Annotated in this window: 220 protein-coding genes, 5 tRNA genes, 3 rRNA genes, 1 other RNA gene, 1 pseudogene, 1 CRISPR repeat array and 1 riboswitch (2 of these 232 cut by a window edge); of the genes and pseudogenes, 102 read left to right on the top strand and 128 right to left on the bottom strand. The window is 54.2% G+C overall.

What is annotated here, in order from left to right; genetic code table 11:
* The 4 genes from dgcA to gbdR form a co-directional block, all read right to left on the bottom strand.
* Positions 1–524: the beginning of a dimethylglycine demethylation protein DgcA gene (gene dgcA, locus NF683_RS09170; protein ID WP_089039340.1), read on the bottom strand. The gene continues 1,549 nt to the left of window position 1, outside the view; the window shows 524 of its 2,073 coding nt (coding positions 1–524); the start codon lies at positions 522–524; its stop codon lies off the left edge, out of view.
* A gap of 24 nt (positions 525–548) precedes the next feature.
* Positions 549–1,094: a 4-vinyl reductase gene (locus NF683_RS09165; protein WP_089040921.1), complete on the bottom strand. Its 546-nt coding sequence runs from the start codon at positions 1,092–1,094 to the stop codon at positions 549–551.
* A gap of 79 nt (positions 1,095–1,173) precedes the next feature.
* Positions 1,174–2,151 (bottom strand): dipeptidase, encoded by a 978-nt coding sequence (locus tag NF683_RS09160; RefSeq protein ID WP_089039341.1) that lies wholly within the window; start codon positions 2,149–2,151, stop codon positions 1,174–1,176.
* 218 nt (positions 2,152–2,369) lie between these two features.
* A complete protein-coding gene (gene gbdR, locus NF683_RS09155; RefSeq protein ID WP_089039342.1) occupies positions 2,370–3,515 on the bottom strand; it encodes a choline metabolism transcriptional regulator GbdR in 1,146 nt (381 codons plus the stop codon).
* Between the two features lie 362 nt (positions 3,516–3,877).
* Between gbdR and NF683_RS09150 the strand changes: the two genes are divergently transcribed.
* Positions 3,878–4,822, top strand: coding sequence for a co-chaperone YbbN (locus tag NF683_RS09150; RefSeq protein WP_089039343.1), 945 nt, complete (start codon positions 3,878–3,880; stop codon positions 4,820–4,822).
* Between the two features lie 21 nt (positions 4,823–4,843).
* Here the strand turns inward: NF683_RS09150 and NF683_RS09145 are convergent, their stop codons facing one another.
* Complete coding sequence (locus NF683_RS09145) at positions 4,844–6,007, bottom strand: MalY/PatB family protein (protein WP_253921784.1); 1,164 nt, start codon at positions 6,005–6,007, stop codon at positions 4,844–4,846.
* A 39-nt stretch (positions 6,008–6,046) separates the two neighbouring features.
* On the opposite strand from NF683_RS09145, the gene NF683_RS09140 reads away from it, so the two are divergent.
* The 6 genes from NF683_RS09140 (at position 6,047) to NF683_RS09115 (ending at position 9,344) form a co-directional block, all read left to right on the top strand.
* Positions 6,047–6,478 (top strand): hypothetical protein, encoded by a 432-nt coding sequence (locus NF683_RS09140; protein WP_089039345.1) that lies wholly within the window; start codon positions 6,047–6,049, stop codon positions 6,476–6,478.
* A gap of 90 nt (positions 6,479–6,568) precedes the next feature.
* On the top strand, positions 6,569–7,375 hold the full coding sequence (locus NF683_RS09135; protein WP_193061730.1) for a hypothetical protein: 807 nt from the start codon (positions 6,569–6,571) through the stop codon (positions 7,373–7,375).
* 64 nt (positions 7,376–7,439) lie between these two features.
* Positions 7,440–7,847: an acyl-CoA thioesterase gene (locus NF683_RS09130; RefSeq protein WP_038480812.1), complete on the top strand. Its 408-nt coding sequence runs from the start codon at positions 7,440–7,442 to the stop codon at positions 7,845–7,847.
* A 39-nt stretch (positions 7,848–7,886) separates the two neighbouring features.
* The gene (locus NF683_RS09125; protein WP_089039347.1) at positions 7,887–8,189 is read left to right on the top strand and encodes a hypothetical protein; all 303 of its coding nucleotides are present in this window, start codon (positions 7,887–7,889) and stop codon (positions 8,187–8,189) included.
* Between the two features lie 12 nt (positions 8,190–8,201).
* On the top strand, positions 8,202–8,723 hold the full coding sequence (locus NF683_RS09120) for a DUF501 domain-containing protein (RefSeq protein ID WP_089039348.1): 522 nt from the start codon (positions 8,202–8,204) through the stop codon (positions 8,721–8,723).
* Between the two features lie 69 nt (positions 8,724–8,792).
* Positions 8,793–9,344 (top strand): LOG family protein, encoded by a 552-nt coding sequence (locus NF683_RS09115; RefSeq protein ID WP_038480803.1) that lies wholly within the window; start codon positions 8,793–8,795, stop codon positions 9,342–9,344.
* Positions 9,345–9,436: 92 nt separating this feature from the next.
* On the opposite strand, the gene NF683_RS09110 is transcribed toward NF683_RS09115, so the two are convergent.
* Both NF683_RS09110 and NF683_RS09105 read right to left on the bottom strand, forming a co-directional pair.
* Complete coding sequence (locus NF683_RS09110; RefSeq protein ID WP_089039349.1) at positions 9,437–9,949, bottom strand: hypothetical protein; 513 nt, start codon at positions 9,947–9,949, stop codon at positions 9,437–9,439.
* Between the two features lie 48 nt (positions 9,950–9,997).
* Complete coding sequence (locus NF683_RS09105; RefSeq protein WP_089039350.1) at positions 9,998–10,492, bottom strand: tetratricopeptide repeat protein; 495 nt, start codon at positions 10,490–10,492, stop codon at positions 9,998–10,000.
* Positions 10,493–10,743: 251 nt separating this feature from the next.
* On the opposite strand from NF683_RS09105, the gene NF683_RS09100 reads away from it, so the two are divergent.
* Positions 10,744–11,775: an NADP(H)-dependent aldo-keto reductase gene (locus tag NF683_RS09100; protein WP_193061733.1), complete on the top strand. Its 1,032-nt coding sequence runs from the start codon at positions 10,744–10,746 to the stop codon at positions 11,773–11,775.
* A gap of 128 nt (positions 11,776–11,903) precedes the next feature.
* On the top strand, positions 11,904–12,686 hold the full coding sequence (gene yaaA / locus NF683_RS09095) for a peroxide stress protein YaaA (RefSeq protein WP_089039352.1): 783 nt from the start codon (positions 11,904–11,906) through the stop codon (positions 12,684–12,686).
* Positions 12,687–12,695: 9 nt separating this feature from the next.
* Here yaaA and NF683_RS09090 read toward each other — a convergent pair whose 3' ends face one another.
* Positions 12,696–13,271, bottom strand: coding sequence for an isochorismatase family protein (locus tag NF683_RS09090; RefSeq protein WP_089039353.1), 576 nt, complete (start codon positions 13,269–13,271; stop codon positions 12,696–12,698).
* 144 nt (positions 13,272–13,415) lie between these two features.
* Between NF683_RS09090 and NF683_RS09085 the strand changes: the two genes are divergently transcribed.
* A complete protein-coding gene (locus NF683_RS09085) occupies positions 13,416–14,261 on the top strand; it encodes a Tim44 domain-containing protein (RefSeq protein WP_089039354.1) in 846 nt (281 codons plus the stop codon).
* Between the two features lie 102 nt (positions 14,262–14,363).
* On the opposite strand, the gene NF683_RS09080 is transcribed toward NF683_RS09085, so the two are convergent.
* The 7 genes from NF683_RS09080 to tyrS all read right to left on the bottom strand — a co-directional run bounded on the left by NF683_RS09080 (position 14,364) and on the right by tyrS (position 21,918).
* Entirely contained in the window at positions 14,364–14,552 is a 189-nt protein-coding gene (locus NF683_RS09080; protein ID WP_089039355.1) for a hypothetical protein, read from the bottom strand.
* A gap of 367 nt (positions 14,553–14,919) precedes the next feature.
* Positions 14,920–15,035, bottom strand: a 5S ribosomal RNA gene (gene rrf, locus NF683_RS09075).
* 128 nt (positions 15,036–15,163) lie between these two features.
* Positions 15,164–18,057, bottom strand: a 23S ribosomal RNA gene (locus NF683_RS09070).
* A gap of 227 nt (positions 18,058–18,284) precedes the next feature.
* A tRNA-Ala gene (locus tag NF683_RS09065) sits at positions 18,285–18,360 on the bottom strand.
* Between the two features lie 111 nt (positions 18,361–18,471).
* Positions 18,472–18,548, bottom strand: a tRNA-Ile gene (locus NF683_RS09060).
* A gap of 87 nt (positions 18,549–18,635) precedes the next feature.
* Positions 18,636–20,170 (bottom strand): 16S ribosomal RNA (locus NF683_RS09055).
* Together the 16S, 23S and 5S rRNA genes with 2 tRNA genes alongside form the textbook arrangement of a ribosomal RNA operon.
* A 548-nt stretch (positions 20,171–20,718) precedes the next feature.
* Positions 20,719–21,918: a tyrosine--tRNA ligase gene (gene tyrS / locus NF683_RS09050; protein ID WP_089039896.1), complete on the bottom strand. Its 1,200-nt coding sequence runs from the start codon at positions 21,916–21,918 to the stop codon at positions 20,719–20,721.
* 116 nt (positions 21,919–22,034) lie between these two features.
* Between tyrS and NF683_RS09045 the strand changes: the two genes are divergently transcribed.
* Positions 22,035–23,177, top strand: a complete 1,143-nt coding sequence (locus NF683_RS09045; protein ID WP_253921783.1) for an anhydro-N-acetylmuramic acid kinase — start codon at positions 22,035–22,037, stop codon at positions 23,175–23,177.
* 38 nt (positions 23,178–23,215) lie between these two features.
* On the opposite strand, the pseudogene NF683_RS09040 reads toward NF683_RS09045, so the two are convergent.
* A pseudogene (locus tag NF683_RS09040) lies at positions 23,216–23,320 on the bottom strand (twitching motility protein PilT); the annotation flags it as partial.
* 34 nt (positions 23,321–23,354) lie between these two features.
* On the opposite strand from NF683_RS09040, the gene NF683_RS09035 reads away from it, so the two are divergent.
* From NF683_RS09035 to NF683_RS09010, 6 genes are all read left to right on the top strand, one after another.
* Positions 23,355–24,071 (top strand): YggS family pyridoxal phosphate-dependent enzyme, encoded by a 717-nt coding sequence (locus NF683_RS09035; protein ID WP_089039898.1) that lies wholly within the window; start codon positions 23,355–23,357, stop codon positions 24,069–24,071.
* A gap of 80 nt (positions 24,072–24,151) precedes the next feature.
* Positions 24,152–24,976, top strand: a complete 825-nt coding sequence (gene proC, locus NF683_RS09030; RefSeq protein ID WP_089039899.1) for a pyrroline-5-carboxylate reductase — start codon at positions 24,152–24,154, stop codon at positions 24,974–24,976.
* Positions 24,977–25,005: 29 nt separating this feature from the next.
* Complete coding sequence (locus tag NF683_RS09025; RefSeq protein WP_089039900.1) at positions 25,006–25,599, top strand: YggT family protein; 594 nt, start codon at positions 25,006–25,008, stop codon at positions 25,597–25,599.
* Between the two features lie 64 nt (positions 25,600–25,663).
* Positions 25,664–26,860, top strand: a complete 1,197-nt coding sequence (gene metX, locus NF683_RS09020) for a homoserine O-succinyltransferase MetX (RefSeq protein ID WP_089039901.1) — start codon at positions 25,664–25,666, stop codon at positions 26,858–26,860.
* Complete coding sequence (gene metW / locus NF683_RS09015) at positions 26,860–27,453, top strand: methionine biosynthesis protein MetW (protein ID WP_038480763.1); 594 nt, start codon at positions 26,860–26,862, stop codon at positions 27,451–27,453. Before metX ends, metW begins: the two co-directional genes overlap by 1 nt.
* Before the next feature lie 48 nt (positions 27,454–27,501).
* Positions 27,502–27,963 carry a DUF4426 domain-containing protein gene (locus tag NF683_RS09010; RefSeq protein WP_089039902.1) on the top strand — a complete coding sequence of 154 codons (462 nt, stop codon included), beginning with the start codon at positions 27,502–27,504 and terminating at the stop codon, positions 27,961–27,963.
* Here NF683_RS09010 and sfsA read toward each other — a convergent pair.
* Positions 27,960–28,688 (bottom strand): DNA/RNA nuclease SfsA, encoded by a 729-nt coding sequence (gene sfsA / locus NF683_RS09005; protein ID WP_089039903.1) that lies wholly within the window; start codon positions 28,686–28,688, stop codon positions 27,960–27,962. The two genes, NF683_RS09010 and sfsA, sit on opposite strands and share 4 nt — an antisense overlap.
* The gene (locus NF683_RS09000; RefSeq protein WP_089039904.1) at positions 28,685–29,845 is read right to left on the bottom strand and encodes an aminotransferase class I/II-fold pyridoxal phosphate-dependent enzyme; all 1,161 of its coding nucleotides are present in this window, start codon (positions 29,843–29,845) and stop codon (positions 28,685–28,687) included. Before NF683_RS09000 ends, sfsA begins: the two co-directional genes overlap by 4 nt.
* Before the next feature lie 186 nt (positions 29,846–30,031).
* Between NF683_RS09000 and dksA the strand changes: the two genes are divergently transcribed.
* From dksA to NF683_RS08945, 11 genes are all read left to right on the top strand, one after another.
* Positions 30,032–30,469: an RNA polymerase-binding protein DksA gene (gene dksA, locus NF683_RS08995; RefSeq protein ID WP_009723720.1), complete on the top strand. Its 438-nt coding sequence runs from the start codon at positions 30,032–30,034 to the stop codon at positions 30,467–30,469.
* Positions 30,470–30,630: 161 nt separating this feature from the next.
* Positions 30,631–31,530: a tRNA glutamyl-Q(34) synthetase GluQRS gene (gene gluQRS / locus NF683_RS08990; RefSeq protein WP_089039905.1), complete on the top strand. Its 900-nt coding sequence runs from the start codon at positions 30,631–30,633 to the stop codon at positions 31,528–31,530.
* A gap of 1 nt (position 31,531) precedes the next feature.
* Positions 31,532–31,708, top strand: coding sequence for a hypothetical protein (locus NF683_RS08985; protein WP_009723722.1), 177 nt, complete (start codon positions 31,532–31,534; stop codon positions 31,706–31,708).
* A complete protein-coding gene (locus tag NF683_RS08980) occupies positions 31,698–34,643 on the top strand; it encodes an ATP-binding protein (protein ID WP_089039906.1) in 2,946 nt (981 codons plus the stop codon). Before NF683_RS08985 ends, NF683_RS08980 begins: the two co-directional genes overlap by 11 nt.
* A complete protein-coding gene (locus tag NF683_RS08975) occupies positions 34,621–36,006 on the top strand; it encodes a sigma-54-dependent transcriptional regulator (RefSeq protein ID WP_089039907.1) in 1,386 nt (461 codons plus the stop codon). Before NF683_RS08980 ends, NF683_RS08975 begins: the two co-directional genes overlap by 23 nt.
* Positions 36,007–36,897: 891 nt before the next feature.
* Positions 36,898–38,283, top strand: a complete 1,386-nt coding sequence (gene pcnB / locus NF683_RS08970) for a polynucleotide adenylyltransferase PcnB (RefSeq protein WP_038480742.1) — start codon at positions 36,898–36,900, stop codon at positions 38,281–38,283.
* Positions 38,284–38,290: 7 nt separating this feature from the next.
* Positions 38,291–38,812, top strand: a complete 522-nt coding sequence (folK, locus tag NF683_RS08965) for a 2-amino-4-hydroxy-6-hydroxymethyldihydropteridine diphosphokinase (RefSeq protein ID WP_253921782.1) — start codon at positions 38,291–38,293, stop codon at positions 38,810–38,812.
* Positions 38,813–38,947: 135 nt separating this feature from the next.
* Positions 38,948–39,739, top strand: coding sequence for a 3-methyl-2-oxobutanoate hydroxymethyltransferase (panB, locus tag NF683_RS08960; RefSeq protein ID WP_089039909.1), 792 nt, complete (start codon positions 38,948–38,950; stop codon positions 39,737–39,739).
* Positions 39,740–39,768: 29 nt separating this feature from the next.
* Complete coding sequence (gene panC, locus NF683_RS08955) at positions 39,769–40,638, top strand: pantoate--beta-alanine ligase (protein WP_253921781.1); 870 nt, start codon at positions 39,769–39,771, stop codon at positions 40,636–40,638.
* Between the two features lie 26 nt (positions 40,639–40,664).
* Complete coding sequence (gene panD / locus NF683_RS08950; RefSeq protein WP_089039911.1) at positions 40,665–41,045, top strand: aspartate 1-decarboxylase; 381 nt, start codon at positions 40,665–40,667, stop codon at positions 41,043–41,045.
* Positions 41,046–41,253: 208 nt separating this feature from the next.
* Positions 41,254–42,432 (top strand): acetyl-CoA C-acetyltransferase, encoded by a 1,179-nt coding sequence (locus NF683_RS08945; protein WP_253921780.1) that lies wholly within the window; start codon positions 41,254–41,256, stop codon positions 42,430–42,432.
* Positions 42,433–42,512: 80 nt separating this feature from the next.
* Here NF683_RS08945 and NF683_RS08940 read toward each other — a convergent pair whose 3' ends face one another.
* The 16 genes from NF683_RS08940 to rlmE all read right to left on the bottom strand — a co-directional run bounded on the left by NF683_RS08940 (position 42,513) and on the right by rlmE (position 59,588).
* Positions 42,513–43,682 carry an MFS transporter gene (locus NF683_RS08940; RefSeq protein WP_193060635.1) on the bottom strand — a complete coding sequence of 390 codons (1,170 nt, stop codon included), beginning with the start codon at positions 43,680–43,682 and terminating at the stop codon, positions 42,513–42,515.
* 88 nt (positions 43,683–43,770) lie between these two features.
* Positions 43,771–45,933, bottom strand: a complete 2,163-nt coding sequence (gene pnp / locus NF683_RS08935; protein WP_083000730.1) for a polyribonucleotide nucleotidyltransferase — start codon at positions 45,931–45,933, stop codon at positions 43,771–43,773.
* Positions 45,934–46,070: 137 nt separating this feature from the next.
* Entirely contained in the window at positions 46,071–46,340 is a 270-nt protein-coding gene (rpsO, locus tag NF683_RS08930) for a 30S ribosomal protein S15 (protein ID WP_009723734.1), read from the bottom strand.
* 119 nt (positions 46,341–46,459) lie between these two features.
* Entirely contained in the window at positions 46,460–47,380 is a 921-nt protein-coding gene (truB, locus tag NF683_RS08925) for a tRNA pseudouridine(55) synthase TruB (protein WP_253921779.1), read from the bottom strand.
* Positions 47,380–47,796, bottom strand: a complete 417-nt coding sequence (rbfA, locus tag NF683_RS08920) for a 30S ribosome-binding factor RbfA (RefSeq protein ID WP_038480714.1) — start codon at positions 47,794–47,796, stop codon at positions 47,380–47,382. The genes truB and rbfA overlap by 1 nt, the downstream gene beginning before the upstream one ends.
* A 17-nt stretch (positions 47,797–47,813) precedes the next feature.
* Positions 47,814–50,357, bottom strand: coding sequence for a translation initiation factor IF-2 (gene infB, locus NF683_RS08915; protein WP_253921778.1), 2,544 nt, complete (start codon positions 50,355–50,357; stop codon positions 47,814–47,816).
* 26 nt (positions 50,358–50,383) lie between these two features.
* Positions 50,384–51,898 (bottom strand): transcription termination factor NusA, encoded by a 1,515-nt coding sequence (gene nusA / locus NF683_RS08910; protein ID WP_009723738.1) that lies wholly within the window; start codon positions 51,896–51,898, stop codon positions 50,384–50,386.
* Between the two features lie 70 nt (positions 51,899–51,968).
* Positions 51,969–52,430 (bottom strand): ribosome maturation factor RimP, encoded by a 462-nt coding sequence (gene rimP, locus NF683_RS08905; RefSeq protein ID WP_030074116.1) that lies wholly within the window; start codon positions 52,428–52,430, stop codon positions 51,969–51,971.
* A 295-nt stretch (positions 52,431–52,725) separates the two neighbouring features.
* A tRNA-Met gene (locus NF683_RS08900) sits at positions 52,726–52,802 on the bottom strand.
* A gap of 164 nt (positions 52,803–52,966) precedes the next feature.
* A tRNA-Leu gene (locus NF683_RS08895) sits at positions 52,967–53,053 on the bottom strand.
* Positions 53,054–53,087: 34 nt separating this feature from the next.
* Entirely contained in the window at positions 53,088–53,447 is a 360-nt protein-coding gene (gene secG / locus NF683_RS08890; protein ID WP_009723741.1) for a preprotein translocase subunit SecG, read from the bottom strand.
* Positions 53,448–53,451: 4 nt separating this feature from the next.
* Positions 53,452–54,201 carry a triose-phosphate isomerase gene (tpiA, locus tag NF683_RS08885; RefSeq protein WP_253921777.1) on the bottom strand — a complete coding sequence of 250 codons (750 nt, stop codon included), beginning with the start codon at positions 54,199–54,201 and terminating at the stop codon, positions 53,452–53,454.
* Between the two features lie 126 nt (positions 54,202–54,327).
* Positions 54,328–55,677 (bottom strand): phosphoglucosamine mutase, encoded by a 1,350-nt coding sequence (gene glmM, locus NF683_RS08880; RefSeq protein WP_089039918.1) that lies wholly within the window; start codon positions 55,675–55,677, stop codon positions 54,328–54,330.
* Entirely contained in the window at positions 55,674–56,591 is a 918-nt protein-coding gene (folP, locus tag NF683_RS08875; RefSeq protein WP_193060639.1) for a dihydropteroate synthase, read from the bottom strand. The genes glmM and folP overlap by 4 nt, the downstream gene beginning before the upstream one ends.
* 107 nt (positions 56,592–56,698) lie before the next feature.
* The gene (gene ftsH / locus NF683_RS08870; RefSeq protein ID WP_089039919.1) at positions 56,699–58,696 is read right to left on the bottom strand and encodes an ATP-dependent zinc metalloprotease FtsH; all 1,998 of its coding nucleotides are present in this window, start codon (positions 58,694–58,696) and stop codon (positions 56,699–56,701) included.
* A 244-nt stretch (positions 58,697–58,940) separates the two neighbouring features.
* Positions 58,941–59,588 carry a 23S rRNA (uridine(2552)-2'-O)-methyltransferase RlmE gene (gene rlmE, locus NF683_RS08865; protein ID WP_083000710.1) on the bottom strand — a complete coding sequence of 216 codons (648 nt, stop codon included), beginning with the start codon at positions 59,586–59,588 and terminating at the stop codon, positions 58,941–58,943.
* Positions 59,589–59,702: 114 nt separating this feature from the next.
* On the opposite strand from rlmE, the gene yhbY reads away from it, so the two are divergent.
* The gene (gene yhbY, locus NF683_RS08860) at positions 59,703–60,029 is read left to right on the top strand and encodes a ribosome assembly RNA-binding protein YhbY (RefSeq protein WP_089039920.1); all 327 of its coding nucleotides are present in this window, start codon (positions 59,703–59,705) and stop codon (positions 60,027–60,029) included.
* Positions 60,030–60,161: 132 nt separating this feature from the next.
* Here the strand turns inward: yhbY and greA are convergent, their stop codons facing one another.
* The 3 genes from greA to carA form a co-directional block, all read right to left on the bottom strand.
* Entirely contained in the window at positions 60,162–60,638 is a 477-nt protein-coding gene (gene greA, locus NF683_RS08855) for a transcription elongation factor GreA (RefSeq protein WP_009723748.1), read from the bottom strand.
* Positions 60,635–63,865 carry a carbamoyl-phosphate synthase large subunit gene (gene carB, locus NF683_RS08850; RefSeq protein ID WP_253921776.1) on the bottom strand — a complete coding sequence of 1,077 codons (3,231 nt, stop codon included), beginning with the start codon at positions 63,863–63,865 and terminating at the stop codon, positions 60,635–60,637. The genes greA and carB overlap by 4 nt, the downstream gene beginning before the upstream one ends.
* 72 nt (positions 63,866–63,937) lie before the next feature.
* Entirely contained in the window at positions 63,938–65,083 is a 1,146-nt protein-coding gene (gene carA, locus NF683_RS08845) for a glutamine-hydrolyzing carbamoyl-phosphate synthase small subunit (protein ID WP_198361524.1), read from the bottom strand.
* 575 nt (positions 65,084–65,658) lie between these two features.
* Between carA and NF683_RS08840 the strand changes: the two genes are divergently transcribed.
* From NF683_RS08840 to guaD, 4 genes are all read left to right on the top strand, one after another.
* Positions 65,659–67,017 (top strand): NCS2 family permease, encoded by a 1,359-nt coding sequence (locus NF683_RS08840; RefSeq protein WP_253921775.1) that lies wholly within the window; start codon positions 65,659–65,661, stop codon positions 67,015–67,017.
* 106 nt (positions 67,018–67,123) lie between these two features.
* The gene (gene xdhA / locus NF683_RS08835; RefSeq protein WP_253921774.1) at positions 67,124–68,608 is read left to right on the top strand and encodes a xanthine dehydrogenase small subunit; all 1,485 of its coding nucleotides are present in this window, start codon (positions 67,124–67,126) and stop codon (positions 68,606–68,608) included.
* Complete coding sequence (gene xdhB, locus NF683_RS08830; RefSeq protein ID WP_253921773.1) at positions 68,592–71,003, top strand: xanthine dehydrogenase molybdopterin binding subunit; 2,412 nt, start codon at positions 68,592–68,594, stop codon at positions 71,001–71,003. Before xdhA ends, xdhB begins: the two co-directional genes overlap by 17 nt.
* Before the next feature lie 35 nt (positions 71,004–71,038).
* Positions 71,039–72,388 (top strand): guanine deaminase, encoded by a 1,350-nt coding sequence (gene guaD / locus NF683_RS08825; protein ID WP_253921772.1) that lies wholly within the window; start codon positions 71,039–71,041, stop codon positions 72,386–72,388.
* A 134-nt stretch (positions 72,389–72,522) separates the two neighbouring features.
* On the opposite strand, the gene dapB is transcribed toward guaD, so the two are convergent.
* On the bottom strand, positions 72,523–73,329 hold the full coding sequence (gene dapB, locus NF683_RS08820) for a 4-hydroxy-tetrahydrodipicolinate reductase (protein WP_089039924.1): 807 nt from the start codon (positions 73,327–73,329) through the stop codon (positions 72,523–72,525).
* A 139-nt stretch (positions 73,330–73,468) separates the two neighbouring features.
* Positions 73,469–73,750, bottom strand: a complete 282-nt coding sequence (locus tag NF683_RS08815; protein WP_193060644.1) for a DUF2218 domain-containing protein — start codon at positions 73,748–73,750, stop codon at positions 73,469–73,471.
* A 272-nt stretch (positions 73,751–74,022) separates the two neighbouring features.
* Between NF683_RS08815 and NF683_RS08810 the strand changes: the two genes are divergently transcribed.
* The 3 genes from NF683_RS08810 to NF683_RS08800 are packed head-to-tail and all read left to right on the top strand — an operon-like array spanning position 74,023 to position 76,953.
* The gene (locus NF683_RS08810) at positions 74,023–75,150 is read left to right on the top strand and encodes an ABC transporter substrate-binding protein (RefSeq protein ID WP_253921771.1); all 1,128 of its coding nucleotides are present in this window, start codon (positions 74,023–74,025) and stop codon (positions 75,148–75,150) included.
* On the top strand, positions 75,140–76,210 hold the full coding sequence (locus NF683_RS08805; protein WP_198361380.1) for a FecCD family ABC transporter permease: 1,071 nt from the start codon (positions 75,140–75,142) through the stop codon (positions 76,208–76,210). The genes NF683_RS08810 and NF683_RS08805 overlap by 11 nt, the downstream gene beginning before the upstream one ends.
* Positions 76,204–76,953 (top strand): ABC transporter ATP-binding protein, encoded by a 750-nt coding sequence (locus tag NF683_RS08800; protein ID WP_253921770.1) that lies wholly within the window; start codon positions 76,204–76,206, stop codon positions 76,951–76,953. The genes NF683_RS08805 and NF683_RS08800 overlap by 7 nt, the downstream gene beginning before the upstream one ends.
* Here NF683_RS08800 and NF683_RS08795 read toward each other — a convergent pair.
* From NF683_RS08795 to grpE, 4 genes are all read right to left on the bottom strand, one after another.
* Entirely contained in the window at positions 76,931–77,833 is a 903-nt protein-coding gene (locus NF683_RS08795; protein ID WP_089039928.1) for a DMT family transporter, read from the bottom strand. The genes NF683_RS08800 and NF683_RS08795 overlap by 23 nt on opposite strands.
* A gap of 201 nt (positions 77,834–78,034) precedes the next feature.
* Positions 78,035–79,189, bottom strand: a complete 1,155-nt coding sequence (dnaJ, locus tag NF683_RS08790; protein ID WP_009723758.1) for a molecular chaperone DnaJ — start codon at positions 79,187–79,189, stop codon at positions 78,035–78,037.
* A 110-nt stretch (positions 79,190–79,299) separates the two neighbouring features.
* Positions 79,300–81,234: a molecular chaperone DnaK gene (gene dnaK / locus NF683_RS08785; RefSeq protein ID WP_038480671.1), complete on the bottom strand. Its 1,935-nt coding sequence runs from the start codon at positions 81,232–81,234 to the stop codon at positions 79,300–79,302.
* Positions 81,235–81,403: 169 nt separating this feature from the next.
* Positions 81,404–82,033 (bottom strand): nucleotide exchange factor GrpE, encoded by a 630-nt coding sequence (grpE, locus tag NF683_RS08780; protein ID WP_089040956.1) that lies wholly within the window; start codon positions 82,031–82,033, stop codon positions 81,404–81,406.
* 201 nt (positions 82,034–82,234) lie between these two features.
* Between grpE and recN the strand changes: the two genes are divergently transcribed.
* Positions 82,235–83,908 carry a DNA repair protein RecN gene (recN, locus tag NF683_RS08775; protein WP_089039929.1) on the top strand — a complete coding sequence of 558 codons (1,674 nt, stop codon included), beginning with the start codon at positions 82,235–82,237 and terminating at the stop codon, positions 83,906–83,908.
* A 110-nt stretch (positions 83,909–84,018) separates the two neighbouring features.
* Here recN and fur read toward each other — a convergent pair whose 3' ends face one another.
* Positions 84,019–84,471, bottom strand: coding sequence for a ferric iron uptake transcriptional regulator (gene fur, locus NF683_RS08770; RefSeq protein ID WP_009723762.1), 453 nt, complete (start codon positions 84,469–84,471; stop codon positions 84,019–84,021).
* A gap of 72 nt (positions 84,472–84,543) precedes the next feature.
* Here fur and NF683_RS08765 point away from each other — a divergent pair, with 72 nt between their 5' ends.
* A complete protein-coding gene (locus NF683_RS08765; protein ID WP_089039930.1) occupies positions 84,544–84,993 on the top strand; it encodes an outer membrane protein assembly factor BamE in 450 nt (149 codons plus the stop codon).
* Between the two features lie 22 nt (positions 84,994–85,015).
* On the opposite strand, the gene NF683_RS08760 is transcribed toward NF683_RS08765, so the two are convergent.
* The gene (locus NF683_RS08760; protein ID WP_089039931.1) at positions 85,016–85,327 is read right to left on the bottom strand and encodes an RnfH family protein; all 312 of its coding nucleotides are present in this window, start codon (positions 85,325–85,327) and stop codon (positions 85,016–85,018) included.
* On the bottom strand, positions 85,317–85,751 hold the full coding sequence (locus tag NF683_RS08755; RefSeq protein WP_038480655.1) for a type II toxin-antitoxin system RatA family toxin: 435 nt from the start codon (positions 85,749–85,751) through the stop codon (positions 85,317–85,319). The genes NF683_RS08760 and NF683_RS08755 overlap by 11 nt, the downstream gene beginning before the upstream one ends.
* A gap of 126 nt (positions 85,752–85,877) precedes the next feature.
* On the opposite strand from NF683_RS08755, the gene smpB reads away from it, so the two are divergent.
* The 17 genes from smpB to NF683_RS08675 all read left to right on the top strand — a co-directional run bounded on the left by smpB (position 85,878) and on the right by NF683_RS08675 (position 97,242).
* A complete protein-coding gene (gene smpB / locus NF683_RS08750) occupies positions 85,878–86,369 on the top strand; it encodes an SsrA-binding protein SmpB (protein ID WP_009723766.1) in 492 nt (163 codons plus the stop codon).
* 45 nt (positions 86,370–86,414) lie between these two features.
* Positions 86,415–86,793, top strand: a transfer-messenger RNA (tmRNA) gene (ssrA, locus tag NF683_RS08745).
* 164 nt (positions 86,794–86,957) lie between these two features.
* Positions 86,958–88,199, top strand: a complete 1,242-nt coding sequence (locus NF683_RS08740) for a tyrosine-type recombinase/integrase (protein ID WP_253921769.1) — start codon at positions 86,958–86,960, stop codon at positions 88,197–88,199.
* Positions 88,192–88,848 carry a hypothetical protein gene (locus NF683_RS08735; RefSeq protein ID WP_253921768.1) on the top strand — a complete coding sequence of 219 codons (657 nt, stop codon included), beginning with the start codon at positions 88,192–88,194 and terminating at the stop codon, positions 88,846–88,848. The genes NF683_RS08740 and NF683_RS08735 overlap by 8 nt, the downstream gene beginning before the upstream one ends.
* A gap of 87 nt (positions 88,849–88,935) precedes the next feature.
* On the top strand, positions 88,936–89,157 hold the full coding sequence (locus NF683_RS08730; protein WP_253921767.1) for a helix-turn-helix transcriptional regulator: 222 nt from the start codon (positions 88,936–88,938) through the stop codon (positions 89,155–89,157).
* A gap of 272 nt (positions 89,158–89,429) precedes the next feature.
* A complete protein-coding gene (locus tag NF683_RS08725) occupies positions 89,430–89,636 on the top strand; it encodes a hypothetical protein (protein WP_253921766.1) in 207 nt (68 codons plus the stop codon).
* The gene (locus NF683_RS21270; RefSeq protein WP_275050933.1) at positions 89,633–89,758 is read left to right on the top strand and encodes a hypothetical protein; all 126 of its coding nucleotides are present in this window, start codon (positions 89,633–89,635) and stop codon (positions 89,756–89,758) included. The genes NF683_RS08725 and NF683_RS21270 overlap by 4 nt, the downstream gene beginning before the upstream one ends.
* Positions 89,755–90,051 carry a hypothetical protein gene (locus NF683_RS08720; protein ID WP_253921765.1) on the top strand — a complete coding sequence of 99 codons (297 nt, stop codon included), beginning with the start codon at positions 89,755–89,757 and terminating at the stop codon, positions 90,049–90,051. Before NF683_RS21270 ends, NF683_RS08720 begins: the two co-directional genes overlap by 4 nt.
* Entirely contained in the window at positions 90,048–90,302 is a 255-nt protein-coding gene (locus NF683_RS08715; RefSeq protein WP_253921764.1) for a hypothetical protein, read from the top strand. Before NF683_RS08720 ends, NF683_RS08715 begins: the two co-directional genes overlap by 4 nt.
* A complete protein-coding gene (locus NF683_RS08710; protein ID WP_253921763.1) occupies positions 90,292–90,486 on the top strand; it encodes a hypothetical protein in 195 nt (64 codons plus the stop codon). The genes NF683_RS08715 and NF683_RS08710 overlap by 11 nt, the downstream gene beginning before the upstream one ends.
* Positions 90,483–92,336 (top strand): replication endonuclease, encoded by a 1,854-nt coding sequence (locus NF683_RS08705; RefSeq protein ID WP_253921762.1) that lies wholly within the window; start codon positions 90,483–90,485, stop codon positions 92,334–92,336. Before NF683_RS08710 ends, NF683_RS08705 begins: the two co-directional genes overlap by 4 nt.
* The gene (locus tag NF683_RS08700; RefSeq protein ID WP_253921761.1) at positions 92,333–92,689 is read left to right on the top strand and encodes a hypothetical protein; all 357 of its coding nucleotides are present in this window, start codon (positions 92,333–92,335) and stop codon (positions 92,687–92,689) included. The genes NF683_RS08705 and NF683_RS08700 overlap by 4 nt, the downstream gene beginning before the upstream one ends.
* A gap of 363 nt (positions 92,690–93,052) precedes the next feature.
* Positions 93,053–93,211: a hypothetical protein gene (locus NF683_RS08695; protein WP_253921760.1), complete on the top strand. Its 159-nt coding sequence runs from the start codon at positions 93,053–93,055 to the stop codon at positions 93,209–93,211.
* Entirely contained in the window at positions 93,208–94,194 is a 987-nt protein-coding gene (locus tag NF683_RS08690; protein ID WP_253921759.1) for a hypothetical protein, read from the top strand. Before NF683_RS08695 ends, NF683_RS08690 begins: the two co-directional genes overlap by 4 nt.
* 678 nt (positions 94,195–94,872) lie before the next feature.
* Positions 94,873–95,205 (top strand): type II toxin-antitoxin system RelE/ParE family toxin, encoded by a 333-nt coding sequence (locus tag NF683_RS08685; protein ID WP_253921758.1) that lies wholly within the window; start codon positions 94,873–94,875, stop codon positions 95,203–95,205.
* Entirely contained in the window at positions 95,202–95,522 is a 321-nt protein-coding gene (locus NF683_RS08680; RefSeq protein WP_253921757.1) for an addiction module antidote protein, read from the top strand. The genes NF683_RS08685 and NF683_RS08680 overlap by 4 nt, the downstream gene beginning before the upstream one ends.
* Before the next feature lie 409 nt (positions 95,523–95,931).
* On the top strand, positions 95,932–97,242 hold the full coding sequence (locus NF683_RS08675; protein WP_089039932.1) for a TonB-dependent receptor: 1,311 nt from the start codon (positions 95,932–95,934) through the stop codon (positions 97,240–97,242).
* An 83-nt stretch (positions 97,243–97,325) separates the two neighbouring features.
* Here the strand turns inward: NF683_RS08675 and NF683_RS08670 are convergent, their stop codons facing one another.
* The 4 genes from NF683_RS08670 to ggt all read right to left on the bottom strand — a co-directional run bounded on the left by NF683_RS08670 (position 97,326) and on the right by ggt (position 103,705).
* The gene (locus tag NF683_RS08670) at positions 97,326–98,588 is read right to left on the bottom strand and encodes an NAD(P)/FAD-dependent oxidoreductase (protein ID WP_253921756.1); all 1,263 of its coding nucleotides are present in this window, start codon (positions 98,586–98,588) and stop codon (positions 97,326–97,328) included.
* A gap of 159 nt (positions 98,589–98,747) precedes the next feature.
* Positions 98,748–100,280, bottom strand: coding sequence for a Na+/H+ antiporter NhaC (nhaC, locus tag NF683_RS08665; protein WP_089039934.1), 1,533 nt, complete (start codon positions 100,278–100,280; stop codon positions 98,748–98,750).
* Between the two features lie 484 nt (positions 100,281–100,764).
* Positions 100,765–101,706: a sodium-dependent bicarbonate transport family permease gene (locus NF683_RS08660; protein ID WP_089039935.1), complete on the bottom strand. Its 942-nt coding sequence runs from the start codon at positions 101,704–101,706 to the stop codon at positions 100,765–100,767.
* Positions 101,707–101,965: 259 nt separating this feature from the next.
* The gene (gene ggt, locus NF683_RS08655; protein WP_089039936.1) at positions 101,966–103,705 is read right to left on the bottom strand and encodes a gamma-glutamyltransferase; all 1,740 of its coding nucleotides are present in this window, start codon (positions 103,703–103,705) and stop codon (positions 101,966–101,968) included.
* Between the two features lie 281 nt (positions 103,706–103,986).
* On the opposite strand from ggt, the gene NF683_RS08650 reads away from it, so the two are divergent.
* The 3 genes from NF683_RS08650 (at position 103,987) to NF683_RS08640 (ending at position 106,673) form a co-directional block, all read left to right on the top strand.
* Positions 103,987–104,955, top strand: a complete 969-nt coding sequence (locus tag NF683_RS08650; protein ID WP_089039937.1) for a LysR family transcriptional regulator — start codon at positions 103,987–103,989, stop codon at positions 104,953–104,955.
* A 100-nt stretch (positions 104,956–105,055) separates the two neighbouring features.
* Positions 105,056–106,012: a calcium/sodium antiporter gene (locus NF683_RS08645; protein ID WP_253921755.1), complete on the top strand. Its 957-nt coding sequence runs from the start codon at positions 105,056–105,058 to the stop codon at positions 106,010–106,012.
* A 10-nt stretch (positions 106,013–106,022) separates the two neighbouring features.
* Positions 106,023–106,673, top strand: a complete 651-nt coding sequence (locus tag NF683_RS08640; protein ID WP_253921754.1) for a hypothetical protein — start codon at positions 106,023–106,025, stop codon at positions 106,671–106,673.
* On the opposite strand, the gene NF683_RS08635 is transcribed toward NF683_RS08640, so the two are convergent.
* On the bottom strand, positions 106,578–108,380 hold the full coding sequence (locus NF683_RS08635; RefSeq protein ID WP_253921753.1) for a TRAP transporter permease: 1,803 nt from the start codon (positions 108,378–108,380) through the stop codon (positions 106,578–106,580). The two genes, NF683_RS08640 and NF683_RS08635, sit on opposite strands and share 96 nt — an antisense overlap.
* Before the next feature lie 87 nt (positions 108,381–108,467).
* Entirely contained in the window at positions 108,468–109,445 is a 978-nt protein-coding gene (locus tag NF683_RS08630; RefSeq protein WP_253921752.1) for a TAXI family TRAP transporter solute-binding subunit, read from the bottom strand.
* 441 nt (positions 109,446–109,886) lie between these two features.
* Here NF683_RS08630 and nhaD point away from each other — a divergent pair, with 441 nt between their 5' ends.
* Positions 109,887–111,365: a sodium:proton antiporter NhaD gene (gene nhaD, locus NF683_RS08625; protein ID WP_253921751.1), complete on the top strand. Its 1,479-nt coding sequence runs from the start codon at positions 109,887–109,889 to the stop codon at positions 111,363–111,365.
* Positions 111,366–111,424: 59 nt separating this feature from the next.
* Here nhaD and NF683_RS08620 read toward each other — a convergent pair whose 3' ends face one another.
* The 5 genes from NF683_RS08620 to NF683_RS08600 all read right to left on the bottom strand — a co-directional run bounded on the left by NF683_RS08620 (position 111,425) and on the right by NF683_RS08600 (position 116,281).
* The gene (locus NF683_RS08620; protein WP_253921893.1) at positions 111,425–113,950 is read right to left on the bottom strand and encodes an EAL domain-containing protein; all 2,526 of its coding nucleotides are present in this window, start codon (positions 113,948–113,950) and stop codon (positions 111,425–111,427) included.
* Between the two features lie 86 nt (positions 113,951–114,036).
* On the bottom strand, positions 114,037–114,708 hold the full coding sequence (locus tag NF683_RS08615; RefSeq protein WP_253921750.1) for a glutathione S-transferase: 672 nt from the start codon (positions 114,706–114,708) through the stop codon (positions 114,037–114,039).
* A gap of 232 nt (positions 114,709–114,940) precedes the next feature.
* Positions 114,941–115,519 carry an antibiotic biosynthesis monooxygenase gene (locus NF683_RS08610; RefSeq protein ID WP_089039944.1) on the bottom strand — a complete coding sequence of 193 codons (579 nt, stop codon included), beginning with the start codon at positions 115,517–115,519 and terminating at the stop codon, positions 114,941–114,943.
* A 142-nt stretch (positions 115,520–115,661) separates the two neighbouring features.
* Positions 115,662–116,045: a hypothetical protein gene (locus NF683_RS08605; RefSeq protein ID WP_253921749.1), complete on the bottom strand. Its 384-nt coding sequence runs from the start codon at positions 116,043–116,045 to the stop codon at positions 115,662–115,664.
* Positions 116,046–116,053: 8 nt separating this feature from the next.
* The gene (locus NF683_RS08600) at positions 116,054–116,281 is read right to left on the bottom strand and encodes a DUF2835 family protein (protein ID WP_089039946.1); all 228 of its coding nucleotides are present in this window, start codon (positions 116,279–116,281) and stop codon (positions 116,054–116,056) included.
* A 117-nt stretch (positions 116,282–116,398) separates the two neighbouring features.
* Between NF683_RS08600 and NF683_RS08595 the strand changes: the two genes are divergently transcribed.
* Positions 116,399–117,019: a putative metalloprotease CJM1_0395 family protein gene (locus tag NF683_RS08595; protein WP_253921748.1), complete on the top strand. Its 621-nt coding sequence runs from the start codon at positions 116,399–116,401 to the stop codon at positions 117,017–117,019.
* A 62-nt stretch (positions 117,020–117,081) separates the two neighbouring features.
* Here the strand turns inward: NF683_RS08595 and NF683_RS08590 are convergent, their stop codons facing one another.
* The 7 genes from NF683_RS08590 to NF683_RS08560 all read right to left on the bottom strand — a co-directional run bounded on the left by NF683_RS08590 (position 117,082) and on the right by NF683_RS08560 (position 124,886).
* Entirely contained in the window at positions 117,082–117,561 is a 480-nt protein-coding gene (locus NF683_RS08590) for a C40 family peptidase (protein ID WP_193061121.1), read from the bottom strand.
* A 99-nt stretch (positions 117,562–117,660) separates the two neighbouring features.
* Complete coding sequence (locus NF683_RS08585) at positions 117,661–118,290, bottom strand: histidine phosphatase family protein (protein ID WP_253921747.1); 630 nt, start codon at positions 118,288–118,290, stop codon at positions 117,661–117,663.
* Between the two features lie 354 nt (positions 118,291–118,644).
* Positions 118,645–120,405, bottom strand: a complete 1,761-nt coding sequence (locus NF683_RS08580; protein WP_253921746.1) for a bifunctional diguanylate cyclase/phosphodiesterase — start codon at positions 120,403–120,405, stop codon at positions 118,645–118,647.
* A gap of 145 nt (positions 120,406–120,550) precedes the next feature.
* The gene (locus tag NF683_RS08575; RefSeq protein ID WP_253921745.1) at positions 120,551–122,470 is read right to left on the bottom strand and encodes an alkaline phosphatase D family protein; all 1,920 of its coding nucleotides are present in this window, start codon (positions 122,468–122,470) and stop codon (positions 120,551–120,553) included.
* A gap of 33 nt (positions 122,471–122,503) precedes the next feature.
* Entirely contained in the window at positions 122,504–123,868 is a 1,365-nt protein-coding gene (locus NF683_RS08570; RefSeq protein WP_253921744.1) for a sensor histidine kinase, read from the bottom strand.
* The gene (locus NF683_RS08565) at positions 123,865–124,539 is read right to left on the bottom strand and encodes a winged helix-turn-helix domain-containing protein (protein ID WP_038480583.1); all 675 of its coding nucleotides are present in this window, start codon (positions 124,537–124,539) and stop codon (positions 123,865–123,867) included. Before NF683_RS08565 ends, NF683_RS08570 begins: the two co-directional genes overlap by 4 nt.
* Before the next feature lie 11 nt (positions 124,540–124,550).
* On the bottom strand, positions 124,551–124,886 hold the full coding sequence (locus NF683_RS08560) for a PepSY domain-containing protein (protein ID WP_051626550.1): 336 nt from the start codon (positions 124,884–124,886) through the stop codon (positions 124,551–124,553).
* 208 nt (positions 124,887–125,094) lie between these two features.
* On the opposite strand from NF683_RS08560, the gene NF683_RS08555 reads away from it, so the two are divergent.
* Both NF683_RS08555 and NF683_RS08550 read left to right on the top strand, forming a co-directional pair.
* Complete coding sequence (locus NF683_RS08555) at positions 125,095–125,571, top strand: PepSY domain-containing protein (protein WP_253921743.1); 477 nt, start codon at positions 125,095–125,097, stop codon at positions 125,569–125,571.
* Positions 125,572–125,777: 206 nt separating this feature from the next.
* Positions 125,778–126,767 (top strand): DUF1853 family protein, encoded by a 990-nt coding sequence (locus tag NF683_RS08550; protein WP_253921742.1) that lies wholly within the window; start codon positions 125,778–125,780, stop codon positions 126,765–126,767.
* Between the two features lie 28 nt (positions 126,768–126,795).
* On the opposite strand, the gene proB is transcribed toward NF683_RS08550, so the two are convergent.
* The 4 genes from proB to rplU form a co-directional block, all read right to left on the bottom strand.
* Positions 126,796–127,956: a glutamate 5-kinase gene (gene proB / locus NF683_RS08545; RefSeq protein ID WP_253921892.1), complete on the bottom strand. Its 1,161-nt coding sequence runs from the start codon at positions 127,954–127,956 to the stop codon at positions 126,796–126,798.
* A 61-nt stretch (positions 127,957–128,017) separates the two neighbouring features.
* Positions 128,018–129,211, bottom strand: a complete 1,194-nt coding sequence (cgtA, locus tag NF683_RS08540) for an Obg family GTPase CgtA (protein ID WP_089039956.1) — start codon at positions 129,209–129,211, stop codon at positions 128,018–128,020.
* Positions 129,212–129,352: 141 nt separating this feature from the next.
* Complete coding sequence (rpmA, locus tag NF683_RS08535; RefSeq protein ID WP_009097313.1) at positions 129,353–129,610, bottom strand: 50S ribosomal protein L27; 258 nt, start codon at positions 129,608–129,610, stop codon at positions 129,353–129,355.
* A 30-nt stretch (positions 129,611–129,640) separates the two neighbouring features.
* The gene (gene rplU, locus NF683_RS08530) at positions 129,641–129,952 is read right to left on the bottom strand and encodes a 50S ribosomal protein L21 (RefSeq protein WP_009723801.1); all 312 of its coding nucleotides are present in this window, start codon (positions 129,950–129,952) and stop codon (positions 129,641–129,643) included.
* A 285-nt stretch (positions 129,953–130,237) separates the two neighbouring features.
* On the opposite strand from rplU, the gene ispB reads away from it, so the two are divergent.
* The gene (ispB, locus tag NF683_RS08525) at positions 130,238–131,242 is read left to right on the top strand and encodes an octaprenyl diphosphate synthase (RefSeq protein ID WP_253921741.1); all 1,005 of its coding nucleotides are present in this window, start codon (positions 130,238–130,240) and stop codon (positions 131,240–131,242) included.
* Positions 131,243–131,368: 126 nt separating this feature from the next.
* Positions 131,369–131,445: transfer RNA gene (locus NF683_RS08520), tRNA-Pro, on the top strand.
* Positions 131,446–131,537: 92 nt separating this feature from the next.
* Here the strand turns inward: NF683_RS08520 and NF683_RS08515 are convergent.
* From NF683_RS08515 to NF683_RS08490, 6 genes are all read right to left on the bottom strand, one after another.
* Complete coding sequence (locus tag NF683_RS08515) at positions 131,538–132,998, bottom strand: M14 family zinc carboxypeptidase (protein WP_253921740.1); 1,461 nt, start codon at positions 132,996–132,998, stop codon at positions 131,538–131,540.
* Between the two features lie 515 nt (positions 132,999–133,513).
* The gene (locus NF683_RS08510; RefSeq protein ID WP_253921739.1) at positions 133,514–134,296 is read right to left on the bottom strand and encodes a sulfite exporter TauE/SafE family protein; all 783 of its coding nucleotides are present in this window, start codon (positions 134,294–134,296) and stop codon (positions 133,514–133,516) included.
* 16 nt (positions 134,297–134,312) lie between these two features.
* Positions 134,313–136,631, bottom strand: coding sequence for an ATP-dependent DNA helicase (locus tag NF683_RS08505; protein ID WP_253921738.1), 2,319 nt, complete (start codon positions 136,629–136,631; stop codon positions 134,313–134,315).
* The gene (locus NF683_RS08500; RefSeq protein ID WP_253921737.1) at positions 136,628–138,370 is read right to left on the bottom strand and encodes a VRR-NUC domain-containing protein; all 1,743 of its coding nucleotides are present in this window, start codon (positions 138,368–138,370) and stop codon (positions 136,628–136,630) included. Before NF683_RS08500 ends, NF683_RS08505 begins: the two co-directional genes overlap by 4 nt.
* A gap of 32 nt (positions 138,371–138,402) precedes the next feature.
* Entirely contained in the window at positions 138,403–138,750 is a 348-nt protein-coding gene (locus NF683_RS08495; protein ID WP_253921736.1) for a hypothetical protein, read from the bottom strand.
* Between the two features lie 202 nt (positions 138,751–138,952).
* Entirely contained in the window at positions 138,953–139,858 is a 906-nt protein-coding gene (locus NF683_RS08490; RefSeq protein WP_089039962.1) for a LysR family transcriptional regulator, read from the bottom strand.
* 110 nt (positions 139,859–139,968) lie between these two features.
* On the opposite strand from NF683_RS08490, the gene NF683_RS08485 reads away from it, so the two are divergent.
* From NF683_RS08485 to NF683_RS08455, 7 genes are all read left to right on the top strand, one after another.
* A complete protein-coding gene (locus tag NF683_RS08485) occupies positions 139,969–141,336 on the top strand; it encodes an aminotransferase family protein (protein ID WP_253921735.1) in 1,368 nt (455 codons plus the stop codon).
* On the top strand, positions 141,333–142,034 hold the full coding sequence (locus NF683_RS08480) for a CoA transferase subunit A (protein WP_253921734.1): 702 nt from the start codon (positions 141,333–141,335) through the stop codon (positions 142,032–142,034). Before NF683_RS08485 ends, NF683_RS08480 begins: the two co-directional genes overlap by 4 nt.
* On the top strand, positions 142,024–142,677 hold the full coding sequence (locus NF683_RS08475) for a 3-oxoacid CoA-transferase subunit B (protein WP_253921733.1): 654 nt from the start codon (positions 142,024–142,026) through the stop codon (positions 142,675–142,677). Before NF683_RS08480 ends, NF683_RS08475 begins: the two co-directional genes overlap by 11 nt.
* Complete coding sequence (locus NF683_RS08470) at positions 142,677–143,960, top strand: ArgE/DapE family deacylase (protein WP_253921732.1); 1,284 nt, start codon at positions 142,677–142,679, stop codon at positions 143,958–143,960. The genes NF683_RS08475 and NF683_RS08470 overlap by 1 nt, the downstream gene beginning before the upstream one ends.
* Positions 143,957–145,144 carry an acetyl-CoA C-acyltransferase gene (locus tag NF683_RS08465; protein ID WP_253921731.1) on the top strand — a complete coding sequence of 396 codons (1,188 nt, stop codon included), beginning with the start codon at positions 143,957–143,959 and terminating at the stop codon, positions 145,142–145,144. The genes NF683_RS08470 and NF683_RS08465 overlap by 4 nt, the downstream gene beginning before the upstream one ends.
* A 62-nt stretch (positions 145,145–145,206) precedes the next feature.
* Positions 145,207–146,673: a Na+/H+ antiporter NhaC gene (gene nhaC, locus NF683_RS08460; RefSeq protein WP_253921730.1), complete on the top strand. Its 1,467-nt coding sequence runs from the start codon at positions 145,207–145,209 to the stop codon at positions 146,671–146,673.
* Between the two features lie 85 nt (positions 146,674–146,758).
* Positions 146,759–147,163, top strand: a complete 405-nt coding sequence (locus tag NF683_RS08455) for a universal stress protein (RefSeq protein ID WP_146942976.1) — start codon at positions 146,759–146,761, stop codon at positions 147,161–147,163.
* Positions 147,164–147,189: 26 nt separating this feature from the next.
* Here the strand turns inward: NF683_RS08455 and NF683_RS08450 are convergent, their stop codons facing one another.
* Together NF683_RS08450 and NF683_RS08445 are read right to left on the bottom strand one after the other, a co-directional pair.
* On the bottom strand, positions 147,190–147,489 hold the full coding sequence (locus NF683_RS08450; RefSeq protein WP_253921729.1) for a GIY-YIG nuclease family protein: 300 nt from the start codon (positions 147,487–147,489) through the stop codon (positions 147,190–147,192).
* Positions 147,482–147,955 (bottom strand): YchJ family protein, encoded by a 474-nt coding sequence (locus NF683_RS08445; protein ID WP_253921728.1) that lies wholly within the window; start codon positions 147,953–147,955, stop codon positions 147,482–147,484. The genes NF683_RS08450 and NF683_RS08445 overlap by 8 nt, the downstream gene beginning before the upstream one ends.
* Positions 147,956–148,109: 154 nt before the next feature.
* On the opposite strand from NF683_RS08445, the gene NF683_RS08440 reads away from it, so the two are divergent.
* Positions 148,110–148,421 (top strand): hypothetical protein, encoded by a 312-nt coding sequence (locus NF683_RS08440; RefSeq protein WP_030074158.1) that lies wholly within the window; start codon positions 148,110–148,112, stop codon positions 148,419–148,421.
* Positions 148,422–148,520: 99 nt separating this feature from the next.
* On the opposite strand, the gene argE is transcribed toward NF683_RS08440, so the two are convergent.
* Positions 148,521–149,690, bottom strand: a complete 1,170-nt coding sequence (gene argE / locus NF683_RS08435; protein WP_253921727.1) for an acetylornithine deacetylase — start codon at positions 149,688–149,690, stop codon at positions 148,521–148,523.
* 201 nt (positions 149,691–149,891) lie between these two features.
* Here argE and ugpB point away from each other — a divergent pair, with 201 nt between their 5' ends.
* The 5 genes from ugpB (at position 149,892) to NF683_RS08410 (ending at position 155,478) form a co-directional block, all read left to right on the top strand.
* Positions 149,892–151,217 (top strand): sn-glycerol-3-phosphate ABC transporter substrate-binding protein UgpB, encoded by a 1,326-nt coding sequence (gene ugpB, locus NF683_RS08430; RefSeq protein WP_253921726.1) that lies wholly within the window; start codon positions 149,892–149,894, stop codon positions 151,215–151,217.
* Positions 151,218–151,307: 90 nt separating this feature from the next.
* A complete protein-coding gene (ugpA, locus tag NF683_RS08425; protein ID WP_253921725.1) occupies positions 151,308–152,192 on the top strand; it encodes a sn-glycerol-3-phosphate ABC transporter permease UgpA in 885 nt (294 codons plus the stop codon).
* Positions 152,193–152,210: 18 nt separating this feature from the next.
* Complete coding sequence (gene ugpE / locus NF683_RS08420; protein WP_125745021.1) at positions 152,211–153,053, top strand: sn-glycerol-3-phosphate ABC transporter permease UgpE; 843 nt, start codon at positions 152,211–152,213, stop codon at positions 153,051–153,053.
* A 1-nt stretch (position 153,054) separates the two neighbouring features.
* The gene (locus NF683_RS08415; protein ID WP_253921724.1) at positions 153,055–154,107 is read left to right on the top strand and encodes a sn-glycerol-3-phosphate import ATP-binding protein UgpC; all 1,053 of its coding nucleotides are present in this window, start codon (positions 153,055–153,057) and stop codon (positions 154,105–154,107) included.
* 141 nt (positions 154,108–154,248) lie between these two features.
* Positions 154,249–155,478 (top strand): RNA polymerase sigma factor, encoded by a 1,230-nt coding sequence (locus NF683_RS08410; RefSeq protein WP_253921723.1) that lies wholly within the window; start codon positions 154,249–154,251, stop codon positions 155,476–155,478.
* Between the two features lie 98 nt (positions 155,479–155,576).
* Here the strand turns inward: NF683_RS08410 and NF683_RS08405 are convergent, their stop codons facing one another.
* A complete protein-coding gene (locus NF683_RS08405; RefSeq protein WP_253921722.1) occupies positions 155,577–156,629 on the bottom strand; it encodes an aldo/keto reductase in 1,053 nt (350 codons plus the stop codon).
* A 98-nt stretch (positions 156,630–156,727) separates the two neighbouring features.
* Between NF683_RS08405 and NF683_RS08400 the strand changes: the two genes are divergently transcribed.
* From NF683_RS08400 to NF683_RS08380, 5 genes are all read left to right on the top strand, one after another.
* Positions 156,728–157,642, top strand: coding sequence for a LysR family transcriptional regulator (locus NF683_RS08400; protein ID WP_253921721.1), 915 nt, complete (start codon positions 156,728–156,730; stop codon positions 157,640–157,642).
* A gap of 141 nt (positions 157,643–157,783) precedes the next feature.
* The gene (locus tag NF683_RS08395) at positions 157,784–158,629 is read left to right on the top strand and encodes a YciI family protein (RefSeq protein WP_253921720.1); all 846 of its coding nucleotides are present in this window, start codon (positions 157,784–157,786) and stop codon (positions 158,627–158,629) included.
* Complete coding sequence (locus NF683_RS08390; protein ID WP_253921719.1) at positions 158,626–159,003, top strand: YciI family protein; 378 nt, start codon at positions 158,626–158,628, stop codon at positions 159,001–159,003. The genes NF683_RS08395 and NF683_RS08390 overlap by 4 nt, the downstream gene beginning before the upstream one ends.
* Positions 159,000–159,368: a DUF1428 domain-containing protein gene (locus NF683_RS08385; protein ID WP_089039980.1), complete on the top strand. Its 369-nt coding sequence runs from the start codon at positions 159,000–159,002 to the stop codon at positions 159,366–159,368. Before NF683_RS08390 ends, NF683_RS08385 begins: the two co-directional genes overlap by 4 nt.
* Before the next feature lie 173 nt (positions 159,369–159,541).
* The gene (locus tag NF683_RS08380; protein WP_157698051.1) at positions 159,542–159,682 is read left to right on the top strand and encodes a hypothetical protein; all 141 of its coding nucleotides are present in this window, start codon (positions 159,542–159,544) and stop codon (positions 159,680–159,682) included.
* Between the two features lie 150 nt (positions 159,683–159,832).
* Here the strand turns inward: NF683_RS08380 and NF683_RS08375 are convergent, their stop codons facing one another.
* Entirely contained in the window at positions 159,833–160,834 is a 1,002-nt protein-coding gene (locus NF683_RS08375) for a porin (protein WP_089039981.1), read from the bottom strand.
* Positions 160,835–161,307: 473 nt separating this feature from the next.
* On the opposite strand from NF683_RS08375, the gene NF683_RS08370 reads away from it, so the two are divergent.
* The 6 genes from NF683_RS08370 (at position 161,308) to NF683_RS08345 (ending at position 165,858) form a co-directional block, all read left to right on the top strand.
* Positions 161,308–162,543 carry a glycosyltransferase family 4 protein gene (locus NF683_RS08370; protein WP_089039982.1) on the top strand — a complete coding sequence of 412 codons (1,236 nt, stop codon included), beginning with the start codon at positions 161,308–161,310 and terminating at the stop codon, positions 162,541–162,543.
* Entirely contained in the window at positions 162,506–163,045 is a 540-nt protein-coding gene (locus NF683_RS08365) for a phosphatase PAP2 family protein (protein ID WP_253921718.1), read from the top strand. Before NF683_RS08370 ends, NF683_RS08365 begins: the two co-directional genes overlap by 38 nt.
* A gap of 942 nt (positions 163,046–163,987) precedes the next feature.
* Entirely contained in the window at positions 163,988–164,122 is a 135-nt protein-coding gene (locus NF683_RS08360; RefSeq protein WP_089039984.1) for an entericidin A/B family lipoprotein, read from the top strand.
* Between the two features lie 5 nt (positions 164,123–164,127).
* Entirely contained in the window at positions 164,128–164,640 is a 513-nt protein-coding gene (locus tag NF683_RS08355) for a YqiA/YcfP family alpha/beta fold hydrolase (RefSeq protein ID WP_089040959.1), read from the top strand.
* Positions 164,641–164,820: 180 nt separating this feature from the next.
* Positions 164,821–164,997, top strand: coding sequence for a DUF6435 family protein (locus tag NF683_RS08350; protein ID WP_193061179.1), 177 nt, complete (start codon positions 164,821–164,823; stop codon positions 164,995–164,997).
* A gap of 12 nt (positions 164,998–165,009) precedes the next feature.
* Entirely contained in the window at positions 165,010–165,858 is an 849-nt protein-coding gene (locus NF683_RS08345) for a ChaN family lipoprotein (protein WP_253921717.1), read from the top strand.
* A 79-nt stretch (positions 165,859–165,937) separates the two neighbouring features.
* On the opposite strand, the gene glnG is transcribed toward NF683_RS08345, so the two are convergent.
* The 3 genes from glnG to glnA form a co-directional block, all read right to left on the bottom strand.
* Positions 165,938–167,368, bottom strand: a complete 1,431-nt coding sequence (glnG, locus tag NF683_RS08340; RefSeq protein ID WP_089039986.1) for a nitrogen regulation protein NR(I) — start codon at positions 167,366–167,368, stop codon at positions 165,938–165,940.
* Positions 167,365–168,423, bottom strand: a complete 1,059-nt coding sequence (gene glnL, locus NF683_RS08335) for a nitrogen regulation protein NR(II) (protein ID WP_089039987.1) — start codon at positions 168,421–168,423, stop codon at positions 167,365–167,367. Before glnL ends, glnG begins: the two co-directional genes overlap by 4 nt.
* A 359-nt stretch (positions 168,424–168,782) precedes the next feature.
* A complete protein-coding gene (gene glnA / locus NF683_RS08330) occupies positions 168,783–170,189 on the bottom strand; it encodes a glutamate--ammonia ligase (RefSeq protein ID WP_089039988.1) in 1,407 nt (468 codons plus the stop codon).
* 471 nt (positions 170,190–170,660) lie between these two features.
* On the opposite strand from glnA, the gene NF683_RS08325 reads away from it, so the two are divergent.
* Together NF683_RS08325 and NF683_RS08320 are read left to right on the top strand one after the other, a co-directional pair.
* A complete protein-coding gene (locus tag NF683_RS08325; RefSeq protein ID WP_089039989.1) occupies positions 170,661–171,284 on the top strand; it encodes a hypothetical protein in 624 nt (207 codons plus the stop codon).
* Positions 171,285–171,649: 365 nt separating this feature from the next.
* On the top strand, positions 171,650–171,952 hold the full coding sequence (locus NF683_RS08320) for a hypothetical protein (RefSeq protein ID WP_089039990.1): 303 nt from the start codon (positions 171,650–171,652) through the stop codon (positions 171,950–171,952).
* Between the two features lie 81 nt (positions 171,953–172,033).
* Here the strand turns inward: NF683_RS08320 and NF683_RS08315 are convergent, their stop codons facing one another.
* The 7 genes from NF683_RS08315 to cas1f form a co-directional block, all read right to left on the bottom strand.
* Positions 172,034–172,840, bottom strand: a complete 807-nt coding sequence (locus NF683_RS08315; protein WP_253921716.1) for a mechanosensitive ion channel family protein — start codon at positions 172,838–172,840, stop codon at positions 172,034–172,036.
* 343 nt (positions 172,841–173,183) lie between these two features.
* Positions 173,184–180,833: a CRISPR direct-repeat array (repeat unit 28 nt; unit sequence TTTCTGAGCTGCCTGGGCGGCAGCGCAC).
* 129 nt (positions 180,834–180,962) lie between these two features.
* Positions 180,963–181,532 (bottom strand): type I-F CRISPR-associated endoribonuclease Cas6/Csy4, encoded by a 570-nt coding sequence (gene cas6f / locus NF683_RS08310; protein ID WP_253921715.1) that lies wholly within the window; start codon positions 181,530–181,532, stop codon positions 180,963–180,965.
* 3 nt (positions 181,533–181,535) lie between these two features.
* Complete coding sequence (gene csy3 / locus NF683_RS08305) at positions 181,536–182,591, bottom strand: type I-F CRISPR-associated protein Csy3 (protein ID WP_253921714.1); 1,056 nt, start codon at positions 182,589–182,591, stop codon at positions 181,536–181,538.
* 18 nt (positions 182,592–182,609) lie between these two features.
* The gene (gene csy2 / locus NF683_RS08300; protein WP_253921713.1) at positions 182,610–183,593 is read right to left on the bottom strand and encodes a type I-F CRISPR-associated protein Csy2; all 984 of its coding nucleotides are present in this window, start codon (positions 183,591–183,593) and stop codon (positions 182,610–182,612) included.
* Positions 183,590–184,978: a type I-F CRISPR-associated protein Csy1 gene (gene csy1, locus NF683_RS08295; protein WP_253921712.1), complete on the bottom strand. Its 1,389-nt coding sequence runs from the start codon at positions 184,976–184,978 to the stop codon at positions 183,590–183,592. Before csy1 ends, csy2 begins: the two co-directional genes overlap by 4 nt.
* Positions 184,979–185,417: 439 nt before the next feature.
* Entirely contained in the window at positions 185,418–188,750 is a 3,333-nt protein-coding gene (gene cas3f / locus NF683_RS08290) for a type I-F CRISPR-associated helicase Cas3f (protein WP_253921711.1), read from the bottom strand.
* Positions 188,747–189,733 (bottom strand): type I-F CRISPR-associated endonuclease Cas1f, encoded by a 987-nt coding sequence (gene cas1f, locus NF683_RS08285; RefSeq protein WP_253921710.1) that lies wholly within the window; start codon positions 189,731–189,733, stop codon positions 188,747–188,749. The genes cas3f and cas1f overlap by 4 nt, the downstream gene beginning before the upstream one ends.
* 154 nt (positions 189,734–189,887) lie before the next feature.
* Here cas1f and NF683_RS08280 point away from each other — a divergent pair, with 154 nt between their 5' ends.
* The 4 genes from NF683_RS08280 to NF683_RS08265 all read left to right on the top strand — a co-directional run bounded on the left by NF683_RS08280 (position 189,888) and on the right by NF683_RS08265 (position 193,177).
* Positions 189,888–190,136, top strand: coding sequence for a hypothetical protein (locus tag NF683_RS08280; RefSeq protein ID WP_253921917.1), 249 nt, complete (start codon positions 189,888–189,890; stop codon positions 190,134–190,136).
* Between the two features lie 312 nt (positions 190,137–190,448).
* Complete coding sequence (locus NF683_RS08275; RefSeq protein WP_089039994.1) at positions 190,449–191,183, top strand: metal ABC transporter ATP-binding protein; 735 nt, start codon at positions 190,449–190,451, stop codon at positions 191,181–191,183.
* On the top strand, positions 191,167–192,057 hold the full coding sequence (locus NF683_RS08270; RefSeq protein ID WP_009723865.1) for a metal ABC transporter permease: 891 nt from the start codon (positions 191,167–191,169) through the stop codon (positions 192,055–192,057). The genes NF683_RS08275 and NF683_RS08270 overlap by 17 nt, the downstream gene beginning before the upstream one ends.
* Before the next feature lie 28 nt (positions 192,058–192,085).
* Complete coding sequence (locus NF683_RS08265) at positions 192,086–193,177, top strand: metal ABC transporter solute-binding protein, Zn/Mn family (protein WP_253921709.1); 1,092 nt, start codon at positions 192,086–192,088, stop codon at positions 193,175–193,177.
* A 97-nt stretch (positions 193,178–193,274) separates the two neighbouring features.
* On the opposite strand, the gene NF683_RS08260 is transcribed toward NF683_RS08265, so the two are convergent.
* Positions 193,275–194,150 carry a LysR family transcriptional regulator gene (locus NF683_RS08260; RefSeq protein WP_253921708.1) on the bottom strand — a complete coding sequence of 292 codons (876 nt, stop codon included), beginning with the start codon at positions 194,148–194,150 and terminating at the stop codon, positions 193,275–193,277.
* Positions 194,151–194,307: 157 nt separating this feature from the next.
* Between NF683_RS08260 and ampC the strand changes: the two genes are divergently transcribed.
* Together ampC and NF683_RS08250 are read left to right on the top strand one after the other, a co-directional pair.
* Positions 194,308–195,471 carry a class C beta-lactamase gene (gene ampC, locus NF683_RS08255; RefSeq protein WP_253921891.1) on the top strand — a complete coding sequence of 388 codons (1,164 nt, stop codon included), beginning with the start codon at positions 194,308–194,310 and terminating at the stop codon, positions 195,469–195,471.
* A gap of 105 nt (positions 195,472–195,576) precedes the next feature.
* Positions 195,577–196,269, top strand: coding sequence for a cupin domain-containing protein (locus tag NF683_RS08250; protein ID WP_253921707.1), 693 nt, complete (start codon positions 195,577–195,579; stop codon positions 196,267–196,269).
* A 21-nt stretch (positions 196,270–196,290) separates the two neighbouring features.
* On the opposite strand, the gene NF683_RS08245 is transcribed toward NF683_RS08250, so the two are convergent.
* The gene (locus NF683_RS08245) at positions 196,291–196,656 is read right to left on the bottom strand and encodes a DUF6164 family protein (RefSeq protein ID WP_253921706.1); all 366 of its coding nucleotides are present in this window, start codon (positions 196,654–196,656) and stop codon (positions 196,291–196,293) included.
* A gap of 1 nt (position 196,657) precedes the next feature.
* On the bottom strand, positions 196,658–197,191 hold the full coding sequence (gene gloA / locus NF683_RS08240; RefSeq protein ID WP_253921705.1) for a lactoylglutathione lyase: 534 nt from the start codon (positions 197,189–197,191) through the stop codon (positions 196,658–196,660).
* A 244-nt stretch (positions 197,192–197,435) separates the two neighbouring features.
* Between gloA and NF683_RS08235 the strand changes: the two genes are divergently transcribed.
* The 6 genes from NF683_RS08235 (at position 197,436) to NF683_RS08210 (ending at position 201,594) form a co-directional block, all read left to right on the top strand.
* Positions 197,436–197,780 carry a hypothetical protein gene (locus NF683_RS08235; protein WP_089040002.1) on the top strand — a complete coding sequence of 115 codons (345 nt, stop codon included), beginning with the start codon at positions 197,436–197,438 and terminating at the stop codon, positions 197,778–197,780.
* Positions 197,781–197,835: 55 nt separating this feature from the next.
* Positions 197,836–197,931, top strand: a riboswitch (TPP riboswitch).
* 24 nt (positions 197,932–197,955) lie between these two features.
* Positions 197,956–198,765, top strand: coding sequence for a hydroxyethylthiazole kinase (gene thiM / locus NF683_RS08230; RefSeq protein ID WP_089040003.1), 810 nt, complete (start codon positions 197,956–197,958; stop codon positions 198,763–198,765).
* Positions 198,755–199,369 (top strand): thiamine phosphate synthase, encoded by a 615-nt coding sequence (gene thiE / locus NF683_RS08225; RefSeq protein ID WP_253921704.1) that lies wholly within the window; start codon positions 198,755–198,757, stop codon positions 199,367–199,369. The genes thiM and thiE overlap by 11 nt, the downstream gene beginning before the upstream one ends.
* The gene (locus NF683_RS08220) at positions 199,366–200,286 is read left to right on the top strand and encodes a LysR family transcriptional regulator (RefSeq protein WP_253921703.1); all 921 of its coding nucleotides are present in this window, start codon (positions 199,366–199,368) and stop codon (positions 200,284–200,286) included. Before thiE ends, NF683_RS08220 begins: the two co-directional genes overlap by 4 nt.
* Before the next feature lie 91 nt (positions 200,287–200,377).
* Positions 200,378–200,785 (top strand): DoxX family protein, encoded by a 408-nt coding sequence (locus tag NF683_RS08215; protein ID WP_089040006.1) that lies wholly within the window; start codon positions 200,378–200,380, stop codon positions 200,783–200,785.
* 71 nt (positions 200,786–200,856) lie between these two features.
* A complete protein-coding gene (locus NF683_RS08210) occupies positions 200,857–201,594 on the top strand; it encodes a DODA-type extradiol aromatic ring-opening family dioxygenase (protein WP_253921702.1) in 738 nt (245 codons plus the stop codon).
* Here the strand turns inward: NF683_RS08210 and NF683_RS08205 are convergent.
* The 36 genes from NF683_RS08205 to rpoB form a co-directional block, all read right to left on the bottom strand.
* Positions 201,591–202,466 carry a DMT family transporter gene (locus tag NF683_RS08205; RefSeq protein WP_232471395.1) on the bottom strand — a complete coding sequence of 292 codons (876 nt, stop codon included), beginning with the start codon at positions 202,464–202,466 and terminating at the stop codon, positions 201,591–201,593. The genes NF683_RS08210 and NF683_RS08205 overlap by 4 nt on opposite strands.
* Positions 202,467–202,570: 104 nt before the next feature.
* Positions 202,571–203,995, bottom strand: a complete 1,425-nt coding sequence (locus NF683_RS08200) for a serine hydrolase (RefSeq protein WP_253921701.1) — start codon at positions 203,993–203,995, stop codon at positions 202,571–202,573.
* A 206-nt stretch (positions 203,996–204,201) separates the two neighbouring features.
* Positions 204,202–204,588, bottom strand: a complete 387-nt coding sequence (rplQ, locus tag NF683_RS08195) for a 50S ribosomal protein L17 (protein WP_009723880.1) — start codon at positions 204,586–204,588, stop codon at positions 204,202–204,204.
* Positions 204,589–204,627: 39 nt separating this feature from the next.
* The gene (locus tag NF683_RS08190; RefSeq protein ID WP_009723881.1) at positions 204,628–205,623 is read right to left on the bottom strand and encodes a DNA-directed RNA polymerase subunit alpha; all 996 of its coding nucleotides are present in this window, start codon (positions 205,621–205,623) and stop codon (positions 204,628–204,630) included.
* Positions 205,624–205,748: 125 nt separating this feature from the next.
* Positions 205,749–206,369 (bottom strand): 30S ribosomal protein S4, encoded by a 621-nt coding sequence (gene rpsD / locus NF683_RS08185; RefSeq protein WP_009723882.1) that lies wholly within the window; start codon positions 206,367–206,369, stop codon positions 205,749–205,751.
* A gap of 12 nt (positions 206,370–206,381) precedes the next feature.
* A complete protein-coding gene (gene rpsK / locus NF683_RS08180; RefSeq protein WP_009723883.1) occupies positions 206,382–206,768 on the bottom strand; it encodes a 30S ribosomal protein S11 in 387 nt (128 codons plus the stop codon).
* A gap of 52 nt (positions 206,769–206,820) precedes the next feature.
* On the bottom strand, positions 206,821–207,177 hold the full coding sequence (gene rpsM / locus NF683_RS08175; RefSeq protein ID WP_009723884.1) for a 30S ribosomal protein S13: 357 nt from the start codon (positions 207,175–207,177) through the stop codon (positions 206,821–206,823).
* 123 nt (positions 207,178–207,300) lie between these two features.
* Positions 207,301–207,414, bottom strand: a complete 114-nt coding sequence (gene rpmJ / locus NF683_RS08170; protein WP_009099023.1) for a 50S ribosomal protein L36 — start codon at positions 207,412–207,414, stop codon at positions 207,301–207,303.
* Positions 207,415–207,442: 28 nt separating this feature from the next.
* Complete coding sequence (secY, locus tag NF683_RS08165) at positions 207,443–208,774, bottom strand: preprotein translocase subunit SecY (RefSeq protein WP_038480406.1); 1,332 nt, start codon at positions 208,772–208,774, stop codon at positions 207,443–207,445.
* Entirely contained in the window at positions 208,775–209,209 is a 435-nt protein-coding gene (gene rplO / locus NF683_RS08160) for a 50S ribosomal protein L15 (protein WP_038480402.1), read from the bottom strand. It lies immediately after the preceding gene.
* Between the two features lie 3 nt (positions 209,210–209,212).
* Positions 209,213–209,395 (bottom strand): 50S ribosomal protein L30, encoded by a 183-nt coding sequence (rpmD, locus tag NF683_RS08155; RefSeq protein ID WP_009723888.1) that lies wholly within the window; start codon positions 209,393–209,395, stop codon positions 209,213–209,215.
* Between the two features lie 6 nt (positions 209,396–209,401).
* Positions 209,402–209,902: a 30S ribosomal protein S5 gene (gene rpsE / locus NF683_RS08150; protein WP_009723889.1), complete on the bottom strand. Its 501-nt coding sequence runs from the start codon at positions 209,900–209,902 to the stop codon at positions 209,402–209,404.
* An 11-nt stretch (positions 209,903–209,913) separates the two neighbouring features.
* Positions 209,914–210,264: a 50S ribosomal protein L18 gene (gene rplR / locus NF683_RS08145; protein WP_009723890.1), complete on the bottom strand. Its 351-nt coding sequence runs from the start codon at positions 210,262–210,264 to the stop codon at positions 209,914–209,916.
* Between the two features lie 9 nt (positions 210,265–210,273).
* Positions 210,274–210,804, bottom strand: a complete 531-nt coding sequence (rplF, locus tag NF683_RS08140; protein ID WP_253921700.1) for a 50S ribosomal protein L6 — start codon at positions 210,802–210,804, stop codon at positions 210,274–210,276.
* Positions 210,805–210,813: 9 nt separating this feature from the next.
* The gene (gene rpsH, locus NF683_RS08135; protein WP_009723892.1) at positions 210,814–211,206 is read right to left on the bottom strand and encodes a 30S ribosomal protein S8; all 393 of its coding nucleotides are present in this window, start codon (positions 211,204–211,206) and stop codon (positions 210,814–210,816) included.
* 32 nt (positions 211,207–211,238) lie between these two features.
* The gene (gene rpsN, locus NF683_RS08130; RefSeq protein WP_038480396.1) at positions 211,239–211,544 is read right to left on the bottom strand and encodes a 30S ribosomal protein S14; all 306 of its coding nucleotides are present in this window, start codon (positions 211,542–211,544) and stop codon (positions 211,239–211,241) included.
* Positions 211,545–211,554: 10 nt separating this feature from the next.
* The gene (gene rplE, locus NF683_RS08125) at positions 211,555–212,094 is read right to left on the bottom strand and encodes a 50S ribosomal protein L5 (protein ID WP_009723894.1); all 540 of its coding nucleotides are present in this window, start codon (positions 212,092–212,094) and stop codon (positions 211,555–211,557) included.
* Between the two features lie 18 nt (positions 212,095–212,112).
* Entirely contained in the window at positions 212,113–212,427 is a 315-nt protein-coding gene (rplX, locus tag NF683_RS08120) for a 50S ribosomal protein L24 (protein ID WP_009723895.1), read from the bottom strand.
* A 14-nt stretch (positions 212,428–212,441) separates the two neighbouring features.
* Positions 212,442–212,813, bottom strand: coding sequence for a 50S ribosomal protein L14 (rplN, locus tag NF683_RS08115; RefSeq protein ID WP_009723896.1), 372 nt, complete (start codon positions 212,811–212,813; stop codon positions 212,442–212,444).
* Between the two features lie 50 nt (positions 212,814–212,863).
* Positions 212,864–213,124, bottom strand: a complete 261-nt coding sequence (rpsQ, locus tag NF683_RS08110) for a 30S ribosomal protein S17 (protein ID WP_009723897.1) — start codon at positions 213,122–213,124, stop codon at positions 212,864–212,866.
* Position 213,125: 1 nt separating this feature from the next.
* Positions 213,126–213,317 carry a 50S ribosomal protein L29 gene (rpmC, locus tag NF683_RS08105; protein ID WP_009723898.1) on the bottom strand — a complete coding sequence of 64 codons (192 nt, stop codon included), beginning with the start codon at positions 213,315–213,317 and terminating at the stop codon, positions 213,126–213,128.
* Positions 213,317–213,730, bottom strand: coding sequence for a 50S ribosomal protein L16 (gene rplP / locus NF683_RS08100; RefSeq protein ID WP_007112000.1), 414 nt, complete (start codon positions 213,728–213,730; stop codon positions 213,317–213,319). Before rplP ends, rpmC begins: the two co-directional genes overlap by 1 nt.
* A gap of 15 nt (positions 213,731–213,745) precedes the next feature.
* Positions 213,746–214,450, bottom strand: a complete 705-nt coding sequence (gene rpsC, locus NF683_RS08095) for a 30S ribosomal protein S3 (RefSeq protein WP_038480389.1) — start codon at positions 214,448–214,450, stop codon at positions 213,746–213,748.
* 11 nt (positions 214,451–214,461) lie between these two features.
* Positions 214,462–214,794 (bottom strand): 50S ribosomal protein L22, encoded by a 333-nt coding sequence (rplV, locus tag NF683_RS08090; protein WP_038480386.1) that lies wholly within the window; start codon positions 214,792–214,794, stop codon positions 214,462–214,464.
* 18 nt (positions 214,795–214,812) lie between these two features.
* The gene (gene rpsS, locus NF683_RS08085; RefSeq protein WP_009098993.1) at positions 214,813–215,088 is read right to left on the bottom strand and encodes a 30S ribosomal protein S19; all 276 of its coding nucleotides are present in this window, start codon (positions 215,086–215,088) and stop codon (positions 214,813–214,815) included.
* A gap of 33 nt (positions 215,089–215,121) precedes the next feature.
* Positions 215,122–215,952: a 50S ribosomal protein L2 gene (rplB, locus tag NF683_RS08080; RefSeq protein ID WP_009723901.1), complete on the bottom strand. Its 831-nt coding sequence runs from the start codon at positions 215,950–215,952 to the stop codon at positions 215,122–215,124.
* 17 nt (positions 215,953–215,969) lie between these two features.
* The gene (gene rplW, locus NF683_RS08075) at positions 215,970–216,266 is read right to left on the bottom strand and encodes a 50S ribosomal protein L23 (RefSeq protein WP_009723902.1); all 297 of its coding nucleotides are present in this window, start codon (positions 216,264–216,266) and stop codon (positions 215,970–215,972) included.
* Positions 216,263–216,868: a 50S ribosomal protein L4 gene (gene rplD / locus NF683_RS08070; RefSeq protein ID WP_038480381.1), complete on the bottom strand. Its 606-nt coding sequence runs from the start codon at positions 216,866–216,868 to the stop codon at positions 216,263–216,265. The genes rplW and rplD overlap by 4 nt, the downstream gene beginning before the upstream one ends.
* 15 nt (positions 216,869–216,883) lie before the next feature.
* Complete coding sequence (gene rplC / locus NF683_RS08065; protein ID WP_009723904.1) at positions 216,884–217,522, bottom strand: 50S ribosomal protein L3; 639 nt, start codon at positions 217,520–217,522, stop codon at positions 216,884–216,886.
* A gap of 150 nt (positions 217,523–217,672) precedes the next feature.
* Positions 217,673–217,984 (bottom strand): 30S ribosomal protein S10, encoded by a 312-nt coding sequence (rpsJ, locus tag NF683_RS08060; protein ID WP_009098983.1) that lies wholly within the window; start codon positions 217,982–217,984, stop codon positions 217,673–217,675.
* Positions 217,985–218,144: 160 nt separating this feature from the next.
* Positions 218,145–219,338 (bottom strand): elongation factor Tu, encoded by a 1,194-nt coding sequence (gene tuf / locus NF683_RS08055; RefSeq protein ID WP_253921699.1) that lies wholly within the window; start codon positions 219,336–219,338, stop codon positions 218,145–218,147.
* Positions 219,339–219,367: 29 nt separating this feature from the next.
* Positions 219,368–221,491: an elongation factor G gene (fusA, locus tag NF683_RS08050; RefSeq protein WP_253921698.1), complete on the bottom strand. Its 2,124-nt coding sequence runs from the start codon at positions 221,489–221,491 to the stop codon at positions 219,368–219,370.
* A gap of 167 nt (positions 221,492–221,658) precedes the next feature.
* Positions 221,659–222,129 carry a 30S ribosomal protein S7 gene (gene rpsG / locus NF683_RS08045; protein WP_009098975.1) on the bottom strand — a complete coding sequence of 157 codons (471 nt, stop codon included), beginning with the start codon at positions 222,127–222,129 and terminating at the stop codon, positions 221,659–221,661.
* A gap of 141 nt (positions 222,130–222,270) precedes the next feature.
* Positions 222,271–222,645, bottom strand: coding sequence for a 30S ribosomal protein S12 (rpsL, locus tag NF683_RS08040; RefSeq protein ID WP_009098973.1), 375 nt, complete (start codon positions 222,643–222,645; stop codon positions 222,271–222,273).
* Positions 222,646–222,843: 198 nt separating this feature from the next.
* Positions 222,844–227,058 (bottom strand): DNA-directed RNA polymerase subunit beta', encoded by a 4,215-nt coding sequence (rpoC, locus tag NF683_RS08035; RefSeq protein WP_253921697.1) that lies wholly within the window; start codon positions 227,056–227,058, stop codon positions 222,844–222,846.
* Positions 227,059–227,068: 10 nt separating this feature from the next.
* Positions 227,069–230,686, bottom strand: the 3' portion of a protein-coding gene (gene rpoB / locus NF683_RS08030) for a DNA-directed RNA polymerase subunit beta (RefSeq protein ID WP_089040013.1). 459 nt of this gene lie beyond the right edge of the window; only the last 3,618 of its 4,077 coding nucleotides appear in the window; the start codon falls outside the window, past its right edge; the stop codon is at positions 227,069–227,071.

Here is a 230,686-nt window from a genome sequence, read left to right as displayed (position 1 = left end):
TGCTGGTGAACGGCGGACAGCTCGACGCCGTCGAGGCCGCCTTCCTTGGCCCGGCGCGCGGCCTGGGCGAAGTCACCGATGATGCGCCAGATCTCCTCCTCTTCGATGGTCTTGCAGGTGGAGCGGTGGACCGGTTCGCGGATACCAGAGGGGGATACCAGAGTCGACCAATCGAAGCCGTCCCAGCGTGAGCGGCGTCCCATATGGGTAATCTGGATCATGATCTTGCCACCATGCTTGTGCACGGCGTCCGCCAGATTCTGAAAGTGTGGAATGATGCGGTCGGTAGAAAGGTTCACCGAACTCCACCAACCCTGGGGGCTATCAATAGACACCACTGATGAGCCACCGCAGATACACAGGCCACAGCCACCCTTAGATTTTTCTTCGTAATACCTGACGTAGCGCTCAGTCGTCATACCACCGTCAGTGGCATGCACCTCGGCATGGGCGGTACTGACCACACGGTTGCGGATGGTCAGCTTGCCGATCTCGATTGGCTCAAAGATTGCGTCAAATGCCATGGTTATCTCTCCTCGTACCCAGGGTTAGTGGGCAGCATCGGGCAGCGGTTTGACAGCGAAGACGCCGACATCACAGCCGGGTTCGGCAGCACTCTGCGTCTGCTCAGCAACGGTGCGCAGTGAACTACCCCGTGCAGCGAGAATTTGATTCATGGCCCCAGCAAACCAGCCAGTGAACATGTACTCGACCTTGCGCCCAACCTTACCCAGTTGGTAAACGAAGGCGCTATGTTCTAGCCGCACCTGAGCCGTGCCAGCGTCAAGATCAATCTGTTCGGTGATGAAGTGGCCCCAGCCACGCTGAGAGAGACGCAGCATGTAGTGCTCAAAAACGGCTTCACCTTCGAGGCCATGGCACTCGGCTTCTTTCTCACACCAGTGCCAGGCGCTCTTATAGCCAGCGTGATAGAGGATTTCAGCGTACTTTTCAGCACCTAGCGCCTCTTCGACAGCTACATGGTTGTTGATAAAAAAGTGCCGTGGTACATAGAGCATCGGCAGCGCATCAGTCGTCCAGACGCCGGTTTCACTATCGACTTCGATAGGCAGTGCGGGGGCCAGTTTGGTCACGGGTATCATCCTCTACATCATTATTCTTGGCTAAGGAGCAGGCTTATCCCATCGCTCCTAAATCTTATGGAGCAAGCGTTTAGGCGCCCCAGACATCCTTGAGGACGCGCACCCAGTTCTCACCCATGACCTTCCTTACCTGAGTTTCACTAAAGCCGCGCTTAAGGAGCGCCTCGGTGAGATTGGGGAACTCTCCGATGGTGCGAATGCCTTTGGGATTAATGATCTTGCCAAAGTCTGTCAAACGACGGGCGTAGCCCTTGTCGTGAGTCAGCCACTCGAAGAACTCTTGACCGTGCCCTTGGGTGAAATCAGTGCCAATGCCGATAGCATCTTCACCAACGATATTCATGACGTACTCGATCGCTTCGCAGTAGTCTTCGATGGTGGAGTCGATGCCCTTTTTGAGAAAAGGCGCGAACATGGTGACACCGACGAAACCGCCATGGTCAGCAATGAACTTAAGCTCTTGATCGGATTTGTTGCGCGGGTGCTCTTTGAGACCGGAGGGCAGGCAGTGGGAATAACAGACCGGCTTTTTGGATTCGAGAATCACCTCTTCAGAGGTCTTGGCACCGACATGAGAGAGATCGCACATAATGCCAACACGGTTCATCTCAGCGACAATCTCACGGCCAAAGCCAGACAGTCCGCCGTCACGCTCGTAGCAGCCGGTTCCCACTAGATTCTGGGTGTTGTAGCACATCTGCACGATGCCTACGCCCAGCTGCTTGAAGATCTCTACGTAGCCGATTTGATCCTCAAACGCATGCGCATTCTGGAAACCAAAGATGATCCCTGTCTTGCCCTCTTCTTTCGCACGCGTGATATCAGCGGTGGTGCGTACCGGGCGTACCAGGTCGCTACACTCGGCCATCAGTTGGTTCGACTTGACGATATTATCGACCGTGGCCTGAAACCCTTCCCACACCGAAACAGTGCAGTTAGCAGCTGTCAAACCACCGCGACGCATGTCCTCAAGCAGCTCACGATTCCATTTGGCGATAATCAAGCCATCGATGACGATAGCGTCATCGTGCAGTTCTGAGGGTGTCATAGCTAAGCTCCAACATTGATTTATGTAGCGAGCATAGCGCTGACGTTGGGTTGGGCTGCTCTTGGAAACGACGACGGAAATTCCAAAAACGTCATTGTGTCGTGAACACGACAGCTACTTGAGATCTTTTGATAGTTGCAGCAGCGTGGCATCGATATAAAAAAACGTGCTACCCGACGCTGGGTAGCACGTTCTCATCATTGGCTGCGCAGGAGATATCAGTCCAACAGCGTCACGCTGGCAAAGGTAGGCTCTCCCTGAGCACACGCCAGCGCCTGCTGAGCGCTTGAGAAAGGCTCATTGGTATTGGGTTCGCCTCCCCAGCGTTTGATCAGCGGTGGCGACTTGGCGTGATTATTGCCTTGCCGATCGTGCACCCCGAGACGCTCATTTCTTGGCGGTACGCCAAAGTATTCACGGTAACACTTAGAAAAATGGGGCGTAGAAACGAAGCCACAAACGGAAGCAATCTCGATGATCGATAAAGGCGTTTGCTTGAGCAGCTGTCTAGCGCGCACTAAGCGCAGCTTGAGATAATAACGCGATGGCGAGCAGAGCAGATAGCGTTGGAACAGACGCTCTAACTGACGACGCGAAACATTAACATAACGAGCGAGCTCATCGAGTTCGATCGGTTCCTCAAGGTTGGATTCCATCAATGCGACGATCTCCAACAGCTTAGGCTGTGTAGTACCCAGCACATGTTTAAGCGGCACGCGCTGCTGATCCTGCTCGTTACGCACACGCTCATAGATAAACATCTCGGAGATACCTGCCGACAGCTCACGTCCATGATCATGAGCAATCAGGTTCAGCATCATATCGAGCGGCGCTGTGCCGCCAGACGCCGTGAATCGATCCCGGTCAATCGAAAACAGAAAGGTCGTCAGAATGACATTAGGGAAAGCTTCCTGCATGGAAGCCAGGCACTCCCAATGGATGCTGGTCTCATAGTGATCAAGCAGCCCTGCCTGACCCAGCGCCCAACTCCCCGTACATACCGAGCCTAAACGTCTTAGTTGACGCGACTGCGACTGAAGCCAACGCACATGCTCACGAGTAACACTATGCTGAGGCCCCACTCCTCCGCACACAACGACCCACTCTAGCGACAAGGGGGTGTGCATAGAGGCGTCAGGCGTTACCTGCAACCCATCACTGGCACGTACCGGCAAGCCATCTTGGGTCAGGGTATACCAGCGGTATAGTTCACGGCCGGCCAATTGATTGGCCATCCGCAAAGGATCAATGGCTGAAGCCAGGGAAATTAGCGTGAAATTATCTAACAGGAGAAAACCAAGGGTTTGCGGCTCGCCCGCACGATGGAAATTTGCTGTCAGGTCTTTTGCTTTGTCTGATGTCATCGATTTACCCTCCGTCACCTTTAGATCATCAGTTTTTCTTTTTATTAGTATAGGTGGCGCTGGCGCTTCTTAGTTTCCCATTACTGCAGTGAACACTCACTCGTGCCGGGGTGGCATTACTCTTAAGTCGCATTTTGGCACGAATACGCCGAATAGCGACAAAACCATCTTGCAAACTAAGCGACACGTCGCAAACGCAACAGTCGAGGTCGTTATCGACACGCCTGACAAGTGACCCAGATTTCGATTCATGAGGAGCACTTTTTGTGATGGGTACTTTATTTACCACTGTTTCCTTGAATCCTTACCCGGTTGCCTGCATATCATGACGTAATCCATTTCAAGCGATGCAGAGCTTAGCCATGTCCATTATTGACCCCCGTACCGGCAATCCGTTGACCACGGAACCCGCTAGTATCGACAACGAAGAAGCGAGCACAGTTCGCCCTTCCGTAACAGCTGAAGAAGTTATTATTGAGCTTAATGCTGGCAATATTCAGCAAGTGCTCGAAGCATCGATGCAGGTGCCAGTGCTACTGGGCTGCTACTCACCTTCAAACGCCAGTGGCAATGCTCTGCTATCGGTGTTGGAAAAGTTAGTTGTCGAATACGCGGGTGCTTTCCTGCTTGGCAAGCTGGATATTGAAGCCAATCCGGAAATCGCTAGCCAGTTAGGCGTGCGCTCAGCCCCCGATGTTAAGCTCGTTAGCCAAGGCGGCTTGGTCGATAGCTTCCAAGGCGTATTACCTGAAAAGGAAGTGCGCGAGTGGCTAAACCGCTACTTCCCAGCCCCAGGTGATGCACCGCCTAGTCCAGAAGATCAAGCCGAAGAGGCATTAGCAGCGGGCGATGCAGCAGGCGCGCGCGAAATCTATCAAACCTTGATTAGCCAGTATCCAGAGCATTACGCCTACCAGATCGGCCTTGCAAGGGCACTCGTGGCTGAAAAGCGCGGAGATGATGCCCGCAGCGTGCTCGACAGCTTGCCCCCCGAAGAGCGTGATGCGGCACCTGCCCGCGGTGTGCGAGCCAGCATCGAATTTAGCGAGCAGGCCCTTTCTGTAGAAGAAGTCGCCGCGCTGGGTGATCGCAACGACAGTGAAGCGCGGTACCAGCGTGCACTGCGCCATGTTGCCGATGGCCAATACGAAACAGGCCTTGAGGGGTTGCTTGGTTTGATGAAGGATGACCGCGCCTATAACGACGACGCGGCCCGTAAAACCTTATTGCAAGTATTCGACGCTCTGGGTGCCGACCATCCGCTAACCGTTACCTATCGGCGCAAGCTATTTGCCCTGCTGTATTAATTAGTTACAAGCCAGTGCTGATCAGGCTTTCAGCAGCTTATCCATTCTTGCTAATGCCGCTTCCAGTTGCGAAGCGGTAGTACCAAAATTAAGCCGCACGAACCCAGGGCAGCCAAACGCAGCCCCATCAGAAAGTGCCACGCCCGCCCGTTCCAGTAATGCTTTGGCGGGCGAATCGCTTAGTCCCGCCTCGCGCATATCCAGCCACGCAAGGTAAGTAGATTCCGGCTCGCTCATGGTCACTCCCGGCCATAACGCTACCCGTGCCTGCAGCGTAGCGCGGTGATCACGCAGTACCGCTAACAGCGCTTGGCGCCAGGGCTCACCTTCGCGATAAGCCGCTTCAGCAGCAACCAGCCCCAGTACATTGCCATCCGGCAAAAAGCCTTTTGTGGCCTCAGCAAAGCGCTTACGCAGCGTAGCATCAGGAATAACGGCACAGGCACTGGTCAGCCCCGCAAGGTTGAACGTTTTTGACGGCGCCCACAGCGTGATCGTTCGTTTAGCCAGTTCCGGGAACATGGCAGCCAGGGGGCGATGTTGGGCTCCCTCGTTTAGCAGCAAATCGCAGTGCAACTCATCAGAGACCACCCATAAATCATGCCGCTCAACGACCGCGGCCAACTTGGTAAGCTCTTGGTCACTCCATACACGCCCTGTTGGATTATGCGGGTGGCACCACAGCAGCAGACGGGTTTGCGGCGTTATCGCGGCTTCTAACGCGTCAATATCCAATTGCCAAGGCTCGCCAGGGGACGCCGGCTCAGCTAACATCGCTTGCTGGGCCAGCCGTCCTGTGCGCTCTGCAACGGCCAGAAAAGGTGGATAAATCGGGGCAATCGTCAGAACCCCTTCACCTGGCTTGGTGAGCGCCATCGCCGCAAAGTGCAACGCGGGCACAACCCCAGGCAACCACTGTTGCCAATCGGGCTGAATAGGCCAATCGTAATGGTGGGCGCCCCACTGGCAGAGGGTTTCGGTTAACGTATCGGGCACTTCACCATAGCCATAGACACCGTGCTCCACCCGAGCACGTAGCGCCTCAATCACGGCGGGCGGTGAGCAAAAATCCATATCTGCCACCCACAACGGCAGTACGTTTGCAGCATAGCGATGCCATTTTTGCGAGGCATAATCCCCTTTTGGAGAGCGTCGCTCGACGGGCGTGGCAAAATCAAACGCCATAATTAATCTCACTTATGTTCTTGGGAGTAACTATTGAGCATGCCGCAAGATGACTTTTATACCAAGATGCGCGCGGGACTATCGGCGTTGTTGCGGCAATGGCGTTCACTTGGCCAAGCCGATACTGACCAACTGGCACTCATTTTGGCTGAAACGGCACGGGTCGCCAAACTAGGCACCCCCGATGAGACGCCAAGCGGTGCCACACTTGAGCAGTGGAGCCGCGAAGAGCATGGCGAGATACCACTCTGGGCACCTCGCACCGCGGTATTTTTGCTCAACCAAATGCCTGCCCGCCCCACCCCACAAAGTGATGCGGAGGCCTGCGCCTGGGCTTATTGCTGGCTGCGCAACCGATCATTTGATTCGCTGCACGCCGCCCATGATGCATTGCCGTCCCACTTAAAAGTGCCGCTCGAAAATGCCTTAGAGGCTGCTTGGCGCGACCAACAAGGCCTACGTCTGGTGTAGCTAGCGAAAATTTCCACTGACGATGTGTGTCACTAACCGCGCTTGCGCACCCGCGACTTTGTGATTTGATAACAGCAAGGAAAACACCGCATGATAGAGGTTCCTCTCACTTGGCAACTGGCAAAACTAGGCCTCTCGATTAGCATGGTGCTCGGGCTTGGTGCCATCGCGGTGCGTGCCAGTCCTCGTATAGCAGGGCTACTGGCGGGTTACCCATTAGGAACCGCGTTAGCGCTGTTTTTTATTGGTTTAGAAATTTCCCCGCTGTTTGCAACTCAAAGCGCGGTACATACACTGGCAGGCTTCACTGCAACAATGGCGTTAGTCGCAGGCTATTTAGTGGCAGGTCGCCAACCAGGATTCAAAGGCATCGCTGGCGGCTTAGCAGGCGGTTTTATTGCGTGGTTCGCGGTTAGCACCGTGCTTGCCCAATTCAATTTTACGCGGCTTAGCGGCACGCTGCTGACACTCTGTGCTATCGCTGTGTTTAGCCTGTTATTCCGCAGTATTCCTGATGTAAAAAGTCCCGCCAGTCGCGCCTTTTCGCTTCCCGCACTTGCCGCGCGAGCATGCTTGGCCACCGCCATCGTTTTTGTGATTACCTGGCTCGCGCATTGGCTGCCACCCGCTTGGGCGGGCACACTAGCGGCGTTTCCAGTCACCATGCTGCCTTTTCTGCTCATTCTGCATCTAAACTATGGGTTCGCGCCAGCGGCAACCGTGATCAAACACTACCCTATGGGGCTTGGCTCGTTGCTGAGTTATACGCTATGCGTTTCTTTGACTTACAGCACGTTAGGTCTTTTCTGGGGAACATTAGCGGGGTTCGCAACTGCCACACTGTGGCTACTTGGCTGGATGCAGTTCTCTGCCTGGTATCAACGTCGCGCCACTTGACCAAGCGCTCGCTAGGGGTAATTCTGGTTAACCTGAATTGCTAATAAACAATAAGGATGACCTGATGTTCACCCGTATGATTGAGCCAGCTTTTTACGACACCGATGCGCTAGGCCATATTAACAATACCCGCCTGCCAGCTTGGTTTGAGTTGGCACGTAACGACTTATTCAAACTATTTACGCCAGACCTCAACCCTAAACAGTGGCGTTTGATTATGGCGCGGATGGAAGTCGATTACCGTGCTGAACTGTTCTACGGCCACGACATCGAATTACGTACCTATTTGACACGTTTAGGTACCAGCTCGTTTACAGTGACTCAGGAGGCGCGCCAACATGGCACGCTGACTAATGTGGGGCATACCATACTGGTGCAATACGACCATCAAGAAAAGCGTGCGGTACCTATTGAAGGTGATTTGCGTGATGCGCTATCCGCACACTTACACAGCGCGCCAACGCCGGCTTAATTCACTCCCCTCCGTTCGGCGGGGCGCTGGGAGATCCCCATGGCAATCCGTTATAATCTTTGGATCGATCCGGATAATACGGCGCAGCACCGCGCCGTTGAAGCCGACCTTGAGCGCTATTTTATGGAGCGCTTTGCAGACTACCCGCATATCCGCTTGTTCGGCGCAGATCCTTACGATTATGATGCCCCGTTCAATCGGCTTTACGATGTGTTAATGGCGCGGGCCGCAGAGTACTGCGAGCGGACATGGTGCTATGTGGCGTCTCCCGAGCAGTTGAACCGCTGCTTCTTCCGTGCTGTTGGCCGCTCAAATAAGTTTATTCAAGATGACCGACAGTGAGATACCAACGTAATGGTAATTCGTACCGACCAAGTTCCCAATGAGCGCCAGCTAGCTATTATCACTCAACAGCTCGGGCGTGCTCCCCGCGGTATTGAAGCCGTTGCGGCTACCGATGCCCACGGCACTCCGCTGGTGCTGCGTATGGCGCCGATTGTCGATGGCAAACCGTTTCCCACCCTTTACTGGCTATGCTCCGATCTGCTCAAAATTGAGATCTCACGGATTGAAGCCGTGGGTGTCATTAAGTCGCTGGAACAACGCCTTCAGGAAGAACCTGAATTTCTAGATGCTTACCAACAAAGTCATCACGATTACGTTAAAGCACGCTGGGCGTATATGAGTGATGCCCAACGCGATGAAGTCGCTAAGCTTGGCTATAGCGATGTTCTCACCGAACGCGGCGTGGGCGGCATTAGCAACTGGCAACAGGTACGCTGCCTGCACACTCAGTATGCCCACCATTTATGTGGTAATAACGTGATCGGGCAATGGATGGATGAACACTATAACGTTCAGAGCTGCCTAAGCTAACGGCACATTCATGGCTTGATAACTCACCGCTCATTTATAAGCAGCTGATCTGTCATAAGGACGCTTACCATGGCACGAATTTGTGTATATCTCGGCTCGCGTGAAGGGAACACACCCGCTTTTCGCCAAGCCGCCAACACGCTTGGCACCGCCATTGCCGACCGCGGGCACACGCTTGTTTATGGCGGTGCACGTATTGGTTTAATGGGGGCACTCGCCAATGCGACGCTGGATGCAGGCGGCAAAGTGATTGGCGTGATGCCAGATCACCTTGTTGAGCGCGAGCAGGCACACTTTGGCTTGACTGAGCTTATACGCGTGCCAAATATGCACGAACGCAAAGCCACCATGGCCGCCAATGCTGACGCCTTTATTGCCCTGCCTGGCGGCATAGGCACCTTTGAAGAGCTGTTTGAAATCTGGACCTGGGGCTATTTAGGGCTTCACGAAAAACCCATGGGTCTACTCGACACCGATGGCTTTTATGCTCCACTGCTTACCTTTTTGGATAGTACCGTCAGCCACGGTTTTTTGGCCCAAACAACACGCGATATGTTGATGGATGCGCCCACGCCCAACCAACTACTGGCTGCATTAGAAACACAGCTTGATTCAGCGTAAACCGGCTGTATTAAAGAGATATAGTAAAGGCAAGCACTTAAGGGCAGCGTTTAAATCCCGTACTTAAGACCCGTCTAAGAACGCTACCTGCATCAGCGCTTATTGCCTTCAGTTAGCATAAAGGTACGCTGATAAGTGAGCTGTAACAGACGAGCATCTTCGCCCGCGCGATGACGGTGTATACCACGTTCAGCGATGACAGCTTCCTTTGTGTTACTCCACAATGCTTGCTGCTCTTCGCTGAGCAAAATCCGTAATGCTTCTAAACGAAAGCGCGGCAGCATTCCCGCATGGTGAAACAGCAGCGACAACCAGGTGTTATCGTATCCCCAACTATCACTATAGGCTTTGCCTATCTCACGCAGTTCGTCGTTTAACCACTGTGCCACTTGGCGCACAGGGTGGCCTTCTCGCTGTAAGCGAGCTCGGGAAATTCCGTGCAAAAGTTCAGCTTTGGAGTCCCAATGCGTCCACTCTTCCAACGGCTGAATGAGAAACGCGCAGCAGCTACCGTCGGCACGAGCAATGCCAACTTCAATAGGATAGCTGCCGCGCCCAAATCCTGACGCTTCAATATCTAGCACTGTCGGTAGCGTCTCGGACACTGATTTCCTCATTCACTGATCTCAGCGGCCAAACCACTGACTTATCTTCTAGGCTGCCGCCATTTCCGTCGCTGACTGACGATCAGCCAAGCGTTGCCAATAGGCCGCTTGCTCGCCGTCTACTGCCAAGCCTAGCTCACCTAACCGATAAGCGCGCGCTAGTCGCTCTGCGGCTAAATAATGGCCTGACTGGGCAGCTCGGGCATACCACGTCACCGCGTAATCCTCGCGCCGCGGATACTGAACACAGCCATGCTCATGAATTTGCGCTGCTTGATACTGTGATCTTATATCGCCAGCCTGAGCCGCCTCTAATACATAACGCGCGCCACGCGCCTTATCCTGCGGTGACAGGCTGCGATGAAACAGCATGTGACCGTAGATCGACTGTGCGTCCGGATGCCCCGCTTCTGCACAGCGTTTAAACAAGCGCATCGTCAAACGTTGGGTGCGCGGCGAACGCGGCAATAACCAGCGAGTATGAAACAGCTGTTCGGCTAGGCGAAACTCTAACCGGGTAAACAAAGTTGATGCCTGCGGCATGGCAAACCACCCTGCCTATCTGTTGAGATCTTCGGCTAGCCATCGTTCCTGCGATTTGACCGCTAACCATACGATTAACCAGCGCTAGGCTGGTCGATGGGCTGGCAAGCATACGCTTGCCTTTGCGCTTACTCAACCCTATTGATTTGCTGCTTTTGTAGCGCCTCGCTAACATGCCTCTCACGCGCCGTTATTAGCGGCGTTTATCACCGAATATCCTGAGGCAATTTCGCTTCATTGAGGAGACGATAATGCAAACGCGCCCACTGGGTAGAACCGGGATGGAGGTCAGCCGACTTTGTTTAGGCACCATGACCTTCGGCGAACAAAATAGTGAAGCAGAAGCCCACGAGCAGCTTGATCGCGCAGTCGCTTTTGGCATCAACTTTATTGACACCGCTGAAATGTATCCGGTTCCACCAAAGGCTGAAACGCAAGGGCTTACAGAGTCTTATATTGGCAGTTGGCTGAAAGCCCGTAGTGCCAGAGATGATGTCATTATTGCCACCAAAGCCGCAGGCCCTGGCTTAGACCATATTCGTGGTGGTCCAAGAATGACTCGCGACCATCTACACCAGGCTGTTGAAACCAGCCTTGCACGGCTCAACACTGACTATATCGATCTCTATCAATTGCACTGGCCAGATCGCAAAACCAACTTTTTTGGCCAACTGGGTTATGCCCATGAAGAGCAAGAAGACGCAACGCCGCTAGAAGAAACACTGTCAGCACTAAAAGAACTTGTTGATGCCGGAAAAGTACGCGCCATAGGCCTTTCTAATGAAACGCCGTGGGGAGTTATGCGCATGCTGCAGTTATCTGAGCAGTTGGGGCTGCCACGGGTAGCGTCTATTCAAAATCCCTATAACTTGCTTAACCGTTCGTTTGAAGTCGGTCTCGCTGAGATAGCTCACCGTGAAGACGTGGGCTTACTCGCTTACTCGCCGCTGGGCTTTGGTGTGCTGTCGGGTAAGTACCTTGATGGTGCACAGCCGCCGAAAGGGCGCTTGACGCTCTATGAGCGGTTTAAACGCTATACCTCGCCAGAAGCAGAAGCGGCAACACAGGCGTACGTTCAACTGGCCAGGGAGCATGACTTGGATCCTGCCCAAATGGCGCTGGCATTTGTGAACTCTCGCCGTTTCCTGACCAGCAATATTATTGGCGCCACCACGATGGATCAGCTTGAAAGCAACCTCGACAGCGAGAGCCTTAAGCTGGATGAAGAAGTGCTCACCGCGATCGACGACATCCATCGTCGGATGCCTAACCCCTGCCCCTAATCACGTTTTCACGTTTTCACGTTTTCACGTTTTCACTATCAAACCGATAGCCTCGGCCATTGCTGAGGCTTGGTATAATCGCATCAGTTACTTCTTCCTCTTTTCTGTCACGGCATAAGGAGCACGCCATGCTGAGCGTTATTTCCCCCGCCAAAACGCTAGACTTTGAAACACCCTCAACAACCGATAAAGTCACTCAGCCCAACTTTCTCGACCATAGCAAACCATTAATTGAGATTCTGCGCGATTATTCACCACAACAACTCAGCGATCTAATGGGCATCAGCGATAAATTGGCGGGCCTTAACGCTGCCCGCTTCGCTGACTGGCAACCACCGTTCACCTTGGATAATGCCAAGCCAGCGGTTCAGGCTTTCCAAGGAGATGTCTACACAGGGTTGGAAGCCAACACCTTTAGCGATGACGACAACCTGTTTGCCCAGCAACATCTACGTATTCTATCGGGGCTATACGGCTTGCTGCGTCCGCTGGACCTGATCCAGGCCTACCGGCTGGAGATGGGCACTAAACTACCCAATGACGCTGGCAAGGACCTTTACGCCTATTGGAAACCAACGTTAACGCAAGCACTTAATAGCGCCATTGAAGAAAGTGGCTCAAACGTACTGGTCAACCTTGCATCTAACGAATACTTCAAGGCGATCGATACGAAGAAGCTAGGCGCTCGGGTCATCACCCCCGTTTTCAAAGACGAGAAAAACGGCTCTTTCAAAATCATTAGTTTTTATGCAAAAAAAGCCCGCGGCTTGATGAGCGCATGGATTATCCAGCAACAAATCAACGATCCCGAGCAACTCACTGCTTTTGACGTGGCTGGGTATCGGTTTGATCCTGCGGCCTCTCAAGGAGACACGTTAGTGTTCACCCGTAACGAAAATGCTCGTCCATGAACGCGCTCATTAGAAAAAAGTCACAGCGCGCGGCGAGCGCGGCTTTAGAAAGCGTTGGTGGACATCTTTGAACAGTGGCGTATCACAGCGATATAGCCATTCATAGGCAACCATGTCTGCTGTCACCGCCACTGCTCCGTTAGCACAAGCGCGCTCCCTAGCAAGGCGGGCCTCATCACTGCGACGGCTCGCCGTCGCTTCGCTCAGCCAAAACACTTGATACCCCGCCTCTAACAAGCCAAGCGCACTTTGCAAAACGCAGATATGAGCTTCTGTGCCGCAAATGATCACTTGTTTACGCCCCTGTTCTGCAAGCGCTTCAGCAAACGCTGTCTCTTCCATTGCGCTGAAATGATGCTTTTGCCAAATGCGATGATCGCCTAGTGCATTTAATAACGCAGGGGCAGTACCACCGAGCCTCTCTGGATACTGTTCCGTTAGCCAAACAGGTACTTTTACTGCATTAGCAACACCAGCCAACCAGGTAGCCTCTTCAATCGCTGATTCGCCTCCATCAATCACGGGCAAAAGTCCCGCTTGAAAGTCGACAATTAGTAACAAACTTTGAGCTTGATGTAAGCGCACGTTTTCACCCTCTTTTTGTCGTTATACACAACAACACCTTAACCCGTTTCCCCACTTACACGGTAAACTTGTCACTGCTTATTTCCTACACGCCTCTCCCGAGGTGGATAACCTTAATTACTGCATCTCTCATGGAGAATCAGAATGTTACGACAGTTTTTTGCCATGTTCCTGGTCAGCGTTATAGGCATAAGTGCCGCCGTTGATTATGCCGAAGCACGACGCTTAGGCGGTGGTAGCAGTATGGGTAGTGTTTCTCGCTCGGCGGATAAGCCCGCCAGCACTCCGGCACAACAACAAGCTCAGAGCACTCAGCAACAAGGCCAAGCTACTGCCGCTCGTCGTGGTGGTATGGGCGGCATGGTGGGAGGCCTGCTGGCCGGAGGCTTACTAGCAGCGCTTTTCTTCGGCGGCGCCTTTGATGAGCTACGCCTTATGGACATATTGCTAATGGCTGGAATTGTTGCCTTAGCAATCTTCGCTTTCCGTGCCTTTATGCGACAGCGACGCCCAGCATCAGCCACGGTGGCAGGCTATCAGCGTGAACGCCAGGAGACTCAGCACACACCGAGCAGCTTCACCGCAGCACCTGGCAGTTTGGCGAGCAGCTTACAGAGCACGCCTGCTTGGTTCGATAAAGAGCGCTTTTTGGGCGGTGCCAAAGAGCACTTTATGACGCTGCAACGTGCCTGGGACAATAATGATCTGCCCCAGATTCAAGAGTATGTAACGCCAGAATTTTACAACTTGCTACGTAAAGAGCGTGCCGAGCAGCCTGCCAATAATCGTACCGAGGTGGTACGTCTGTTTGCTGAACTAGGCGATATCAATGAGTACGATGGCTATGCCGAAGCCAGCGTTATTTTCCACGGCATTTTGGAAGAGAACGGCGAGCAAACCGAGTTCAACGAAACATGGCACCTGACTCGCAGTCTGCGCGATCAAGCGCCCTGGTACCTACAGGGTATTGAGCAAAATCCGGGTTCATAGCCCCTGATCAGTTAGCATGACTGCCTTAGAACGCAAAACAGCCGCTTCTTAGCGGCTGTTTTTGTATCGATACGTATCAATACACGGTGAAGAGGCGCTCGCTTACTCCTTAGCAGACTCTTCGATATTCTCGCCCATCTCTTCTAGGCTTTCGCCCGCATCTTCCATGCTCTCATCAATATTTTCACCTGCTTCTTCAGCAGGGCCCTGATTATCACAGGCAGCTAGGCCGCCCATCATCATGGCCATCAGTAGCGCAACCGCAAGCTTCTTCATCAACGGGGTACTCATATCGCTTCTCCTCCTGAGATGCTGCTTGAATGATAGGTACCCGCTCATACTAGTTGCTAGGCAGCGCTTCCGCCACCACGGACCAGTAACTCCCTGTTATTTAATTTATTTAAACGGTTGCTTTAAGGAAGCTCTATGCACTTCTCCGCGCCGCCCTCGTCATTCCCGCAGGCCCTTAGCGGGAATCCATGTTGACTTGGGGTTTCGGGCTGCTACAGGTCAAGGTGGATTCCCGATAACCCCACTCGGGAATGACAGTGCGGTGGCTCGGGAATGACGGTGCGGAGACTTGGGAACATCTCTAATTGATTTTCTTCCGCGCAAACAAAAAACCCAGCCGATGGGCTGGGTTCTTTGTTAAATAAGTGCCTGACGATGACCTACTCTCGCATGGGGAGACCCCACACTACCATCGGCGCTAAGCGGTTTCACTTCTGAGTTCGGCATGGGATCAGGTGGTTCACGCGTGCTATGGTCGTCAGGCGTAACTGGTCATGTATATCATGCTGAACATGTAATCGATGTTTTGTGGCGTCTCTTGTTTCCTGCCACTGACAGGAAGCGCGTATCCGGTTTTCATTATCACTGCGACCAGACCCCTTGGGTGTTATAGGGTCAAGCCTCACGGGCCATTAGTACACGTTAGCTCAACGCCTTGCAGCGCTTCCACACCGTGCCTATCAACCAGCTGGTCTCGCTGGGCCCTTCAGGAGGCTCTAGGCCTCAGGGATGTCTCATCTTGAAGGGGGCTTCCCGCTTAGATGCTTTCAGCGGTTATCCCGTCCGCACATAGCTACCCGGCAATGCCACTGGCGTGACAACCGGAACACCAGAGGTGCGTCCACTCCGGTCCTCTCGTACTAGGAGCAGCCCTTCTCAAACATCCAACGCCCACGGCAGATAGGGACCGAACTGTCTCACGACGTTCTAAACCCAGCTCGCGTACCACTTTAAATGGCGAACAGCCATACCCTTGGGACCGACTTCAGCCCCAGGATGTGATGAGCCGACATCGAGGTGCCAAACACCGCCGTCGATGTGAACTCTTGGGCGGTATCAGCCTGTTATCCCCGGAGTACCTTTTATCCGTTGAGCGATGGCCCTTCCATACAGAACCACCGGATCACTAGAACCTGCTTTCGCACCTGCTCGACGTGTCTGTCTCGCAGTCAAGCACCCTTATGCTCTTGCACTCACTGCACGATGTCCGACCGTGCTGAGGGTACCTTCGTGCTCCTCCGTTACTCTTTGGGAGGAGACCGCCCCAGTCAAACTACCCACCACACACTGTCCTCGATCCGGATAACGGACCTGAGTGAGAACGCCAATGATGCCAGGCTGGTATTTCAAGGTTGGCTCCCCTCGAACTGGCGTCCGAGATTCAAAGCCTCCCAGCTATCCTACACAGGCAACATCAGCGTCCAGTGTGAAGCTATAGTAAAGGTTCACGGGGTCTTTCCGTCTAGCCGCGGGTACACCGCATCTTCACGGCGATTTCAATTTCACTGAGTCTCGGGTGGAGACAGCGTGGCCATCATTACGCCATTCGTGCAGGTCGGAACTTACCCGACAAGGAATTTCGCTACCTTAGGACCGTTATAGTTACGGCCGCCGTTTACCGGGGCTTCAATCAAGAGCTTCGGACGAATCCTAACACCATCATTTAACCTTCCGGCACCGGGCAGGCGTCACACCCTATACGTCCGCTTGCGCGTTAGCAGAGTGCTGTGTTTTTACTAAACAGTTGCAGCCACCTGGTATCTTCGACCGGTTCGGGCTTAGAGAGCAAGTCTCGTCACCCTACGCCGGCGTGCCTTCTCCCGAAGTTACGGCACCATTTTGCCTAGTTCCTTCACCCGAGTTCTCTCAAGCGCCTTGGGATTCTCACCCTGACCACCTGTGTCGGTTTGGGGTACGGTCGCACATGATCTGAAGCTTAGAGGCTTTTCCTGGAAGCGTGGCATCAATGACTTCCTGACCGTAGTCAGTTCGTTTCGTGTCTCGGCCTTAAAGGGTCCCGGATTTACCTAAGACCCAAGCCTACTCACTTTCACCAGGACAACCAACGCCTGGCTCACCTAGCCTTCTCCGTCCCCCCATCGCAATCATGTCCGGTACAGGAATATTGACCTGTTTCCCATCGACTACGCCTTTCGGCCTCGCCTTAGGGGCCGACTCACTCTGCTCCGATTAGCGTCGAACAGAAACCCTTGGTCTTCCGGCGAGGGAGTTTTTCACTCCCTTTATCGTTACTCATGTCAGCATTCGCACTCGTGATACCTCCAGCAGACTTCTCAATCCACCTTCATTGGCTTACACGACGCTCCTCTACCGCTCACACCTAAGTGTGAACCCGTAGCTTCGGTACCTGGTTTAGCCCCGTTACATCTTCCGCGCAGGCCGACTCGACTAGTGAGCTATTACGCTTTCTTTAAAGGATGGCTGCTTCTAAGCCAACCTCCTAGCTGTCTGAGCCTTCCCACATCGTTTCCCACTTAACCAGGATTTCGGGACCTTAGCTGACGGTCTGGGTTGTTTCCCTTTTCACGACGGACGTTAGCACCCGCCGTGTGTCTCCCACGCTTGCACTCACCGGTATTCGGAGTTTGCCTCGGGTTGGTAAGTCGGGATGACCCCCTAGCCGAAACAGTGCTCTACCCCCGGCGGTGATACGTGAGGCGCTACCTAAATAGCTTTCGAGGAGAACCAGCTATCTCCGAGCTTGATTAGCCTTTCACTCCGATCCACAAGTCATCCAAATCTTTTTCAACAGATCCTGGTTCGGGCCTCCAGTTGATGTTACTCAACCTTCACCCTGCTCATGGATAGATCGCTCGGTTTCGGGTCTATATCCAGCGACTGTGTCGCCCAGTTAAGACTCGGTTTCCCTACGGCTCCCCTAAACGGTTAACCTCGCCACTGAATATAAGTCGCTGACCCATTATACAAAAGGTACGCAGTCACAGAACAAGTCTGCTCCTACTGCTTGTACGCACACGGTTTCAGGATCTATTTCACTCCCCTCTCCGGGGTTCTTTTCGCCTTTCCCTCACGGTACTGGTTCACTATCGGTCAGCCAGGAGTATTTAGCCTTGGAGGATGGTCCCCCCGTCTTCAGTCAAGGTTTCTCGTGCCCCGACCTACTCGATTTCACATGATCAGATTTTCGACTACGGGGCTATCACCCACTATGGCCGCGCTTCCCAGCGCATTCGCCTAATCAGTCACATGCTTAAGGGCTGGTCCCCGTTCGCTCGCCGCTACTAGGGGAATCTCGGTTGATTTCTTTTCCTCAGGGTACTTAGATGTTTCAGTTCCCCTGGTTCGCCTCTTACGCCTATATATTCAGCGCAAGATACTCATCTTATGATGAGTGGGTTTCCCCATTCAGAAATGCCCGGGTCACAGGTTGTTTGCCACCTCGCCGAGCCTTATCGCAGGCTTCCACGTCTTTCATCGCCTCTGGCTGCCTAGGCATCCACCGTGTGCGCTTCATTGCTTGACCCTATAACCCGAAGGAGTCTGGTATCTCGCAATGATAACGATTGCCGGATACGCTTGAGACGTATCACAAAACAATTACGTATAAACGTTTTAAAACGTTTATGTCAGCATGATATACATTGTTAAAGAGCGACTGTTCGATGAACAGTGATAAGGCAACGCAGTCTCAGCGTTTGACTTATCAATGGTCACAAAACATCAACAAACGGTTGGTAAAATACAACATAATGGTGGAGCCAAGCGGGATCGAACCGCTGACCTCCTGCGTGCAAGGCAGGCGCTCTCCCAGCTGAGCTATGGCCCCATTTTTTTTGCTGACCTAACCTCTTGCCATTAATTTCTGTGAGACAAGGCAAAATGCAACGACGTATAGCCTGCTATACGAGGAGCATTTTAACGCAGTATCACAGGAATTTGGTGGGTCTGGGCAGACTTGAACTGCCGACCTCACCCTTATCAGGGGTGCGCTCTAACCAACTGAGCTACAGACCCAAGAGGGGATCGTGCTTAAACCGTTTGCTCTATTATCTGATCAGGTAATTCATTGTGAGCGCTTACCGCGAGGGATGATGCATCGTTTAAGGAGGTGATCCAGCCGCAGGTTCCCCTACGGCTACCTTGTTACGACTTCACCCCAGTCATGAACCACACCGTGGTGATCGCTTTCCCGAAGGTTAAGCTAACCACTTCTGGTGCAGTCCACTCCCATGGTGTGACGGGCGGTGTGTACAAGGCCCGGGAACGTATTCACCGTGACATTCTGATTCACGATTACTAGCGATTCCGACTTCACGGAGTCGAGTTGCAGACTCCGATCCGGACTGAGACCGGCTTTTCGGGATTAGCTGACTCTCGCGAGCTCGCAACCCTTTGTACCGGCCATTGTAGCACGTGTGTAGCCCTACTCGTAAGGGCCATGATGACTTGACGTCGTCCCCACCTTCCTCCGGTTTGTCACCGGCAGTCTCCTTAGAGTTCCCGGCATTACCCGCTGGCAAATAAGGACAAGGGTTGCGCTCGTTACGGGACTTAACCCAACATTTCACAACACGAGCTGACGACAGCCATGCAGCACCTGTCTCTGCGTTCCCGAAGGCACCAAGTGATCTCTCACAAGTTCGCAGGATGTCAAGAGTAGGTAAGGTTCTTCGCGTTGCATCGAATTAAACCACATGCTCCACCGCTTGTGCGGGCCCCCGTCAATTCATTTGAGTTTTAACCTTGCGGCCGTACTCCCCAGGCGGTCGACTTATCGCGTTAACTTCGCCACAAAGTGCGCTAGGCACCCAACGGCTGGTCGACATCGTTTACGGCGTGGACTACCAGGGTATCTAATCCTGTTTGCTACCCACGCTTTCGCACCTCAGTGTCAGTGTCAGTCCAGAAGGCCGCCTTCGCCACTGGTATTCCTCCCGATCTCTACGCATTTCACCGCTACACCGGGAATTCTACCTTCCTCTCCTGCACTCTAGCTTGACAGTTCCGGATGCCGTTCCCAGGTTGAGCCCGGGGCTTTCACAACCGGCTTATCAAGCCACCTACGCGCGCTTTACGCCCAGTAATTCCGATTAACGCTTGCACCCTCCGTATTACCGCGGCTGCTGGCACGGAGTTAGCCGGTGCTTCTTCTGCGAGTGATGTCTTTCCTAATGGGTATTAACCACTAGGCGTTCTTCCTCGCTGAAAGTGCTTTACAACCCGAGGGCCTTCTTCACACACGCGGCATGGCTGGATCAGGCTTTCGCCCATTGTCCAATATTCCCCACTGCTGCCTCCCGTAGGAGTTCGGGCCGTGTCTCAGTCCCGATGTGGCTGATCATCCTCTCAGACCAGCTACGGATCGTTGCCTTGGTGAGCCATTACCTCACCAACTAGCTAATCCGACATAGGCTCATCCAATAGCGAGAGCCGAAGCCCCCTTTCTCCCGTAGGACGTATGCGGTATTAGCCTGGGTTTCCCCAGGTTATCCCCCACTATCGGGCAGATTCCTATGCATTACTCACCCGTCCGCCGCTCGTCAGCGGGTAGCAAGCTACCCCTGTTACCGCTCGACTTGCATGTGTTAGGCCTGCCGCCAGCGTTCAATCTGAGCCATGATCAAACTCTTCAGTTTAAAATCATTGTGATACTTACTCGTCACTCGAAAACGTGATGTTTACGAACAACAAAAGCGCATCAAACTTGGCTCAAGGTTCAAACGAATTCATTCAAACTTTCGTTCTCATGACCGCTTGCCTTGATATTTGGTGATTTATCACCCTCATCGGCAAGCGCCCACATGAATTACCTGATCAAATTGTTAAAGAGCTGTTTTCGCTGCTGAACTTCCGAAGAAGTAACTGGCCAACCGATGAACTGGCTTGCCTCAGCGAGGAAGGCGTATTCTACGCATTTCCTGGTGTTTGTCAATCACTGTTTTAAGTGAGTGAAGCGAGTGAGCGAAGAAAGCGAGATAACGTTGCTTTCTGGCGTGGCTCGTTTCAAAAAGCGCTGGAAGACATCGAAGCATGTTGCTGCTGAGTTCTTCTAACCCTCTGACAAACCGAAGGTTTTCACCTTCAATCACCGCTGGTAACGCTGTGCGTCCCCGGCAGCGGATGCGTACTTTACGGATTCGCTGCCGTTTTGGCAAGTGGTTTTTTGAGAAAGTTATCGAAAACGTTAGGTAAGCGTCACACGAGCATAACGTTTCTTACCTGCCTGGATAACGTAGGCGCTACCCGTAGCCAACATCGTGTCTTGGGCAACAACATCCCCATCGACTTTTACACTACCGTTTTTCAACATGTCTTTGGCTTGCGCACTGTTCTTGGTCAGACCGGAGCGATTGAGTACTGCCGCGATAGGCGCCTGCTCATTACCTTCGAAATCTACTTCTACTTCAGGTAGGTCTTCCGGCAACTCACCTTCCGCTAGCTGATTACCCGCCGACTTGTGTGCATTGGCGGCAGCTTCATCGCCGTGGTAACGGGCAATAAGCTCACGGGCTAGCTCCATTTTCACGTCACGCGGATTAGCCCCCGCCTCAACGCTCTGCTTGAGCGCATCGATCTCTTCGTTGGATTTCAAAGAGAGCAGCTCAAAGTAACGCCACATTAAGCTATCGGGCATAGACACTAGCTTATTGAACATAGAGCCCGGCGCTTCATCGACACCAACATAGTTGCCCAACGACTTGGACATTTTCTGCACGCCGTCCAGGCCTTCGAGCAGCGGCATGGTGATCACGACCTGAGGCTCTTGGCCGAAGTGCTTTTGAATTTCTCGGCCCATCAACAGGTTAAATTTCTGATCGGTCCCACCTAACTCAACATCCGCCTCAAGCGCGACTGAGTCGTAGCCTTGGACGAGCGGGTAGAGAAACTCGTGGATCGCGATAGATTGGTTAGCTTTATAACGCTTTTCAAAGTCATCACGCTCAAGCATCCGCGCGACCGTGCTTTGCGCTGCCAACTCAATCATTTTAGCGGCGCTTAATTCACCAAACCATTCGGCGTTAAAGCGCACCTCGGTCTTTTCGGGATCGAGGATTTTAAACACCTGCTCTTTATAGGTTTCAGCGTTGGCTTTTACGTCGGCCTCGGTGAGCGGTTTACGAGTAACGTTTTTGCCAGTGGGGTCACCGATACGACCAGTGAAATCACCGATTAGGAAAATAACGGTATGTCCGAGATCCTGGAACTGGCGCATTTTCGTCAGCAGCACACTATGCCCAAGGTGCAAATCAGGTGCTGTCGGATCAAACCCTGCTTTAATACGCAGCTTACGGCCAGACGCCAGCTTTTTCTTCAGCTCATCCTCTACCAGGATTTCATGCGTGCCTCGCGACAGTAGCGCTAACGCCTGATCCACCTCACTCATTGCCTCTCTCTCCATGTAATATGTGCCATATAGGCGTCAGATATCGAATAACCGGCGATGTTACCATGCCCTATCGCCTTGGTTGAGCCTTCACTACGTTTTGGATGAGCCGCTTTATGAAAACGCCCCACCCTACCTTACCGTCGTACTATGTTGGCTTAATGTCGGGCACCAGCCTGGACGGCATTGATGCGGCGTTGGTCGCTATAACGCCGCACTCGCCACCGGAGCTCATTGCTACGCATGCGTCGCCCATGCCTCAGTCGCTTCATAACCTACTGCTGAACTTGTGTCATGCCGAGCAAGTGAGCTTTGCTGAGCTGGCAGCGGCCGAAACCGAATTTTGCCAGCTACAGGCAAACGCTGTGAAAGCACTGCTGGCTCAGCAACAGATCTCAGCAGCGCAAATTAGTGCTATTGGTAGCCATGGACAAACAATCGAGCATGCTCCCAGCGGCCACCACGGCGGCCCTGCCTATACACTACAGCTGGACAACCCCAGCCTGTTGGCCGAATTAACCGGCTGCACGGTGGTGGCTGATTTTCGCCGACGAGACTTAGCCGCGGGTGGTCAGGCAGCGCCGCTTGCACCAGCGTTTCATCAAGCCCTTTTTGGTCGCCAGACAAGCGAGCAGCTTGTTTTAAACCTAGGAGGCTTTGCGAATCTGACGTGGCTACCCAGCGATACCAGCATTCCCTCCATTGGCTTTGATACAGGACCCGCCAATGTGCTGTTAGATGCTTGGTTCTCAAAGCATCACGACGGACGCTTTGACCAAAATGGTACGTGGGCCTCTCGCGGACAGGTCGATCAAGCGCTACTAAAACGCCTGCTAAACGAGCCGTTTTTTCATCAACCGCCGCCGCGCAGCACCGGGCGCGAACTATTTCACTTGGCCTGGCTAGAAAACAAGCTAACGGGCAACGAAACGGCTTGCGATGTGCAAACCACGTTAGCGGAACTGACCGCGATAAGCGTTGCCCAGGGCATTCAGCAATTGTCCGCGACCCACGATAGCATGACCTTAATTGCGTGCGGCGGCGGTGCACATAACAGCTATTTAATGGCGAGGCTAGCGGCGCATTTGCCCCATGCGACGTTTAAGTCTCCCGCCGACTTAGGCTGGCCCGAAGACTGGATTGAAGCAGGCGCTTTTGCCTGGCTCGCCCATCAACGTTTACATGGCCTGCCCGGCAACTTACCTTCCGTCACTGGTGCCAGTGGCCCAAGAGTTCTGGGTGGCATTTACGCCTGCTGATTGACACCAACGCTTCCCATGGCGGGTAGATTAAGTCAACGGCTAACACCATCAGCACGTATCATAGGTGGAAGCCCAGCAGAAAGGTGCTGATTAGATGCATTCTGCTTTGCCGAGAACACCAGCAGTTCGGTAATATCCATCTCTCTTTTCCCAGCAGTGGTAAGGTGCTTGAGTATGACAGACATCGCGCTTCCCGAGTCACTCGCCCAGGCCCGCGAACGCCTGAGTAACGCATTAAAAAAGGCTGAACGCCCACTCGATAGCGCAACGCTGCTAGCCGTTAGTAAAACAAAGCCCGCTTCCATGATTCGCCAAGCCTGGCAGCATGGGCAGCGTGAATTCGGCGAAAACTATCTGCAAGAAGCACTGGAAAAACAAGCCGAACTGGCCGACTTAGACGGTATTGTGTGGCATTTTATTGGCCCACTACAGTCCAACAAAACCCGCGCAGCGGCAGAAAGCTTCGCTTGGGTACATAGCGTTGACCGCTTAAAAATAGCCAAACGGCTTAGCGAACAACGCCCGGAACACTTACCACCACTCAACATTTGTTTGCAGGTCAATATTAGCCACGAGGCTTCTAAGTCGGGCGTCATGCCCGATGAGGTAATGGCACTAGCGAAAGAAGTGGCCGCCCTGCCACGGCTGTGTCTACGTGGACTCATGGCGATTCCGGCCCCGGCCAACAGCCTTGCAGAACAGCGGGCGCCGCTTGCGGCCTTGCGACAACTTTTGGAAACCCTTCAGACAGCGCTCCCGGATGCCCCTCTGGATACGCTATCGATGGGGATGAGCGACGATTTAGAAGCCGCTGTTTTAGAGGGCGCAACGCTGGTACGTTTAGGAACGGCGATTTTTGGCGCACGCACCACTCAACACGCGACTCAGTAACACTGCTAATTGAAGAGCGTAAAGACGACTGACAGCCCATGCTGCCCGATGCAGCTTTTTTACCCAATAAGGATACCCACATGGCGAGCAAGATTACCTTCATTGGCGCAGGCAATATGGCCAGCGCCATTATCGGCGGCCTCATCGATAGTGGTGTGTCTCCTAGCGACATCACGGCCACCGCACCTAATGAAAGCGAGCTAGCGCCTTTAGCAGCACGCTTAGGAATTAACACAAACACCGATAATAACGCCGCCGTCGAAGACGCCGACGTGGTCGTACTGGCGGTAAAACCCCAGATTATGCGCAGCGTATGCGAAGCGATGCGGGATAACGTACAACAGCAATCACCGCTGATTATTTCGATCGCGGCAGGCCTCGATGCCGCCACCATTGATCAATGGCTAGGCGGTAATAATGCGTTAGTTCGTTGCATGCCCAACACGCCTGCATTGGTCGGCATCGGTGCCAGCGGCTTATATGCCAATAGCGCGGTGAGCGAGGAGCAACGCACGCTAGCAACACAGCTTATGGAAGCGGTTGGCATTGTGGAGTGGGTTGAAGAAGAGGGCCTGCTTGATGCGGTAACTGCGGTATCAGGCAGTGCGCCAGCTTACTTCTTTCTAATGTTTGAGGCGATGGAAGAAGCCGCTGTCAAACTAGGCTTGCCTGCCGCCACGGCGCGACGCTTGGCCATTCAAACGGCGCTAGGTGCCGCCACTATGGCCCAGCGCAGTGACAAAGACCCGGCCACACTTAAACAAAATGTTATGTCACCAGGCGGCACAACAGAACGCGCGATTCAGCACATGGAAGATGCGCAACTACGCGCCACCATCGCCGACGCCATGCAGGCCTGTGCCCAGCGCGCAGAAGCAATGTCCAAGGAACTTAGCGCCAACTAAATACGTAACTTTGCAACGGAGAGGCCGCAATGGGTAGTCAAGTGGGCAGTGCCGGGTTAATGCTTGTTAACTCGTTAATCAATATTTATTTATTCTTACTGATGCTGCGCTTTTTGTTGCAGGCATCGCGGGCGGATTATTACAACCCGCTTAGCCAATCAGTGGTTAAAATCACCCAGCCTGTTGTGGGGCTATTTCAGGGCTTCTTAGGTCCCGTCGCTGGGCGCTTTGACCTTGCCACGCTGGCCGCGGGTTTTGTGCTGAAAGTGGTTAGCATGCTGGCAATTTTCATGGTGATTGGCGTTGGCATGCCGCCCATTCCAGGACTACTGATTGCGGGCATTGCGGCACTGGCTAACGCCATATTAAAGATCTATTTCTTTGCCATGATTGTGATGATTATTCTGAGCTGGGTCGCCCCGAATGCTAGCCACCCAGGTGCTTTGCTGGTCATGCAGCTAGTCGAGCCCATTATGGCGCCTGTTCGGAAAGTCATTCCGCCACTCGGCATGATCGATTTATCACCCATCGTGGTGTTTATTGCGATTAATTTGGTGGATGGCTTAGTAGTGGGGGCTTTGATCCGCGCTGCGGGTATCTCTGGCGCACTGGTTGGGCTGTAACCGCGCAATATTCCCCAGGGCCTCTTTTTAGCAGGATTTATTTTTTGCAGGACTAGCGCTTTCGATGCCTGATTCAGACACTTTCACTTTCGTTGACCGGCCGGCGGACTCCGTTGGCCTCGTCACCCCCCATGTAGCGAAATTTGATACGCCGCTGCCGCTTGCTTGTGGCAAGGTGCTGCCTGAGTACGAGCTTATCTACGAAACCTACGGCACGTTAAACGCTGAGCGTAGTAACGCTGTGTTGATCTGCCATGCGTTATCGGGACACCACCATGCAGCGGGCTATCACGGTGACGAAGACCGCAAACCTGGCTGGTGGGATGCTCATATCGGCCCCGGAAAATCTATCGATACCAACCGTTTTTTTGTGGTATCGCTAAACAATCTGGGCGGCTGCCATGGCAGCACAGGCCCTGTTAGCCACAACCCTGAAACCGGCCGCCAGTGGGGGCCTGATTTCCCCATGGTCACTGTCAGTGACTGGGTAGCCAGCCAAGCGCGCCTAGCCGATCAACTGGGCATTGAGCGTTGGGCCGCAGCAGTGGGCGGTAGCCTGGGTGGTATGCAGGTGCTGCAGTGGACAATGACTTACCCTGAGCGTGTCGCCAATGCGGTAGTAATTGCCGCCACCCCCCGGCTCTCCGCCCAGAACATTGCCTTTAACGAAGTGGCTCGTCAGGCGATTCGCTCTGACCCTGAGTTCTTCGGCGGTTGGTATGCAGAGCACGAGACGGTCCCCAAGCGTGGTTTGAAACTGGCACGCATGGTGGGCCACATCACCTACCTCTCCGAAGATGCAATGGGCAGTAAGTTTGGCCGCGATTTGCGCAGCAACGATTTGAACTTTGGGTTTGATGTCGAGTTCCAGGTTGAGTCTTATCTGCGCTATCAGGGCGATACCTTCTCCACCGCCTTTGACGCTAACACCTACCTGTTAATGACCAAGGCCCTTGACTACTTCGATCCCGCAGCCACTCAAGCAGGCGACCTAGCCAGCGCACTAGCACCAGCAAAGTGCCCTTTTCTGGTTGTTAGTTTTACCACTGACTGGCGTTTCCCACCTTCTCGCTCTCGAGAACTCGTCGACGCGCTCACCCGCGCTGGCAAATCGGTTAGCTATGCCAATATCGACTCTCCTCACGGGCATGATGCTTTCTTACTGCCCGAGCCACGTTACCACGCTCTGTTCAGCGCATTTATGACTCGCATCGCCCGAGAGCTGAATATCGAAGAAACAGCCAGGGAGGAGACCCTGTAATGCGTGCGGATCTTGAACTGATTTACGACTGGGTGCCCCAAGGGGCTCACGTGCTGGATTTAGCCTGCGGTGATGGTGCTCTGCTTGAGCGCTTAGCGCAGGAGAAAAATGTTACCGGCTACGGTTTAGAGATCGACCCCGACGGTATTACCCAGTGTGTCGCCAGGGGCGTGAACGTTATTGAGCATAACCTGGATGATGGCTTGGGTAGTTTCTGCGACAACAGCTATGATCAAGTCATTATGACCCAAGCGCTTCAGGCGCTACGCCGCCCAGATAAAATGCTTGATGAAATGTTACGCGTCGCCGAGGAAGGCATTATCACCTTTCCTAATTTTGCTTATTGGCGACACCGAATTCATCTTGGCCTACGTGGCTATATGCCGGTCTCTAAATCGCTACCCCATGCCTGGTATGACACACCCAACATCCACCTTTCTACCTTTAACGACTTCGAGCATCTGTGCCGTGAAAAAGGGTTGGTGATTGTTGATCGCGCGGTAGGGGTTGGCGATCACAAAGGGCACTGGACATCCAAGTGGTGGCCCAACTTGTTCGGTGAAATTGCTATTTTTAGAGTGCGCCGTCGCTAATTTATTTTACGTTAACTCGCCATATCGACCCATAAGAGGAGACCTGCCATGGTTTATCGAGCGTTACGCAGAACAACCCTGCTTACTACGCTGCTTTGCTCACTGCTCCTCGCCACACAAGCGGTAGCTGAGCAGCTAGTACGGATAGGCGACTATGAGATCCATTACAGTGCTGTGGCCACCAGCTTCCTCACCCCTGAAGTTGCCCAAGCGCACGGAATTCAGCGCAGTGCAGGTCTCGGATTGGTTAATGTAAGCGTACGCGAACGCCAAGAGGACGGCAGCACCCGTGCCGTTAACGCTAGCGTACAAGGCCACGTGACAGGCCTCACCGACGCCCAAGAGTCGCTAAGCTTTCGTACTGTGCACGATGGTGATGCCACTTATCACTTGGCCACCTTCGCCCTGCGCCACGACGAGCCCACACGTTTTAACTTGGACGTTCGCTACGACCGCAATGCCAGTCCCGAGCGGGTCAGTTTTATTCAGCGTTTTTATATCGAGCGTTAAATTCGCACCGGTAGCGGTCGTGCTAATCGCACCGCTACCGGCGCTCCTGCCTGCCAATCTAGCGTAATACCGTAAGCCAACACCTCAACCCCAGCATCTACTGCTGCGGCTAACGCCGCCGCATAGATGGGATCGATGTGGGCCGCTGGGGCTACATCGTGAATACCTTCATGGGCGACACAAAACAGCAGCACGGCCCTTTCGCCCTGCTCGGCCAGCGCGGTTAATGCATGCAAATGCTTGGTGCCCCTCACGCTGACCGAGTCAGGAAAATAACCATGCCCATCGGCTTCTTTAAGGGTGACTTGCTTAACTTCAATAAAAACCTCGCCCTTATCAGGATCACTCAGCCGGAAATCGAGCCTTGCGTCACTGATCTTCACTTCCCGCTTGAGCGTTTGATAGCCTGCCAATGGCACAATATCACCGGCTAAAATAGCCTCCTCCACGATGCGGTTGGCGCGGCCAGTGTGGACAGAAGCCAGCGCCAAGGCGCCATCTGATTGTGGCAACTCAATCCATTCCCAGGTCCAGGCCAGCTTGCGCTTGGGATTATCACTCCGTGACAGCCACACTCGACAACCGGGCACATTCACCGCCTTCATCGAGCCCGTGTTGGGGCAATGGGCAATGACTTCCTCGCCACTCTCCAACCGTACATCGGCTAAAAAGCGTTTATAACGACGCAGCAACACCCCAGACACCAACTCAGGATAGGTCGTCATAGTCGGCTCACGAAACGGCCAATGCGCTCTACGGCCTCCTGCAACCGTTCAACGCTGTTAGTAAAGGCAATGCGCACATGGTGTTCGCCGCCCTCCAGCGCAAAATCAATGCCCGGAGTAATTGCCACGTTCTCCTCGACCAGCAACCGCTCACAGAATGCCTGGCTATCTCGGCTGTAATGGGAAATATCCAACCACAGATAAAAAGCCCCTTGAGGTGGCAGGTCCGGGGCAAGCCCCAACTGCGCTAGCCCATCCAACAACACTTGGCGTCGCTGCTTGAGCGTCGATCTACGCGCTTCCAAAATATCTCGACACTCTGGAGTGAAAGCGGCCAACGCCGCATGCTGGGAAGGCGTAGGCGCGGCAAGGAAGACGTTTTGCGCCAGCCTAGTAAGCGGCTCGACGGCATGTTCAGGCGCCACCAACCAGCCCAAGCGCCAGCCTGTCATGCCGAAATATTTAGAGAAACTGTTCACCACGAAGGCCTGGTCAGAAAGCGATGTCGCCGATAGTGGTGCATCGTCATAATTCAAGCCTTGGTAAATCTCATCGACAATCACGTCACCGCCTTTCGCAGCTACCGTGTTGATGACCGCGTTTAGCGCCTCAGCGCCTAACGTATGTCCCGTAGGGTTAGACGGGGAAGCCAGCATGGCTAAACTCGTTTTAGCTTGCCAGTGCTGTTCAATTAACGGCGCCGTTAACTGCCAACCGCTTTGGCGCCCTACGGGAATGGCATCAATGTCTGCGCCAGCTAGGGCCATAAAGTGACGATTACACGGATAGTTGGGATCGGCCATCAAAACACGGTCGCCTTCTTCGACCAGTAATTGGCTAGCCAGCAGCAGCGCTCCAGAGGCCCCTGGCGTTACCAAAATACGTGAGGGGTCAACGGTGGCGTTAAAATGCTCGGCGTAATGTCTTGAAATCGCCTCCCGCAGCGACGCTAGGCCTGCCGCAGGTGTATAGCGCGTTTTGCCTGTTGCCAACGCTTGCTGGCCTGCTGCTACAATCGGTGCCGGCGTCGCGAAATCAGGTTCGCCGACCTCTAGGTGAATCACATCGTGGCCTTCGGCCTCTCGAGCCTGGGCCATTTCCAATAGATGCATCACGCGAAAAGGTGCAACGTGATTTACACGTGAATTCCAAGCCATAACGGTTCCTTCACTAAATGGTAGAGAAATCATGACGCAGGTCGTTGAAGAGGCAAGACCATGGTCGAAAATGCGCTATTATGCTTGCATAGCGCGCATTTTTCAGCTAAACAAGCATCCCTTTGGCGTGAGATCGTGACACACACTCATGGTCGATCAGCAGTCACATACGTAAGGGGCACTCCCATGCCAGTAGCGGAAAAGAAACCGGAAGCGTCCAAGTCCTTCACCCCGTATGAGCCAGCACCGGGCGAAGAGTATATGAACGAGAAGCAGCTCGCGCACTTCCGCCAGCTCCTTCTAGACTGGAAACAAGATCTCATGGAAGAGGTGGATCGTACCGTACGCCACCTACAGGAAGACGCTAATAACTACGCTGACCCCGCTGACCGCGCCACTCAAGAAGAGGGCTTCAGCCTGGAGCTGCGTACTCGGGATCGCGAACGCAAGTTGCTGAAAAAGATTAACGAAACCATCGAAAAAATCGATGAAGACGACTACGGCTTTTGTGAAGCCTGCGGCGTTGAAATCGGCATTCGCCGCCTTGAAGCCCGCCCCACGGCAACGCTGTGCGTGGACTGTAAAACGCTGGCAGAGCTTAAAGAGAAACAGCTCGGTGGCTAACCATCGGCGCGCATACGCTGCAAGCTGCTAGTTTGTTACAAGCTAAAGCGTCCAACGGGCACCCTTGAGGTGCCCGTTTTTGTTTGTCATCTTGTATTTATCGCTGTACTTATCATCGTAGTTAATCGCTGGCGCTATTTGAACAATTGATTCGGGCTGTCATGACCCATACCACGCACTACCGAGGACGTTTCGCTCCTACACCGTCAGGGCCACTGCATCTTGGCTCGCTAGTCGCCGCCCTAGGCAGCTATTTAGACGCCCGCGCTGCTGGCGGGCAGTGGCTGGTGCGCATTGAAGATATCGACCCGCCCCGCTGCCCTGAAGGCGCTGCTGATACAATTCTGCGTCAGCTTGACGCCTTTGGGCTTCATTGGGATGAAGAAGTCCGCTGGCAGCATCACCGTGATGAGGCTTATCAGCAGGCGCTCGACCAACTGGCTACCCAAGGTTTGGCTTACCCGTGTAGCTGTTCGAGAAAACAGTGGCAAGCGTTTTCAATCTATCCCGGCTGGTGCCGCGAGAGCGTTCGTGATGCCACAAAGCCGGTTGCCTGGCGGCTGCGCAGCGACCTGGCAAAGCGCCCTATTACTTGGCAGGATCGGCTTTTTGGTTGCCAACAGTTCGATCCTGCCGTTTTGGGCGATGTTGTGCTTAAGCGCAAAGATCAGCTTTGGGCCTATCAGCTCGCCGTCGTAGTGGATGATGCTGATCAAGGCATAACCGACATTGTGCGCGGTTATGACCTGCTGGATAACACGCCCTGGCAAGGCCAGTTGCAGCAAGCGCTTGGCTTATCAACTCCCCGCTATCTACATTTACCGCTCGTGGTTACTCAAGAGGGTCAAAAGCTTTCTAAGCAAAACCTGGCCCCTGCATTAGCCGAAGACGCCGACGGCATTCGCCAACAGCTGTTTCAAGCACTGCAACTACTCGATCAGGCTCCACCTGACACGCTGGTTCAAGAGCCACCCGAAACGCAACTAAACTGGGCAATAGCACATTGGTCTGTTGAAAAGCTTGTCGCTACCACCCACCGCCGCTATCAATCAGAGTCTTAATATGTACGTTTATCGCATACTGCTGTTCTTGGTGTTTGGCGGCTATTTGCTTTCGCCGTTACTGATGGACGGCTGGGGAGATCCAAGCGTTGCCTGGTATCGCCCATTTGCTATTTGGGGCGGCCTGATCGCGCTAACGCTATGGCTTGAGCAAAAAAGGAAGTTAGATGAGCGTTGAGCTTTTAGGAGTAGTACTGCTAGGCCTAGGCTATCTTGCCTTACTGTTTGCCTGCGGCATGGCCGTTGAGCGTGGCTGGGTGCCCGTGCGCATTACGCGCCACCCTATTGTGTACACCCTGGCGCTGGGCGTATACGCCAGCGCGTGGGCAATCTATGGCAGTGTGGAGCTTGCGGCGAAAGCAGGCTTTGGCTACCTGGCATATTACCTCGGTGCAGCCGGGGCTTTTCTGCTGGCCCCCGTACTGCTGGTGCCCATACAACGCATTACTCGTACCTACCAGCTCTCTTCACTGGCGGATCTATTTGCGTTTCGCTACCGATCCCGCTGGGCAGGCACTCTGGTAACGTTAATCAGCCTGCTAGCCGTGATGCCACTGCTGGGTATTCAGGTGCAAACCTTAAGCGATGCGGTCTACTTGCTCACCGGCAGCCGCTATAGCGCGGCGGCCACCCTGCTGTTTTGCGGTGTGATCGCAGGCTGTGCGGTGTTGTTTGGCGCACGCCACAGCCACCGACATCGTCACGATACGCTACTCAGCGTGATTGCTTTTGAATCGATCATTAAACTACTGGCGATGCTTGGGCTAGGTGCCATTGCACTGTGGTGGGTATTTGATGGGCCTCACGGATTACAGCAGTGGTTAGAAGGGCCTGGAGCCGCAGCCCAAGCCGCAACGCCACAATTTGAAGCCCCCCAATGGCGCACGCTGCTACTGCTGTTCTTTGCGGCCGCTTTCATGATGCCGCATCTGTTTCAGATTACCTTTGCAGAAAGCCTTTCTCGCCACACCCTGCTCCAAGCCAGTTGGACATTACCGCTATTTTTGCTACTGATGGCACTGCCAGTACCGTTGATTTGGTGGGCTGCACAATCGACAAACGAGACGGTTCCCGTCGCAGCCTACGCTGCCTTCTTGATGTCAGAGCATTGGTGGGTGGGAGCGCTAGCCTTCATCGGTGGCCTAGCCGCCGCCAGTGGCACCATGATGATGATCGCGCTGGCTCTTTCAGGCATGGTGCTAAACCACGTGGTGCTAGTGGCTCGCCCCCCGGAGGCGCGTAGCGATTTATACGGCTGGCTGCTCTGGCTACGTCGCGGTTTAGTCGTCGCTGTGATTGCGGGCGGGTGGCTATTTGCGGAAAGCGTCGGTCGCTACCATTCACTGACAAACTTGGGGCTCGCTGCATTTGTAGGCATGGCACAGTGCCTGCCTGGCATGCTGGCGTTGCTGTACTGGCCCGGCGCGAACCGCAAGGGCATGATCGCCGGGCTAATGAGCGGCATCATCATTTGGCTGTGGGGCCTATGGTTGCCGCTTTTGCTTGATCTCCCCATGCTCTCGCTGCCCCTCACCCCTCTGATGTCTGCGGATGCGCCCATTTGGTATAACGTTACGCTTGTTTCTTTAGCGGTTAACATTTTACTGCTCCTCATTGTGTCGTTATTTACCCGCATCTCAGAAGGAGAACGCTCTGCGGCCGAAGCATGCTCCGTAGATGCGGTCATTCGTTCAAAACGCCTACCACTGGAAGCAGCTACGGCGGGAGACTTCCCTGCTTATCTTGCCCAAGCGTTGGGCGATGAGGCTGCCAGCCGTGAAGTTGACCGCGCACTGGCAGCGCTAAACCTGACACCTCAGGAGCGCCGTCCCTATGCACTGCGCCGCCTGCGCGACCGAATCCAGGCGAACCTATCCGGTTTAATGGGGCCTTCAGTTGCGCGAGATATTGTTGATCGTTACTTGCCCTACCGCCACGACGACGCACCGGTCACTGACGATATTCATTTTGTTGAAAGCCGCCTTGAAGCTTACCGCTCTAGGCTCACTGGGCTGGCTCGGGAACTGGATGGCTTGCGCCGCCATCACCGGCAAACGCTAGCCTACTTGCCCGTAGGCTTGTGCGTGCTAGGCGACGATGATGAGCTGTTAATGTGGAATGAGGCGCTTTCATCACTCTCCGGGATTAGCGGCGATAGCGTGATTGGCTCACGCCGAGATAGCCTGCCCCCACCCTGGCCCAATTTGCTCGGTAGCGTACTCAACGCCAGCCATACGCCGTTGTATAAACAAGCTGTGTCACTACATGGCAAGGATTACTTCCTCACCCTGCACAAAGCGGTGTTAAGCGGACACGACAGCCGTGGCGGCAGCGTGATTTTGGTAGAAGACCATACTGAAATGAAGTGGCTAGAAGAGGAACTTGTCCACGCAGCGCGTTTGGCATCCATAGGGCAACTTGCGGCAGGCGTGGCACATGAAATAGGCAACCCTATCACGGGCATTTCGTCACTGGCCCAAAATTTGCGCTACGATACCGATGACCCAGCGCTGCTGGAAACGGCTGACCAAATTCAACAGTTAACCCAACGAGTCACCAAGATTGTTAACTCGCTGGTCGGTTTTGCCCACGGTGGCCGTCAGACCCTGCCACTGCCTGCATCCCCCGCCTCGCTCTCTACCGTTAGCGAAGACGCGCTGCACTTGATCCATTTAGCGCGCTCGGGGGAGGATGTAAGCTTTACCAATGACTGTCCGGATGACATCGTGGTGCGTGGCGATGCTCAGCGATTAACCCAGGTCATGGTCAACTTACTGAGCAATGCCAAAGACGCTTGCGACGCTCAGGGCACGGTTCATATTGAAGCAGGCAAACAGGCAAGCCATGCTTGGTGGCGAGTCACCGATGATGGCCACGGCATTGACCCAAGCGTGAAGCATCGCCTTTTCGAGCCGTTCACCACGACCAAGCCTGCGGGTCAAGGAACGGGGCTTGGGCTCTCGTTGGCCTACCAAATTATCAATGAGCACCAAGGCAAAATAGAGGTTGCGTCACCACCTCCAGGAAAGCCTCGCGGCACTGCCATCACGCTTTGGCTACCGCTTTACCAACAGGATGATCACCTACCTCATGCCCAGGATACTGATTGTTGAAGATGAAGCGATTATTCGCAGCGCTTTAAAGCGTTTACTCGAACGTCACAGCTATACCGTCAGCGAAGCGGGCAGCGCAGAAGAAGCACGTGAGCTGGCGCCTAGCGAGTTTGATCTAGTCATTAGCGACCTGCGACTGCCAGGCGATCCTGGCACCGCCCTAATTGAGGCCGCAGCCCCCGCGCCGGTACTGATAATGACCAGCTATGCCAGCATGCGCTCGGCAGTCGACGCGCTTAAGCAAGGGGCTGTGGACTATGTTGCTAAACCATTTGATCACACCGAGCTTTTAGAAACCGTCGAACGCATTCTGCATAAGCAGTCGATGCAGCAAGGCACACCTCCGGATATCACCGATGAAGGAGGTGGGCGTCAAACGATGATCGGCAATTGCACGGCTATGCAGCAGGTTTACACGCGCATTCGCAAAACAGCCCCGGCAGACGTTACCGTGCTAATTCAAGGAGAATCCGGCACAGGTAAAGAGCTCGTTGCTCGGGCCATTCATCAGCAAAGCAAACGCGCCAAAGCACCGCTGATTTGTGTGAACTGCGCGGCAATACCTGAGACGCTGATCGAGTCAGAGCTTTTTGGACATGAGAAAGGAGCGTTTACCGGTGCTAGCGCTGCCCGAACCGGGTTAGTGGAAGCCGCCGACGGTGGCACCCTGTTTTTAGATGAAATCGGCGAGTTACCATTGGATGCCCAGGCGCGACTGTTACGCGTACTCCAGGAAGGTGAAATCCGCAAAATTGGCTCCGTCGAAACACGCCATGTGGACGTTCGCCTGATCGCCGCCACCCATAGGGACTTGCGCGCTCTGTCAAAAAGCGGGGAATTCCGACTAGATCTCTACTATCGCCTCAACGTTATGCAGATTGAACTGCCTCCGCTGCGCGACCGTGAAGAAGACGTATTGAAGATAGCCGATATCCTGTTAGATAAAGCCTGCAAACGTCATGATCGCCAAGGGCTTCGTTTGTCACGGGCTTCCCGACAGGACCTACGCGACTACCCTTGGCCTGGTAACGTACGCGAGCTTGAGAATGCACTGGAGAGGGGCGTAATTCTAGCTGAGGGGCATTTGATTCACCCTGACGACCTAGGCCTTGGCCCTGTTACCAATCGACCTCACTCTTCTGCAGGTAACAGCTCCGCATTAGCCAATGAATCATCAGCGCCAAGTGGCGATGACGACGACCTCTCTCTTGAGGACTATTTTCAGCATTTTGTGCTGGAACATCAGGATCAAATGAGTGAAACCGAGTTAGCCCAAAAACTGGGAATTAGCCGTAAAAATTTATGGGAGCGGCGCCAGCGCCTAGGCATCCCACGTAAAAAAACCGCACGCCGCCCCAATTAGGTGGCGGCAATACCTATGATTAGCCATTCACCACCTCACCTTCTACGACTAACGTCCAATAGATTGATTTGCATAAGAAATATCCAAAACCTTCCCATCAGCCACTGTTACCTTCCCACACAACACGCCCCAAAAATCCCTTAAAAACGGGTAACACTATGCGTTGCGATTAGTTCCCTGGCATAGCCAATAAATTCCAAGCCCATGAAAATAAAAGAATAAAAAATGGGTGGCACAGCAAGTGCAATATTACTGGGCAAGAAGAACAAAATGGGCAGCGCGGACGTCGCTAACAAAAACAACATGACACCGCCCCAACCTGAGCCAAAACAAAAACAACAGGGCCAGGCAGAGATCATAGTACTAACAAGAACAACAGGCTTGAGTCTCACGACTTGCTAGCGCTAAGCAGAATAGGCGCAGCGAACAATAACAACAGTCAGCAAGTGCCCAAAAAAGGACGCGACGTACACAAAGAATCTGCTTCCAAACAAAAATAACAGCAGCATGTGTGTACACCCCGGAACCAATAACAACACGCCGGGAGAAAAAGTTCGCGGTTGGATTATTGTTTTGAATACGAGGCGGTCGGAATCAGACTGGTTCTCACGCCTACCGACTGCGGTGCGTATTCAGAGCGATGTGCCATCATGAAGAAAAACAACAGCATGGACGCTGATTGTCTGCTTTATAGGGGAGGCTCTTGTAGCCTCCCCTTTCCGCGTTTAAAGCAGTCGTCTTTTACAAACCCTGCTCCAGTGCTTTGCAAGCCTCAAGGGGTCGGCTACACTCAGCAACTTACCGCTAACCTTGCGGTCATTTTTTCGCTACGTTTCTCGATACTGTTTTCGATAATACTGTTTTCGATACCCTGCGAGTCGATATCGCCGCATGTTTAAAGGATTTACCCGTTTATTACATAGCCCGGGAGAGCACTTGAAATCCCTGCTCGATTCCCCAGAGAGCGCCGCCGATGCGCTCAGTCCCCGTATTATTCCGCGCTCCGAGCACCCTGTTTCTCGTCAGCAAATCAGCGAGGCCGCGTTAAAGGTACTCTATCGCCTTAATGGTGCTGGATTTGATGCCTTCCTGGTTGGCGGCTGCATTCGTGATGCATTGCTGGGCAAAATGCCGAAAGATTTCGACGTTGCCACCAATGCAACGCCGGAACAGGTGCGCGATCTGTTTCGCAATTCGCGGCTGATTGGTCGGCGTTTTCGCATTGTGCATGTGCGCTTTGGCCGCGAAGTCATTGAAGTTACCACTTTCCGCGGCAAGCCTCAGGACGAGCACGGCGATCATATCGCCCAGCAGTCTGACGATGGCCTGCTATTGCGAGACAATGTGTGGGGCAACATCGAAGAAGACGCTCTACGCCGCGACTTCACCGTGAATGCGCTTTACTACAATATCGCTGACTTCACGATTCATGACTTTGCCAACGGCGCGCGTGATATTGAGTCACGTACGCTGCGACTGATTGGCGACCCCGTTACCCGCTATCGGGAAGACCCTGTACGTATGCTGCGTGCGGTGCGCTTTGCGGCCAAGCTCGATTTCACCATCGAGCCAGCCACTGAAGAGCCGATGTACGATCTGGCGCCGCTGTTACTGCAAATTCCTCCCGCCCGTTTGTTTGATGAAGTACTCAAGCTATTCATGTCGGGGCACGGCTTAATTACTTTCCGCTTACTGAGCCATTACAACTTGTTTGGCATGCTGTTCCCCGAAGCGGAAGAAGCCATGGCGGATGCTGCTTGGGCCGAAGATCTGATTGAACAAGCGCTCACTAACACCGATAAGCGCATTGCGGAAGGACGGCCAGTGACGCCAGCCTTCCTGCTAGCCGCCTTTTTGTGGGCACCAGTGGCACACCGTCAAGCCGAGCTTGAGCGCGAAGGCATGCCCGCAATTCCAGCGCTGCAAACTGCTGCCCAGCAGGTAGTCACTCGTCAGTTACAGCATATTTCGATTCCCAAACGCTTTGGCATGCCCATGCGCGATATTTGGGAACTACAGGCACGCCTTCCTCTGCGCCGTGGCAAACGGGCATTTCAAACCCGCGAACACCCACGCTTCCGAGCCGCCTACGATTTGCTGCTGTTGCGTGAACAAGCAGGTGAAATACCGCGTGGCTTAGGCGATTGGTGGAATGCCTTCCAGCAAGGTGATGAGCACGAGCAACTTCGGCTGCTGCAAAAAGTGGGAAGTGATCCGGCAAGCCAGGGGGACCGTCGACGTAAAAAACGACGCAAACCACGTAAAACAGAGCAGTAAGAACACAATGTCACTTGCTTATATTGGTCTAGGTAGCAATCTGGATGACCCCGTCAGCCAGATTCGCCAAGCCTTACGAGAACTGGACACCCTGCCTCTTTGCCAGTTGGTGGCCCAGTCGTCCCTATACGCTACACGGCCAATAGGGCCACAAGACCAGCCTGACTTTATTAACGCCGTGGCCGCCCTTGAAACTACGCTTTCTCCGCTGGCACTACTGGACCAGCTTCAAGGGCTAGAGCAACGCCACCGCCGTCGGCGATTACGTCACTGGGGGCCGCGCACGCTGGATTTAGATCTGCTGCTTTACGATCAAACCACGATCGCGCGCCCCAGGCTTCAGGTTCCTCATCCCCATATGCATGAACGCGCCTTTGTATTAGCGCCTCTTGAAGAACTGGTGTCTGCTACTCAATTAGAGCCAATAGTGCTTTATCAACAGCCACTTGCTGAGTGGCTGAAGCAGCTTGAGCAAAGCGGGATACAACGGTTAGACAATCCAAATGCTACCGTGACTGCTACCGTCTGACACAAATCTCGACACCAAGCCCCCATTCAGGTAACAATTGCCAGTTACGCCACTTCACGCTTGCAAGGATGCAACGTTAATAATGGTCGGCTGCCCACGTTGCATCGGCCCACTTAGAAACTACGAGAGCACGCCATGAAAACCGTCACCCTGAGCACTCTGCAGGCGTATAAGCGCGCCGGCGAAACGTTCAGTTGCCTGACCGCTTACGATGCCTCTTTTGCCCATGCCGCCAGCGCTGCAGGCGTTGATGTTCTGCTAGTCGGCGACTCCCTAGGCATGGTCTTACAAGGGCACACTAGTACGCTTCCCGTGACTATGGAAGATATTTGCTACCACACACGCTGCACGGCGCGTGGCAAAGGTCATAGCCTGTTGATGGTGGACTTGCCGTTTATGAGCAACGCCACCACGGAACGCATGCTAGAAGACTCTGCCGCATTGATGCGTGCTGGCGCTGAACTGGTAAAAGTCGAAGGCGAAGCATGGATGGCCGACGGTATCCGTGAAATGACCCGCCGCGGCGTTCCGGTATGCGCCCACCTCGGGTTAACACCGCAAACGGTCTACCAGCTAGGTGGTTATAAAGTGCAAGGCCGCGAAGCCGCCCAGGCCGAACAAATTATCAATGATGCCAAAGTGCTCGTTGAGGCAGGTGCTTCCGTGATTTTGCTGGAGTGTGTGCCAGCAAGCCTGGGTAAAGCAGTAACTGAAGCCTTAGACGTCCCAGTGATTGGTATCGGCGCAGGCCCTGATACCGATGGCCAAATTCTAGTCATGCACGACGTGCTAGGCGTTACTCATGGCCGCACGCCGCGCTTCGTCAAGAATTTCATGGCGGATGCTGAAAGCATTCAAAGTGCATTTTCACACTACCATGAAGCGGTTAAAACCCGTACTTTCCCAGCCGCTGAGCACTGTTTTTAAGCGCCAACTGGAACGACCACGACCCCTTTATGCGCACTTTACGAGATATCAACGAATTACGCAGCACGCTCCGCGAATACCGCCAGCGTGGCCAACGCATTGCCTTAGTGCCCACCATGGGCAACCTGCATCAAGGCCACTTGGCGCTTGTGGCCAATGCTCGTCAGCACGCTGACGTCGTCATTTCAAGCCTGTTCGTGAACCCCATGCAGTTCGGTCCCGGGGAAGACCTGGACGCCTACCCACGCACGTTCGAGGCAGACCAAGCGCAGTTGACCGATGCTGGCTGCGATATTCTCTTCGCTCCCACTGTCAGCGCGCTTTACCCCAATGGCCTGGCTGCCCAGACCCTCGTGCATGTCCCAGACGTAGGCGAAGGGTTGTGCGGAGGCTCGCGCCCCGGGCACTTTGATGGTGTTTCTACCGTGGTCAGCATGCTATTTAATCTGGTGCAGCCGGATGTGGCTTGCTTCGGTGAAAAAGATTACCAGCAACTTGCGGTCATTCGTAAGCTGGTGAGTGATCTACACATGCCTATCGAGATTATCGGCGTACCGATTGTGCGCGCCGATGACGGCCTAGCGCTCTCCTCTCGTAATGGTTATTTAAGTGCGTCTGAGCGCGCAAAAGCCCCCATGCTATATCGCACCTTATGCGAGCTACGCGATGCGTTAGAGCGCGGTACCCCCGCCGAAGAGGTACTACAACAGGGTAAAACGGCACTGTATGATGCTGGCTTTACGCCTGATTACCTTGAGCTACGTGACGCAACGCTTGCTCCTGTGGGCAGCTCGACACGCAGTGCCGTGCTACTAGCGGCGGCTAAGCTAGGCCCCGCTCGACTTATTGACAACATCAGCGTGCAGCTCCCAGACGCTGCCACTGACACTAGCGCGTAAGCTAGTTTCGCTATTTAGGAGTTTCTATGCACACGATTATGCTGAAAGCCAAGCTGCATATGGCTCGCGTTACCCACGCGGTACTCAATTACGAAGGTTCCTGTGCTATCGACGGGGAATTGCTGGATATGGCCGGTATTCGCGAAAACGAGCAAATCCAGATCTATAACGTGGAAAACGGCGAGCGCTTCACTACCTACGCGATTCGTGGAGAAGAAGGCTCTCGGCTAATTTCCATCAATGGTGCAGCCGCGCATTTAGCCTCACCGGAACACCGGATCATTATTTGTAGTTACGCTCACTACTCTGAAGCAGAGCTTGAAAAGCATCAGCCAGCGCTTGTCTATCTGCAAGAAGGCAATCACGTTAGCCACACCAGTAATGCGATTCCTGTTCAATTAGCGTAAGCCAAGCAGTTGAGTAAGCAGCTATTTAACGGGCCGTTTTACGGCCCGTTTTTATTTGCCTAAAAAAGCGTATTGCCGCAATGCACAACCTTCCCCTATGCTGATAGATAAGTTCGACACAACATGCTAACAACAATGGAGAGTCCGCTTCCCCTGAAGCCTCTGTCCTCATTCGGAACGTTGCGTTACTTACCCAAGGAGTCATCATATGCAAGACGTGGTTATTGTCGCCGCTCGCCGCACCGCCGTAGGAAGCTTTGGTGGATCACTCGCTGGCATTCCTGCTAGCGATTTAGGTGCATTGGTTATTAAAGACATTCTCGCCTCTACCGGCGTTGCCCCAGAGCAAATTGATGAAGTGTTGCTAGGCCAAGTGCTGACCGCTGGCGTAGGTCAAAACCCTGCGCGCCAGGCGGCTATCAAAGCTGGTCTGCCTGATGCCGTTCCAGCCATGACGATCAACAAGGTATGTGGCTCAGGCCTCAAGGCCCTGCACTTGGCTACCCAAGCCATCCGTTGCGGTGACGCCAGCGTTATTCTGGCAGGTGGACAGGAAAACATGTCTGCGTCCCCGCATATCCTGCCTAATTCGCGTAACGGTCAGCGCATGGGCGACTGGAAAGCGATTGATTCCATGGTTCACGACGGCCTGTGGGATGCATTCAACAACTATCACATGGGTATTACCGCGGAAAACCTGGCGGATAAATACAGTATCACTCGCGAAGCGATGGACGAGTTCGCGGCGGCCTCGCAACAAAAAGCCGCGCAAGCTATCAGAGATGGTAAATTCAAAGGCCAGATCGTTCCTGTGGAAATTCCGCAGCGCAAAGGCGATCCAGTGGTGTTTGATACGGATGAGAACCCACGGGAAGTTACCGCTGAGAAGCTAGGTGGTATGCGCCCGGCGTTCAAGAAAGACGGCACCGTTACCGCCGGTAACGCCTCCTCCTTAAACGATGGCGCTGCCGTGGTGATGCTTTGCTCAGCAGAAAAAGCCAAAGAACTTGGCTTAGAGCCACTGGCACGTATTGCCGCTTACTCTAACGCTGGCGTTGACCCGGCAATTATGGGCATTGGCCCAGCCCCAGCCACCCGCCGCTGCCTCGAAAAAGCGGGCTGGAGCCTGGACGACCTGGACCTAGTAGAAGCTAACGAAGCATTCGCTGCTCAAGCGCTTTCAGTCAACAAAGAGTTGGGCTGGGATGTCAGCAAAGTGAATGTGAATGGCGGTGCTATTGCACTAGGTCACCCGATCGGTGCTTCTGGCTGCCGCATCTTGGTCAGCCTACTGCATGAAATGATTGCGCGTGATGCTAAGAAAGGCCTAGCCACCCTGTGTATCGGCGGCGGTCAAGGTGTTGCACTGGCGATTGAACGTCCCTAAGCCCTACGTTTAGTGCGCTTAAACGCCATGCCCCCGCTACTAAGAGCGGGGGCATTTTTTACGGTTTATGTTGCAACGCCCTAGCGACGCTTCTCACCCACAATGCTTGAAGGCGTTCGCCATACCAACAACGCCCCCAGCAGGAATAGCCCCGATGCCGCCCACATAGCAATCGGCAGGCTAGTGCCATCGACGATACGTCCACCAAACATGGCCCCTAAACCAATCGACATATTAAAGGTAAAGGCCATCAGCGCGGTGGCTGCCTCGGTATTAGGTGCCGTACGTATAATCCAGGTTTGAATACTCACTGACACGCTGCCAAAAACAGCCCCCCATACCATTAGCAGCAGGACGCCGCTGATAGGCTGAACACCCAGCAGCGGGAAAACAGCCACAACTAACAGTAACAGGCTAGGAATGGCCAGCACCGCCCGATAAGGGTGACGCCCAGCAAAGATACCTGCCGCGATATTACCCAAAATCCCGGCCGCCCCATATAGCAACAGCAAACTGCCAACATGGCGCTGAGCCACGCCACTAATCTCCTGCAGAATGGGGCTAATAAAGGTATAAGCAGCAAAGTGCCCAATAACGACAAAGCCAGTGGTTAACACCGCGACACGCACACCACGATTGCTAAACTGCTGCGCTAACATACGCAACCGTACCGGCTCTCTTGGCGGCAGTGGCGGTAGCCAACACCATAGTGCAATGGCGGTTAAAAGACTCAGCCCGCCTAGCGCGCCAAACGCCACCCGCCAGTTGCTCAGGTCCCCAAGCAGCGTGCCTAACGGCACCCCCAATACCGACGCAGCGGCCACACCACCGAAAATAATCGTCATGGCCTTGGCAACCTGATCGCTGGGCACCAGCCTTGGGGCAATACTGCCCGCAATGGCCCAAAACCCGCCGATACTAATGCCCACCAACACACGGGCTGCCAGAAGTAAGCCAAAGTTGCTGGCCACTGCTGAAAGCGCGCTGCCAATCACCATCACAATCATCATCACCGTGAGCATGACACGTCTATCTAAACGGCCTACCGCTACCGGCAACAGCGGCGCAGAGAAAGCAGCAACCACTCCCGGCACGGTCACCATAAGGCCCGCCATACCTGGCGTGACACCCATTGACGACGCCACCTGGGACAATAACCCTATAGGCAGTTGCTCAGCTGTCACCAATAAAAAAATGCCGATCATCACGGCCACTACCGCCCACCAACGCGGCGCTTGCTCCTTCTCCATGTTCTCTTCTCTTTTCCTATACTGCCTATAAAACGACACCGCCCCCACAACTGAAAGCTGCGGGGGCGGCCGTTACGTCTACATCGCTTTAGTTAGCGACGTCCGCCTCGGCAGCGGCAAAAGCTGCTTTCTCTTCCTCGGTGATCTCTTTGATTGAGAGTTTCACACGATTGCGGTTGTCGATATCCAATACTTTCACAATCACATCATCGCCTTCATTTAAGAAGTCGCGCACGTTGTTAACGCGCTCGGCAACAATTTGCGATATGTGAACCAAGCCGTCGGTACCCGGCATGATATTAACGAAAGCACCAAAGTCCGCAATGCGAACTACTTTACCGTTATAAAGCTTACCAATCTCCGCCTCTGCGGTAATTGCCAGCACGGTATCAATGGCTTTTTTGGCAGCAGCTTTATCTTCGGCGTAGATGCGCACGGTGCCATCATCATCTAGATCAATAGAGGCGCCGGTATCTTCGCAAATTTTACGGATCGTCGCGCCGCCTTTACCAATCACATCACGGATCTTGTCCGGATCGATTTTAATCGTCGCCATGGACGGAGCATTTTCCGACACATCCGTACGACTTTGACTGATCACGTCGTTCATCTGAGCGAGGATACTGAGGCGAGCATCATGGGCCTGCTGCAGCGCTTTCTCCATGATCTCTTCATTGATGCCTTCAATCTTAATGTCCATCTGCAGAGCAGTAACGCCCTCTTCAGAACCGGCAACTTTGAAGTCCATATCGCCCAGGTGATCTTCGTCACCCAGGATATCGGTCAATACCGCATAGCCGTCTTCATCTTTCACCAAGCCCATGGCAATACCGGCCACCGGTGCTTTTAATGGTACACCAGCATCCATCAGCGCGAGCGAGGAGCCGCACACTGAGGCCATGGAGCTAGAACCGTTAGATTCGGTGATTTCCGATACCACACGGATGGTATAGGGGAAAACGTCTTCTGACGGCAGCATCGCTTGAACGCCACGGCGTGCTAAACGGCCATGGCCGATTTCGCGACGCTTCGGGCCGCCCATAAAGCCGGCTTCACCAACACAGTAAGGAGGGAAGTTGTAGTGCAGCATAAAGCGGTCTTTACGCTCACCTTCCAGGGACTCGATCAGCTGCGAATCGCGCAGAGTGCCCAAGGTAGCAATGGCGATGGCCTGAGTTTCACCACGGGTAAATACTGCCGAACCGTGTGTCTTAGGCAGTACACCCACCTCAATCGCTAGAGGACGTACAGTGGCATTGTCGCGTCCATCAATACGGGGCTCGCCTTTCACGACACGAGAGCGTACAACGCGCTTTTCAAGGCCAGCAAACGCACCTTTCACGTCATCTTTGCTGAACTTACCTTCTACTTCTTCGCCTTCAGCAGCGGCTAACTGTGCAACCGCTTCATCTTTCAGCGCTGACAGCGCATCTTGGCGAGCCATTTTGTCAGTAATGCGATAAGCATCGCCTACCTTGGCTTCAAAGGCATCGGCCATGGCCGTTTTCAGTGCTACATTTTCTTGAGCGGGCTGCCAATCCCAACGCGGTTTGCCAGCTTCAGCGACCAGCTCTTTAATCGCGCTAACGGCTACCTGCATTTCCTGGTGACCAAACAGCACGGCACCGAGCATTTCGTCTTCGAGCAGTTCCTGAGCTTCCGACTCCACCATCAATACGGCGTTTTCGGTACCAGCAACAACCATGTCCAGCTCTGAGGTAGTCAGTTCTTCAACGGTTGGGTTTAGGAAGTAGCCCTGCTCTTCATTAAAGCCCACGCGTGCCGCGCCAATCGGGCCGTTGAACGGCACACCAGCAATACCCAGCGCTGCCGAGGTGCCCAGTAGGGCTGCGATATCAGGGTCATGATTACGATCAGTCGACAGAACAGTACAGATAACCTGCACTTCGTTCATAAACCCTTTAGGAAATAGCGGACGGATCGGACGATCAATCAGACGTGAGGTAAGGGTTTCTTTCTCAGTAGGACGCCCTTCGCGCTTAAAGAAGCCGCCGGGGATCTTGCCCACTGCGTAGGTTTTCTCTTGGTAGTGTACCGAGAGTGGGAAGAAAGGCTGATTGGGGTTTGCTTCTTTTTTAGCCACAACCGTACACAGTACGACGGTTTCATCCATGGTCACCATAACGGCGCCAGTGGCTTGGCGAGCAATACGCCCAGTTTCTAGGGTGACGGTGCTACGACCGTATTGAAACGTTTTTTTTACCGGATTCACGGCGACTTCCTTTAACATTAATATCTACTTGTCTTTTCGCTTGGGTCGTTTTGACTCGCCACCATTCTAGGCGCTGTGGCGCCATACGGCTACCAGAAACAAAAAAACGGGCAGCCCACAAGGGGCTGCCCGTTTTTGATCGTTGCCGTTAACGCTTAACGACGCAGACCTAAACGCTGAATCAGAGACTGATAGCGTTCAAAATCTTTACGCTTCAGGTAATCCAACAGCTTACGACGCTGGTTTACCATGCGGATCAGACCACGACGAGAGTGGTGATCCTGCTTGTTGGTTTTGAAGTGGTCCTGCAGGCCATTAATGTTGGCGCTCAGCAGTGCAACCTGAACTTCAGGGGAACCGGTATCGTTATCGCCGCGGCCGTATTCGTTGACGATCTCGGCCTTCTTCTCAGCGGTTAATGCCATCTGTCTCTCCAGTAAGCAATATGCCTAAAATTGAATGGGTGAGACCACGCATATTTGCAGTCTCATGCAACTATCTTCACGTACAATTTTCGCGCAAATCGCTACATCCTTGCAACGCTTTACGAGATAGCGACGGTACTTAACAGCCGCTTGGGAGCTACTTCCTGCGCCCCTTTTACAACGCCAAGGCCGATAAACGTCTCAGCGTAATAAAGTCTTGCCAGCGCATCAGGCTCAAGCGCACCAATGGCTAAGCTAGCCGATTGGCCGTGTGCAAGACGCCCGTAAGCCGTTTCATCCACCGTCAGCGACGGCAAATGATCAACCAGCACATCCGCAGGCATTAGTTCAGCCTCGCGGGTGGCTTGGTCTGCCAGCGCCTCAAGGCCCTCCAGTGTCCACATTGCATCGCCAGTAAAGGGCCCCGTTTTGAGCCTTCTCAACTGGCTAATGTGGGCACCACAGCCCAGCGCATGACCAATATCTTCAGCCAAGGTACGAATATACGTGCCTTTGCTGCAGCTGACTTCCATCTCAAAGGCAGTGCCCTCGAAAGCAAGCAGCCGCGCATCATACACGCTTACTCGCCGCGCTGCACGCTCAACGTGCTTACCCTCACGGGCAAGCTCATAAAGCTTTTTGCCTTGATGCTTCAGTGCCGAATACATCGGCGGCACTTGGTCAATCTCGCCGTGAAAGCGAGCCAGGACTGACTCGACATCCTCAGCCGTTAAGCGGGGGATCTCGCGCTGCTCAATGACCGTGCCTTCGGCATCACCGGTGTCTGTAATCACGCCCAGTTCTACACGGGTGCGATACATCTTGTCGGCTTCTAACAGGTGCGCGGAAAACTTAGTAGCTTCCCCAAGGCAAATAGGTAACAAGCCTGTTGCCATAGGGTCCAGCGTGCCGGTATGACCGGCTTTCTGCGCCTCAAACAGACGACGCACACGCTGCAGCGCATGATTGCTGGAAATGCCCTTAGGCTTATCCAGCAGCAATACGCCATTAACCGGCAATCCGCGACGGCGACGTGCCATTAGCGCGTCTCCTCACCATTGTCATTGTCGCTTCCCTCTTCATCATCCTGTTGACGTGCGCGGTCAGTTGAAACCGCTTCGTCGATCAGTGATGAGAGGTGCTGACCACGCACCACGCTTTCATCGTAATGAAAGCGCAGTTCAGGTACGTGACGCAGCTTAATACGTTTGGCAATTTGGCTTCTTAGAAAGCCTCCAGCGCGCTTTAGCACCTGCAGGTTTTCTTTGATACGCGCGGGATCTTGCTCACCCAATAAGGTGACATAGATATCGGCGTAGCCAAGATCACGGCTAACGGTCGCGCCGCTCACCGTGATCATGCCCAAACGCGGGTCTTTCACTTCGCGCTGGATCAGTACTGCCAGCTCCTTTTGGAGCTGGTCAGCAACTCGGTCGGTACGCTTAAATTCGCGCATGATTGCTCCTCGCGGCCTTACAGGCTGCGCTCGACCTTCACTTGATCAAAGACTTCGATCTTATCGTTGACCTGAACATCGTTGTAGTTCTTCACGCCGATGCCGCATTCCATGCCATTACGCACTTCTTGAACGTCATCTTTGAAGCGGCGCAGCGACTCGAGCTCGCCTTCGTAAATCACAACGTTGTCACGCAGTACACGGATACGCTTGCTGCGCGATACGGTGCCTTCGACAACCATACAGCCAGCCACTGCACCAATTTTCGGTGCGCGGAACACATCGCGTACTTCGGCCACGCCCACGATCTCTTCTTTCCACTCGGGAGCAAGCATACCGCTCATCGCCTGCTTAACCTCATCGATCAGCTGGTAAATAACGCTGTAGTAGCGCAGATCCAGACCTTCACGTTCGATGATTTCACGAGCAGCCGCATCAGCACGGACGTTGAAGCCGACGACGATGGCCTCAGAAGCAAGCGCCAAGTTGGCATCGGTACCGGTGATACCGCCAACACCCGAGGAGACCACGGCAACTTCAACTTCACCGGTGGAGAGTTCTTCCAGGGCGCCTTTGATAGCTTCCAGCGAACCTTGAACGTCGGCTTTCAGAACGATGTTGACCTTGGCCACTTCGTCTTGGCCCATCTGGCTGAACATGTTCTCCAGCTTGGCCTTCTGCTGACGTGCCAGGCGCACTTCGCGGTATTTGCCTTGACGGAAGTTAGCCACTTCACGGGCTTTCTTCTCATCGGCAACGACCATGAAGTCATCACCTGCGTCCGGCGTGCCATCCAAACCTTGGATTTCGACCGGCATCGCAGGGCCAGCGGTATCCACTTGCTTGCCCAGCTCATTGGTAAGCGCACGAACGCGGCCGTAATGCAGACCAGCAAGAACGATATCGCCTTTCTTCAGCGTGCCGTTTTGTACCAGAACAGTGGCTACCGGACCGCGACCTTTATCAAGGCGCGATTCAACCACAACGCCTTTACCAGGTGCGGAAGGTACAGCCGTCAATTCAAGTACTTCTGACACAAGCTGAATGGCTTCCAACAGCTCTTCGATGCCTTCGCCAGTCTTCGCAGAAACATGAACAAACTGGGTGTCACCACCCCATTCCTCTGAAATCACGCCATGCTGCGAGAGCTCATTACGAATGCGGTCCAGATCGATGCCCTGCTTGTCGATCTTGTTCACCGCCACCACCATGGGTACTTCAGCAGCTTTGGAGTGTTCGATCGCTTCAATCGTCTGGGGCATTACGCCGTCGTCAGCAGCAACAACCAGGATAACGACGTCAGTCGCTTTAGCACCACGGGCACGCATTGCGGTAAACGCCGCGTGGCCAGGGGTATCCAGGAAGGTAACGCCGCCGTGGTTGTCTTCCACGTGGTAAGCACCGATGTGCTGGGTAATACCGCCCGCTTCGCCAGTGGCGACTTTCGCGCGACGGATATAATCCAACAGCGATGTTTTACCGTGGTCAACGTGGCCCATAACAGTGACCACCGGTGAACGAGTGATCTCTTCGCCTTCGTAGGAGATGCCTTCCAGCATTTCCGTTTCCAGCGCATCGTCTTTCACCAGTTTGACCTTGTGGCCCATCTCTTCCACAACGATAGCCGCAGTATCCTGGTCAATCGTTTGGTTGATGGTCACGGCCGCGCCCATGTTGAACATGGCCTTGATCACTTCATTGGCCTTGATCGACATTTTGTCGGCCAGCTCAGCAACGCTGATCGACTCAGGAATCGAGACTTCACGAACGATCGGCTGAGTCGGCTTTTGGAAAGCATGCTTGCCGTTGCCACTCTGGCTGGCACCACCACGACGACCGCCGCGACGCTCGGCACGTTTGACTTTCTTACCGCCACCACCGCGCTTACGCTCTTCGCGGTCGCCACGATCCTCATCGTCACTACGGCCTTTTTTCTTAGCCGCTGCCTTTTTAGGCGGCGCTGTACGACGATCCGTGCGGCCTTCTTTCGGCGGCGCGGGCGGCAAATCATCAGGTGCCGGGGTATCGTCGATTTGCAGCTCAGGCACAGCGATATCGGGCACTTCAGCCGCTTTTGCCTTGGCTTTCTCTTCCTCGGCTTTACGTGCAGCCTCTTCCGCTGCTTTCGCTTTAGCCGCTGCCGCCTTCTCTTCAGCTTCGCGGATATCGCGAGCTTTACGCTCGGCTTCCGCTTCTGCCATATCACCTACCAGCTGACGCGGGCCAGAATGCTTAGGCTCAGGCGCCTTCGGCTTATCGTCTTCAGCGCTCTTAACGTACGTTTTCTTCTTACGCACCTGCACTTCGATCGTTTTGCCACGCTCGCCCGTTTTAATACGACTACGGGTTTTACGCGTCAACGTAATACGGTTTTTGCTAGCATCGCTGTCACCGCCGCCATGGCTTTTTTTCAAAAAGCTTAGCAGCGTTTGCGTATCATCTTCAGACACGGCGTCGCTTTCTGACGCATGTTTTAAACCAGCTTCTTTCATCTGTTCCAATAGGCGGGGCACATCACGGCCCACCTTTACTGCAAAATCTTTAACTGTCATATCCGACATAGTGACCCTCCTCAGCCCGTGACCTTTTACTGTGTGTTCGAATCCGATACGCCATCGTCTTCAAACCAGGGCGCACGGGCAGTCATGATCAGTGCCGCTGCGCGCGCTTCGTCCAACTCCTCGATATCGACCAGATCGTCGACAGACTGCTCGGCGAGATCTTCCATGGTGACGATGCCTCGGCTAGCCAGAATGAAGGCCAGGTGGCGCTCCATGCCGTCCATGTCCAGCAGATCGTCTGCTGGTTGGGCACCGTCTAGCGCTTCCTCCGAGGCAATGGCCATCGTCAGCAGCTCGTCTTTCGCTCGTGCGCGCAGCTCTTCCACCAAATCTTCATCGAACTCTTCGATTTCGAGCATCTCTTCAAGCGGCACGTAGGCAACTTCTTCCAGGGTGGTAAACCCTTCTTCTACTAATAGGCGGGCAACGTCTTCGTCCACTTCCAGATGCTGAACAAAGGAGTCCACCAGGCTATCAATTTCCTGCTCACGTTTTGACTCAGCTTCATCTTCGGTCATCACGTTAATACGCCAGCCGGTTAGCTCAGAAGCTAAGCGCACGTTCTGGCCGCTACGACCAATGGCCTGCGCCAGATTGTCTTGAGCAACGGCAACGTCCATGGCGTGAGCATCTTCGTCAACCAGGATAGACGCCACATCGGCAGGTGCCATGGCATTTATCACCAACTGCGCTGGGTTGTCGTCCCACAGCACAATATCGACACGCTCATTTTGCAGCTCTGACGACACTGCCTGTACGCGAGAACCACGCATACCAACACACGCCCCAACAGGATCGATGCGGCGGTCGTTAGTTTTAACGGCGATTTTGGCCCGCGAGCCAGGGTCGCGCGCTGCACCCTTGATTTCAATCAGCTGTTCAGCAATTTCCGGTACTTCAATTTTAAACAGCTCAATGATGAATTCAGGACAGGTACGTGACAGCTGTAGCTGCGCACCACGCGCTTCTGGATCAACTTTCACTAGCAAGGCGCGTACCCGCTCATTCATGCGGTAGCGCTCACCGTGAATCATTTCGTTACGCGGCAAGAACGCCTCAGCGTTTTCACCCAGGTCGATAATCAATCCGTCACGCGTGGTTTTCTTGACGATACCTGCTACCAACTCGCCTTCGCGGTCAGCGTACTGACGAACCACTTCAGCGCGTTCGGCTTCACGTACCTTTTGCACGATAACCTGCTTTGCAGTTTGTGCAGCGATACGGCCAAACACGGCATTTTCAATCTTTTTCTCAACCACATCGCCTAGTTTCAGCGGCGGATCACGCTGCTCGGCGATGGTTTCTTTAATTTCATAATCAGGTGTTTCAAATTCGTCATCTTCGACAACGGTCCAGTAGCGGAACGTATCGTAGTCGCCCGTGCGGCGATCGATATGAACGCGTACATTGGCTTCTTCCTGATCAAAACGCTTGCGTGACGCGCTAGCTAGCGCGGCCTCAACCGCCTCAAAAATAACATCGCGGGGGACGCCTTTTTCGTTAGAGATCGCGTCCACGACCATTAAAATTTCTTTACTCATGCGTTTGCCTCGCCAGAAAACCTGTCCTTTTGTGCATCATCCCGGCAGCCTGCCGGAAGCCGCCACCCGTTTATTCGTCGAATTGCGGGACGACGTGCGCAGAATCGATGCTTTCGATTGGAAAACAGTACTCTTCGCCATCCAGCTGTAGCAGTACTTCATCGCCTTCGACACCAGCGAGAAGGCCTTGGTATTTACGCCGTCCATCAAAAGCCACGCGCAATTTGAGCGCAACGTGGTGGCCTTGATAACGAATAAATTGATCCAGGGTATATAAGGGACGTGCCATACCAGGCGACGAGACTTCCAAGCGGTATTCGCCAGGAATGGGATCTTCCACATCCATAACGGCACTGACTTGGCGACTAATATCAGCGCAGTCTTCCACGCTGACGCCACTTTCGCGTTCGATATAAATTACCAGCCGCGAATGCTTGCCCTGGGAAAGATGGTCGATACCCCATAGCTCAAAACCCATGGCGGCTACGACAGGTTCGATCAGCGCGTGAAGCGCAGCGTGTTTTGTGGCCACAGACAAAGCTCCTATAGCCGTTGCATCAGGCACCTGGCCAGGAGTTGAATGAGAAGCTAGGTGGCTGATTGGCGTTACCCGGAAATGTGTCTCTGGCAATTCGGAAGACATCCGCTCTGGAGACACTCTTGGCTCTCGAAAAGCTACTAACAAAAAGCCCCTTCACAGGAAGGGGCTTTTCGAAAGAAACCTGTAATACCACCTAATAACATGACTTGGCTTTCGCCCTTGCCCAACCAACATCAAGATTAACTAACATCAAGACTTTTCAGGCGATTAACATGTTACTAGTAAATGGTAGCGGGGACCGGATTTGAACCGATGACCTTCGGGTTATGAGCCCGACGAGCTACCAGACTGCTCCACCCCGCATCAATCTAGGTCGACGATAATAGACACTTGAACCACTTTCGTCAACCTTTCTTTTCAAGTGCATTTTTCGTCTTAGATGCCAATCCCTACTTTTTGACAATAGCCCTTTAATGAAGCTTATTTGACAAAACAACTCTGGGAAGCTGGCGAGCCAGCAAAACAGATGGTGCCGAAGGCGGGACTTGAACCCGCACGACCATACGGTCACTACCCCCTCAAGATAGCGTGTCTACCAATTCCACCACTTCGGCAACAGGGGAGGCTAAAAAAAGCAGTATCAATATGTTACTCGCTGCTTTCCTCTAGCACTGGCGCGGTATTATCCATACTTGCAGGGCCATCGTCAAGCGTTGGAATATTGCGCTGCTGCTCAATTAGCCGAGAGTCGGGAATACCCGCTTCGGGCGCTTGTCCTGCCTGGGTCGCAAAATAAGCCAATGCCATTGAGGTAACAAAAAAGCCGGCGGCTAAAAGTCCCGTTGCGCGAGACAAAAAGTTACCGCTACCCCGCGAACCAAACACAGTTTGCGATGCCCCGCCGCCAAAGGCGGCACCCGCTTCGGCACCTTTACCCTGCTGAAGCAGGATGAGCACAACCAAGGCGATCGCAATCACCACGTGAACCATAAGAATTGCAACTTGCATGGGATTATCCTGCTGACTGACAAATGGCGTAGAAATCGTCGGTTTTGAGCGAAGCACCACCCACTAAACCGCCGTCGATATCCGGCTGAGCGAGCAGCTCAGCCGCATTATTTGCATTCATGCTGCCGCCGTAAAGCAACTTAAGCTGCTCGGCTAGCGTTTTATCAAACCCGGCCTGATAGGTACGAATACCGGCCATTACTTCCTGAGCCTGCTCAGGCGTTGCTGTACGGCCTGTCCCAATTGCCCATACGGGCTCATAGGCAATAACAACCTTAAGCCGCTGTGCTGGCTCTAAACGCGCCATTGCATAGCCAACTTGCCGCAATACAACATCCATCGTGCTACCGGAATCGCGCTCTTCTAGAGTTTCACCCACACAAAGAATCGGCGTGATGCCGACATCAAGCGCGGCTACCAAGCGGTCAAATACCTGCTCATCACCTTCTTTGTATAGCTGGCGACGCTCAGAGTGGCCAACCAGCACATAGGCCACCTCAAACTCTTTAAGCATACGCCCGCTGATCTCACCCGTATGCGCACCTGAGTGCTGAGGATTGAGCGTCTGCGCCCCTAACTGTAACGGCGTATTTTGGAAAGCACTTCGTGCAGCTTCCAAATAAGGAAACGGCGGAATAACTACAACGTCGATATCATTAGGCAGCTTGGACGCGGCGAAGGCGTCTCCGAACGCTTGAATCAACGCCGTGGAGCCGTTCATTTTCCAGTTACCGGCAATTAATGGCGTACGCATCGATTATCCTCACTCAAGGTGGAGCGAAATGGTATAGGAGCGGCCTTGTCAAGACAACCGCTGTTATACAGGTTAGTTAGCTGGGGGCGTAGCAAGCATACTCGCCTATCAAATACATTTATCAAGCTAGCTGAGCAACGCCTGGACCTGATCGGCAAGTTTATGCGCCAGACGGTCAACATCCAGGTGAGCCCGCCCTTCCACCATCACTCGGATTAGCGGCTCAGTACCCGACGGGCGTAGCAACACTCGGCCCTGGTCACCCAGCTCATCTTCAAGGGCAGCCACCGCTTCGAGTAGCGGCTTTGCCGTCATGACATCTTTTGCGTTGGTACCCCCAGGCAGCCTGACGTTAACCAGCGACTGGGGCACCTTTTCCAACCCCGTCAAGAGAGACAGCAGCGGCTTCTGCTCTCGCACCATCAACGCCAACACTTGCAACGCTGAAACAATCCCATCGCCCGTCGTTTGGGCATGGCCACATACAATATGACCTGATGACTCGCCTCCCAGCTCCCAGCCGTTGGCAGCCATCATCTCCATGACAAAGCGATCACCCACTTTCGCGCGCTGAAAGGGAATCCCCAGCCGCTCCAGCGCCATGGCAAGCCCGAAGTTGCTCATCAGAGTGCCCACCACGCCACCTTCAAGCAGTCCCCGCTCATGACGATCTCGGGCAATCAGGTAAAGAATATCGTCGCCATCCACCTCACGGCCATCGGCATCTACCAACAGCACTCGATCTCCATCACCATCAAAGGCAATGCCTAAATCAGCACCTTGCTGAATCACCGCTGCACGCAGCGCTGCGGGATGGGTAGACCCCACTTGATGGTTAATATTCACCCCATCAGGAGAAGAACCAATTACGCTAACATCAGCGCCTAGCTCACGAAATACGTTTGGCGCAATGTGGTAGGTAGCCCCATGAGCACAATCCAATACCACTTTTAGACCGTGCAGGCTGAGACGATCAGGTAACGTCGATTTGCAGAATTCGATATAGCGCCCGGCAGCATCGTCAATGCGCGTCGCTTTACCCAACTGAGCCGCGCTCGCCGTTGTCAGAGGCGCATCAAGCATCGTCTCAATGCGATCTTCAATCTCATCGGGTAGCTTTTTACCCTCGGCAGAGAAAAACTTAATGCCGTTATCATCAAACGGGTTATGCGACGCGGAAATCACTATCCCAGCGTCGGCGCGAAAGGTACGCGTTAGATAGGCGATTCCCGGTGTAGGCATTGGCCCCAGCAACGAAACATCGACACCTGCGGCAGATAGCCCCGCTTCCAAGGCTGACTCAAACATATAGCCAGAGATGCGCGTATCTTTACCAATTAACACACGCGTGCGGCCTTTTTCACGGCGCAACACCTGACCCACCGCCCACCCCAGCTTGAGCATAAAATCGGCAGTAATAGGCGCTTGCCCAACCGTACCGCGAATCCCATCGGTACCAAAATAACGTCGCGTCATGGCGCCATCTCCTTATTTAACGGCGGCTCGCAGCCTTCCTGAAGCACCGCCCATGCCATATCCACGGCATCTACCGTGGGCCCGACATCATGCACGCGCAAAATATTGGCGCCCCGCTCAACCGCCATGGCTGCTAGCGCAAGACTTCCGGCCAAGCGCTCCTCCACCGGGCGACCCAACACTTTACCAATCATGCTTTTCCGCGACATCCCCACTAACAGCGGCAACTCCAGCGCCTGAAGCTCATCCATATACTTCAGCAAGCGCAGGTTATGTTCAATGGTTTTGCCAAAACCAAAACCCGGATCTACCAACAGACGGCTACGACGAATTCCAGCGGCTTCACACGCCGCTACCCGCTCAGCAAGATAGTCGGCAACCACTCGCTCAACTGGCTGACCATAATAGGGCGACTGCTGCATATCCTGGGGCTCACCCTGGCGATGCATTAAACACACAGGCAGGCCAGTGCTTGCCGCAGCGCCCAGCGCACCCTCGCGCTCTAGCGCTCGCACATCGTTAATCATACCAGCGCCAAGCGCGCTTACTTCTCGCATAACAGCAGGGCTACTGGTATCGACTGACACCAGCGCATCTAGCTCGTGCACTAACGCTTCAACCACAGGTGCCACACGGTCTAACTCTTCCTGCTCTGATACAGGGCTAGCCCCCGGCCTTGTCGACTCCCCGCCCACGTCAATCATCGCGGCCCCTTCCGCCAACATTTGTTCAGCGTGGCGCAACGCGCTATCTAGACCAATGTGTTGCCCGCCATCAGAGAAGGAGTCCGGCGTAACATTCAGAATACCCATTACCCGTGGAAACGAAAGATCTAATGAATGGCGCCCACAGCGCAGGTGATATGCGCTATCCGCTGCCCGTGAAGGCGATGAAGAGTCAACTATCGGTTTCATGCTGCGGCCTACTAAAAGAAAAAACGTGTTTGCAATGGCTTCACAGCATAACAAAAAGGCGCCCCGTTATGGGGCGCCTTTGCTAACATCTCTAACACTCGCACACGTTAAGGACCTGCGGGACCTCCTAACGGGTCAGAAGGACGACGGCGTGGCTGGTCATCATCCTCTTCGCCATCGTCGCCAGATGCATCAGAAGGCGTACCGTCAGCCTTTTCCTCCGCCTTCTCGTCACCAACACGCGTGCCGCCGCCAGATGAATCACCATCGTTCCAGCCTTCTGGCGGACGCGGATCGCGCCCCTCCATAATATCTTTCAGCTGATCAGCATCGATGGTTTCGTACTTCATCAGCGCTTCGGCCATCGCATCTAGCTTGTCGCGATTATCTTCCAGAATCTGGCGTGCCTGCTCGTAACACTCGTCGATAATCTTGCGCACTTCTTTATCGAGACGAGACGTCGTTTCGCCAGATTTTAGCTTACCGCCACCCTGACCAGGGCCACCAAGGAACTGGTGGGACTCATCCTCGTCGTACATGATCGGGCCCATCTCATTCGATAGCCCCCATTTAGCGACCATGTTATGGGCCAGCTCGGTGGCGCGCTTGATATCGTTTGAAGCACCCGTTGTCACACCGTTAGCACCCAGCGTCATCTCTTCGGCAATACGTCCACCAAACAGCGAGCAAATCTGACTGAGAATTTGCTGGCGAGACAGGCTGTAACGATCTTCTTCCGGCAAGAACATGGTGACGCCTAGCGCACGGCCACGCGGGATGATCGTCACTTTGTAAACAGGATCATGCTCCGGCGCAACAAGGCCAATAATGGCATGACCTGATTCGTGATACGCCGTGTTGAGCTTCTCTTTATCGGTCATAACCATCGATTTGCGCTCAGCGCCCATCATGATCTTGTCTTTAGCAAGCTCCAGCTCTTCCATGGCAACCAAGCGCTTGTTACGACGGGCGGCAAACAGCGCTGCCTCGTTGACCAAGTTCGCAAGATCCGCACCAGAGAAGCCTGGCGTACCGCGCGCAATCAGCTGCGGCTTAACATCATCTGCCAGCGGCACTTTACGCAGGTGAACGCCCAGAATGTGTTCACGACCACGAATATCCGGCAGCCCAACCGTTACTTGACGGTCGAAACGACCCGGACGCAGCAGCGCAGGATCAAGCACGTCAGGACGGTTAGTGGCCGCAATGACGATGACCCCTTCATTAGCTTCGAAGCCATCCATCTCTACCAGTAACTGGTTGAGTGTCTGCTCACGCTCATCATTGCCGCCACCCATGCCAGCACCGCGTGAACGGCCAACCGCATCGATTTCATCAATAAAGATAATGCAAGGCGCTTGTTTCTTGGCTTGCTCAAACATGTCACGAACGCGTGAAGCACCAACGCCCACAAACATTTCAACAAAGTCTGAACCAGAGATAGAGAAAAACGGTACTTTGGCTTCGCCCGCAATGGACTTGGCCAGCAGCGTTTTACCTGTTCCTGGCGGACCTACCATCAATACACCGCGCGGGATTGTGCCACCCAAACGCTGAAATTTAGTAGGATCACGCAAGAAGTCTACGAGCTCTTCAACTTCTTCTTTCGCCTCGTCACAGCCCGCAACATCGGCAAATGTGGTCTTGATCTGATCTTGGGAAAGCAGTTTGGCTTTCGACTTACCAAAGCTCATGGGACCGCCTTTACCGCCACCGGCTCCACCCTGCATTTGGCGCATAAAGAACATAAAGATGGCCAGAATAAGCAGAATCGGGAAGCTCGCAATCAGCAAGCGCGTCCAGATGCTTTGTTGTTCCGGCTCTTTACCGACAACGGTCACGTTGTTGCTTAGCAGATCATCCATCAGCTTAGGATCTTCCGCCGACGGGCGGATGGTCTGGAACTGAGAACCGTCCGTACGCTCACCAATGATGGTATAGCCATCAATCGTGACACTACGTACCTGCTGATTTTGCACCTGCTGCACAAACTGAGAGTAGTTGGTGGTTTGCGGTGCGCTTTCCGTACTGAAATTGTTGAACACTGTCAGTAGAACGGCCGCGATGACCAACCACAGAATCAGGTTCTTCGCCATATCGTTCAAGGGGCTACCCTCATTACAAGAATCCGTCAGTTAACCGTCAATACTCAGACCTTACACTAGAGCTTAACGTTCAACCATTGCCAAAGCACATTTTGCTTTGGGCCATCTGTGTCACGCTCGTCCAATGTGCATAATGTGACACAATTTACGCCTGCCTGTCTGGCAATCGTGGTGATAAATCTTTGCTATTACCCGCCAGTATCTACACGCTCGCACTCACTGACGAGTACAGGGCCACGTCTCGCTAGCCTCGAAATCCTTCCGCTAAAAAATAGACTTCCCGCGAGCGCGCCCTCGAAGCATCCGGCTTGCGAGTCACAACACGATCAAAGCTACTTCGGAGCTCTTTCAAATAGGTATCAAATCCTTCGCCTTGAAATACCTTAGCCAGAAAACGCCCGCCAGGCGGTAGCGTTTCTCGCGCAAGTTCCAAAGCGAGTTCAACAAGGTACATTGCCTGTGGCTGATCAATAGCCGCCATACCACTCATATTGGGGGCCATATCGGACATCACAAGGTCTACCTGACGATTTCCTAAACGTTCAAGAATCGCGTTAAGCACGCTCTCTTCAGTAAAATCGCCCTGGATAAAGTCAACGCCGGCTAGGGCATCCATCTCTAATATGTCTGACGCTATCACGACACCGTCAGGCCCAACCTTTTCTGCGGCAATTTGACTCCACCCCCCTGGGGCGGCGCCTAGATCGATTACCGTCATGCCTGGGCGAAACAGCTTATCCTTTTCATCAAGCTCAAGCAGTTTATAGCTTGCACGGGAGCGATAGCCATCTTGCCAGCGTTGTTTCACATACTGATCGTCGAAATGTTCTTTCTTCCAGTTGTTGCTGGTCTTGCTCACTGAATGTTTACGGCTTGGGGGCTTTTGCTGCATGTGGGAATCTAACACTGGAATAAGAGATGGGCGCATTCACGCGATTGCTTTCACTTAACGGCATTTCACCGTAAGATGGAGCGTTAAGCGCTAACCGGGATACCGCAAGATACCATGAGCTTGTCACAGGCACAAAAGAAAGCATTTCGTAGCATTGGCCATCACCTTAATCCAGTGGTCACCGTTTCTGAGAACGGCGTCTCCGAAAATTTGCTCGCAGAACTCAGCCGCGCGCTCAACGATCACGAGCTCATCAAAGTGAAGCTCGCTATTCCCGAGCGGGAAGACCGCGTCGCGGCGCTCAATGAGCTAGTCGCCGACAGTAACGCCGAGCTAGTACAAACCATTGGCAAAATGGCGCTGCTCTATCGCCACAACCCAAAGGTAAACCCCAAGCTTTCCAACATCACGCGTTTTGAAAACCACCACGGACGGCATTAACCCACACGTGACTCGTTAAACAACGCATGAACGCATGATACTAAAAGGCCCGCGACGTCACCGTCACGGGCCTTTTAGTGTGCCTGGACTGCAGGCGCCATCAAGACGCCCGCCCCGCGTCACCGCGGTAAATCAGAGATGTTCAACACTCTCAATTTCGTACTCAACATCGCCACCAGGTGTTTTTACCACCACCACATCGCCTTCTTCTTTGCCAATCATTGCTCGGGCGATAGGTGAGGTCACAGAAATGCGCCCCTCTTTAATATTGGCTTCGTCTTCACCAACAATGCGGTAGGTAACGCTGGCGTCGCTATCCAGATTCAGCAACGACACGGTAACCCCAAAGATCACCTTGCCGGTTTTGGGCAGCTTAGTAACGTCGATGACCTGCGCACCTGAAAGCTTGCTTTCAATTTCCTGGATACGGCCTTCAATAAATCCTTGCTGCTCGCGAGCGGCGTGGTACTCGGCGTTCTCCTTGAGATCGCCATGTTCACGCGCTTCAGCAATAGCAGCAATAACTTGAGGGCGGGCTTCGCCCTTCAAGTGATTAAGCTCTTCGCGAAGACTTTTTTCTCCCGCTACCGTCATCGGGACCTTGTTCATTGACTTGCTCCTGCATGCAGATCCTGAAGGCGCCGCACCGTAATCTCCCTACCGTACTCAAGCGCCATGCAAACAGCATTAGCGCCCGCCAAGGTGGTCGCATAGGGCACCTTGCGCGCGAGAGCAGTACGGCGAATAATTGAAGAGTCGTTAATAGCCTGACGACCTTCAGTCGTGTTCACGATGTAGGCGATTTCGTCGTTCTTCAACAGATCGACAATATGGGGACGGCCTTCGTAGACTTTATTGACGTGCTCCACTTCCAGTCCAGCAGCTTCAAGTGCTGCCGCTGTACCGCGCGTTGCACATAGTGTGAAGCCCAATGTTAGCAGAGAACGCGCCACTTCGATAATCCCTTGCTTGTCGGGCTCGCGTACCGAAAGGAACGCTTTACGCTCGCCATCCAATGCTGGAATGGCTTCGCCAGCGCCCAACTGCGCTTTAAAGAACGCTTCTGCAAAGGTCTCGCCAGAGCCCATTACTTCACCCGTCGACTTCATCTCGGGCGACAGAATCGGGTCAACACCCTGGAACTTGTTGAACGGGAAGACCGCCTCTTTCACGCTATAGAAGTGCGGGATAATTTCGCGCTCAAAGCCCTGCTCGGCCAGTGTATTACCCGCCATGCAGCGCGCCGCAATTTGCGCCAACGAAGTGCCGATACACTTAGACACAAACGGTACGGTACGCGACGCACGAGGATTAACCTCGATGACATAAATTTCGCCACCCTGCCACGCCAGCTGCACGTTCATCAGACCTTTAACGCCCAACTCAACGGCCATTTTCTTGACCTGCTCGCGCATTTCATCCTGCACATCGGCAGGCAGCGAGTAAGGCGGCAGCGCACAGGCGGAATCACCAGAGTGAACGCCTGCTTGCTCAACGTGCTGCATAATACCGCCGATCACCACCTGCTGGCCGTCCGACACAGCGTCGATATCAATTTCGATCGCGGCACTCAAGAAGTGGTCAAGCAGGACGGGAGAGTCGTTAGACACCTTCACCGCATTGGTCATGTAGTTTTCAAGCTCGGAGGCGTCATAAACGATCTCCATCGCACGACCACCCAGCACGTAGCTAGGACGCACCACCAGCGGGTAGCCGATTGCCTCCGCCTTGGAAAACGCCTCTTCAAAGCTGCGGGCAGTGGCGTTGGGCGGCTGCTTCAAGCCTAGCTTGTCGATCATTACCTGGAAGCGCTCGCGGTCTTCAGCGCGGTCAATGGCGTCTGGCGTGGTACCGATAATCGGCACGCCTGCTGCCTCCAGTTCACGGGCAAGCTTCAGCGGCGTTTGACCACCGAACTGCACAATCACGCCAACTGGCTTCTCTTTGTCGGCAATTTCCAACACATCTTCCAGCGTCACCGGCTCGAAGTAGAGACGATCAGAGGTGTCGTAGTCGGTAGAAACGGTTTCCGGGTTGCAGTTGACCATGATGGTTTCATAGCCATCATCGCGCATGGCAAAGGCGGCATGAACACAGCAGTAATCGAACTCGATACCTTGACCGATACGGTTCGGGCCACCACCCAATACCATAATTTTCTGACGATCAGAGACGTCCGCTTCGCACTCCTCTTCATAGGTGGAGTACATGTAAGCGGTGTCTGAAGCAAATTCCGCCGCACAGGTATCGACACGTTTATAAACCGGACGAATGCCCGCGGCTTGGCGCGTTTTGCGGAACTCTTTTTCAGACACGCCCAGCAGCTTGGCCAAACGCGCGTCACCAAAGCCTTTGCGCTTAAGCTGGTAAAGCTCGCGAGCAGAGAAATCGGCCAGAGCGCGCTTGGCGACGGCATTTTCAGTCAACACCAGGTCTTCCAACTGCACCAGGAACCAAGGGTCGATATTGGTGAGCGCAAATACCTCATCGACACTCATTCCAGAGCGCATGGCGTCAGCCACATAGAAAATACGCTCGGCACCGGCGGCCTGCAGCTCGCCCTGAATGATCGCCATGTTATCTGGCGTGAAATCGGTGATGATCGGATCAAGACCGTCGTTACCGGTTTCCAGACCGCGCAGCGCTTTCTGCAGCGACTCTTGGAACGTACGGCCAATCGCCATCACCTCGCCCACCGACTTCATCTGGGTGGTCAGGCGGTCGTTTGCCTGAGGGAATTTTTCGAAGGTAAAGCGCGGAATCTTAGTGACGACATAGTCAATTGATGGCTCAAACGACGCGGGCGTGCGGCCACCGGTAATATCGTTTTGCAGCTCATCCAAGGTGTAACCCACCGCCAGTTTCGCGGCGATTTTGGCAATCGGGAAACCAGTAGCCTTAGATGCCAGCGCCGACGAGCGCGATACCCGCGGGTTCATCTCGATAACCACTAGGCGGCCGGTTTTCGGGTCCATACCAAACTGTACGTTGGAGCCGCCGGTTTCCACACCAATCTCGCGCAGTACCGCGAGGCTGGCGTCACGCATGATCTGGTACTCTTTGTCGGTCAGCGTTTGCGCTGGCGCGACGGTAATCGAGTCACCGGTGTGAACGCCCATAGGATCGAAGTTTTCAATCGCACAGACAATGATGCAGTTGTCATTCTTATCCCGCACCACTTCCATCTCGTACTCTTTCCAACCCAGCAGCGATTCGTCGATCAATAGCTCGTGGTTATTGGAAAGCTCGAAACCGCGGGTACAAATCTCTTCGAACTCTTCTTTGTTATACGCCACGCCGCCGCCGGAGCCGCCCATGGTGTAAGAAGGACGAATAATGGTCGGGAAGCCTAATTCAGCCTGAATTTCCCAGGCCTCATCCATGGTGTGCGCCACCTTGGCTTTCGGGCACTCCAAACCAATGCGCTTCATGGCTTGATCGAACAGATCGCGATCTTCAGCCATGTTAATCGCATCGGCATTGGCACCAATCATCTCGACGCTGTACTTTTCCAGTACGCCATGCTTTTCCAGGTCAAGCGCACAGTTGAGCGCTGTCTGACCACCCATCGTGGGTAGAATCGCGTCCGGGCGCTCGGCCTCAATAATTTTTTCAACCGCTTGCCAGGTAATCGGCTCGATGTAGGTGGCATCGGCCATGGCCGGGTCGGTCATGATGGTGGCCGGGTTGGAGTTAACCAAAATAACCCGGAACCCCTCTTCACGCAGCGCTTTACACGCCTGGGCGCCAGAGTAGTCAAATTCGCAGGCCTGGCCGATGACAATCGGGCCAGCGCCAATGATAAGAATGCTGTTGATATCGGTACGCTTAGGCATAACGGTTCCCGCAAAATAGGTGACGATGAGCGACAAAAAAACGGCGTTACATGGCGGCGATCAAGGGCAGCGTTAGCGACGCGCCTGCATCATGGTAATAAAGCGATCAAACAGCGGCGCCACATCACGCGGGCCAGGGCTAGCTTCCGGGTGACCTTGGAAGCTAAACGCCGGGCGATCAGTGCGCTCGATCCCTTGCAGCGTGCCATCGAACAGCGAACGGTGCGTGGCACGCACGTTGGCTGGAAGGGTCGCTTCATCGGCAGCAAAGCCGTGGTTTTGGCTGGTAATCATTACCGTGCCGGTGTCTAAATCCTGCACCGGATGGTTAGCACCGTGGTGGCCGTGGCCCATCTTGATGGTTTTCGCACCCGAGGCCAGCGCCAGCAACTGGTGACCAAGGCAAATGCCAAATACCGGCGTATTGGTTTCCAATACATCCTGAATTGCCTTGATGGCGTAATCACAGGGTTCGGGGTCACCGGGGCCGTTAGCCAAAAAGATCCCATCCGGATTCATCGCCAACACGTCAGCCGCAGGCGTTTGTGCCGGTACGACCGTCAATCGGCAGCCGCGCTCGGCCAGCATACGTAGGATGTTAAATTTCACACCAAAGTCATACGCCACCACGTGGTAAGGACGCTCACCTTGGGAAGCATCAGCATAGCCCTCGCCCAGCGTCCACTCGCCTTGGGTCCATTCGTAAGCCTCTTTGCACGAGACTTCCTTGGCCAGATCCATGCCCTTCAACCCGGGAAATGCCTTCGCTGCCGCCAGCGCCCGCTCTACCGCATCATCGCCCTCTGCTTCTGCACCCGCCAGAATCGCACCGTTTTGCGCGCCTTTATCACGCAGAATGCGCGTTAAACGGCGAGTATCGATATCCGCAATGCCCAGCACATTTTGGCTTTTTAGATAGTCAGAAAGGCTTTGCTCTGAACGGAAACTGCTGGCTAGCAGGGGTAAATCACGAATCACCAGGCCCGCTGCGGCAATCGATGCAGATTCCACATCTTCCGAATTAATGCCGGTATTGCCGATATGAGGATAGGTCAGCGTGACGATTTGGCGGGTGTAAGAAGGGTCAGTGAGGATTTCCTGGTAGCCGGTCATGGCTGTATTGAACACCACCTCACCGCTTGTGACGCCATCCGCGCCAATGGCAATGCCATGAAACACACTGCCATCTTCCAGGGCCAATATCGCGGGTTTGCTCAATGCGGGGTTATTCAAGACAAGTTCTCCCATGCTGGTGGGAGCCTGTGGGCGCAGGCTCGGCGATCCGGTTTGTCGGCGTTTGCGTGCAAACGTCGGGTCGTAAAAAAGCGGGACGAAGCCGATAGTAAAAAAATCGGTTTCATCCCGCTTGTTGTTCTCTTCCGTGGCGAATGGCCATGGCGCAGCATTTAGCTGACTGTTTTCTCTAACCTGAGGCCAGTGCAACAAGCGCGGTGCTTACCCTACAGCGATTCGTTCGCTGCAGATATTTTGCTGCTTTTTGCAGCCACTGGGCCAAAATTTTTGGAATGTTACAGGATTTATCGACCTTAGGCTAGCCCTAAAACTACCAGCAACTTTATATGCTCCATTTTACCCCTGCAATCAATATGCCACGACCTTCAGGTCATTGATAAATGAGGAGGATAGAAGTCGCCCCAAAATTTTTTGTGTACGCAATTAATATATTTGGTTGCCTTCTTGATGTTTTTTTGTCTACGCTTGTCCGAGTTGACCAAATGGTCAAACGCGTTTTTTTCGATAGCTCACCCAACAAATACAAAGAGAATATCGTCATGCCACAAAGCCCTACGCCGTATTCCGGCTCCCCACCCGTCCAGCCAACAAGCACCCTGGATAATTACTTCAATGTCAGCCGCCGCGGCTCCTCGGTGAAGACCGAAGTGCTTGCAGGCATCGCGACGTTTCTAGCCGGGATGTATATCATCGTGGTCAACCCAGCCATCTTATCCGATGCGGGTATTCCCTTTTCTGCAGCACTCTCCGCCACCGTGGTCATCAGCTTTTTTAGTAGCTTGGCCATGGGCTTGTATGCCCGCAACCCAATTTTAGTTGCTCCTGGAATGGGCATGAATGCGCTTTTCACCTACACCCTGGTGCTTGGTGCAGGGTTGTCGTGGGAAGTTGCCCTAGGCTGCGTATTCTGGTCAGGAGTACTGTTCGCTATTTTGGCGCTGTTTAACGTTCGCGAAGCCATCATCGAGGCCATTCCAGCCTCATTGCGCTATGCCATCACCTGTGGGATAGGCCTATTCATCACCTTTATTGGGCTCAAGAATGCCGGGTTCATCGTAGCCAACCCAGCGACCCTAATTAGCCTGGGCGATTTAAACGCAAGCCTAATAACCTTCTTTATTGGCCTAATGGCTACCGCGATACTGGTCATTCGCGGCTTCAATGGCGCTCTGATCTTAGGCATCGCCCTAACCACTCTGTTGGCAATCCCTATGGGGCGGCTGTGGAGTGACGATGTATTGGTGGCTTGGCAAGGCCTAGCCGCATGGCCGGATTTCTCAGCAGTAATGAAGGTCGATGTTCTGGGCGCCCTCAAGGTGGCTTACCTGCCGTTCATTTTCGTGATGCTGTTTACTAACTTCTTCGACTCACTGTCTTGCTTTATGGCGCTATCCGAGTCAGCTGATCTCAAGGATGCCAACGGTAATCCACGCAACCTTAAGCGCTCCATGACGGTGGATGCTTTCGCATCGATGATCGCGGCCCCTCTCGGCACCAGCGCAGCACAAACCTTTATCGAATCCGGTGCTGGCGTTGCCCAGGGCGGCCGCACAGGACTCACGGCCGTCGTTATTGGCGTATTGTTCCTGCCTTTCTTGTTTCTCTCACCGTTGCTGTCCCTAGTTCCCAGCATCGCGACTGCCCCAGCTCTTGTCCTGGTGGGGCTGTTCATGATGGCACCGATTGGAAAGATTGACTGGAGCCGTCTCGAGGAAGCCTTTCCCGCATTTCTGGCCATCATTTTAATGCCGCTGACGTACTCCATCACCCTTGGTATCGCCTTTGGTTTTATCAGCTTTGTGCTCATCCGGCTGGCCACCGGCAAGTTGGACGAGATTAAGCCTGCTATGTGGGTCTCCGCCCTGTTAGCGGTGGTGATGCTGCTGACAGCACAATAGACGACTCTTCTCATGCTGAGTCATCAAGAAATACCCCGTTTCTCACGCACCACCTGACCGATCGGACAGCAATTAAGCAACCAATAACAACATAACGGGTAGAACTATGATTACATTTCACCTCAATGGGCAACCGCATCGCGTTACAGCGGATGTTCACCTTAGTGTTCTGGAACTGCTAAGAGAACAACTACACCTGACCGGCACCAAGGAAGGTTGCGCGTCTGGTGATTGCGGCGCTTGCACGGTAGCCATCGGGGCACCCGATGCCAATGGCGAGCTACGCTACCACAGCGCCAACGCCTGCATCATGCCCGCTCATCAGCTCCAAGGCCGCCACTTAGTCACCGTCGAAGGTCTCGCTGACGACCAGCAATACCTGCATCCCGCCCAGGCAGCCATGGTCGAATGCCATGGTAGCCAATGCGGCTTCTGCACGCCGGGCATTGTGATGTCATTGTTCACACTGCACGAAGAACAGCACACTAACCCGCTCGCCACTCCCTTTAGTCCTGAGCGCCTTGAAGCCGCACTTGGCGGCAACCTGTGTCGCTGCACTGGCTATCGCCCCATTCGTGATGCGGCATTAGCAATGAACAGTATCGATGGCCATCGCCCTGTATGGTTAGATGCAACACTGAATGATGCGCAAGATAATCAGCACGTGGCCAACCTGGACGAAACCAGTAGCCGTTTCCATCAACCTCGCCAGTTGAATGACCTAGTGCGCCTACGCGCAGCCCATCCAGAAGCACGCTTGGTTGCGGGTGCCACTGACCTTTGGCTTGAAGTCACCCAACAACTGAAGGACTTACCACGGCTTATCGATACCACGCGCGTAAGTGAGCTTCAGCAAATTGAACAAGGTCAGGATGCGAGCGGGCGCCCCGGCTGGTGGATCGGAGCAGCCGTCACCTATGCACGCTTGGAGCCCCTACTCGAGAGTGAATATCCAACCTTTGCCCATCTTCTACACCGCCTAGGCTCGGCTCAGGTACGCAACCGCGGCACCTTGGGTGGCAACGTCGCTAATGCATCCCCCATCGGCGACACCCCGCCGGTGCTGCTGGCCCTTGATGCACAGCTTCGCCTCGCAGGCCCTAACGGCTCCCGCGAGATTGCCGCCAGCAACTTCTTCATCGACTACAAAAAGACCGACCTGGCTGACAATGAAGTGTTAAGCGCGGTTTTCATCCCGGCCCCGCAAGCAGGCCGCCAGTTGAAAGTATGGAAACTCTCGAAGCGGCGCGAAGATGATATTTCTGCCGTGCTGAGTGCCTTTGCCTGGCATCTGGAGGATGGGTGTCTACGCGATGTCCGCCTGGCCTTCGGTGGCATGGCCGGCATACCTGCCCGAGCCCGTGGGGCCGAAGCGGCTCTCGAAGGAAATCCCCCCTCACCAACCGTCTTTGAGGCTGCTCGCCAAGCGCTCGCGAATGACTTTTCACCGATGAGCGATGTTCGTGGCAGTGCCAACTACCGCACGCGCTCAGCGAGCGCGCTACTTGAACGCCTGCGCCTGGTTATCGAATCGTCTACCCACGCCCAAACACACACTCAGGAGGTGATGCTCCATGCGTACGCTCACTGATCTGCCAGCACCACAGCCTGAGCAGAAAGCATTTCAGCCAGCACAACATACCGGCCGTTTTTTTTCTGGCACCTCGGCCAATCACGAGAGTGCCATCAAGCATGTCACCGGGCGCGCGGCTTATATTGATGACCTAGCCCTTCCGGCCAATGCCCTCCACCTAGCCGCAGGCCTGTCATCTGTCGCCCACGGGCGCATTACCCGCATGGATCTGGAAGCGGTAAGGTCTGCTCCTGGTGTGGTCGATGTTATTAGCGTGGCAGACGTGCCAGGCCATACCGATATTGGCCCCGTTTTCCCAGGGGATCCCATCATGGCCGACGGCGAAGTGCTCTACGCGGGCCAAGTGCTATTTGCCGTGGCGGCCGACAGCCACCGTGCGGCTCGTCAAGCAGTCGAAAAGGCAATCATCGAGATTGAAGAGCGCCCTGCGAGCCTCGACCCTGTTGCCGCCGCCAACGCGGGCGACCTGGTTCGCCCCACCCATCAACAGATCAGTGGAGATTGGGAAAAAGCCTTTGCCGACGCCGCCATTGTCGTTGCTGGCAAACAGTTTGTCGGCGGCCAGGAGCACTTCTACTTGGAAGGGCAGGCCTGCGTCGCCCATCCCAGCGAAGACGAAGGCGTCATGATTCATACCTCAAACCAGCATCCCAGCGAGACGCAGAAACTGGTTGCCGAGGTACTCGGTATTCCCTTTCATGCCGTTACCGTCGAGACTCGCCGCATGGGGGGCGGATTCGGAGGCAAGGAAACACAGGCTTCGCCTTGGGCTTGCCTGGCCGCCTTAATCGCCCGGCGAACCGGGCGCAGCTGCCGCTTCCGCTTACCGCGAGTCGATGACATGCGCGTCACCGGAAAGCGCCACCCTTTTCATAACGACTACCGCCTTGGCGTCGATGCCCATGGCGTGATTCTGGGTGGCGATATCAATGTAATCGGCGACTGTGGCTATTCACCCGACCTTTCCGACGCCATTGTTGATCGCGCTATGTTTCACTCGGATAACGCCTATTCGCTGGGTGACGTCCGCGTAACAGGATATCGAGCGCGCACCCATACGGCCTCTAACACCGCCTTCCGCGGCTTCGGCGGCCCCCAAGGTATGATGGTTATCGAAGCGGCAATGGAAGACATCGCTCGCCGTCTAGGCGAAGATCCGCTGACGATACGCAAGCGCAACTTTTATCGCGACGGGCGCAACACGACGCATTACGGCCAGACGGTGGATCAGACCGTTCTTCTGCATGAGCTGGTTGAGCAACTCGAAACCTCTAGCGACTACTGGCAGCGGCGCCGAGAAATCCGGGAGTTCAACGCCAAGAGCCCCGTCATTCGCAAAGGCTTAGCGTTGACCCCAGTAAAATTCGGCATTTCCTTCACCGCCCAGCACCTCAACCAAGCAGGCGCGCTCCTTCACGTCTATACCGACGGCAGCGTAATGATCAACCACGGCGGCACCGAGATGGGTCAGGGGCTGCATACGAAGATTTGCCAAGTGGTGGCGCGTGAACTGGGCCTGGATCTTGATAGCGTGCGCATCACCGCCACGCGTACTGACAAAGTGCCCAACACCTCTCCTACAGCAGCCTCCAGCGGCGCTGACCTCAATGGCCAGGCGGCTCGCGATGCCGCGCTCAAACTAAAAACACGGCTTTATGACTTTGCTGCCGAGCACTACCATCTCGATCGAGAAACCATCCACATCAAAGAGGGTTATCTAATAGCCGGCTTTGGCGAAAGTGAACGCCGCATCGCTTGGGGAGAGCTGGTTCAAGCCGCCTATCTATCGCGCATCTCGCTATCGGAAAAAGGCTTCTACGCTACCCCATTGATCCATTATGACCGTGCCAGCGGCAATGGACGCCCCTTCTACTACTATGCCTTTGGTGCGGCGGTGGCCGAAGTTTCAATCGATACCTTGAGCGGCGAATACTTGGTAGATCGTGTCGATATCCTCCACGACGTGGGTGACTCCCTGAATCCGGCTATCGATATCGGCCAGGTCGAAGGTGGTTTCATTCAGGGGATGGGCTGGTTAACCAGTGAAGAGCTGAAGTGGAATGGCAAAGGCCAACTGATTTCGAATGGCCCCGCGACCTATAAGATCCCCACTTACGGCGATCTACCCGCCACTTTCAACACCTCCTTAATGGAAGGCCACCCCAACTCCATGGCCAGCATCTATCGTTCCAAGGCAGTGGGTGAACCCCCTTTTATGCTTGGTATGTCGGTATGGGCGGCCCTGCGTGACGGTTTGGCCAGCCTAAACGGTTACACCCAGGCGATACCTCTGGACACGCCAGCCACACCGGAGCGAGTCATGGCTGCCGCCGAAGCCGCACGCGCCAAACTTGACCCTGACGCTGACAGACAACACAGCAATGGCCGTTAAGCCTTCCCCCTCTAACTATCTTCAGGAGCAACATCATGAATGAAGAGCAAGGACAAAGCCTGAAACAAGAGCAGGGGCAAGCCTGGCTAATACGTGCACGGGTCTTGAGTTTCGATGCCGACCCCGGCGATGGTGACACGCCCCGAGAGGGTAGCGTTGTCTACCACCAAGACGGCGCCCTATGGTGGGCCGACGGCCGCATTCAGGGCGTCGGCGACTATCGTACCCTGGCCCCTCAGCTGCCCGCCGATATCAGCGTCATCGACCAGCGTGACAAGCTGGTCATGCCAGGCTTTATTGACAGCCATGTTCACTACGTTCAGCTCGATATCATGGCCTCTTATGGCCGCCAACTGCTGGACTGGCTGAATGACTATACCTTTCCTGAAGAGTGCCGCTTCGCCCAGCGCGCACATGCCGACAACATGGCCGACGCTTTTCTCAAAGAGTTAATGCGAGTCGGGACCACCACCGCCCAAGTGTTCTGCTCAAGCCACCCCAATTCGGTAGATGCCTTCTTCAGCGCCGCCCAACGCCGCGGCCTATGTATGCTCGCTGGCAAGGTACTGATGGATCGCCACGCCCCCGAAGCACTTACCGACAAGACCCTCGGCGGCATTCGTGATACCGAGCGCTTGATCAGCGACTGGCATGGCACCGACCGCCTTGGCTACAGTGTTACACCGCGCTTTGCTCCCACTTCCACGCGCACCCAGCTTGATGCCGCCGGTGGCCTGCTGCGCAACGATGGAAGCCTATGGCTGCAAACTCACTTATCGGAAAACCTCGGCGAGCTGGACTGGGTAGCCGAGCTGTTTCCAGAAAGCCGTGACTACCTTGAGGTTTACGAGCAGTCCGGCCTAGTTGGGCCACGCAGCACCTTTGCCCATGGCATTCATCTGGACAATGGCATGCGCAAGCGGCTGGCTGAACGCAGTGCCAATATCGCTTTTTGCCCCAGCTCTAACCTCTTTCTTGGTAGCGGCTTGTTCGACCGCCACGCCGCTCATGAAAACGGGTTAAATCTAACCCTGGCCAGCGATATTGGCGCTGGCACCGATCTTTCCGGATTAGCAACTCTCAAGGCGGGCTATCAAGTAGGGCAACTGCTCGGCCAGCCACTGACGGCCTGGTCAGGTTTCCATGCCCTGACCAGAGGCAATGCAGTATCCCTATCGCTAGATGACCGTATCGGCCGTTTCGCACCAGGTATGGATGCCGATTTTGTAGTTATCGACCTGTCAGCCTCACCGCTAATGGCACGACGTATGGCACGATGCGAAAGTTTGGCAGAGGAGTTATTCACTCTAATGATGCTAGGCGACGACCGCGCTATCTTCGAAACCTGGGCCGGAGGACGCCTACAACACCGACGTCAAAATTAAGCCGAGAATCAATCAGGAGGGGGCCAAAACAGCGAAGCCCCCTCACCCTGCTAGCAGGTTCGGAGGCCATCCAAACAGTCATGTTCAGCAGCCAACAGAGAGCATACCGAGACGCGCCCTGTTGTACTAAAACATTACTCTAAACCTAATACATCCTGCATATCGTAACGACCATGTGCTTTATCAGCGACCCAGCGAGCAGCGCGAACCGCGCCTTTAGCAAAGGTCATACGGCTGGAGGCTTTATGGGTAATTTCGATACGCTCGCCTTCAGTGGCAAACATCACCGTGTGCTCGCCAACAATGTCGCCAGCGCGCACGGTGGCAAAACCGATCTCTTTGTCGGTGCGCGGACCGCACTGGCCTACCCGCTCATAGACACCGTGCTCTTTTAACGTGCGGCCGATGCTCTCCGCGACCACTTCTCCCATCTTAATCGCCGTGCCAGAAGGCGCATCCACTTTATGACGATGGTGCGCTTCAATGACTTCAATATCGTAGCCTTCGTCACCGAGAGCTTTTGCAGCGGTCTCAAGCAACTTGAGGGTCAGGTTAACGCCGACACTCATATTCGGCGCGAACACCATGGCCACTTTATCGCGGTAGCTATCCAGCTCGGCCAGTTCGTCATCGCTCATGCCGGTGGTGCCAATCACAATGCGTTTGTCGTGCTCGGCGCAGAATGCCAAATTTGCCAAGGTTACCTGCGGCGCAGTGAAATCGATTAGAACATCGAAGTCGTCCACAATCGCAGCGAGAGAATCGACGGCCACTACACCGCGTTTGCCAACACCTGCCAGCTCACCAATGTCCGCACCCGCCAAGGAACTACCTGGCTCAACGATACCGCCTGCAAGTGAGGCATCTGCCTGCTGCTCTACCGCATTTACTAACGTGCGGCCCATACGGCCAGCGACGCCTACAATGGCAATTCGGGTCATGAGAACTCCTGCGCGTGCGCCGTTCGGCACCCAGCTTGGTATAAGAAAAACAAGGATAAAAAAGTGGCCGAAATTATAACAGACCCCTGTTAATGATGCGGCGCTTGCTTAGGGCAGCGCGCACGCTGCTTCGAACGAGTTAGTTCTCCCAAACAATTTCCAGCGGCTCGTCTTTTGCCATGCGCATGAGATGGCTTTCCACCACCCCTTCCAACTGATCCAGATGCTCCTCTTCCAAGGTTTCGAGGGACACAATCAAGCGATCCGCCTCGACATGCATCAGGCAGGTGCCATTGGCAAATGTGATTTTGGCTTCCTGCTCATTCTGCTCAATCTCAAGCTTATGTGCCCAGTGCTTGCATAAGCGGTTTATCAAGCGCTCACCAGAAGGCGTTACGATTTCGGCACGGGATAAAGGCATGGTGTTTTCTCCAAAGATAGCGAGTGAACTCCTACTAGCGTAATGCCCACAGCGAAAAGCGCCAAGCGGCGAATGATAAAGCCTTGCAACAACACGTTCCAACGACGCCTCCTTAGCAGCGTACCTCGACAAACAAGCCTGTTTTCGTAATAATGCCCAGCTCAGTGAATACGAATTACACGCATAATCAATTTCCTCTTGGCATTACCTCTCAATAGTCGCGCTGGCGACCCTCGGTTAGTTTCACTTACCAACTGGTGATCAATATAGTTATGTCTTCCCACGCTTTCAGGACGCTACTTAGCGCACTAACCGCCTTAACGTTCACCGCTGCCAATGCTGATAGCATCACCGTCACCGATGTTGCAGGCCGTCAAGCCTCCTTAGACGCGCCTGCCGAGCGGGTTATCTTGGGCGAAGGAAGGCAAATTTATCTGCTTGGCCTGCTGGAACCAGAAACGCCTTTTACCCATGTGGTTGGCTGGCGGGAAGACTTTTCTCAGGCGGATCCCGACAATTACGCCCGCTATCTGGAACGTTTCCCCGACATTGAGGCAATCCCCACCTTTGGTGGCTTCAAAGATGGCACCTTTGATGTTGAGCAGGCTGCGGCGCTTAACCCTGACGTCATCCTGATGAATATTGAGGCGAAAGCAGCCACTGAAGACGCCGCCTATGACGATAAGTTAGCCGAGCTGGACATCCCTATTGTCTATGTGGATTTCCGTGAAGACCCCATCGCACATACCATTCCCTCGATGCGGATTATTGGCCAGTTGATGGGAGATGAAGCCGCTGCCGAGGAATTCATCGCCTTTGCTGAAGAGCAGATGGCGCGGGTTACTGATGTTATTGAGGACGCCAACCCAGAGCGCCCGAGCGTATTTATTGACCGGGCAGGCGGGTATTCAGATGAATGCTGCATGAGCTTTGGCCCTGGTAACTTTGGCGAGTATGTCACCCTGGCTGGCGGCAACAACATTGCCGAAGGCATTATTCCTAACAGCTTCGGCAATTTGAATCCTGAACAAATTATTGCCGCCAACCCCGAGCACGTCGTTGTCACGGGCGGCAATTGGGATGCTTACGTTCCCGGTGGCGCTTGGGTAGGCGTAGGACCAGGCGCAAACATGGATCACGCTCGCGCGAAACTCGAAGCACTCACCGAGCGCACCGCCATGACCGGCATTGACGCGGTCGGCACTGGCAATTTCCACGCCATTTGGCATCAGTTCTATAACAGTCCTTACTATTTTGTTGCTGTTCAGCAATTGGCGAAATGGCTGCACCCCGAACTGTTTGACGATCTCGACCCTGAAGCGACAATGCGCGAGCTGCACGATCGCTTTTTGCCTATCGATTATGCACCCGGTTATTGGATATCTTTAAATGACGACTGACAGCACTGCTATGAATAGCGTGTCCCACGGGCGCGCCTTCTATCGCACCCAGGTATTTCGCCGCCAAATGATCTTGGCGGCGCTGGTCATAGCGCTGTTCTTAAGCCTGTGTATTGACCTTGCACTTGGTCCTGCACGCTACAGTCTTGGCGAAGTCGTTGCTGCCTTGTTTACCCCGGAGTCTGTTAGCCAGCAGGCACGTGTCATTTTGTGGGAAATTCGCATGCCCGTGGCGCTGATGGCGTTAGTGGTCGGTGCCAGCCTCTCGGTGGCCGGGGCTCAGATGCAAACGATCCTCAGCAACCCGCTAGCCAGCCCGTTTACGTTAGGCATTTCGGCCGGCGCTAGCTTTGGCGCTGCCCTGGGCTTGGCTTTTGGCGTTGCGATCATTCCTGCGGCCATTGAGTATGTTGTCCCCATCAATGCGTTCCTGATGGCAATGGTGACCGCTTTTTTAATTCACGCACTCAGCCTTAAGCGCGGCGTTACGGTGGAAACGATCGTACTGCTAGGCATTGCGATGGTGTTTATTTTTAACTCATTAATGGCATTGATTCAGTTTTTTGCCAGCCAACAGGCTGTCGCCGCCGTTGTCTTCTGGACCATGGGCAGCCTAACCAAGGCAACCTGGCCAAAGTTTTGGATTGCACTCGGTGTACTGGCAGCCGTCATGCCGTTACTGGCACGCCACGGCTGGGCGCTAACCGCTATGCGCCTGGGGGATGCCAAGGCCGAAAGCATGGGCGTCAACCCGCGCGCACTGCGCTTAGAAGTTTTAGTGCTGGTATCACTACTGGCAGCGATTGCCGTCGCTTTTGTCGGCACCATTGGCTTTATCGGTCTAGTAGGGCCACACATTGCGCGCATTCTGCTGGGTGAGGATCAGCGCTTCTTCCTGCCCGGCTCTGCTTTATGCGGCGCGCTTATTCTTTCGGTTGGCTCAGTGATTTCCAAAATCATTATTCCAGGCACCATTATTCCCATTGGCATTATCACATCACTCGTGGGCATTCCCTTCTTCCTATTTTTGGTACTCAACCATAAGAAGGCATCATGGTAACCCTACAACTTAACCAGGTTTCTGCTCGCTACGGGCGCCGTCCTATTATTCAGGACATAACCACGCCGCGCTTTCAGGGCGGCCAGGTTGTCGCCCTGCTTGGCCCTAACGCAGCAGGTAAATCAACCCTGTTTCGCCGTATTTTAGGCCTGCTAAAAGGGGATGGTGAGGTGATTGTCAGTGGCACCAGTGCTGAACGCCCAGTGGCGTATATGCCTCAAGATACGGGGGCAAAGGCGGTGCTAACGGTGTACGAGTCAGTGCTACTGGCACGTATGCAAGGACGCAGCCTAAAAGTGCAGGCTGAAGACCTTAGCCAGGTCGACCGAGCGCTTGAAGAACTCAATATCAGCGCTCTTGGCGAACGTGATATTGGTGATCTAAGCGGCGGGCAACGTCAATTGGTGAGTGCCGCCCAGGCGCTGGTTCAAGAGCCTGAAATTTTAATGCTGGATGAGCCTACCTCAGCGCTTGACCTTAACCGCCAAATCAACCTGCTAAGCGTACTGCGGCGTCTTGCCGATGAGCGCAACATGCTCATTCTGGTTGCCCTTCACGATCTCGGGCATGCGTTGCGTTTCACTGATGCAGCCATGGTGTTAGAGAACGGCCGTTTAATCGCTTGCGTTCCAACCGAGGAAGTAATTTCACCTGAGTTACTGCGCCAAGTTTACAAAGTGACGGCGCGTATTGAGCCATGCTCAAAGGGCCGTCCTCAGCTTATCGTCGAAGAAGCCGTTTAATCCGGCGGCCTTCCAGTGTGGCCAGCCCGACCCCGCTAAGTAGCAACGGCAGTGCCAGCAAAAAGCCGCTAGAAACCGGCAGGCCAAACAGCAGCCAATCTGCTAACACAGGCCACACCAACGCAATGTATTCAAAAGGCGCTAGGCGTGACGCTTCGGCGTAACGCAGCGCCAGCGTCATCGCAATATGGGCCGTGCCGCCAAACAAGCCAGAAAGCACTAACAACCACACCACATCACCGTTTAGCGGTGCCCAGCCCAAGGGCAGCGTTGCCAACCCCGCTAGCGCAGAGACCAGAATAAAGTAAAAAGCAATGGAACCGGCTGTTTCGGTACGTGAAATGCGCCGTACGGTTAGCAGCGCTCCAGCCGTTAACAGCGCGCTCAGCGCCCCTAGCGCATAGCCAGCCAGCTGCCCTTGCTCGCGACTGGCCTCAAGCCCTGGCAGCACCAGCACCGCCACCCCAGCTAACGCCAACGCAATAGCGCCCGCCCGATAAAGCGAGAAACGCTCCCCCAGCAGCAAGACACCACCCAACGCCATAAACACGGGCGTCAGCTGGGCTAACAACGTAGTTTCCGCGACAGGTAACAAGGCCACCGCCGCGAACGATGCGAACATTGCCGCTGCCCCAAGCCCCGAGCGCAACGCATGCCCCAGTGGACGGCGCGTCGCCAATCCCTGCGGAAACTCGCGACGAAGCATCAAAAAAACAACAATCGGCAACAGCGCAAATAACGAGCGGAAAAACACCGACTGCCCTACCGGCACCTCGTCACTCACTGCTTTAATACACACCAACATACCGGTAAACAGCACGCCGGAAAGCACCCGCAGCCCAATGCCCAACCCAGGGCGAGACTCTTCATCCGCTAGCATTTGCCCTCGTCCTTATGTGCAAATAAGTTATGTGCAAATAATCCACGCTTTAAAAGGGTATCGGTTAGCGATTAATCGATAAGCCCATCAGACCCGCTATTTTACACTATGCAACACAATGAGTTAGCGATAAGCAATCAACAAAAACGCCCCGACACTTGAAAGTGTCGGGGCGCTGATGTGCTGTGAAGTGAATCGCCGTTACGGCTTCATCTCTTCAAAAAACTTCTTCACACTGTCGAAGAAGCCAGTTTTCTTCGGCGAGTGGCTGTGGCTATTGCTGCCGTCAAAGCTCTCTTGCAACTGACGAAGCAGGTCTTTCTGCTCGTCATTGAGATTGACCGGCGTCTCCAGCACCACTTTGCAAAGCAAGTCGCCAGGTGCGCCGCCGCGTACCGGCTTCACGCCTTTACCGCGCAGCCTGAAGAGTTTACCGGTTTGAGTTTCCGGTGGAATCTTCAGCTTCACACGGCCATCCAGCGTGGGTACTTCTAGCTCCCCACCTAATGCAGCGTCAACAAAATTGATCGGCACGTCACACTGCAGGTGTTTGCCATCGCGCTGGAAGATGTGGTGTGGCTTGATCGACACCTGAACATACAGGTCACCGGGCGGGCCACCGTTAATACCACTTTCACCTTCGCCATTCAGACGAATGCGATCACCCGTATCAACACCAGGCGGAATCTTCACCGATAGCGTGCGCGTTTCCCGCACGCGGCCTTCACCGTTACATTTGTGGCACGGCACTTTGATGTGCTGGCCACTGCCGTGACAGGTCGGGCAGGTTTGCTGAACCGCGAAGAAACCTTGCTGCATACGCACTTGGCCGTGGCCATGGCACGTGGGGCAAGTTTCTTTGCTAGAACCAGGTTCAGCACCTTCACCATCGCAGCGGTCACATTCGATATGACGTGGCACGCGGATATCAACGGTTGTGCCGGAAACTGCGTTTTCCAGATCCAGCTCTAAGTTGTAGCGCAGATCACTGCCACGCGCGGGGGCGTTAGGGCCACGACGACGGCCACCACCGCCACCAAAGATATCGCCAAACACATCGCCGAAGATGTCGCTGAAGTCGCCAGCGCCACCACCACCGAACCCACCACCGCCAAAGCCGCCGCCCTGGCCATCAACACCGGCGTGACCAAATTGATCATACGCCGCGCGCTTTTCGCCATCGCTTAAGACTTCGTACGCTTCTGACACCTCACGGAATTTTTCCGCTGCAGTGTTATCGTCCGGGTTTCGATCAGGGTGGAATTTTTGCGCCAAGCGGCGGTAGGCCTTTTTGATCTCTTTCTGATCAGCCCCTTTTTCGACACCCAGGACTTCGTAATAATCGCGTTTGGACATGGGTCCTACGCCTCCTGGTTAGCTACGCACTTAATTAGGCGTCTGCTTCGGAAACAGCAACGCGGGAGTTGTCTCCCGCGCCACCGCATTCCTTAACAGATAGAGGTGATTTACTGTTTCTTTTTGTCGTCGTTGACTTCTTCGTACTCAGCGTCAACCACGTCATCCTCTGGCTTGGTGCTGGCATTTTCAGCACTTTCACCGTCCGCCTGCTGAGCAGCTTCCGCTTGCTCGGCGTACATTTTCTGCGCCAATTGGCCAGACACTTCGGTCAGCGCGTCCAGCTTCTGCTGGATGTTGTCCTGATCGTCAGTCTTCACTGCTTCTTCCAGCTCGCTGATCGCGGTCTCGATGGCTTGTTTCTCGTCATCGGTCGCTTTATCGCCGGCTTCCTGCACGGTTTTGCGAGTGGCGTGAATCATGCCATCTGCTTGGTTACGCAGCTGCACCAGCGCTTCGAACTTTTTGTCTTCGTCCGCGTGAGCTTCCGCATCGCGTACCATTTGCTCGATCTCTTCATCCGTGAGACCGCTGGACGCTTTAATGACGATAGACTGCTCTTTATTGGTCGCCTTATCTTTGGCCGATACGTTTAGAATGCCGTTGGCATCCAGATCGAAGGCCACTTCAATCTGCGGCACACCACGCGGTGCTGGCGGAATGTCGGCAAGATCAAAACGACCCAGCGACTTATTCTGCGAGACCTGCTTACGCTCACCCTGAACGACGTGAATCGTCACTGCCGTTTGGTTGTCATCCGCCGTGGAGAAGGTTTGCGTCTTCTTCGTGGGGATGGTGGTGTTTTTGTCGATCAGCGGCGTCATTACGCCACCCAGGGTTTCAATACCCAGGGTCAGCGGGGTAACGTCGAGCAGCAGAACGTCTTTCACGTCGCCGCCAAGAACACCGCCCTGAATCGCCGCACCAACAGCAACCGCTTCATCTGGGTTGACGTCTTTACGCGCTTCTTTACCGAAGAAATCAGCGGCTTTCTTCTGCACCATCGGCATACGCGTCTGGCCACCGACCAGAATCACTTCGTCGATTTCAGATGCAGACAAACCAGCATCTTTCAGCGCCATTTTGCACGGGTCGAGCGAGCGCTGTACCAGATCTTCAACCAACGACTCCAGCTTGGCACGCGTCACCTTCACGTTAAGGTGTTTCGGGCCAGTGTTGTCAGCGGTGATGTACGGCAAGTTAACGTCTGTCTGCTGGGCACTGGAAAGCTCAATTTTAGCCTTCTCAGCCGCTTCTTTCAGGCGCTGCATCGCGAGGTTGTCGCCAGACAGATCCATACCGCTGTCCGCTTTGAACTGGTCAACTAAGTAGTTGATCAGCGCCAAGTCGAAGTCTTCGCCGCCCAGGAAGGTGTCGCCGTTGGTGGCCAACACTTCAAACTGAGTTTCGCCGTCAACGTCGGCCACTTCGATAATAGAGATATCGAAAGTACCGCCACCCAGGTCATATACCGCGATGGTTTTATCACCACGGGATTTGTCCATACCGTAGGCCAATGCAGCAGCGGTCGGCTCGTTAATGATGCGCTTAACATCAAGACCGGCGATGCGACCCGCATCTTTCGTGGCCTGGCGCTGGCTGTCGTTAAAGTACGCCGGTACAGTGATGACCGCTTCAGTTACCGCTTCACCGAGGTAGTCTTCGGCAGTTTTCTTCATTTTCTTCAGCACTTCCGCACTTACCTGCGGCGGCGCCATTTTTTTGCCTTTTACTTCAACCCAGGCATCACCGTTGTCGGCTTCGGCGATTTTATAAGGCACCATTTTGATGTCTTTTTGTACGACATCATCTTTGAAGCGACGGCCAATCAGGCGCTTGATCGCGTAAAGGGTGTTCTCAGGGTTGGTGACGGCCTGACGTTTTGCCGCCTGGCCTACCAGCGTCTCACCATCGTCGGTGTAAGCAATAATGGAAGGCGTAGTGCGGCCGCCTTCGGCATTTTCAATGACTTTAGCGCTGTCACCATCGAGCACTGCCACACAAGAGTTGGTGGTGCCCAGATCGATACCAATAATGCGTCCCATAGCAAAAACCTCGAATTCGGTTGTTACAAAACTGATGTTTGAAAGCTGATGTCAAAAAATCTGCTTTTTGAAATTTAAAGCGTTTGCGGGTTTTCCCGCGGGTTGCCCTTTATTTGGGGGCCGCTTGCAGCATTTCAAGGGGCTTTTTTTGCTTTGCGTCAGCCAATGCTTAATTGGCTTTTTGGCTAACCACCACCATCGCGGGGCGAACTAGGCGGCCGTTAAGCAAATAACCCTTCTGCATCACATCCATGACGGTATTGGGTTCAAGCTCGGGATTCGGCACCATCGCCATCGCTTCGTGAACTTGGGGGTCGAAGGGTTCACCCTGGGGTTCAACGCTTTCCACGCCAAATTTATTCAATACGCCTAACTGCATTTTGAGGGTCATGGAAACGCCCTCACGATGTACGTCAGAGGCTCCGTCTTCCATGCTCTCTAGGGCTTTTTCCAGACTATCAACAACGGGCAACAGCTCTTTAACAAATTTTTCTAAAGCAAACTTACGCGCTTTTTCAGCCTCTTGCTCAGCTCGGCGACGCACGTTTTGAGCTTCAGCAGCGGCACGTAGCGCTTGGTCTTTAGCTTCCGCCAAGCTCTGCTCAAGCTCTTCCACCTGAGCGGCTAGCATATCGGCTTCCGGGTTTCCCACGCCGTCCTCTAACGCAGCGTCGTCCTCGATTAACCCTTCCAGCTCACCCTCGACCAGGCGCTCTTCAGCCGCTTGCTCGGTGACTTCCGCCTCTTGCTCTTGGCGGGCCAGCTCATCTTCTAATGGGGTTTGCGGTTCTTTTGCCATGCCTAGCTCCTGAAAAGTATCCAGCGGTGGCATTAACGGCCACCTCGGTTAAGTAACGAGTATTAACCACGTATGGACGCTATATGGGGGCCATAAAAGCCATCTCAAGAGGGGCATTGAAGTGAGTTATAGACTACTGTATAAAACAACAATTATTGGATAAGTATCCAGCTTCTGTGCCGCACCGCCTCAGGAGGCCTTATGCTCACGCAGCTAGCAATCCAAGATTACGCTATTGTTGACCGCCTTGAACTCGACCTAACCCGTGGTATGACGGCGATTACCGGGGAAACTGGGGCAGGCAAATCGATTTTACTCGGGGCCCTTGGCCTATGTTTGGGTGAGCGTGCCGACGCTGGCAGCGTGCGCCATGGACGTGAGCGCACCGACCTTTCCGCTCGTTTTGATATTCAACATCTACCCGCTGCCACAGAGTGGTTGACTGCTCGCGAGCTGCCTGCTGAAGAGTGCTTGCTGCGCCGTGTGGTTACCGCCAGCGGTCGCTCCAAAGCGTGGATCAATGGCCACCCTGCCACCATCGCTGACCTAAAATCGCTGGGCGAGCAGCTGATTCAAATCCATGGACAGCATGCTCATCAGGCACTCATGCGTGAAGAAACCCACCTCGCCCTGCTAGATGATTATGCCGGGCTACGTGAGCGTAGCCAGCAGTTGGCTGAAACCTTCCGCGAGTGGCGCAGCGCCCGGCGGCGATTAAAAAAACTCAGCGAAGAAGGCAGTGAAGTTGAGGCAAAGCGGCAACTGCTGCGCTACCAAGTAGAAGAATTAGATCAACTGGGATTGGCAGAGGGTGAGCTGCAAACGCTAGAAGAGGAGCAGCATACCCTCGCCCATGCGGAAGAGACGCTGCGTGAAACCCAGTTTGCCGCCGACTGCTGCGCGAGCGATGAAGGTGGCGCTCTGTCGCTGTTAAATCAAGCCTATGCCCATTTAAGCGCGTTACCCGGCAGTGACAAAGGCACACTGGCCAATACCTTGGCTATGCTTAGCGATGCGCGCATTCAAGTAGAGGAAGCTTCCAGCGAGCTAAATCGTCTTGCCAGTACGACTGAACTAGACCCAGAGCGCCTAGCCTGGGTAGAAGAACGGCTTGGCGATGTCCACCGTATTGCCCGTAAACACCACGTTGCCCCGGAAGAGATTTGCGCACTGCATGCCCGGCTCAGCCAGGAAGTCGAACTGCTAGAAGCCAGCGACGACGACCTGGAGTCGTTAAGCAACCAAGTGTCTGAATACCGCGAGCGCTATCGCAGTGATGCCAAACAACTAAGCGAGGCGCGACAAAAAGCCGCCGTTCGCTTGGGCAAAGAAGTGCAGCAGCAGCTAGGGTTCTTGGCGATGGGTAAAGCACGCTTTGACGTGGACGTTACCCCGCGTGAAACGCCTACGCCGGAAGGCCTGGACCACGTCCAATTCCTGATTAGCGCGAACCCAGGCCAGCCCGCCAGGCCGCTAACCAAAGTGGCTTCGGGCGGTGAATTATCGCGCATCAGCCTTGCCATTCAAGTGGTGGCCGCTTCCCACTCCACCATTCCCAGCTTGGTCTTCGATGAAGTGGACGTGGGTATCTCGGGAGCGACGGCCGAAATTGTCGGTCAACTGCTGCGCAAGCTCGGCGAAAACGGTCAAGTAATGACTGTCACCCACCTGCCTCAGGTCGCCGCTCAGGCGCATCAGCACCTGCATATTGAAAAACGCGCCAAACGAGATAGCACGCTGACCCATATGGCCCTGCTGGACGAACAGGGGCGTATCAGCGAACTCGCCCGCATGTTGGGCGGTGTAACGCTATCTGACCAAACACTCGCCCACGCCCGCGAAATGCTGCACGCGAGCCAACGGCCACCGCACTAAGCGCTTTTTTCAATCGACAACGCGCTAGCAAACGCCACACACTATAAAAAACGCCCCTAGGGCGCGAATGAGTCATCACTCGCACCCTAGGGGCGTTTTATTTAGCGCGACTATTTTTTATTTGTGGGGCCGCTGTCCTGTCGGGTTACGTCCGACCCACGGGGGCGTACGTAAAGCACCAGGGCATGGTCCACAAGTTCATAGCCGTGCTCTTCGGCGATCTCTTGCTGACGTCGCTCGATGATTTCATCGACAAACTCAATGATTTCACCACTTTCTAAACACACCATATGGTCGTGGTGGTCTTCTTGAGTCATCTCGAACACCGCGTGGCCACCATCAAAATTATGACGGATCACCAAGCCTGCTGATTCAAACTGAGTCAGCACGCGGTACACGGTAGCCAAGCCAACATCCTCGCCCGCATCAATCAGTGTTTTGTACACTTCTTCTGCGCTAAGGTGGTGTTGACCCGAAGCATTTTCGAGAATCTGCAGGATCTTGACGCGCGGCAGGGTTACTTTCAGCCCGGCTTTGCGCAGTTCATGGTTCTGATCGGCCATGGTTGCTCTTCGCAGTAACAGGTTAGGTCGGGTATGATCGACCGAAACCACGATAGTGAAGAATAGGCTCAAATGCAAAAATTGACTCGCATCATTACTCTTTCCGTTGCCCTAACCGTTGTTAGCGGCTGCAGCTACGTTGGCGTTTACAAGCGCGACATCCCTCAGGGCAACTTGGTGACCGAAGAAATGGTCAGCCAATTACAGCCAGGAATGACCCGAGAACAAGTCACTTATGTGATGGGTCGCCCGTTGCTGGAAGCCCCGTTTGACACGCGAGAATGGGATTACGTTTATCGTATTGATAAAGCGTACGCGGATGTTGAGCAGCGGCGTGTAACTCTCACGTTCGATAACATGGGACGTTTGGTGAACGTTGAACAGCAAGGTGATTTCTCTAGCGATCTGCCGATCAGCACGGACACCGGCGCAGGCCCTGCAACAGAAACAGCAGATCCAATCACCGGCATCAACGCACCTAGTCAGCGAGTACCTACGTCAGAAAATGCCACAGCGCCATAGCCAGTGATGCCTCCCGAATAAGTTACCCGCCTCTGGCTTGACGCTTTGCCCGCTCCAGGCGGGCAGCTTTGGGGTCTATCTCTAATGGACGATACACCTCAACGCGGTCGCCTGGACGCAGCGCTTCTTGTTCAGGCTGGCGCAGCGCTTTGCCAAAAATTCCCAGCGGTGCCTGTTCAAAGGTATCGCTGGGGATCTCGGGAAACAGGCTGGGTAGATCTGCCATCATTACCGCTTGGCGTGCGGTTGTGCCTTGCTGCACCTGTAAGGCCACTAGACGCTGTTTGCGCGGCAAGGCGAAGGCAACCTCTACCGCGAACGTATCAACGGCCATAGCGCTCGTCAGCACGCTTCGTGAAGGCATCGACAAGCTGCCCCGCAATTTGCTGAAATAATTTTCCAAACGCCATGCTAAGCAAGCGATTGGCAAATACAAATTCCATTTCCAAGCTGACCTTGCAGGCGTTTTCCCCCATCGGGATAAATAACCAACGCCCTTTAAGCTGCTTGAACGGCCCTTTTACTAACGACAACTCAATCCGCTCGGGGGCATATAAATCATTTCGAGTAGTGATTGTTTGTTCCACACCCGCACGTCCAAGGGTCATCTCGCCAATCAAATGCGCCTCGTCATGCTCTAGCAGGCGCGCACGGCGACACCCCGGCAGGAACTCGGGATAGCGTTCGAAGTCATTAACCAGATCGAACATTTGTTGGGGGGTGTGCCGCACCAAGGCGGTACGATTAACGGTTGGCATTGACCTCTCCGCTGACTTCACAGTGCCCAAAGCGTATCATGGGAAACATTTTTGTAGACCTTGAATGGTATCACGCCTCCCCACATAACGAAGGGGGTGCTACTGACAGATCAACGATGAGGTTCCATGGCCACTAAGAAAGGTAACAGTAAGGGCCCTAGCAGCAGCGTTATTGCCCAAAACAAGAAGGCTCGGTTTGAGTACCATATCAACGAAACCTTAGAAGCAGGTTTGGTACTCGCGGGCTGGGAAGTTAAAAGCCTTCGCGCTGGTAAAGCACAGCTTACCGACACCTACATTTTGGTTCGTAACGGCGAGGCTTTTTTACTAGGCAGCCATATCATGCCGCTTAATACAGCAAGCACCCACGAAATTGCTGACCCGACGCGCACGCGTAAGTTGCTTCTGCACCGTAAGGAAATTGCCAAAATTTTCTCGGTGACTCAGGACAAAGGCCACACTTGCGTGCCGCTCAAGCTCTATTGGAAACGCAACAAGGTGAAGTGTGAGCTGGCACTGGTGACCGGCAAACAGCTGCATGACAAGCGCGCCACCGAGAAAGATCGCGACTGGAGCCGTCAGAAAGGTCGGATAATGCGGGAACATAACAAGGCATAACTGGTCAATTCGGTGTGAGCACGTTAGAATGCTCATCTGTAATCAGGGGGCGACATGGTTTCGACGCTGGTGACAACCCTTGCGGTGCATGCCGAGAGCGTGATGTATCTCGTAAATCCCACATCACGAAAAATAGTCGCAAATGACGAAAACTACGCTCAAGGCGCGCTAGCAGCTTAAACACTGTTAGCTTCTTGTCTGGCCCAAAGGTGATGTGCCTATTCATCACTGATGGGATACGAGCTAAAGCTGATAGGACCGCGGTTGGTGGTGTCTTCTCATCAATCGTTAAACTTAGAAGGCTCGCGTGGCTGAATCCTGATCGTCGGAGTCAGTTGCGTTAAAGCAAATGACGAAATCTAAGCATGTAGAGCCAATAGGCGCGTGCTGGCGGACGCGGGTTCAATTCCCGCCGCCTCCACCACACAAGGGTTTCAAGAGTTCTCAAAACCTCTCACAAACCCAGCAATGAAGCGCCTCAGGGCGCTTTTTTGTTGTCAGGAGTTTTCACCCAACACCTTGACATGCCCCCACCATAGGGGGCATATCTGGGGGCACCATGAGCCTTCACCGATGAGGTGCCCCCAAATGGCCCACGTTAGCAATAAGCTGTCGGCTACCGCCGTGCGCAGCGCCAAACCCCAAGAGAAAACCTACCGCCTTACCGATGGTGGGGGCATGTATCTTGAAGTCACCCCAACTGGGGGCACCTACTGGCGCATGAAGTACCGCTTCCACGGCAAAGAGAAGCGCTTAGCGATTGGCGTATATCCAGAAGTAAGCCTTGCCGCCGCCAGAGACGCCCGCGACCAAGCCCGCAAGCTGCTAGCACAAGGGTTAGACCCCAGCACTACAAAGCGCGTTACCAAAGAGCTTGGCAAAACAGCCGCTGAAAACACCTTTAAGGCGGTGGCCACTGAATGGCTTGAGCATATCCACCGCCATGAAGTGGTACCCGACCACTACAAGCGCAACAAGTCACGCCTAACCCGTGACGCCTTCCCAGCGCTGGGCCATCGACCCATTACCGACATAACTCCGCCTGAACTGCTGGAATGCCTGCGCAAAATTGAGAAGCGCGGCCATCTGGAAACCGCGCACCGGGTAAAAACGCTGTGCGGGCAAGTATTCCGCTACGCTATTTCTACGGGCCGTGCTGAACGCGACCTAACCCCCGATCTAAAAGGCGCACTCCGCACCCCAAAGACCAACCACCATGCAGCGATCACCGACCCGGCAGAACTTCCACCGCTGTTGAACGCTATCGACGGTTACGGCGGTATGCCCGTTACCATTACCGCACTCAAGTTATCGCCATTGGTATTTGTGCGCCCTGGTGAGCTTCGCCAAGCCCGGTGGGAAGATATCGACTTTGAAAGCGGGGAATGGGCCTTCAAACCAAGCAAAAATGCTGACCCGCTGATAGTGCCCCTCCCCCGCCAAGCTATCGACATGCTGGCAGAGCTGCACCGCCTAACGGGCCGTGGTGAATACGTGTTCCCTGGCGCCCGAAGTAGTAAGCGCCCAATGAGCAACACCACCATCAAAGCGGCACTAGACCGCATGGGCTTTAAGGGCGAAATGACCGCCCACGGCTTCCGGGCCATGGCGCGCACGATATTGGCAGAGCGCCTTGGTTACCCAGAGCAGTACATTGAGCAGCAGCTAGCCCACAAGGTGAGAGACAGCAACGGACGCGCCTATAACCGCACCACGCACTTAGAACAGCGCCGGGAAATGCTGCAAAGCTGGGCCGATTACCTAGACGCCTTACGCGATGGCGCAAGTAACGTGGTGCCGATCTATAAGGGAGTAGTCAATCATGGATGATGATTTGCTGCGTAATGCCGTCGAAGCACTGACCAAAATTGAACAGCACCTTGAAGAACTTTATCCGGGGATTACAGAAGAGGAAGATGTATATCCAGGTTTGGAAAAGGGGCGTGCGGGCATGGCTTTGCTTTTTCATGCGCTTCGTACTGGCTGCGATTTTGATACGGCAGCTAAGCACTTAAAGCAGCATTGTGAAGAGCTGGAGCGGTTACAGGAAAATGTTCACATGGCTCGCACAGAGCCGCTCCGTCTTAGCTTAGAAGAGATTAGCTCAGCCAGTGACAACCATTTTCCACCGCCTCAAGTGGCCATGAGTACACTTAACTACGCCTTCACCCGCGTCACGCTAAATGAAGATGCCTACCTTGGTGAACATGGCGGCATGAAAAAGACTGAGAAGGCTGGCAGAAAAAGGCAAAAGGCCCACACCAAAAAACAAGGACTAGAACTTGCTGGCGCTTTTTACGCGCTACATCAACAAGACCCAAAGCAGTACCCAATCAGCGATAATGGATATTCAGCCGCAGAACAAGCACTGAACAGCACACAAGATAAAATCAGGACAGCCGTTAAAAACGCAAACCCGACCCTCAGAGCTGGGTGGAAGTCCGGATTCCCTGCACCCCCCTTTAAAAGCAGGGGATAAGTTTCCCCGAAAACTTACCCCTTACAGCAATAAAGTTTCTTGCCATCCTTTCAGCCATGCCCATAAGTAACCAAAGGAGTTAACGGCATGGCTACCCCAGCAACTGAATTAACTTCCGACCTTATCAAGCTGGCGCTTGTGCAAAAGAAAACTGCACAAAGTGTTTCTGGAATCTATCGCGGCATTGCTCGCGGCGACTTCCCAAAACCCGTTCGCATTGGGCCACGCGCCGTGGCCTGGGTAGAAGCCGAAGTGGACGAGTGGATCCAACAGCGCATTGAAGCGAGCCGCCAAGAAGGGGCCGCATAATGTTGACCCCTGCCCTCACTCCCCGCTATGCTTCAACGGCTGGCGCAAAATCGCCAGCAACTAAAGACCTTGGCCGGTCTCAATCACAAAGGCGCAACAGCGCCCCAAATGACGGCGCTTTTTTTGTGCCCGTCAGTTATGGCGGCTGTGCGTGGGACACCTCCGGGTGTGCCGGTTTCCTTTGTGACCGGTCGGCCAACCTGCGTACAGTCGCCCCCATCCGTTGCTTGGCCGCAGCCGGGGACGACTCCAAACACAAAGGAGTCACACCCATGGCATCACTACGCCTGTCCAACCTGATTACCCGCAGTTTATCCAGCCGTGCCGCCGCGCATCGAGCCATGGCGAAAGCCGCCTTGTTTGCCGATTCCAGCACGCGCACCCGCCTTAAGCGTTACAACCACCACATTGAAAAAGCACAGCAACTTGAAGCCCGCGCCCTTGAGACTGCCAAGCGCAGCGTGGGGGCCGTGTCATGAAGTTAACCACTCCCCAGCTAAAACGCTTGCTTGAACTGCTAGCGCCTTTCCGCACTGTGCCCATCACCAAGCCCATCATTGAGCAGGCACTAAGCCGCGTGCGTAGTGAGGTGCCAGCATGAGCAACTGCCAAATCCCCCAAGCCGAACGGGACGCCCTCGCCCATATTCAAGCGCTGGCGCTGACGACCAGCACCCAAGGCAGCTATTGGGTTAACGTCGATTTTTCGGGAGTGCTACTTCAACTGAATATAAGCGTTAGCCGCTGTGCTGACCTGCACAACCCCGCCGCCGTTTCTAAGACTTACAGCGTGTACTTGCCCCCTTGCCAACGCGCCCCGCATGACGCGCTTGAGCAGCTTCAAGCCATTGCCCGCGACTTGGAAGCGTTGCTTCCTAAGGCGGTGGCTGCATGAGTCATATAGATGATCAATCCGTAAAACAAATGGTTGAGCTGCGAGACATTGCCGAAGCCCAAAAAGAGTTGGCAACTGCTATAGGTGACATGGCTTATCTGAGCCAAGGGCTGACCGAACAGCAGGCGCTTGCCTGGGCAACGGCTTTGAGCTGCATGGGGAAGCGTGCCGCCACCTTGGCCCACAACCTACTTGATGAATGCATCGACCCCGCTGGCGCAGATTTGGAAGGGGGCCACGATGCTGACTAGCACCCATGAAAAAGCCCAGCGCAATGGCTGGGCCTTCTCCGCGCCGCTGACCAAAGCAAACGCTAAGCCTGAGAATAGCACACGGTATGGGGCGCGCCTATGCCTTGTCGATCCATGCCAATCCGTTGGGGTTGGCGCTGGCGCTGAGAAGCTACGCCCGGTAAGTGGCAAGGGGGCGATATGACCAGCCACGCCGCCTTTATTGATCGACAAGCCCTTGCTGATTCGCTGCTGAGCTGTGGCCCGTGGAAGTGTAGCAACGACGATCAAGCCTTGATCGACCACGCCACCGCCCAAGCCCGCGCTATTGAGATAGATGGCGCGCAGCTTGGCCCAGAGAAAGCGCTGGCGCTCGCCCTTCACCGTGTGACAGCACACCACATGGAACCACCCAGAGGCTTCACGATTAGTAGCACGCTGTCGCGCCTTGCTTGCCCATTGTGGTGGCGTCGCCAGCTTCGCCGCTTAACCAGCCGCCGCCGTGAGCAGCGACAGCGGTTATTGGGCCACACCCAGAAACGGGCGGGTATCTACGTGAGCAACGAAGGCTACCGCCGTCGCATTGACCAAGCCACTCGTAATGCGCGCTTGCTGGAGGCCATCACGGCCACCAACCAGGACGGCGACCAGTACACCCTTGCCGAGCTGGCCGAGCTTGGTTTAGCAAACCCTGAGTTTCGGCGGGCAGAGCTAATGCTGCGCATTGCCGACACTGAGCGCGAAGCCGACCGGGCAGGCCACCGGGGAATGTTCTACACCATCACCACCCCTAGCCGCTTTCACCCGGTACGGCAGAACGGCAGCATCAACCATAAATATGCTGGCGCTAACCCACGTGAAGCACAGGCCTACTTGCAAAGCCTTTGGGCGAAAGCCCGCGCTAAATTCAAACGGGACGGCTTAGGCATTTACGGGATTCGCGTTGCTGAGCCTCACCACGATGGAACGCCTCACTGGCATTTGTTGATATGGATGCGCCCCGAAGATGAACCCAAGGTAACCAGCATATTACGCCGTTACTCGCTGGAAGATTCACCGGGCGAGGTTAAGCGAAACACTAACGTTAGATTCAAGCCCGTGGCCATTGATCTAAGCAAGGGAAGTGCTGCCGGGTATGTGGCCAAGTACGTGGCTAAAAACATCAACGGCAAGCAACACAGCCGCCAAGGCGTACCGGGCGATAACCTCGACCACTACGGCCAGCCATTAGAAACCAGCGCCCCACGCATTGAAGCGTGGGCGGCCTGCTGGGGTATTCGTCAGTTTCAGTTTGTGGGCCTGCCTTCCGTCACGGTGTGGCGTGAGCTGCGCCGCCTCAAAGATGAACAGCGCTTAGCCGATTGGGAAGCGGCCACACGACCAGAGCCAGAAGCCGCCGCAATCCTAGAAGGGTTGCGCCAAGCGGCCAATGCTGGCGCGTGGGATAAATACCTTCACTTGATGGGTGGCCCCATGCAACCCCGTGACGCTGCCCCCATTCGCCCATGGCGGGTAGTACGTCAAACGACCGATATAGCGAACTGCGACCGTATAACCGGGGAGTGGTCTAGCGACACACTAGGGCGCTATGGCGAGCCGATGGCGGGCACCTGGGGCTTAGTGGTTAGCAGCCAGCTAGGGGAAACGGAATACCTTACCCGGTACTACCGCTGGACGTTTGAGCGCAAGGGTGAAGCTGCCGGGGTTGATTTTCAGCGCGTAGGCGAAGCCGTAGCGCCTTGGACTGGTGTCATTAACTGTACGGACTGCGCTGCAGTCACCCCGTTAGATACCAGTGAACAGCTATCAATCGGGCCTGTCATTGAGCATGACCGATACATGAGCAGAGAGAGGCAGAAGCGAAACGACCACATCAGGCAGGAAAACGCTATACCACTGGAAGCTTACCGCGTTATGTCCGTGAAGCGACGCCTTGAGATCGAAGAGCGTGAGCGCTTGCGGGCCACTATCGAGGAAGGCCGTGCACTGATTATTGGTTGGTTGGCAAGTGGTGAGCTGTCGCCCTCTGACATCCCACCGGGGGCCATTGCATGAACGGTGAAGCCTTACTTGCCCGTATTGCTCAGATGCAAGCCAGCGCTGGCGCTTCCCGGTCGCAAGGCAAGCCCGGTACCCACCCACGGCAACACCCACGGCGTGCCAGCGTGACCACCCGCATAGAGCCATGGCTAGCGCTAATAGAGAAGCGTTGCGGCCTGCTGGCTGAGGATCGTCGCTTTATTCGTCTACGTCTGGCCACCCGACAACACGGCGACGCCATGCAGCTAGCCGAAGGGTATAGCACTGCCTGGGAGCAAGCCGCCATGCAGGAACAGCGCGCCCACGTTAAGAACAACGCAGGCCGTCAAGCGGCTAACCGTTGGCTAAAACGGCAGCTTGAGCAATGACCCGTTGCAGCCAACCAAGCCTCGGAAAAAGCCTAGGTTCTTCTGGCACCCAACAACCTGGGCCACGGGGGACAGCAGCCCCGGATTTCGGGAAATTTTCGGCTACCCAGCGTGTACCACCGCAGGTGAGCAGTATTCGCGTAACGGTGCGGTTTATCACCTGTGCGACCTGTACACCGCCCCCAGCTTGTTCAGGCAAAGCATGTACAGGTGGCCCCCGGCGAAATGTACACCTCAACCCTTTGCCACTCAGCAGCAAAGGCCAGCGTATAGCGCTGCCGGGAGGTAGACACTTGCGATAGGCCAACACTAACGAAAAGCCCCAATAAGGCCCGATTAAGGGCAAATAAAAGTGGTACGAAAATGAAGAAACGCGGTTCCCAAATTTACCCAACCCAACAACGGCGCGCCGAGCTGGCGCGAATGCTCAACGAAATGGCCAGTGCTGGCGATGTTAACGCCGCTGGCTGGCTGCTGCTGTTATCTGAAATTAAACAACCCAAAAGCGAGACAACCCAATGAATAACGATCTAACCACCTGGAAAGAATGGCTTGAACAACACCAGCAAGCCCAAAAGGCGGTAAGTGCTGCCACTGCCAAAGCGTCAGAAGCACGGCATCAAATGGAGACTGCTGAAGGGCACCTCACATATTTGACCCGGCAAGAAAGACCACATGGTCTAATCATTGACGACCCAGCTCCCCCTGAGCAGGTTCAAAAGGTAGTGGAATACCTGACTAAAAAGTTGGAGCGCAGCGCTACACATCGTGATGACACTATTCACAAAGAGTTACATCACATCCGGAACAAGCTTAAGCAGGCACGCACCCGGTTTGAAGAAAACCATGCTACCCATGTTGAATGTAGTGAAGCGCAAACGCAGGCCGAAAAGGCGCTAGCCTCTATCGTAAAAGCTAGGCCAGAGGCTTCACCGCAAGCATTGGAGGCAGTTACTCAGACAATGGCCGATCTTCAACAGCGTGTCGATAAGATCAACGCTACCGTTGCCGCCATGAAAGATAGCGGTAGCATCGTCGCCGATCTGGAAGCCAAAGCTCGAAGCGCTGCCGAAGAAGTGGAGCGCCTTGAAGCAAGCGCCCTGCTAGGTGAGGTAGACGAAGCCGCCAAGGGGCAAGCCACCACCACGCTAGCGAAGGCCCGCAAGGCTGCCGAAAAAGCAGCCGAACAGGCAGAGAAGCAAGCCGCCGCCCGCCGTGGGTTGAATAAAATGCGGGACGACCTTCAAGCCGAGCTGAGCGAGCTGGAAAGCCTGCAACGTGGCGTAGGCTATGAGGCCGGTAAAGCCGCCATAGCGGAAGCAGAGCGCGAACTGCTAGACGCTATCGAAGTGGCAGGGCTGCAAGGTCGTGTAGCAGTGCTGAATGAAGCCCGCGATGAAGCGAACTTCTACGCCCCTGAGGGTACTGGATACAACAACGCTCACATTGAACTAAGGCTTTCACCCTTCTACATGGTGAAGGCACCAGAGCGGCTTGAATACTAGCCAGTAGGCCGCTTACCTAAGCCGCGAAGCTGGTTACCCTTCGCGGCTTTTTTGTGGCTGCCGCTGACGCTCACACATGCCAAAAAATTAAAAGGCACTCCCCCACCCACCCCCGCTAGTACGGGGGCAATCAGTCCCGAAATTTGCCTATGCACGGCAAATTTTCAGGGGTTGGTTGTTGTTTTGTTATTACTCCACCATGCCACCTATGGAACCATGCCCGGCATACCGTGGCCACCGTCTAATAAATGCCACATTCAAAGCGCTATCACGCTGATTTAAATGGCCTTTAGACGGGCTGACGTGAAGCCGAAAAGGTGCCCACTTTCCACTATGGTGGCGGCTAAACTACCCCCGCCGTAGGCACGCGATACAACAACCCAAAGCAACCCGGCGGCATGGCCTGGGCGCTCAGGGCTGGCGCTTGGCATTCTGGTGATTTTGTCACGCTATGGGTTATGCAATGGCGGCTAGATAGGCACCCAGCCAACGGGGTATGGGGCGAAGCCCCATGCAGCGAAGCGGTAACGACAAGGCAGGATAAGCGCGGCGGCTTATTGGTCAACCGTCCACCGCTCAGCCATAAGCACCGCCGCGCCTTTCATTGCCAAACAAGGGGTTAATAAAATTGTCTTAAGGGCTTGCCCGCCATTGTAGCTTTTAAGCTACAATAAGCCGATGATAGAGCTTACGCACTACCTGACCGCTGACGGTCACGACCCATTCCAGGCTTGGTTGAACGCCGTGAAGGCTAAAGACCGAATGGCTGCCATGCGGGTGCTGACACGTCTTAACAGGCTAGCCGCAGGAAATGCAGGCGACGCCAAGGCAGTGGGTGACGGCGTAATGGAGCTGCGAATTGATTACGGGCCGGGCTACCGCGTCTATTACGCGAAGGTAGGCCGCCGTATGGTGATGTTATTAGTCGGTGGTACCAAGAAACGCCAGCAATCAGATATAGATCAAGCCAAGGCGTTTTTAACCGACCACCGAAGGAGAGCACAGACATGAAAAGCCACGATGCTGCTGTTGTCGAGATGCTGCGCGATGATCCCAATATGGCGTTGGATTATTTACGCACCGCCTTCGATGAACTGGACGAAGAAGGCGGCGAGTCTGCCTTTCTCATGGCGCTACGTCATGTAGTTGAAGCCCAAGGTGGTGTGGCTGCTATTGCAGAACGTGCCAAGGTGTCACGCGAAAGCTTGTACCGGGCACTATCCCCCAAGGGCAATCCAACGTTACGAACGATGACCGCCGTTATTAAAGCGACAGGTATTCACTTTCACGACCTAACGCACCATAGCCATGAGCCAATAGCGGGATAAAGAGCACCCAAGCATAGAGAAAAACTTTCCTCAGTGCGGTGTCTGGGTTCAAAGCACGGGTTAAAAGGTTTAGCACGTCACAATCGGGGGCATAATTGGGGGCATATTTAAAAACACACCTAGTTGATATAGAATAAAAACAATAGCTTAAATTAACTTTAAGCGGGACGCCGCCTCCACCACCTGACTATACAAATCAAGCACCTACGGGTGCTTTTTTTGTGCCTGTGGCCTGAAAATGGCCTGTTTAGGCATAGTGTGGTCAACATTTTGGTCAGCTTTTCTTAAACGCCTCACACCCCCTCGAAGCTAGCCGCGTGCAGCGACAGAATTCAGCACAATTGCAATATTGATACAATATAACATATCATTTTATGCGCTTAATTCTAACACTTAAGGGAAGACACCTGTGCCACGCTCTTTATTTCTGCTTACACCGCTTGCCACTGCTCTGCTTATCAGCTCCTCTGTCTATGCAGATGATCACCATCATGGGCACGACCATGATCACTCTGGTCATGCTCATGAGCACGACGCCTATGAACATAGCAACGATAAACATAGCGATGCTGAAAACAGCATCAACGTTACCTTAGTTGTCGAAGGCATCTACCATAATCGCTTTTCAGGAGATGAGAACTCGCCTGCCGGCTTTAGCCATGGGCACGAAAGCGGTCACGATCATGAAGGAGGACACGACCACAGCGGCCATAGCCATGATCTCGACAATGGATTTAACCTGGGACACTCTGAAGTGGCTATCGAAGGGCAAACCGCCCACCTTGAGGGCAAGGCCGTTGTTTCGCTAACGGAGGACGATATCACGCTGGAAGAGGCTTTGATTGCGACGCGTACGCTGCCTAACGGCCTGCGCTTACAAGCCGGTAAGTTTCTTTCTGATATAGGCTACATTAACAGCCGACATCCTCACGCTTGGGATTTTGTTGAGCGCCCACTGGTCAATGAGTATTTGTTTGGAGAGCATGGTCTGCTCGATACAGGCCTACAGCTAACCTGGTCACCAAACAGCACCTTGACGCTGGGTAGCGAGCTGTTTCAAGGCGAGGGAGAAGGCTTCAGCCGCTTTGATGAAGGGGGCTATGAGGATCGCGCCAGTGGCCCTCGCGTGGGCACGATTTTCGCTAAATACCGCCCAGATCTCGGTGCGAATAAGCAGCTAACGCTGGGAACGTCTGCGGGCATGAACCGTCAGTATGTGCGTGTCGATGACCATGGCCACCATGCCCATACCGCTGAAGGCGACAACTGGTTCGCAGGCTTAGATGCACGGTTTAACTACGATGCGGAGCAACCCGGTTATCAGGGCAACTGGCAATTAGGTGCGGAATACTTCTATAGCGAACGTGACCTGCAAGAGCATGTGCAACACCATGATCACTTTCATGCACACGACCACTACACTGAGCAACAAGATGGTGCTTACATCGACGCTATTTACGGTATTGCGCCTCGCTGGGAAGTCGGCCTGCGGGCAGAAGCATTAGGGTTAACCAATAAAGTGATGGGAACCCACCCTACCGCGATCGTCTCAGAAGACACGTCCTGGCGGCAAAGCGCACAGCTCACTTGGCATGTACGCGATAACATGTTCGTACGCACGCAACTGACCCGCGAAGACTTTGCAGGGCATGATGAGCAGTGGGTGGGAATGGTGCAGTTCAACGCAGCGTTTGGCAGTCATGCAGGACATAACCACTAAGTGCGCTAAATCATAGATAAAAAGCCCGTCTCATACTCAAGAGACGGGCCCTCCTCTTAGCCTGCACACCGCGCAGCCGGCGATCAACCACCAGCCAATGTAAAGCGTGATGCACTGAAAGGGCTAATATCCAACTGGCTATCACGCCCTTGCAGCATGTCAGCTACCAAGCGCCCCGTCGTGGCACCTAGCGTTAGTCCCAATTGGCCATGACCAAAAGCCATCGCCACGTTTTCAAGCAGTGGCGATTTATCAATCACAGGCTTAGTGTCTGGCAAGAAAGGGCGCCAGCCAGCGCCAAACTCCATACCAGCCGTATTCAACGATGGCAGTATCGTCTTGGCTTTTTCAAGAATGATCTCCGCACGCTTGAAGTTCGGTTCAGCATGGTTGCCAGCAAACTCAATCGTGCCGCCGATCTGTAGCCCTCGCTCCATTGGAATCAGACCAAAGCCGCCGTCAGCATAAAAAGTGGCGTGGGTTAAGTCGACACCAGGGTTGGGTAGCAATACCTGATAGCCGCCGACCTTAATCAACGGCACCTTAATGCCTAGTGCTTCAAAAAACGCCGAGCTGCCGTTGCCTGCGGCGACCACCACCTGCTCGACCGGCAGCCTCTCACCGCTAGCCAGGGTCACACCAACGGCACGCCCTCCCTGACTCTCAATACGCGACACACTATCTTGCACAAGCTTGCCGCCCTGCTCTACAAAACTGTGAGCAAGCTCGGTTAGGAAGGTTTCGGTATCGCACACCGTGCGCCAATCTGACAACAACAAACCGTGAGAAAAGCGTCCCGCTAACGCCGGTTCCATAGCGGCAATCTGTTCAGCATTCAGCGTTTCGGAAACAAACCCTAGTGAGCGGCGTAGCTCTACATAAGTTTGCTCATGGGCTAGCCCAGCCGCATCGTCAAACAGTTCAAGGGTTGGTTGGTGACCAATCAGATCGTCACGACGGCACTTCGCAAGCAGGGGCTCATAATCCTGGAAGGCACAGCGCGTTAAGGTCGCTAGCTCATGGGCGATAGTGTCGATGCGCGAACGCCGCGCGTGGGTGATAAAGCGCAGCATCCAGGGTAATAGCCCTGGTAATGCTGATGGCCGCAGCGCCAGCGGCCCTTTTTGATCCAACAGCCACCCAGGCACTTTTTTGATAATACCAGGCTTGGACTGAGGAATAATTTCGCTAACCGCAATCTGCCCGCAGCTCCACTTAGCGGTACTATCGCCAGACATAGCGGGCTCTACGAGCGTTACGTCGAGCCCCTCCTTTTGCAGATATAACGCGCAACAAATACCAACGATTCCACCACCAATGACCACGGTTGGATGCGTTGTAGTCATTATTATCCTCCTGGTTTTATTCAGGCGTGCTTGCAAGCAAACCCAAGTCGCAGCGATTCAGTTGTCGGCAAAAAACGCCTAGCTCAAAAGACAAACACCCCGCCTTTCGCAAGCCGGGGTGCTGTCTTATCGGTTAAAACACGTAACGACTAGCGACGATCAACTCGAGCTAGGAGCTGGCGTCGGGCTAGTAACGGCTGCGTCAGCAGCAGCGCCCAATGCTTCGGTAGAGGCAATCGCTTCCCCCTGTTTTTCCCACAGGGCACGTTCTGCATCGGTTGCCTTGGGCGAGAACAAGCCCATCTGTGCGTAAAGAATACCGATTAAGGGCGATAACCAGCAGGCAAAGGCCAGCGGAATATACAACAGGTTCTCGACGTTACCTTCGCCAATACCTAGCCCTAATACGCTAATGACGAAGGCACCACCTGCGTTCCATGGAATGAGCGGCGACATCAACGTTCCACCTTCCTCAACACCACGCGATAGGTTCAGGGTTGAGTAACCCAGACCACGGTAGGTAGGCGCGTACATACGCCCCGGTAGCGCAACAGATAGGTAGGGGTCGCCTGCCACTAGGTTAGTTGCAAAGGAGGTAGCAATTGCCGATGTTTGAACGCCTTTGAACGAGCGCACCTTGGACATAATGGCCTTGATGATGGTCTCCAGGCAGCCCGTTTTCTCCAACGCACCGCCAAAGGCCAAGGCAATCAGGATCAACGAGATGGTCCACATCATTGACTGAATGCCGCCACGGTTTAACAGGCTGTCCATGGCTTCCACGCCGGTTTCAATGGAGTAACCATAGTTAGCGTAAGTAACGATATCGTGCAGACCTACTCCCTGAACCGCCATGGCGGTTACCGCGCCTGCCATTACACCAGCAAACAGGGAGGGAATCGGCGGCATTTTCTTGATGGCTAGACCAATAACCAGCACCGCTGGCAACAGCAGCCAGATAGAAATAGTAAAGTGTTCGTCTAGTGACGCAGTGATGGCATCAATGCGCTCAAAAGATGCCGCTTGATCATCAATCATGGTGAAGCCCACCACCAGATAGATGGCTAACGCGATCAGCATGGCCGGAAGCGTCGTTGGCATCATGTTTTTGATATGCGAGAACACATCGTTGCCGGTAACCGCCGCCGCCAGGTTGGTGGTGTCGGAAAGCGGTGAGACTTTGTCGCCAAAAAAGGCGCCGGAAACAACCGCACCAGCGGTCCAGTAAATCGGAATTTCAAACCCAGCGCCGATACCAACAAGCGCCAAACCTACCGTACCAACGGTTCCCCAGGAGGTCCCCAAAGAAACGGACACCACCGCACAAATCAGCATCGCCGCGGCAAGGAAGAAAGCCGGAGACAACAGAAGAAGGCCGTAATAGATCAGACTGGGCACGGTACCGCTGGCAATCCAGACGCCAATAATCATGCCCACTAAGATCAACACCGAAACCGAAGGCAAAGACACGTTGATAACGTGAAACGCCCCATCTTCAATCCGCTTCCAGCGGAAGCCAAGTTTGATACCCACTAGTGAGGTTATCGCCAGGCCGATGGCCAGAGGGATATGTGGTGTGAAATCACCAAAATAGAAAATTTGTACCCCGATGGCGATTAGTGTCAGCACAACGGGCACAAGGGCAAGCCCGAGACTGGGTTTTTGACGGACCCTTTTTGGTTTATCTTCCATCTTATAGACCTCGTTATTATTGAGTTTTTAATAGGTTTATCAGCAGCGATGTTTTTCGTTCAGCAGGAGTTTTTGAGATTTATCATCTAAGGCGTTAGCAATAGATATGCTTTCTATGAGGTATACTGCCCTTTCATCTATACCAGCTAATTAAGCACAATGCGTCATCGCACTTTCAACACTTCAACAGCATTGCGATCACATCACTGTTACAAAAGAATACGAGGGTAACGATGACTTAACGTGTCTATTCCTCGGCTTTTCGTGCTGCTTCCAGGGGAAATACACATGGGCCAACAAATAATGCTGCTGAACTAAGTGCGTTAAAGAACTATTCAAATTTATCCATAAAACCTTTAAAAACAGAAAAATAAACTAAAAAGCGCCAGCTTTATAAGCAAAAAGCTGGCGTTAAATTTCAATTAAACAATAAGTTATTCCAATAACAGGGGAGTCAAATTGAGGCGATAGCCCAACCTGTTTGTTAGTTAACTAAGTACTCCAATAGCCTATGGTAAAGTGGAATCCCAAGCATCACGTTAAGAGGAAAAGTAATGCCGAGTGACGCTAGCATCGCAAGCCCAATGTTCGCTTGAGGGATAGCTGCACGCATTGCAGCTGGCGCCGCTATATAGGAGGCACTAGCAGCCAATGCGGCAAGAATCACCACAGAGCCTACTGGCAAACCAACCAGTGTACCTACCAGAATTCCCAGCAGTGACAGCAGCAAGGGCGTGACCAGTGCAAAAGTCACTAAGCGCCAATGATGCCACGGCATTGGGCGCAGCGTTTGCGCGGCGGTTAATCCCATTTCTAGCAGGAACAACGCCAGCACGCCCTTGAAAGCCCCAGTAAACAGTGCGGTGACTTCCTCTCCTTGAAATGGCCCGTATAGCGTGCCGATCACGACCCCACCCGCTAACAGGATAACGCCACGATTGGTTAAAGTTTCATGCCATAACTTGCTGGTGCTCTCTTTAACAGCGGCGCCTTGATAGCGTCTAAACAGGGCAATCGCCACCATAATCGCGGGCAGCTCCATCGCGACCAAGTAGAGCGTTACTTCACTACCCACCGCTAACTGACGTGCTTCTACATACGCCAGAGCGACCGCAAACGTACCCGCACTGACCGAGCCATAGTGAGCAGCAATGCTAGCGCTGTCGGCGGCGGAAAGGCGCACCCAGCGGCGCAACACCGGCATCAGCATCAGCGGTATAAACGCTGACAACAGCGCTACGCCGGTAAGTTCTGGCATCAGCCCCCAATGGATATTGCCATGCAGCGCCATTCCCCCTTTTAAGCCAATGGTGAGCATTAATAGCAGGCTTAAGGTGTCGTAAGTAGCTTTAGGTACCTGAAGATCCGACTTTACTGCTCCGGCGACTAGCCCCAATAAAAAAAACATCACCACAATATCTGGCATCACCACTGCTCCCTAGGGTCAAAAGAGACTGCATTTTGCGAGCGATGACACTAGATAACTAATAATATATTAAAAGAAAATCATAGATAATTATCTATGCAATTATCATCACCCTATCGCGACTCATTAATAAGCAGTGGTGATAGTTAATAGGCAGTGATGGTAGTTAAACTAAGGACATGAAAGAGTCACTAGGCGCGATGCCTGAAAGACCCCGCCCTGAGCAATCAGGGCGGGATGGTAAGAGCCTAACGTAACGTTAAAGGCCAATAGCAGATGAGGTGGAGCGGCGAGGATCGGCGCCACCAAAGAACATTCCATCTTTGATCATGATTGACTGAGCAGCGCCCATGGCTGACTGCTGACTGACCGTGTGGCCACGTTCTTCAAGCAAGTTAAGTGTATCTGGACTAAAGCCTGCCTCAACGCGAATCTCATCAGGCAGCCACTGGTGGTGCATGCGCGGTGCGCTAACCGCTGATTGGATATTCATATCATGATCAATCACGTTCATTAACACCTGTAGCGTTGTGGTGATAATACGTGAACCGCCGGGGCTGCCAGTCACCAGGAAGTTTTTGCCGTCTTGTTTGACGATAGTGGGCGTCATAGACGAAAGCATTCGTTTGCCTGGCTCGACCTTATTGGCTTCGCCTCCAATCAATCCATAGGCATTGGGCACGCCGGGCTTGGCTGAGAAATCATCCATTTCGTTGTTGAGCAAGAAGCCCGCGCCATCCACCACGATGCCAGAACCATAACTGAAGTTGATGGTGTACGTGTTTGAAACTGCCAGACCACCGTCATCTACAATGGAAAAGTGAGTGGTTTCATTGGATTCGTAGTCGTTCGGATTACCAGGCGCAATGTCTGCACTAGGAGTAGCTTGGTCACCAATCTGGCTACGCAGTTCGGCGGCATACTCCTTTGAGGTGATACCGGCCAGAGGCACATCGACAAAGTCAGTATCGCCTAGGAACTCCGAGCGGTCAGCGTAAGCACGCTTCATGGCTTCAGCCATTAGGTGCATGCTTTCAGCAGAGCCAAAGCCAAGTTCACCGATAGGGTATTCTTCGAGAATATTCAGCATCTGCACAATATGAGCACCACCAGAAGAAGGAGGACTCATGGCGTAAATATCGTAGCCGCGATAAGTACCGTGGCTGGGCTCACGGATGATGGGAGCGTAACTAGCCATGTCTTCCATGGTAATCAGCCCATCGTGACGCTCCATCTCGGCAACAATCAGCTCTGCCGTTTCTCCTTCATAAAACTCGCGAGCCCCTTGTTCAGCAATGCGCCTGAGTGTCGCGGCTAGATCAGGTTGCTTGAAAATATCGCCGACCTCGTAGGCGCTACCATCCTCCTTGAAGAACTTGGCCATGCTCGCATCCCAGGGCTCGAAGCGTTCTTTGGCCTCTTGTAACCCTTGAACAAAGCGCGGAGGCACCGCGAAGCCATCTTCAGCAAGACGAATGGCGGGCTCCAACGCTTCAGCAAGACTTAACGTGCCATACTCTTCCAGGGCCAGTGCTAGCCCCGCAACGGTGCCGGGAACGCCCGCGGCCAAGTGAGTAAAGCGGGAACGCTCGGTCACTGCATCGCCATTTTCATCTTGGAACATAGCTTCAAAGGCAGCTGAAGGGGCCATCTCGCGGTAGTCGATGGCAATGACTTCATCGCTTGTTTCATCCGAGATCAGCATAAAACCACCGCCACCGATATTACCGGAACGGGGCTGAGTCACCGCTAGCGCAAAGCCGGCCACTACGGCAGCATCAACGGCGTTGCCTCCTTCAGCAAGCACATCACGGGCAACCTCTGAGGCAAGAAAGTGGCTGGTAGCGACCATGCCATGGCTACTCTCTTGGGGATGAAAGCGCTCACCTTCCAAGATCGCTTGCTGAGAGAATGCCTGTGGAGAGACTAACAACCCGCCGATACATAAACTGGCCGTCAGCGTTTTAAGCGGACGCGAAGTTAAAAAGGGGATCATCATAGGTGGAATTCCTTATAGTTATTAGCTTAAAAATATTTAGAATATAACAGCATGCTTTTCTTCAACGCTATTCAAAGCCATGTTCTTGGCCTTGAGGAGCAACCCAACGTGCGCCACCTTAGTGTAATGTGGTTTAAACTCGTTTGTCTTCACCTGTCCATTAACGGCAAGGAATAGCCTAGCTTTTCGATGATGGCTTGCCAGGTATTCGTTGATAAAGCTGATCTACACCACTACCGAATAATGATGCATTAAGAGACGCCCCAGGAGTTGCGGTTGCTATGAATATTCGCCATCTGACCTTTAGGTTGCTCCAGGTATACGTAACCGTCGTTAGATGTGGCTCCATCAGCGAAGCCGCAAGACAGCTTCACCTTACCCAGCCAACCGTGTCACAGCAGTTGAAACGCCTCAGGGAAGCGGTAGGCAGTCCGTTGTTAGAACAGCATGCCCAGCGACTGACGATGACCGCCACAGGGCAAGCGCTTTATCAGGCAAGTCGGGATGTGTTGGGGCGCTTTGATGACTTTGCGGACCAGCTCAGTGATTTACAGTATGGCAGTAAGGGGCGATTTAGCATTGCCCTCGTGAACACTGCTCAGTACGTCTTACCACGCCTCTTAGGACCTTTTAGTCAGGCGTTCCCAGATGTCGATGTCACCGTTCATATCGGTAATCGTCGACAGGTATTGGCGCGCTTTGAGCGCCAGGAAGACGATCTTTATGTCTTTAGCCACCCGCCCGCGCTTGCTCACGCGGTCGCGTCACGCTTTATGCGCAACCCCTTAGTTGCCATTGCCGCCGCCGACCACTCTCTGGCTCAACAGAAAGCCGTGACGATGGAGCAGCTACTAAGTGAGCGCTTACTGCTACGCGAGCCTGGCTCTGCCACACGCATGTTATTAGACAGCTGGCTGCAAGAACACGGACTGACCATGCAAAAAACATTACAGATGGCCAGTAACGAGGCCATACGAGTAAGCGTGGCAGCCAATATGGGCGTTGCAGTGTTATCTGAACATGTTTTGCCTAATAAGCATCCTGATCTAGTAGTGTTACCCGTTCAGGGGCTACCTATTGAAAGTCACTGGCAATTTATCGTGCGCAATGATCAGCGCCTTCCACAGTCAGCACAACGCTTTCTTCACTACGTTCACGAACACCTGACACAGTGGATTGAACCGCGCTTTGTATGCAATGAACTAGACACCCTGCTGAACGCCTACCCGACGTTTCCCTTGCGTGGATAAGGCTTCGATTAATTGACTTGCAGACGCAACGATTCCCGCTAATGTGTGAAGCCTACGCTTGGAATAACGCCTAAGTGAGCACACTAAGAGATTAGATAGCATGCTGTATGGGATAAGTTTAGCCGTCGGTATCGTACTATTAACGCTGGGGGGCGAAGCTCTCATCCGTGGCGCTGTCGCCGGGGCCAAACGAATGGGAGTCTCTCCACTATTAACAGGCCTCGTCGTCGTTGGTTTTGGCACCTCTTCCCCCGAACTGGTTGTTTCCATTGATGCCGCCATTCGCCAGCAACCAGATATTGCCGTCGGCAATATCGTGGGCAGCAACATAGGCAACATACTGCTGATTCTTGGTCTTTGCGCAGTCATTTGCCCCATGTCAGTACAGCCGCTGGCGCTAAGACGAGACGGTGTGGTGGTCGTCGGCGCTAGCCTGCTATTTGTTGCTCTGGCCTGGAGTGGCGCCCTCGGCCGCTGGGATGCGGTCATATTATTAGCCGCGTTGACGGCTTATCTCATTTGGGCATATCGCACTGAACGCGCTCAACCACTTCCCGCAGCTGAAATGCATAGCGCAGAAGCAGACGAACTCACTGCAATTCCAAGCTCAACAACCATGATAGTTATGGCGCTTATTGTGGGGCTTGCGATGTTGATAGGTGGCTCGCAGCTGTTACTTTATGGTGCCATTGGCTTAGCCCAAGCCATGGGTATTTCCGAAGCAGTTATTGGCTTAACGATTGTTGCGGTAGGTACCTCGTTACCCGAAATGGCGGTATCGGTGATTGCGGCTCTTCGCCGCCACGCAGATGTGGCTGTCGGAAATATTTTGGGCAGCAACATTTTCAACCTTCTAGGCATCTTAGGTATATCAGCTTTTCTACAGCCCCTGCCTATTGCCGAGCGAGTAAGTCAGTTTGACCAATGGGTGATGCTCGGAGCAGCAGGCATATTGCTACTATTTCTTTACACAGGCATGCGGCTATCTCGCTGGGAAGGAGCCGCGCTACTGGGCGGCTATGTAGCCTACCTTACGCTAAGTTTTACAATCGTCTGAGGAATTAGCTGTGCAGATTGCCACCCTCGGCCCTAGCGGCAACAATCATGAATTAATTGCTCTGCGCTATTTAGCGAAGCATGGTCAGCCATCCACGAATCTTCAGCTTTTCGAACAGTTTGAAGAGGCGTTTGAAGCGCTGGTTGAGGGGCGAGTAAGCCATCTGCTCCAGTGCACTGCTCACTTTGCCCACAGCGATTGCGTGGGCCGCTATATGCACCGCGCCTATCCGGTTGATGTCTTTATTGCCGGCAGCAAGCCTTTAGCGTTAGTTGCTCAGCGTAGTATTGCCACTCCTCGTCATGTGGCTATTCAACCAGCTACCCGCCATTACACGGATTTAAGCAGCTTTGGCGATATTATCGAGGCACCCACGACGGTTGCCGTGGCTGAAGGCTTGCTAGCGGGTACTTTTGAGGCCGGGATTTGCGCTGAAGAGGTCATAAATCAAGCGCCTGAGCAACTGAAGCTGGTGCAGTCACTGGGGCCTGCACTAGATACCTGGGTGGTGTATGCCACCACCCAATTACCGGCCACGTCGCCGTTGTTTTTAAACCATGTACCATTAAACGAGAAAGATAACAGCGGCACCCGCCACCACGAGCATTACGCGAAGCCAAATGGCTTTACGGGCGATGACACCAAACGAAATAGCCGTTAAACCAGCGGCTATTTTTAAACCATCGAGCAAAGCGCCCGCTGGATTAAAAGCAAGCTGAATAACGTCAGGGTTCGCGACCATCGCTAATGGAATGATGTACAGCCCTATCCCCAAAGCCATGGCCTTAAGCGCTACTTTCAGCCAGTTTTCGCCTACCATCCCCGCCGCGATAAATACTCCCCCACAGACAGGTGGCGTAATCGTCGAAAGCAGCGCATACCAAAACACAAACAAGTGCGCCAACAACGGCTCTAATCCGAGTGATATCAGCGCTGGCCCCGCCACCGACACACAAATCACATAGGCTGCTGTTGTCGGCACCTCCATGCCCAAAATCAGGCAGGCCAGTGCGGTTAACAACAGCGCAGGCCATAGCAGGTCATTTGAGAGCGATAAGATACCCGACGTGATCTTTACACCAAGGCCTGTTAACGAGAGCACACCAATCACCAGAGAGGCACACAAAATAATCGCACCAATGGTGGCAACTTGCCGCCCTGCGGTCACCACTGCATCCGCTAAGCGATTTGCAAACCCAGTGATTGAGAAACGCAGCGTAACATCGACCAATAGCAGCGCTGCACCGGCAAATATCGCAATACTAGCGGCATATTGAGGTGTGTATCCGCCGTTAAAAATACGCTCTAACAGCAGTACAAATGGCACCGCAAAAAAGAGTGATGTGATGAGTACTTCTTTGGCGGCTGGCTGCTCGCTGGCATCAATCGGCTGCAAGTCATGACGCGTTGCGTAGGCATTAATGCCCATCCATACCGTCAGAAAATAGAGCACCGCCGGTAGCGTTGCTGCTGCCATGATTTGTGTGTAGGGCGTGCCGGTTAGCTCGACCATGACAAAGGCTCCCGCCCCCATCAGCGGTGGCATTATTTGCCCGCCTGAAGACGCCACCGCTTCTACTGCGCCCGCAAACGAACGCGGGTAGCGCAAACGTACCATAGAGGGAATCGTAATCGCCCCAGTAGAGGCAACGTTCGCCGAGGCTGAGCCTGAAATGGACCCCATCAGCGCCGACGAGATCACCGACACTTTAGCCGCACCACCGGTTAAGCGCCCAGCAACGGCACTCGCTAAATTCATGAAACCTTGGCCAGCTTCGCCAGCATTAAGCACCGCACCAAAGATCACAAAGATAGCCACGACACCCACGCTAACCCCCGTCAGCGAGCCCCATAGCCCCCCTTCTGCAATCGTCAATGAGCCCACCATGCTTTGCAGCGGCAAACCAGGGTGGCCAAATGCCCCCGGCACATACTGCCCGAAAGCGCCGTAAAGCAGTGCCAATAGCGCAACCAATGGCAGCGGCCAACCGATCGCACGCCTGGCGGCCTCCAGAGCCAGTACAATTAAGAAAAGACCAATCGCCATCTGCAGATGGGTATCAATAAAGCCATACTGATTCGCCAGTGAGGCTTCATTAAGCGCGATGTAGGCACAAGCGGCTACCCCCAATAGCGTCAGCCCCCAGCCACTAATGCGCTGAAAAGAGGTTTTAGCCATATAAATCAACACCCAAGGCAGCAGTAGCGCCATATGCAATGGCCTGCTCACCAGGGCGGGCGTTAAACCGTAAAAAATCAGTCCTAAATGAAACCCAACGCTAATGACACCTAACGCAATCCAACCAGGGGACGCCACCGCATTAGGTGTGGCGTTATCAGCCGTCTGAGACGAAAAAAGAGCATGCATGCCGAGTTGCCTATCCCTATAAAACGACGCAACGGCCTACAGACCGTTGCGTATTATCAGTGCCAAAAAACGCTGCTAAGGCAGCCTTTATCGAAGAGCGTCAGGCACATCGACTCCCGCTTCTTCATAATAACGCAGTGCACCGGGGTGCAGCGTACCGGTCATATTACTCAGCATGTCGGGCGAGATACTGCTCCACCAAGCCGTTTCTTCAGCCATGGCATCGCGACGCTCCCAGAAGGTTTTTGTCAGGGCATACGCGGTATCGTCATCCATTTGTGTGGTCGTGTAAGCGATGACCGGCAGTGACGTGGTTTGCACATCCTCGTCCACGCCAGGGTACGTGCCACCAGGAATCGTCTGACGAGCAGCACCTGTTTGCGCTATCTGCTCATCACTAAAGCTAACCAGAGTGATTGGCATGCTGGCAGCCGTTTCAATAACATTCGGGGTTGGGAAGGAGCTGGCCGTCACAAAGGCATCAATCTGACCATTTTTTAACGCATCTGGCCCACTTCCAATAGAAGCGTCAGCAACACGTACTTTCTCTTCCAGCCCAAACAGCTCTAGATACCGAGCAGCTTCCCGAGCGCCAAAAGTACCTCGGCCGATTAAGATGTGCTTATCTTCAAGCGCCGCCATATCGGTCACACCGCCATCGCCTGCGATCACAAAATGCATGGTGATAGAGGGAATAGGAAATAGGCCACGAATTTCTTGGAAACGAGGATGCTGACGCTCGGCAAAAGCCCCTTCCCCAGCCATAGCCTGTTCAACTAAGGCTGGCGGCGTAGTGAAGACATAGTTACCTTGCCGAGCCATCACCTCCATCACGTTCTGAACCGAGCCCTGGCTCTCTTCTAGGGTCAGGATAATGGCATCGTCAGTGCCTTGGCGCACTGCCTCAGAGAGTTCAACACCCATCTGGTAATAGGCGGTTCCCGCCGATGCTGATTTATAGGTAACCCGTGTTTCTGCTTGTGCTGTCATTGTCGCAGCGGCAAGGGCAAGCGTGGCAGCCGAGACGCCTAACGTGCGATAAAGGGAGCGAATTGAGTGGTGCATATGAGTTCCTTAACGTGTCCAACGGCCAGCTGTGTGGCCTCGTTTTTATTGACTGAATGCGATGACAAAGGCTAAATTCCAAGCCTTTAGACGCGGCATAATGATCAACCATACCAACGCAGCCATCAATATGGTCGCGCATGCTGCTCAATTTTATTACCGCCTGAAGATCGACCCACAAGCCGCAAATATACCTACAAAGCGACGGAGACCAACAAATATCGTAAATCTATTATGTTTATCTGATTTATGATTAAACTCTTTACATTTATTTGGCCATTTTACTATTAGCTAAACGGATAATTTCCAAAAAAAAGACGTAATAACTTGCTTATCAAAGCATTTCATTCGGTTTAATTACGTATTGCAATGCAATATAACTTGTTAAACTAACGCCGCTTATTCCCCCTACCTTTTAACCAATATAAGGATAAATACGCCATGCCGACGTTACATAATGACCCAGGCCAGCTCCGAGTTTCTCGTTGCTGGCCTTTTTTGTTAGCAGCCTTATTATTATGCATGAGTCCTTCCGCTTTTGCAGTGACTGGAGATATCGACTTAACCTCCTCAACCGTCGGATTTTTTGCCGTAGCGATCTTCGTGCTTGCCTATGCCTTAGTAATGGCAGAAGAAAAGATCCACATGCGTAAGTCTAAACCGGTACTGGTTGCTGCCGGTATTATTTGGGGACTCATTGGCTGGGTGTACGTCCAAAACGGCATGTCCGATACGTCAGAGCATGCGTTTCGTGTGACACTTTTGGAGTTCACCGAGCTAATGCTGTTCCTGTTGGTAGCCATGACGTATATCAACGCCATGGAGGAGCGCCGTGTATTTGACGCCCTTCGCTCGTGGATGCTGCGCAAAGGCTTTAGCTACCGCCAGCTATTCTGGCTAACGGGCGGCCTTGCCTTTGTACTCTCTCCCATTGCCGATAACTTAACTACAGCGCTACTAATGTGTGCCGTTATCACCAAGGTTGCTGAAGGAGATAAACGCTTCATTAATCTCGCCTGTATCAACGTTGTGGTAGCCGCCAATGCCGGTGGTGCCTTTAGCCCCTTCGGCGATATCACCACGCTGATGGTCTGGCAAGCCGGTATTATCCAGTTCCAGGAATTTTTCATCCTCTTCCTGCCTGCCTTGGTAAACTTCCTGATTCCTGCGGTCATCATGAGTATATTTATTAAGGATCAGAAGCCCAGCAGCGTTTATGAAGATGTATGGCTCAAACGCGGTGCACGGCGAATTATTGCGCTGTTTTTGATCACTATTGCCACTGCTGTGCTGTGCCATACGCTGCTGCACTTGCCGCCTGTACTCGGCATGATGACGGGTCTTGGCTACCTACAGTTTTTCGGCTATTACCTACGTCGCAGCCTGCCTCGCTCACTGGAACGCAAGCGTGAACGCTACAGCCGCCAAGGCGATAATAAAAAGCTTGAGCAGTTGGGTGGCGTGGTGCCGTTTGATGTTTTCAATCGTGTCGCCCGCGCCGAGTGGGACACTCTGCTGTTCTTCTACGGGGTGGTTATGTGCGTAGGCGGCCTTGGCTTTATGGGCTACCTTGGCCTGCTTTCCGAAGCGCTTTACACCGGTTGGAACGCCACCTGGGCCAATATTATCTTGGGGGTTGTGTCAGCAGTAGTCGATAACATTCCGGTAATGTTCGCCGTACTGACCATGGAGCCTGAAATGTCCCACGGGCATTGGCTACTGATTACGTTGACGGCCGGTGTAGGGGGCAGCTTGCTCTCAATTGGCTCGGCCGCAGGGGTTGCCGTGATGGGGCAAGCGCGTGGCGCTTATACCTTTATGGGCCACCTACGCTGGGCACCGGCTATTTTTCTAGGCTACGTCGCCAGTATCATTGTGCATATGTGGCTTAACGCCAATAGCTTCACCGTCTTTGGTTAACGAACGGTTGACACCAGTTCAAGCCCGCGTCACGCGCTAACAAGTGCTGCGCGGGCTTTTTAGTACGCCTCAAATAAATACTCAATTGGCGTCGGGCGGCCAAATAAATAGCCCTGATAGCGGTAACAGCCATGTCCTTTAAGCCAATCAAACTGCTCTTTTTTCTCGACGCCTTCAGCCACTACGGTTAAACCGAGACTGACCGCTAAAAGAATCGTGGTATCCACAATCGCCGCATCGGTTTTGTCCGTTAATAATTCGCGAATAAACGACTGATCGATCTTTAGCTCGTCCAACGGTAAGCGTTTCAGGTAGCTCAGCGACGAGTAGCCCGTGCCAAAATCATCCAGCGCGAAGCGAATACCTTGGGAACGAAGCTTTAACATGGTGCTACGTACTCGCGTGGGTTCGCTCATCAATAGGCTCTCAGTCACTTCCAGCACCAAACGACTCGGCGGTGCCTGGGTTAGTGCTAACAAGCTTTCTACATCGCGTACGAACCCAGGCTGCTGGAACTGCACCGAACTCACGTTAACTGAGATAGTGAGTGCCTCATAAGCAGGCTGCTGCGCCCATTTTGCTAATTGTTCACAGGCTAATTTCAGCACCCAGTGCCCAATAGGTAGAATCAGCCCGGTTTCTTCCGCAAGGGGAATAAAGGTGGCTGGCGATACCCAGCCACGCTGAGGGTGGTACCAGCGTAGTAAGGCCTCAACGCCAGTAGTGACGCCTTGATGGTTGACCTGCACTTGGTAATGTAGCGACAGCTCGTTGCGCTCTAAGGCTTGATGCAGATCCCCCTCAAGCCTAGCCCTCTCCAGCACACTGGTTTGCATCTCCATATTAAAAAAGCGCAACGAATTACCGCCAGCTGCTTTGGCTTGTTGTAGCGCCATGTCTGCTTGTTGTAAAACACTGTTCACACTCAACCCCAAACACTTAAACAGTGAAATACCAATGCTGGCGGTAATCGGCAGTGCCCGGTCGTTACGCAGCTTAGCAACCGCTTCTAAGAGCTGCCTTGCAAGGCGTTCAGCATTGTGCGTTGCTTTACCTTGCTGTTCACCTAATGTATTTAACAGTACGACAAACTCATCGCTACTAAAGCGGGCAACGGTTGCCTCCTGGGGCAAATGTATTTGCAAACTTTCGGCGACATTAATCAATAATTGATCGCCACTCTCGTGGCCCTGAATGTCATTCACCAATCTAAAATTATCTAAATCAACAATAAAGATTGCGCTGAAGTTTGTTGTGCAATTATTTTGATCCGTGGCATCGGCTAACAATTCCATGAGATGCCGACGATTCGGAAGGCCAGTCAATGCATCATAAAACGCCAAATGGTGGGTTTTAGATTGCATTTCCAGATACTCAGTTAACTCCGTAGAAATACCACATAAGCAAGGCGCTTCACCTGGCGCCGTAGTTAATGGCATCTTAATCGATAGAAAAGTGCGTACATGCTCCTCACCCTGCAGCATATTATGCTCTTCAATCGTGACTTTCTTCCCTGAATCTAAAATATTTCGATCAACTTTCTTTATGGCCTTGGCACTTTCGGCATTAAAAAAATCATCATCATACTTCCCAACAATATCTTCTATTGGCCGCTTAAAAAGCTCACTCATTCGACGATTAACGTAACGATACTTTAGCGAGGAAGACTTAATATAGATATATGCATCGACACTATCTAAAATAGTCGCCAATAGCACTTCATGAGTATTTAGCTGTTCTCGGCTAAGTTTCATACGGCGTTTAAGTAGCACATTGCCTAAAAGCGCTAAAATAAGCAGTAAAATAAGTAAGCTAGTCCCCCACCATACCCACGTGGGAATCAATTGGGATGGCCCCGTCATAGCTCGCCATGCACCTAACGTTTCATAATAAACGGAGCCTTTATCCTGTTTCCATCGACGTAGAACATCATCAATACGACTAAGTATCTCATCAGGAAGTTGTGGGGATGCGGCATAGAACAGCCTCGCTGGCTGAAAAATAACAGGCGTATCACTCAACCCATAATCGTGAGCCCGCCAGTCGCCAAATAGATGATTGGCAGCCACAAGGTCTGCCTCACCATTCGCAACTGCCTGAAACCCTCTAGCGAAACTACTCACGGGCAGCCAAGTGACGTTGATATCAAAACGCTCGGTTACCGCCGCCAAATAGCGTTGCTGAACGGACCCTGACACCACGGCCACACGCTGCTGCTCAAGATCAAAAATAGCGCCGATCTTAGCCCCTTCGCGCTGGTAAAGCTGTGACCAACTATGCATCACCGGCTCTTCATGAAACGCGATACGCTGAGCACGCTCTTCACTCCAGGCAACATCAGGTAGTAAGTCAATGTTTCCTTGCTCTAACAGGGTAAGACAGTGTTGAAAGTCACATTGAAGACTTTCCAGCTGCCACTGCTCTTCTCTGGCAATCGCCTGTAAAAGGTCGCCTAGTACGCCTCGAGGGCGACCTTCATCATCAGCGAAGAGTTTTGGCGGATTGTGGTACACACCAACAGTCAGTGTCTCAGCCGATACGGGAGTTGTTACTAAACATCCACCTAGCAGTAATGCCCCTGACATAACGTGGGCTAGAACGCACAACGCACCCTTTTGAGTAGAAGGTAAGCGAGGTCCGAAGCAGCCCAACGTCTGGAACATAGATAAACCTACCCACCAGGCATAATAAGAGGGCCCGCGCGCTCAACAACCCGTTGCCAGGCAGGGTCATTTTCAATGCGTGCCACAAACGCTGCGATAGCCGGATACCTTGCCAACGATTGTGTCGCGGCAACGGCCTGTAGCGGAAAACTCATTTGTATATCGGCCCCACTCGGCCAGTCACCCGCAAAATTACTTCGTTTGTGTAGGTGCGATTCAATAATGGTTAGATGTTGTTTAAGTTGGGGCTGGATAAATCGCTGCTGCACCGTTGAGCTAATTCCTTTTGCTAGCGGCTTAATCAGCCACGGAGACTGCTTAGGTAGCTGGCTAAAGACCAGCCCCATCACTAACAGCGGCATTAACGAGCCTTCTGCATAATGAAGCCAGTAGCGATAATTTACCCACTCATTACGGTTTTCTTCAAGGTGTTGATCTTTAGTATTACTATAGCTATTGACGAGATAATCAATAATTGCCCCTGATTCTGCTACGGTCAGCTCACCGTCGGTGATAACTGGCGACTTACCCAGCGGATGGATTTTTTTAAGTGATTCCGGGGCTAGCTGAGTTTTAGGATCTCGCTGATAAACCTCAATATCATAATCAAGGCCAAGTGTTTCCAGAAGCCATAAAATACGGTGGGAGCGGGATTTTTCGAGATGGTGAACGCGGATCATAACGACTCCATGGGGCGACTTGGTGCGCTAGCATTGCACCAATGTCAGTTATCCTTTTGCTGCAAGCGTATTTAGCTTAGCACTATTGCGGCGTTGAACCCCATGAAGCTTAACAATTATTTATCTTATTAAAGAAACCCGAAGAGCATGACTTAAGGCACTATCAGATTAAAATCAAGCCCATGTTTTAACTCATTTTTAATAATATGGACATGCACTCACCCACTCTGTACTACGTTCTATGTCCATGACGCCAACGTGACAATATATCTAATGGCGACCATTTCCCTTCCAACCAAGGGGCAAGTAGGCGCGTTGAAAGTGGAATAAATAAAAACACCATGACAGGCGTCAACATCATCGTACTGACCAGAACACGGGGCACCATGGGCCAGTCCGCTAAAACACTGCCAAATACCCAGTTAAACAACAGTGAAATGGGAAAAAAAGCCAACCATACAGCGATGGCTTGTTTCCAGCGCGGAGGCGTCGTGCCCGAGCTAGACTGAAACCAAGCATCTAGACCGGTGGCACGGTGCTCATGCGGAGCGTCATACAACCCCTTACCTCGCTGTAGCCATGCATTGCGTGAAGCCGAGTGCTCCCAGGCTGTTAACGTGTCACTGCTACTAAAGCGGAAAATGATTTGATATTCGTCATCGCTATTGGGTGGTGCCAAGACACCGGATCCCAGATAACCGGGAAAGTCAGCCGCTAAGTCGCGGCCTTCGTTTAACCAACGGTTAAAATCGTGATAACGGCCGCTCGCCACTCGACGGGCTACCATTAGCGTAACAGGTGAGGCAGACATGATATATCTCCTAATGTGGTCACAGCGAATTGCCGGGTAGGCAAGCTGTTGGCCTTCAGGTGGGTAACCCCAAAAGCAGTACTCGCATTATACAGGCAATGATGATGCCATGTGATGACAAGCAGTGGTGATAAGGTGATAACTAGTGGCCTGGTAGTGGCTGACGACGTTCGCCACGCTGAAAAGACCTAACGTGTAAGTAAATATCAATGGCGCTGCGAATTGCATCGGCCTCTAGAGCATCAGGTACCACGATAGGCCCTTTCACCTCCCCTCCTGAGCGCAAAACCCTATCCACATCAGCACGATAGCGTTCCAAAAGGTGTTCTATGTTGATACGCATACGATGCACTTCTAGCGAGAAAGCATGTCTTTGTTCGTTACGCTTAACGACATCCAATGGATTTTCTGCCACTTCGATTAGGCTCTCCAGGGTATTGAGCACTAATTTTTCGGCTCTATTTAGATTGGGTATAACGGCATAAATGAGTTCATGAAGCGTTAGATTTGCATCGCTATGGTGCATATGCCAAGTCAACTCTTTGAGAGAGGCTGAATGTTGATAAAACGACTCTGGTCAGAAAATTCCAATCGATAAACGCCATGAACGCCCTCTTGTCCTACTACGCGGCGCAGCGCTTCCGCAGGAAAAATGACCCAGCGGCCATCAACGCTGCGCGCTCGCACGTTCGAGTAGCGTCCTTCGTAATGCGCCAGGCACTCACTTTTTGACAGATGGATAACAACATCGATGATGGGCATGCGAATGATTAACCAAACAATAGCTAAGCGGTCGTTTTAGGCACGACAATGACGTGCTGCGATTTCTACATAGATGCTCTATGCTAACGCAAACAGCCTATCCTTCGGTAATTGCTTATGGATCTTTCTACCCTAACCCCCTCTGTTTCTTCATATGCGTTACCGCAGCCTAAGGTAAGCAGTACACAGGCTAATCGGATGGCGTCGGAAGAACAGAAGTCTCACGCCTCAGAGATTGCACAAGCCAGTGAAGAGACGGACTCATCCGCCAATCGCGAAACGACCGGCCCTACGCGCCCCGACGGTACGCCGCTAGCACCGGAAGAGATCCAGCTTTTAGAACAGCTTAAGCAAACTGACCGGGAAGTTCGCCAGCATGAAATGGCCCACCAGACGGTAGGCGGCCCCTACACCGGCGGTGCCAGCTATGAGTACGAAGTTGGGCCCGACGGCAAACGCTATGCAGTGGCAGGCGAAGTTCCTATTGACTATGGCCCCGTGCCAGGTAACCCCACGGCGACTATTGAAAAGATGCAAACGGTCATCGCGGCAGCGTTGGCGCCGGCAGAACCTTCTTCTAAAGATATACAGGTGGCCGCTCAGGCAAGACAGTATTTATTGGAAGCCAAACTGGAAGCCGCTCGCGAGCAGAGCGAAATGAATGCTGCGCGAAGTGCTGGGGAGGCTACTACAGATACAGAAGAAGTGACCACAACATCTGATGAGCAGGCAGCCTGATCCGTTGGCTTTCCTACATTGGGTTGCAATTACATTGCAATTACTCAGCCTATTAATGTTGCTTAGGGTGCTGGTGAAGCAGCCCCTAAAAAGCGCTGATTCCAGTAATCGATATCCAGTGGCACGCTGACCACGGCTCGACCGCTGCCAGGTGCGTGGATCATCTGCCGGTTCCCGCCATAAATGCCTACGTGTGTGGCTTTGGCGCCATCTCCAAAGAACAGTAAATCACCTGGACGTGGCGCATCAACCGACGGCAGCGAGCGGAACTGATCGTTAGCAGTGCGGGGCACGCGGATGCCCGCAGCGCGATAAGTCATTTCCACAAGCCCCGAACAATCCAGCCCCTCCGGTGTATTGCCGCCAAAGCGATACGGTGTGCCAATCGCTTGCTGGGCATGAGAGAGAATCAGCGCGCGCTCCATCGAAATACCCGCTTGATCATTTGAGGCGGGAGCAGTCGTGATCTCTTTGCTGGCACACCCTGCTAATAGCAGCAGCGTGAATAGCGTTAACAGTGGGGACAGACGGATAAATGGCATACATCGCTCCGGCTCAGCACGTTAGCAATGCTTATATCATGGCCTATGCGCAGCTTACCCGCTACTGATTCGTAGGTTGTTATTACTAACACACGGTGACTAACGCCCTATCCACTCAACAAAGGTGGTTTCGCCCAGCGCATGCCGCTCGTGGCGCAGGCGGCTCATTGCAGCATAGGGCAAGTCCATCACTAAGCCGTTACCAAGCGGCTGCCCCAGCACTTGGCGCAGCAGCGCATTGCAGACAAACAGATGTGCAACTACCAACACGTGCTTACCGGGCGGATTAGCCAACAGCCGCTGCCAGGATTCACTAACCCGAGCATCCAGCGCCGCCAACGTTTCTCCTTCTGGGGGCGCGGATAGACAGGGATTAAACCAAAATTCGCTCATCGGCTCGCTGCCCTCATCGGCAAATACCTGGGCATGCGTTTTGCCTTCCCAGCGTCCCAGGTGAAGTTCAGCCAAGTCATCATCAACTTGTACAGGCACATCAAACTCCTCGCCCAGCCACAGCGCAAATTCGCGGCAACGCATCAGTGGCGAACTAATAATCGCATCGTAAGGTGGCCTGCCGTCCACCGTGTGGCGCATAACGGCATCACTCACTTGCTTCCAGCCCTTTTCATTCAGCGGGTGGTCGGTACTGCCACGTAACATGCGCCCGCCGACTGGCTCCCCATGGCGCATAATATCGATGGTGGTGATGTCTGCATTAGGAAAGCGCATGATTTCTGTTCCTCGACAGGCTGACTAGATGATTGCGTGACGCACACGGGCAAAGCCCCTCTCGGACACCAGCACCATGGCAAAAATCATCACATAGATAACGCTAACTGGATTCCAGGCGAGGCTGTTAATTGAGGCATTGAGCTACAAGCCAATACCATCATTGCCGGTAATGCTAATCACTGACGAGTCACGTAGATTGATTGCCAGTCGATACGTTGAAAGGCCAATTAAGCACGGCATCACCTGAGCGGGTTATTTAGCAATGCCGCTATGGTGGTGTCCAACCATGACAGCGAAGAGACACTAAAATGACAAACGCATGACCCCTCAGTGACAGTTCAGTGAGTAAAGCTACCTACTCCACGTCGGCACCACACAGCACCCTCGGCGCTCTACGAATAAACTGTTACCCACTATTTTTTTTGCTTGGTGCTTTAACTCGGAAAGTTGGGCGGCAATGTCTAGTGCCTTGCAGCGAGAGGTATCAGTGACCGGCTTAACAGCAATAGAAACACTGACAAAAGGAATAAACGTCACCGCACCCTGGCGGTTTTCTATATGGACTCCCCCTTGCTGACGGTCTACATCTTCATAAAACCCGGGCGCCATCACTTCAAAAGAGTGCAATATTTGCTGGCAAACGCCCTCCCACTGCGCTAAGGGAAGCAGCATCATAAAGTCATCACCACCAATATGACCGATAAACCCGCCAGCGCTTTCTACCTGCGCCTGAAGCAGACGTGACAAGGAAATAATCACGTGATCGCCACGGGCATAGCCATAAGCATCGTTAAAGGCTTTGAAATTATCTAAATCAACGTAGGCGGCCGCAAACCCTTCGCGCTGATCGAGATAAGTGACCAGCGTTTCGTTTATCAGAATATTACCCGGCAACCCGGTAAGCGGGTTGGCATGACGGGCCTGACGCACCTGAATGGCGGTAATTTCGCGCAACAGATCCACAATAGTCCCCATTCCCAGATAGCAACCGCGACTATCCACAATCACGAAATCTTCCTGCTCGATATCGCGGCTATCGGTTAGCTGCTGGCTAAGCGCCTCAAGAGACAAGTCTGCGTCGGCCACTAACATTTTTGGGTCTGCAATCTCTAACACCCGACGCTTTGCATACAACGCGTGGCTATAGGGGTTGGTAAATAGCGTTAAAAACGCATTGCGACGCACCACGGCTATTGGCACGCCATCTTCTACCACCGCCACGCAGCGTAGGGTTGTAACATCACGAAATCGTTCGGCAAGCTCTGGCACAGAGCACGCCGGCGACACAGCACTTATCGAACGTAAAATAGAGTGGGCGGTGCGCCCCGCCGGGCCTTTTAGCTGTGTCGTGGCAGGCAACAGCATATCTAGCTGCAAGGGCGGATGAAGGCTTGGTCGTGCAAAGTAAAATCCCTGAAGCAACGCCAATCCTCGGTCTAATTCCCATAGACAAAGGTGCTCAGCGGCAGTCTCAACTCCCTCAGCAATTAGTTGGCAGTCTAAGCTGCGCGCTACATCGAGAATCGAGCGTAAGAACTCACGCTTGGCCGGCTCTTGATCAATGCCAGAAATAAAGTGGCGGTCTAGTTTGACGAAATCAGGACGTAGTTCAGACCAATGGCGCAAACTGGAATGGCCAGCGCCTAAGTCATCCAACGCTACTTGAAAGCCCATGTCGCGATAGTGAGCCACTGCTTGACGCATCAGCTCGTAATCATGAATAGGCACATGCTCAGTCAGCTCGATAACTACCCGCTCTGGGGGCAGGCCGCTCTCTTGGATGAAACTCAGCGTTAAGCCTTCACGGAAGTCACGCTCAACAATCGTCAGCGGCATCACGTTCAGAAACAGCAATCCAGGCAGTTCAAGTTCTGCAAAACGCTGAATCGCTAACCGTCGACACAGCAAATCCAGCTCGACTAATAACCCTGCTTGAGTCGCCACCTCAAACAGGCGTAATGGCGAGTGTAGCGGCGATGTTTTCGGGCCACGAATAAGCGCTTCATAGCCATAAATAGCCTGTTGATTGGCATTCACAATGGGCTGAAACAACACATGCAGCTCTTCTGCTGCGATAATCTGGTTCAACCACTGTGCTTCTTGTGCGGTCATATACCTGCTGCCCTATCAAACGTCGCCTGTTCCTTTGAGTGTTATAGCTCCAGCTGATTTTAAAGCGCCATCAGGAAAGCATTCGGACAGCAATCGTGCGACATTTCCATGTCGTTTGTATGACACTAAGGCCAACAGCCGCGGGCTAAGAGCGCGGGAGTTCTGACGGTGGAAACACCACATCACCGCCATCGACGTCTAACTGGCGAATATCCGTTGGGTGGCCCTGTTCATCCAGGCTTACCAGCCCAATCCCACTGGCATTCCATAGCCGCTCTCCAGCGCTGGCCCGGTCTGGGTCGCGGGGGTGAATACTCAGCTTGCGGCGCTTGGTGAACCAGTTGAGCGGTGAAAACGGCGCATAGAGCCAACGGTTCAAGCGGTCAAACGTGTTCAACAGCTGTTGTGGAAACGTATTTTTGATCCCGCTGGAGGTAATTTGCCAAAGATGCGGTGCCTGCTTTTGCCGACGTACAACAATGTCGTAGGCAAATGAGTAGTGGACGTCGCCAGATAAAATCACGTAGTTACCCGGCGTTTTTGAGTGCCGCCAAATATGCAGTAGCACATTGGCCGCCCCGCGATGCGCCATCCAGTTTTCAGCGTCCACCACCAACGGCTTGCCCGCCAAGGTAAACAGCTTTTGAATGATCTCTATCAGCTTGACCCCAAACATCGGAGCTGGGGAGACGATAACGGCGCTTTTAGTCCCCAGTAACGCTTGCTGCATTTCCATCAGCGCTTCCCAGTCCATTAAACCCGAAGGACGGTTGGGCTTTCTTTCGCTGCGCCAACGGCGGGTGCGCGTATCCAGCACGATAAGAGCAGGCGTGCCAGGCACCTGGTACTCCCAACCCTGAAAGCGCAGCAACCGCTCGATGAAATTATCCTGGGCGTTCGCGTTAAGCGAGCCTGCCTCTTCAAATAGTGTCGCGGCTTGAAGCAACAGCGGATTAAGCTTATCCGGTGCATTGCCCCATCCCTGACACAATAAATAAGCCACTAACGCATTGCCGATAATACGCTTTGAAAACGGATGGCCGTAGGCACAGCGCTCCCAGTCAGCGGTCAAGTTCCAGTCATCGGTGACATCGTGATCATCAAAGATCATCAGGCTGGGAACGTGGGCCATTAGCCGCGCGCACCGGGGCAGCCCCGCCACAAAGTCGTCAATCGCCACCTGCTCTTGCTGATAGGCATCCGTTTCTTTGTCACCCAACGCTGGCGGTTTAACGGCAATGAGCTGCCAGGGTGTTGGGGACCATACCAGGCAGTACATGGCGAGCATTTCTGCCAGTGTCACTAAGTGGTTTTGCGCATTTGCGGAGGTAAACACGGGCTTTTTAACGCCACCAAAGAAACGCTCACGCAGCGCAGCGTTACTGGTCACATCCGGCAACAGCGCTTCACGGTGATAATAGCTTTCGGGGGCGGCGTACAGCGCTTGGCTGTCATCTACCGTGGCGCCTTCCAACTGTTCATCTACCAATCCCAAACGCTCAATCAGTGCGTGTACGGCGCGCAGCATCGGGCCAGCAACATCATCAACATAGACCTGGTCACCGGTCATCAGCAGCCAGGCTGGCCACTCTTCAGGGGTTGATTGGCGTTCGGCTAACCAGGTATCTGCCCGTACCAAGCCATCGGCGCTGTTGTGATGGGGTTTACGGCACGAACCGTGCATCAACCGGTGATGCCGAGAGGCCAGCACAAAGCCTGGATACGCTTCGCCCTCATGACATAACCAGGGCGCCCAATCCGGCAGGCGTTGCCAGTTACCTTGGGTATCCTGTACCTGCAGATCGTAGGCAATCCGCTCATCGGTGGGCAGTGCGGTCGGCAAGCTCAGGTCAATAAAATGAATATAGGCGTGCTGGCCAATCGCCACGCATTGATGCGACTTATCCAATGGGTGCGCCTGGACACCCACTTGTTCAGGGTAAAGCACCAGTTGCATGGTTAGCGGGCGCGAAGCAACTAGCCACAGCACTAGCCGCGAAGGCGAAAGGCGACGCAGCAGTGGCCCCACCAGTACGTCCGGCAATGTCTTGGCGATTTGCGTCATGTCATTGTCTCTTGGTTAGGTCATGCATAGTAACTACCGAGCAACCACAGGTAACTCAATAACCACCTCTAATCCACCCGCCTGAGCACGTTGCAGGTGCATTTGCCCTTGATACAGCGCGACAAGATCCGTCACGATGGCCAGCCCCAGTCCACTACCAGAACGTTGTTCATCAAGACGTTTCCCGCGCTGCACAGCAGCTTGGCACTCCTGCGCGGACATACCTGGGCCATCATCGCTCACTCGTAGCGACAGCCGTTGGCCATCGGTTTGCAGACTAATGCTCACCTCGCTGGTCGCCCAGCGAAGTGCGTTGTCCAACAGGTTACCGACGATTTCCTGAAGATCCTGCCCATCCATATGGACGCGCGCGCTGCTGTCTATGTGTTGCTGCAGGCGAATATGACGGCGCTGCGCCAGACGTGTAAGCCCAGTAATCAGCGCCGCCAACGTATCCTGTACGGCAATTGGGGCGAAACGCGCCCCCTCACCAGCAGCCGATGCCCGCGCTAAGTGGTGACGCACCGCATTGTCGATGCGTGAAAGCTCAACCTCCCAATGAGCGCGGCTTTCACTGGGCAATTGCTTAACCAGTAATCGCATAACGCTTAGCGGGGTTTTTAGCGCATGGGCAAGGTTGCCCGCGGTATGGCGGCTTCGCTCAATCAAACGCTGGTCACGAATAAGTACGGCATTCATTGACTCCGCTAGCATCGCCAGCTCATCCGGCAGGTGGGTGTCGAGCTGCTCAGCCTGCCCTTGCTCGACGTCCCGGAGATTGGCATTCATGCGTCGCAGAGGTGCCAACCCCCAGCGCACCTGCAGCGCCAGTACACCTAACAGCAGCGCACCCAGGCCCACCAGCCCCAGCCATAAAGCTTGTTGAAACTGTCGAATATCTTCTTGCAACGCGTCATCACGGGCGGCAATGCTAACATGCAGCGGGGTTTCCAACGGGGCAAGGTAAATATCTCGCTCGACAATGCGCAACTGTTGGCCTCGCGGGCCGCTCCATGTGCGAGCCGATAGGTTTGTATTATCGACAACCGGTAGGCGCTGATCCCACAGCGAGCGCGACGTTGCCGAAAGCTGGTCATGGTCGGTAATTTGCCAATACCAGCCGGAATAAACCTGTTCAAAACGCGGGTCGCCCAGCGATCGATCGTAACTTATCTGCTGGGCAATCGGGTCAAAGGTAACCCCCGCAATGATCACGTTCAGCGTTGTCTCCAAGCGTTCATCAAAGGCATGAATTGCTGACGTACGATAATGATGGGTGAGCAGCCAACCCGCCATTGGCAACGCTAACAACACCATTAACAGTGCCGCCAGTAGAAGACGCAACGTAATCGAACGGGTCGACCAACGCTGAACCCAACGGGTAATAGCTGGTTTCATGCGCCGGAAGGCTCTTCAGCGAGTAAGCGATACCCCTGACCACGCAGAGTGGCAATCCGCCATGCGCCTAATTTACGCCGCAACCGGCTCACTTGAACATCAATCACGTTGGAGTCGGGCTCATGATCACGGTCATAAACATGTTCAGAGAGCTCGCTGCGGCTAACCACGCGCGGAGCGGCATGCATTAAGTAGCTAAGTAGGCGCGTTTCCTGGGCGGTTATGCTAACCGGCCTGCCCGCCAGCGTGACATGCTGGGTATGGGTATCCAGGCGTAACTCACCCACTTTTAACACGGGATGGGCATGGCCATGACTACGACGCACCAGGGCACGCAGCCGAAACATGACCTCGGCAGGTTCGAAGGGTTTCGTCACATAGTCATCGGCCCCTGCGGTAAAGCCCGCCGCTTTATCAGCCCAGCGCTCGCGCGCCGTTAAAATCAATACTGGCAGGTCAATACCGTCTTCACGCCACGCAGAGAGCCAGCGTGTGCCTTCACCATCGGGTAGCCCCACATCAAGGATGACCGTGTCATAGGCTTCCGTGCGCACTAGAAAATCGGCTTCCTGGCCATTTTCCGCATGCTCTACCAGCCAATCACCCTCCCGTAGCGCTTGAATAAGCTCACGGGCGAGCGCCTGGTCGTCCTCTACCAGTAAACACTTCATGAATAGCTACCTTATTGGCGGCGCATCTCGTTAATACGCACACCTTCTATTTTCATTAACTGTCCACTATGGCCATCAAACTCAAACTCAACCACTTGATTCTGAGCGCCCAGCAGTTTGATCTCATACTCTACATGACCATCCTCACGCTCGACCTCTACTTCTATTACCTCGCCGATATAATTAGCCTCAAGCCAGTCCAAAATGGACTCTAAGGGCACGACATCGCCTCGCTGCACTTCACTGTGCAACGCTTCCCAGGGCTGATCACCAATGGCACTACCGGCCAGTGCAATAGCAAACATCGCGACAACGACGTTAACAGGCAGCGCTTTGTGCAAGCGCATGCGTGGCAGGCGCTGCCAATAACGTGAAAGGGTTCGCGTGAGGGGCATCTTGTTCATCGTACTAGCATGCCAAAAGCAACATGAACGTTAGATGAATGGCTTTGTCAGCTTACGGAAAGAACCGCGGTGCTATAACTGTTTTGCCTTATGACGAATGCTGTCTCATTCAACAGATGACGTCATTCAACAAACCAAGAAGGAATTTGATATGAACGCTATGAAAAAAATGTTGCTGATCCCGACCTCTGCACTGCTGTTCACTGCGGCTGCAGGTAGCGTGCAAGCGGATACATTGCCGGTTGATCAGATTGACAGTGTGCTAACCCATGCCACTGACTATGGGTTCACCCATTATGAAGAGATCAGTATTAAGAGCCGTGGCCGTGCCGAGGTTGAAGGCTGGCTTGATGACGAATGGTACGCCGACATTGAGTTTTCCATCGATAGTGGCGAAACACTGCAAGAAGAGCGAGAGCGTCTAATTACCAGTGCCTGGGGCATGAGTGAAGATGATATTCGCCAAGCACTCGAGGTAGCAAGCCAAGAGGGTATGAGCGAATTTGAAGATATCGACATTGATAAAAGCGGCATGATTGATGTGGAAGGCCGCGATGAAAATGGTCGTGAAATAGAAGTCAGTCTACGCCAAGATTCCTTCCAAGTGAGTAACGTTGACCGCGACTAACTGTATAGCACAATTCAGCATTAACTAACACAAACCATTATGCGGGCCACTTAGGCCCGCTTTTGCTGGCAGCTCATAATGTTTGATACGCCAAATAAGCGCCGTAAGTTACTTTTTTAATTAGCCAGTGGGACATTGCCAGCAACGCGCTGTAATGTGGTACGCATCATCAATAGTTATTGACTGTGTACTTCTGGGAGATGCCTTTGACGCTACCCGCCACCGCAGAAGGCGTAAGCGACCGCCTAGAACATTCGGTATTGCGTGATCTTGCGTGGTTGCTCGCCACGCCTGATTTGATTGAGCTAACGGGGCCGACTACCTATCCAGGCAGGCCAACACGCCAGGAGCTTGGCTTAGTAGATTCAATTGATGACTGGTTGGCGAATCTTTCGTCACTAGTGAGAGCGCTAGATGGCCAACTGGCGACACGCATGGGGCACTACCATGAGCGGCTGTGGCACCTGATGTTAGATAACGCGCCTAACACACGACTGCTCGCCAAAAACCTGCGTATTACCCAGCGGCGCAATACCCTGGGCGAACTGGATATGCTCTATCGAACACGGGACAACCCCAACCCCATCCATTTGGAAGTGGCGATAAAGTTCTATCTTGGCCTACCCGAAGGGCCTGGCGATGCCACCTGCCAAAGCCGCTGGATTGGCCCTGGCGGGCTGGATAGCCTGGCGCTGAAATGTAGCCATCTTCGCCATCATCAGCTACCGATTTCGCGCACTGCCACCGCGCAAGCGATCATCGCCCACTGGCTAGCGCCCAGAGATATAGGCCCCGCTCCACCACTCCATCATCCACTGGCGCAGCGCCTAGCGATGCCCGGCGTACTGTTTTATCCCTGGCACGCAACGTTACCGCCGCCCAGCGGTGCAACGGCCGATCATCGCCGTGGTAAGTGGTGTTATCTAAGGGATTGGCCGCAATTCGCAGCCCAGCGAAGCGAGGCACTGAAAATGGCATGGCTAGAGAAGCCTCACTGGCTAGCACCGCCGCCATTGGCTAGGTTCTACTCTGCCAAGAAACATATGGCAGACGTGACGCCACTCATCCATCGCTACGGGCCGCAGCAAGTAGTGCTATACGACCCGCAGGCTGAGGAAAAGCCGCTTGAGCGACTAGTCATCGTGCCTGATGACTGGCCACGCCAAGTACCGCTACCGCCCCGTACTCGCGATTAAACAACCAGCTCGTTAAACAACCAGCTCGTTAAACAACCACCAAGTTATCGCGATGGATCAGCTCGTGAGCCTCCACGTAACCCAGAATTGCTTCAATCTGGTGGCTCGGTTGGCCCGCTAACTGACGGGCTTCATCCGCGCCGTAGTTCACCAATCCTTTAGCCACGCGTGCGCCCTGTTCATCCACGCACAACACCATATCACCGCGCTTAAAGCTGCCCTGCACTTCACGTACGCCCACCGCCAACAGGCTAGAGCCTTTGCCACGCAGCACATTGACAGCCCCAGCATCCAGCACCAAGGTACCACGCACCTGCAACTGACCTGCCAGCCAGCGCTTGCGCGCAGCGATGGGCGCTTGAGCTGGGCGCAACAGAGTACCCAGCGCCTCGCCCGCCATGATGCGGGAAATAACGTCCGGCTGGCGGCCGCTGGCAATCACCGTGACCGCGCCGGAACGGGCAGCCAATTGTGCAGCACGAATTTTGGTGCTCATGCCGCCGCGTCCCAAGGCGCCTCCACTACCAGCAACAGCGGCTAAGCGCGGGTCGTCGGCACGGCCTTCAGCAATCATTTTAGCATTGGGGTCGTGGCGAGGGTCGGCGTCAAACAGCCCCTCCTGATCGGTGAGCAGCAGCAGTGCATCGGCTTCTAACAGGTTGGCTACCAGCGCGCCAAGCGTATCGTTATCGCCAAAGCGAATCTCGTCGGTGACGACGGTATCGTTTTCGTTGATTACCGGCACCACACGCATCTCAACCAAGGTACGCAGCGCTGATAACGCGTTGAGATAGCGCTTGCGGTTGGAAAGGTCATCGTGGGTGAGCAGAATCTGGGCCGTTAACATATCGTGGCGAGCAAAATGCTGCTCGTAGCACTGGGTGAGACCGTTTTGGCCTACCGCCGCAGCAGCCTGAAGCTCATGAACGGCGCTGGGGCGCGCCTGCCACCCCAGGCGCACCATGCCCGCCGCTACGGCACCCGAGGATACCAGCACAACTTCTTTGCCCTGCTGATGCAGCGTGGCAATCTGGTCGACCCAGCCACCAATGGCCGGCTCATCCAAGCCTCGACCATCGTTGGTGAGCAGCGCGCTACCAATTTTAACCACCACCCGGCGGGCGCTGCTTAACGCCTCACGGCCGGGCAACTGCTCATTGCTTTCCACGTCGCGACTCTCCCAAGCCATTCCGCTCACGCGTTTGATTCCGTTGACCCTGCTGACGTCACCCATTCGACCGACGGATCGGTTACGGGGCGTACTCTACCTCGACATCGTAATCATCATCGTCAAAATCGTCGTCATCTTCATCTTCGTCGTCGCGTTTACGGCGACGGCCAAGACGCGCTTCCGTACGGGCCACTGACTCTTCTTCCATGCGGCGGCGCATTTCCTGCTCGCGGGCATGGGCTTCTTCATCTTCATTTTCCAGGCGCTGCTGCTCTGTCAGCCAGCGATACGCTGCCTGCACCAGCTTGTCAGTGCCGTCGCTGCTGATGGCCGAGATGCGGAATACCGGACCATCCCAGTTCAGCGCTTGGATAATCGCCTCGGCGCGGGCTTCGCGCTCATCTTCCGGCAGCAGGTCAAATTTATTCAGCACTAACCAACGCGGCCGCTCAGAAAGCGCCGGAGAGAACTGGCCTAGCTCGTGAATAATCGCCTGCGCCGCTTCCACGGGGTCAGACTCGTCAAACGGCGCCACATCCACCACGTGGAACAGCAGGCGTGTACGTGTCAGGTGCTTCAAGAAACGTAACCCCAGGCCCGCGCCATCAGAGGCACCCTCGATCAGCCCCGGCACATCGGCCATCACAAAGTGCTCGTGCATCCCCAGCTTCACAACACCCAGGTTAGGCACCAGGGTAGTGAACGGATAGTTCGCCACTTTGGGTTTGGCCGCGGATACCGAACGGATCAGCGTGGACTTGCCCGCATTCGGCATGCCCAGCAGGCCGACGTCAGCCATTACCTTCATTTCCAGGCGCAAGTTGCGGCGATCTCCTTCAGTGCCCGGCGTGGTGCGGCGAGGCGCACGGTTGGTCGAAGATTTAAAGTGAATATTGCCCAACCCACGGCGACCACCTTCGGCCACCAGTACCACCTGACCGATATCGGTGACATCGGCGATGACCTCAAGGGTATCCTCATCGATCACCGTGGTGCCCACCGGCACTTTCACATGCAGGTCTTCACCGGCTTTACCGCTCATCTGGCGGCCCATGCCGCCCTGGCCATTTTCAGCTTTGTAAAAACGCTGAAACTTGAAATCAATCAAGGTATTCAGTGAATCGTCACCAATTAGGTAGACGCTGCCACCATGGCCACCATCGCCACCATCAGGGCCACCTTTGGGCACATATTTTTCGCGGCGAAAGCTCAGACAGCCATTGCCGCCTTTACCTGCCTCAACAATAATCGAGGCTTCATCGACGAACTGCATTGGATTCTCCCGGCCGCTTCCGCCGCCCTAACTGCAATATCCCGCCCATTAATAACAGGCAAAAGGGATCGAAAAGACAAAAAAGCCCCGCCATGGCGGGGCTTTTATTTCGTCATCTTCGCTCTGCGCAACAGCTGTTGCTTAGGCAGAAACGATGCTAACGAATTTACGGTTATTCGGACCTTTGGTCTCGAACTTCACGAAGCCGTCGTTCAAAGCGAACAGCGTGTGATCACGGCCCAGGCCAACGCCAGTGCCTGCGTGGAAACGAGTGCCACGCTGACGAACGATGATGCTACCCGCGCTGGCTGCTTGGCCACCGAAGAGTTTCACACCTAAGCGTTTGGACTCGGAATCACGACCGTTACGCGTGGAGCCGGCTGCCTTTTTATGTGCCATTGCAAAATCCTCCTTAAGGGAATCGACTGCTTACGCAGAAATTCCGGTAATTTTGACTTCAGTGAACCACTGACGGTGGCCCTGACGCTTCATGCTGTGCTTCCGGCGACGGAACTTGATGATCGTTACTTTATCGCCACGGCCGTGGGAAACGATTTCAGCGGACACTTTGGCACCGCTTACTAAAGGCGCGCCAACGTTGACGTCATCGCCGTCTGCAACCAACAGCACTTCATCAAACTCAATCGTTTCGCCGGTAGCGACTTCGATTTTTTCGAGCTTGAGGGTTTGACCTTCTTGAACGCGGTACTGTTTGCCACCGCTTTTAATAACTGCGTACATGTCGCTCTCCGGACTTGTCGTTAATGCCGATTACGCCCCGCGTAACCAACGCTCATCGCCTTCCGCTCTTATCGACCTGCTGCGAGTGGCGCCCCTTTTGGCAGCCATCTGACAGGGAGCATGATGAGTGGGTCGCGAATTATAGCGACTATCGCGGTTTACCACAAGACTACGGGGCATTGTCAATCACACATCGCACTACAAACGTCTATCGCTACCTTGACGCCTCACAGACAGCCCCATAGCATGGCCCCAACTATCCTCCCCCCGCGATGAACGGAACCCATGACAGCCAACGTCTCTCAAACCCCGCCTGCCAGCCCAACGCCTTCACCGCTGCACGCCGTGGTGGCCGATGACTTTGACGCCGTAAACCGCACCATTGTCGCGCAGTTGAATTCCAAGGTGCCGCTGGTGGAAACCATCGGCCAATATATTATTGAAAGCGGCGGCAAGCGCCTGCGCCCGTTACTCGTGCTGCTGGCTGCTCGGTCACTGGGCTATGAGGGCGACAAACACATCACCCTGGCCACGCTGATCGAATTTATGCACACCTCCACGCTGCTGCACGACGACGTGGTCGATGAATCGCACATGCGGCGTGGCAAAAAAACTGCCAACGATGCCTGGGGCAACGCACCATCCGTACTGGTGGGTGACTTCCTCTATTCGCGCTCGTTTCAAATGATGGTGGACGTAGGATCGATGCGCATTATGGCGATTCTGTCCGGCGCGACCTGCGTGATTGCCGAAGGCGAAGTACTGCAGCTCACCAATATCGGTAACCCCAGCATTTCTGAAGCGGATTACTTTGAAACCATTCAAGGTAAAACAGCGATGCTGTTTGAAGCCGCCTCCCACAGCGGTGCCGTGCTTGCCGACGCCACACCTGAGCAAGAGCGCGCCCTGCAGTACTACGGCCGCTATCTAGGCCTCGCTTTCCAGCTCATCGACGACCTGTTGGATTACCAAGGCGATGCCGAGGCCATGGGCAAAAATGTCGGCGACGACCTAGCAGAAGGCAAACCTACCCTACCGCTCATTCATGCCATGGAGCGCGGCACGCCTGAACAAGCCAAGCTAATCCGCCAAGTGATTCGCAAGGGCGGTCTGGAGCAGCTCGACGAGGTGCTTGAGATCATCAATGTCACTGGCGCACTGGAATACACCCGCGCACGGGCCGTTGAGATGGCCGATAAAGCCCTGGCCGAACTCGATGCTCTGCCACCGAGCCCCTATCGAGACAGCATGGCTAGCATCGCTCGATTAGCGGTTGATCGCAAAGCATAAAGTCAGCGCAACAAAGCAACCCAGCGCGAAAAAAGGGACTTGAAAAAAACCCTTCGCCTGCGTATGATTCGCTCCGTTGTTGAGCGCTGCTTAGCGCGCTTTTAATAGCATCGTTGCAACAATATTCGGAATATAGCTCAGCTTGGTAGAGCGCTGCCTTCGGGAGGCAGAGGTCGTAGGTTCGAATCCTGCTATTCCGACCAAGAATTCCAGAAAAAACGGCCACTTAGCTCTTAGAGCAAGTGGCCGTTTTTGCTAATGGCTGCTAGGCCTTTCCGTGAACAACCTAGTGGGTTTACCCAACTAGACCATCCTCCAGACCTTGCGACACTCCAGCCAGAAAGGCCTCTTCAAAGCCCCCTGCCTCTTCAGCAATATTCTCGACAACCGCATCATCACTATACAGGTCAGCAAAGTCGACATATTCAGAGCGTTCAGCTATCTGCTGTGCAATAGCCGGGTCCAGAGAGTCGAATTCCCCCGATGCCATGAACTCGATCACACCTATCATGCTGAGCCACCCTTCCAGAGTCAGAGCTGCAGCTAATGCGCTGTAATCTAAGTCAAGACCTTGAGCAAGCTGATCCATCTCCTGGAGCCCACGCTGCTCGATCAACAACGTGGGGGTACCATCAAGTGCAAAGCCGTTGCGGCTGATAGCCGGGTTATCACTACCGGGGAACAGGGTCAGGCTGTCATGCTCGAAGTCTTCCAAGGCTTCCTTGATGGCAACCACAGCGCGCTGCCCCGACTCCATCAAGGCAGGCTCCACTTCATCGCTGGTCGCCCAGAGCACCGACATGCTATCCAGCGTCTCATCCTCAGACCGGTAGTTGTTCTGATGATGGTAATCGAGGTATAAGTCGGGCCGATACTCCTTGACGACTTCTCTCACCGCCGCCGACTCCGGAGCCTGCTCAGGGTTCTGCTCCTCGTTGGGGTCATAAGTACGATTGAGATCGATGTCATTCGAGTTACGACGCGGGTCGAGCACATCTTCAGCTCCTGCAACCTGCTGCTCCCAGCGGGCAAAGCCGTCCGGATTGACTCGAGGCATGACCACTACGGTTACCTCTTCTCGCAATGCTTTAGCTTCGACACTGTCTCCTGCCAGATAGTCCAGCAGGTACAAAGCCGCCTCGGTTCCCAGTGGCTCGTCCCCATGTTGCTGAGTAGCAATCATCAGCGTCTTGGGTCCACTACCGACTACCGCTTTGTAAAGCGGGTTACCTTCCACGGACTCTCCAACCTGAGAAAGGTCCAGGGATTCGTACTCAGTGTCCAGGCGCTGCAATTCAGCATATAGCTGTTCATTACTGTGAAGGCTCTCCATGACCAGAGACTGCTCGGCACTGTAATTCTCTGCTGATACGTTCTGGCTATAATAGTCGGCAACCGCCAGCTTGGCATTCAAAGCCTCTGTATCAGTGTTTGCCGCGGCCTGTATCACAGCCCCGCGGAGTTCTGCACGACTTAGTTCACCGGCTTCTAACTTGCCAGCCCAGAAGTCATGACCTTCCGTGTCCGCCGCTCTAGCAAACAGCTGCTCATAGAGGTCAGCAACATATTCGCTATCAGATGCCTCTTGCATGTACGTCTGAGCTTCCTTCGAGCTCGCAATTTCAGACAATACGTCCTGAAGTCCATCGCTTTCCAGCCGCTCCTGCCAGAAACCAAACCCCTCGGGGTCTGCCGCACGACCAAGTAGAGAAAAGTAGATTGATTGTACTATTTTACCGCTATCCTGAAGCTCCATAATCATTATTCCTTTAACGGGTCCGGGGCCTTTGTCCACTGCCCTATCCAATATGGGAAGATATCTTGAAGGCTACTCACCCTAGCCTAACTTATTGTTTTAGAAACTTTCTAATGAGATTTCTAATATACCACTTACTTACTTTAGTACTCTTGCTCAAAAACTGCCAACGGGTTCAGGGCATAAGGGAAACACGGCATAAATCCTGCCGCAGCTGCCCAATCCGCTCCGGTGGAGTAAAATCTCGGTTTTGTCCGAAAAGTCGGGGTTACTAACGGTGCCAAAGACGTGGGGTTTGGGCTGTGTTTCTTTCCTTTGACTTCTTTACCAGTCGAGCTAAGGTACGGGTAGTTAGGCTGGCAGTCGTTTTAGCCATTGAGGTCACCTTTTTCTAGGTTCCAAATAGGTTCCAGAGGTTGTAGGTTCGAATCCTGCTATTCCGACCAAGAACACCATAAAAAACGGCCACTTAGCTAACACAGCAAGTGGCCGTTTTTTGTTGTTTGCTTCTCTTCCTACCCTGGTGGGTGAATCAGCCCTATCACGCTGACCAAGATCAGCACGGCTCCCAGTACACGGAAGAACAGCCCGGTGTCTGCTTTTAGCATGTAGCGGTGGGCTTTTTCGCCTAGCAAATGGCCGATAAATGCGCAGGGCAGTAGCCATAGTTGATGAATCAGTTGGAGGTCGACGCCGGCGATGATGAACGACGCCATTTTGATCATCACCAGGATAAACCACAGCACAAACATGGTGTCGCGCAGTTGCTCTTTGGCGACGTGGGTGGCGAACACCGCGACAATCAGCGGCGCGCCAATCAACGAGGTGCCACTGACATAGCCACCGAGAGCAAGCAGCACGATATCGACGTATTTGTTGTTACTTCTAAACGGTTTATTCAGCACATAGCCAATGGCATAAATGATCACAATGCCGAAAATAATGTTGGTCATGATCTGAGAGGGCAGCGTTAACAGCCCCACCACCCCGATCAACTTAGGCACGATCATGATTTTCAGGGCTTTGGTTAAATAGCCCCAGTCGATATTACTTTCCGGCGACTTACCTCCCACACCCGCTTTCTGCACTTGACGATGGCCGTTCCAGGCAATCCAACTGGAAAAAATCAGCAAATGAATGGCCACAATCGGTAGGAAGACCAGCGGTTCGTTGACCACCAGCAGCAGAAAAGGCAGCGCCAGCACGGCTCCACCAAAACCAAGACTGGTGCGAACAAAACCGCTCCAAGCAAAAATAAGCCCGATGAGAAGGTACTGGTACCAGAGTAAATCTGTCATTGCGCGTGCATGGCCTCTAAGAAGATGAGTGGTTGCCTAGCCCCCACCAGCGTGGCAGCAATGCGCGCACCTTGGCCTGGGCAAAACGGTCGTCCATTAATATCACAACCCCTTCATCCTCGGGGCTGCGAATCACCCTTCCAGCGGCCTGCACCACTTTGATCATGCCGGGTATGCGGTAGGTGTAGTCGTCGCCCTGGCCGAAGCGGGTGTTCAGGCGCGCTTTCAGCGCTTCGTTAAAGTCGTTAAACGGCGGCAGGCCTAAGGTGGCAATAAACGCGCCGATTAGTCGCTCGCCAGGCAGGTCGACCCCTTCGGCGAAAGCACCGCCCAGCACTGCAAAGCCGATTCCCTTACCACCCGGGGTAAAGCGCGCCAGAAAGGCGTCGCGCTCGGCTTCCTGCATTCCACGGGTTTGGGCAAACATCGGCACGCTGGGATGTGCGTGCTGAAACTGCGTCATCACCTGCTCCAGATAAGCAAAGCTACTAAAAAACGCCAGATAGTGGCCAGGTTGACGCTGATACTGGTCGGCCAGGACTTCCACAATAGGCGCCACAGAGGCCTCACGGTGATGATAGCGAGTGGAAATATCGGCGCGAATACGCACTTCCAACTGGCGGGCGGCAAACGGTGAGGCCACTTCCCGCCACACACTGCTTTCCGGTAACCCGAGTAAATCTCGGTAGTAGTGAAACGGGGTCAGCGTGGCCGAAAACAACACTGCGCTGCTGGCAGCCTTGAAGCGTGCCGCCAGAAAATCCGCCGGAATAACATTGCGCAGCCCTAGCACTGCGTCGCCTCGGCCATAACTGGCAAGGTCGCAAAGTGAGTGGTCACCAAACCGCTCCGCCAAACGGCAGAAGGTCAATGCGTCAAACAGCAGCTCTTGAAGCTCAATGCTTGAAGCGTCGGGGTGCTCAACCAAATAATCGGTGATCGCGCCAGCCAAGGTTTGCATCGCGGCCACCAGTTTGTTGGGCAGCGCATCAAGTAAATGGTAACGCTGTGACGCCGCTGCATCGGTGGTGACTTCCTTCGTTAGCGCCTGCCACTGCCTACCGACACGGGCTAGCGGTTTAGCAAGCGCGGGAGGTGAGCGGCGACGCAGGCGGCTCAAGCGCTGCTGGGAAAGCTCGGCACTGTACATGCCCCGCGCTCGCTCAACTAAGTTGTGCGCTTCATCTATCAGCAGGCCTACCCGCCAGTCGTTGGCTTGGGCCAAACCATGCAGCAGCGCATGGCTATCAAACCAGTGATTCACATCGCCCACGACCACGTCGGCCCAGCGGGCTAGTTCCTGGCCTAGATAATACGGGCACACACTGTGGGCAAGCGCCACCTCTCGCAGTCCGTCACGATCTAGCCAGCGACGTGCCACCGCGGCTTGGCGAGCGGCCGGCAAGCGGTCATAAAAACCTGCTGCTAACGGGCAAGCATCGCCTTGGCAAGCGGTGCCTGGGTACTCGCAGGCTTTTTGTCTGGCCACCAGTTCCAACACCCGCAGCGGCGATGCGAGCGCAGACGCCGTGGAGGAAGATGAAGTAGGCGGTGATGAACTGGAGGTAACAAGACGCGCCAGCGCATCCAGCGCCACACGGCGGCCTGGGGTTTTCATGGTCAGAAAGGCCAGCCTATCCAGCTGCTGACGGGGCATTGCAGTCAGCATCGGAAATAGCGTGCCAAGGGTTTTGCCAATGCCGGTAGGGGCTTGGGCCAGTAGGCACCGCCCGGTGCTGGCGGCTTTATAGACATCTTCCGCCAACGTGCGCTGCCCAGGGCGAAAATCAGGATAGGGAAACGTCAGCGTCGCCAGCCACTCATCGCGGCGCTGGCGATGGGCAGACTCCTGCTCTGCCCAGGCCAAAAAGCGTTGGCAGTGATCGGTAAAAAACGCTTGCAACTCGGTGGCGCTAGCGTCGTGGGTAAGCAGTGTTTCCTGGCCGCTGCTAATCTCCAGATACACTAACACCAGCGTGACCCGCTCAAGGCAGCGCTCGGCACACAGCAGCGCGCCGTATACTTTCACCTGCGCCCAGTGCAACGCACGCTGATTGGCCGCCATGCGATCTAGATTGCCACGATAGGTTTTGACCTCTTCCAAACGGTTAGCGCTGGGGTCAAAGCCGTCAGCGCGGCCCGCCACGCGAAGCCCCTGATACTCACCGGAAAGCGGCAGTTCGGCCAAGTAATCCTCGCCCCGGCGGCTAGCCACTAACCCATGTCCTTCGATACCTTCCTGAGCGCTGGGTGCTGGCGTAAAGCGATGATCAAGGTCGCCCTCCCGTGCGGTAAAGTCACAGAGCGTGCGCACCGCTACCCGGTAACGGCTCATTCGGCATCTTCTCGTTCAGGCCCTTCTGGTTGAAACCCTTCTGGTTCAGATGCTGGCTGCCAGCGCACATGACATACTTCAACGGGCATACCATGGCGGCAAAAGAAGCCGATCCAGCGGCGTTGGTTATCTTGTAGACGATCCCCCGGCCCTTTCACTTCTATCATTTTGTAGCGTGGCTCGCCGGGCGGTGCATCCGGCATCAACTGAATCAGGTCAGGTAAACCTGCACGGTTATGCTTAAGGTCATCTAATAGCCGCATAAAACAGGCACGCAAATGGGCAGGCGGCAAGCACTTAAGCGCAAGCGTTAACAGCTCTTCACTGACGACTCCCCAGTGAACAAAGGGCGAGGCGATGCCCTGTTTGGCGTGCCAGGTGCGCAGTATCGTGTCCTGATAGCGGCCGTCATCCAACTGGGCCAGGCAGGCGGTGATATCGACTTGCCGCTGAGCGACAAAATCCTCGCGGTATAAATCCGCAGGCCCGCTGTGAAACGGGTGAAAAAACGCGCCTGGCAGCGGTTTAAAAATGGCTGGCCAGAGCAGTAAGCCAAATAGCCCCGTCAGCAGGCCATTTTCAACGTAATACACCGGCGCGTTAGGGGTCGCCATGTCGTCAGCAACGGCACGCTCAACTGGCTGAGGGCCAGGTAAATGTAGCACATAGGTAGGCGCCTGGGCCGCTTGTTGATCAGCCCAAGCAGAATGATCAACCTGTTGGGGTAATTTGCGTGCTAAACGCGGCAGCAGCCGCATAAGCGCTTGGCTCTCGCCTTCATTTGGCTGCGCGTCCAGCGCGCTGATCGTGAGTTCATAAGCGTCTGAATAACGGCCTAAACGCTCTAACACGCGCAGTCTGCGAATACGCGCATCGCTGTTATTGGCGTCAGCGTAAAGTGTTAACGCTAACTCTGCGTCGCCGCCGCGCTCAGCCTCGCGGCCAATGGCAAGCAGCAACCGCGCCCGCCGAGAAGCTAACCAACGATTGCTGGAAGCTGGTGGCACTTCGATGGCAAGCACTTGCGGCAGCTCGCCGTCGTCCAAGCGTTCGCGCAAGCGGTGCAGCGTTAAGTAAGTAGACACGTCAGAGCGGCTTTGGAAGGCACGTGATTCCGCGCTAAACGGTACTTGCTCAAAGCGCTGCAGGCCCAACTCCGTTAGCACGAACTCTGCCCAGTCCTGGCGCAGATTGCCGAAAAACATCAGCCGAAGTCGATCACACAGCGCCATCACCGTTAGCCGCACAATCTGCGTCGTCGCCGTTGGCCACCACTGTTGAAGGGGGGCGGACTCTTCTAGCGACTCTTCCAGTGCTGCTTGAAGCGCAGCTTTCGTGCTGTTGCGGGCTAGACCGGCGTTGGTGATCTCGCCTGCCAATGCCTGGCGCAGTTCACTCAGTCGCAACAGGCGAAATAGCTCGCGACTGCTTAACTGCGGGGCATTGTCTACCCAACCAAGGACGACCAACGGCGCCAAGGCCTGCTCGGCGTCACCGATTTCCGCATAGCTCAGTTTATCCAGACGAAATAATTCCCCTTTACGCATCACCATGCGCACCAACAGCGCCTGGGAGGCTTGGGGTAACGTCTCAAAATGACTAATAGCGTCGCGTTCAGCAGCACTTAATAGATCGTAGTGGCGGGCTTCCACCCACGCCAACACGTAACGAAAGTTCGTTAGATAGTAGAAAGGGTCGTCTAAGGAGGCGGTCGCTGACGCGACAGGAGCACTGTTCATCTATCCATTGTAACAGTGCTTGATGAAGCAGGTTAACCCACCCGGTGCTGATAAAGTACGTCCAGTGCATCGTCATCAGCAGCAGAGGATGACGCCTTTGATTGGGCAACGGGTTTGCGGCCGCCCACCAGCACATACCATTCCGCTTCTGTTAGGTAGTATTGGCACCAGCGGCTTAAGCCAGCGGCCACATCATCGCGAATTCGTTCGCCGCTACGGAAAGCCTGGGCGAGATGTAACAAGTCCTGGCGAGCAGTGCGAGCACGGGCGTTACCGCCGTGCACTTTAGAAAGTGGGCAGCGTCGATCATAGGCCGCGTTGGTTAATGCATTTAACCAACGTTCCAATTCATGCGCCTGAATACCGCCGTAAACTGCCACACTGCACTCCATGCTGAATGATGATTGAAATTTAATGAGCTCCGCCCATTAGCACTGGCGAAAAAGGGCGTTAGATTGCCCGATTGTGGTGCAACTGTCATCTTCGGGGTATTTCTGGCCACCCCCAGACATAGCCTAAACCAAGACGTAACGCCCTATGCCTGTACTATACCTGCTAATCGAACGAAATGATTTGTAAACGTTAGTAATTCATTAGTGTCTCTTTCGCTTTGTGTTTAAGCGACGCCAACACTTTAGACTCATGCCACTCTGGGCGATAAACAATGCCAAAACCAAACGACAACGCAGGCATAAAAGGCAGCACTTTGACATGGTCGTGGCGCGACAGCTGATCTTGCGCAGTAATCGGGTTCATTACCGTGACACCAACCTCATTAGCTACCAGCGCGCTAATCGTGCCGATATTAGCTTCCGTTTTACCTGAAATTTTAACCCCGTGCTCGGCGACAAGTTCCAGCAGTGGATTCGTGCTGACACTTGGCTGGTTGCTGATCACTAAATGTTGACCACGCAAATCACTGACTTCAACAACATCATGCGAGGCTAGTTCAAGCTTGTCAGGCACCAGCGCCACGGCTTCTGTCACCAGCAGTGTTTCTGTTAAGAGTTGAGGAGACGTCGCTGGCAATGTGATAAAGCCGATATCCGCATGGCTTGATTCCACCGCCGTTTGTACATCGTGGCTCGACATCATATCCAGACTAATACTTATCCGGCTGTTTTCAGCCAGTAACGCAGCGACTACCTGGGGCACAAAGCCAAAACATAGCCCGGGAATAGCGGCAATTCTCAAGCGTGATGTGCCGAACTCCTTAAGCGCCAACACACTATGGCGTAGCTCTTCAATATTCCCCATCAGCCTGAGAATCTCATCGTACAGCTCGCGTGCCTCAGGCGTTGCTAGCAAGCGGTTTTTTTCACGTAGAAAGAGCTGAATCCCCAGGTTCTCTTCAAGCTGCGCCAGCGAACGGCTCACTCCCGATTGCGTCATGCCAAGCAGGCGTGCCGTCCCTGAAGCGCTACCTACTTCATACAGTGTCTTGAAAGTTGCTAATGCTTTCAACGAGTTAATGGTGACTTCAGGCATGACTTTTACTCATTGATATTCGAAAAACGATCATATATTGAAATATAGTAACAAGCCTACCTAGACTGCAAGGGAGATTTTTCACCACACCATAAAAAACGGAAAACGTGATGACCGACTCTCCGCTGTTCTACCAGGCAGGTCCTGCCCTGCCGGAAGTCAGCCACGCTGATGGCGTTATGCTCTGGGATACCCAGGGCAAGGATTATCTGGATGGTTGCTCTGGGGCTATTTCCTGCAACCTTGGCCATGGTCGACAGGATATTCGTGACGCCATGCTCGCCCAGATGGATAAGGTGGCCTTCACCTATCGCACCCAGTTTGAAAGCGCCCCCGCCGTTGCGCTTGGTCATCGGCTGGTCGAGCTATTTGAAGGTGAACTTGGCAAGGTGTTTTTCATTTCCAGCGGTTCCGAGGCAGTGGAGTCGGCTCTCAAGCTGGCGAGGCAGTACTTTTACGCCCTTGGCCAGCCTCAGCGCCAGCGCTTTGTATCGCTGCGCCCCTCTTATCATGGCAGCACCATGGGGGCACTGGGCATGACCGGCTATCAGCCGCTGGAAGCGCCCTTCACCAGCATGACCCATGCGTCCATCAAAGTACCGGGGCCGGATTTCTATCGTCATCAGGAGTGTGATGATGACACTCACGTTGACCGCATCCTGGCAGAGACCCGCGCCGCCGTGGAAGCCGCTGGTCCTGACTCACTAATTGGTTTTGTACTGGAGCCAATCGGCGGTGCCAGCACCGGTGCACGACTGTTAGGCAAACGCTATCTGCAAGGCATTCGTGCCTTATGCGATGAATTCGGCTGCTTGCTGATTGCCGATGAAGTACTCACCGGCGTGGGCCGAACTGGCACTTGGTTTGCCTGCCAGCATTACGACGTGGTGCCGGACATCCTGGTCACCGCTAAGGGACTGGGCGCGGGCTACTACCCAATTGGCGCGATGCTCGCCCGCAGCGCTATCGTCGAAACGGTCATGGCCAGCGGCGGCTTCCAACACGGCCACACCTATGCGGGCAACCCTTTGGCCTGCGCTACCGGCCTGGCCGTGCTTGAGGCCATTGTGCGCGAAGATTTGCTGGAAAATACCCGCCAGCGTGGCGCGCAGCTGGAAGCTGGGCTGCGTCGGCTTGCCGAGCGCTACGACTGGGTCGGCCATGTGCGCGGCGCTGGCCTGTTATGGGGCGTCGAACTGGTCGCCGATGGCGAATCGCGCCAGCCTTTCCCTGCCGAGCAAAACCGTTTCGCCCAAATCACCGCATTGGCCAAACAGGAAGGCCTGCTGATCTACCCTCGCCGCACTCTGGATGGCGTGTCCGGTGATCATTTCCTGGTCTGCCCGCCGCTGACTATTCAGCCCGAGGAAGTCGACACTCTGCTGGAACGCTTAGCGCGTGCCATGGCGCGTTTTGATCAAGCGCTTAGCGCCGCTGATTTGCCCCCACAACCTTCCCGGGAGCGCTTAACACCATGACGCTGCTAAACCACAAAACCTGTGATATTGACGCGGCTATCGCCGAGATTCCCGATGGTGCGACCATCATGGTCGGCGGCTTTGGCTCGCCGGGCACACCCTTTGCGTTGCTCGACGCCCTTCTCGCCAGCGGCCAACGCAACCTAACGCTGATTAAAAACGATGCCAATGAGCCTGGCATCGGGATTGGCAAGCTAATTGAGGCAGGCCGTGTAAAGCGCTTGATCACCTCTCACTTAGGCCTCAACCGAACAGCCATTGACGCCATGAATGCTGGTGAGATGGAGGTCATTTTTCATCCTCAGGGGCTGTTGGCTGAAAAAATCCGCTGTGCAGGCGTTGGCCACGGCGGCTTTCTTACCGATATCGGGATAGGGACGGAAATTGCTGAAGGCCGTCAGGAAATCAATATCGAAGGTTGCACCTGGGCGATTGAGCCGGCCTTACAGGCTGATGTTGCGCTAATTCACGCTGAGCGAGCCGACCGTTACGGCAACCTGATCTATCGCGCCACGGCCAGCAATTTCAATCCCTTAATGGCCATGGCTGCCGAGCGGGTGATTGCCCAAACCTACCAGATCGACCAACCCGGCGACCTGCCTATCGACACTATTCACACCCCCTGTGCCTTTGTCAGTCATGTAGTGCAAGTCGACCGTGCGTCCAGCCAGCAAGGAGTTCGCCCCCATGCTTTCTGATCAGCAGCGTATGTTGACCCGCGCCGCCCGTGAAGTCATCGACGGCCAGATCGTCAACCTGGGGATCGGGCTGCCAACACGGCTGTTCCACTACCTGCCCAATGATATGAATGTCCTGGTGCATTCCGAAAACGGCGTGCTGGGCTGCCGCCCCCGCCAAGCAGGCGAAGCGCTCGATATCGACATGATTGACTCCGGCGGTGCGTATATCACCACCCGCGCGGGGGCTAGCGTGTTCGATAGCGCCACGTCCTTTGCAATGATCCGCCGCAGTCGCGTGGACGTTACCTTTATGGGCGCCTTCGAGGTGGATCAGGAAGGCAACCTGGCCAATTGGAAAATTCCTGGCAAATTCTCACCGGGCATTGGCGGTGCCATGGAGCTGGCCCAGAAAGTCGCCCGACTGGTGGTGCTGTGCTCCCACAACGATAAGCACGGCAACCCCAAGATCCTCACCCGCTGCCAGTTACCGCTGACCGCCAGCCGCTGTATTTCCCGCATTATCACTGAGAAAGCCGTGATGGATGTGACCCCGGAAGGACTTGAGGTAGTAGAAATCGCCGAAGGGCTGAGCGTTGAAGCGCTCCGCGAAGCGACCGACGCCCCTCTGCTGATTGATGAATCACGTTTAGGGAGATTCTGATGCTCGACGCCACCGAACAACGCATCATTGCCTGCTGCAATGCCCTGATGGACGACACCCTGGAACTGACCAGCGATCTGGTGCGGGGCTATAGCGTCCTTGGCCAGGAACAGAGTGCGCTGGACACCATGGAGCGCCACCTTGAACGCCTGGGCCTGCCATTGACCCGTGTACCATTGGATGCCCCCGGCTTTGAGGCGCACCCCCATCGTGCTCCCACCGAATGGCCCAGCACTGGCCGCTATAACGTCATTTCAGACCTTAACCCCGGCGCGCCTGGGCCACATTTAGTGTTCAACGGCCACCTCGATGTGGTACCTGCCGAGCCCATCGATATGTGGACCCGCCCACCCTGGGAGCCGTGGCAAAAAGATGGCTGGCTGTATGGCCGTGGCGCAGGTGATATGAAGGCGGGGATTGCCGCCATGGTGATGGCGGTTGAGGCAGTACGTCAGGCAGGCGTCGAGATCAACTTCCCGCTCACCCTGCAAACCGTCATTGAAGAAGAGTGCACCGGCAACGGCGCGCTGGCTTGCCTGCACCAAGGTTTTAGCGGCGATTTCGTACTGATCCCGGAACCCTTTGGCGCTCAGATCTACGCTGGCCAAGTGGGAGTGCTTTGGTTTCGAATGCGCCTGGATGGCGTGCCCGCCCATGTGCTTGACCCCAGCGCGGGGCGCAATGCGATTGAAGCCCTGCAGGACTATCTGCCCGCGCTAAAAGCGCTGGAAGCCGAAATGAACGACTTACCCCGGCCTGCGCTATACGTCGACCATCCTCATCCGTTCAACCTTAGCGTTGGCCGTGTAGATGCGGGCAATTGGGCCTCCAGCGTACCGGCCCACGCTATTCTGGAAGGGCGTGTTGGCTTCCCGCCCGGCATGTCACCGGAGGAGGCAATGCAGCGGGTCCGCGAGACCCTGATGACCCGCCACGCCGAGCTTGACGACGCGACACCTCCACCCAAGATCAGCTTCCATGGCTTTCGCTCCGAAGGGCATGTGGTTGATCTCGACACCCCAGGTATCCGGCTTCTCTCGGAGTGCCACGAAGCCTTATTAGGCGAACCACCTGCCCACTATCTGTCCACCTGCACCACTGACCTAAGGGCCTTCCACGTTTCCGGCGAGATCAACGGCACCTGCTATGGCCCGATTGCTCAGCGCATTCACGGCGTAGACGAATGCGTCAACATCGACTCGATCCGCCACGTGCTAACCACCTATGCCCTATTCATCCACCGCTGGGCGCGCATGGCAAACAACCAGGAGACCCACGCATGAGAGACGTGTATCTCGCCGACTATGCACGTAGCGCCTTCAGCCGCGCGCACCCCCGCAAACCCGAGGTCGATGCCTGGGCCGACACCCGCAGCGATGCCCTGCTAGCCAGCGTGTTCGATGGCTTATTAGCACGTAGCGGCGTTGATGGCTCTGTGGTGGAAGACCTGAGCATTGGCTGCGCCCTGCCAGTAAAAGAGCAGTGGAGCTTTGGTGGGCGTTACCCGCTGTGGCTTGCCGAGCGTTTCGGCCCCCTGGGCGAGGCATGTGCTACCCGCCAAATTGATCAGCAATGCGGCTCGGGACTTGCCGCGCTGCGCAACACCGCACGGGAGATTCAGGCGGGCGCGGTTGAGGTTGGCATGGCCGGCGGCGTGGAAAACATGACCCGCGTGCCCATGGGCCCGGCACTGTTTAAGGAAGGCGTGCTGACCAGCCCTCAAGCGCTGCAAAAAGCCGACTGGCTGGCGCTCGACGTGGTGCTCAACATGGGGCTGACTGCCGAACGACTGGCCAAGGCTGCCGGTATTTCGCGTGAGGCGATGGATGCACTCGCCCTCAGTTCCCACCAGCGTGCCGCCAAGGCCAACGCAGCAGGTCACTTTGACGCTGAGCGTTTGACTCTGAACAACGCGGCAGGCGAACCGGTCAGCGCGGACAGCAACATCCGCGCGGATACCAGCGCTGAGCGCCTGGCGGGGCTGGACCCGGCATTTATGCAAGGCGGCGTAGTGACTGCAGGCAACAGCTCGCCGCTAACCTCTGGTGCCGCCGCCACGCTACTGATGTCTGAATCTGCCCTGCGCCAGCACGGCATTAGCCCCTTGGCACGCGTTGTGGCCATCGCCGACTGCGGTGTCAAGCCAGAGGAGATGGGCGCCGGTGCCGCCGCCGCCATTCGCCGCGCACTGAAACAGGCCCAGCTGACACCGCAGGATATCGACGTATGGGAAATCAACGAAGCCTTCGCTGCGGTGCCGCTGCATGCCATGGGTGAGCTTTCGATTGACCCTGAGAGCGTCAATATCTGGGGTGGCGCCATGGCGCTGGGGCACCCGTTAGGCGCGACCGGCATCCGCCTCGCTGGCACGCTTAGCCGACTTCTTCACTCCCGCCAGCAACGCTATGGCTGCGCGGCGGCCTGCATTGGCGGTGGGCAAGGCATCGCCATCATTTTAGAACGCTAAAGCCACTAGATGCCGTTTAACCAAGCGGCAAACAACACTAACTCCTTATAAGGAGAATAATAATGTCAACAACAACGAACGACGAAAACAAACGACCCTCGTTTTGGGGCGCCATCATTGGCATCGGTTTCTTATGCTTCATGATGTTTGCGCAGATCTTTTTACTGGGTGAAGACTGGGTCACCCATATTTCGCTGATCTTTGCCATTGTGGTCTGCGCCATCATCGCGCTGTATTCCGGCTTCAGCTGGCAGGATGTTCAGAAAGGCATTCTATATGGTTGCGAAATCGCCATGCTGCCGATGCTGATCTTAATGATGGTCGGCGTGTTAGTCGCCAGTTGGATTGCCTCCGGCACAATTCCCTCGCTGATCTATTATGGCCTTCAACTGATCAACCCCTCCTATTTCCTGGTCACGGCTGTCATCGTGTGTGCCGTTGCATCACTGGTCACCGGCAGCTCATGGACCACCGCCGCCACCTTCGGCGTAGCCTTTATCGGCATCGGCAGCGGTCTGGATATTTCTCCGGCGATGACCGCGGGCGCAGTTATTTCCGGTGCTATCTTCGGTGACAAGATTTCACCGGTATCAGACTCCACCAACCTCGCTGCCGGGGTTGCCGAGGCCAACCTGTTCGACCACATCCGTTCGATGTTCTACACCACCGGCCCGGCACTAATCATTACCATTATTCTGTTCTTCTTTATCGGCATGCAGTTTGACGGCGAAGGAGCTGATATTTCCCGCACCGCTGAACTGCTAGCGGGCATTAGCGATAATTTCTCAGTGGGTCTGCTCGCCTTCCTGCCCCCATTAGTGGTGGTTGTTTTGGCCTATCAGCGCATTAATGCCCTGGCAGTCATGGTCATTGGCAGCCTATTAGGGGCGGGACTTGCCGTCGCTACTCAAGGTGTCGGGCTGGGCAGCATGATGAATTACATGAACTACGGCTATGTCTCGGAAACCGGTGTTGAAGCCGTCGATAGCCTACTTAGCCGTGGTGGCCTGCAAGGCATGATGTGGACGATCTCGCTGGGCTTTATCGGGCTTAGCCTGGGTGGCCTGCTGGAGAAGACCCGTATGCTCGAAGTGCTCTTGGAAAAGATGGGCAAACTGGTCAGTAATTCACGCGGGCTAATCGTTACCCATGTGCTCTCGTCATTGGCCACCAACCTGTTCTCGGCCAGCCAGTATATTGCCATTATTATTCCGGGCCGCATGTTCGTACCCGCCTACCGCAAACTCAAAATTCTGCCATCGGTATGTTCGCGTACCTGTGAGGACTCGGCCACGGTTACTTCGCCGCTAGTTCCTTGGGGGCTAGGCGGTGCTTACTACATGGGCGTGCTGGACGTCTCCGCGTGGGATTACATGGGCTGGACCTTCCTCGCCATTATCACTCCCGTGATTGCCATTGTGTACGGCCTGTTCAATATCTGCATTTGGCGTGAAGGCGAGCGTAACGACGTCAACACCTATAACCAGCCATACACCGAAAGTCTGCCGCAAGCCGAGCTAGCGAAGTAGATCGCCACCTATCAGACCAACACGTGGCCAGGGGCGGCCGAGTTGTCGCCTCGCACCACTGCCTATCAACCTGAGGGCACCTCTCATGTATAAAAATATTCTAATCACAACGGCGGCAGACAATAACTCCAATATCCTGCAAAAAATCGAAGTGGCGCGTAAGCTGGCAGACAACGACAGCACCATACAAATCATTTCGGTAATGGAGCGTATTCCCCCTTATATCGCACCATCACTGCCCAGTGATTACCGCGAAACCACCGCGCAACGCATTAAGGACGGTATTCGTAAGAAAATTGGCGACGAGCACTACGAAATTCATATTGTGGAAGGCAATGCCGCCCATCAGGTGGTCAAGTTTGCCAAACGCAACGGCGTCGATTGCATCATTATTTCCTCGAATCGCCCCGGCTTCCCCGACCACTTTATGGGCTCCACCGCCCTCAATGTTGTACGCCAGGCAGCGTGCACGGTGACGGTGGTTCGGTAGACCGGCTATTCGATCAGCGGCGCAAGTTACCTATCCAACGCCGAGCCGGAAAAATCGTTAACCGGCCACTGAGTGGCCCATTGACGTTTTCGGCTTGGCGTTTGGCGCTTCAGCGCATATTCAGCGCGGCTGGCTGCGGCGCGATCTGCGAACGGTTGCGCGCCGAGCAGTGCTATCGGTGGATTCGCTCGGGTATAGCGAGCGCCTTTACCGTCGCAGTGTGCTTGGTAACGCTTCGCTAGGTTATTGGTAATCCCCACATAGGTGCCGCGTTTGCACTCAAGTAAGTAGAGGAACCATTGGGTATCGGTATTGATACTACTCACCGCAACAACTCTTTATTTTTCGACCACTACCACATAGACAGCGCTCGTTTCGCCGCGGTTTGAGGCGCTCAATGGTCGGCACGCCATCCACATACCACCAGCGCCCATCTTCAAACACAAACCGTGAGTTTTCTTCCAGCACATGCCAGCGGTTTTGTTCACGGAAATAGGCTAAAAAATGGACTGAGCCCTGAGCCTCTTTTGCTGGCGGCGCCGCCACAATCGTGAGCGCTTTCCATTGGGTGTCCGGGTCGGGCGGTAGCTGCGTTGGCCGCGTTGATGCGTGCCAAGTGGCGAGTAGGTAATCACGGCTGTTCAACGCAAATGCCGTGTAACGTGAGCGCATTAGCGCTTCCGGCGTAGGTGCTGCTGCACCTTGGTGATATGGCTGGCAACACGCCGTAAATGCAGCACCACTGCCGCACGGGCAGTTGGCTGACGTTGAGACTGGCGTTGAAAGCGTCATATTGAAAGCTCTGTATTCTTTGGTTTATAGATTTGGTATACGTTTTGTTTCGGTATTGGCACAGAGTTAGATATAGTACCAGAGCTACATCATCAGACAGACGGAGTACGACACACGACCAAGCATTCTTTCCAAACCCAGTGGAGGTTCTCCTATGAAGGTTTACAAACCCGAATGGCAGTGCACGTTTAGCGTAAACGAAGGCGCGGTAGAATCAGCAACCTGGAAAGAGCGAATCGCCTGGCGGCTTAGACAAATCGCCGATCGACTAGAAGGCGGTGGCCGTACGGTAAAAATCGACTACAACGTCTCCCCGCACGTTAGCCGAGACGAAGTTGATACCTGTTTGGGAAAAGGGTTTGAGGTGACTCAGCGGCTGCTGACCCAACTTGCCCGCCAACAGGCCTGCGAAGATGTGATGCGCCATGCGAAAGCAGAGCTTTACGAAGAGCAGCATCAGCACTAATAGCCAGTCCGTAAGCGTCTCAAGAAAACACCCGTCTATTTAATATTGGCGGGTGTTTTTTATTGTGCGCTATTTATACTGCGGGCTAATTAGCAACCATCATCCCAGATGGGGTGTTTCTAGCGCCTGCCCTAATCGCTGCATAAACGCCGTACACTCATGCAACTGCGCCGTCTCAATATACTCATCGGGCTGATGCGCCTGGGCGATGCTGCCAGGGCCAAGAATGATTGTCTGCAAGCCCTGGCCTTGGAACTGCCCGGCCTCGGTGGCATAAGCGACCGCATGATTACAGCAGGCGTGTGGCAGATGGTCTTTGGCTAAGCGAAGCACTTGTTCGTTCTCGCGGTCGGCCAAGCCCGGCACTGTCACGTTTAACGGCTCGGTGGTGATTTCAACGTGCTTGCCTTTAGCCTGCAGCTCAGCGCTTAGCTGGGCGCAATAGGCATCAAAGCGCGCGTATATTTCGTCGAAGGTGTCCGTGGGCAGATGGCGAATTTCCCACTCAAACTGACACTCCCGCGCCATAATGTTGATCGCAGTACCGCCTTTTATTTTACCAACGTGCAGGCTGGTATGAGGCACATTAAAGGCCTCATCGACGCGGCCCTCTTCCACCAATGCCGCCATGGTGTCTTCAATGAACGTGACGAGCCTTGCCGCAACATGGATAGCTGACGTGCCTTGATTCACTTGGCTACTGTGGGCCTCCTGGCCAATCACGGTGGTGCGCAGATTCGTTGCGCCTTTTTGCGCGACCACAGGCTGCATGCTGGTAGGCTCACCAACAATGACGTGGGCGGTAGTGGAGTAGTGCTCGTAAAAGCGTTTAATAAGACTCGGCGCGCCCACACAGCCAATTTCTTCGTCGTAAGAAAATCCGAAATAGATGGGCTGTTTCAGCGGCGCATTGACCCAGGTAGGCACCATGGCTAACGCACAGGCAATAAAGCCTTTCATATCACAGGTACCACGCCCATACAGACGCTCATCGCCACCATCACGCAGAGTAAACGGATCACTCGACCATGGCTGACCAGCCACCGGTACGACGTCGGTATGCCCAGAGAGCATCACTCCGCCAGGGGCGTCAGGGCCTATGCGGGCAATCAGGTTGGCTTTGCTGCCACACGGGCTCATCACCCGCTCTGAAGCCACACCATAATCAGCTAGATAGTGCTCAACGAATTCAATTAGGGCCAAATTAGATTCACTGGAAGTGGTATCGAACGATACTAGCTTAGCCAGTAATGTGGTCGCATCAGTCATACTGCTCTCGTCAGTTAGGCTCTTCATATCACCCTATCACCGCCTCTCTCCTTTGCCTACTAAGCAGGCCGACGCACAGCCAAACGTTGACTGTCACGTCGAGTTCATCGTGCATTCATGAAAACGTCATCTACACTTTCTACTGTTCAGTGCACCCAAAAACTTAATAAACGTACTGCGAACGACCCACAAGGAGCCGTTATGTCTCGTTTCACATTGCACGCGCTTGCCCTAGGGGTGGCTACGGCCACGTTTAGCCTTTCTGCCCATTCTGCGACCGAAGTGACCTGGTGGCACGCCATGGGAGGCCAGCTTGGTGAAATCCTTGAAGAAATGACGGAGGAGTTTAACGCTTCTCAGGACGACTACCACGTCACACCCAGCTACCGCGGCAATTATACCGAAACGATGACCGGCGCCATTGCAGCGTTCCGTGCGGGCGAGCAGCCGCATATTCTGCAGGTATTCGAAGTCGGCACTGGCACCATGATGAACGCCAAAGGTGCCATCTACCCCGTGTACGAGTTGATGGAAGAGCATGGCCGCGCGTTTGATCGCGAAGCCTTCCTGCCAGCGGTAGTCGGTTACTACACCGACACCAACGGCAACATGCTGTCGTTCCCGTTCAACTCTTCTACGCCGATTATGTACTACAACCGCGACATGTTTGAGGAAGCGGGTCTAGACCCCGAGCAGGCGCCACAAACCTGGTCTGAAGTGGCCGATTTTTCGCGCCAAATCGTCGATTCTGGGGCGGCCAGCTGTGGCTTTACCACTTCCTGGCCTAGCTGGGTAATGCTGGAAAACTTCTCCGCTTGGCATAATGTGCCGCTTGGTACGCTGGAAAACGGCTTTGGCGGCATGGAAACCGAGCTTACCTTCAACAATGAGCTGGTCGCCCGCCATTGGGATAACCTCCATAACTGGCAGGAAGAGGGTGTCTTTAAGTGGGGCGGCCCCGGTTCTGGCCCTGACTCAGAGCCGCTGTTCTACTCCCAGGACTGCGCGATTTTCTTCGGCTCTTCTGCTTCCCGTGCGGATGTCGCTGCTAACTCTGACTTTGAAGTCGGTTTCGGTATGCAGCCCTACTATGACGACGTAGATGGCGCGCCACAGAACTCCATCATTGGCGGTGCCACCCTGTGGGCACTACAAGGCCACACCGATGACGAGTATGAAGCCGTTGCCGCCTTCTTTGAGTACCTCTCACAGCCTGAGGTACAAGCCGAGTGGCACCAGCAAACCGGTTACCTGCCCATCACTCAAGCGGCATGGGACTTGAGCAAAGAGCAGGGCTACTACGATGAGAATCCAGGCGCCGATATTTCGCTGAAGCAGATGACGCTAAACGAACCGACCGAGAACTCGAAAGGCCTGCGGTTTGGTAACTTTGTACAGATCCGCGACATTATCTCCGAAGAGATGGAAGCGGTGATGACCGGTGGCAAATCGGGCCAGGAAGCAGCTGACGACGCAGTGGCACGTGGCAATGATTTACTCCGTGACTTTGAAGCTGCCAACCAGTAAATAAGCTCTCACTTCGCCGCTTACCCCACTGGGTAGGCGGCGATTTCGTTTGTCGATGCTTATATTTACTAACCATTTGCAGAGCTGCCCATGCAAACTAAACGCATGACCTACCCTGGTCGCTTTTTGCCCTACGCGCTGCTGGCGCCCCAGGTGATTGTGACGCTGATTTTCTTTATCTGGCCTGCTGGCCAAGCGTTGTATCAGTCGCTATTGCGCGAAGACGCCTTTGGGCTGCGCTCGACGTTTGTGGGCTTGGAAAACTTCGCTCGCCTGTTTCGCGATGGCGCTTACCTCAACTCGCTCTCCGTGACAGTGGTGTTTGCCGTCGGTACCACACTCCTGTCAATGACGGTGGCTCTATTATTGGCCAGCACCGTCAACCGGATGATTCGCTCACGTAGTACCTACACCACACTGCTGGTGTGGCCCTACGCCATCGCCCCCGCCCTTGCGGGCGTTTTGTGGTGGTTTATCTTCAACCCTTCCATCGGCATCGTTCCCTATATGCTAGAAATGGTGGGTTATCAGTGGAACCACCGCAACTCGGGAAGTGACGCCATGCTGCTGGTGATTTTTGCCGCCGCTTGGAAGCAGATCTCCTATAACTTTCTCTTTTTTCTAGCGGGCTTACAGTCAATCCCGCAATCGCTGATTGAAGCCGCCTCCATTGATGGCGCCAGCCCGACTAAGCGCTTCTGGACGATTATTTTCCCGCTGCTGACGCCAACCACCTTCTTCTTGATGGTGGTTAACGTGGTGTACGCCATGTTCGATACCTTCGCGATTATTCATGCCACCACCGCGGGCGGCCCGGCCCAGTCGACCAACATCTTGGTTTACAAAGTGTATGCCGACGGATTTGTGGGGCTCAACCTGGGCTCCTCGGCAGCTCAGTCAGTGATTCTGATGGTCATTGTGGTGGCATTAACGATGATCCAGTTCCGCTTTATTGAGCGCCGAGTCAACTACTAAGCCTTTGGGAGAACGTTAATGGTTGAAAACCGCCCTTGGGCAAACCTAATTGCCCACGTTATTTTGATCTCTGGTGTCGCGCTGGTAGTTTTTCCGGTGTATGTCGCTATTGTTGCCTCTACCCACTCCCTGTCGGGTTTGCTGCAGGGCACGCTGCCGCTGCTACCCGGCGGTCACGGGATCGAAAACTATACGCGGATGTGGCAGTCGGGCGTCTCTAATGCTGGTGCGCCGCCCGCCGCTCTGATGCTCTGGAACAGTTTTATAATGGCCATGGCGATCACGGTAGGTAAGCTGTCTATTTCGCTGCTTTCCGCCTTTGCCATTGTCTACTTCCGTTTCCGCTTTCGGATGTTCTTTTTCTGGGTGATCTTCGTCACCTTGATGCTGCCGGTGGAAGTACGCATTATTCCGACGTTTCAGGTCGTTGCGGATCTCAACATGCTTAATAGCTTTGCCGGGCTGTCGATTCCGCTAATTGCCTCGGCCACCGCGACGTTTCTGTTCCGCCAGTTCTTTATGACCATTCCCGAAGAAATGCTCGAAGCCGCCCGCGTCGACGGCGCCGGGCCACTGAAGTTTTTTAAAGACATCTTAATGCCGCTGTCAGTGACCAATATCGCCGCACTGTTTGTGATCATGTTTATCTACGGCTGGAACCAATACCTGTGGCCGCTACTAATCACCACCGACCCTGACTATTACACCATCGTGATGGGTATCCAGCGCATGACTTCGGAAGAGAATCCCCAGTGGCAACTCGTCATGGCGGCAGTGGTGATGGCAGCGCTACCGCCGGTACTGGTGATTCTGTTTATGCAACGCCTATTTGTGAAAGGCCTGACCGAGACGGAGAAATAAGATGGCTAGCATTACCTTGGAAGGGCTGAAGAAAACCTATACCGGCGATGTTCACGCCGTCAAAGGCATCGACTTACAGATTGAAGATGGCGAGTTTGTGGTACTCGTCGGGCCATCCGGTTGTGGCAAATCGACCCTGCTGCGCATGGTCGCTGGGCTTGAAACCATTACCGAAGGCACGCTCAAAATCGGCGACCGGGTAGTCAATAAGCTAGAGCCCGCCGAGCGCGATATCGCCATGGTGTTCCAGAACTACGCGCTTTATCCGCACATGACCGTCTACAACAACCTCGCTTATGGATTAAAGAACCGGGGTTTCAAAAAAGATGACATCGATAAACGCGTGCGCTTAGCGGCCAAGATGCTGGAGATTGAAGACTTCCTAGAGCGCAAACCCCGCAAGCTTTCCGGCGGCCAGCGCCAGCGGGTAGCGATGGGCCGAGCACTGGTGCGCGAGCCTTCAGCCTTCTTGTTCGATGAGCCGCTTTCCAACCTGGACGCCAAACTGCGCGTACAGATGCGAGTGGAGATTAAACAACTACAGCGTCGCCTAAAAACCACCAGCCTGTATGTCACCCACGATCAGTTGGAAGCAATGACCCTGGGCGACCGTTTGGTCGTGCTAAATGCCGGGCAAATTGAGCAGGTAGGTACCCCGATGGAGATCTACGCCCGTCCGGCCACCATGTTCGTTGCGGAATTTATTGGCTCCCCGGCAATGAACATGTTGCCGCTGGATTATCTGCGTACTCAAAGCAGCAGCGTGCTGGAGCACCTTCCCGAAGGCACCGACACTCTCGGCATTCGCCCAGACGACATGCACCTCACCGCACCCGATGCGCCACACCTAGCCATCGACGCAACACTCATGCTCTTTGAGGCGGCAGGCGCGGAAAGCCATCTGTACGTTAATCTCGCCGACAGCGAGCAACCCACGGTGATTCGCACCGCGGGCCAGCCAGCCGTTCGTGAAGGTGAAACATTGCGCTTCTACGTGACCCGCGATGCTCTTCATCCTTTTAATAGCACCACTCGAAAGCGCACCGATGGTTAACACCGCTGCTTAAGAAAAATACGCATTAGAAAAGCACGTCATCGGAGATTTCATGCGCTACGTTTGAGCTAATAACAATAACTCGCTGCTCGGCTATTTTTTTGCCGGTAGCGTATGGATCTCTGTGATGAATACTGGTCTATGAAGACAGAATGTAATGACCTCGACAGCTTATACCGCGATCATTCCCGGCGCGTACAGGCGACTCTGATTCGCTTGCTAGGGGATTTTGAGCTTGCCGAAGAAGCAATGCAGGACGCGTTTGTGGCCGCAGTTCAGCAATGGCCGATTAACGGTTCACCCGACAATCCTCAAGCCTGGTTAATTCGTACCGGCTACCACTGTGGGGTTAATCAGATTCGCCAACGCAGCACGGCACGCCGCCGAGCTCATTTGCTGTTACCCGCCGAAGAGACTCTGGATCTAGAACCAGCGACGATCCAAGACGATGCACTGCGCCTATTGTTCACCTGTTGTCATCCAAGCCTGAACATGGAAGCCCGCGTGGCATTAACCCTACGGGAAATGTGCGGCCTCACCACCGAGCAGGTGGCGAGTGCGTTACTCATGAAACCCACTACGCTGGCGCAACGCATCGTGCGCGCTAAGCGCAAAATTCGTGATGCCCGCATCCCCTACGCGGTGCCTGATAGCGAAGCACTCCCCGAGCGCCTGCCGGATGTACTCCAGGTGATCTATTTAGTGTTCAACGAAGGCTACTCACGCAGCATGGGCAGCCAGGTCGTTGATGTCAGTTTAACGAAGGAAGCCATGCGCCTCGGTGAGGCGTTAGCAAGGCTGCTACCCAGTGGCGAGGTGTTTGGATTGATGGCACTGATGCGGCTTAATGATGCTCGTCGCGATGCACGCCAAGACAGCGCGGGTGACTTAATCACCCTGGACGAACAAAATAGAGATTTGTGGCACCAAGAGGACATTCGTAGCGGCATCGAATGGCTTGAGCAGGCGCTGATGCTCACTCCAACCGGCTACTACACTCTTCAGGCATCAATTGCCGCGGAACACTCACAGGCTAGCAGCACCGAACAGACCGATTGGGAGAGAATCGTGAGGCTCTACAATGCGCTATGCCGCCGTAACACCTCCCCCATTCTGGCGCTGAATCGCGCAGTGGCCATTGCCATGAATGGTGCGCTGGCAACCGGCTTGCAGCTTCTTGATGAGTTAGCGCATCACCCACAAATGGGCCGCTATCATCTTTTTCATGCAGCACAAGCGGATTTGCTGCGCCGCCAAGGCCAATATGATGCAGCGCGCAGTGCCTATCAGCAGGCACTTGTGCTGGCGACGCTTGATCCAGAGAAGCGCTTTTTGCTAAAGCGTTTACACGAACTTGAGCAAGCTCCATAAACACAGCGTGCGTCGGGATTACAGGGTTGATAGGGCCTGGCTATCCCGTCCAACACTGAGATGTATTGTCACAGGAAGTAGCTCCCGCAAGCACTCACTTAGTCCCGAATAGAGATCGACATGTCGCCATAGATATTTGCCTGGACCGCAGGGCGTCGTAGGTACTCATGGGGAAATCCTAGAGGCACCGCGCTAACCTCGTCGAGCCGCGCCTGTTGGTCAACCGTCAGTTCCAGTTCGAGTGCATCCAGGTTGGCTTCAAGCTGACTTATCGATCGCGCCCCAATGAGCGGCGCGGCCATACCAGGACGGGCGAGCAGCCACGCTAAAGCCACGGTGGCAGGTGATGTATTTTGTTCCGTAGCAACCCGCTTCACTTCATCGATGATGCGAAAGCTGCGCTCTGGGACAGGGCCAGCCTCATTCACTATGGCGGCACGGCTGCCGCTGACCACGTTTTCAGGTGCGAGTTCGGCACGACTGTATTTCCCTGTCAGAAGTCCACTCGCCAGCGGTGACCAGGGTATGATGCCCATCCCCATTTCACGTGACATTGGAACCAAGTCACGCTCCACGCTGCGCTCAATCAGATTGTATTCTAGCTGCATCGCAATCACTGGCGACCAGCCACGAAGATCTGCGATAGCCTGCATCCGTGAGGCCTGCCAGGCAGGGATATCTGACAGTCCCAGATAAACGACCTTTCCCGCCGCCACCAGATCATCCATGGCGCGCAGAATCTCTTCTACCGGTGTAGTGAAATCCCAGGCGTGCAGATAAAGCAGGTCGATATAGTCGCTGCCGAGTCGGGTCAAGCTGTCTTCCACCGCACGAACCATGCTCCGTCGGCTGTTACCTCCGGAATTAGGGTCATTGGTGCGCATTGGCAAGGTGTATTTTGTAGCGATGACCAAGCGGTCCCGCTTCCCTTGGGCAAACCGGCCAACAAAGGACTCGGAAGTGCCCCCGGTATAGTAATTCGCCGTATCGATAAAGTTGCCGCCGTGGTCGACGTAACGATCAAAGATAGCGCGGGAAGTCGACTCGTCGGCGCCGAAGTTCCATTCCGTACCGAAAGTCATGGTGCCTAGCGCCATAGAAGATATTTTCAGGCCCGAACGGCCCAGTAAGCGGTAATGGTCGAGCTGCATGGTTTTTTCCTCAGCGGTTGGTTTCCTCAATGGTAGATTTGTTCTTAAATTGACAGAATACATCGATATATTTATGAACTATGAAGCTGTAATAAATAATGAAAAGTAGTGATGTGGCAGAATTGCGTGCCTTCGTGGCAATCATCGAGCGCGGTAATTTCGCGCGAGCGGCGGAATGGCTCAATGTTTCGCCTTCAGCACTCAGCCAGACGATTCAGAGGCTAGAGGCACGTCTGGGACAGCGCCTATTGAACAGGACTACCCGCACCACACGACCAACTGAGGCGGGGCAACAGTTGTATGAGCGGGTTTGGCCCGCCCTGAGAGAGATCTCAGCGGCTCAAGCGCAGTTACAGGAGCAACAGGATGAGCTTGGCGGTCGGTTGCGGATCAATTCGTCATCCACTGGGGCTGCTTATGCGCTGGCACCACACCTAGCGAGCTTTGCCGAGGCTTACCCTGGAATTGAAGTCGAGATCGTCATCTCTGATCGTCTGGAAGATGTGGTGGCTAGTGAGTGCGATGCCGGGCTGCGACTCGGGGAGAGCCTGGAACAAGATATGGTAGGAGTGCCGATGAGCAATCCACTACGTTGGATTGCGGTGGCATCGCCAGTCTATCTGGCTCGTGCAGGCACGCCGGAACATCCCGCTGCTTTGAAGGAGCATGCCTGTATCAATATTCGCTGGCCCAGTGGAGGACATCTCTTCCAGTGGGAATTCGGCTGCGAAGGGCGATCCGTTCGAGTAGCCGTGACCGGTCCGCTGTGTACTAACGATGTTGCAACACGACTGCGTGCGGTCAAGGACGGCCTTGGTATTGGTTATTTCCTTGAGCCGGAGGTGTGGGACTTGCTATCGGCCGGCGATGCCGTTGAGGTGCTAGGGTCCTGGTGTCCGAGGGAGCCGGGATTCTACCTTTACTACCCGGGTAACCGACTGGTCACGCCACAGCTTCGAGCTTTCCTCGATCATGTCGCGGCGCGCCGTCAGAAGATAGTTGCTACGCAATAAGATCATTTAATCCGCATCCGATGGCAGGAGGAAATCAACCAAATAGTCCGATCACTAAAAATAATATCTAGCCTATGTCGATTTCCGCTCGCCCCAAACTACTAGTGAGAGTACCCCCTCTGATCATCCAGGAGACTCTCAATGAAATTCATGCTAATTCGCCGTGCCGATACCAATACCGAAAATGGCGTTATGCCCTCCCAGGAATTGCTTGCCGACATGGCTGCGTATAACCAGCGTTTAACGGAGGCAGGTGTATTTTTAGGCGGTGATGGCTTACATCCAACCAGCGATGGCTGCCTGATCCGCTTCGATAAGGGTACTCCCACCGTTATCCCAGGGCCTTTTTCGCACCCCAGTGAGCGCATTGCCGGCTACAGCGTACTAGAAGCACCCACACTTGAAGAGGCCATTCATTGGGCTCAGCAGTGGCCCGCCCAAGATGCCGATGGCAACGTGACGCTTGAGCTGCGGCGCTACTTCTCGCTGGAGGATTTTGAGCCCGGTGCCGGCATTGAGCAGCACCGTAACCTTGCCCGTGTGCCGGATGCCATGAACGTGCATGTTGCCTTTCCCGGCACTTGCCGTGAAGCCATGCAGTTTTATGCCGACGTCACTGGTGGCCAGTTGGAATGCCTACTGACTTACGCTGAAACGCCTGCCGCTGAACACGTACCGCCTGCCCTTCATGACCACGTTATCCATGCCTCGCTGAACCTGCGTGGACGCCGCTTGATGGGTGCCGATATGGCGGCTGACTGCTATACACCACCTCAAGGGGTAGAGATTCAATTGGAGTATCAGGATATTGAGCAAGCCGCACGAACCTTTGCTCAACTAGCGGAGGGTGGAAAGATTGTCATGCCGTTCGAAGCGACCTTCTGGTCGCCAGGGTTCGGCATGGTAACCGACCGCTTTGGCGTCGGCTGGATGGTCAACGTTCCGTCAGAAAACTGCCCCTCAGCCACCGAAGGAGACGCTCCATGAAGTACGTTGCGCTAGTGTATTACCAAGAGCAAATCATCAATGCCATGAGCGAACAGGAGTGGTACGACCTCAACCAGGAGTGTATCGCGGGGGTCGAGCGCCTGAGCGCCAGCGGCAACTACCTTTCCGGGCAGCCGTTACAACCAACGGAGACCGCAACCACCGTGCGCGTGCGTGATGGCGAGACACTGATCTCCGATGGCCCCTTTGCCGAAACCAAAGAGCAACTGGCTGGTTTCTACCTACTGGAAGCTCGCGACTTGAATGAGGCACTGCAGTTGGCTAGCCGCATCCCGCCAGCTCGGCTGGGCAGCATTGAAGTACGCCCCGCTCGAGAACTCCCACCCAAAGCAAACGCAGGAAAAACAGCATGAACACTACCGCCACACCCTATGTCGATGGCTTCATCGCTGCCGTGCCGACCGCTAATAAATCTGAGTTTATTGAGCACGCCCGCGCCGCCGCAGAAGTGTTCAAAGAGTTCGGCGCACTGCGAGTGGTAGAGTGCTGGGAAGATGATGTTCCCGAAGGCGAGGTCACCTCGTTCTCCATGGCGGTTAAGCGAAAAGATGACGAAAGCGTTGTTTTTTCATGGATAGAGTGGCCTTCCAAAGCGGTACGCGATGTCGCTATGCCAAAAGTCATGGAAGATCCACGCTTACAAATGGACGTTAATCCCATGCCCTTTGATGGCCAGCGTCTTATTTATGGCGGCTTTGAAAGCATCATGACGATGTGAGTACACCGGGCCGTTTCACTCAATAGAAACGGCCCGCAAGCCCTTCCTCTTGGTAAGTGACTCCCCCTAGCGCAATCCCATAGCGGCTAAAACGCATCTTAATGGCTCCTTTCATATTGATGTCATCGTTCATCGTTAGCGTGCCAGAAAGGCCTGACAATGTGGTGACATCAATGACAAACCAACCGCGCAAACCGCTCAGCGACGAAGAAATCGCCTACTTAGAGGAACTGGCTAACGGCAACGCATTAGCCAAGCAGCGTCGCCGCGAGAAAAAGCGCCAAACGCCAGCGACAAAGAAACTCTTAGACTAACCACGCCTTACCAAGGCGTATTCATGCACGCTTTCTAAAACCACTTAATTATTATCATAGATAGCATAACGCAAAAAGCCGATGTACTTTTAGCACATCGGCAAAACGATCTTAATAAGTGACTTAAACGCTAAGGAAGCTATTTATCATTTAAAAGTGATAGCGAGCACCTACTGCATAATACAGATCATCTTCGAAGTTATTATTGGCATCTTTATTAGCATCATTTAGCTCGACAAACACATCAAAATTGTTAGAAACATCGTAATGCGCCGCAGCGGCCCAAGCATCGCGATCCTTATCAGCGTTGTCTACGTCAATGTTGTAATAATCGAGATAGAAGGTCCAAGCGCCGGTGGCAAAGCTACCACCTAGGCCTACTGTGTCGAAACCGCCTCCTCGCTTATCGTTATCACCACGGGTTTCATAACCTAAACGCGCAGAGAAAGCGTCATTAATGTCGTACTCGGCCGTAGTACCAAAACGTGTTTCACCGTTGCCACCGCCACGCACGGAATCTTCTACATAACCGAGTGCTAAACGTAAGGGGCCAGTCGCGTAAACGACGCCACCTTGTGTGGCGATAACGCTACCTTCGCTAGACTGCTGCGCTTCAGTGAGGCCACGCTCAGAAAAGTGTTTTGCTGAGAAAACAGCCTGAAAACCGTTGATTTCAGGCGTTTTATAGCCAAGTGAGTCGCCACGCGCCTGAAGACCACCGCCGGCAAATTCATAGCCACGCTCTACATAAACATCGAACGGTGTCATCACGTAGTTATCGTAGTAACTGTTATAGTTACCCGCCATGAACGTACCGTACTGCTTACTCTCGAGACCAAGGTAGCTATTACGCACTTCGTCAAAGCCCGGGCGGCTGCGCTCATCCCCAGTAAAACGCCACTCTACCCGTGCAAACGCGCGCAGGTCAGCGTTGATTTGATGGCCTGCCGTAAAGCGCAAACGAGAACCAAAATTACGGAACTCTTCGCCATTATCAACGCCATTTTTTTCACCACCGCCTTCAAACCCCATAGCGATGCGGCCGTAGATATCTAGCGTCGTGCCGTCTTGGTCATATACCACCGCTGCTTGAGCCGCAGAGGCACCCAACAAACCACTAATAGCTAGAGCAAGTGTCGCCTTTTTAAACATGATTGATCCCATTAAAGTAGTTAGCGCTTGTTATCAGCACTTTTAGTTACAAGAGAATTCAGATACCGAAGTCTTCTAATTCAATTTCTTTTCAACCCAAGATTCGTCAGAAAAGGGTCGTCATAAAAATCGAAAAATTATGTTTAAGCTGCTTACCGAGCTTTTAATTGCGCATTGCGAAGGCACAATCGAGGATATGTTTACCTCGTCGTCAGCTACCTTAAAACCGATATATGTCATTCTTCTTAAAGTTTTATTTTTTAGCGCTTTTTTTGATAACTATAAAAATGCAACCTAATCGACATCTTGATCTGCTACGACATCACCATTCACTAGCGGCTTCACCATTAAAAATGGTGGCCTGTCATCCCATGTTCACCAGGCTGTCTTGGCAGTGTCACTGTCGCTACGCATAGTCAATGAAATAGTGAATGAAATAGTGAGTAAAAACGTGATAAAGGGATGGATCGCCCATGCGACTCTGTATCGTTAGCGAAACATGGTCACCAGAAATAAATGGTGTTGCGCATACCTTAAATAGGCTATGTCGTGAACTCACTCGGTTGGGGGTAACAGTGGATGTTATTCGCCCTAAACCAAGCATGGCTGCCAGCGCCATCAATGTTGCTCAAGAGCGTTCTCAAGGGCTTTCTCAAGCACCGTCTCAAGAACAGTATCAAGAACCCTACCAAGAACCGTCCCAAGAGCTTCAGGTTCGGCGGTTAGCGCTACCGGGTTATAACGCTGTGCAGATTGGCCTTGCCAGACCTTCAAAACTTCGCCGTTTCTGGCAGAAGCATCGTCCCGATTCTATTTATCTGGCAACCCAGGGCCCGCTGGGCTGGGCAGCTCGACAGGCTGCACGCCAACTGAACATACCTTTAGTGGCTGGCTGGCATACTAATTTCGATCACTACTGCCATGACTACGGGGTTTCCTGGCTAGCTGCCGCCACGCGGCGATATTTACGCTACTTCCATAACGGCTGCGACCTTACCCTTGTGCCCACTCAACAACAGGCTGAAGCGCTACGCGCTCAGGATATCCGCGGTGTAAAGGTACTCTCACGCGGCATTGATGGCGATATATTTTCCCCAGCCCACCGCGACGACACCCTACGCGAACAGTGGGGGGTTAGCGAACATCAACCTGTTGCGCTGTATGTGGGCCGCTTAGCTCCAGAAAAAAACCTCGCGTTACTGCAAGAAACGCTGCAGGCCATGAGTGACGTACGCCCCGATATGGCACACGTCATTGTTGGCGATGGCCCAGGCCGCGCTCAGTTACAAAAAGCGCTACCAGATGCTCATTTCACCGGTTTTGTGAATAAACAGGCACTAGCACGCCACTATGCCAGTGCCGATATGTTTATTTTCCCCTCTCAGTCAGAAACATGGGGAAATGTGGTGACTGAAGCCATGGCCAGCGGGCTGGCAGTCGTGGCCTATCACCACGCCGCCAGCGCTGAGCTGATCCAAAGCAGGCACAACGGCATCACCGTTCCCCCTGGCGATACGCTTGCCTTTCAACAGGCTGCCGTCGCGTTATGCCAGCACCCTGCTGACTACGCCCGCCTAGGTAGAACCGCCCGCCTACGCGCGCTAGAGCAAAGCTGGCCGGGAATCGCAGAGCAGTTCTTACGCTATTTACAAAACGCCCAGGAGGCTCACCATGCGTCCGCGTCCGCTTGTCGTATTCGATCGTCTTGATGTCTTTGAATGGCAGCTTTGCCAACGGGTAACACACCTATCGCTTTATCGCCCCTGGCGGCTAACGCTGCAAACGGCAAGTAAGCTGGGAGACTGGCCTGTCTGGGTATTATTAATCGCTGCACAGCCCTGGTTACAGCCTAACGGTGCTTGGCGAATCATGCAGTACAGCGCCATCGCACTGTTTGCAGTCGCTATTTATAAGTTGGTAAAAACGCGGCTGTGTCGCGAACGTCCGTTCATCACCTACCTCGGTGGCGTCCACTGTGGCGAACCTGCCCGAGACAAATACAGCTTCCCCAGTGGTCACACCATGCATGCGGTGATGTTTAGCGTGTTGGTCGCCGCTCATACCCCCTGGTTGCTACCTATTGTGATTCCCCTTAGTTTACTGATTGCCATTTCGCGGGTGGGGCTTGGGCTGCACTATGTCAGCGATGTCGTTGCTGGCGCAGCCATGGGCTATGGCTTTGCGCTACTGAGTCTTTATTGGATGGGATAACCCTCTGCGGTTGGCCGCTCAACGCCGTATCAATAAAAGCAAAAAGCCACCAACGTGGACGCAGGTGGCTTTTGGTATTGTCGATTAACTATCTATTGTTTTAATTATCTACATATCGGGAGGCATATCGTCACGATCCTCTATTGTGGTCATAAACGATGTCTTGAACATCATATAAAGACCGACTCCCGAAAACCCTAGAAACAGCACAAACATGCATAACATCAATACCATCGCCATAGCGCTTGTCCCTGGAAGTGTGCGGCTGCGACGTTGACGTCTTCTAACCGCTACATTTTGGTTTACACCAGAGGATAGACCAAAATGTCACGCTTAATGATACAAAAGTTGTTCAAAAAATATGGAAAAGTTAAATATACATAAGAATCAAAGTGTTAAAAACAATTAATTGACGCAAAAAAACCACCTCGCTTTCACGAGATGGTGATTTTGCATCAATGCTGTTCCCTGGCGGTGATGATCAGCGTTTCCTTACACTGATAAGGGTGAGCAGGCTAAATGTCCTTTCACATCCTTTTGCTAATATGGCTCCATGCCTTCCCTAATTACCTATTAGCCTGCTCACGCTTGTTTACTCATTGTGGCTAACGTTGCTGCGAAGCGTTTTTGGCGATTAATTCCACTTAAAAATTAGAGTAACAACACTACGGCTGTAGTCAGGTTATTGCAGACAATAGGCCAAGTGCCATTTTTAACAACAAAACATATCAAAAACAATATCTTAAAAACTAACCGCAATACCAGGCTAAGAGATAAACGCCGCTATTTCATGGCTAAAACTGACACATGCGACAAAATCACACGGCCAGCCAGCGCTCAAACGATGGGAAATTGATGGCACCAACTGCCTGCAACGATTATTTTTAATGACAGCGTAGCTAAAACCGCTCTACAAGTGCCCAGTTGATGAGGATTCCTTCGATGAAGCGTGCAATGGCGATCAGTTTATTGATGATGGTGACACTTCTGCTCATAAGTGGCTGCAACACTATTCGCGGCGCAGGCGAAGATATTGAACGAGGCGGCGAAGCTATTCAGCGCTCCGCAAGTAGCTAATGGCCATGGTGACGATTTACCTTTCACACGGCCTGGAAAGCGGGCCTGGTGCCCTGAAGGTGCAAGCGCTAAAAGGGGTTGCTGAGCAGTTTGAGAACTGCGAACCCGTCGTCATGGACTACCGTGGCTTAAAAGAGCCGCAGGAGCGTTTAGCGCATTTACTTGCCGTGATTGACGAACGCAACGACACACTGGCTAACTGTGTTTTAGCGGGTTCCAGTCTCGGCGGATGGTTAAGTGCAGCGGTGAGTGCCCAGGAACCTGTGTTAGGTTGTTTTTTATTAGCCCCTGCTCTTGGTTTGCCAGATTACCCGCAAACCTCAATCACACTGCAAGCACAACACACGCATATCATTCATGGCTGGCGAGATGATGTCGTACCGCCAGGCCCAGTCATTGAACATGCCCGCTGTCAGCGACTTTCACTACGCATGATTGACGATGACCATCGCCTGCAGAACAGTCTCGATACAATACTTTCCGATTTCGAGCGGTTTTTAGAGCTGTGTCTTCAATAGCGATGTCTTTAAAAACTATCTCTTTAAAAACCATGCCTTTGAAAATAACGCTCTTAAAGCCGCGCTATTTAGCTCAACATGGACCGCAAACGTACTTCTGCTAACGAAGTGTTACAACAAATAGTCGACATACGCCAAGCAAAGCTATACAAATGATGTACAAACAACAGGAGAATACTCATGCTTGGTCTATTTAAACGCGATCCCAAGAAAAAACTTCAGCAAGATTACGAGCGTAAATTACAGGCCGCAATGCAAGCTTCGCGCAATGGTGACATGAGAGCTAACGCCACATTGACGGAAGAAGCAGAAGCTATTCTGACTGAGATCAATCGCCTTAAAGCAGAAGAACGCTAGGACACAACGCCCATGCGCCACCATTTCATCGCTGCCATGACTCTAGGCTGGCTACCTTTAGTGGCCCATGCCAGCTGCCCTCTTCCTGGCCAGTGGTGGCAATCGCAACATGTCGTTGCTAACAGCGCTGTTTTAGCCCAAGCAATACAGCACCAGGTTGTCCTATTGGGCGAGCAGCATGATGACGTTGACCACCACCGCTGGCAGTTGCACACCCTAGCGGGGCTTTACGCACTGCGTGACGATATGGTCATCGGGTTAGAAATGCTGCCCCGGGAAGCGCAACCCGCACTCGATGATTGGGTTGCGGGCTTGTTATCCGAAGAAGCGCTGTTGGAACAGTCCGGCTGGGAGGAGAACTGGGGGTTTGATGCTGATCTTTACTTACCCATTCTCCATTTCGCGCGTGTTCAACAGATTCCTCTGATCGCCCTAAACATCACTCCCGAGCTGCGTCAGCGCTTAGCTCGTGACGGCTTCAGCAGCGTGCCTGCCGACCAGCGACACCATATACCTGCACCGTTACCGCCAAGCGCTGGCTATGAAAGGCGCTTAAAAGAGGTATTTGACCAGCATGCAATGGGTGACGACGACCCCGCTATGCTGAAACGCTTTTTACAGGCCCAACTTAGCTGGGATGTCGCGATGGCTGAAGAGCTGGCTGACGCCGCCTTGGAGGGCAAATTGGCCGTTGGCTTAATGGGTTTAGGCCATGTAATTTACCAAGATGGTGTGCCCCACCAACTTGATGGACTGGGGATAGATCACACCTTCAGCTTACTGCCCTGGTCAACAGAAACCTGCGAGTCACCCGACTCTGCATTAGCAGATGCTGTTTTTGTACTGCCAGCGGCGGAGTAACCGCTGACAGATTGGTTGCGAATAGATGGGTTGCGAATAGATTGGTCGCTAACAGGTTATTTGTTAAAAGAAGGGTCGGTTAGGCATCATCTGCCAGCGCAGGCAGCAGCGTTTTCAATTTACGGGTAAGAGTATTGCGCCCCCAGCCGAGCAATTCGGCAGCTTCCCCTTTGCGCCCACCGGTATGTTTCAGCGCCGTTTCAATCAGAATGCGCTCAAAATCCGGCACGGCTTCTTCCAGCAGATGGGTATGGCCTTCTGCCAGAGCGTGGTCAGCCCAATCCCTGAACGCGGAACGCCAATCGCCATAAACACTACCTTCAGAAGCGCTGACCGAGAGCAGTTCTGGAGGCAAGTCCTCAATGAGAATTTCGCGGCCGGAAGCCATGACCGTTAGCCAACGGCAAATATTTTCTAATTGACGAACATTACCCGGCCACGGCAAACGGGTAAGATGCGCTTCTGCTTCGGGCGTTAACACCTTGATATCGGTGGTCAGCTCTTTGGCAGCTTCCGCTAAGAAATGACGCGTTAAACGCGGAATATCCTCCCGACGTTCGGAAAGGCGCGGCAGATGAACGCGAATCACGTTTAAGCGGTGGAACAAGTCCTCGCGAAACCGCCCATCGTCAACCAACGATTCCAGATTCTGATGGGTCGCGGCAATAATACGTACATCGACTTTTACAGGCGTATGGCCGCCCACACGATAGAATTCACCATCCGCCAACACACGCAGCAAGCGCGTTTGCGTTTCAGCGGGCATGTCACCAATTTCATCGAGAAACAGCGTTCCGCCGTTAGCCTGTTCAAAGCGACCTTGGCGCTGTTGCGCTGCCCCTGTAAACGCGCCCTTCTCATGGCCGAATAGTTCGGACTCAATCAAGTCCCGGGGAATCGCCGCCATGTTCAGCGCAATAAACGGCTTGCCCGCTCGCGGGCTATGTTGATGGAGCGCCTGAGCAACACGCTCTTTACCAGTGCCAGACTCACCGTTAATTAACACCGTGATGTGGGAGTGGGAAAGCCGCCCGATGGCGCGAAACACTTCCTGCATAGCGGGTGCTTCACCAATAATCTCAGCACTCAACCCTTCCGGTACGCTGACCGGGCGCTGACGCTCTCTTGCATGAGCGACCGCACGGCGCACCAGCGCCAGCGCTTCGTCCACATCAAAGGGTTTCGGCAGGTATTCAAAGGCGCCCCCTTGGTAAGACGCCACGGCACTGTCGAGGTCCGAATGCGCGGTCATCACAATCACCGGCAGGTCAGGGTGTGCATCACGCACCCGGGACATTAAATCCAGCCCATCAATGCCGGGCATACGAATGTCAGTCACCAGCACATCCGGTGGATTTTCTAACAATCGCTCCAGCGCGGTATCGGCGCGTTCAATACACTCTACATCCAGGTCTGGCTGCGCTAAGGCCCGCTCTAATACCCAACGGATGGCGCGGTCATCATCGACAATAACCACTCGTGCTACATCGGTTTGTGTCGCCTCAGTCATGACGCTTCTCCGGTGAAATTAACAACCAATGGAATCAGTAAACGAAATTCGGTATGCCCTGGGCGTGAGTCGCATTCGATCAATCCTTGATGTTGGTGCAAAATCGATTGAGCAATTGATAGCCCCAGGCCGCTACCTTCAGCGCGCCCAGAAACCATGGGATAGAAAAGCGTTTCACGTAACGTTTCAGGTATGCCAGGGCCATTATCAATAACCCCCACTTCACTGACTAAACGATGGCGTTCAGCACCCAGCGTAAATTGGCGCCGCGCGCGGGTGCGCAGCATAAGTTCCGGCGAAGGCGTTGCTGCATCACTCATGGCCTGTACCGCGTTACGTGCCACATTCAACACCGCTTGGATCATTTGAGATTCATCGCCAGAAAGATCCGGCAAACTCGGGTCATAATCACGACGGATCTCCACATGCGGATGCTCGGCAATCAGCAGTGCTCGCACCCGCTCTAACACCTTATGGATATTGACCGGCTCATGTTTGACGATGCGATTGGGGCCCAACATGGAGTCGACCAAATCTCGCAGCCGATCCACCTCTTCCACAATAATATGGGTGAATTCACGTAGTGCAGGATCGTCCAGATCGCGCTCCAATAATTGGGCTGCACCGCGAATCCCGCCTAAGGGATTTTTAACTTCATGAGCCAAGCCCCGCGCCAACACTTTGATGGTCTCTTGCCGGGTGGTCAGCGCTTCTTCCCGGGAAATCTGCATCAGCCGATCACGGGGCTCTACTTCGAGTAATAGTTCATCGGCTGAAAGCGGGGTCACGGTGTAGTCCACCGTTAATGGCTCGCTATTCAGCGGCGTAATACGTGCTTCGCGTTGGGTATAGGGATGAAAGGCATCCCGCGCTTTAGCGAGGACATCATCAATACTCTCATCGCCCCCTAACAGCGTGTCTAAACTAATGCCCTGCACACGGCTAAAACTCACCGCTAGCAACGCTTCCGCTGCCGGGTTCATCCAACGAACACGGAGTTCACCGTCTAGCAGTAAGACTGCGGTGGTGAGGTGTTCAAGTAAGCGCTGGTACATGGCGTATCCTGAAGCGTCGCTGTAAAAAATAGCGTTATCGAGCGTATGAAAGAGAAACTGCAAAAAGCGCGCCAATTGACCACTTGCACGGCTAATGAGCAGGGGGCGGGGATGTAGCGTGCCGTTATAGCGCAGTCCGAGCGGTCAGCCTGTCACTTATTGCACCATTATAGTGCGCATGACTCATCATCAATAAAAATACTCACCGCATCAGTGCGGCGCCGCAGACAGCGCTCTCCCCTTGCAAACAGACCTCTTCGTCTCACTATTCAGTGGTATAAAAAAACCCCGCCGAAGCGGGGTTTTAGGCCAGTCACACCCGAGGGAGTGGTACTAGCTGCTGTGCTTAGCAATCGCTCTTAACAGCTGTAGTACATATCGAACTCAATCGGGTGAGTGGTCATGCGAATGCGCTCCACTTCTTCCATCTTGAGGTCGATGTATGCATCGATCATATCATCAGTAAACACGCCACCTTCGGTCAAGAACGCGCGGTCTGCATCGAGTGCTTCCAACGCTTGGTCCAGGCTGTTGGCAACGGTCGGTACTGACTTACCTTCTTCTGGCGGCAGGTCGTACAAGTTCTTATCCATGGCATCGCCAGGATGAATCTTATTCTTAATACCGTCGATACCCGCCATCAGCAGCGCCGCGAACGCTAGGTAAGGGTTAGCAGTCGGGTCAGGGAAACGTGTTTCAACACGCTTACCTTTCGGGCTGGCGGTATACGGAATACGGATAGAGGCAGAACGGTTACGAGCGCTGTAGGCCAACATAACCGGCGCTTCAAAGCCTGGCACCAAACGCTTGTACGAGTTAGTAGACGCGTTCGTGAAGGCGTTCAGAGCACGGGCGTGTTTGATCACACCGCCAATGTAGTAAAGCGCCATTTCGGAAAGCCCAGCGTACTCGTCACCCGCGAACTGGTTTTGACCATCTTTCCAGAACGACTGGTGTACGTGCATACCAGACCCGTTGTCGCCTACCAGCGGCTTCGGCATGAACGTAGCGGTTTTGCCGTAAGCGTGAGCCACGTTGTGGATCACGTATTTCATTTCCTGAACTTCGTCAGCTTTCTTCACCAACGTGTTGAATTTAACGCCGATTTCGTTCTGACCCGCGTTAGCAACCTCGTGGTGGTGAACCTCAACGGTCTGGCCAATCGCTTCCAGGGTGTTACACATTGCACCACGCATGTCATGGAAACTATCAACCGGGGGAACCGGGAAGTAGCCGCCTTTAACGCGCGGGCGGTGCCCCAAGTTGCCACCTTCTACCTGATTACTGGTCGCCCAAGCGCCTTCATCAGAGGTGATTTTGTACATGGAACCCTGAATGTCAGATTTCCAATGGACTTCGTCGAAAATGAAGAACTCAGGCTCAGGGCCAAAGAAGGCGGTGTCGCCCAGGCCGGTGGACTGCAGGTAAGCTTCTGCGCGCTTGGCAATAGAACGCGGGTCACGGTCATAGCCCTGCATAGTGGCAGGCTCGATGATATCGCAACGCAGGATCAGGGTAGCGTCTTCGGTGAAGGGGTCGAGGAAACCAGTGCCATCTTCAGGACGAAGAATCATGTCGGATTCGTTGATGCCTTTCCAGCCCTCGATAGAGGAACCATCGAACATCTGACCATTTTCGAAAAACTCTTCATCCACGTCCCGTGCCGGTACGGTGACGTGCTGCTCTTTACCGCGCGTGTCGGTGAAACGCAGATCTACCCATTTAACATCATGTTCTTCGATTAGCGCGAGAGTCTTGGCTGACATAGTGTCCTCCGGTATGAACGTGGCTTAAGCTTGTGACAGTAAGCTACCGATAAAAGAGTTATTAAACAAACCGGCTATCGTTGTAGCACGCCGAGAGGCATCTGCCTACGACCCGCTAGCCGCTGCCTAATACCAAGCACGGAACATGCCAACTCTGCACCAATATGGCATAAAAAAACAACAAGCAGTTGTTTTACAAAAGATAAAAAATAAAATACTGCGCTTCTTCATGTAGCATAATGCTCTGCGAAAGAACGAACTTAGCCCTAAAAAGCCACCTAGCTCAGAAAAACGCACCAATAAAGACCAGCCAGAGACCCGCAAGCACCAACATGGTGCATATCAAGCATCTATTATTTTCCTCATCACTGTAAACTTTAGCTTGATACCAAAAGAAACTCACACCTACAATTGATTACAAACAGATAGATTTAATAACAAACAGGTTTCACAACACAGGAAGCCACTCACATGGGCACGGTCTGCTTTATTGTTGATGCGTCAGTCACAGGTGCCCTTTTACCACGTCACCTGCGCGCTATTCGCCAAACAGGCTTTGCAGACCACACACTTCCCATTATCGTGACCAGCGCCACCGCCGATCCACGCGTGCCGGACATTGAGCAACGCTACCGCGCGCACTTTCTTGTTACCCCTTCCCAGCCACTGGGCGCAAGGATCAATCAAGCCGCATATCTCAGCCAAGCTGATTGGTTGCTGATTGCAATGCAGCAACGGGCGCTAACAGCCAAACTATGGTGTTTACTTTATCCCCAGCTAGACACGTACACGCTGGATGCTCTTTTGATTGGCAGCGAACCACCCCGCTTATCCGAACGCTTACTCCAGTGCTTTTTAGGCGCAGGCGTCGCTGTTCCTCCCTACATCGCCATCAGGCGCACGTGGCTAGAACGGTTGGGGGGCTTAGACCCAGAGCTAGATGAAGCAGCGCTTGCTGATTTACTACAGCGCCTTTATGCATGCCCTACCCGTTTACAAACCTTCAGCCTAGAAACATCAGGGCTTACCCGAGACTCGCCATCAAGGAGTAACAAACCCTACCGGCCACCTCCCAACTCGCATACGGATACTTAACGTCTCTTATGGCTTAGGATCTCCTGTTGGTTAAACGCTCAAATGCTTGCCCAATAGCACTGCCCCCGCCGTCATAGTGTTAACCATACTATTCAACACGAATAAGCCAATACCATCGGCAAGAATCGGTTAATGCACTAACCAACGTGAAAACAGCACACAGAAAGGTATTACCCCCACGGCTGTTGAACACAAGTTCTTTTGAAGACTTGTTCTTTTGAAGACAAAGCTATCCAACCAGCGAATGTGAGTGCAGCGGATTCACGACATCCCCATGCTTCAGCAGTGATTGGCTCTATCACACCAACGCACACTACACTTAAACATCACGCTATCTGATACCGCTCAACAAAAGGACACTGACAATGCATCAGCATATCGAATGGGACGAACCTGGCAGCGCAAGCGTTGTAGAGTTTTTTAAGAATGACCCCGACCACACTCCGCCCTACCCAGGCGCCATGCTCTCCGCCCGTTATCTAGGCCGCATTGTGCGGGTAAAAGTAGAAGCCTATCGTGATGAAGATGCCGTCAGCATCGGCAGCGTTGCCGCCATTCTTGACCGACACGGGCACCACCACGACTCCCACCACAAGCTTAACGTAGGCGACATCGTCCGACTTCCCGATGACAAACGCGCGATGGAACACTGGGACGAGGACGATTAAGAGTAACCGCCATCACAAACTACGAAAGCAAAGCGCGCCCTTTAAAGGGCGCGCCTTACCAAGCCGTATCAACGGAAAAATTTACCCCGCTTTCTGAATTTCTACCGAATGTGGGTAAGGTATTGAAACACCTTGCTTATCAAAGGCTTCTTTGACAGCTTTCGTCATATCAAATTTCACATCCCAATAATCCGCCGCATCGACCCAAAGCCGCACGGTAAGGTCCACACTACTGGCACCCAGGTTAGTGACTTTTACCCAAGGTGCCGGGTCACCATGGATACGGCTGTCAGCCTCCGCCAAGCCGCTGATGATCGCCATGGCCAGATCAGCATCATCGTCATAGCCAATCCCGAACACAAGATCGACACGGCGTGTCGGGTGATGAGAGAAATTAGTGATAATAGCCCCCCAAGCCTGCCCATTAGGCACAATAATTTGCACGTTGTCAGGCGTCACTAATTCCGTCACGAACAGGTTAAGATCCTTAACCGTACCGGATGTGCCCCCAATATCCACAAACTGACCCAGTTTGTAAGGACGAAACACAATCAGCATAAACCCCGCCGCTAAATCACTGAGCGTGCCCTGCAACGCCAAGCCAATAGCCAGCGTGGCAGCCCCCAACACAGCAACCAGCGAAGTAGCCTGAATACCAAACAGACCCAGTACCGTAATAAATACAACCAGCAGAATGACCCACTTCACCAAGGCTGCAAGAAAGTTGCCCAGCGTTGGATCTATACGCGGTATCGCATTCACCCGCTTACGCACTAAGCTGCTGACTACCCCTGCGACAATCCAGCCCACAATCAACACCAACAATGCTTTCACGGCATTGATGATCAAAGGAACATAAGCCCCAAATTGCTCAAGAAAGTTTTCCATGACGTAATATCCTCTAGATGGCAGTTACCGACACACACAGCAATCATTATGTTAAAGCAGTTTTATTTTGGAACACTCTTTTCCTCACCATATTTAACAATTAAAGCACCATCGTGCGGATGACGCCGAAACTGAGAGAGTATTCACAACGGTTGAGCGCTGAATTACCTAGACGGCAACATCCAACTTACTAATTAATGAAGGTAATGCACATTTCGAGTAGCGCGGTGTAAGCGTTAGCGCACCCGCGAAAGCACTGCACAGCGATACCAGTTTCAGGTAGCACCAAAGCGGCCTGGGCGGCAGCGCACGTACCTGAACTAGCCGAATCGGATTCCGAAACTTTCTGAGCTGCCTGAGCGGCAGCGCACTGGCCACCTCGCTCATCAAGCGGGGCATTTCTTTTCTGAGCTGCCTGGGCGGCAGCGCATGCAAGCTGAGCAATGTCTTGAGCTGCCTCATATTTCTGAGCTGCCTGGGCGGCAGCGCACATCTTCAGGGCATTAAAAAGCCCCTGCGTGAGTTTCTGAGCTGCCTGGGCGGCAGCGCACGCGGTGGGAAGATAGGCCAACCAGCTAAGCGATTTCTGAGCTGCCTGGGCGGCAGCGCACCCTTCAGGATCGATGTAGTCCAGTGAATCAATTTTCTGAGCTGCCTGGGCGGCAGCGCACGCAGGCATGGCCCTACGCGCCGTGCCAAGGTTTTTCTGAGCTGCCTGGGCGGCAGCGCACGATTGCGGTCGCCAACCACAAAGAAATTGCCGTTTCTGAGCTGCCTGGGCGGCAGCGCACGCCCAGGATCTGAATGAAACCCGGCAGCTTTTTTTCTGAGCTGCCTGGACGGCAGCGCACCATTCAGGCGTGACGTGGATGTATTCGGTGGTTTTCTGAGCTGCCTGGATGGCAGCGCACCTCTACGGCTATGACATCGTTAAGACCGAGCATTTCTGAGCTGCCTGGGCGGCAGCGCACATTGTAACGGAACACACCACGCTCACCCGAACTTTCTGAGCTGCCTGGGCGGCAGCGCACACCGCCGCCGCAACTGCTGCCACCGGGGCTATTTTCTGAGCTGCCTGGGCGGCAGCGCACACGCTGTCGATGTAGAGCATCAGGATCTTGTTTTTCTGAGCTGCCTGGGCGGCAGCGCACGTTGGCCAGGGCGTTTAATTCATTTAGGGCTTTTTCTGAGCTGCCTGGGCGGCAGCGCACTAGGTAGCTGTCTACCGCGCTTTGCTCATCAATTTCTGAGCTGCCTGGGCGGCAGCGCACTTCTTGCGTTGCTTTGATCTCGATCTTGCGCATTTCTGAGCTGCCTGGGCGGCAGCGCACACAACGACGGTTCAGCCTCAGCAGCGCCCCAGTTTCTGAGCTGCCTGGGCGGCAGCGCACCTCGTCAGCGGCCCACACCTTGCCATCGTCTATTTCTGAGCTGCCTGGGCGGCAGCGCACGCCGCCTGCCTTTGCTTGAGCTAGTTTTTCGCTTTCTGAGCTGCCTGGGCGGCAGCGCACGCCATGATCATCTGAGAACATTTGATCGATTTTTTCTGAGCTGCCTGGGCGGCAGCGCACGTTCGCCGGTCGCTGTGCTGCAAATTAGTCATTTTCTGAGCTGCCTGGGCGGCAGCGCACTTTATTCGTACAACAATTAGGCCGTGTGTTGCTTTCTGAGCTGCCTGGGCGGCAGCGCACGACCTGTTCGCGATCATCTACACCGTCGACAATTTCTGAGCTGCCTGGGCGGCAGCGCACTTGGCTTTACGCAGGATATGCAAGGGTTGCTAGTTTCTGAGCTGCCTGGGCGGCAGCGCACCGAGCGCGAAATAGAGATAACGCTGCCGATGCTTTCTGAGCTGCCTGGGCGGCAGCGCACTGCAGCACGGCGTCACTGCGACCGGCGCTTTCTTTCTGAGCTGCCTGGGCGGCAGCGCACTAGGCAAGGCTATTCGCTGGTATTATGCTAATTTTCTGAGCTGCCTGGGCGGCAGCGCACTAGACCGCTGGATACTCTACGGCGACCCCGCATTTCTGAGCTGCCTGGGCGGCAGCGCACTCGCTTTCTGTCAGGCCATCGGTCACCAACTTTTTCTGAGCTGCCTGGGCGGCAGCGCACTAGGTAGGGCGCTCACCGATGGCGTCTGTGGTTTTCTGAGCTGCCTGGGCGGCAGCGCACTTTTTCTGGCTTGGTTTTACTGGGCAACCAGTTTTCTGAGCTGCCTGGGCGGCAGCGCACAAGGGAAATGGGTAGCCACCGCTGAGTTTCGCTTTCTGAGCTGCCTGGGCGGCAGCGCACATTATGCGCTTTGGGCCTTCAATTCCAGAAATTTTCTGAGCTGCCTGGGCGGCAGCGCACTCGTAATCCGCCAGAATGCTGTCATCCACCTTTTTCTGAGCTGCCTGGGCGGCAGCGCACGAAAGCCCCAGCACAGGGGCAAGGCATCACCATTTCTGAGCTGCCTGGGCGGCAGCGCACCATTCCATATTCACTCTCCATCATTACGCGGCTTTCTGAGCTGCCTGGGCGGCAGCGCACTCAAAGCAGGGCCGGACAAATGCCCATCGTGTTTTCTGAGCTGCCTGGGCGGCAGCGCACCGCTGGCTCGCTATGGACTGCTGGTTGATGGCTTTCTGAGCTGCCTGGGCGGCAGCGCACATAGCGAGCGCTATTCTCGCTCGTGTCGTCAGTTTCTGAGCTGCCTGGGCGGCAGCGCACGTTGGTATACACGGAACGCTGCAGATACGACATTTCTGAGCTGCCTGGGCGGCAGCGCACACGAAAAACGGAACACTATGGCATGCCGCACTTTTCTGAGCTGCCTGGGCGGCAGCGCACTTGATCGAATTTGCTGAGTATCTCGCCATATTTTTCTGAGCTGCCTGGGCGGCAGCGCACTCGCTTTCTGTCAGGCCATCGGTCACCAACTTTTTCTGAGCTGCCTGGGCGGCAGCGCACTAGGTAGGGCGCTCACCGATGGCGTCTGTGGTTTTCTGAGCTGCCTGGGCGGCAGCGCACTTTTTCTGGCTTGGTTTTACTGGGCAACCAGTTTTCTGAGCTGCCTGGGCGGCAGCGCACAAGGGAAATGGGTAGCCACCGCTGAGTTTCGCTTTCTGAGCTGCCTGGGCGGCAGCGCACATTATGCGCTTTGGGCCTTCAATTCCAGAAATTTTCTGAGCTGCCTGGGCGGCAGCGCACTCGTAATCCGCCAGAATGCTGTCATCCACCTTTTTCTGAGCTGCCTGGGCGGCAGCGCACGAAAGCCCCAGCACAGGGGCAAGGCATCACCATTTCTGAGCTGCCTGGGCGGCAGCGCACCATTCCATATTCACTCTCCATCATTACGCGGCTTTCTGAGCTGCCTGGGCGGCAGCGCACTCAAAGCAGGGCCGGACAAATGCCCATCGTGTTTTCTGAGCTGCCTGGGCGGCAGCGCACCGCTGGCTCGCTATGGACTGCTGGTTGATGGCTTTCTGAGCTGCCTGGGCGGCAGCGCACATAGCGAGCGCTATTCTCGCTCGTGTCGTCAGTTTCTGAGCTGCCTGGGCGGCAGCGCACGTTGGTATACACGGAACGCTGCAGATACGACATTTCTGAGCTGCCTGGGCGGCAGCGCACACGAAAAACGGAACACTATGGCATGCCGCACTTTTCTGAGCTGCCTGGGCGGCAGCGCACTTGATCGAATTTGCTGAGTATCTCGCCATATTTTTCTGAGCTGCCTGGGCGGCAGCGCACTTTGTTAGCAGGCGCTTAGCGGTGGCGGCTGATTTCTGAGCTGCCTGGGCGGCAGCGCACACTCTTTAGCAACAGCTATGATTTCCGAACCATTTCTGAGCTGCCTGGGCGGCAGCGCACTTGTCGGTCAATATGAGGGTGGCATCCAACAATTTCTGAGCTGCCTGGGCGGCAGCGCACGGTACAAGCGAAGAAGTGCAGGGCGCTATCGATTTCTGAGCTGCCTGGGCGGCAGCGCACGGCCAACTTTCATTCGTCTTGCACGATGATTTTTTCTGAGCTGCCTGGGCGGCAGCGCACGTCGTGTCGATAGCCGCCAGCGCGGCGTATCATTTCTGAGCTGCCTGGGCGGCAGCGCACCAGATAGCGCTGCGGCAGAAGGCGGATGAGCGTTTCTGAGCTGCCTGGGCGGCAGCGCACCTAGTGTCTGCGAATTACAGCTCGCAGCGACTTTTCTGAGCTGCCTGGGCGGCAGCGCACTATACATAACCACCACGCCAGCGGGCGCTAGTTTTCTGAGCTGCCTGGGCGGCAGCGCACTCTCGGCACCGCCGGGGTCAAACTCATCGTTCTTTCTGAGCTGCCTGGGCGGCAGCGCACACCAACATCGCAGCCGTTAACAATATGCTCATTTTCTGAGCTGCCTGGGCGGCAGCGCACGGCTTGCGCTTGCCATCGACCGAGATGATACATTTCTGAGCTGCCTGGGCGGCAGCGCACGCTTGAGTATTAGTGCTTAGGCGGGAGGTCTTTTTCTGAGCTGCCTGGGCGGCAGCGCACTCAGTGAGTTCCCGTCAGTGATTTAACGTGCATTTCTGAGCTGCCTGGGCGGCAGCGCACAGGCATGCCGCCCAGTGCAGCGCCTGCCGTCTTTTCTGAGCTGCCTGGGCGGCAGCGCACCAGAACGACGGTATTTTCCAGCCTGAGCCAGTTTTCTGAGCTGCCTGGGCGGCAGCGCACGCCACCCCACACGGCTAGCCGAAGCTATGCTCTTTCTGAGCTGCCTGGGCGGCAGCGCACATGCTGGCGCGGGCGGGACGCTATCCCTGTCATTTCTGAGCTGCCTGGGCGGCAGCGCACATGATCTCGATGCGCTTATCCCTGATCTGCTTTTTCTGAGCTGCCTGGGCGGCAGCGCACGCCGCCCGCTCGATCACCTGAATAATGGCGGTTTTCTGAGCTGCCTGGGCGGCAGCGCACGTTGAATAAGATCGGGCGCTCTTTAGACATGCTTTTCTGAGCTGCCTGGGCGGCAGCGCACAAGCATATACGAGAAGCGTCGCGCCTCATCGTTTTCTGAGCTGCCTGGGCGGCAGCGCACTCTAGGATCAGCGTAGGGGCAAGCAGCTCACTTTTCTGAGCTGCCTGGGCGGCAGCGCACTAAGCATCCGCCACCGCCTCTACATAGCCTTTTTTCTGAGCTGCCTGGGCGGCAGCGCACGGGATATTCTGGAGGTTACCAAAAGTGAAGCTTTTCTGAGCTGCCTGGGCGGCAGCGCACGCCTACAAAGCCATTGCCCGCGATCCCGCGATTTTCTGAGCTGCCTGGGCGGCAGCGCACGCCTACAAAGCCATTGCCCGCGATCCCGCGATTTTCTGAGCTGCCTGGGCGGCAGCGCACTCGATGCGGATGGCCTGCCCGATTTGCGTGCTTTTCTGAGCTGCCTGGGCGGCAGCGCACCGGCGTGGGGCGCTGTGTGGCGTTTTGGGGGTTTTCTGAGCTGCCTGGGCGGCAGCGCACTTAGCGACCGCCGTTAAATTGTGCGCAGCCATTTTCTGAGCTGCCTGGGCGGCAGCGCACGGCTGTTCATTTGTTTTCACCATGCTTGCTCTTTTCTGAGCTGCCTGGGCGGCAGCGCACCTGGGCGTAGAGAATTTCGCCGTTCATGCCTATTTCTGAGCTGCCTGGGCGGCAGCGCACGAGCTGATCATCTACGATTCTGGCTCATTGCATTTCTGAGCTGCCTGGGCGGCAGCGCACCTTTTGAGGATGTACAGATGCTCGCTGTTAACTTTCTGAGCTGCCTGGGCGGCAGCGCACGCGGCTAAGGTGAAGCCCCGCGTTATCGTGCTTTTCTGAGCTGCCTGGGCGGCAGCGCACCGCAAGCTCGCCCCAGGTGAGCCGGTGGAAGTTTTCTGAGCTGCCTGGGCGGCAGCGCACCCGGGCGGGCGTCATACGCACGTAGTGCAAGCTTTCTGAGCTGCCTGGGCGGCAGCGCACTCGCTTAGCGTTGCCGTCTGCCTCAGCAGCTATTTCTGAGCTGCCTGGGCGGCAGCGCACCTGCCTTTGTGAACCATTACCAATTCCGCAATTTTCTGAGCTGCCTGGGCGGCAGCGCACGCTGCGATTTATAGCCCTATAGAGATATACGATTTCTGAGCTGCCTGGGCGGCAGCGCACGGTCCTAAGTTGATCTACCAGATCAGCGACCATTTCTGAGCTGCCTGGGCGGCAGCGCACCTAAACGCCAGCATTGTTGCACGCGGCGGTATTTTCTGAGCTGCCTGGGCGGCAGCGCACCAATGGATGTAGGGATTGTGTTTCGCTGATCATTTCTGAGCTGCCTGGGCGGCAGCGCACTGGGCCGATTTAACTGTTTGCGAAAGCGAGTTTTTCTGAGCTGCCTGGGCGGCAGCGCACTATGCGCCTACGCACCACCATCGCGGCGATGTTTTCTGAGCTGCCTGGGCGGCAGCGCACCACCGCCATCACGACGCCTTTTTCGTCTTTTATTTCTGAGCTGCCTGGGCGGCAGCGCACGCCTTTACGGCGTCTCTGCTGACTCTATTTCTTTTCTGAGCTGCCTGGGCGGCAGCGCACTGTCATTGGCGTTGGCTAAGCCAGTGTGAACATTTCTGAGCTGCCTGGGCGGCAGCGCACCTAGATCAAACGAGACAATACCTGGGCGCTACTTTCTGAGCTGCCTGGGCGGCAGCGCACAGTCTAAACACGTGGCTCCCTTGTTTAGGAATTTTCTGAGCTGCCTGGGCGGCAGCGCACGCCGCCAAGAAAGAACGCCGTTCAATGCAGCATTTCTGAGCTGCCTGGGCGGCAGCGCACGTTGGGCGCTAGACCAATGAGCTCCCGTCCGTTTTCTGAGCTGCCTGGGCGGCAGCGCACATTGGGATCTCGAAGCGGCCAACCATGCGATCTTTCTGAGCTGCCTGGGCGGCAGCGCACTGTTCTGGCGGTTGGTGTCGTCAGAAACCTTCTTTCTGAGCTGCCTGGGCGGCAGCGCACTCGTTATTTCTCGCGTAAAAAAATAAGCCTGATTTCTGAGCTGCCTGGGCGGCAGCGCACCTGCCGATCCGCTGGTGATTGCCTATGACCGTTTTCTGAGCTGCCTGGGCGGCAGCGCACCTCCTCCTCTTCCGGCGTACACTCTGCAAACTTTTCTGAGCTGCCTGGGCGGCAGCGCACTTCTGTGTCGCTGGTAAATTGAAAGAACTCGCTTTCTGAGCTGCCTGGGCGGCAGCGCACTTTCAGGGTGACGCTCGAACTCTTGATTCGCTTTTCTGAGCTGCCTGGGCGGCAGCGCACTGCGAGGTTCTTAAGGCCAAGGGCTATGCGCATTTCTGAGCTGCCTGGGCGGCAGCGCACTCTACGATCTGGGCGTGAGCGGCAGCCATGTCTTTCTGAGCTGCCTGGGCGGCAGCGCACCCACTGCGCTACCATCATGCAAGAGCGCGGCTTTTCTGAGCTGCCTGGGCGGCAGCGCACCCAGGGCGTTACCACCGACTGGGGTGGCTACGTTTCTGAGCTGCCTGGGCGGCAGCGCACAAAGGTTTTGCCTTCACGGAGCCGGTGAATAATTTCTGAGCTGCCTGGGCGGCAGCGCACTCGAGACGAAACGCGCCCACTGTGAAACCCACTTTCTGAGCTGCCTGGGCGGCAGCGCACCTCTTTCCAGCCGTCTTGCTTGATGACGCGCGTTTCTGAGCTGCCTGGGCGGCAGCGCACACAATGAGGATGGCTATCGCTCGGCATTGACCTTTCTGAGCTGCCTGGGCGGCAGCGCACTTACAGCATGGATCGGGGGTACCGCATGAGCTTTTCTGAGCTGCCTGGGCGGCAGCGCACGCGCTGATACTGACATTTGCCTCACTCGCATTTTTCTGAGCTGCCTGGGCGGCAGCGCACCTTAAGTGGATGCCGCCGATCCCAATCAATGTTTTCTGAGCTGCCTGGGCGGCAGCGCACGCGTGCTCGGCGTGGTGCTGGCTGCCCTCTTTTTTCTGAGCTGCCTGGGCGGCAGCGCACTAGAGCATATCAAAATTAATGTGCTGATTGTTAAAGAGCTTTAGCCAAAAAAAGCGGTATCACCCTTTTTTGAGCGACACCGCTAAGTGCTTGATTATTGGTTGCCTATTTTCATACTGAAAAAAAGAGTCAAAACCATGGTACGGTTGCGTTTGGGCTTAAGCCGTAGTGGTTAAACGCTCCTACCACCGCGTTTTCATGAGGTTTGCTATGTTCTATAAACAGGCTGAATCGCTGCTGGGTAGAACGGCTATTGATCTGTACAAAGGGTAGCTCTATACGCCGTTCAGCCAATTTGGCATAGATCTGCCGTGCCTCATCTTCTGAGATGTTATGCCGTTTAGCGTAGCGTTTTGCGCGGCTTGGGCTGCCCGTATTGAACTGTTTGCGCGCCACGTTGATATGCTTCGCTCCTTCAGGCACGGCAAGCAGCTCGCTGACTTGTGTATGGTCGCGCATACCGGTTAGCCAGTCAGCGCCCATCAGTTGCTTCAACCGCGTATGTGGGCCATGCAAACGCAGGTGGTCGCCTAACGTTCGCGCTCGGATACCATGCTTATGACCTGGGAAGCTGACGCCAATATCATTGGCCTCCAGGTCGAAAAGCGCCCGGTGCAACTTGTTGTAAAGCGCGCCCATTAACATCGGCTCTGGAAAATCCGGGTCGGGCCTTAAACGGATATCGATATAGTGATCCATGGCTCACCCCGCATCGCCGAACACACCGCCACGGATCAGAGTTGCCATCACAAAGTGCTGCTGATCTACGGATGGAACTTGGTCTTTCAACAGCCAGTTATCCAACAGGTTGTAGAAATCTAATTTCTCTTTTCCTTTACCCGGATTGGGCTGACGGTAAGCAGCCCCCTGAGTGGTGACCGAGCCGTATGGTTCGACGGCGATCGGGCCTAGATGGCTGCTGTCTTCTGGTGCCGGGTACCAGGTATCGATGGTGCGCAGGGCATTACCGAGTTTCTGAGAATGGATGGCGGCCTGTTTGTGATCACCGTCACCGATACTGTAGAGCGTCTTGCTCTTATCGCCACGAGAGCGATCAAGGATCAACTCCTGCGACGGGAACACTTCCTGGCCAGCACCAATACGGGCGAACGCAACGACGTCAAGCAGGAGGTACTGCTTGCCTGCCAACGCCTGGGCAATGGTCGCCCCTAGCTCACGGGTCTGAGCGTCACCGGTAAAGTCACGGGTAGACTGTTCAAGCGCATTGAAAGTCCATGTCTTTTCAGGCTGCCCCTCTTTCATCTTGCTAACGACGACTTCAACCTCCTCGGCACCGATGCGATTACGCCAAAGGAAGCGGCCATTGGCGAGGTTGCAGGCGTAACGATGGGCCAACTCATCGAAGCCGTGTTCGTTAACATATCCAGATATTGTCTGTGCCAGCTTTTTCTGGTATTCGGCATTATTGCAGGCGGAAGGTGTACCGGCTCCCGCCAGAACCCTCAACGTGAAGCGAACCGCCAGGGTATCGGCATCATGTGGCAACGTCGCAACATCTACCGTTTGCAGGTTGGGATTTTCGATGGCGGCATCGAGCTTTAGCGGGTCTTGATCTTTCGCTTTAAGTCGATTGGAGATGGTACCCCGTACTGATTTTTCGCGAACTGGAACAAAAGCCCATTGCGTAGCCTGAGCGCGGTCTTCCCAGTTACCAGCACGGAACAGCGCATCAGACGGATCGAGTTTACGTTCAAAAGCGAGAACGGATGCAGTTTTAAGCGTGTCATTCTTGGCCATGTCGTTTCCCCTCAATGATTAGTCTTGTGTAACAGTGTTGGCGTAGTCGTTTTGTAGACGATAGATGCCGCGACCCAGGTCGTTCTCCACGAACCACATCAGATCGTCGGGCTTTTGAAAGCGGTGCGGGCTAACCCATTCGCCGATTGAGTAAAGGCTTTCCACGAACCGAAATGGAACGCTAGGATCGCGGGCATTGGCTACTTCACCGGGGTCGTACTGATCGGAGATAGCGCCGTAACCGACCGGAATAGGCACCAGCCAGCCGCGATAGGGTCGGCGTACACTCCACCGCACAACCTCTTTCTCCTTTCCATCTTTTTCGTCTTTCACTTGCTCAACGAGGCATTCGTGGTTAAGCCGGGAAAGATCGAGCCAGGCGTCCAGGGAAGTGGCACTTTCGTCTTGCGCTTTCAGCGTGGCGGTATGCTCGGCAAGCAGGTCATCACGCAACACCAGCGCAAAGCCCGGTAATAAACGACGTTTGAGGCGTCGCCACTGTTTCACCCTCTCCGATTCAGTGGCACTAAAGCTAATCAGTTCAGGGCGATTGCGCTGCTGAGCATCAAACGCAGGCATGACGCTGCCGCCCGCAATACGCATACCCGCCACCTGCTCAAACAACGCCTTGGCGATAGCGTCGCGACGCTCGGCACTACTGAGATCGTCACCTTCCGACTCCACGCCAATTAACAGGGTGACCTCCAGGTGCGCGCGCCCTTCCTCGACGATGGCGGCCGTGCCACCACTCTTGTCGACGGGGTTGCGCGTCAGGTGAAACGCCTTGATGAAACCGCCCTCGGTCACTTGTGGCTCGATGTAGTGACACACCACGCCAATCTCGTTAAATACCAGCTTGATGTCATCGGGCAGGTTTCGCTCCAGCACTTGCTGAACACCTATAAAAGCGCTCATGGCGGGAAACCCCCAGGTCATGGGGCTAGAGATGGCATTGGCGTTCTGGATACGCAGCCGGGGGAGCACAAGGAGATGGTTGATCATACGGGTTCTCCTTGAAGGCTTTCATCATCGTCACGCAAGGCGTCTTGAAGGCCGTCTAACTGGCGGCGGAAATTGCGTAAAACAAATTCAATCTGGGCTGCCCAAAAATCATGCACTGGATCATCCAGGCTGATCTTCATACGCTTAGTAAGCGTGTTCTTTAGCCATCCCGCTACACGATGAGAAATGTCTTCATGCCAATCTGATCGCCGCCGTGCGGTTGCAAAATCGGGATCCAGCTCGCTTCGTCCTGGGTCGAGCCAATAGCATTCAGCAGTCACCAATCGGCACTCTTTGTCTTTTGACCAGCCGGGGGCTAAACGGTGGAGCTCATACGTAAACATCAAAAGCTCATCGGATAACATTGCTGTCAGGTCGTCATGTAAATCCCGATCCTGATACGTCTTTCGTGGCGCTTTTCCGGACTGGGCCCGGTGTTCATCCTCTTTAATATTTTGTTTGATCCAATTGACCAAATCATTGATCAGTTGGCGAACCGGCGCTCGTCGGCCAAAGCGAGGTAGCACCGACTCAGTGCGAAGCGGAGGGATTACATCACGGGAAATCCAGTTCGGTGGTAGCGAAGCAAGTAAATAGTTCTGGCCACCCCGCTCACTATTGAGCTGAGAGATATTTTGCGGCTTGGTACCACCAAGTTTCTGCACAGCTAAGTTGAGATAGTCGCTGTAACCACCCTCAAACGCGGCGTTATCGCGGCGCGCCTTGCGCCCCGCCTTGGCTTGTTCGCCAAAACGGGCTTCACTAAGCCGCGCATGAAACGGGTGAGTCAAGGCAGTGGCATAAAGCGGAGCTAGTAGATGATAGTTGGCATTATCAGTAGGATCGTCGTTAACCAGCCAGTAGACCTGCTTGCCTCGCGCATGTGAGCTGGGCGTTCCCTTTGGCTCAACAATATTGGCAAAGGCCCGAACCCATGCTTGCGCTTTTTCACGCTCCTTGCTGAGCGCACTGATCAATTCACTGTTATGGTCGAGCGCAAGCTCTAACAGTGAACGCCCTTGCCATTCGAGCTTCAGGAATTTATAGACGTCAAGGGCCGCAGCGTTTCCCGTAACGTCCCCTTGGAAATTTCCAGGGAGGCAGTGGCTACCCACGAGCTCCCCTTGGTCAAGCGACCGGGGCTCAACGTAAAGATTGGTGCCCTTGGCATCCGGATGGATCGCCTTGAGCGAATGCGTAACGACCTGAAGCTGGCCGACACGCCGAGCGGCATCGGCCAGCCACGTTTGCGGCTCGAATTGCGACTGCAGCTTGAGATAGGCAGGATCATCCTGCGTCATTTTTTCTGTTTTGGTCACAAAGCGCTGCTGAATAAATTGTTCGATCAGTTCTCGCAATGAACCAGGAGGTTGGGGTTCTGACATAAGTTCTCTGCCCTAGTTGGGGTACATGCCGTCGGCATGGCATAATGAACCCCGAAGCATTGCTGCCTCGGGGCTTGGATATGGACAGGCCTAAACCCGTCACAGGATTATTATCTTGCAGCGGTGCCTAGCCACGATGCATATCCTCCTGCCCTCACTGTCCCAGAGAGCTTGGGGCTAACATGGCCCGTCAGCATTGATTCATTTGGCGTGAGGCACTGGCCTGCCTCACGCTTTCTACGTTACAACTCTGATCCTTAATAATCAACCACTACTGTCTAACTATAAGAGGCTTGGAGATAACTGCACAGCGAGACTACATTATATACAATGTATGGTCTGCCGCAATGGCAGCTTAGAAAACTACTGCCTAGCCATAGGCGGGAATTTATTCTGCCGCCCAGGCAGCAGCAGTCAGCCCATTTAAGGGCTGACTGCTTCATTTCTTTCTCACAAATCCCAGCGCAGGATGGAAATGCCACCCGTGAGGTGCATAGTCGGTTTTGAGTCGGATGCGACCAAAGCGCTTTGCACAACGCTCGATATCCATCTCCATGGCATCAGCCTGTTCGGCAAGGGCTTCCATGTAGTCGGGCTCGTTCCAGGGAGTGATGTGCGGATTTTCCAATAACCCATCGGGTAATCTATCGAGATCCCTTTCAACCTCCTTGAACTCCTCATCACGACCGTTACGCTCCACGCGGCGAAACAGGTAATCCTCTTTCGCCTCATCCGGTACCAATACAAATTCGCTCTCCTGGGCATTATCCTCACGAAAAGGCGCGTGTTGCATGGCCACCGTCCCCAGCGTCATCGAAGTAGGCCGGTAGAAAAGATAGGCGCCAAGGTCGATCTTTTGTGGCTCCCCACGGCGTTTACGGCGCTGCGTCTTGCTAGACGTTTCAGCTCCCTCAACCATCAGCGAGGCTAGCCGCGCATGTTCCAGATCTACCAGTTTGCCGCTGTGCTCAAGCGCTTCTGACGCCATTAAACGTGGACGGGAGTCGATAGGATCGATTTCTTCTGGCCGTAGCAGGGTGTTGAGATCGTGGGTTTTCAGTGGCCAGTACTGTTCGGTCTCGAAACCTGGGTGGCTAAAGGCAGGCCGCATTCCTTCAAGATGTTTTACGTTGGTGCTGAGCAAAGCGATATTGGCTTCGCTAATAGGATTTTGACGATGGCGGCGAACGCGCCCGGCGAGCTGAATGATTGAGCGCATGGAGGAAGGCTCAACAATAGCCCAATCGTAATCGTGATCGCGTCCTACCTCGGTGACTGGCGACCCCAGCACGATGAATAGTTGATCGTTCGCGTCCCCCTTTAACCGAGTGCGAATATCGGGCAGTTCAAAGACACCAAGCTCATCGCGGCGATCCAGTGCGCGGTCGAGACGGGCCTCCAGCCGGGAGCGCAGAAGCAACGGAAATTGCGAGTGATAAACGCACAAATGAAACTGATAATCTTCAGGGATATCGGTGCGATAGAGCGCCTGAGCAAGGGCCACTAGAGGCGCGATATTGGCCATGCGCACGAGTCCGAAACTTACTCGCTTGCCGCTGTGCGAGTCTATCGTATGGTGAGCCTTATGCAGTTTAAGCGCCTGCTCAACCACCGTTTGCGCCAAAGCCTCGGCAATGGCATCCAGCGATGAAGACGCCGAAAAAGGAACAAGGTAGCCACGCCGTATTGGCGGCTGCGCTGCCAGCTTGGCAGCGCGCTTACGGGCAAAAGCGTCATGAGCAGCATCGAAGCGCACACCTTCGGCGCAGCTTTCCTGAGTGCAGCCATATTCGTCGAACCAGGCACATACCGGCTCAACGAGGGCTCCCAGACCCCCTCTATTGCGCTGATATTCGCTGCGGCCTTCTCGATAGGCATCGAAAAGGCCGCGCACTAGCGCAGGTGGCAGAGTGGCGGAAGAAAGCAGTACCCGAGAGCCCAGCATACCAGCCCAGTAGACCAGTCGCGTTAAGGCGGGCAAGTCATTGATATCGAAATCGTCTGGCTCATCCAGCACAAGGTCGCTGCCCATCAAGCGCAGCATTGGGGCAATCTGATGGCCGCCACGCAGGCTTTCTGTGGCAGGCACCAAGTGGTCGATGGTGGAAACAAGAATGGGGGCGCAAATCAAAGAGCGGGCACGAGGGTCGGCGACAGCCTTATTAAGGACGGGATGCGCATCGACATTGCCCTCAAAATGCACGTGGCTTTGCTCATCCAGTAATTCAGCCCGGGAATCGGAGCCACCTTGAGACTGTTGATGTTCGAACAGCGCACGGCTGGCTGCTCCTCCAACGCGGATCGCAAGATCATCGCTCCCAAGTCCTAAGCGCTCACGATAGGCTTGCCCTGTTTGTAGCGTCAGTGTGCGCAACCCAAGAGCAATCGAAAAACGTGCCCCGATTTCCGGCTCACTCAAGCCATAAAAAATACGCCCATTGGCAATCGTCTTGCCACACCCCGTCGAGGCCATATTGATACCGAAAAAACCTTGGCGCTGACTTTTATCACGCAGCCCAACGGCTAGATCGTAGGCTTTATCCTGCCAGCGAAAACGAGGATTTTTAGTACGTGCTTTAAAACCTTTGTGCCCAGTAATACCGCTCATCGCTTTGACCATATCGGGCAAGCGATGAGCGATCTCCCCTGTTGCGCGCGTTACTCCTAGCAAGTGTTCTTCCAATGGCTGGCTAAGCTGCCGTTTGCCATTAACATTTGCCGTATTCGCATACAGTGGCAAAGACCACTTACCCGATAAGCGTCCATCGCCTGTCAGACTTGAGTAATGGTGATCAGCCAGCATCAACGTCATGCGTGCCAAGTGCATCACATAGGGCGAATCGAGTGGGGGCGTTATGAAGCTCACCACGCTTAGCTGACGGGAGATACGATGAGCACGCTCGCGCCATGCTTTAGTGGTGACTGGCAAACCATGCGGAAATGTCCAATAAGGTACTATTTCTTCCTGTGCCGCAAGCTCCACGCGCTCGTTCCAAGCTGCCGTTATGTCATTAGGAAGCACAGGCAAATTACCGGCATTGATAGGCGTCTTGGCGCCCAACCACTTCTGCTCGCCGGACTGTTCATCAAAAGCAGGCTGCGCGGGTAAGCGGTGATGACTGACAATTAGCCAACCAATCGCTTTGGCAATAGGCGGCAGATGAAGAAACGGTGATGGCTCTTCGCGCGCACCATCCCAGCCATCTCGCTTTAGCTGACCCAGCCAGAGGTCATCGTCCGATGCAGTTGGATTTTGCAGCCGCGCCAGCCAGCTCTCATCATCGTCATCGCCAACGAATGCTTCCAATAACCTAAGCGACACCCACTCATGACGATAACGGTTGCGACCTTCTAACTTACCGACCAGCCTAAGTTGAAAAGCTTCCGTGGCCTTCCCCAGATCGTGGAAGAGTGCCGCCATAGAGGCCAGCAAATGAATCAACTGGCCGCTATGCCAGTCATTTTCATCTTCCGAGCGCAAGATATTACGCCGCGTGGTATTAGTAGGGGTGGCGCCGCGCATATTAAACCGCGAAGCATCGCCCACTACCCACATCAGTTCACTGTGGTCGTGGCCACGAATCCAGTGACAGGCAACGGCGGTATTTTTACGGGCAGTTTTACGCAGCAGTTTGCGCAGTGTATCTAACCCTGCCTGGGTAATCGGTGTTTGCCAGGTACGGTCGCCGCGGCGTTCGGCAAATTGATCGAGAACACGGCGAGTTTGCTTGAGTGCATTTTTATTGCACTGGGAAATCAGCAGCACGTTCATTGCTCGCCACTCCCCAACTCTTGCCCCAGCTCCTGGGCGACTTCCTTGAGCGTATCAATCATAAAATCAAGGGACTCGGTGCGGGTTAAGCGCTCGATACAGGCTTGGCGAAACTCCTGCTCTTCGTCGCCTCGCATAGCGGAAATAAACGCCTGGGGCAGAATCACCGCGTCTTTGACCAGATCCGCCACATCAAACACCAACCCGCCGCGACGGGTTTTGCCGTGCAGTACCGCAAGTCCGTGGGGAATGCCCAATACCCAGGTGGCGGTCGCCGCTAGGCCATAGGCGAGGTAGTTGCCGTGATCAAGAAAGCGGTTGGCAGGGTCAGTGCCTGCGCCACGCTTGGCGCGGGTGAAGTCACCGTAATCGACAGCATTCACGGCCAGCTTGAAAAGCGTTTTGGTGAGTCGGGCTTCCAGGGTAAGTAAATCAACGGTGCTGGGAGCTTTGTTGATCGCTTCGCGGTGGTGAGTCAGTGCGCTATGCAGGTGATCAGTGGCAATACTAAAGCCAGCGTCTTTCATCACGCGATTTGTCCAGAGCGCTTCAATGCGAGTAAGACGTGCCTGCTGAAATGCCCTGGCGGCATCCAGACGCTTGGCATCGTCAAACCAGAAACGCACCCAATATTGGAGATACTCCGTGGGCCGGTACTCGCTTTGCGGGGTCAGCCAAGCGACATCCACATCGATTTCATTGGCAGCAAATAGTGGCGTGCCGCCACCACCGCAAAACCCAACCAGCACACCTGCTTTGGCAAGTTCACGCATGGCCGCTTGTGTTATCGAAGTGCCCGTACCCAATAGTAGTGAGGTGGTATTGGCAATGGGGATATTCCAGTAGCGGGATTTGCTGCCTTCGTCGGTGACGTACTCTACGCGGCCACCGTTCACCAATACCCGACAGTGCTGGAGGTAGTAGAGATTGGCACGCTTGGAGTGAAGGATGGTTTTAAGATCTGACGGTGAGAAATCATCCATGACAGCGCTCCTTGTTAGGAGCCTCTCATCTAATCATTCTTTATGCTTAAGCGCTATTGACCTTAGTCATACTTAGCCCACACCTATTCCACGCTAGCGCCTTAGGCGCAACGTGCTACGCTTCGCGTTACTTTTCTTATTTGGGTGATTCGCTATGCCGATGTTTCGTGTGTTGGCGGCTTCCGCGCTGGTGCTGCTCACTCAGTCTTTGCAAGCCCAGGCCCAAACGTCTGCTGACTGGTCGGCTTACAATAAGCTGCAGATTGGGACGCAACCCAACCAAGCCTCTAGCGCCATTAACCGTTTTCAACCTGCTCGTTTCTCGGTTGGGCCTGTCACTTTGAACGGTGAGTACGCCCTGCTTGTCTCACCCCAGCAGTTTGGCGCTGCTTTGCGCTATTAGCCGTGTAGTGATCGCCGCATGCCATGGTCATGTTAAAGAGGCACGATTTAACATTGTCAGTGCAACAGGATTGTCAGCACACCAGGAGCGCGTAAAATATCGGGCTCTTTTTTGGTTTTGCCAATTGTTATGTTATAACTTATTTATTGGTTAGCGAGGACACTCAATGAGTGAGCATATGCATCGCCATAACAAGGAAGGTCCTTGTCATTTTTCGCTGATGTCATTATCTGCCGCGAAGCGGTTGGGTCTAGTGGCACTGCCGCTGCTGGGTTTATGGGGTTTAGTTTTGTGGGCAAGTGGGTGGCCGCTATGAGTGAGCGCTCACTTTCACGCCTGCAACTGCATGACTTGCACCTTGCCCAAGGCGGACGCACGGTACTTGAGCATGTCGATGGTGACATAAAACCCGGTGCTATTACGGCGCTTATCGGCGCTAACGGGGCGGGCAAAAGCACGCTGATCCAGGCGATTATGGGAGAACTGCGGCCTATTAGCGGCAAAGTTATTTGCACCGTTGATAAAGCACGCCGCGCATGGTTACCGCAGCAACTGGCTCTGGACCTTACCTTTCCGATGAGCGTGGAAGAGTTGGTGATGACCGGCAGTTGGCCAAGCCACGGGGCGTTAAAAGGCTACTGTGCGGCGCATTATCGCAAGGGTCGCGACATCATGGCGCGCCTAGGTATTTCTCATTTGGCCCACCGCCCTTTGGGTGAGCTTTCCGGTGGCCAGCGCCAACGGGCGTTGATTGGCCGTACGCTGATGCAGGAAGCGGAGCTTTTGTTATTGGATGAGCCGTTTGCCAACGTGGATAGCGATACGGTGGATATTTTGATTCGTATTTTGCGCCAAATGGCTGATGAAGGCGTGACCATCATTATTGTGCTGCACGACATGGATCATCTGAGCCACCTAGCCGATGAAGTATTAATGCTGAATGGTGGCCATGGTCGCTGGGTCGCGCCTAGCGCGCTTAACCACCAACATGCATCGGCCAAGGTCGTGCCGTTTGCTTTGGGAGGTCGTCATGCTGGCACTGCTTGATGCATGGTTTGTTGCGCCTTTCGATTATGGCTTTATGCGGCGTGCGGTCGTGGGTGGCTTGGCACTTTCGCTTGCAGCCCCTCCGCTGGGCGTGTTTTTGGTGCTACGGGGCATGAGCCTGATTGGCGATGCGATGGCCCACGCTATTTTGCCTGGGGTGGCGCTGGGCTTTTTACTCGCAGGGTTCTCTCTACCGGTGATGAGCGCCGGGGGCGTTCTGTTCGGCGTGATGGTGGCGTTACTTGCCGGTGCCGTGTCGAAAATGGGCGGCCAGCGGGAAGACGCGGCTATGGCAAGTTTTTTTATTATCTCGCTGGCAGCCGGAGTATTACTCATTTCGATGGGTGGCAGCAGCGTGGATTTAACCCATGTGCTGTTCGGCTCAATTTTGGCGATTAACTCCACAGCGCTACTGCTCATTGCCTCTATCAGCACACTGATTGTGATTATTTTGGCGATCATTTTCCGCGCGTTGGTCGTGGAGTGTTTAGACCCGCTGTTTTTACGCGGGCAAAGCCGCCGTAGCAGCTGGGTACATAGCGTTTTTTTAGGGCTATTGGTGCTGAATTTAACCGCGGGTTTCCAAACTTTGGGCACGTTAATGGCGGTGGGCTTAATGATGCTGCCTGCCACTGCGGCGCGGTTTTGGAGTAAGCGGCTGGAAGGCTTGATAGGTATTGCCGTGGTATTGGCCATGATCGCCAGTACCGGCGGGCTATTGATTTCGTTTCATCTTGATACCCCGTCAGGGCCGAGCATTATTTTGCTGGCTGGGGTGGGTTATCTACTGTCGGCACTGTTCGGCCGCTATCACAGCTTAGCCGCTAAGCTGCGGCGTAAGACAACGCCGCTGGCGCTTGAACAGTCGTCATAACTCTTTGTTATTTTTGAAGGAGCGTTGTATGTCGCTTTTCTCTTCATCGCGCTGGTGGGTGGGTGTTTCGGCCATGCTGGCATTGCCTGCAGCAATGGCTAACGACCGTGTTCAGGTAGTGACCAGCTTCTCTATCTTGGCTGACATGGTCGAAAACGTGGGCGGCGAGCACGTTGACGTAACGTCGCTTGTCGGCCCTGACGGCGATGCGCATGTTTATTCGCCAAGCCCAGGCGACGCCCGCGCGCTGGCCAGCGCAGATGTGGTGGTCTTTAACGGACTGCTGTTTGAGGGCTGGATGGAGCGTTTGATTGAGTCTAGCGACTATACGGGAGCATTGGTCACCGCAACCAACGGCATTCAACCCCGCGCCTTTGCCAAACACGATCATGAAGAACACGGCCATGACGATCATGGACACGACGACCATGGCCACGGACATGACGAGCACGATCACAGTGAGCATGACCATGACCATGACCATGACCATGACCATGGTGATGACGACCCTCACGCATGGCAGGATCTACAGCAGGCAAAGGTCTACGTTACCAATATTCGCGATGGCTTAATCGAAGCAGACAGCGCCAATGCTGAAAGTTATCAAGCAAATGCTGAGCGCTATTTAGCGACAATAGACGAGGCTGATCATGAAATTCGTGATTTGCTGAGCGATATTCCCGCTTCGGCCAGCGTGATTACCGGCCATGATTCGTTTGGTTATTTCTCAAATACTTATGGGGTGAACTTTCTTTCCCCTGTCGGCCTATCTACCGAAGCTGACCCCAGCGGCGCCAGCATGGCCGCGCTTGTGGATGTCATCGAACAGGAAAACGTGCAGGCGCTGTTCCACGAGAACATGACCAACCAAGCCATCATTAATCAGCTGGCCGAAGAAACTGGTCTGCCGATTGCTGGCACACTGTATGCCGATGCGCTGGCGAGCGAGGGTGAAGCCAGCACTTACTTAGGCATGATGCGTCATAACGCGGACGTGCTGCACTCAGCATTAGCTGAACCGGGCCATGATGACCACGACCACGACCACGACCACGACCACGACCACGACCACGACCACGACCACGACCACGACCACGACCACAGCGAGCATACTCACTAAGCGGTCATGGCAACTCTCTTATCGCAAACATTGCGATCACATGGGCGTTTGGCCAAGGATGGCCTGGCGTCAGCGTCACACCAAAAGAGCCTGCGCTTCACGCGCTGGTTGCTGTCATTAACCATTCTCGGAAGGCAGCCATCGCGTGAGTTTCTGCGCGTGACTGCAGTCGAGTGAGCCAGTAGCCTCCCAAACTAACGGAGATATCGAACGGCTGTTGCAGTTCGCCACTGGTCAAGTGTCGGGAAAACATCAGCGGGGGCGCCAGTGCTACCCCAGCCCCTTGCAGAGCCGCTTCCACCATAGCGATGGAAGAGTCAAACACAATGCTTTTCGTCATCGGCAAGCTGCCAGGCAGCCCTGCCGCCAATAACCACTCGGTCCATTCGTCGGCGCGATAAGAGCGCAGCCAGGTCTCGCCTAATACATCGGCGGGGGTAGTGAGCCGCGCAGCGATAGCGGGAGTGCACATGACCGATAGCGACGCTGGCAGCAGTGGCTGCGCTGCGGTTCCATGCCAAGCGCCCGTTCCAAAGCGGATAGCAATATCAAGGCCTTCGCTAGCTAAATCCGCGCGATTGTTATGGGTGGAAAGCCGTAAATCGACGAAGGGGTATTTTTTCTGAAAATCTTCTAGCCTTGGCAGCAACCAGCCGACGGCAAAGGTACCTACCACACCAACGTTTAATACTTCCCGATAGCTACTCTCACCGAGCTGATCCAGGGTATGCGCCATCTGGTCGAACGAGCTTTTAAGCACTGGCAGCAGCAGTTCTCCCTCTTGGGTCAGCATAAGCCCTCGTGGCAAGCGTATGAACAGCGGCACCTGCAGCTGACTTTCAAGCAGCTTAACCTGATGGCTGACAGCCGCCTGGGTCACACACAGCTCTTCTGCGGCACGCGTAAAATTCAAATGTCTGGCCGATGCCTCAAAGGCACGCAGCGCCTTCAGCGGCAAGTAGGGACGCACCACCTTGACCCCCAAATTTTTCTAATGGCTTATGCAAAATATCGCTGTTTGTGAATTGCCGCAGCGCGTCGTAAGTTACCACCGTCACGGGCTTTGCGTCTGGCAAGAACTTTCCACCTTCTCTCGGCATTAATCACAACAGGATTTTGGTATGCGTAAGATGTTAGCAGCAAAAACCCACCTTTTCATGGCTACTTCTCTGCTATTTAGCAGCTCAGCGTGGGCGCTTGAAGAGCCGGACAACGCCAGCATTGAGGCGCTGGTGAACGATACTATCGCGCCGTTGATGGCCGAGCATCGCATCCCGGGAATGGCGGTCGCGCTTAGCATTAACGGCCAGCAGCACTACTTTAATTATGGCCTCGCCAATCAAGAAGCGGAGATTCCGGTCACCGATGAAACGCTCTTCGAACTCGGCTCTGTCAGCAAGGTTTTTACGGCTGCGCTCGCTGGCTATGCCCAGGCTAGCGGCGCCCTCTCGCTTTCCGACCCGGCCAGCCGCTACCTGGCGGAACTTGAAGGCAGCGCCTTCGATGAGATCAGCCTGCTGGAACTCGGCACCTATACCGCAGGAGGGCTCCCGCTGCAGTTCCCTGAGTCGGTTCAAAGCGAAGAGGCAATGATCGACTACTATCGCCAATGGCAACCGGAATTCGCCCCTGGCAGCCACCGGCTCTACTCCAACCCGAGCCTGGGCCTGTTCGGTTATCTCGCCGCACAAAGCCTGGGCCAGCCCTTCGAGATGGCGATGAAGGAGGCGCTGCTCGCCCCGCTAAGGCTTAAGCATAGCTACTTTCAGGTGCCCGAGGCACAGCAGGCGCACTATGCCTACGGTTACTCTAAACAGGATGAGCCCATTCGGGTGAACCCAGGCATGCTGGATGCCCAGGCCTACGGATTAAAATCGACTGCTGCAGACGTACTAACGCTGGTGGAAGCCAATATGAGTGGCGCTGGGCTGAATGAGCCACTAAGCCAAGCCTTGGCGGCCACACGCACGGGGTACTTTGAGGTCAGCAATATGACCCAAGGACTGGGCTGGGAAAGCTATGCCTACCCGGTGGCACTCGACTCGCTGCTGGAAGGCAACTCGCTTGAGGTGGTATTGGAAGCTAACCCTGCCAGCCCTTTGAGCCCTCCATTGCCGCCCAGACAGGAAGCGCTCTACAACAAGACCGGTGCGACCAACGGCTTCGGCGCTTATGTGGCCTTTGTGCCCAGCCAGCAGTTAGGTATTGTTCTGCTGGCAAACCGGAACTACCCAAATCAGGCGCGTATTCAGGCCGCACACCATATCCTGACAACCCTGGCCGAAGCACCCTAAACAATACCGCCGTTGGGCGGTATTTTTTTGCGTTGCATTTTGTCCCAGGGATGGAGAGACTTGCACTACTGCTGCGAATTTTCATCCCTGCAAAGAGCCAATACCATGCGCCTAAACGCCGATTTTAGCCACTTTGCCAGTGTCACGCCGGATCAGTACCGTTGGGTGGACTCCCCCAGCGCTGGTGTAGAGCGCATGATGCTAGACCGCATTGGCGACGAAGTCGCCAGAGCCACCAGCTTGGTACGCTACGCGCCCAACAGCCAGTTCAATCGCCATACTCATGGTGGTGGTGAAGAAATTTTAGTGCTGGAAGGTGTCTTTGCCGATGAGCATGGCCGTTACCCGGCAGGTAGCTACTTACGCAACCCGATTGGCACTGGTCATACCCCGCAAATAGGCGAAGAAGGCGCACTTATTCTGGTGAAGCTACACCAGTTTGATGAAAACGATATTTTGCAACTGGCCGTGCCTGCCCATAGGCTTCCCTGGCAGCCCGACCGACGGCCAGGTATTACTTACAAAATGCTGCACACCTATAGTTCAAAACAGTATGGCCCAGAGCGAGTCAGCCTAGAGCACTGGGAAGCCGATACACTGGTGTCTTATCCACCGCTTGCCGGTGGTTTAGAGCTGTTTGTGCTGGAAGGCTCTCTGCTCAGTGATGAGCAGGAATATGCTACCGGCAGCTGGTGCCGCTACCCAGTAGGTGCGGCACCTCAGTTACGCGCGGGTAATGAAGGCGTGCAGCTTTATCTAAAACGCGGGCACTTAGCCACTGTTAAGCTACCCAGCTAATCTACAAAACTGTTTACAAATCTAGCCTACCAAGCCAATAAACGGCAGCAGCGTTAATAGGGCGATCAGCACCACGGCGACGATTACCAGGACGACCTGCACGGGGTGGGCAAGGAAGCGCCGCCATAATGTTGGTGCATTGCCACTGGCAACCGCTTCTTCGTGCTCTCGCCGCGCGTTAGCTTGGCGCTTTTCCTGATACGCCGCCAATGCCGTTTCAGCGGCCTCGCGCTGAGCGGTGTTACGCAGCCAAATGGCATCGACACCCAGGCGAAAAAAGCCCGCCTGGGTTTCATAGACATCAAAGCCCTGCTCATCGAGCAACTGGCGTACTTCCAACGCCTCTTCATCGGTCACGTGGCGTAGCCGAAACAGCAAGTGGGCCATATTAGTCGCCCATGGCTGCCATGCGGTCTGCCTGAATCACTTCGATCCAGTAGCCATCTGCATCTTTGACAAAGATAACGTCTTTCATCTTACCCTGGTCCGCGCGCTTGATGAACGTTACCTCATGCTCATCAAACCATGCTTGAGCAGCTTCTAAGTCAGGCACACTAAAGCAGATATGACCAAACCCTTGAGGCTCAGCGTTACCGTCGTGATAGGCAAAATCCTGCTGATCTTCTGTGCCCCAGTTATGCGTCAATTCCAGCAAGCCTTTCTGACTGAAGGTCCAGGCAGTGCGTGCTTGAGTATCTTCTGGCACGTTATCGCTGCTTTCTATATTGGCTAGGAAGTAGAGCGAAAACTGCATCTCTTCGAAATCCAATCGGCGTAGCACCTGCATTCCAAAGACCTTGGAGTAGAACGCTAGCGCGCGTTCGGGATCCTTCACCCGCAGCATGGTGTGATTTAAGCGAAACCCTTGGGTTTGCGGCGCTACGGGCGCGACGCCGGAATGTTGTTCGCCTTGAAAACTCATTTTGCTCTCCTGTCGCTAATGCTGATCATTGAATCCATTGAGCCTCACTTACCGCTTACCATGAGGGCTTTAGAGCCATAATACCAGCCTTTACAAGCATGTAGGATTCACTAACGCAGTGTCACATTAAGCGCACTGGCAATACTAAACAAAAACCCTACACTTATTATTCATAAACTTTACAAAAAGCAGTTCCCGCAACATGAGCGATGCCCCACCTTTGAGGCGTCCACAGGAGTTTTCCATGACTGCGATTGATATGACCCTCGGTGACCACATAACGTTAAAGCAGTTAGCCCGTGCCATACACAATGGCTTTTCACCGATTGTGGAAGTTGAATCAATGGATGGTATCTATAAGGTTCGCTTCCATCACGCGAACGGTGTCTCTGATTTAACCAATGCTGAGGGTCATGTCAGCACGTTTTTGGGCACCGGTGAAATTCGCGACACCCTTGGACAGCTGGGTCTCACGCATGGAGTGCTTACGTTTGCCGACCAGTGTGGCGATGAAATGATTGGTGTTGAGGGTAAAGCGATGACGCCTGATGAGATGCTCACCTACGGAACACGCATCTCGTTTCGTTGATAGTTGCTCATCGCGCTGCCCAGGCTTTACAGATTGATCTAAGCCAAGGATAGTACCATCACGACAGGGGCGCCCTTGCTTAACGGGCTGAGAAGCACCCTTTGAACCTGAACCGGATAACACCGGCGTAGGGAGTCGTGGTGCAGCTGCATCACCTCCCAGCCGGGAGGATATTATGCCTTCACGCCCACTCGGCGATTATCTCCGCGATATGCGCGCTGCCACACCGCTGGTACATTGCATTACCAACTATGTGGCGATGAATAGCACCGCTAACTTGCTATTGGCGGCAGGTGCTTCCCCCGCCATGCTGCATGCTCAAGAAGAAGTGGCGGAGTTCACGGCTATGTCTGGCGCGCTATCGATTAATATTGGCACCCTCTCTTCCCCTTGGGCTGATGCCATGGCAGTCGCCGCGCGCACTGCTCATGAAAACCATATTCCGTGGGTGCTTGATCCTGTGGCTGTTGGTGCTACCGCATTTCGCCTGCGTGTTTGTGAGACGCTGCTGGCTTATCAGCCTAGCGTTATTCGTGGCAACGCCTCAGAAATTCAAGTACTTAACGGATTAGCCAGCCAAGGGCGTGGGGTCGATGCAACTGCTAGCACCCAAGAAGCTACAGCCGCTGCCATTGCGTTAGCACAGCAACATCGCTGCGTGGTGGCGGTCACTGGCGAGAGCGATTTCATTACCGATGGCACGAATCATTATCGGCTTAAAGGTGGGCACGCACTCATGCCTCGCGTGACTACCTTGGGCTGCGGATTGAGTGCGCTGGTGGCAAGCTTTGTGGCCGCAAACCACGAGCAGCCGCTGGAGGCCAGCTTGGCCGCCTTGGCGTGTTTCAGCATCTCTGGAAGCCGTGCAGGCGAGCAGGCTCAAGGCCCTGGCAGTTTCCAAGTGGCGCTATTGGACGCGCTGTATCAGTTATCCCCTGACGACCTTTCGACCCTTGCTCAATGGGAGGCGGTGCATGCCGTTTGATCTTTCACTCTATTTAGTCACCGATGCGGGTCTATGCGCTGGCATGGGTCTGGAAAAAACGGTTGAAGCTGCTGTGCAGGGCGGCATTACCATGGTGCAATTACGCGATAAACACGCTAGTGACGAGCACATGATCGCCCAGGCCAAGCGTCTCAAAGCGATGTTGGCAGGCAGTGGCGTCCCTCTGATCATTAATGATCGCCTGAACGTGGCGTTCGCCAGCCAAGCGGATGGCTTACATCTCGGGCAAAGCGACACGGCTGTTCAAGCAGCGCGAAGCACGCTCGGCCAGCACGCCATTATCGGGCTTTCAATTAACACCCCAGCCCAACTTCAGGAGGCACCTGTCGAATTGCTCAATTACGTCGGCTTAGGGCCCGTGTTTTCGACTGGCAGTAAACAAGACCACGCCCAGCCCATTGGCTTTGATGGGCTGGCACAGCTTGCCAATGCGTGCCAACTTCCCAGCGTCGCGATTGGCGGGTTAAAAGCTGAACACATTGCTCAAGTGAAAGCCGCTGGGGCAAACGGTGTTGCGGTTATTTCTGCTATTTGTGGCCAGCCAGACCCCCGCCTGGCTGCACAGGCATTCCACGCGCAATGACCCAGTTCGACCATATCGCGGCGTTTGTAAAGGTCGCTGAGCTGGGTAGCTATACCCGCGCGGCCGAGGCGCTAGACCTTTCTCGCACGCGGGTATCTCGCCAAGTGATGGCGCTTGAAGAGGCACTGGGTGCTCGGCTTATTCAGCGCACCACCCGGCGGCTGCACCTCACGGAAGCAGGCGAACGCTATCTCGTTCGCGCGCAAAGCATTTTGGTCGCTTTGGACGAGGCAGCGGCAGAGATCGGCAGTGGTACCAGTACGGTGAACGGGCGGCTGCGTATCAATGGCCCGATGAGCTTCGGCACACGCTATCTTTCACCGTTGGTTGCACAGTTTATGCAAACGCACCCAGGGCTTGAGGTGCGTTTGGATCTAAACGACCGCCGCGTTGATTTGCTGGAAGAGGGCTACGATGTCGCTATTCGCATTGGCAACCTGCCCGACTCTAGCTTAGTGGCGCGACGGCTCACTCAGTGCCGGATGCTGTTTTGCGCATCACCTGATTACCTCGCCCAGTATGGCACGCCGCTGACTAGTGAAGACTTGGCATCTCACCGCTGCCTTCGCTACCGAAGCGGCCAAAACAGTGGCGATTGGCGGATTGGCCATCAACTACTCAGTATTTCTGGCCCCCTAGAGAGTAATAATGGCGATATGCTGACGCATGCAGCTGAAGCAGGCTTAGGGATAGCGCAACAGCCCAGCTTTTTAGTGACTGATAGCATTGCGAGCGGGCGCTTAGTGCCGATTTTGCAGAACTTACCGCCGGCGTTGCTAGACATCCATGCGCTTTACCCAGCCCGACGCTATTTACCTGCCAAAGTAGAGCGCTTCATTGAGTTGTTGGCGGCGGCGTGGGGTGACCCACCAGTATGGGAAATCGAGCTCGGATTGTCGCCTTTATCGCAACAGTGAAGTGCAAGAACAGTGGATTATCTCAGTGGCTTTCATCTGTAAAGTGGCACTATCGCATCCAACGTGATGCTCGCGACTAAGAGAGACCGCTATGACCACTACTAATACTTCACCACTCACCCTCCATGCCACCGCCTTGCTACGTATCAGTTTGGGCGTGATGGTCTTAGCTCACGGCTTGCTTAAGGTGTTTGTCTTCACCCTGCCAGGCACTGTCAGCTATTTTGAATCCCTGGGCTTACCAGGTGTTCTTGCTTACTTAACCATTGCTGCCGAAGTAGGTGGTGGCCTAGCACTTTTACTGGGCATCTATACTCGTTGGGTAAGCCTTGCTCTAGTCCCCGTACTGTTAGGTGCAGCCTCGGTACACCTGGGTAATGGCTGGCTGTTCTCGAACCCGGGTGGTGGCTGGGAATTCCCTATTTTCTGGACGATTGCTCTGGTGGTACAGGCAGGCCTAGGTGGCGGTAGCGCTGTTGTCAGCCGCAAATTCGCTTAACCGCTCTGCCCGCATTGGCTTCGGCTTGTGCGGGCATCATTAGCCCCCTATAGGCTAACGGAGGTACTAAGATGCTACCCAGCCTGTATATTTCTCATGGCTCCCCCATGCTGGCGCTGAATAAAACGCCGGCCCACGCTTTCCTACGCGAGCTGGGGAAGCGCCTCTCCCCTCGTGCGGTGGTCGTCGTATCAGCCCACTGGGAGAGTCTTACGCTCAAGGTCAGTACTAGCGCACAACCAGAGACGATTCATGACTTTGGCGGGTTTCCACAAGCTCTTTTCGAGTGCCAGTATCCGGCTCCTGGCAACCCTGATTTGGCTGAACAAATTGCGCTGTTATTGGGTGCCGAACGCGTAGAGCGCGGCCTTGATCACGGCGCCTGGGTACCACTTTCGCTGATGTTTCCGGAGGCCAATGTACCGGTCGTTTCCCTGTCGCTACCTGTGCGCTGGGAAAATGACGCGCTAGTCACGCTCGGCGAACGCCTATCAGCATTGCGAAAAGAAGGGGTTCTGATTATTGGCTCGGGCAGCCTGACCCATAACTTATATGAAACGCTTCCCCAGGGCAGCCCCGCCCCCGCCTGGGTAGATGAGTTTGCCCAGTGGGTGAGCAAGCACATTGCAGCCAATGATCGCCAGGCATTGCTCCACTGGGAGAGTGCTCCAAAAGCGCTGGAAAACCACCCAACCCCAGAGCACTTTCAGCCCTTGCTGGTGGCCATGGGGGCAGGTGGTGATGCAACTCAGTTACACCACAGCATTGAACATGGCGTACTGGCAATGGATGTCTATCAGTTCGCTTAAGCCGTTGGGCGAGGCTTCATCGTCGTGCGGCGGTCATGGTAAGCAATTGCCAACCCGCTGCCCATAATCAGCACACTGCCCACCCATACCCACAGATCCGGCAGCTCTCCCCAGAACCACCAGCCAAGCAGCACCGCCCACAGCATTGCGGTGTAATCAAAGGGAGCGGCAATCGCGGCAGGGGCAAAGCGGAATGCCAGGGTAATAAACGCGGTCGCGCCAATACCCAAAACACCCGAGACCAAAAAGCCAAGCCAGTGCCAGGGCTCTGGGGTTTGCCAAACCCAGGGCAAACTCAGAGCCGTGATGATAAAGGGCACTAACGTCATGTAGAACACCATCGCCCACAGGTGCTCCCGAGCACCATAGCGCCGCGCAGTGATCATCATCAGTGCGTAAAAGAAAGCTGCTCCCAAGAGGGTTAGCGTGCCGAGCTGGAACGCATCGCCACCGGGGCGAACCACAATCAGCACGCCAGCAAAGCCAATTAACGACGCTATTAATACGGGTGGATCAATCCGTTCGCCAAGCAACGGCACTGAAAGCAACGTTACAAACAAGGGCGCCACAAAAGCGATTGCCGTAGCCTCTGCGAGTGGTAACAGGGTTAGCCCCCAGACAAAGAACACCATGGTGGCGGTATAAATCAATCCTCTGAGAAGGTGTACACGGGGGCGCTTGGTATGCAACTTGCGCAACCCGCCTGCAAAATGCGCCAACAGGGCAATGAGCGGTAATGACACGAGCGTACGAAAGAAAATAATCTGTAGCGGCGAATGGACTTCGCCTAGCCACTTCGATACCGCATCACCAAGCGCTAAGAACAGAACCCCTAAGCACATGCATAGGATACCTTTTAACGACGTTGTCACGACGCTCTCCTTTTGCCCTTCGGACACTTTATCAGCCGGGGTTAAACAACTAATAAAAAACCCCGCCAATGTGTCACTGGCGGGGTTGCGGATCTAACGTGGCTTTACAAACTTGCGTTGACCACCATGCACTCCATCCCCTGCGCCTGGAGCGTTCTACAGGCGCGCCTGGCGCGCGCTTCGTCCAAGGCGACAACACGGGCGCGGAATACCGGCGTTTGACCAGCTATGGTGTCGATGGCAACCCGTCCTCCCACTTCATGAGGCAATCGCTGAGCTGCCTGACGTGCCAACTGCTCTGCTCGTGCTTCCTGGCTAAAAGCACCTACCTGGATACCCCAATCACCAGCAGTAACAGACCGTTGGGGCGTAGCAGCCAACTCGCGTTCACGCTCAATAAACGTATTCACCGAGTTTGATGTATGGCTAACCGGACTGCTTGTCGGTGTCTCCATAGAGCGCGCGAGACGATCTTCAATTTCAACAGCCGGTGCAGGCGCTGGTGAAGGAGAAAGTGTTGTCGCTGCCAAATTATTCGAAGCCGCTGTATTATTCGAAATCGTTACGTTACTGGCCATGACAGGGCGATTAGAAGCTGGCGGTGTCGACATGGGGCGTTGGCTAGGGGTGCCAGAGCCAGAGAAAGCCATAAACTCACTAGAGAAAGTAGTATTGGCCAGCCATGTTTGCTGGTCACGCAGCGCTGCACGAGCAAAGCTTCGATCTAACAGGTTGGCCATATGAGAATCACGAGATGACCCACTAAAGCCACCCATAACAACACCGACCATGCGGCGATCCCCGTGGACGGCCGTTGTCGCTACATTGAAACCAGATGCACGAATGAAGCCGGTTTTAAGGCCATCTGCACCGGGGTAATTTTTCACTAAGCGGTTATGGCTGGTGTGCCGGGTACCACGATAGGTGAACTCCTGGAGCCCAAAGTAGTGGTAGTACTGTGGGAAGTCCTGCATCACGCGCACAGAGAGTGTCACCATATCCCGTGCCGTGGTGACCTGCTGATCATCAGGTAGACCCGAGGCATTACGGAACGTGGTGGCATTCATGCCTAGCTCGCGCGCTTTTGCGGTCATCAGCTGAGCGAAACGCTGCTCGCTACCACCTAACGCTTCAGCCACCACGACGGCAACATCATTAGCAGAGCGCACTGCTAACGCACGAATAGCAGAATCAACAGGAATGGTACTACCTGCAGAAAGCCACAGTTTTACAGCAGGCATGGCGGCAGCTTGAGCAGACACAGGAAGCGGCTGATTCAGACTGAGCCGGCCGCTCTCCAATGCTTCAAATGTAAGATAAAGCGTCATCATTTTGGTTAACGATGCGGGGTAGCGACGCTCATCGGCATTCTCGGCGTACAGCACCTCTCCGTTTTCCAAATCCACAACAATCCCAGCATAACGCGGATTTGCATGAGCACTCGATATCGTGCTTAGCAGCAATACCATTAACGACAGCGGAAGCCACCAACGCGCGACGATCGTTGCGCATATTCCCCTTGTTGCCATACATGCCCCTTTCTTGTTTTGCTGTGATGTCACACTACCAACCATTAATCTACTTGCCACACTAAGAAATCTAAGACTAGCACGGTAACTCTTCAAGTGAATTAAGAAAGCAGTATAAAAGTTGAAAACGCAATGAAATGCATAGACCAAAAAAAAACCGACCCTAAGGGGTCGGCTTTCATTTTGTTGAGCAACAACGCAGAGACTTACTCTTCTGCCGCTGCTTCTTCAACAACCGGACGGTCAACTAGCTCAACGAACGCCATGGGCGCGTTGTCGCCTGTGCGGTAACCGCACTTGAGGATGCGGATGTAACCACCCGGACGCTCGGCATAACGCGGACCTAGCTCGTTGAACAGTTTGCCGACGGCTTCTTTGGAGCGCGTGCGGGCAAATGCCAAACGGCGGTTTGCAACGCTATCCTGCTTGGCTAGGGTAATTAGCGGCTCGATAACGCGACGCAATTCCTTGGCCTTAGGCAGGGTTGTCTTGATGACTTCATGTTCGACCAGCGAGACAGACATGTTCTTGAACATGGCCTGACGATGCGAGCTGGTACGATTCAGATGACGACCACTCTTACGATGACGCATGGTTGTAATTCCTTACCAAACTGGGACTCGAGTCGACACTCACGCGGAGGCCTTGTCGTCCTTCAGGCTAGCGGGTGGCCAATTTTCCAGCCGCATGCCGAGGGACAAGCCGCGCGCTGCCAATACGTCTTTGATTTCATTCAAAGACTTTTTACCAAGATTCGGTGTCTTCAGCAGCTCAACTTCAGTGCGCTGGATAAGATCACCAATGTAGTAAATATTCTCGGCTTTTAGGCAGTTAGCGCTGCGAACTGTCAACTCAAGATCGTCTACGGGGCGCAATAGGATAGGATCAACAAGATCCTCTTCCTCTTCGACTTCCTGCTCTTTATCAGCTTCCAGGTCGACGAAGGCGGCCAGCTGCTCTTGCAGAATGGTCGCACTGCGACGGATAGCCTCTTCCGGATCCAGTGTACCGTCGGTTTCCAGATCGATAATTAGTTTATCGAGGTCGGTGCGCTGCTCAACACGAGCGGCTTCAACCGAATAGGAAACACGGCGAACAGGGCTGAAGGTGGCATCCAGCTGCAGGCGGCCAATTGCACGTGTCTCTTCATCAGAGCCACGAGCGTCAGCCGGTTCGTAACCACGACCCAGCGCTACCTTAAGCTGAATTTTCAGCTCGGCACCTTCATTGACATGAGCAATGACGTGATCCGGGTTGACGATTTCGACGCTATGATCAAGCGCAATGTCGCCAGCGGTGACGACAGCTGGGCCCTGCTTGTTCAGCGAGAGCACCGCCTCATCGCGGCTGTGCATCTTGATCGCAACATCTTTCAAGTTCAGGAGGATTTCGATGACATCTTCCTGCACCCCTTCGAGCGCACTGTATTCGTGCTCTACACCGGCAATTTCAGCCTCTACCACGGCAGCGCCGGGCATGGACGAAAGCAGAATGCGACGAAGTGCATTCCCCAGGGTGTGACCAAAGCCGCGCTCGAACGGTTCGAGAACGATTTTGGCATGATGTGCGCTGATTTCTTCGACCTTGATGTCACGAGGACGAAGAAACTCTGTCACTGAACGCTGCATATGAACACCTTTCAGGCTGCCAAACGGATACTGAGTACTCTAGAGCACACTACTCAAGAGCATCTGGGCGGTTAGCTTGGCTACCCCGCCCAGGTCTCAAGAAGCAGAAATGTAAATCAAACTGCTTACTTGGAGTACAGCTCGACGATCAGGTTTTCGTTGATGTCGGCAGTCAGGTCACCGCGTTCAGGCAGAGCCTTGAAAGTGCCTTCCATCTTCTTGGCGTCGATTTCGATCCAAGCGATATCGCCACGGTTGGCCGCAATGGTCAACGAGTGTTGAATACGTGCTTGGTTCTTCGCCTTTTCGCGAACAGAAACAACGTCACCGGGCTTCACTTGGTAGGAAGCAACGTTAACGGTGCGGCCGTTCACGGAAATCGCCTTGTGGCTGACCAGCTGACGCGCTTCAGAGCGAGTCGAGCCAAAGCCCATGCGGTAGACGACGTTATCCAGTCGGGATTCAAGCAACTGCAACAATACTTCACCAGTCGCACCTTTCAGGCGAGCGGCTTCTTTGTAGTAGTTGCGGAACTGCTTTTCGAGTACGCCATACATACGGCGTACTTTCTGCTTCTCACGAAGCTGCAAGCCGTAGTCGGAAAGACGCTGACGACGCTGGCCGTGTACACCCGGGATCTGCTCGGATTTACACTTTTTCTCGAAGGGAGTAACACCGCTCTTTAAAAAGAGGTCGGTGCCTTCACGACGAGACAGTTTGCACTTCGGTCCAATATAACGAGCCATGAATCTGTCTCCTTAAACGCGGCGTTTCTTAGGCGGACGGCAGCCATTATGAGGAATGGGCGTCGCGTCAGTGATGCTTTGCACGCGGAAGCCGGCGGCATTGAGAGCGCGCACGGCGGATTCACGGCCTGGACCGGGGCCCTTGACCAGCACGTCTACGTTTTTCACACCATACTCGGCTGCAGCAGTTGCTGCACGCTCACTTGCCACTTGAGCAGCGAACGGGGTGCTCTTGCGAGAACCACGAAAACCCGAACCACCGGCTGTCGCCCAAGAAAGAGCGTTGCCCTGGCGGTCTGTGATCGTCACGATCGTGTTGTTAAAAGAGGCGTGGATATGCGCTACGGCGTCCACTACCTGCTTTTTAACCTTTTTACGGTTACTACGCGGGTTAGCCATGTTGATGTCTATTCCTGTCTTAACGTCAGCTCTCTATTAAAGAGCCTGCGTGTTATTTGCGGATCGGCTTACGCGGGCCCTTACGGGTACGCGCGTTAGTCTTAGTCCGCTGACCACGCAGCGGAAGACTACGACGATGACGCAGACCACGGTAGCAGCCTAAGTCCATGAGACGCTTAATGTTAAGCGTAACATCACGACGAAGGTCGCCTTCTACGGTGTACTTACCAACTTCAGAACGCAGGGTATCCAGCTCATCGCTAGATAGATCCTGGATCTTGGTAGTAGGCGCGATACCGGCAGCAGCACAAACGTGCTGAGCGCGAGTACGGCCAATCCCGAAGATATAGGTCAGCGAGATCGCCGCATGCTTGTTGTCCGGGATATTGACGCCTGCAATACGGGCCATCAGCTTACTCCGAAATTTGAGCGGCTTGCTCGTTTGTTCATCTACAAAAGGCGCAACAGCATACCCCTTTATAAGCCTTATGGCAAGGGGTATGCCGGCACCCGCTTAAAAACAACCCAGGTATTAACCCTGGCGCTGTTTGTGCCGCGGTTCGATACAAATGACGCGGACAGCGCCATTGCGTCGAATGATCTTACAATTACGGCACATCTTCTTTACGGAAGCTCGAACTTTCATCGTTCTCTCCAAATCGCAACGGCGCGCCTCAGCGCATAATGCCGCCGCTACCGTAGCCTTTCAGGTTGGACTTCTTCATCACCGAGTCATATTGATGCGACATGAGATGCGACTGCACCTGGGCCATGAAGTCCATGATGACCACAACCACGATCAGAAGCGAAGTTCCGCCGAAGAAAAACGGCACGTTCCACGCAACGATCAAGAACTGGGGCATCAAGGAAACCGCAGTGATATACAAGGCACCGAATAAAGTAAGACGAGTCATTACTTTATCGATATAGCGAGCGGTCTGCTCGCCGGGGCGAATGCCCGGCAGGAAGGCGCCTGACTTTTTAAGATTGTCAGCCACATCCTTGGGGTTGAAGACCAGCGCTGTGTAAAAGAAGCAGAAGAATACCACTGCCGCCGCGAAAAGCAAGATGTAAAGCGGTTGGCCGGGGCCTAACGCTTGTGATGCACGCTGCAACCACTCCATTCCTTCGCCAGCACCCACCCACTGACCAATAGAGGCCGGGAAGAGTAAAATACTGGAAGCGAAGATTGCTGGAATAACACCAGCCATATTCACTTTCAAAGGCAGGTAGCTGCTTTGGCCTGCATACATCTTATTGCCGACCTGACGCCTGGGGTAGTTCACTTTCAAGCGGCGTTGACCGCGCTCAATGAACACCACAAACGCAACGGTAGCAATACCTAGCACTGACAGCGCTAACAGCGGAAGAACATTCCAGGCACCTTCATTACGAGCAAGCTCGAACGCTTGCCCAACGGCACTGGGCAGCCCAGCGACAATCCCCGCGAAGATCAGCAGCGAAATACCGTTGCCGATGCCCTTCTCGGTGATCTGCTCACCTAGCCACATCATAAACACCGCACCTGATACAAATGTAATCACGGCGGTGAAAAAGAAGCTGAAGTCAGCGCTGTATGCGATGCCTTGGCTAGCCAGACCGACGGACATACCGGTAGCCTGGACGAAAGCCAGTATCACCGTGCCGTAGCGCGTGTACTGGCTAATCTTGCGGCGGCCAGCCTCACCCTCTTTCTTGAGCTGCTCAAGATGAGGGGAGACCGCAGTCATGAGCTGCATGATAATCGACGCCGAAATGTAGGGCATTATGCCCAGGGCGAGGACGCTCATGCGCTCCAGGGCGCCACCCGAGAACATGTTAAACATGCCTAGGATGGTGCCCTGTTGCTCCCTAAACAAGGCAGCAAGCTGGTCAGGATTGATACCGGGAACGGGAATGTGGGCACCAATACGGTACACCACGATGGCGAGGAGCACGAAGCGCAAACGCGCCCACAGTTCACTCAGACCGCTGCCCATCGCCGGCATATTTCCTGACTTGGCCATTTAGTCCTCTACCTTGCCGCCGGCGGCTTCGATCGCTTCACGGGCACCTTTGGTGACCTTGATACCACGAACGGTAACCGCCTTTTTCAGTTCGCCAGAAAGGATGATCTTCGCATGAAGCGTCGCATCCTTTAGCACGTTGGCTTGCTTCAGGGTTTCCATAGTGACTTCGTCACCGGCAACCTTAGCAAGTTCAGCCAGACGTACTTCTTCAGATACCAATGACTTAGCAGACGTAAAGCCGAACTTCGGCAAACGACGCTGCAATGGCATCTGACCGCCTTCGAAACCAGGCTTGACGCTGCCGCCACTGCGAGATTTCTGACCTTTGTGGCCACGGCCGCCGGTCTTACCAAGACCGGAGCCGATACCACGACCAACGCGCTTTTCAGCGTGTTTGGAGCCCGGTGCCGGGCTCAGGGTATTGAGTTTCATGGATTACTCTCCCTCAACGCGCACAAGGTAGTTAACCTTGTGGATCATGCCGCGTACGGCAGGGGTGTCTTCCAGCTCAACCGTATGACCGATGCGACGCAGACCCAGGCCCTTCATAGTAGCCTTGTGCTTGGGCAAAACGCCGATGGTGCTGCGGATCTGGGTAACCTTGATCGTTGCTGCCATGGTGCCTTACCCCGTGATCGCTTCGACAGACAGACCGCGCTTAGCGGCAATGTCTTCCGGTGCTTGCATGGAGGAGAGACCTTTAACAGTCGCTCGCACCACGTTAACCGGGTTGGTGGAACCGTAGCACTTGGCCAGTACATCATGGACACCAGCGAGCTCTAGTACAGAGCGCATGGCACCGCCAGCGATGATACCGGTACCTTCAGAAGCCGGCTGCATGTACACCTTAGAAGCACCGTGACGGGCTTTTATCGGGTACTGAAGCGTATGGCCTGCAAGGTTAACCTTGACCATGTTGCGACGAGCTTGATCCATCGCTTTCTGGATCGCAACAGGCACTTCACGCGCCTTGCCACGACCAAAACCGACACGACCTTTACCATCACCAACGACGGTCAGCGCGGTGAAGCCGAAAATACGACCACCTTTGACCACCTTGGCGACGCGGTTGACCTGCACTAACTTCTCTTGCAGATCACCGCTTTGCTGTTCGTTCTTCGCCATCGTAAAACCCTTTAGAATTCCAGGCCGCCTTCACGTGCGGCGTCGGCCAGAGCCTTAACGCGACCGTGATACTTAAAGCCAGCACGATCGAAGGCCACCTGGGTGATGCCTGCTTCTTTAGCGCGTTCAGCAATCAGAGCGCCAACCTTAGAGGCGGCTTCTGCGTTGCCAGTCGCACCCTCGCGCAGTGCTTTGTCCAGCGTAGAAGCACTGGCTAGCACTTTGCCACCATCCGGCGAGATAATCTGCGCATAGATGTGACGCGGGGTACGGTTGACGCACAGGCGATACACGCCCAGCTCGCGGATCTTTGCGCGAGCGCGGCGGGCACGACGGAGACGAGATTCTTTCTTCGCGTTCATAACCCTGCCTTACTTCTTCTTGGCTTCTTTGCGACGCACCTGCTCGTCGGCGTACCGAACACCCTTGCCTTTATACGGCTCAGGGGGACGGAAGGCGCGGATTTCCGCGGCGCACTGGCCGAGCATCTGCTTGTCCGCGCTTTTCAGCACGATCACGGTGTTCTTCGGCGTTTCCGCTGAGACACCCTTAGGCAGTTCATAGTCGACCGGGTGCGAGAAGCCCAGTGAAAGATTGAGCGTCTGGCCCTTAGCTTGGGCACGATAACCGACGCCTACAATTTCGAGAGTTTTTGTGAAACCCTCGGATACGCCCGTTACCAGGTTCTGAACCAAGGCGCGGGTAGTACCGGCCATTGCCCAGCTCTTGGCAGACTCACTCGGGGCGAAGGTCAGCTGGCCATCTTCTTGACCAATCACCACGTCCTGGTGAATGGGCATAGATAGCGTGCCCTGGCCGCCTTTGGCGGTCAGCTGGCCAGCGTCGATTTTAACCTCGACACCAGCAGGCACTTTAACCGGATATTTCGCTATGCGGGACATTCCAGCCTCCTAGAATACGGTGCAGATGACTTCGCCACCGACGCCTGCTTGGCGCGCGGCACGATCGGTCATGACACCATTAGAGGTGGTGACAATCGCGATACCCAGACCATCGGCGACCTTAGGCAGGTTGTCTTTGCCCTTGTACTGGCGCAGAGACGGCTTGGAAACCCGTTGAATGTGCTCAATAACCGGCTTACCCTCAAAATACTTGAGAGTAACGGTCAGCTCGGGTTTAACGCCTTCAGCCACCGTAAAGTCGGTAATGTAGCCTTCTTCCTTTAACACGCGGGCCACTTCCACTTTCAGCTTGGAGGACGGCATGGTAGCCGTCTCCTTGGTGGCCATCTGCGCATTGCGGATACGGGTAAACATATCCGCTAGAGTGTCTTGCATGCTCATTTAATGTGCGCTCCTGATGATTCGACGTGACGTTACCAGCTGGACTTTTTCAGACCAGGGACGTCGCCACGCATGGCGGCTTCACGCAGCTTGTTACGGCCAAGGCCGAACTTGTTGTAAAAACCGTGCGGACGGCCAGTCACGCGGCAGCGGTTACGCTGACGCACCGGGCTTGAGTCGCGCGGCAGTTGCTGCAGCTTCAGCGTCGCCTCGAAACGTTCTTCTTCAGAAGCGTTCACGTCCAAGATGATTTTCTTGAGCTCTGCGCGCTTAGCCGCATACTTCTCGACTAGCTGAGTACGCTTGAGCTCGCGCTCTATCATACTTTTCTTAGCCATGATCCAACCCTTATTTCTTAAACGGGAAGTTCAGTGCCGCTAGTAGCGCACGACCTTCCTCGTCGGTGTTGGCGGTAGTAGTGATAGTGACGTCCAGCCCCCGGATGCGATCGATCTTATCATACTCGATCTCCGGGAAGATGATCTGCTCACGCACACCCATTGAGTAATTGCCGCGACCGTCAAAAGACTTCGGATTGAGACCACGGAAGTCACGCACGCGGGGAATCGCAATGTTCACCAAACGGTCCAGGAAGTCCCACATACGCGCTGAGCGCAGTGTTACTTTGACACCGATCGGCCAACCTTCGCGCACCTTGAAGCCCGCGATGGACTTGCGTGCCTTGGTCACCAACGGTTTTTGACCGGAGAGTTTCTCCAGGTCGCCGATGGCATTGTCGATCAACTTTTTATCGCTGACCGCTTCGCCGATACCCATGTTCAGAGTCACTTTCGTGATCCGGGGTACCTGCATTACGTTGGCGTAGCTGAACTGCTCTTTGAGCTGAGCCACGACCTCGTTTTGATAACGTTCTTTCAAGTTCGCCATTTTGCTACCCGACTCGCGTTAGGCGTCGATCTGCGTCTGCGTCGACTTGTAGATACGTACCTTGGTACCGTCTTCCTTAACTTGGAAGCCGACGCGATCCGCCTTACCGGTCTCCGAATTGAAGATGGCTACGTTGGACGCGTGAATCGGAGCCTCACGCTCGACGATACCGCCCTGATTTCCCGCCATGGGATTAGGCTTGGTGTGACGTTTAATCATATTCACACCGGACACCACGAAGCGGTTTTCTAGTACCCGCTTAACAGTGCCACGTTTGCCTTTATCCTTCCCGGCGATGACGATGACTTCATCGTCACGTTTGATCTTTTGCATATCCGCCTCGCTCCTTACAGCACTTCAGGCGCTAGGGAAATGATCTTCATGAACTTCTCATTACGAAGTTCACGAGTTACCGGCCCGAAGATACGCGTGCCGATCGGCTGTTCGTTGGTATTATTCAACAAAACCGCCGCATTTCCATCGAAACGGATCAGCGAACCGTCACTACGACGGACGCCACTACGGGTGCGAACGACTACCGCTTTCAGCACTTGGCCTTTTTTGACCTTACCGCGCGGAATCGCTTCCTTCACCGTTACCTTAATGACGTCACCAACGCGAGCGTAGCGACGGTGTGAACCGCCTAACACCTTGATGCATTGCACCCGGCGCGCTCCGCTGTTGTCGGCGACATCCAGCATTGTCTGAGTCTGAATCATCGGTTTTCTCCAAACCTAATCTGACTGCACTGATCGGCAGACTTTAGGTATTAACCCTTAGCCTGCTCAACCACCTCGACCAGCGTCCAAGCTTTCTTCTTGGAAAGCGGACGGCACTCCTGAATGGAAACCGTATCGCCTGCCTTAGCCTGGTTCGCCTCATCATGGGCGTGCAGCTTGGTGGAGCGCTTGACGTATTTTCCGTAGATCGGGTGACGCTCACGACGCTCGATCATAACGACGATGGATTTATCCATCTTATCGCTCACCACCTTGCCGGTGAGCGTACGTGTTTTTTTCTCTTCGGCCATCTTATTCACCTGCCTTCTCGTTGAGCATAGTCTTCACACGGGCGATATCCCGGCGGACCTGCTTGAGCAGATGAGTCTGGCTCAGTTGGCCAGTGGCCTTCTGCATGCGCAGGTTAAACTGCTCGCGGAGTAGCTCGAGGAGTTGCTCTTGCAGCTCTCCTACGGACTTTTCACGAATTTCCTGGGCTTTCATCACATCACCGTCCGTTTAGCAAAGGTGGTGGACAAGGGCATCTTCTGTGCGGCCAATTCAAATGCTTCACGGGCCAGCTCTTCGGATACACCTTCAATTTCGTACAGGACCCGACCCGGTTGGATCTGGGCTACCCAGTACTCAACGGAACCTTTACCTTTACCCATACGAACTTCGAGCGGCTTCTTGGAAATCGGCTTATCAGGGAAGACGCGGATCCAAATTTTACCGCCACGTTTAACGTGACGTGTGATCGCACGACGGCCTGCTTCGATCTGGCGCGCAGTGATGCGGCCACGACCCGTTGCTTTGAGACCGTACTCCCCGAAGCTGATTTTGCTTCCGCGATGCGCCAGGCCACGGTTGCGGCCTTTCATCATCTTACGGAATTTCATACGCTTGGGCTGTAACATCGACTCGCTCTCCCCTTACCTGGAACCTTTCTTCTTGGGCGCGTTGCCGGCAGGCTGCTGTTGCTTAGCCTTGGCACGTACTTCCTCAATACCACCGAGGATTTCACCCTTGAAGATCCACACTTTGACGCCGATGACGCCGTAGGTGGTGTGAGCTTCGTAAGTGGCGTAGTCGATATCCGCACGCAACGTGTGCAACGGAACGCGACCTTCGCGGTACCATTCGGTACGTGCGATTTCGGCACCACCCAGACGACCTGACAGCTGAATCTTAATGCCGCCAGCGCCAAGACGCATTGCGTTCTGTACCGCGCGCTTCATAGCACGACGGAACATAACGCGACGCTCAAGCTGACCCGCTACGTTAGCAGCGACTAGCTTGGCATCCAGCTCCGGCTTGCGAACTTCTTCGATGTTCACATGAACCGGAACACCCATCATCTCGGTTAGATCGCGACGTAAACGGTCGACATCTTCACCTTTTTTGCCAATCACGATACCCGGACGGGCAGTGTGAATGGTGATGCGGGCATTGTTAGCCGGACGCTCGATGTGAATGCGGCTTACGGAAGCGTTCTTTAAACGCTGATCCAGGAAGCTGCGCACTTCGAGATCATTATTGAGCTTATCGGCATAAGCGCCGCGCTCGGCATACCAGACAGAAGCATGGTCTTTGACGATGCCCAGTCGAATGCCTGTTGGATTGACTTTCTGACCCATCTGGTCGACTCCTACTTCTCGGCTACCTTGACGGTGATGTGGCAGGTGCGCTTCAAGATACGATCCGCACGGCCTTTGGCGCGCGGCTTGATACGCTTGAGCGTCACGCCCTCATCGACACAGATGGTCGAGACACGCAGCTCGTCGATGTCCATGCCGTTATTTTCTTCCGCATTCGCGATGGCGGACTGAAGCACTTTCTTGACCAGTTTGGCAGCCTTCTTCGGTGAGAAGGTCAGCAGGTCAATAGCTTCGGCGACCGGTTTACCGCGCACCTGGTCAGCCACCAAACGGGCCTTCTGTGCGGATAAAGCAGCGCCACTCAGCTTAGCTGTGACTTCCATCTCTTAATCCTCTCTGGCTTACCGTTTGGCTTTCTTGTCCGCAGCATGCCCGCGATATGTGCGAGTAGCAGCGAATTCGCCAAGTTTATGACCCACCATTTCCTCGGAGACGTGCACCGGGACATGCTGGCGTCCGTTATGGACCGCAATAGTCAGACCTACCATGTTGGGCAGGATCATCGAACGACGCGACCAAGTCTTGATTGGTTTGCGATCGTTCTTCTCCACTGCAGCCTCTACCTTCTTCAAAAGATGAAGGTCAATGAAGGGACCTTTCTTTAGTGAACGTGGCACAGCCGTTACCTCTTAAGTTCTTGGCAATTTCGATTAACGCGTCTTGTTACGACGACGGATAATCAGCTTGTCGGTGCGCTTGTTCTTACGCGTCTTGTGACCCTTAGTCGGCACACCCCATGGGGATACCGGGTGACGACCACCACTGGTGCGGCCTTCACCACCACCGTGCGGGTGATCCACCGGGTTCATCGCGACACCGCGAACAGTCGGACGCACGCCTCTCCAGCGCTTCGCACCGGCCTTGCCAAGTTGACGCAGGCTGTGCTCGGAGTTGCTCACTTCGCCCAGAGTTGCGCGGCACTCAGCCAACACTTTACGCATTTCGCCAGAGCGAAGACGCAAGGTGGCGTAGTTACCTTCACGAGCAACCAGCTGAGCGCTAGTACCGGCACTGCGAGCAATCTGCGCGCCTTTACCCGGCTTCAGTTCGATACCGTGAACGGTAGAACCAAGCGGAATATTGCGCAGCGGCAAAGCATTGCCTTTTTTGATGGGCGCGTTAACACCAGATTCCAGCACGTCACCCGCGCTGACACCTTTCGGTGCAATGATGTAACGACGCTCACCATCTGCATATTTCAGTAGTGCAATATGCGCACTACGGTTCGGATCGTGCTCAAGACGCTCAACGGTGGCTGGAATGCCATCTTTGGTGCGTTTGAAGTCGATCAACCGGTAGTGTTGACGGTGACCACCGCCCACGTGGCGGGTGGTGATGCGACCGTAGTTGTTACGGCCACCGGACTTGGACTGTTTCTCCAAAAGCGGTGCATAAGCACGACCTTTGTACAGTTCCTCACCAACGATCTTAACGACGTGGCGACGACCGGCGGATGTGGGTTTGGTCTTGACGATTGCCATTATCCGTACTCCTGCCCTTATTCGGCGCCAGAGAAGTCTTCGAGCGTTTCACCCGCAGCCAGGGTCACATACGCTTTGCGGTAACCCTTACGCAGGCCAACGCCGTGAGCAGTACGCTTAGTTTTCCCCTTCACGTTCAATACTTGAACGCTGCCGACCTTCTTGCCGAACAATGCTTCAACGGCTTTCTTGATCTCGGGTTTGGTAGCATCAGATGCCACCTTGAAAACGTACTGGTTGCGCTCGGCTGCCATCGCGGCCTTTTCGGTCACGTGCGGTCCAAGCAGAACCTTAAATACGCGCTCCTGGTTCATGCCAGCTTCTCCTCGAATTTACGCAGGGCGGAGACGGTGACCAGAACCTTATCAAAGGCTACTAGGCTCACCGGATCAGCTGCAGCGACATCCACCACGTCAACGTGGGGAAGGTTGCGTGCGGCCAGATAGAGCTTCTCGTCAATTTCTTCGGTGACGATCAACACTTTCTCAAGGTTGAGCTCTTTCAGCTTGGCAGCTACCTGCTTGGTCTTCGGCGCTTCAACGCTAAACTCTTCAACAGCGACAAGACGCTCTTGACGTACGAGTTCAGACAGGATGGAACGCATCGCCGCACGGTACATTTTGCGGTTTACTTTCTGGCTATGGTCCTGAGGACGCGCCGCGAAAGTTACGCCGCCGCTGCGCCATAGCGGAGAGCGGATAGTACCGGCACGTGCACGACCGGTACCCTTCTGACGCCACGGCTTCTTACCACCACCACGTACGTCGGAACGGTTCTTTTGAGCGCGGGTACCTTGACGGCCACCAGCCAAATAGGCGGTTACCACCTGGTGAACCAGCGCTTCGTTGAATTCTTTGCCAAAAGTGGCATCGGCTACTTCAACGGTACCCGTGCCTGCAGCAAGATTCAGATTCATTGGTAATTATCCCCTTCAGCGAGCTTTCACGGCGCTGCGAACGATAACATCGCTACCGGTCGCGCCCGGAACAGCACCTTTGATCAGCAGCAGGTTACGCTCGGCGTCGACACGGACGATCTCAAGGCTCTGCACGGTGCAACGGGCATTACCCATTTGACCGGCCATTTTCTTGCCTTTAAATACGCGACCCGGAGTCTGACACATGCCGATAGAGCCCGGCGCGCGGTGCGACAGGGAGTTACCATGCGTGTTGTCTTGGGTACGGAAATTCCAGCGCTTAACAGCACCCTGGAAGCCTTTACCCTTAGAGGTGCCGGTCACGTCAATCATTTGACCAGCTTCGAAGAGGGATACGGTGAGTTCGCCACCCACTTCCGGAGATTCTTCGCCTTCTGCAAGACGGAATTCCATCAGTGAACGACCAGCCTCAACACCCGCCTTGGCAAACTGACCAGCTTGCGCTTTGGTGAGGTGCTTAGCTTTACGAGAACCTGTGGTGACCTGAACCGCTGCGTAACCGTCAGACTCAAGAGTCTTAACGCGCGTTACACGGTTAGGATCAACTTCAATAACGGTCACGGGCACGGAAGCGCCATCTTCGGTAAAGACACGGGTCATCCCGGCCTTTTTACCGACTAAACCGATAGTCATACTCAGTCTCCTATAGTGTACGGGGCTATCACCCGCTATGGCTGCCCTTTCCAGAGCATTCCACTAGCACATTGTGTGGCGCCTCACGGCGCGGCGGCTGCTGCTCATTCTAAAAATTAATGAGCGCTGGGCCGCAAGTGTCTAGTGTAATTAGTCGAGCTTGATTTGCACGTCTACGCCAGCGGCGAGATCGAGCTTCATCAGCGCATCAACAGTTTTCTCGGTTGGCTCAACAATATCGAGCACACGCTTGTGCGTACGAATCTCATACTGGTCACGCGCATCTTTGTTGACGTGCGGCGAAATCAGGATGGTGTAACGCTCGCGGTTGGTCGGCAGCGGGATCGGACCACGAACCTGAGCACCAGTACGCTTAGCGGTTTCAACGATTTCCGCTGTGGACTGATCAATCAGGCGATGGTCGAACGCTTTCAACCGAATGCGAATCTTTTGGTTCTGCATTTGCCCTAAACTCCAATGGATGTCGACGGCGCGAGCCGTCTACCCACGCATTCAAAGGATGCGCATTATAGGCACGCCAAAAGCCCATGTCAAACATTTGCTATTGGTGCGCAGAAAAGGGGGCTCGCAAGAGCCCCCTTGATCAATCAATCAAGCAAGCTTACTTGACGATTTTTGCAACAACGCCAGCACCAACGGTACGACCGCCTTCGCGAATTGCGAAGCGCAGACCGTCGTCCATAGCGATCGGAGCGATCAGGGTAACAACCATCTTAACGTTGTCGCCCGGCATAACCATTTCAACACCTTCCGGCAGTTCACAAGTACCAGTTACGTCAGTGGTACGGAAGTAGAACTGGGGACGGTAGCCTTTGAAGAAAGGTGTGTGACGACCACCCTCTTCTTTGGACAGTACATAAACTTCTGCTTCGAAGGTGGTGTGCGGGTTGATGGTGCCCGGCTTAGCCAGAACCTGGCCACGCTCGACGTCATCACGCTTAGTACCACGCAGCAGGGCGCCAACGTTCTCACCTGCACGACCTTCGTCGAGCAGCTTACGGAACATTTCAACACCGGTAACGATGGTTTTAGTGGTGTCGCGGATACCCACGATTTCCACTTCTTCGCCTGCTTTAACGATACCGCGCTCTACACGACCGGTAACAACAGTACCGCGGCCAGAGATAGAGAACACGTCTTCGATCGGCATCAGGAACGGCTGGTCGATAGCACGCTCCGGCTCAGGAATGTACTGATCCAGAGCTTTGATCAGATTCGCAACAGCAGTAGTACCCATGCCGTTCTCATCTTCACCATTCAGAGCCATCAGCGCAGAACCAGTGATGATCGGCGTGTCGTCACCCGGGAAGTCGTACTCGTCGAGGAGTTCACGAACTTCCATCTCAACCAGCTCAAGCAGCTCTTCGTCATCGACCATGTCCGCTTTGTTCAGGAACACAACGATGAACGGAACGCCAACCTGACGAGACAACAGGATGTGCTCACGCGTCTGCGGCATCGGGCCGTCAGCAGCAGAACATACCAGGATTGCGCCATCCATCTGCGCAGCACCGGTGATCATGTTCTTGACGTAGTCAGCGTGTCCTGGGCAGTCAACGTGCGCGTAGTGGCGCTCTTCAGACTGATACTCAACGTGAGACGTAGCGATGGTGATACCGCGCTCGCGCTCTTCAGGAGCGTTATCGATGGTATCAAACTCACGCCAGTCGCCGCCGAAAACCTCAGCAGACACACGGGTTAGGGCCGCTGTCAGGGTCGTTTTACCGTGGTCGACGTGACCGATGGTGCCGACGTTGACGTGCGGTTTGGAACGTTCAAATTTTTCCTTAGCCACTGCTATAACCTCTTTACGTTAGCTAACGGTTAACCGTTTTGATTGATGACGGCTTCAACGACGCTGGAGGGCGCCTCCTCGTACTTCGCGAACTCCATAGAGTAGCTCGCGCGGCCCTGGGTTTGTGAGCGCAGATCGGTTGCATAACCGAACATCTCACCCAGTGGCACCGTTGCACGAATGACTTTACCAGAAGAGGAGTCATCCATACCCTGCACCAGACCGCGACGACGGCTCAGGTCGCCCATGACGTCACCCATAAACTCTTCGGGGGTCACGATTTCGACCTTCATCACCGGCTCCAGCAGCACGGCCTTGGCCTTCCTGGCACCTTCTTTCACTGCCATAGAAGAAGCAATCTTGAACGCAGTCTCGTTAGAGTCCACGTCGTGGAAGGAACCATCAAACAGCGTTACTTTAACGTCGATCATCGGGTAACCCGCGATGACACCGTTTTTGAGCTGTTCGTAGGCACCCTTCTCAACCGCAGGCACGTATTCCTTGGGAACCGCACCACCTACGATTTCAGAGTTGAACTTGAAGAACAGTTCGTCTTCGCCTTCACCCTTTTCTGCACCAGTCAGCGGCTCAATGCGCAGCCAAACGTGACCATACTGACCACGACCACCCGACTGACGTACAAACTTACCTTCCTGCTCAACACTACCGCGAATAGTTTCACGATAGGCGACCTGAGGCTTACCGATATTGGCTTCAACCTTGAACTCGCGACGCATACGGTCAACGATAATATCTAGGTGCAGCTCACCCATACCAGAAATGATGGTCTGGCCGGTTTCTTCGTCGGTCTTCACCTGGAAGGAAGGATCTTCCTGGGCCAATTTACCCAGTGCGATACCCATCTTTTCCTGATCAGCCTTCGACTTCGGCTCAACAGCTACCGAGATAACCGGATCCGGGAATTCCATGCGCTCGAGAACAATCTTGTTATCGATATCGCACAGGGTGTCGCCCGTGGTCACGTCTTTCAGACCGATACACGCCGCGATGTCACCCGCCAGAATTTCTTTAATCTCTTCGCGTGAGTTGGCGTGCATCTGAACGATACGACCAACACGCTCTTTCTTCTGCTTAACGGAGTTATAAACACCGTCACCAGATTTAAGAACGCCTGAATAGACGCGGATAAAGGTCAAGGTACCAACGAAGGGGTCGGTAGCGATCTTAAACGCCAACGCCGCGAACGGAGCATTATCATCGGCTACACGCGTATCGATGGTACCGTCTTTATCGTCCAGCTCACCTTCGATCGCCTTAACTTCCGTCGGCGAAGGCATGTATTCGATAATGCCGTCGAGCACTGCCTGAACACCTTTGTTCTTAAATGCAGAACCACAGGTCACCAGAACAATGTCGTTGGCTAGCGTACGCGCGCGAAGACCAGCTTTGATCTCTTCAACCGTAAGCTCACCGCCTTCCAAGTACTTGTCCATCAGCTCTTCAGAGCCTTCGGCAGCAGCTTCGACCATTTGCTCGCGATATTTTTCAGCAGTTTCTTGCAGCTCTGCCGGAATATCAACAAGATCAAAATTCATACCCAGACTAGCCTCATCCCATAGGATGGCCTTCATCTGAATCAGGTCGATAACGCCCTTAAAGTCTTCCTCTGTACCCCAGTTAATCTGGATCGGCACAGCGTTAGCACCTAGGCGCTCCTTCAACTGGTCAACAACCATGAAGAAATCAGCGCCAGTACGGTCCATCTTATTGACGAAGACCATACGCGGAACTTCATACTTATTGGCCTGACGCCAAACAGTTTCGGTCTGCGGCTGAACGCCGGAAGAGCCACACAGTACAACGACAGCACCATCAAGAACACGCAGAGAACGCTCAACTTCGATAGTGAAGTCAACGTGCCCAGGCGTATCAATGATATTGATGCGATGCTCGTCAAACTGCTTGCTCATACCCTGCCAGAAGGTGGTTACAGCAGCAGAGGTGATAGTAATACCACGCTCCTGCTCCTGCTCCATCCAGTCTGTCGTCGCAGCACCGTCGTGGACTTCACCCACTTTGTGGGAAAGACCGGTATAGAACAGTACGCGCTCTGTTGTCGTGGTTTTACCCGCGTCAACGTGAGCGACGATACCGATATTGCGATAACGATTAAGTGGAGTCTTGCGTGCCACGGTGAAGCTCCCGTTAGTTGGCGATGCTCGTTAATTCAGCAGTGTTCATTTTGCGTATTCCACTGCCGCCATCAACAAAGATAGCGGCAGCGTGTTGCAGCATGGCGAAAGAACTCTTTAGCGCAGCACAACCAACAAAACCAAACACAAACTCAGAAACGCCGAGTTTAGAAACGATAGTGAGAGAAGGCCTTGTTGGCTTCTGCCATACGGTGCACATCTTCACGCTTCTTAACAGCCGAGCCTTTGCCTTCAGCGGCATCCAGCATTTCACCTGCCAGGCGCTGAACCATCGTTTTCTCACCGCGGCGACGCGCAGCGTCCACCAACCAGCGCATTGCTAGGGCTTGGCGACGCGAAGGGCGAACTTCGACCGGCACCTGATAGGTCGCACCACCAACGCGGCGCGACTTTACTTCGACCATTGGCTGGATGGTTTCCAGCGCTTTGTCGAAGATTTCCAGCGGCTCTTCATTACTACGCTCGGCAACCTTGTCCAACGCACCGTAAACGATGCGCTCAGCTATGGACTTCTTGCCGCTGACCATCAGGTGGTTCATGAACTTCGCCAGACGCTCACTTCCGAACTTAGGATCCGGCAGGATTTCGCGTTTAGCTACAACTCTTCTTCTAGGCATGATAAGCCCTCAATTAAGGATCCTTCAGGTAAACCCGGGACCAATTGCGCTAGTAGCGCCGCCCGACCTTACTCTTATCAGACCGTCATATTCGTATTAAGGTAACAACGCAAGCGTCTTAAGACGCTGCAACAAGACGCCTTAGGACTTCGGACGCTTGGTACCGTACTTAGAACGACCCTGCTTACGGTTCTGTACGCCAGAGGTGTCAAGGGCGCCACGAACGGTGTGATAACGCACACCTGGCAAATCCTTTACACGACCGCCGCGAATCAGAACAACAGAGTGCTCTTGCAGGTTGTGACCTTCACCACCGATGTAAGAAGAGACTTCGAAACCGTTGGTAAGGCGCACACGGCAAACCTTACGCAGGGCCGAGTTCGGCTTCTTAGGGGTAGTAGTATAAACGCGCGTACAAACGCCACGTTTCTGCGGGCATGCCTGTAGCGCAGGTACGTCACTCTTAGTGACGGGGCGCTTACGCGGCTTGCGCACTAGCTGATTAATCGTTGCCATGGTGTTTAGCTGACTCCAATGGTTGCCTGGCCTTTCAACAAATACTAGCAGCAGGTGCGGGCGCACCCACCCCACTGTTAAAGGCTGCGCATTCTAAAGGCTGACCCTAGGTGGCGTCAAGTCTTGCTGGCGGTTTAACCAGCAAGACGGTGCCATAAGGGCCAGCGACTCGTTGTTACTCGTTTTCCTTACCGTCGATTACAGCTCGTCGTCTGAATCAAGGGCGGTTAACTGAGCACCAAGCTCCTGCTCAACTTCGGTAGCCGAGGGGTTGAACAGACGCTCAACGTCTTCGCGTTTGCGACGACGCTCTGCGTGGTGAGTCAGACCGGTACCTGCCGGAATCAGACGCCCAACCACCACGTTTTCTTTCAGGCCGCGTAAATAATCGCGCTTGCCGGTCACCGCTGCTTCGGTCAATACACGTGTCGTTTCCTGGAACGACGCCGCTGAAATGAACGACTCAGTGGCCAAGCTGGCCTTAGTAATACCCAACAACAAGCGTTGATACTTGGCCGGGAATTTACCTTCTTTCTCGAGACGTGCATTTTGTTCTAGCACGCGTACGAGTTCAGCTTGATCGCCAGTAATAAAGTCAGAGTCACCTGAATCAGAGATCTCTACCTTACGCAGCATCTGACGAACAATGACTTCGATATGCTTATCGTTGATGCCTACACCCTGCAGGCGGTAAACATCTTGCACTTCGGCGGTGATGTATTTAGCCAGTTCCGCCACGCCCAATAAGCGCAGGATATCGTGGGGGTTGCTCGGACCATCCGAGATTACCTCACCCTTCTCAACGCTTTCACCCTCGAAGACAGCGATTTGACGCCACTTCGGGATCAGAGCTTCAAACGGGTCGCCAGACTCTGGAGTAATCGTCAAACGACGCTTACCCTTTGTCTCTTTACCGAAACTGACCACACCACTGATTTCAGCCAAGATTGACGACTCTTTCGGCTTACGCGCCTCAAACAAGTCGGCAACACGCGGCAGACCACCGGTAATATCTTTGTTACCAGACGCTTCTACCGGAATACGTGCAACAACTTCACCTACACCAATGGTAGCGCCATCATCGGCGGAGATAATCGAGTTGCCCGGCAGCAGATACTGTACCGGCGTATTCGATCCAGACACCGACACGTACTCGCCAGCAGCATCTTTCAGCATCACCATCGGGCGCTTATCGCGGCCTGCCATCGGGCGGGCTGCCGACTCGATAACCTCAATAGAGGACAGACCAGTCATTTCGTCGACGCTACGGTGCATGGTGACACCTTCGTCAAGGTCGATAAACTGCGCCTTACCTTCTACTTCGGCAATGATCGGATGAGTGTGCGGATCCCACTTCGCGACAATCGCACCGCCATCGACAACATCACCGTCACGAACGGACAGCTCTGCACCGTAAGGCAGCTTGTAGTACTCACGCTCGCGGCCATGGTCATCAGCCACTGCAAGTGCGCTGGAGCGAGAGACAACGACCAATTTGCCGTCGGCCCGCTCTACATGCTTGATGTTGTGGAGACGTACTTTACCACCATGCTTAACCTGAACGCTGTCGACTGCCGATGAGCGCGATGCCGCACCACCGATGTGGAACGTACGCATGGTCAGCTGGGTACCCGGCTCACCGATGGACTGTGCAGCGATAACACCGACAGACTCACCAATGTTGACCTGATGGCCACGCGCCAAGTCGCGGCCATAACAGGAGGCACACACGCCGTGGGCAGTGTCACAAGTAATGGTAGAACGAACAATGATCTCGTCGACACCCATGGTGTCTAGCGATGCACACCACTTTTCGTCCAGCAATGTGCCGCGCGGAATAAGCACTTCATCATTACTTGGATCAATAACATCAATCGCAACGACACGACCAAGGACACGCTGAGACAGCGGTACAATGATGTCGCCACCTTCGATGATCGGGTGCAGGGTCAAGCCGTTTTCGGTGCCACAATCGGTCTCAGTGATGACCAAGTCCTGGGCAACGTCAACCAGACGACGGGTCAGGTAACCGGAGTTAGCCGTTTTCAGAGCCGTATCCGCAAGACCTTTACGTGCACCGTGGGTCGAGATGAAGTACTGGAGTACGTTCAGACCTTCACGGAAGTTGGCGACGATCGGCGTTTCGATGATCGAGCCATCCGGCTTAGCCATCAAGCCACGCATACCCGCCAACTGACGGATCTGGGCGGCAGAACCACGCGCACCGGAGTCAGCCATGATAAAGACGCTGTTGAACGAGTCTTGCTCAACTTCGTTGCCTTCACGGTCGATGACGGTCTCTTTAGAGATACCTACCATCATCGCCTTGGCAACTTTATCGTTGGCCTTCGACCAGATATCGATGACCTTGTTGTACTTCTCACCGGCGGTTACCAGGCCAGAAGAGAACTGATCTTCGATCTCTTTAACTTCCGCTTCTGCAGCGTCGACAATCTCGGTTTTCGCATCAGGAATAACGAAGTCGTTAACACCGATAGAGGCGCCCGACCAGGTTGCCAAACGGAAACCGGTGTACATCAGTTGGTCAGCGAAGATAACCGTCGGTTTCAAACCTGCACGACGGTATACCTCGTTGATCAAGCTAGAGATCGCCTTTTTCTTCATCGGCTGATCGATTAGCGAGAACGGCACACCTTCCGGCAAAATGCGGAACAGTAGCGCACGGCCAACCGTCGTGTCGTAGATGCGGCGATGGAAACTACGCTCGCCGGTCTCTTCTTCGACATCGACTTCGTCCAGACGCACTTTCACGCGAGCGTGCAGCGATACTGACTGCGTGCCGAACGCGCGCTCCACCTCATTAAGGTCAGAGAACACCATGCCTTCGCCTTTGGCGTTGATCTTTTCACGGGTCATGTAATACAGACCCAGAACAACGTCTTGCGACGGCACGATAATCGGCTCGCCGTTAGCGGGCGACAGCACGTTATTGGTGGCCATCATCAGCGCACGCGCTTCAAGCTGGGCTTCCAGGGTCAGCGGTACGTGTACCGCCATCTGGTCACCGTCAAAGTCGGCGTTGTAGGCGGCACATACCAGCGGGTGCAGCTGGATTGCTTTACCTTCGATCAACAGCGGCTCAAACGCTTGGATACCAAGACGGTGGAGCGTCGGTGCGCGGTTAAGCAGTACCGGGTGCTCACGGATAACATCGGCGAGAATGTCCCACACCTCGGGCAATTCGCGTTCAACCATCTTCTTGGCAGCTTTGATCGTTGAGGCATAGCCCAGCGACTGCAGCTTGGAGTAGATAAACGGCTTGAACAGCTCAAGTGCCATTTTCTTGGGCAGACCACACTGGTGCAGACGCAGCGTCGGACCAACAGTGATTACCGAACGGCCGGAGTAATCGACGCGCTTACCTAGCAAGTTCTGACGGAAACGACCCTGCTTACCTTTGATCATATCGGCAAGGGATTTCAGCGGACGCTTGTTAGAACCCGTAATGGCACGACCACGACGGCCGTTATCCAACAACGCATCAACCGCTTCTTGCAGCATACGCTTCTCGTTACGCACGATAATATCCGGCGCATTGAGGTCAAGCAGACGCTTCAGACGGTTGTTACGGTTAATGACGCGACGATAAAGATCGTTCAGGTCTGAGGTCGCGAAGCGGCCGCCGTCCAGCGGTACCAACGGACGAAGATCCGGCGGCAGCACGGGCAGCACTTCCATGACCATCCACGCCGGCGCGTTGCCGGAGTGATAGAACGCTTCAAGCAGCTTCAAGCGCTTTGAAAGCTTCTTAATCTTAGTTTCAGAGTTAGTCTGCGGAATCTCTTCACGCAGGTGATTAATCTCTTCTTCCAGATCAATATCTTTCAGCAGTTCTTGGACAGCTTCAGCACCCATACGGGCGTCGAAGTCATCACCGAACTCTTCTAGCGCTTCAAAGTACTGCTCATCGTTGAGTAACTGACCACGCTCCAGCGTGGTCATACCGGGATCGATGACGACAAAGCTTTCGAAGTACAGCACGCGCTCGATATCACGCAGGGTCATATCGAGGAACATGCCGATACGCGACGGCAGTGACTTCAAGAACCAAATGTGAGCCACTGGCGATGCCAGTTCGATGTGGCCCATGCGCTCACGGCGCACGGCAGCCTTGGTGACTTCAACGCCACACTTCTCACAAATGATACCGCGGTGCTTCATGCGCTTATACTTACCGCACAAACACTCGTAGTCTTTGACTGGGCCGAAAATCTTGGCGCAGAACAGACCATCCCGTTCCGGTTTAAAGGTACGGTAGTTGATGGTCTCGGGCTTCTTCACCTCGCCAAACGACCAGGAGCGAATCATGTCCGGCGACGCCAGGGTAATCTTGATCGCGTCAAACTCTTCGGACTGAGATTGCGATTTGAGTACTTTCACCAAATCTTTCATGGGACGGCTCCTAGCTCTCTAACTCGATATCGATGCCCAGCGAGCGGATTTCCTTCACGAGTACGTTGAAGGATTCCGGCATGCCTGCCTGCATGGTGTGGTCGCCATCCACGATGTTTTTATACATCTTGGTGCGGCCTTCGACGTCGTCCGACTTGACGGTGAGCATCTCTTGCAGCGTATACGCGGCACCGTAAGCTTCCAGCGCCCATACTTCCATCTCACCAAAGCGCTGACCACCGAACTGCGCCTTACCACCCAGCGGCTGCTGAGTCACTAGCGAGTAAGAACCGGTAGAGCGCGCGTGCATCTTGTCGTCTACCAAGTGGTTCAGCTTGAGCATATACATGTAGCCAACGGTCACCGAGCGGTCAAACGCATCGCCAGTACGGCCATCGTACAGCGTCATCTGGCCAGACTCAGGAATGTCAGCAAGCTTCAGCAGGTGTTTGATCTCGTGCTCTTTAGCACCATCGAACACCGGCGTTGCCATAGGCACACCGCCTTTGAGGTTTTTCGCTAGCGCAATAATTTCTTCATCGCTTAACGAATCGATATCCTCAACACGGGTTCCCGGCGTGTTATATATCTGGCCCAGGAAGTCGCGAATTTCAGCAACTTGCTGACCACGGGCATCACGTAACATCGCGTCAATCTTGACACCCAAACCACGGGCAGCCATACCCAAGTGTGTTTCCAGGATCTGACCAACGTTCATCCGCGACGGTACACCCAGCGGGTTCAACACCACATCAACCGGCTCGCCCTTCTCATCGAACGGCATATCTTCGATGGGCATGATCGCCGAGATAACACCTTTGTTACCGTGGCGGCCTGCCATCTTGTCGCCAGGCTGAATGCGACGCTTAACCGCCATGTAAACCTTGACGATTTTAAGCACGCCCGGTGCGAGATCATCGCCCTGGGTCAGCTTGCGCTTCTTATCTTCAAAGCGCTCGTCCATCTCTTTACGACGGTTTTCGAGCTGCTCATCGGCCTGGGCCAACAGTTCGTTGTAAGCCTCATCCTGCATGCGCAGCTTGAACCACTGCTGACGCGGTAGCTCGTCGAGGTAAGCCTCATCAAGCACATCGCCTTTCTTCAGGTTCGGGCCGCCATTAACAGCCTGGCCTTCCAACGTACGCTGCAAACGCTCAAAAGTAGCGTCTTCAGCAATACGATAGGTTTCCTGAAGATCTTTACGCACTTCGTCCAGCTGCATCTGTTCGATAGCCAGTGCACGAGAGTCTTTTTCAACGCCGTCACGGGTAAATACCTGGACGTCGATGACAGTACCCTTCATGCCGGTCGGCGCACGCAGCGAGGTATCTTTAACGTCAGATGCTTTCTCACCGAAGATAGCGCGTAGCAGCTTCTCTTCCGGCGTCAGCTGGGTTTCACCTTTCGGTGTTACCTTACCGACCAGAATATCGCCGGGGCCAACTTCAGCACCGATGTAAACAACACCCGCTTCGTCCAATTTACCCAGCGCGGACTCACCAACGTTGGGAATATCGGCGGTGATCTCTTCCGGCCCTAACTTGGTATCGCGAGATACACAGGTCAGTTCCTGAATATGAATCGTGGTAAAGCGGTCTTCTTGAACTACCCGCTCAGACAGCAGGATAGAGTCCTCGAAGTTGTAACCATTCCAGGGCATGAACGCGATGCGCATGTTCTGGCCTAGCGCCAAATCACCCATATCAACAGACGGGCCGTCGGCAAGGATATCGCCACGGGCCACACTGTCGCCAGGCCGCACAATGGGGCGCTGGTTCATACAGGTGTTCTGGTTTGAACGGGTGTACTTGGTCAGGTTGTAGATATCAACACCGGCTTCACCGCCGATGATCTCATCTTCATGTACCCGTACCACGACACGACGTGCGTCAACGGAGTCGATCACACCACCACGACGTGCCACGGCACAAACACCGGAGTCACGCGCAACGAAGCGCTCCATGCCAGTACCCACTAGCGGCTTGTCAGCGCGCAAGGTGGGTACCGCCTGACGCTGCATGTTCGCACCCATCAAGGCGCGGTTAGCATCATCGTGCTCCAGGAACGGAATCAGTGCGGCCGCGACCGAAACAACCTGGCGCGGAGACACGTCCATCAAGGTGACCTGCTCAGGACGCATAAACGTGGTTTCACCACGATGACGCACCTGTACCAAGTCGTCACTCAGCCTGTTGGACTCATCCACAGCGGCAGACGCCTGGGCAATAACGAAATCACCCTCTTCGATCGCCGACAGGTGAACGATATCGTCCGTCACTTGACAGGAGTTGACCTTGCGGTACGGCGTTTCGAGGAAGCCGTAGCTGTTGGTGTGACTGTACGTCGCCAACGAGTTGATCAGACCGATGTTCGGGCCTTCCGGCGTTTCGATCGGACACAAGCGACCGTAGTGCGTAGCGTGTACGTCACGTACTTCGAAACCGGCACGCTCACGGGTCAAACCACCTGGGCCGAGTGCAGACACACGACGCTTGTGAGTAACCTCAGAAAGCGGGTTGTTCTGATCCATAAACTGGGACAGCTGGCTAGAACCGAAGAACTCTTTCACCGCTGCCGCCACCGGCTTAGCGTTGATCAGATCTTGCGGCATCAGGCCTTCGCTTTCCGCCATGGAAAGACGCTCTTTCACTGCACGCTCTACGCGAACCAAGCCAACGCGGAACTGGTTTTCAGCCATTTCGCCAACACAGCGAATACGGCGGTTACCCAGGTGGTCGATATCGTCAACGTCGCCAAAGCCGTTACGGATATTGATCAGCTCGCGCAGAACATCAAGGATGTCTTTGCGATCCAGTACACCAGAGCCCGTGTCGGTATCACGACGCAGACGGCGGTTGAACTTCATACGACCGACGCCTGACAGGTCGTAGCGATCTTCGCTGAAGAACAAGTTATTAAACAGCGTCTCAGCAGCTTCTTTGGTGGGCGGCTCACCAGGGCGCATCATGCGATAAATTTCGACCAACGCTTCAAGCGCGGAGCCGGTGGCATCCAGCTTAAGCGTATCGGAAATAAACGAACCACAGTCGAGGTCGTTGGTGTAGAGCGTTTCGATGTGGGTGATGCCACCCTGCGCCATACGCTCAAGTACTTCTGGCGTAATTTCGGTATTACACGGACAGATCAGCTCGCCAGTTTTAGTATCGATCTGATCCTTGGCCAACGTTTTACCAAACAGGTACTCCATCGGTATTTCCAGACGCTCCAGGCCGGCTTTTTCAAGCTGACGGATGTGCTTCTGGGTAATACGACGCCCTTCTTCAACAATGACATTACCTTCGCCATCTTTAATGTCGAAAGTCGCTGTTTCACCGCGCAGGCGTGACGGTACCAGCTCTACGAAGAAGCCAGTTTTTTCAATGCTAAACTTGCTGGTCTCGAAAAACTCTTCAAGGATCTCTTCGGTGCTCATTCCCAGGGCACGCATCAACACCGACGCTGGTAGTTTCCGGCGACGGTCAATACGTACAAAGACGTTGTCTTTAGGATCGAACTCGAAGTCCAGCCAGGAACCACGATAAGGAATCACTCGGGCAGAATAGAGCAGTTTACCAGAGGAGTGACTCTTGCCTTTATCGTGATCGAAGAACACACCGGGCGAACGGTG

The sequence above is a fragment of the Halomonas sp. MS1 genome, from assembly GCF_024182575.1.
GTDB lineage: Bacteria > Pseudomonadota > Gammaproteobacteria > Pseudomonadales > Halomonadaceae > Vreelandella.
Note: the sequence above shows the minus strand (reverse complement) of the source record. Positions and strands in the feature narration are given on the sequence as shown.

What these genes read in the sequence shown, in the direction of transcription:
- NF683_RS08490 (WP_089039962.1), bottom strand. Translation starts at nt 139,858, where the DNA reads ATGCCTGAAGTCACCATTAACTCGTTGAAAGCATTAGCAACTTTCAAG.
- rpsL (WP_009098973.1), bottom strand. Translation starts at nt 222,645, where the DNA reads ATGGCAACGATTAATCAGCTAGTGCGCAAGCCGCGTAAGCGCCCCGTC.
- NF683_RS08350 (WP_193061179.1), top strand. Translation starts at nt 164,821, where the DNA reads ATGCTTGGTCTATTTAAACGCGATCCCAAGAAAAAACTTCAGCAAGAT.
- NF683_RS08630 (WP_253921752.1), bottom strand. Translation starts at nt 109,445, where the DNA reads ATGCACCACTCAATTCGCTCCCTTTATCGCACGTTAGGCGTCTCGGCT.
- NF683_RS08945 (WP_253921780.1), top strand. Translation starts at nt 41,254, where the DNA reads ATGCAAGACGTGGTTATTGTCGCCGCTCGCCGCACCGCCGTAGGAAGC.
- gbdR (WP_089039342.1), bottom strand. Translation starts at nt 3,515, where the DNA reads ATGACATCAGACAAAGCAAAAGACCTGACAGCAAATTTCCATCGTGCG.
- thiE (WP_253921704.1), top strand. Translation starts at nt 198,755, where the DNA reads ATGCCGTTTGATCTTTCACTCTATTTAGTCACCGATGCGGGTCTATGC.
- truB (WP_253921779.1), bottom strand. Translation starts at nt 47,380, where the DNA reads ATGGCACGTCGCCGTCGCGGATTGCCGGTTAATGGCGTATTGCTGCTG.
- rplQ (WP_009723880.1), bottom strand. Translation starts at nt 204,588, where the DNA reads ATGCGTCATCGTAAGAGTGGTCGTCATCTGAATCGTACCAGCTCGCAT.
- NF683_RS08280 (WP_253921917.1), top strand. Translation starts at nt 189,888, where the DNA reads ATGCCGATGTTTCGTGTGTTGGCGGCTTCCGCGCTGGTGCTGCTCACT.
- NF683_RS08760 (WP_089039931.1), bottom strand. Translation starts at nt 85,327, where the DNA reads ATGGCCGTTGATACGTTCGCGGTAGAGGTTGCCTTCGCCTTGCCGCGC.
- NF683_RS09140 (WP_089039345.1), top strand. Translation starts at nt 6,047, where the DNA reads ATGCCGCAAGATGACTTTTATACCAAGATGCGCGCGGGACTATCGGCG.
- argE (WP_253921727.1), bottom strand. Translation starts at nt 149,690, where the DNA reads ATGACTGATGCGACCACATTACTGGCTAAGCTAGTATCGTTCGATACC.
- dksA (WP_009723720.1), top strand. Translation starts at nt 30,032, where the DNA reads ATGCCAGTAGCGGAAAAGAAACCGGAAGCGTCCAAGTCCTTCACCCCG.
- NF683_RS08600 (WP_089039946.1), bottom strand. Translation starts at nt 116,281, where the DNA reads ATGCCCATCATCGATGTTGTTATCCATCTGTCAAAAAGTGAGTGCCTG.
- rpsG (WP_009098975.1), bottom strand. Translation starts at nt 222,129, where the DNA reads ATGCCTAGAAGAAGAGTTGTAGCTAAACGCGAAATCCTGCCGGATCCT.
- rplB (WP_009723901.1), bottom strand. Translation starts at nt 215,952, where the DNA reads ATGGCAATCGTCAAGACCAAACCCACATCCGCCGGTCGTCGCCACGTC.
- NF683_RS08320 (WP_089039990.1), top strand. Translation starts at nt 171,650, where the DNA reads ATGCATCAGCATATCGAATGGGACGAACCTGGCAGCGCAAGCGTTGTA.
- NF683_RS08390 (WP_253921719.1), top strand. Translation starts at nt 158,626, where the DNA reads ATGAAGTACGTTGCGCTAGTGTATTACCAAGAGCAAATCATCAATGCC.
- NF683_RS08715 (WP_253921764.1), top strand. Translation starts at nt 90,048, where the DNA reads ATGAGTCATATAGATGATCAATCCGTAAAACAAATGGTTGAGCTGCGA.
- rplP (WP_007112000.1), bottom strand. Translation starts at nt 213,730, where the DNA reads ATGTTACAGCCCAAGCGTATGAAATTCCGTAAGATGATGAAAGGCCGC.
- NF683_RS09080 (WP_089039355.1), bottom strand. Translation starts at nt 14,552, where the DNA reads ATGAGTACCCCGTTGATGAAGAAGCTTGCGGTTGCGCTACTGATGGCC.
- ugpA (WP_253921725.1), top strand. Translation starts at nt 151,308, where the DNA reads ATGCAAACTAAACGCATGACCTACCCTGGTCGCTTTTTGCCCTACGCG.
- NF683_RS08975 (WP_089039907.1), top strand. Translation starts at nt 34,621, where the DNA reads ATGCCCAGGATACTGATTGTTGAAGATGAAGCGATTATTCGCAGCGCT.
- proC (WP_089039899.1), top strand. Translation starts at nt 24,152, where the DNA reads ATGGCGAGCAAGATTACCTTCATTGGCGCAGGCAATATGGCCAGCGCC.
- tyrS (WP_089039896.1), bottom strand. Translation starts at nt 21,918, where the DNA reads ATGAGTGAGGTGGATCAGGCGTTAGCGCTACTGTCGCGAGGCACGCAT.
- NF683_RS08585 (WP_253921747.1), bottom strand. Translation starts at nt 118,290, where the DNA reads ATGCGCTTTCCTAATGCAGACATCACCACCATCGATATTATGCGCCAT.
- NF683_RS08405 (WP_253921722.1), bottom strand. Translation starts at nt 156,629, where the DNA reads ATGCAGCTCGACCATTACCGCTTACTGGGCCGTTCGGGCCTGAAAATA.
- NF683_RS08365 (WP_253921718.1), top strand. Translation starts at nt 162,506, where the DNA reads ATGCGTCCGCGTCCGCTTGTCGTATTCGATCGTCTTGATGTCTTTGAA.
- NF683_RS09000 (WP_089039904.1), bottom strand. Translation starts at nt 29,845, where the DNA reads ATGGCTTGGAATTCACGTGTAAATCACGTTGCACCTTTTCGCGTGATG.
- rpmA (WP_009097313.1), bottom strand. Translation starts at nt 129,610, where the DNA reads ATGGCACATAAAAAGGCAGCCGGCTCCACGCGTAACGGTCGTGATTCC.
- NF683_RS08810 (WP_253921771.1), top strand. Translation starts at nt 74,023, where the DNA reads ATGTCTTCCCACGCTTTCAGGACGCTACTTAGCGCACTAACCGCCTTA.
- rpsM (WP_009723884.1), bottom strand. Translation starts at nt 207,177, where the DNA reads ATGGCCCGTATTGCAGGCGTCAATATCCCGGACAACAAGCATGCGGCG.
- NF683_RS08635 (WP_253921753.1), bottom strand. Translation starts at nt 108,380, where the DNA reads ATGCATGCTCTTTTTTCGTCTCAGACGGCTGATAACGCCACACCTAAT.
- rpsC (WP_038480389.1), bottom strand. Translation starts at nt 214,450, where the DNA reads ATGGGTCAGAAAGTCAATCCAACAGGCATTCGACTGGGCATCGTCAAA.
- recN (WP_089039929.1), top strand. Translation starts at nt 82,235, where the DNA reads ATGCTCACGCAGCTAGCAATCCAAGATTACGCTATTGTTGACCGCCTT.
- NF683_RS21270 (WP_275050933.1), top strand. Translation starts at nt 89,633, where the DNA reads ATGAAGTTAACCACTCCCCAGCTAAAACGCTTGCTTGAACTGCTAGCG.
- NF683_RS08445 (WP_253921728.1), bottom strand. Translation starts at nt 147,955, where the DNA reads ATGACGCTTTCAACGCCAGTCTCAACGTCAGCCAACTGCCCGTGCGGC.
- rpoC (WP_253921697.1), bottom strand. Translation starts at nt 227,058, where the DNA reads ATGAAAGATTTGGTGAAAGTACTCAAATCGCAATCTCAGTCCGAAGAG.
- yaaA (WP_089039352.1), top strand. Translation starts at nt 11,904, where the DNA reads ATGCTGAGCGTTATTTCCCCCGCCAAAACGCTAGACTTTGAAACACCC.
- NF683_RS08400 (WP_253921721.1), top strand. Translation starts at nt 156,728, where the DNA reads ATGAAAAGTAGTGATGTGGCAGAATTGCGTGCCTTCGTGGCAATCATC.
- rlmE (WP_083000710.1), bottom strand. Translation starts at nt 59,588, where the DNA reads ATGCAGCAAAAGCCCCCAAGCCGTAAACATTCAGTGAGCAAGACCAGC.
- NF683_RS08455 (WP_146942976.1), top strand. Translation starts at nt 146,759, where the DNA reads ATGTATAAAAATATTCTAATCACAACGGCGGCAGACAATAACTCCAAT.
- nhaD (WP_253921751.1), top strand. Translation starts at nt 109,887, where the DNA reads ATGCCGACGTTACATAATGACCCAGGCCAGCTCCGAGTTTCTCGTTGC.
- rpsQ (WP_009723897.1), bottom strand. Translation starts at nt 213,124, where the DNA reads ATGGCCGAAGAGAAAAAAACACGTACGCTCACCGGCAAGGTGGTGAGC.
- NF683_RS08325 (WP_089039989.1), top strand. Translation starts at nt 170,661, where the DNA reads ATGGGCACGGTCTGCTTTATTGTTGATGCGTCAGTCACAGGTGCCCTT.
- NF683_RS08670 (WP_253921756.1), bottom strand. Translation starts at nt 98,588, where the DNA reads ATGACTACAACGCATCCAACCGTGGTCATTGGTGGTGGAATCGTTGGT.
- NF683_RS08210 (WP_253921702.1), top strand. Translation starts at nt 200,857, where the DNA reads ATGCTACCCAGCCTGTATATTTCTCATGGCTCCCCCATGCTGGCGCTG.
- NF683_RS08565 (WP_038480583.1), bottom strand. Translation starts at nt 124,539, where the DNA reads ATGAAGTGTTTACTGGTAGAGGACGACCAGGCGCTCGCCCGTGAGCTT.
- NF683_RS08555 (WP_253921743.1), top strand. Translation starts at nt 125,095, where the DNA reads ATGAACGCTATGAAAAAAATGTTGCTGATCCCGACCTCTGCACTGCTG.
- cas3f (WP_253921711.1), bottom strand. Translation starts at nt 188,750, where the DNA reads ATGAACGTGCTGCTGATTTCCCAGTGCAATAAAAATGCACTCAAGCAA.
- rbfA (WP_038480714.1), bottom strand. Translation starts at nt 47,796, where the DNA reads ATGCGCGAATTTAAGCGTACCGACCGAGTTGCTGACCAGCTCCAAAAG.
- NF683_RS08740 (WP_253921769.1), top strand. Translation starts at nt 86,958, where the DNA reads ATGGCCCACGTTAGCAATAAGCTGTCGGCTACCGCCGTGCGCAGCGCC.
- NF683_RS09120 (WP_089039348.1), top strand. Translation starts at nt 8,202, where the DNA reads ATGGTAATTCGTACCGACCAAGTTCCCAATGAGCGCCAGCTAGCTATT.
- NF683_RS08755 (WP_038480655.1), bottom strand. Translation starts at nt 85,751, where the DNA reads ATGCCAACCGTTAATCGTACCGCCTTGGTGCGGCACACCCCCCAACAA.
- NF683_RS08725 (WP_253921766.1), top strand. Translation starts at nt 89,430, where the DNA reads ATGGCATCACTACGCCTGTCCAACCTGATTACCCGCAGTTTATCCAGC.
- NF683_RS08940 (WP_193060635.1), bottom strand. Translation starts at nt 43,682, where the DNA reads ATGGAGAAGGAGCAAGCGCCGCGTTGGTGGGCGGTAGTGGCCGTGATG.
- infB (WP_253921778.1), bottom strand. Translation starts at nt 50,357, where the DNA reads ATGTCGGATATGACAGTTAAAGATTTTGCAGTAAAGGTGGGCCGTGAT.
- greA (WP_009723748.1), bottom strand. Translation starts at nt 60,638, where the DNA reads ATGAACAAGGTCCCGATGACGGTAGCGGGAGAAAAAAGTCTTCGCGAA.
- glnL (WP_089039987.1), bottom strand. Translation starts at nt 168,423, where the DNA reads ATGTACCAGCGCTTACTTGAACACCTCACCACCGCAGTCTTACTGCTA.
- NF683_RS08570 (WP_253921744.1), bottom strand. Translation starts at nt 123,868, where the DNA reads ATGAAACCAGCTATTACCCGTTGGGTTCAGCGTTGGTCGACCCGTTCG.
- NF683_RS08710 (WP_253921763.1), top strand. Translation starts at nt 90,292, where the DNA reads ATGCTGACTAGCACCCATGAAAAAGCCCAGCGCAATGGCTGGGCCTTC.
- rplX (WP_009723895.1), bottom strand. Translation starts at nt 212,427, where the DNA reads ATGCAAAAGATCAAACGTGACGATGAAGTCATCGTCATCGCCGGGAAG.
- glnG (WP_089039986.1), bottom strand. Translation starts at nt 167,368, where the DNA reads ATGACTGAGGCGACACAAACCGATGTAGCACGAGTGGTTATTGTCGAT.
- glnA (WP_089039988.1), bottom strand. Translation starts at nt 170,189, where the DNA reads ATGTCAGCCAAGACTCTCGCGCTAATCGAAGAACATGATGTTAAATGG.
- NF683_RS08475 (WP_253921733.1), top strand. Translation starts at nt 142,024, where the DNA reads ATGCTTTCTGATCAGCAGCGTATGTTGACCCGCGCCGCCCGTGAAGTC.
- NF683_RS09135 (WP_193061730.1), top strand. Translation starts at nt 6,569, where the DNA reads ATGATAGAGGTTCCTCTCACTTGGCAACTGGCAAAACTAGGCCTCTCG.
- gluQRS (WP_089039905.1), top strand. Translation starts at nt 30,631, where the DNA reads ATGACCCATACCACGCACTACCGAGGACGTTTCGCTCCTACACCGTCA.
- NF683_RS08720 (WP_253921765.1), top strand. Translation starts at nt 89,755, where the DNA reads ATGAGCAACTGCCAAATCCCCCAAGCCGAACGGGACGCCCTCGCCCAT.
- rplN (WP_009723896.1), bottom strand. Translation starts at nt 212,813, where the DNA reads ATGATTCAGACTCAGACAATGCTGGATGTCGCCGACAACAGCGGAGCG.
- rpsE (WP_009723889.1), bottom strand. Translation starts at nt 209,902, where the DNA reads ATGGCGAAGAACGAACAGCAAAGCGGTGATCTGCAAGAGAAGTTAGTG.
- panD (WP_089039911.1), top strand. Translation starts at nt 40,665, where the DNA reads ATGCACACGATTATGCTGAAAGCCAAGCTGCATATGGCTCGCGTTACC.
- NF683_RS08465 (WP_253921731.1), top strand. Translation starts at nt 143,957, where the DNA reads ATGAGAGACGTGTATCTCGCCGACTATGCACGTAGCGCCTTCAGCCGC.
- NF683_RS09130 (WP_038480812.1), top strand. Translation starts at nt 7,440, where the DNA reads ATGTTCACCCGTATGATTGAGCCAGCTTTTTACGACACCGATGCGCTA.
- NF683_RS08510 (WP_253921739.1), bottom strand. Translation starts at nt 134,296, where the DNA reads ATGACAGATTTACTCTGGTACCAGTACCTTCTCATCGGGCTTATTTTT.
- cgtA (WP_089039956.1), bottom strand. Translation starts at nt 129,211, where the DNA reads ATGCAGTTCGTCGATGAAGCCTCGATTATTGTTGAGGCAGGTAAAGGC.
- rplU (WP_009723801.1), bottom strand. Translation starts at nt 129,952, where the DNA reads ATGTACGCAGTTATTAAAAGCGGTGGCAAACAGTACCGCGTTCAAGAA.
- rplD (WP_038480381.1), bottom strand. Translation starts at nt 216,868, where the DNA reads ATGAATCTGAATCTTGCTGCAGGCACGGGTACCGTTGAAGTAGCCGAT.
- NF683_RS08680 (WP_253921757.1), top strand. Translation starts at nt 95,202, where the DNA reads ATGAAAAGCCACGATGCTGCTGTTGTCGAGATGCTGCGCGATGATCCC.
- NF683_RS08795 (WP_089039928.1), bottom strand. Translation starts at nt 77,833, where the DNA reads ATGCTAGCGGATGAAGAGTCTCGCCCTGGGTTGGGCATTGGGCTGCGG.
- rpsJ (WP_009098983.1), bottom strand. Translation starts at nt 217,984, where the DNA reads ATGCAGAACCAAAAGATTCGCATTCGGTTGAAAGCGTTCGACCATCGC.
- NF683_RS08700 (WP_253921761.1), top strand. Translation starts at nt 92,333, where the DNA reads ATGAACGGTGAAGCCTTACTTGCCCGTATTGCTCAGATGCAAGCCAGC.
- NF683_RS08505 (WP_253921738.1), bottom strand. Translation starts at nt 136,631, where the DNA reads ATGAGCCGTTACCGGGTAGCGGTGCGCACGCTCTGTGACTTTACCGCA.
- rpsK (WP_009723883.1), bottom strand. Translation starts at nt 206,768, where the DNA reads ATGGCTAACCCGCGTAGTAACCGTAAAAAGGTTAAAAAGCAGGTAGTG.
- rpsH (WP_009723892.1), bottom strand. Translation starts at nt 211,206, where the DNA reads ATGAGCATGCAAGACACTCTAGCGGATATGTTTACCCGTATCCGCAAT.
- NF683_RS09160 (WP_089039341.1), bottom strand. Translation starts at nt 2,151, where the DNA reads ATGACACCCTCAGAACTGCACGATGACGCTATCGTCATCGATGGCTTG.
- NF683_RS08235 (WP_089040002.1), top strand. Translation starts at nt 197,436, where the DNA reads ATGACTGCGATTGATATGACCCTCGGTGACCACATAACGTTAAAGCAG.
- NF683_RS08595 (WP_253921748.1), top strand. Translation starts at nt 116,399, where the DNA reads ATGGATCTTTCTACCCTAACCCCCTCTGTTTCTTCATATGCGTTACCG.
- NF683_RS08840 (WP_253921775.1), top strand. Translation starts at nt 65,659, where the DNA reads ATGCCACAAAGCCCTACGCCGTATTCCGGCTCCCCACCCGTCCAGCCA.
- nhaC (WP_089039934.1), bottom strand. Translation starts at nt 100,280, where the DNA reads ATGGAAGATAAACCAAAAAGGGTCCGTCAAAAACCCAGTCTCGGGCTT.
- NF683_RS08415 (WP_253921724.1), top strand. Translation starts at nt 153,055, where the DNA reads ATGGCTAGCATTACCTTGGAAGGGCTGAAGAAAACCTATACCGGCGAT.
- yhbY (WP_089039920.1), top strand. Translation starts at nt 59,703, where the DNA reads ATGAGCTTGTCACAGGCACAAAAGAAAGCATTTCGTAGCATTGGCCAT.
- rpmJ (WP_009099023.1), bottom strand. Translation starts at nt 207,414, where the DNA reads ATGAAAGTTCGAGCTTCCGTAAAGAAGATGTGCCGTAATTGTAAGATC.
- metX (WP_089039901.1), top strand. Translation starts at nt 25,664, where the DNA reads ATGCCTGATTCAGACACTTTCACTTTCGTTGACCGGCCGGCGGACTCC.
- NF683_RS08705 (WP_253921762.1), top strand. Translation starts at nt 90,483, where the DNA reads ATGACCAGCCACGCCGCCTTTATTGATCGACAAGCCCTTGCTGATTCG.
- ugpB (WP_253921726.1), top strand. Translation starts at nt 149,892, where the DNA reads ATGTCTCGTTTCACATTGCACGCGCTTGCCCTAGGGGTGGCTACGGCC.
- NF683_RS08650 (WP_089039937.1), top strand. Translation starts at nt 103,987, where the DNA reads ATGAATATTCGCCATCTGACCTTTAGGTTGCTCCAGGTATACGTAACC.
- NF683_RS08265 (WP_253921709.1), top strand. Translation starts at nt 192,086, where the DNA reads ATGTCGCTTTTCTCTTCATCGCGCTGGTGGGTGGGTGTTTCGGCCATG.
- NF683_RS08360 (WP_089039984.1), top strand. Translation starts at nt 163,988, where the DNA reads ATGAAGCGTGCAATGGCGATCAGTTTATTGATGATGGTGACACTTCTG.
- nhaC (WP_253921730.1), top strand. Translation starts at nt 145,207, where the DNA reads ATGTCAACAACAACGAACGACGAAAACAAACGACCCTCGTTTTGGGGC.
- rplO (WP_038480402.1), bottom strand. Translation starts at nt 209,209, where the DNA reads ATGAAACTCAATACCCTGAGCCCGGCACCGGGCTCCAAACACGCTGAA.
- NF683_RS08190 (WP_009723881.1), bottom strand. Translation starts at nt 205,623, where the DNA reads ATGCAGCGTTCAGTGACAGAGTTTCTTCGTCCTCGTGACATCAAGGTC.
- NF683_RS08690 (WP_253921759.1), top strand. Translation starts at nt 93,208, where the DNA reads ATGAATAACGATCTAACCACCTGGAAAGAATGGCTTGAACAACACCAG.
- NF683_RS09010 (WP_089039902.1), top strand. Translation starts at nt 27,502, where the DNA reads ATGGTTTATCGAGCGTTACGCAGAACAACCCTGCTTACTACGCTGCTT.
- tpiA (WP_253921777.1), bottom strand. Translation starts at nt 54,201, where the DNA reads ATGCGTACGCCATTAATTGCCGGTAACTGGAAAATGAACGGCTCCACG.
- rpmC (WP_009723898.1), bottom strand. Translation starts at nt 213,317, where the DNA reads ATGAAAGCCCAGGAAATTCGTGAAAAGTCCGTAGGAGAGCTGCAAGAG.
- NF683_RS09100 (WP_193061733.1), top strand. Translation starts at nt 10,744, where the DNA reads ATGCAAACGCGCCCACTGGGTAGAACCGGGATGGAGGTCAGCCGACTT.
- NF683_RS08385 (WP_089039980.1), top strand. Translation starts at nt 159,000, where the DNA reads ATGAACACTACCGCCACACCCTATGTCGATGGCTTCATCGCTGCCGTG.
- NF683_RS08315 (WP_253921716.1), bottom strand. Translation starts at nt 172,840, where the DNA reads ATGGAAAACTTTCTTGAGCAATTTGGGGCTTATGTTCCTTTGATCATC.
- NF683_RS08980 (WP_089039906.1), top strand. Translation starts at nt 31,698, where the DNA reads ATGAGCGTTGAGCTTTTAGGAGTAGTACTGCTAGGCCTAGGCTATCTT.
- NF683_RS08620 (WP_253921893.1), bottom strand. Translation starts at nt 113,950, where the DNA reads ATGTCAGGGGCATTACTGCTAGGTGGATGTTTAGTAACAACTCCCGTA.
- NF683_RS08370 (WP_089039982.1), top strand. Translation starts at nt 161,308, where the DNA reads ATGCGACTCTGTATCGTTAGCGAAACATGGTCACCAGAAATAAATGGT.
- NF683_RS08485 (WP_253921735.1), top strand. Translation starts at nt 139,969, where the DNA reads ATGACCGACTCTCCGCTGTTCTACCAGGCAGGTCCTGCCCTGCCGGAA.
- NF683_RS08645 (WP_253921755.1), top strand. Translation starts at nt 105,056, where the DNA reads ATGCTGTATGGGATAAGTTTAGCCGTCGGTATCGTACTATTAACGCTG.
- NF683_RS08220 (WP_253921703.1), top strand. Translation starts at nt 199,366, where the DNA reads ATGACCCAGTTCGACCATATCGCGGCGTTTGTAAAGGTCGCTGAGCTG.
- NF683_RS08805 (WP_198361380.1), top strand. Translation starts at nt 75,140, where the DNA reads ATGACGACTGACAGCACTGCTATGAATAGCGTGTCCCACGGGCGCGCC.
- NF683_RS09085 (WP_089039354.1), top strand. Translation starts at nt 13,416, where the DNA reads ATGTTACGACAGTTTTTTGCCATGTTCCTGGTCAGCGTTATAGGCATA.
- cas6f (WP_253921715.1), bottom strand. Translation starts at nt 181,532, where the DNA reads ATGGATCACTATATCGATATCCGTTTAAGGCCCGACCCGGATTTTCCA.
- NF683_RS08250 (WP_253921707.1), top strand. Translation starts at nt 195,577, where the DNA reads ATGCGCCTAAACGCCGATTTTAGCCACTTTGCCAGTGTCACGCCGGAT.
- NF683_RS08605 (WP_253921749.1), bottom strand. Translation starts at nt 116,045, where the DNA reads ATGCACCATAGCGATGCAAATCTAACGCTTCATGAACTCATTTATGCC.
- NF683_RS08610 (WP_089039944.1), bottom strand. Translation starts at nt 115,519, where the DNA reads ATGTCTGCCTCACCTGTTACGCTAATGGTAGCCCGTCGAGTGGCGAGC.
- NF683_RS08480 (WP_253921734.1), top strand. Translation starts at nt 141,333, where the DNA reads ATGACGCTGCTAAACCACAAAACCTGTGATATTGACGCGGCTATCGCC.
- secG (WP_009723741.1), bottom strand. Translation starts at nt 53,447, where the DNA reads ATGCAAGTTGCAATTCTTATGGTTCACGTGGTGATTGCGATCGCCTTG.
- csy3 (WP_253921714.1), bottom strand. Translation starts at nt 182,591, where the DNA reads ATGGCCAAGAATGACACGCTTAAAACTGCATCCGTTCTCGCTTTTGAA.
- NF683_RS09125 (WP_089039347.1), top strand. Translation starts at nt 7,887, where the DNA reads ATGGCAATCCGTTATAATCTTTGGATCGATCCGGATAATACGGCGCAG.
- NF683_RS08200 (WP_253921701.1), bottom strand. Translation starts at nt 203,995, where the DNA reads ATGGCAACAAGGGGAATATGCGCAACGATCGTCGCGCGTTGGTGGCTT.
- ampC (WP_253921891.1), top strand. Translation starts at nt 194,308, where the DNA reads ATGTTAGCAGCAAAAACCCACCTTTTCATGGCTACTTCTCTGCTATTT.
- NF683_RS09145 (WP_253921784.1), bottom strand. Translation starts at nt 6,007, where the DNA reads ATGGCGTTTGATTTTGCCACGCCCGTCGAGCGACGCTCTCCAAAAGGG.
- NF683_RS08275 (WP_089039994.1), top strand. Translation starts at nt 190,449, where the DNA reads ATGAGTGAGCGCTCACTTTCACGCCTGCAACTGCATGACTTGCACCTT.
- glmM (WP_089039918.1), bottom strand. Translation starts at nt 55,677, where the DNA reads ATGACGCGACGTTATTTTGGTACCGATGGGATTCGCGGTACGGTTGGG.
- NF683_RS08245 (WP_253921706.1), bottom strand. Translation starts at nt 196,656, where the DNA reads ATGGCCCACTTGCTGTTTCGGCTACGCCACGTGACCGATGAAGAGGCG.
- thiM (WP_089040003.1), top strand. Translation starts at nt 197,956, where the DNA reads ATGCCTTCACGCCCACTCGGCGATTATCTCCGCGATATGCGCGCTGCC.
- csy1 (WP_253921712.1), bottom strand. Translation starts at nt 184,978, where the DNA reads ATGTCAGAACCCCAACCTCCTGGTTCATTGCGAGAACTGATCGAACAA.
- rpsN (WP_038480396.1), bottom strand. Translation starts at nt 211,544, where the DNA reads ATGGCTAAGAAAAGTATGATAGAGCGCGAGCTCAAGCGTACTCAGCTA.
- dnaK (WP_038480671.1), bottom strand. Translation starts at nt 81,234, where the DNA reads ATGGGACGCATTATTGGTATCGATCTGGGCACCACCAACTCTTGTGTG.
- guaD (WP_253921772.1), top strand. Translation starts at nt 71,039, where the DNA reads ATGAATGAAGAGCAAGGACAAAGCCTGAAACAAGAGCAGGGGCAAGCC.
- folP (WP_193060639.1), bottom strand. Translation starts at nt 56,591, where the DNA reads ATGAAACCGATAGTTGACTCTTCATCGCCTTCACGGGCAGCGGATAGC.
- NF683_RS09045 (WP_253921783.1), top strand. Translation starts at nt 22,035, where the DNA reads ATGAAAACGCCCCACCCTACCTTACCGTCGTACTATGTTGGCTTAATG.
- ugpE (WP_125745021.1), top strand. Translation starts at nt 152,211, where the DNA reads ATGGTTGAAAACCGCCCTTGGGCAAACCTAATTGCCCACGTTATTTTG.
- NF683_RS08985 (WP_009723722.1), top strand. Translation starts at nt 31,532, where the DNA reads ATGTACGTTTATCGCATACTGCTGTTCTTGGTGTTTGGCGGCTATTTG.
- NF683_RS08580 (WP_253921746.1), bottom strand. Translation starts at nt 120,405, where the DNA reads ATGACCGCACAAGAAGCACAGTGGTTGAACCAGATTATCGCAGCAGAA.
- panB (WP_089039909.1), top strand. Translation starts at nt 38,948, where the DNA reads ATGAAAACCGTCACCCTGAGCACTCTGCAGGCGTATAAGCGCGCCGGC.
- xdhA (WP_253921774.1), top strand. Translation starts at nt 67,124, where the DNA reads ATGATTACATTTCACCTCAATGGGCAACCGCATCGCGTTACAGCGGAT.
- gloA (WP_253921705.1), bottom strand. Translation starts at nt 197,191, where the DNA reads ATGAGTTTTCAAGGCGAACAACATTCCGGCGTCGCGCCCGTAGCGCCG.
- NF683_RS08660 (WP_089039935.1), bottom strand. Translation starts at nt 101,706, where the DNA reads ATGCCAGATATTGTGGTGATGTTTTTTTTATTGGGGCTAGTCGCCGGA.
- NF683_RS08685 (WP_253921758.1), top strand. Translation starts at nt 94,873, where the DNA reads ATGATAGAGCTTACGCACTACCTGACCGCTGACGGTCACGACCCATTC.
- NF683_RS08735 (WP_253921768.1), top strand. Translation starts at nt 88,192, where the DNA reads ATGGATGATGATTTGCTGCGTAATGCCGTCGAAGCACTGACCAAAATT.
- NF683_RS08375 (WP_089039981.1), bottom strand. Translation starts at nt 160,834, where the DNA reads ATGTTTAAAAAGGCGACACTTGCTCTAGCTATTAGTGGTTTGTTGGGT.
- secY (WP_038480406.1), bottom strand. Translation starts at nt 208,774, where the DNA reads ATGGCCAAGTCAGGAAATATGCCGGCGATGGGCAGCGGTCTGAGTGAA.
- fur (WP_009723762.1), bottom strand. Translation starts at nt 84,471, where the DNA reads ATGGCCGATCAGAACCATGAACTGCGCAAAGCCGGGCTGAAAGTAACC.
- xdhB (WP_253921773.1), top strand. Translation starts at nt 68,592, where the DNA reads ATGCGTACGCTCACTGATCTGCCAGCACCACAGCCTGAGCAGAAAGCA.
- cas1f (WP_253921710.1), bottom strand. Translation starts at nt 189,733, where the DNA reads ATGGATGATTTCTCACCGTCAGATCTTAAAACCATCCTTCACTCCAAG.
- rpsO (WP_009723734.1), bottom strand. Translation starts at nt 46,340, where the DNA reads ATGGCATTAACCGCTGAGAAGAAGGCCGAGATCGTCAACGAATACGGC.
- NF683_RS08765 (WP_089039930.1), top strand. Translation starts at nt 84,544, where the DNA reads ATGCAAAAATTGACTCGCATCATTACTCTTTCCGTTGCCCTAACCGTT.
- rplF (WP_253921700.1), bottom strand. Translation starts at nt 210,804, where the DNA reads ATGTCCCGCATAGCGAAATATCCGGTTAAAGTGCCTGCTGGTGTCGAG.
- rplE (WP_009723894.1), bottom strand. Translation starts at nt 212,094, where the DNA reads ATGGCGAACTTGAAAGAACGTTATCAAAACGAGGTCGTGGCTCAGCTC.
- NF683_RS08345 (WP_253921717.1), top strand. Translation starts at nt 165,010, where the DNA reads ATGCGCCACCATTTCATCGCTGCCATGACTCTAGGCTGGCTACCTTTA.
- NF683_RS08380 (WP_157698051.1), top strand. Translation starts at nt 159,542, where the DNA reads ATGACAAACCAACCGCGCAAACCGCTCAGCGACGAAGAAATCGCCTAC.
- dapB (WP_089039924.1), bottom strand. Translation starts at nt 73,329, where the DNA reads ATGACCCGAATTGCCATTGTAGGCGTCGCTGGCCGTATGGGCCGCACG.
- NF683_RS08470 (WP_253921732.1), top strand. Translation starts at nt 142,677, where the DNA reads ATGCTCGACGCCACCGAACAACGCATCATTGCCTGCTGCAATGCCCTG.
- ggt (WP_089039936.1), bottom strand. Translation starts at nt 103,705, where the DNA reads ATGATGATCCCCTTTTTAACTTCGCGTCCGCTTAAAACGCTGACGGCC.
- pnp (WP_083000730.1), bottom strand. Translation starts at nt 45,933, where the DNA reads ATGTTAAAGGAAGTCGCCGTGAATCCGGTAAAAAAAACGTTTCAATAC.
- nusA (WP_009723738.1), bottom strand. Translation starts at nt 51,898, where the DNA reads ATGAGTAAAGAAATTTTAATGGTCGTGGACGCGATCTCTAACGAAAAA.
- NF683_RS08270 (WP_009723865.1), top strand. Translation starts at nt 191,167, where the DNA reads ATGCTGGCACTGCTTGATGCATGGTTTGTTGCGCCTTTCGATTATGGC.
- NF683_RS08590 (WP_193061121.1), bottom strand. Translation starts at nt 117,561, where the DNA reads ATGCCATTTATCCGTCTGTCCCCACTGTTAACGCTATTCACGCTGCTG.
- NF683_RS08615 (WP_253921750.1), bottom strand. Translation starts at nt 114,708, where the DNA reads ATGATCCGCGTTCACCATCTCGAAAAATCCCGCTCCCACCGTATTTTA.
- NF683_RS09025 (WP_089039900.1), top strand. Translation starts at nt 25,006, where the DNA reads ATGGGTAGTCAAGTGGGCAGTGCCGGGTTAATGCTTGTTAACTCGTTA.
- folK (WP_253921782.1), top strand. Translation starts at nt 38,291, where the DNA reads ATGTCACTTGCTTATATTGGTCTAGGTAGCAATCTGGATGACCCCGTC.
- NF683_RS08800 (WP_253921770.1), top strand. Translation starts at nt 76,204, where the DNA reads ATGGTAACCCTACAACTTAACCAGGTTTCTGCTCGCTACGGGCGCCGT.
- pcnB (WP_038480742.1), top strand. Translation starts at nt 36,898, where the DNA reads ATGTTTAAAGGATTTACCCGTTTATTACATAGCCCGGGAGAGCACTTG.
- rpsD (WP_009723882.1), bottom strand. Translation starts at nt 206,369, where the DNA reads ATGGCTCGTTATATTGGACCGAAGTGCAAACTGTCTCGTCGTGAAGGC.
- NF683_RS09115 (WP_038480803.1), top strand. Translation starts at nt 8,793, where the DNA reads ATGGCACGAATTTGTGTATATCTCGGCTCGCGTGAAGGGAACACACCC.
- NF683_RS08410 (WP_253921723.1), top strand. Translation starts at nt 154,249, where the DNA reads ATGAAGACAGAATGTAATGACCTCGACAGCTTATACCGCGATCATTCC.
- NF683_RS09035 (WP_089039898.1), top strand. Translation starts at nt 23,355, where the DNA reads ATGACAGACATCGCGCTTCCCGAGTCACTCGCCCAGGCCCGCGAACGC.
- NF683_RS09150 (WP_089039343.1), top strand. Translation starts at nt 3,878, where the DNA reads ATGTCCATTATTGACCCCCGTACCGGCAATCCGTTGACCACGGAACCC.
- panC (WP_253921781.1), top strand. Translation starts at nt 39,769, where the DNA reads ATGCGCACTTTACGAGATATCAACGAATTACGCAGCACGCTCCGCGAA.
- dnaJ (WP_009723758.1), bottom strand. Translation starts at nt 79,189, where the DNA reads ATGTCCAAACGCGATTATTACGAAGTCCTGGGTGTCGAAAAAGGGGCT.
- smpB (WP_009723766.1), top strand. Translation starts at nt 85,878, where the DNA reads ATGGCCACTAAGAAAGGTAACAGTAAGGGCCCTAGCAGCAGCGTTATT.
- rplC (WP_009723904.1), bottom strand. Translation starts at nt 217,522, where the DNA reads ATGACTATCGGTTTAGTCGGTAAAAAGGCCGGGATGACCCGTGTCTTT.
- rpmD (WP_009723888.1), bottom strand. Translation starts at nt 209,395, where the DNA reads ATGGCAGCAACGATCAAGGTTACCCAGATCCGCAGCACCATCGGCGTT.
- NF683_RS08395 (WP_253921720.1), top strand. Translation starts at nt 157,784, where the DNA reads ATGAAATTCATGCTAATTCGCCGTGCCGATACCAATACCGAAAATGGC.
- rplW (WP_009723902.1), bottom strand. Translation starts at nt 216,266, where the DNA reads ATGAACCAGGAGCGCGTATTTAAGGTTCTGCTTGGACCGCACGTGACC.
- proB (WP_253921892.1), bottom strand. Translation starts at nt 127,956, where the DNA reads ATGGCTTGGGAGAGTCGCGACGTGGAAAGCAATGAGCAGTTGCCCGGC.
- NF683_RS08695 (WP_253921760.1), top strand. Translation starts at nt 93,053, where the DNA reads ATGAAGAAACGCGGTTCCCAAATTTACCCAACCCAACAACGGCGCGCC.
- rplV (WP_038480386.1), bottom strand. Translation starts at nt 214,794, where the DNA reads ATGGAAGTCACAGCTAAGCTGAGTGGCGCTGCTTTATCCGCACAGAAG.
- NF683_RS08730 (WP_253921767.1), top strand. Translation starts at nt 88,936, where the DNA reads ATGGCTACCCCAGCAACTGAATTAACTTCCGACCTTATCAAGCTGGCG.
- NF683_RS08575 (WP_253921745.1), bottom strand. Translation starts at nt 122,470, where the DNA reads ATGACGCAAATCGCCAAGACATTGCCGGACGTACTGGTGGGGCCACTG.
- rplR (WP_009723890.1), bottom strand. Translation starts at nt 210,264, where the DNA reads ATGAACGCGAAGAAAGAATCTCGTCTCCGTCGTGCCCGCCGCGCTCGC.
- metW (WP_038480763.1), top strand. Translation starts at nt 26,860, where the DNA reads ATGCGTGCGGATCTTGAACTGATTTACGACTGGGTGCCCCAAGGGGCT.
- NF683_RS08515 (WP_253921740.1), bottom strand. Translation starts at nt 132,998, where the DNA reads ATGGAGCTTCAGGATAGCGGTAAAATAGTACAATCAATCTACTTTTCT.
- NF683_RS08815 (WP_193060644.1), bottom strand. Translation starts at nt 73,750, where the DNA reads ATGCCTTTATCCCGTGCCGAAATCGTAACGCCTTCTGGTGAGCGCTTG.
- NF683_RS08560 (WP_051626550.1), bottom strand. Translation starts at nt 124,886, where the DNA reads ATGCGCTTGCACAAAGCGCTGCCTGTTAACGTCGTTGTCGCGATGTTT.
- NF683_RS09105 (WP_089039350.1), bottom strand. Translation starts at nt 10,492, where the DNA reads ATGCCGCAGGCATCAACTTTGTTTACCCGGTTAGAGTTTCGCCTAGCC.
- NF683_RS08355 (WP_089040959.1), top strand. Translation starts at nt 164,128, where the DNA reads ATGGTGACGATTTACCTTTCACACGGCCTGGAAAGCGGGCCTGGTGCC.
- NF683_RS08440 (WP_030074158.1), top strand. Translation starts at nt 148,110, where the DNA reads ATGAAGGTTTACAAACCCGAATGGCAGTGCACGTTTAGCGTAAACGAA.
- carB (WP_253921776.1), bottom strand. Translation starts at nt 63,865, where the DNA reads ATGCCTAAGCGTACCGATATCAACAGCATTCTTATCATTGGCGCTGGC.
- csy2 (WP_253921713.1), bottom strand. Translation starts at nt 183,593, where the DNA reads ATGATCAACCATCTCCTTGTGCTCCCCCGGCTGCGTATCCAGAACGCC.
- grpE (WP_089040956.1), bottom strand. Translation starts at nt 82,033, where the DNA reads ATGGCAAAAGAACCGCAAACCCCATTAGAAGATGAGCTGGCCCGCCAA.
- NF683_RS08215 (WP_089040006.1), top strand. Translation starts at nt 200,378, where the DNA reads ATGACCACTACTAATACTTCACCACTCACCCTCCATGCCACCGCCTTG.
- NF683_RS08500 (WP_253921737.1), bottom strand. Translation starts at nt 138,370, where the DNA reads ATGAACAGTGCTCCTGTCGCGTCAGCGACCGCCTCCTTAGACGACCCT.
- ispB (WP_253921741.1), top strand. Translation starts at nt 130,238, where the DNA reads ATGACAGCCAACGTCTCTCAAACCCCGCCTGCCAGCCCAACGCCTTCA.
- sfsA (WP_089039903.1), bottom strand. Translation starts at nt 28,688, where the DNA reads ATGACGACCTATCCTGAGTTGGTGTCTGGGGTGTTGCTGCGTCGTTAT.